The organism is Ralstonia pickettii (genome assembly GCF_030582395.1).
In the GTDB taxonomy this organism is placed as follows: domain Bacteria; phylum Pseudomonadota; class Gammaproteobacteria; order Burkholderiales; family Burkholderiaceae; genus Ralstonia; species Ralstonia pickettii_D.
In genome coordinates this window covers 513,994-744,679 of sequence record NZ_CP104382.1, presented here as the reverse complement: position 1 = coordinate 744,679, position 230,686 = coordinate 513,994, and the positions used below count along the sequence as shown (strand labels likewise).

Annotated in this window: 192 protein-coding genes and 2 riboswitches (2 of these 194 running past the window's edge); of the genes, 102 read left to right on the top strand and 90 right to left on the bottom strand. The window is 63.9% G+C overall.

All coding sequences use genetic code 11. The annotated features are described in order from the left end of the window. Positions 1-2,213, top strand: the 3' portion of a protein-coding gene (gene mgtA, locus N5B55_RS20075) for a magnesium-translocating P-type ATPase (protein ID WP_304541631.1). Its footprint begins 415 nt before the window's first position; only the last 2,213 of its 2,628 coding nucleotides appear in the window; its start codon lies beyond the left edge, outside the window; it ends in the stop codon at positions 2,211-2,213. A gap of 28 nt (positions 2,214-2,241) precedes the next feature. On the opposite strand, the gene N5B55_RS20070 is transcribed toward mgtA, so the two are convergent. The 5 genes from N5B55_RS20070 to N5B55_RS20050 form a co-directional block, all read right to left on the bottom strand. Beyond that, positions 2,242-2,892, bottom strand: coding sequence for a phosphoribosyltransferase (locus tag N5B55_RS20070; protein WP_065855259.1), 651 nt, complete (start codon positions 2,890-2,892; stop codon positions 2,242-2,244). Between the two features lie 4 nt (positions 2,893-2,896). Then, a complete protein-coding gene (locus N5B55_RS20065; RefSeq protein WP_065855257.1) occupies positions 2,897-3,580 on the bottom strand; it encodes a dienelactone hydrolase family protein in 684 nt (227 codons plus the stop codon). A 34-nt stretch (positions 3,581-3,614) separates the two neighbouring features. Further along, a complete protein-coding gene (locus tag N5B55_RS20060) occupies positions 3,615-4,079 on the bottom strand; it encodes a CBS domain-containing protein (RefSeq protein ID WP_065855255.1) in 465 nt (154 codons plus the stop codon). 22 nt (positions 4,080-4,101) lie between these two features. Next, positions 4,102-4,590 carry a hypothetical protein gene (locus N5B55_RS20055; RefSeq protein WP_154205898.1) on the bottom strand — a complete coding sequence of 163 codons (489 nt, stop codon included), beginning with the start codon at positions 4,588-4,590 and terminating at the stop codon, positions 4,102-4,104. 186 nt (positions 4,591-4,776) lie between these two features. Next, on the bottom strand, positions 4,777-6,324 hold the full coding sequence (locus N5B55_RS20050) for a bifunctional aminoglycoside phosphotransferase/ATP-binding protein (protein ID WP_369812454.1): 1,548 nt from the start codon (positions 6,322-6,324) through the stop codon (positions 4,777-4,779). 127 nt (positions 6,325-6,451) lie between these two features. Between N5B55_RS20050 and N5B55_RS20045 the strand changes: the two genes are divergently transcribed. The 4 genes from N5B55_RS20045 to phbB are packed head-to-tail and all read left to right on the top strand — an operon-like array spanning position 6,452 to position 9,465. Continuing rightward, positions 6,452-7,489: a zinc-dependent alcohol dehydrogenase family protein gene (locus tag N5B55_RS20045; protein WP_304541622.1), complete on the top strand. Its 1,038-nt coding sequence runs from the start codon at positions 6,452-6,454 to the stop codon at positions 7,487-7,489. A 46-nt stretch (positions 7,490-7,535) separates the two neighbouring features. Continuing rightward, entirely contained in the window at positions 7,536-8,189 is a 654-nt protein-coding gene (locus N5B55_RS20040) for a nitroreductase family protein (protein ID WP_304541616.1), read from the top strand. Between the two features lie 8 nt (positions 8,190-8,197). Then, the gene (locus N5B55_RS20035; protein WP_304541609.1) at positions 8,198-8,710 is read left to right on the top strand and encodes a hypothetical protein; all 513 of its coding nucleotides are present in this window, start codon (positions 8,198-8,200) and stop codon (positions 8,708-8,710) included. Positions 8,711-8,718: 8 nt separating this feature from the next. Beyond that, positions 8,719-9,465 (top strand): acetoacetyl-CoA reductase, encoded by a 747-nt coding sequence (gene phbB, locus N5B55_RS20030; protein WP_304541739.1) that lies wholly within the window; start codon positions 8,719-8,721, stop codon positions 9,463-9,465. A 190-nt stretch (positions 9,466-9,655) separates the two neighbouring features. Here the strand turns inward: phbB and ftsH are convergent, their stop codons facing one another. The 3 genes from ftsH to N5B55_RS20015 form a co-directional block, all read right to left on the bottom strand. Next, positions 9,656-11,593, bottom strand: coding sequence for an ATP-dependent zinc metalloprotease FtsH (gene ftsH / locus N5B55_RS20025; RefSeq protein WP_304541737.1), 1,938 nt, complete (start codon positions 11,591-11,593; stop codon positions 9,656-9,658). Between the two features lie 153 nt (positions 11,594-11,746). Then, on the bottom strand, positions 11,747-11,968 hold the full coding sequence (locus tag N5B55_RS20020; RefSeq protein WP_304541607.1) for a hypothetical protein: 222 nt from the start codon (positions 11,966-11,968) through the stop codon (positions 11,747-11,749). A 14-nt stretch (positions 11,969-11,982) separates the two neighbouring features. Further along, the gene (locus N5B55_RS20015; RefSeq protein WP_065855238.1) at positions 11,983-12,489 is read right to left on the bottom strand and encodes a lecithin retinol acyltransferase family protein; all 507 of its coding nucleotides are present in this window, start codon (positions 12,487-12,489) and stop codon (positions 11,983-11,985) included. 338 nt (positions 12,490-12,827) lie between these two features. On the opposite strand from N5B55_RS20015, the gene N5B55_RS20010 reads away from it, so the two are divergent. The 6 genes from N5B55_RS20010 (at position 12,828) to N5B55_RS19985 (ending at position 19,747) form a co-directional block, all read left to right on the top strand. Beyond that, the gene (locus N5B55_RS20010; protein ID WP_065855237.1) at positions 12,828-13,250 is read left to right on the top strand and encodes an Hsp20/alpha crystallin family protein; all 423 of its coding nucleotides are present in this window, start codon (positions 12,828-12,830) and stop codon (positions 13,248-13,250) included. 17 nt (positions 13,251-13,267) lie between these two features. Continuing rightward, positions 13,268-14,632 (top strand): MBL fold metallo-hydrolase RNA specificity domain-containing protein, encoded by a 1,365-nt coding sequence (locus N5B55_RS20005; RefSeq protein ID WP_304541595.1) that lies wholly within the window; start codon positions 13,268-13,270, stop codon positions 14,630-14,632. Next, positions 14,629-15,570 carry a ribose-phosphate pyrophosphokinase gene (locus N5B55_RS20000; RefSeq protein WP_304541593.1) on the top strand — a complete coding sequence of 314 codons (942 nt, stop codon included), beginning with the start codon at positions 14,629-14,631 and terminating at the stop codon, positions 15,568-15,570. Before N5B55_RS20005 ends, N5B55_RS20000 begins: the two co-directional genes overlap by 4 nt. 29 nt (positions 15,571-15,599) lie before the next feature. Further along, positions 15,600-15,878: a DUF1488 domain-containing protein gene (locus N5B55_RS19995; protein WP_304541588.1), complete on the top strand. Its 279-nt coding sequence runs from the start codon at positions 15,600-15,602 to the stop codon at positions 15,876-15,878. A 10-nt stretch (positions 15,879-15,888) separates the two neighbouring features. Next, positions 15,889-17,436: a thymidine phosphorylase family protein gene (locus tag N5B55_RS19990; RefSeq protein ID WP_304541582.1), complete on the top strand. Its 1,548-nt coding sequence runs from the start codon at positions 15,889-15,891 to the stop codon at positions 17,434-17,436. A gap of 739 nt (positions 17,437-18,175) precedes the next feature. Further along, positions 18,176-19,747: a sensor histidine kinase gene (locus N5B55_RS19985; protein ID WP_304541576.1), complete on the top strand. Its 1,572-nt coding sequence runs from the start codon at positions 18,176-18,178 to the stop codon at positions 19,745-19,747. Positions 19,748-19,816: 69 nt separating this feature from the next. Here the strand turns inward: N5B55_RS19985 and N5B55_RS19980 are convergent, their stop codons facing one another. From N5B55_RS19980 to N5B55_RS19960, 5 genes are all read right to left on the bottom strand, one after another. Next, positions 19,817-20,503, bottom strand: a complete 687-nt coding sequence (locus tag N5B55_RS19980) for a hypothetical protein (RefSeq protein WP_304541570.1) — start codon at positions 20,501-20,503, stop codon at positions 19,817-19,819. Further along, entirely contained in the window at positions 20,500-21,081 is a 582-nt protein-coding gene (locus N5B55_RS19975; protein ID WP_304541567.1) for a hypothetical protein, read from the bottom strand. The genes N5B55_RS19980 and N5B55_RS19975 overlap by 4 nt, the downstream gene beginning before the upstream one ends. Before the next feature lie 240 nt (positions 21,082-21,321). Then, on the bottom strand, positions 21,322-21,711 hold the full coding sequence (locus N5B55_RS19970) for a hypothetical protein (protein ID WP_304541565.1): 390 nt from the start codon (positions 21,709-21,711) through the stop codon (positions 21,322-21,324). Positions 21,712-22,778: 1,067 nt separating this feature from the next. Beyond that, positions 22,779-23,225 carry a hypothetical protein gene (locus tag N5B55_RS19965; protein ID WP_304541563.1) on the bottom strand — a complete coding sequence of 149 codons (447 nt, stop codon included), beginning with the start codon at positions 23,223-23,225 and terminating at the stop codon, positions 22,779-22,781. A 559-nt stretch (positions 23,226-23,784) separates the two neighbouring features. Beyond that, entirely contained in the window at positions 23,785-24,678 is an 894-nt protein-coding gene (locus tag N5B55_RS19960) for a LysR family transcriptional regulator (RefSeq protein WP_178962420.1), read from the bottom strand. A gap of 206 nt (positions 24,679-24,884) precedes the next feature. Here N5B55_RS19960 and N5B55_RS19955 point away from each other — a divergent pair, with 206 nt between their 5' ends. From N5B55_RS19955 to N5B55_RS19945, 3 genes are all read left to right on the top strand, one after another. After that, positions 24,885-26,012: an MFS transporter gene (locus tag N5B55_RS19955; RefSeq protein WP_304541556.1), complete on the top strand. Its 1,128-nt coding sequence runs from the start codon at positions 24,885-24,887 to the stop codon at positions 26,010-26,012. Between the two features lie 138 nt (positions 26,013-26,150). Beyond that, positions 26,151-26,561, top strand: coding sequence for a (R)-mandelonitrile lyase (locus N5B55_RS19950; protein WP_304541547.1), 411 nt, complete (start codon positions 26,151-26,153; stop codon positions 26,559-26,561). After that, complete coding sequence (locus N5B55_RS19945; RefSeq protein WP_178962236.1) at positions 26,558-27,301, top strand: SDR family oxidoreductase; 744 nt, start codon at positions 26,558-26,560, stop codon at positions 27,299-27,301. Before N5B55_RS19950 ends, N5B55_RS19945 begins: the two co-directional genes overlap by 4 nt. A 115-nt stretch (positions 27,302-27,416) precedes the next feature. Here the strand turns inward: N5B55_RS19945 and N5B55_RS19940 are convergent, their stop codons facing one another. Together N5B55_RS19940 and N5B55_RS19935 are read right to left on the bottom strand one after the other, a co-directional pair. Further along, the gene (locus tag N5B55_RS19940) at positions 27,417-28,049 is read right to left on the bottom strand and encodes a pyridoxamine 5'-phosphate oxidase family protein (RefSeq protein WP_304541539.1); all 633 of its coding nucleotides are present in this window, start codon (positions 28,047-28,049) and stop codon (positions 27,417-27,419) included. Between the two features lie 71 nt (positions 28,050-28,120). Continuing rightward, positions 28,121-28,672 carry a carboxymuconolactone decarboxylase family protein gene (locus N5B55_RS19935; protein WP_065855181.1) on the bottom strand — a complete coding sequence of 184 codons (552 nt, stop codon included), beginning with the start codon at positions 28,670-28,672 and terminating at the stop codon, positions 28,121-28,123. Positions 28,673-28,851: 179 nt separating this feature from the next. Here N5B55_RS19935 and N5B55_RS19930 point away from each other — a divergent pair, with 179 nt between their 5' ends. Next, positions 28,852-29,754: a LysR family transcriptional regulator gene (locus N5B55_RS19930; protein WP_154205881.1), complete on the top strand. Its 903-nt coding sequence runs from the start codon at positions 28,852-28,854 to the stop codon at positions 29,752-29,754. A gap of 75 nt (positions 29,755-29,829) precedes the next feature. On the opposite strand, the gene N5B55_RS19925 is transcribed toward N5B55_RS19930, so the two are convergent. Together N5B55_RS19925 and N5B55_RS19920 are read right to left on the bottom strand one after the other, a co-directional pair. Beyond that, positions 29,830-30,519: a hypothetical protein gene (locus N5B55_RS19925; protein ID WP_304541534.1), complete on the bottom strand. Its 690-nt coding sequence runs from the start codon at positions 30,517-30,519 to the stop codon at positions 29,830-29,832. Next, entirely contained in the window at positions 30,497-32,674 is a 2,178-nt protein-coding gene (locus tag N5B55_RS19920; protein WP_304541528.1) for an alkaline phosphatase family protein, read from the bottom strand. Before N5B55_RS19920 ends, N5B55_RS19925 begins: the two co-directional genes overlap by 23 nt. A gap of 370 nt (positions 32,675-33,044) precedes the next feature. Between N5B55_RS19920 and N5B55_RS19915 the strand changes: the two genes are divergently transcribed. The 3 genes from N5B55_RS19915 to N5B55_RS19905 all read left to right on the top strand — a co-directional run bounded on the left by N5B55_RS19915 (position 33,045) and on the right by N5B55_RS19905 (position 35,331). Then, positions 33,045-34,010, top strand: coding sequence for a MerR family transcriptional regulator (locus N5B55_RS19915; RefSeq protein ID WP_304541526.1), 966 nt, complete (start codon positions 33,045-33,047; stop codon positions 34,008-34,010). 116 nt (positions 34,011-34,126) lie between these two features. After that, on the top strand, positions 34,127-34,879 hold the full coding sequence (locus N5B55_RS19910; protein WP_304541517.1) for an SDR family NAD(P)-dependent oxidoreductase: 753 nt from the start codon (positions 34,127-34,129) through the stop codon (positions 34,877-34,879). Then, a complete protein-coding gene (locus N5B55_RS19905; protein WP_304541511.1) occupies positions 34,876-35,331 on the top strand; it encodes a DUF3429 domain-containing protein in 456 nt (151 codons plus the stop codon). Before N5B55_RS19910 ends, N5B55_RS19905 begins: the two co-directional genes overlap by 4 nt. 213 nt (positions 35,332-35,544) lie before the next feature. Here the strand turns inward: N5B55_RS19905 and N5B55_RS19900 are convergent, their stop codons facing one another. From N5B55_RS19900 to N5B55_RS19890, 3 genes are all read right to left on the bottom strand, one after another. After that, positions 35,545-36,273: an anti-sigma factor gene (locus N5B55_RS19900; protein WP_154205878.1), complete on the bottom strand. Its 729-nt coding sequence runs from the start codon at positions 36,271-36,273 to the stop codon at positions 35,545-35,547. Continuing rightward, positions 36,270-36,980, bottom strand: coding sequence for a sigma-70 family RNA polymerase sigma factor (locus N5B55_RS19895; RefSeq protein WP_065855167.1), 711 nt, complete (start codon positions 36,978-36,980; stop codon positions 36,270-36,272). The genes N5B55_RS19900 and N5B55_RS19895 overlap by 4 nt, the downstream gene beginning before the upstream one ends. 63 nt (positions 36,981-37,043) lie before the next feature. After that, positions 37,044-37,628 (bottom strand): fasciclin domain-containing protein, encoded by a 585-nt coding sequence (locus tag N5B55_RS19890; RefSeq protein WP_065855166.1) that lies wholly within the window; start codon positions 37,626-37,628, stop codon positions 37,044-37,046. 471 nt (positions 37,629-38,099) lie between these two features. Between N5B55_RS19890 and N5B55_RS19885 the strand changes: the two genes are divergently transcribed. Both N5B55_RS19885 and dbpA read left to right on the top strand, forming a co-directional pair. Then, positions 38,100-38,285 carry a hypothetical protein gene (locus N5B55_RS19885; protein ID WP_304541500.1) on the top strand — a complete coding sequence of 62 codons (186 nt, stop codon included), beginning with the start codon at positions 38,100-38,102 and terminating at the stop codon, positions 38,283-38,285. A gap of 14 nt (positions 38,286-38,299) precedes the next feature. After that, on the top strand, positions 38,300-39,697 hold the full coding sequence (gene dbpA / locus N5B55_RS19880) for an ATP-dependent RNA helicase DbpA (protein ID WP_304541495.1): 1,398 nt from the start codon (positions 38,300-38,302) through the stop codon (positions 39,695-39,697). Between the two features lie 66 nt (positions 39,698-39,763). Here the strand turns inward: dbpA and chrA are convergent, their stop codons facing one another. Beyond that, on the bottom strand, positions 39,764-40,999 hold the full coding sequence (gene chrA, locus N5B55_RS19875) for a chromate efflux transporter (RefSeq protein ID WP_304541489.1): 1,236 nt from the start codon (positions 40,997-40,999) through the stop codon (positions 39,764-39,766). A gap of 124 nt (positions 41,000-41,123) precedes the next feature. On the opposite strand from chrA, the gene N5B55_RS19870 reads away from it, so the two are divergent. The 3 genes from N5B55_RS19870 (at position 41,124) to N5B55_RS19860 (ending at position 44,886) form a co-directional block, all read left to right on the top strand. Next, complete coding sequence (locus N5B55_RS19870) at positions 41,124-42,506, top strand: ethanolamine ammonia-lyase subunit EutB (protein WP_304541486.1); 1,383 nt, start codon at positions 41,124-41,126, stop codon at positions 42,504-42,506. A gap of 19 nt (positions 42,507-42,525) precedes the next feature. Next, positions 42,526-43,317, top strand: coding sequence for an ethanolamine ammonia-lyase subunit EutC (eutC, locus tag N5B55_RS19865; RefSeq protein ID WP_304541482.1), 792 nt, complete (start codon positions 42,526-42,528; stop codon positions 43,315-43,317). A 64-nt stretch (positions 43,318-43,381) separates the two neighbouring features. Then, positions 43,382-43,487: riboswitch (glycine riboswitch) on the top strand. Positions 43,488-43,632: 145 nt separating this feature from the next. Beyond that, positions 43,633-44,886, top strand: a complete 1,254-nt coding sequence (locus N5B55_RS19860) for a D-amino acid dehydrogenase (protein ID WP_304541480.1) — start codon at positions 43,633-43,635, stop codon at positions 44,884-44,886. 67 nt (positions 44,887-44,953) lie between these two features. On the opposite strand, the gene N5B55_RS19855 is transcribed toward N5B55_RS19860, so the two are convergent. Both N5B55_RS19855 and N5B55_RS19850 read right to left on the bottom strand, forming a co-directional pair. Next, entirely contained in the window at positions 44,954-46,018 is a 1,065-nt protein-coding gene (locus tag N5B55_RS19855) for a porin (protein ID WP_304541476.1), read from the bottom strand. 133 nt (positions 46,019-46,151) lie between these two features. Then, on the bottom strand, positions 46,152-48,032 hold the full coding sequence (locus N5B55_RS19850) for a bifunctional sugar phosphate isomerase/epimerase/4-hydroxyphenylpyruvate dioxygenase family protein (RefSeq protein ID WP_304541469.1): 1,881 nt from the start codon (positions 48,030-48,032) through the stop codon (positions 46,152-46,154). Positions 48,033-48,170: 138 nt separating this feature from the next. Between N5B55_RS19850 and N5B55_RS19845 the strand changes: the two genes are divergently transcribed. The 5 genes from N5B55_RS19845 (at position 48,171) to N5B55_RS19825 (ending at position 53,773) form a co-directional block, all read left to right on the top strand. Then, positions 48,171-48,938 (top strand): IclR family transcriptional regulator domain-containing protein, encoded by a 768-nt coding sequence (locus N5B55_RS19845; protein ID WP_154205871.1) that lies wholly within the window; start codon positions 48,171-48,173, stop codon positions 48,936-48,938. A gap of 247 nt (positions 48,939-49,185) precedes the next feature. Next, on the top strand, positions 49,186-50,571 hold the full coding sequence (locus tag N5B55_RS19840) for an MFS transporter (RefSeq protein WP_304541465.1): 1,386 nt from the start codon (positions 49,186-49,188) through the stop codon (positions 50,569-50,571). 18 nt (positions 50,572-50,589) lie between these two features. Beyond that, positions 50,590-51,423 (top strand): shikimate dehydrogenase family protein, encoded by an 834-nt coding sequence (locus tag N5B55_RS19835; protein WP_304541463.1) that lies wholly within the window; start codon positions 50,590-50,592, stop codon positions 51,421-51,423. Positions 51,424-51,427: 4 nt separating this feature from the next. Continuing rightward, entirely contained in the window at positions 51,428-52,618 is a 1,191-nt protein-coding gene (locus N5B55_RS19830; protein WP_304541461.1) for an MFS transporter, read from the top strand. Positions 52,619-52,699: 81 nt separating this feature from the next. Next, positions 52,700-53,773, top strand: a complete 1,074-nt coding sequence (locus N5B55_RS19825; RefSeq protein ID WP_304541459.1) for a 4-hydroxyphenylpyruvate dioxygenase family protein — start codon at positions 52,700-52,702, stop codon at positions 53,771-53,773. 75 nt (positions 53,774-53,848) lie between these two features. On the opposite strand, the gene ggt is transcribed toward N5B55_RS19825, so the two are convergent. Then, entirely contained in the window at positions 53,849-55,579 is a 1,731-nt protein-coding gene (gene ggt / locus N5B55_RS19820) for a gamma-glutamyltransferase (RefSeq protein ID WP_304541456.1), read from the bottom strand. 144 nt (positions 55,580-55,723) lie between these two features. Then, positions 55,724-56,200: an Lrp/AsnC family transcriptional regulator gene (locus tag N5B55_RS19815; RefSeq protein WP_304541454.1), complete on the bottom strand. Its 477-nt coding sequence runs from the start codon at positions 56,198-56,200 to the stop codon at positions 55,724-55,726. Between the two features lie 106 nt (positions 56,201-56,306). Between N5B55_RS19815 and N5B55_RS19810 the strand changes: the two genes are divergently transcribed. Then, a complete protein-coding gene (locus N5B55_RS19810) occupies positions 56,307-57,485 on the top strand; it encodes a cystathionine beta-lyase (RefSeq protein WP_304541452.1) in 1,179 nt (392 codons plus the stop codon). An 11-nt stretch (positions 57,486-57,496) separates the two neighbouring features. Here the strand turns inward: N5B55_RS19810 and N5B55_RS19805 are convergent, their stop codons facing one another. Continuing rightward, positions 57,497-57,949 (bottom strand): Lrp/AsnC family transcriptional regulator, encoded by a 453-nt coding sequence (locus tag N5B55_RS19805; protein WP_304541450.1) that lies wholly within the window; start codon positions 57,947-57,949, stop codon positions 57,497-57,499. A 134-nt stretch (positions 57,950-58,083) separates the two neighbouring features. Here N5B55_RS19805 and N5B55_RS19800 point away from each other — a divergent pair, with 134 nt between their 5' ends. The 8 genes from N5B55_RS19800 (at position 58,084) to N5B55_RS19765 (ending at position 63,133) form a co-directional block, all read left to right on the top strand. After that, the gene (locus N5B55_RS19800) at positions 58,084-58,986 is read left to right on the top strand and encodes a DMT family transporter (protein ID WP_304541448.1); all 903 of its coding nucleotides are present in this window, start codon (positions 58,084-58,086) and stop codon (positions 58,984-58,986) included. Between the two features lie 157 nt (positions 58,987-59,143). Next, entirely contained in the window at positions 59,144-59,410 is a 267-nt protein-coding gene (locus N5B55_RS19795) for an H-NS family nucleoid-associated regulatory protein (RefSeq protein WP_304541446.1), read from the top strand. Positions 59,411-59,532: 122 nt separating this feature from the next. Beyond that, positions 59,533-60,063, top strand: coding sequence for a DNA-binding protein (locus N5B55_RS19790; RefSeq protein WP_304541444.1), 531 nt, complete (start codon positions 59,533-59,535; stop codon positions 60,061-60,063). Positions 60,064-60,284: 221 nt separating this feature from the next. Next, the gene (locus N5B55_RS19785) at positions 60,285-60,551 is read left to right on the top strand and encodes a BufA1 family periplasmic bufferin-type metallophore (protein WP_027679010.1); all 267 of its coding nucleotides are present in this window, start codon (positions 60,285-60,287) and stop codon (positions 60,549-60,551) included. A 22-nt stretch (positions 60,552-60,573) separates the two neighbouring features. Further along, on the top strand, positions 60,574-61,443 hold the full coding sequence (bufB, locus tag N5B55_RS19780) for an MNIO family bufferin maturase (protein WP_103519062.1): 870 nt from the start codon (positions 60,574-60,576) through the stop codon (positions 61,441-61,443). Continuing rightward, the gene (locus tag N5B55_RS19775) at positions 61,430-62,188 is read left to right on the top strand and encodes an HvfC/BufC N-terminal domain-containing protein (protein ID WP_304541439.1); all 759 of its coding nucleotides are present in this window, start codon (positions 61,430-61,432) and stop codon (positions 62,186-62,188) included. Before bufB ends, N5B55_RS19775 begins: the two co-directional genes overlap by 14 nt. Then, a complete protein-coding gene (locus tag N5B55_RS19770) occupies positions 62,185-62,655 on the top strand; it encodes a DoxX family protein (protein WP_103519064.1) in 471 nt (156 codons plus the stop codon). Before N5B55_RS19775 ends, N5B55_RS19770 begins: the two co-directional genes overlap by 4 nt. Before the next feature lie 61 nt (positions 62,656-62,716). Continuing rightward, positions 62,717-63,133 (top strand): BON domain-containing protein, encoded by a 417-nt coding sequence (locus N5B55_RS19765; protein ID WP_009240681.1) that lies wholly within the window; start codon positions 62,717-62,719, stop codon positions 63,131-63,133. Between the two features lie 12 nt (positions 63,134-63,145). On the opposite strand, the gene N5B55_RS19760 is transcribed toward N5B55_RS19765, so the two are convergent. Then, positions 63,146-63,574, bottom strand: coding sequence for a hypothetical protein (locus tag N5B55_RS19760; protein WP_304541436.1), 429 nt, complete (start codon positions 63,572-63,574; stop codon positions 63,146-63,148). A 99-nt stretch (positions 63,575-63,673) separates the two neighbouring features. Here N5B55_RS19760 and N5B55_RS19755 point away from each other — a divergent pair, with 99 nt between their 5' ends. The 5 genes from N5B55_RS19755 (at position 63,674) to N5B55_RS19735 (ending at position 70,423) form a co-directional block, all read left to right on the top strand. Continuing rightward, positions 63,674-64,075 carry a MerR family transcriptional regulator gene (locus N5B55_RS19755; protein WP_103519066.1) on the top strand — a complete coding sequence of 134 codons (402 nt, stop codon included), beginning with the start codon at positions 63,674-63,676 and terminating at the stop codon, positions 64,073-64,075. A 157-nt stretch (positions 64,076-64,232) separates the two neighbouring features. After that, positions 64,233-65,603: a TolC family protein gene (locus tag N5B55_RS19750; RefSeq protein ID WP_369812453.1), complete on the top strand. Its 1,371-nt coding sequence runs from the start codon at positions 64,233-64,235 to the stop codon at positions 65,601-65,603. A gap of 4 nt (positions 65,604-65,607) precedes the next feature. Beyond that, the gene (locus N5B55_RS19745) at positions 65,608-66,756 is read left to right on the top strand and encodes an efflux RND transporter periplasmic adaptor subunit (protein WP_304541433.1); all 1,149 of its coding nucleotides are present in this window, start codon (positions 65,608-65,610) and stop codon (positions 66,754-66,756) included. A gap of 2 nt (positions 66,757-66,758) precedes the next feature. Then, positions 66,759-69,854 carry an efflux RND transporter permease subunit gene (locus tag N5B55_RS19740; RefSeq protein ID WP_065853894.1) on the top strand — a complete coding sequence of 1,032 codons (3,096 nt, stop codon included), beginning with the start codon at positions 66,759-66,761 and terminating at the stop codon, positions 69,852-69,854. 155 nt (positions 69,855-70,009) lie between these two features. Then, positions 70,010-70,423 (top strand): Hpt domain-containing protein, encoded by a 414-nt coding sequence (locus tag N5B55_RS19735; RefSeq protein WP_304541429.1) that lies wholly within the window; start codon positions 70,010-70,012, stop codon positions 70,421-70,423. Here N5B55_RS19735 and N5B55_RS19730 read toward each other — a convergent pair. Beyond that, positions 70,406-71,788, bottom strand: coding sequence for an APC family permease (locus tag N5B55_RS19730; protein WP_304541427.1), 1,383 nt, complete (start codon positions 71,786-71,788; stop codon positions 70,406-70,408). The two genes, N5B55_RS19735 and N5B55_RS19730, sit on opposite strands and share 18 nt — an antisense overlap. A gap of 342 nt (positions 71,789-72,130) precedes the next feature. On the opposite strand from N5B55_RS19730, the gene N5B55_RS19725 reads away from it, so the two are divergent. From N5B55_RS19725 to N5B55_RS19705, 5 genes are all read left to right on the top strand, one after another. Then, positions 72,131-73,786, top strand: coding sequence for an OFA family MFS transporter (locus N5B55_RS19725; protein WP_304541425.1), 1,656 nt, complete (start codon positions 72,131-72,133; stop codon positions 73,784-73,786). Between the two features lie 28 nt (positions 73,787-73,814). Beyond that, positions 73,815-76,163, top strand: a complete 2,349-nt coding sequence (locus tag N5B55_RS19720; RefSeq protein ID WP_304541423.1) for an FdhF/YdeP family oxidoreductase — start codon at positions 73,815-73,817, stop codon at positions 76,161-76,163. Next, the gene (locus N5B55_RS19715) at positions 76,163-76,408 is read left to right on the top strand and encodes a MarR family transcriptional regulator (protein WP_154205854.1); all 246 of its coding nucleotides are present in this window, start codon (positions 76,163-76,165) and stop codon (positions 76,406-76,408) included. Before N5B55_RS19720 ends, N5B55_RS19715 begins: the two co-directional genes overlap by 1 nt. Further along, positions 76,405-77,220 carry a formate dehydrogenase accessory sulfurtransferase FdhD gene (gene fdhD, locus N5B55_RS19710; protein ID WP_065853884.1) on the top strand — a complete coding sequence of 272 codons (816 nt, stop codon included), beginning with the start codon at positions 76,405-76,407 and terminating at the stop codon, positions 77,218-77,220. Before N5B55_RS19715 ends, fdhD begins: the two co-directional genes overlap by 4 nt. A gap of 85 nt (positions 77,221-77,305) precedes the next feature. Next, positions 77,306-82,228, top strand: a complete 4,923-nt coding sequence (locus tag N5B55_RS19705) for a tetratricopeptide repeat protein (protein WP_304541421.1) — start codon at positions 77,306-77,308, stop codon at positions 82,226-82,228. A 22-nt stretch (positions 82,229-82,250) separates the two neighbouring features. Here the strand turns inward: N5B55_RS19705 and N5B55_RS19700 are convergent, their stop codons facing one another. Next, on the bottom strand, positions 82,251-84,146 hold the full coding sequence (locus N5B55_RS19700; RefSeq protein ID WP_154205853.1) for a potassium transporter Kup: 1,896 nt from the start codon (positions 84,144-84,146) through the stop codon (positions 82,251-82,253). Between the two features lie 350 nt (positions 84,147-84,496). Here N5B55_RS19700 and N5B55_RS19695 point away from each other — a divergent pair, with 350 nt between their 5' ends. Both N5B55_RS19695 and N5B55_RS19690 read left to right on the top strand, forming a co-directional pair. Beyond that, positions 84,497-84,700, top strand: a complete 204-nt coding sequence (locus tag N5B55_RS19695; RefSeq protein WP_027679026.1) for a cold-shock protein — start codon at positions 84,497-84,499, stop codon at positions 84,698-84,700. 178 nt (positions 84,701-84,878) lie between these two features. Beyond that, positions 84,879-85,085 carry a cold-shock protein gene (locus N5B55_RS19690; RefSeq protein ID WP_304541415.1) on the top strand — a complete coding sequence of 69 codons (207 nt, stop codon included), beginning with the start codon at positions 84,879-84,881 and terminating at the stop codon, positions 85,083-85,085. Positions 85,086-85,161: 76 nt separating this feature from the next. On the opposite strand, the gene N5B55_RS19685 is transcribed toward N5B55_RS19690, so the two are convergent. Both N5B55_RS19685 and N5B55_RS19680 read right to left on the bottom strand, forming a co-directional pair. After that, a complete protein-coding gene (locus N5B55_RS19685; protein ID WP_103519072.1) occupies positions 85,162-86,685 on the bottom strand; it encodes a CoA-acylating methylmalonate-semialdehyde dehydrogenase in 1,524 nt (507 codons plus the stop codon). A gap of 1 nt (position 86,686) precedes the next feature. Next, positions 86,687-88,024, bottom strand: coding sequence for an aspartate aminotransferase family protein (locus N5B55_RS19680; RefSeq protein WP_304541402.1), 1,338 nt, complete (start codon positions 88,022-88,024; stop codon positions 86,687-86,689). A gap of 155 nt (positions 88,025-88,179) precedes the next feature. On the opposite strand from N5B55_RS19680, the gene N5B55_RS19675 reads away from it, so the two are divergent. The 4 genes from N5B55_RS19675 to N5B55_RS19660 all read left to right on the top strand — a co-directional run bounded on the left by N5B55_RS19675 (position 88,180) and on the right by N5B55_RS19660 (position 92,654). Beyond that, a complete protein-coding gene (locus tag N5B55_RS19675) occupies positions 88,180-89,583 on the top strand; it encodes an aminotransferase-like domain-containing protein (protein WP_304541400.1) in 1,404 nt (467 codons plus the stop codon). Between the two features lie 192 nt (positions 89,584-89,775). After that, positions 89,776-90,519 (top strand): acetoacetate decarboxylase, encoded by a 744-nt coding sequence (locus tag N5B55_RS19670; protein WP_065853870.1) that lies wholly within the window; start codon positions 89,776-89,778, stop codon positions 90,517-90,519. Between the two features lie 54 nt (positions 90,520-90,573). After that, positions 90,574-91,359: a 3-hydroxybutyrate dehydrogenase gene (locus tag N5B55_RS19665; RefSeq protein WP_009240666.1), complete on the top strand. Its 786-nt coding sequence runs from the start codon at positions 90,574-90,576 to the stop codon at positions 91,357-91,359. Between the two features lie 32 nt (positions 91,360-91,391). Continuing rightward, positions 91,392-92,654, top strand: coding sequence for a DUF3734 domain-containing protein (locus N5B55_RS19660; protein WP_065853866.1), 1,263 nt, complete (start codon positions 91,392-91,394; stop codon positions 92,652-92,654). Between the two features lie 6 nt (positions 92,655-92,660). Here N5B55_RS19660 and N5B55_RS19655 read toward each other — a convergent pair whose 3' ends face one another. Both N5B55_RS19655 and N5B55_RS19650 read right to left on the bottom strand, forming a co-directional pair. Continuing rightward, positions 92,661-94,772, bottom strand: coding sequence for a cation:proton antiporter (locus N5B55_RS19655; protein ID WP_304541395.1), 2,112 nt, complete (start codon positions 94,770-94,772; stop codon positions 92,661-92,663). After that, complete coding sequence (locus N5B55_RS19650; protein WP_304541392.1) at positions 94,769-95,845, bottom strand: oxidoreductase; 1,077 nt, start codon at positions 95,843-95,845, stop codon at positions 94,769-94,771. The genes N5B55_RS19655 and N5B55_RS19650 overlap by 4 nt, the downstream gene beginning before the upstream one ends. 265 nt (positions 95,846-96,110) lie before the next feature. Here N5B55_RS19650 and N5B55_RS19645 point away from each other — a divergent pair, with 265 nt between their 5' ends. The 3 genes from N5B55_RS19645 to speG are packed head-to-tail and all read left to right on the top strand — an operon-like array spanning position 96,111 to position 99,994. Then, positions 96,111-98,231, top strand: coding sequence for a TonB-dependent receptor (locus N5B55_RS19645; protein ID WP_304541390.1), 2,121 nt, complete (start codon positions 96,111-96,113; stop codon positions 98,229-98,231). Positions 98,232-98,253: 22 nt separating this feature from the next. Continuing rightward, entirely contained in the window at positions 98,254-99,396 is a 1,143-nt protein-coding gene (locus N5B55_RS19640) for a PepSY-associated TM helix domain-containing protein (protein ID WP_304541389.1), read from the top strand. 55 nt (positions 99,397-99,451) lie between these two features. Next, positions 99,452-99,994 (top strand): spermidine N1-acetyltransferase, encoded by a 543-nt coding sequence (gene speG / locus N5B55_RS19635; RefSeq protein ID WP_304541388.1) that lies wholly within the window; start codon positions 99,452-99,454, stop codon positions 99,992-99,994. A gap of 17 nt (positions 99,995-100,011) precedes the next feature. On the opposite strand, the gene N5B55_RS19630 is transcribed toward speG, so the two are convergent. Further along, positions 100,012-100,728, bottom strand: a complete 717-nt coding sequence (locus tag N5B55_RS19630; protein WP_304541386.1) for an ArsR/SmtB family transcription factor — start codon at positions 100,726-100,728, stop codon at positions 100,012-100,014. Between the two features lie 88 nt (positions 100,729-100,816). On the opposite strand from N5B55_RS19630, the gene N5B55_RS19625 reads away from it, so the two are divergent. From N5B55_RS19625 to N5B55_RS19615, 3 genes are all read left to right on the top strand, one after another. Then, positions 100,817-101,968 carry a cytochrome P450 gene (locus N5B55_RS19625; protein WP_304541384.1) on the top strand — a complete coding sequence of 384 codons (1,152 nt, stop codon included), beginning with the start codon at positions 100,817-100,819 and terminating at the stop codon, positions 101,966-101,968. Positions 101,969-102,016: 48 nt separating this feature from the next. Beyond that, positions 102,017-102,361 carry an antibiotic biosynthesis monooxygenase family protein gene (locus N5B55_RS19620; protein WP_065853850.1) on the top strand — a complete coding sequence of 115 codons (345 nt, stop codon included), beginning with the start codon at positions 102,017-102,019 and terminating at the stop codon, positions 102,359-102,361. 152 nt (positions 102,362-102,513) lie between these two features. Then, positions 102,514-103,668 (top strand): Gfo/Idh/MocA family protein, encoded by a 1,155-nt coding sequence (locus N5B55_RS19615; RefSeq protein WP_304541381.1) that lies wholly within the window; start codon positions 102,514-102,516, stop codon positions 103,666-103,668. A gap of 55 nt (positions 103,669-103,723) precedes the next feature. Here N5B55_RS19615 and N5B55_RS19610 read toward each other — a convergent pair whose 3' ends face one another. The 17 genes from N5B55_RS19610 to N5B55_RS19530 all read right to left on the bottom strand — a co-directional run bounded on the left by N5B55_RS19610 (position 103,724) and on the right by N5B55_RS19530 (position 122,781). Next, positions 103,724-104,014 (bottom strand): hypothetical protein, encoded by a 291-nt coding sequence (locus tag N5B55_RS19610; RefSeq protein WP_009240655.1) that lies wholly within the window; start codon positions 104,012-104,014, stop codon positions 103,724-103,726. A 169-nt stretch (positions 104,015-104,183) separates the two neighbouring features. Next, the gene (locus tag N5B55_RS19605) at positions 104,184-107,423 is read right to left on the bottom strand and encodes a bifunctional cytochrome P450/NADPH--P450 reductase (RefSeq protein WP_304541377.1); all 3,240 of its coding nucleotides are present in this window, start codon (positions 107,421-107,423) and stop codon (positions 104,184-104,186) included. Between the two features lie 149 nt (positions 107,424-107,572). After that, complete coding sequence (locus tag N5B55_RS19600; protein WP_154205843.1) at positions 107,573-108,364, bottom strand: DUF2968 domain-containing protein; 792 nt, start codon at positions 108,362-108,364, stop codon at positions 107,573-107,575. A 106-nt stretch (positions 108,365-108,470) separates the two neighbouring features. Further along, a complete protein-coding gene (locus N5B55_RS19595; protein WP_065856004.1) occupies positions 108,471-109,886 on the bottom strand; it encodes a sigma 54-interacting transcriptional regulator in 1,416 nt (471 codons plus the stop codon). A gap of 15 nt (positions 109,887-109,901) precedes the next feature. After that, entirely contained in the window at positions 109,902-111,551 is a 1,650-nt protein-coding gene (locus tag N5B55_RS19590) for a TadG family pilus assembly protein (protein WP_304541372.1), read from the bottom strand. A 98-nt stretch (positions 111,552-111,649) separates the two neighbouring features. Continuing rightward, a complete protein-coding gene (locus N5B55_RS19585; RefSeq protein WP_304541370.1) occupies positions 111,650-111,868 on the bottom strand; it encodes a DUF3613 domain-containing protein in 219 nt (72 codons plus the stop codon). A gap of 110 nt (positions 111,869-111,978) precedes the next feature. Continuing rightward, a complete protein-coding gene (locus N5B55_RS19580; protein WP_369812452.1) occupies positions 111,979-112,893 on the bottom strand; it encodes a tetratricopeptide repeat protein in 915 nt (304 codons plus the stop codon). Between the two features lie 2 nt (positions 112,894-112,895). Next, positions 112,896-113,888 carry a type II secretion system F family protein gene (locus N5B55_RS19575; RefSeq protein ID WP_304541366.1) on the bottom strand — a complete coding sequence of 331 codons (993 nt, stop codon included), beginning with the start codon at positions 113,886-113,888 and terminating at the stop codon, positions 112,896-112,898. An 8-nt stretch (positions 113,889-113,896) separates the two neighbouring features. Further along, positions 113,897-114,823: a type II secretion system F family protein gene (locus N5B55_RS19570; RefSeq protein WP_304541364.1), complete on the bottom strand. Its 927-nt coding sequence runs from the start codon at positions 114,821-114,823 to the stop codon at positions 113,897-113,899. Further along, positions 114,816-116,180: a CpaF family protein gene (locus N5B55_RS19565; protein ID WP_304541362.1), complete on the bottom strand. Its 1,365-nt coding sequence runs from the start codon at positions 116,178-116,180 to the stop codon at positions 114,816-114,818. Before N5B55_RS19565 ends, N5B55_RS19570 begins: the two co-directional genes overlap by 8 nt. Then, positions 116,177-117,508, bottom strand: coding sequence for an AAA family ATPase (locus tag N5B55_RS19560; protein ID WP_304541360.1), 1,332 nt, complete (start codon positions 117,506-117,508; stop codon positions 116,177-116,179). Before N5B55_RS19560 ends, N5B55_RS19565 begins: the two co-directional genes overlap by 4 nt. 17 nt (positions 117,509-117,525) lie before the next feature. Next, positions 117,526-118,842, bottom strand: a complete 1,317-nt coding sequence (locus tag N5B55_RS19555) for a type II and III secretion system protein family protein (RefSeq protein WP_304541357.1) — start codon at positions 118,840-118,842, stop codon at positions 117,526-117,528. Further along, entirely contained in the window at positions 118,835-119,758 is a 924-nt protein-coding gene (gene cpaB / locus N5B55_RS19550; RefSeq protein ID WP_304541355.1) for a Flp pilus assembly protein CpaB, read from the bottom strand. Before cpaB ends, N5B55_RS19555 begins: the two co-directional genes overlap by 8 nt. Positions 119,759-119,803: 45 nt before the next feature. Then, positions 119,804-120,292 carry a TadE/TadG family type IV pilus assembly protein gene (locus N5B55_RS19545; RefSeq protein WP_369812451.1) on the bottom strand — a complete coding sequence of 163 codons (489 nt, stop codon included), beginning with the start codon at positions 120,290-120,292 and terminating at the stop codon, positions 119,804-119,806. Positions 120,293-120,352: 60 nt separating this feature from the next. Further along, the gene (locus tag N5B55_RS19540; protein WP_369812455.1) at positions 120,353-120,817 is read right to left on the bottom strand and encodes an A24 family peptidase; all 465 of its coding nucleotides are present in this window, start codon (positions 120,815-120,817) and stop codon (positions 120,353-120,355) included. Positions 120,818-120,907: 90 nt separating this feature from the next. Beyond that, positions 120,908-121,096 (bottom strand): Flp family type IVb pilin, encoded by a 189-nt coding sequence (locus tag N5B55_RS19535; RefSeq protein ID WP_304541351.1) that lies wholly within the window; start codon positions 121,094-121,096, stop codon positions 120,908-120,910. Between the two features lie 563 nt (positions 121,097-121,659). After that, positions 121,660-122,781 (bottom strand): collagen-like triple helix repeat-containing protein, encoded by a 1,122-nt coding sequence (locus tag N5B55_RS19530; protein ID WP_304541349.1) that lies wholly within the window; start codon positions 122,779-122,781, stop codon positions 121,660-121,662. 488 nt (positions 122,782-123,269) lie between these two features. Between N5B55_RS19530 and N5B55_RS19525 the strand changes: the two genes are divergently transcribed. The 5 genes from N5B55_RS19525 (at position 123,270) to N5B55_RS19505 (ending at position 131,271) form a co-directional block, all read left to right on the top strand. Continuing rightward, positions 123,270-124,814 (top strand): collagen-like triple helix repeat-containing protein, encoded by a 1,545-nt coding sequence (locus tag N5B55_RS19525; protein WP_304541348.1) that lies wholly within the window; start codon positions 123,270-123,272, stop codon positions 124,812-124,814. A gap of 269 nt (positions 124,815-125,083) precedes the next feature. Further along, positions 125,084-126,769, top strand: a complete 1,686-nt coding sequence (locus tag N5B55_RS19520; protein WP_304541347.1) for a ShlB/FhaC/HecB family hemolysin secretion/activation protein — start codon at positions 125,084-125,086, stop codon at positions 126,767-126,769. A 279-nt stretch (positions 126,770-127,048) separates the two neighbouring features. After that, positions 127,049-128,155 carry a helix-turn-helix transcriptional regulator gene (locus N5B55_RS19515; protein WP_304541345.1) on the top strand — a complete coding sequence of 369 codons (1,107 nt, stop codon included), beginning with the start codon at positions 127,049-127,051 and terminating at the stop codon, positions 128,153-128,155. Positions 128,156-128,459: 304 nt separating this feature from the next. Continuing rightward, positions 128,460-130,547 carry a putative bifunctional diguanylate cyclase/phosphodiesterase gene (locus tag N5B55_RS19510; RefSeq protein WP_304541343.1) on the top strand — a complete coding sequence of 696 codons (2,088 nt, stop codon included), beginning with the start codon at positions 128,460-128,462 and terminating at the stop codon, positions 130,545-130,547. Between the two features lie 415 nt (positions 130,548-130,962). Beyond that, a complete protein-coding gene (locus tag N5B55_RS19505) occupies positions 130,963-131,271 on the top strand; it encodes an H-NS histone family protein (RefSeq protein WP_004627393.1) in 309 nt (102 codons plus the stop codon). Between the two features lie 119 nt (positions 131,272-131,390). On the opposite strand, the gene N5B55_RS19500 is transcribed toward N5B55_RS19505, so the two are convergent. From N5B55_RS19500 to N5B55_RS19485, 4 genes are all read right to left on the bottom strand, one after another. Further along, on the bottom strand, positions 131,391-132,932 hold the full coding sequence (locus tag N5B55_RS19500; RefSeq protein ID WP_304541339.1) for a methyl-accepting chemotaxis protein: 1,542 nt from the start codon (positions 132,930-132,932) through the stop codon (positions 131,391-131,393). A gap of 172 nt (positions 132,933-133,104) precedes the next feature. Further along, positions 133,105-134,523 carry a PAS domain-containing protein gene (locus N5B55_RS19495; protein WP_304541337.1) on the bottom strand — a complete coding sequence of 473 codons (1,419 nt, stop codon included), beginning with the start codon at positions 134,521-134,523 and terminating at the stop codon, positions 133,105-133,107. Between the two features lie 38 nt (positions 134,524-134,561). Further along, positions 134,562-135,587, bottom strand: a complete 1,026-nt coding sequence (gene galE / locus N5B55_RS19490) for a UDP-glucose 4-epimerase GalE (protein ID WP_009240632.1) — start codon at positions 135,585-135,587, stop codon at positions 134,562-134,564. 167 nt (positions 135,588-135,754) lie between these two features. Next, the gene (locus N5B55_RS19485; protein ID WP_304541334.1) at positions 135,755-136,735 is read right to left on the bottom strand and encodes a tyrosine-type recombinase/integrase; all 981 of its coding nucleotides are present in this window, start codon (positions 136,733-136,735) and stop codon (positions 135,755-135,757) included. Positions 136,736-136,822: 87 nt separating this feature from the next. Between N5B55_RS19485 and N5B55_RS19480 the strand changes: the two genes are divergently transcribed. The 4 genes from N5B55_RS19480 (at position 136,823) to otsA (ending at position 141,581) form a co-directional block, all read left to right on the top strand. Beyond that, positions 136,823-137,029, top strand: coding sequence for a hypothetical protein (locus N5B55_RS19480; protein ID WP_009240630.1), 207 nt, complete (start codon positions 136,823-136,825; stop codon positions 137,027-137,029). A 108-nt stretch (positions 137,030-137,137) separates the two neighbouring features. Further along, positions 137,138-139,189 (top strand): NADPH-dependent 2,4-dienoyl-CoA reductase, encoded by a 2,052-nt coding sequence (locus tag N5B55_RS19475; RefSeq protein ID WP_304541331.1) that lies wholly within the window; start codon positions 137,138-137,140, stop codon positions 139,187-139,189. A 161-nt stretch (positions 139,190-139,350) separates the two neighbouring features. After that, positions 139,351-140,154, top strand: a complete 804-nt coding sequence (gene otsB / locus N5B55_RS19470; RefSeq protein ID WP_304541328.1) for a trehalose-phosphatase — start codon at positions 139,351-139,353, stop codon at positions 140,152-140,154. After that, entirely contained in the window at positions 140,151-141,581 is a 1,431-nt protein-coding gene (gene otsA / locus N5B55_RS19465; protein ID WP_154205827.1) for an alpha,alpha-trehalose-phosphate synthase (UDP-forming), read from the top strand. The genes otsB and otsA overlap by 4 nt, the downstream gene beginning before the upstream one ends. Here otsA and N5B55_RS19460 read toward each other — a convergent pair whose 3' ends face one another. From N5B55_RS19460 to N5B55_RS19450, 3 genes are all read right to left on the bottom strand, one after another. Then, complete coding sequence (locus N5B55_RS19460; protein WP_304541324.1) at positions 141,582-142,358, bottom strand: Mut7-C RNAse domain-containing protein; 777 nt, start codon at positions 142,356-142,358, stop codon at positions 141,582-141,584. Between the two features lie 149 nt (positions 142,359-142,507). Continuing rightward, positions 142,508-142,909: a hypothetical protein gene (locus tag N5B55_RS19455; protein ID WP_065854632.1), complete on the bottom strand. Its 402-nt coding sequence runs from the start codon at positions 142,907-142,909 to the stop codon at positions 142,508-142,510. 97 nt (positions 142,910-143,006) lie between these two features. Further along, positions 143,007-143,951 (bottom strand): LysR family transcriptional regulator, encoded by a 945-nt coding sequence (locus tag N5B55_RS19450; protein WP_065854630.1) that lies wholly within the window; start codon positions 143,949-143,951, stop codon positions 143,007-143,009. A 339-nt stretch (positions 143,952-144,290) separates the two neighbouring features. Here N5B55_RS19450 and N5B55_RS19445 point away from each other — a divergent pair, with 339 nt between their 5' ends. The 4 genes from N5B55_RS19445 (at position 144,291) to N5B55_RS19430 (ending at position 151,629) form a co-directional block, all read left to right on the top strand. After that, positions 144,291-145,382 (top strand): alpha/beta hydrolase, encoded by a 1,092-nt coding sequence (locus N5B55_RS19445; RefSeq protein WP_304541320.1) that lies wholly within the window; start codon positions 144,291-144,293, stop codon positions 145,380-145,382. 115 nt (positions 145,383-145,497) lie between these two features. Next, positions 145,498-146,808 carry an efflux RND transporter periplasmic adaptor subunit gene (locus N5B55_RS19440; protein ID WP_065854626.1) on the top strand — a complete coding sequence of 437 codons (1,311 nt, stop codon included), beginning with the start codon at positions 145,498-145,500 and terminating at the stop codon, positions 146,806-146,808. A gap of 47 nt (positions 146,809-146,855) precedes the next feature. Continuing rightward, entirely contained in the window at positions 146,856-150,062 is a 3,207-nt protein-coding gene (locus N5B55_RS19435; RefSeq protein WP_116575194.1) for an efflux RND transporter permease subunit, read from the top strand. A gap of 61 nt (positions 150,063-150,123) precedes the next feature. After that, a complete protein-coding gene (locus N5B55_RS19430; RefSeq protein WP_304541317.1) occupies positions 150,124-151,629 on the top strand; it encodes an efflux transporter outer membrane subunit in 1,506 nt (501 codons plus the stop codon). Positions 151,630-151,701: 72 nt separating this feature from the next. Here N5B55_RS19430 and N5B55_RS19425 read toward each other — a convergent pair whose 3' ends face one another. From N5B55_RS19425 to wecB, 7 genes are all read right to left on the bottom strand, one after another. Beyond that, on the bottom strand, positions 151,702-152,544 hold the full coding sequence (locus N5B55_RS19425; protein WP_304541314.1) for a hypothetical protein: 843 nt from the start codon (positions 152,542-152,544) through the stop codon (positions 151,702-151,704). Further along, positions 152,541-153,602, bottom strand: coding sequence for a YaiO family outer membrane beta-barrel protein (locus tag N5B55_RS19420; RefSeq protein ID WP_304541312.1), 1,062 nt, complete (start codon positions 153,600-153,602; stop codon positions 152,541-152,543). The genes N5B55_RS19425 and N5B55_RS19420 overlap by 4 nt, the downstream gene beginning before the upstream one ends. Before the next feature lie 95 nt (positions 153,603-153,697). After that, on the bottom strand, positions 153,698-155,548 hold the full coding sequence (locus N5B55_RS19415) for a polysaccharide deacetylase family protein (protein ID WP_304541310.1): 1,851 nt from the start codon (positions 155,546-155,548) through the stop codon (positions 153,698-153,700). Further along, positions 155,545-156,531, bottom strand: coding sequence for a hypothetical protein (locus tag N5B55_RS19410; RefSeq protein WP_304541308.1), 987 nt, complete (start codon positions 156,529-156,531; stop codon positions 155,545-155,547). The genes N5B55_RS19415 and N5B55_RS19410 overlap by 4 nt, the downstream gene beginning before the upstream one ends. A gap of 10 nt (positions 156,532-156,541) precedes the next feature. Then, on the bottom strand, positions 156,542-157,585 hold the full coding sequence (locus N5B55_RS19405; protein WP_304541306.1) for a hypothetical protein: 1,044 nt from the start codon (positions 157,583-157,585) through the stop codon (positions 156,542-156,544). Beyond that, positions 157,582-158,907 carry a glycosyltransferase family 2 protein gene (locus N5B55_RS19400; RefSeq protein WP_175402331.1) on the bottom strand — a complete coding sequence of 442 codons (1,326 nt, stop codon included), beginning with the start codon at positions 158,905-158,907 and terminating at the stop codon, positions 157,582-157,584. The genes N5B55_RS19405 and N5B55_RS19400 overlap by 4 nt, the downstream gene beginning before the upstream one ends. A 27-nt stretch (positions 158,908-158,934) precedes the next feature. Continuing rightward, positions 158,935-160,092, bottom strand: coding sequence for a non-hydrolyzing UDP-N-acetylglucosamine 2-epimerase (wecB, locus tag N5B55_RS19395; protein ID WP_304541303.1), 1,158 nt, complete (start codon positions 160,090-160,092; stop codon positions 158,935-158,937). Between the two features lie 714 nt (positions 160,093-160,806). Here wecB and modB point away from each other — a divergent pair. Continuing rightward, the gene (gene modB, locus N5B55_RS19390; protein WP_119440461.1) at positions 160,807-161,493 is read left to right on the top strand and encodes a molybdate ABC transporter permease subunit; all 687 of its coding nucleotides are present in this window, start codon (positions 160,807-160,809) and stop codon (positions 161,491-161,493) included. Continuing rightward, on the top strand, positions 161,490-162,233 hold the full coding sequence (locus N5B55_RS19385) for a sulfate/molybdate ABC transporter ATP-binding protein (RefSeq protein WP_304541299.1): 744 nt from the start codon (positions 161,490-161,492) through the stop codon (positions 162,231-162,233). Before modB ends, N5B55_RS19385 begins: the two co-directional genes overlap by 4 nt. Positions 162,234-162,235: 2 nt before the next feature. Here the strand turns inward: N5B55_RS19385 and N5B55_RS19380 are convergent, their stop codons facing one another. From N5B55_RS19380 to N5B55_RS19365, 4 genes are all read right to left on the bottom strand, one after another. Beyond that, positions 162,236-162,733, bottom strand: coding sequence for a flavodoxin family protein (locus N5B55_RS19380; protein WP_065854578.1), 498 nt, complete (start codon positions 162,731-162,733; stop codon positions 162,236-162,238). 7 nt (positions 162,734-162,740) lie between these two features. Next, positions 162,741-163,553: a TOBE domain-containing protein gene (locus tag N5B55_RS19375; RefSeq protein ID WP_304541296.1), complete on the bottom strand. Its 813-nt coding sequence runs from the start codon at positions 163,551-163,553 to the stop codon at positions 162,741-162,743. A 57-nt stretch (positions 163,554-163,610) separates the two neighbouring features. Beyond that, on the bottom strand, positions 163,611-164,114 hold the full coding sequence (locus tag N5B55_RS19370) for a DUF6622 family protein (protein ID WP_103519105.1): 504 nt from the start codon (positions 164,112-164,114) through the stop codon (positions 163,611-163,613). Positions 164,115-164,236: 122 nt separating this feature from the next. Further along, positions 164,237-166,987, bottom strand: a complete 2,751-nt coding sequence (locus tag N5B55_RS19365; protein ID WP_304541294.1) for a sensor domain-containing protein — start codon at positions 166,985-166,987, stop codon at positions 164,237-164,239. 712 nt (positions 166,988-167,699) lie between these two features. Between N5B55_RS19365 and N5B55_RS19360 the strand changes: the two genes are divergently transcribed. The 4 genes from N5B55_RS19360 (at position 167,700) to N5B55_RS19345 (ending at position 170,091) form a co-directional block, all read left to right on the top strand. Next, entirely contained in the window at positions 167,700-168,092 is a 393-nt protein-coding gene (locus N5B55_RS19360) for a glycoprotein (protein ID WP_304541291.1), read from the top strand. Continuing rightward, entirely contained in the window at positions 168,089-168,529 is a 441-nt protein-coding gene (locus N5B55_RS19355) for a hypothetical protein (protein ID WP_304541289.1), read from the top strand. Before N5B55_RS19360 ends, N5B55_RS19355 begins: the two co-directional genes overlap by 4 nt. A gap of 41 nt (positions 168,530-168,570) precedes the next feature. Next, on the top strand, positions 168,571-169,488 hold the full coding sequence (locus N5B55_RS19350) for an AraC family transcriptional regulator (RefSeq protein WP_304541285.1): 918 nt from the start codon (positions 168,571-168,573) through the stop codon (positions 169,486-169,488). A 162-nt stretch (positions 169,489-169,650) separates the two neighbouring features. Then, positions 169,651-170,091 (top strand): universal stress protein, encoded by a 441-nt coding sequence (locus N5B55_RS19345; protein WP_065854564.1) that lies wholly within the window; start codon positions 169,651-169,653, stop codon positions 170,089-170,091. 12 nt (positions 170,092-170,103) lie between these two features. Here the strand turns inward: N5B55_RS19345 and N5B55_RS19340 are convergent, their stop codons facing one another. The 3 genes from N5B55_RS19340 to N5B55_RS19330 all read right to left on the bottom strand — a co-directional run bounded on the left by N5B55_RS19340 (position 170,104) and on the right by N5B55_RS19330 (position 172,975). Then, complete coding sequence (locus N5B55_RS19340) at positions 170,104-170,685, bottom strand: Spy/CpxP family protein refolding chaperone (RefSeq protein WP_304541281.1); 582 nt, start codon at positions 170,683-170,685, stop codon at positions 170,104-170,106. A gap of 105 nt (positions 170,686-170,790) precedes the next feature. Further along, positions 170,791-171,450, bottom strand: coding sequence for a response regulator (locus N5B55_RS19335; protein ID WP_065854560.1), 660 nt, complete (start codon positions 171,448-171,450; stop codon positions 170,791-170,793). Beyond that, positions 171,434-172,975, bottom strand: a complete 1,542-nt coding sequence (locus N5B55_RS19330; RefSeq protein WP_304541277.1) for an ATP-binding protein — start codon at positions 172,973-172,975, stop codon at positions 171,434-171,436. Before N5B55_RS19330 ends, N5B55_RS19335 begins: the two co-directional genes overlap by 17 nt. A gap of 259 nt (positions 172,976-173,234) precedes the next feature. On the opposite strand from N5B55_RS19330, the gene N5B55_RS19325 reads away from it, so the two are divergent. Together N5B55_RS19325 and N5B55_RS19320 are read left to right on the top strand one after the other, a co-directional pair. After that, complete coding sequence (locus N5B55_RS19325; protein ID WP_304541719.1) at positions 173,235-174,014, top strand: AraC family transcriptional regulator; 780 nt, start codon at positions 173,235-173,237, stop codon at positions 174,012-174,014. 96 nt (positions 174,015-174,110) lie between these two features. Next, positions 174,111-175,019: a DMT family transporter gene (locus N5B55_RS19320; protein WP_304541275.1), complete on the top strand. Its 909-nt coding sequence runs from the start codon at positions 174,111-174,113 to the stop codon at positions 175,017-175,019. Here the strand turns inward: N5B55_RS19320 and N5B55_RS19315 are convergent. Both N5B55_RS19315 and N5B55_RS19310 read right to left on the bottom strand, forming a co-directional pair. After that, positions 175,016-176,596, bottom strand: coding sequence for a TerC family protein (locus N5B55_RS19315; protein ID WP_304541273.1), 1,581 nt, complete (start codon positions 176,594-176,596; stop codon positions 175,016-175,018). The genes N5B55_RS19320 and N5B55_RS19315 overlap by 4 nt on opposite strands. 123 nt (positions 176,597-176,719) lie before the next feature. Continuing rightward, a complete protein-coding gene (locus N5B55_RS19310) occupies positions 176,720-178,111 on the bottom strand; it encodes a cytochrome-c peroxidase (RefSeq protein WP_304541272.1) in 1,392 nt (463 codons plus the stop codon). 274 nt (positions 178,112-178,385) lie between these two features. On the opposite strand from N5B55_RS19310, the gene acpA reads away from it, so the two are divergent. Further along, positions 178,386-180,548 carry an acid phosphatase gene (gene acpA, locus N5B55_RS19305; protein WP_178962034.1) on the top strand — a complete coding sequence of 721 codons (2,163 nt, stop codon included), beginning with the start codon at positions 178,386-178,388 and terminating at the stop codon, positions 180,546-180,548. A gap of 65 nt (positions 180,549-180,613) precedes the next feature. Here acpA and N5B55_RS19300 read toward each other — a convergent pair whose 3' ends face one another. After that, positions 180,614-180,862: a dodecin gene (locus tag N5B55_RS19300; protein WP_004627468.1), complete on the bottom strand. Its 249-nt coding sequence runs from the start codon at positions 180,860-180,862 to the stop codon at positions 180,614-180,616. Between the two features lie 353 nt (positions 180,863-181,215). Here N5B55_RS19300 and N5B55_RS19295 point away from each other — a divergent pair, with 353 nt between their 5' ends. Continuing rightward, positions 181,216-181,497, top strand: a complete 282-nt coding sequence (locus N5B55_RS19295) for a hypothetical protein (RefSeq protein ID WP_304541265.1) — start codon at positions 181,216-181,218, stop codon at positions 181,495-181,497. A gap of 16 nt (positions 181,498-181,513) precedes the next feature. On the opposite strand, the gene N5B55_RS19290 is transcribed toward N5B55_RS19295, so the two are convergent. Beyond that, a complete protein-coding gene (locus N5B55_RS19290; protein WP_304541263.1) occupies positions 181,514-181,882 on the bottom strand; it encodes a DUF3175 domain-containing protein in 369 nt (122 codons plus the stop codon). Positions 181,883-182,034: 152 nt separating this feature from the next. Here N5B55_RS19290 and N5B55_RS19285 point away from each other — a divergent pair, with 152 nt between their 5' ends. The 3 genes from N5B55_RS19285 to N5B55_RS19275 all read left to right on the top strand — a co-directional run bounded on the left by N5B55_RS19285 (position 182,035) and on the right by N5B55_RS19275 (position 188,220). Beyond that, the gene (locus N5B55_RS19285; protein ID WP_304541261.1) at positions 182,035-183,333 is read left to right on the top strand and encodes an MFS transporter; all 1,299 of its coding nucleotides are present in this window, start codon (positions 182,035-182,037) and stop codon (positions 183,331-183,333) included. A 151-nt stretch (positions 183,334-183,484) separates the two neighbouring features. Next, positions 183,485-185,521 carry an ATP-binding protein gene (locus N5B55_RS19280; protein ID WP_369812450.1) on the top strand — a complete coding sequence of 679 codons (2,037 nt, stop codon included), beginning with the start codon at positions 183,485-183,487 and terminating at the stop codon, positions 185,519-185,521. Positions 185,522-185,790: 269 nt separating this feature from the next. Then, positions 185,791-188,220 carry a penicillin acylase family protein gene (locus tag N5B55_RS19275; RefSeq protein WP_304541260.1) on the top strand — a complete coding sequence of 810 codons (2,430 nt, stop codon included), beginning with the start codon at positions 185,791-185,793 and terminating at the stop codon, positions 188,218-188,220. A 333-nt stretch (positions 188,221-188,553) separates the two neighbouring features. Here N5B55_RS19275 and N5B55_RS19270 read toward each other — a convergent pair whose 3' ends face one another. Then, on the bottom strand, positions 188,554-189,480 hold the full coding sequence (locus N5B55_RS19270; RefSeq protein WP_065854538.1) for a sugar kinase: 927 nt from the start codon (positions 189,478-189,480) through the stop codon (positions 188,554-188,556). 12 nt (positions 189,481-189,492) lie between these two features. Further along, the gene (locus tag N5B55_RS19265; RefSeq protein WP_304541257.1) at positions 189,493-190,782 is read right to left on the bottom strand and encodes an amino acid deaminase; all 1,290 of its coding nucleotides are present in this window, start codon (positions 190,780-190,782) and stop codon (positions 189,493-189,495) included. A 162-nt stretch (positions 190,783-190,944) separates the two neighbouring features. On the opposite strand from N5B55_RS19265, the gene N5B55_RS19260 reads away from it, so the two are divergent. The 5 genes from N5B55_RS19260 to N5B55_RS19240 all read left to right on the top strand — a co-directional run bounded on the left by N5B55_RS19260 (position 190,945) and on the right by N5B55_RS19240 (position 195,834). After that, on the top strand, positions 190,945-191,814 hold the full coding sequence (locus N5B55_RS19260; protein ID WP_065854534.1) for a MurR/RpiR family transcriptional regulator: 870 nt from the start codon (positions 190,945-190,947) through the stop codon (positions 191,812-191,814). Between the two features lies 1 nt (position 191,815). Further along, positions 191,816-193,312 (top strand): N-acyl-D-amino-acid deacylase family protein, encoded by a 1,497-nt coding sequence (locus N5B55_RS19255; protein ID WP_304541255.1) that lies wholly within the window; start codon positions 191,816-191,818, stop codon positions 193,310-193,312. Between the two features lie 41 nt (positions 193,313-193,353). Next, positions 193,354-193,740 (top strand): RidA family protein, encoded by a 387-nt coding sequence (locus tag N5B55_RS19250; protein ID WP_065854532.1) that lies wholly within the window; start codon positions 193,354-193,356, stop codon positions 193,738-193,740. An 80-nt stretch (positions 193,741-193,820) separates the two neighbouring features. Then, positions 193,821-195,173 carry a GntT/GntP/DsdX family permease gene (locus N5B55_RS19245; RefSeq protein ID WP_304541252.1) on the top strand — a complete coding sequence of 451 codons (1,353 nt, stop codon included), beginning with the start codon at positions 193,821-193,823 and terminating at the stop codon, positions 195,171-195,173. A 34-nt stretch (positions 195,174-195,207) separates the two neighbouring features. Further along, the gene (locus N5B55_RS19240; RefSeq protein ID WP_304541250.1) at positions 195,208-195,834 is read left to right on the top strand and encodes a bifunctional 4-hydroxy-2-oxoglutarate aldolase/2-dehydro-3-deoxy-phosphogluconate aldolase; all 627 of its coding nucleotides are present in this window, start codon (positions 195,208-195,210) and stop codon (positions 195,832-195,834) included. Between the two features lie 35 nt (positions 195,835-195,869). Here N5B55_RS19240 and ribB read toward each other — a convergent pair whose 3' ends face one another. Next, complete coding sequence (gene ribB, locus N5B55_RS19235; protein ID WP_065854528.1) at positions 195,870-196,595, bottom strand: 3,4-dihydroxy-2-butanone-4-phosphate synthase; 726 nt, start codon at positions 196,593-196,595, stop codon at positions 195,870-195,872. A 126-nt stretch (positions 196,596-196,721) separates the two neighbouring features. Beyond that, a riboswitch (FMN riboswitch) is annotated at positions 196,722-196,877 on the bottom strand. A 198-nt stretch (positions 196,878-197,075) separates the two neighbouring features. Between ribB and N5B55_RS19230 the strand changes: the two genes are divergently transcribed. Next, entirely contained in the window at positions 197,076-198,770 is a 1,695-nt protein-coding gene (locus N5B55_RS19230; protein ID WP_178962020.1) for an ArnT family glycosyltransferase, read from the top strand. A gap of 85 nt (positions 198,771-198,855) precedes the next feature. Here the strand turns inward: N5B55_RS19230 and N5B55_RS19225 are convergent, their stop codons facing one another. From N5B55_RS19225 to N5B55_RS19215, 3 genes are all read right to left on the bottom strand, one after another. Then, positions 198,856-199,293: a putative hemolysin gene (locus N5B55_RS19225; RefSeq protein WP_304541247.1), complete on the bottom strand. Its 438-nt coding sequence runs from the start codon at positions 199,291-199,293 to the stop codon at positions 198,856-198,858. 106 nt (positions 199,294-199,399) lie between these two features. Continuing rightward, the gene (locus tag N5B55_RS19220; RefSeq protein ID WP_304541245.1) at positions 199,400-200,695 is read right to left on the bottom strand and encodes an ATP-binding protein; all 1,296 of its coding nucleotides are present in this window, start codon (positions 200,693-200,695) and stop codon (positions 199,400-199,402) included. Next, positions 200,682-201,410: a response regulator gene (locus N5B55_RS19215; protein WP_065854521.1), complete on the bottom strand. Its 729-nt coding sequence runs from the start codon at positions 201,408-201,410 to the stop codon at positions 200,682-200,684. The genes N5B55_RS19220 and N5B55_RS19215 overlap by 14 nt, the downstream gene beginning before the upstream one ends. 254 nt (positions 201,411-201,664) lie before the next feature. Here N5B55_RS19215 and N5B55_RS19210 point away from each other — a divergent pair, with 254 nt between their 5' ends. From N5B55_RS19210 to N5B55_RS19190, 5 genes are all read left to right on the top strand, one after another. After that, positions 201,665-203,053, top strand: coding sequence for an MdtA/MuxA family multidrug efflux RND transporter periplasmic adaptor subunit (locus N5B55_RS19210; protein WP_304541243.1), 1,389 nt, complete (start codon positions 201,665-201,667; stop codon positions 203,051-203,053). A gap of 57 nt (positions 203,054-203,110) precedes the next feature. Then, a complete protein-coding gene (locus tag N5B55_RS19205) occupies positions 203,111-206,245 on the top strand; it encodes an MdtB/MuxB family multidrug efflux RND transporter permease subunit (RefSeq protein ID WP_116575212.1) in 3,135 nt (1,044 codons plus the stop codon). Next, the gene (locus tag N5B55_RS19200) at positions 206,242-209,343 is read left to right on the top strand and encodes a multidrug efflux RND transporter permease subunit (protein ID WP_065854514.1); all 3,102 of its coding nucleotides are present in this window, start codon (positions 206,242-206,244) and stop codon (positions 209,341-209,343) included. The genes N5B55_RS19205 and N5B55_RS19200 overlap by 4 nt, the downstream gene beginning before the upstream one ends. Before the next feature lie 2 nt (positions 209,344-209,345). Beyond that, positions 209,346-210,851 carry an efflux transporter outer membrane subunit gene (locus N5B55_RS19195; RefSeq protein ID WP_304541240.1) on the top strand — a complete coding sequence of 502 codons (1,506 nt, stop codon included), beginning with the start codon at positions 209,346-209,348 and terminating at the stop codon, positions 210,849-210,851. A 307-nt stretch (positions 210,852-211,158) separates the two neighbouring features. Then, a complete protein-coding gene (locus N5B55_RS19190; protein WP_065854510.1) occupies positions 211,159-211,722 on the top strand; it encodes an acyloxyacyl hydrolase in 564 nt (187 codons plus the stop codon). Positions 211,723-211,800: 78 nt separating this feature from the next. Here N5B55_RS19190 and N5B55_RS19185 read toward each other — a convergent pair whose 3' ends face one another. After that, positions 211,801-213,141 carry a diguanylate cyclase domain-containing protein gene (locus tag N5B55_RS19185; protein WP_369812449.1) on the bottom strand — a complete coding sequence of 447 codons (1,341 nt, stop codon included), beginning with the start codon at positions 213,139-213,141 and terminating at the stop codon, positions 211,801-211,803. Between the two features lie 652 nt (positions 213,142-213,793). Between N5B55_RS19185 and N5B55_RS19180 the strand changes: the two genes are divergently transcribed. After that, on the top strand, positions 213,794-214,276 hold the full coding sequence (locus tag N5B55_RS19180) for a hypothetical protein (RefSeq protein WP_304541235.1): 483 nt from the start codon (positions 213,794-213,796) through the stop codon (positions 214,274-214,276). A gap of 12 nt (positions 214,277-214,288) precedes the next feature. On the opposite strand, the gene N5B55_RS19175 is transcribed toward N5B55_RS19180, so the two are convergent. Then, positions 214,289-214,801 carry a GtrA family protein gene (locus N5B55_RS19175; protein WP_304541233.1) on the bottom strand — a complete coding sequence of 171 codons (513 nt, stop codon included), beginning with the start codon at positions 214,799-214,801 and terminating at the stop codon, positions 214,289-214,291. A gap of 116 nt (positions 214,802-214,917) precedes the next feature. On the opposite strand from N5B55_RS19175, the gene N5B55_RS19170 reads away from it, so the two are divergent. Further along, a complete protein-coding gene (locus tag N5B55_RS19170; RefSeq protein ID WP_065854504.1) occupies positions 214,918-215,823 on the top strand; it encodes a flagellar brake protein in 906 nt (301 codons plus the stop codon). Positions 215,824-216,047: 224 nt separating this feature from the next. Beyond that, positions 216,048-217,490 carry a bifunctional diguanylate cyclase/phosphodiesterase gene (locus N5B55_RS19165; protein WP_304541230.1) on the top strand — a complete coding sequence of 481 codons (1,443 nt, stop codon included), beginning with the start codon at positions 216,048-216,050 and terminating at the stop codon, positions 217,488-217,490. A gap of 58 nt (positions 217,491-217,548) precedes the next feature. On the opposite strand, the gene N5B55_RS19160 is transcribed toward N5B55_RS19165, so the two are convergent. Then, positions 217,549-219,117 carry a methyl-accepting chemotaxis protein gene (locus N5B55_RS19160; protein ID WP_065854500.1) on the bottom strand — a complete coding sequence of 523 codons (1,569 nt, stop codon included), beginning with the start codon at positions 219,115-219,117 and terminating at the stop codon, positions 217,549-217,551. A gap of 290 nt (positions 219,118-219,407) precedes the next feature. Between N5B55_RS19160 and N5B55_RS19155 the strand changes: the two genes are divergently transcribed. Next, on the top strand, positions 219,408-219,548 hold the full coding sequence (locus N5B55_RS19155; protein WP_009240575.1) for an entericidin A/B family lipoprotein: 141 nt from the start codon (positions 219,408-219,410) through the stop codon (positions 219,546-219,548). Between the two features lie 78 nt (positions 219,549-219,626). Here N5B55_RS19155 and N5B55_RS19150 read toward each other — a convergent pair whose 3' ends face one another. Continuing rightward, on the bottom strand, positions 219,627-221,354 hold the full coding sequence (locus N5B55_RS19150) for a phospholipase D family protein (RefSeq protein ID WP_304541225.1): 1,728 nt from the start codon (positions 221,352-221,354) through the stop codon (positions 219,627-219,629). Positions 221,355-221,537: 183 nt separating this feature from the next. Here N5B55_RS19150 and cls point away from each other — a divergent pair, with 183 nt between their 5' ends. Both cls and N5B55_RS19140 read left to right on the top strand, forming a co-directional pair. Then, the gene (gene cls / locus N5B55_RS19145; RefSeq protein WP_065854496.1) at positions 221,538-222,971 is read left to right on the top strand and encodes a cardiolipin synthase; all 1,434 of its coding nucleotides are present in this window, start codon (positions 221,538-221,540) and stop codon (positions 222,969-222,971) included. A 92-nt stretch (positions 222,972-223,063) separates the two neighbouring features. Continuing rightward, a complete protein-coding gene (locus tag N5B55_RS19140) occupies positions 223,064-224,326 on the top strand; it encodes an MFS transporter (RefSeq protein ID WP_304541222.1) in 1,263 nt (420 codons plus the stop codon). 56 nt (positions 224,327-224,382) lie between these two features. On the opposite strand, the gene N5B55_RS19135 is transcribed toward N5B55_RS19140, so the two are convergent. From N5B55_RS19135 to N5B55_RS19120, 4 genes are all read right to left on the bottom strand, one after another. Continuing rightward, positions 224,383-225,750, bottom strand: coding sequence for an MATE family efflux transporter (locus N5B55_RS19135; protein WP_304541221.1), 1,368 nt, complete (start codon positions 225,748-225,750; stop codon positions 224,383-224,385). Continuing rightward, positions 225,747-226,361, bottom strand: a complete 615-nt coding sequence (locus N5B55_RS19130; protein WP_304541219.1) for a DUF2239 family protein — start codon at positions 226,359-226,361, stop codon at positions 225,747-225,749. The genes N5B55_RS19135 and N5B55_RS19130 overlap by 4 nt, the downstream gene beginning before the upstream one ends. A 109-nt stretch (positions 226,362-226,470) precedes the next feature. After that, entirely contained in the window at positions 226,471-229,212 is a 2,742-nt protein-coding gene (locus N5B55_RS19125) for a nitrate reductase (RefSeq protein WP_304541217.1), read from the bottom strand. 290 nt (positions 229,213-229,502) lie between these two features. Next, positions 229,503-230,686: the 3' portion of an NAD(P)/FAD-dependent oxidoreductase gene (locus tag N5B55_RS19120; RefSeq protein WP_304541216.1), read on the bottom strand. Its footprint extends 43 nt past the window's final position; only the last 1,184 of its 1,227 coding nucleotides appear in the window; the start codon falls outside the window, past its right edge; it ends in the stop codon at positions 229,503-229,505.

The window sequence follows — 230,686 nt, the reverse complement described above, 5'->3', positions numbered from 1 at the left end:
CAGTCAGACGCATCGCCCCAGACGGCACCGAGACAAGCGAGGAAGTCCCCATCGAGCAACTGGTGCCGGGCGATATCGTCCAGCTGTCCGCCGGCGACATGGTGCCGGCGGACTTAAGACTGCTCGGCGCCAAGGATGTGTTCGTCAACCAGTCGGCCCTGACCGGCGAGGCCATGCCGCAGGAGAAGCATGCGGAGGCCTCCAACATCCACGCTGCGGCAGATTTCGATCGGTCGAACATGTGCTTCATGGGCAGCGCCGTGGTGAGCGGCTACGCGACGGGCGTGGTCCTGACCACCGGACGCCGGACGGCGTTCGGCCATGTGGCCAACCTGATTGCCGCACAACGGGTGCAGACCAGCTTTGATCGCGGCATCACGCGGTTCACCTGGCTGATGCTCACGCTGATCCTGGTAATGGCGCCCACCGTTTTCGTCATCAACGGCCTGACCAAGGGCAACTGGTTCGAGGCGCTGTTGTTTGCGGTGGCCGTGGCCGTTGGCCTGACGCCCGAGATGCTGCCGATGATCGTGACGGTCAACCTGGCCAAGGGCGCGATTGCCATGTCGCGCAAGAAGGTCATCGTCAAGCGGCTCAACGCGATCCAGAATTTCGGTGCGATGGATGTGCTGTGCACCGACAAGACCGGCACGCTGACGCAAGACCGCATCATCCTCAAGCACCACCTGGATTTGCGTGGGGAAGAGTCTGACCAGGTGTTGGAGTATGCGTTTCTGAACAGTTTCTATCAGTCGGGCCTGAAGAATCTGCTGGACGTGGCCGTGCTCAAGCACGTGGAGCTGGAGCAGCGGCTGGACGTGCATGCCCGTTTCCAGAAGATCGATGAGCTGCCGTTTGACTTCGAGCGGCGCCGCATGTCGGTGGTGCTGGCGCGGGACGACGGAACGCACGTGCTGATCTGCAAGGGCGCTGTGGAAGAAGTGCTGGCAGTCAGTACACGTTACGTCAGCGGTGACAACACGGGCTTGCTCGGCGCAACCCAACTGCAAGATACGCGGCAACTGGCTGAAGGCCTGAACGCCGACGGCTTTCGGGCCGTCGCTGTCGCCTACAAGGAGATGCCGTGCGAGCAAAGCCAGTACGCCGTAGCGGACGAGTCCGGGTTGACGTTGCTGGGGTTTATTGCCTTTCTCGACCCACCGCGTGATACGGCTGCACCTGCCATTGCCGCATTGAAGGCCAGCGGCGTGGCGGTCAAGATCCTGACCGGGGACAACGCCATCGTTGCGCGCAAGATCTGTCGCGAAGTCGGCCTCGCTACCGAGCCGGTGGCGCTTGGCACTGAATTGGCCACGATGACGCCCGACGAGATGGCCGACATGGCCGAGCGTGCGTCAATCTTTGCCAAGGTGTCCCCGGCGCAGAAGGCGGCGATTATCGAGGCGCTGCACCGCAGGGGCCACGTTGTCGGCTTCATGGGAGACGGCATCAACGATGGGCCGGCGCTCAAGGCCGCGGATGTCGGCATCTCCGTGGACAGCGCGGTCGATATTGCCAAGGAATCGGCCGACATCATCCTGCTGGAGAAAAGCCTGGCCGTGCTGGGCGAGGGCGTGACGGAAGGGCGCAAGGTGTTTGGCAACATCGTCAAGTACATCAAGATGGGCGCCAGCTCGAACTTCGGCAACATGTTCAGCGTGCTGGGCGCCAGCCTGTTCTTGCCTTTTCTGCCGATGGCACCTGTGCAGGTGCTGCTCAACAATCTGCTCTACGACTTCTCGCAAACCGCCATTCCGACCGACAACGTGGACGACGATTACCTCGTCAAGCCACGACGGTGGGAAATTGGCAGCATCCTGAAGTTCATGCTGTACATGGGGCCCGTCAGTTCGTTGTTTGACTTCGCGACGTATGCGCTGCTGCTGGGCGTGTTCCACACGTGGGCCAATCCTGCGCTCTTCCAGTCGGGGTGGTTTGTTGAATCACTGCTTACGCAGACACTCATCATCCATATCATCCGCACGGCCAAGGTGCCGTTTGTGCAAAGCCGGGCGAGCAACGCGCTGGTGCTGACGAGCATCGCCATTGCCTGCGTGGGCGTTGCCATGCCATTGACACCGGCCGGAGCACTGTTCGGCTTTGTACCGCTGCCGGCAGCCTACTGGCCCTGCCTGGTCGCGATCGTGTTGGCCTATGGGCTGTCCGCCTACGTGATGAAGGCGTGGTACGTGCGCAGGTACGGTCTGGATTGAGCACGAGCGTGGCGCAGCTGCAGCAGTGTCAGCCAGCCTGGCGTTCGCTGTGGGGCGCAGCGTCCAACGCGGCACGAACCTCGGCATCCTCCACCTGAGGAAAGTCGGCGTAGTACATGCCGACGGCATGGAACCCCTGGGGCGCATAGAGGCAGACGACTTCATCGGCCAGCGGGCGAATTTCGTCCAGGCTGTCCGGTGCCGCCACAGGCACCGCGCAGACGAGACGCTGTGGATGGCGCTGCCGAATGGCGTGGAGTGCCGCCTTCATGGAAGCCCCAGTCGCCAGCCCATCGTCAACGACGATCACGACGCGTCCTTCTACGTCATAGGGGCCGCGGTTTGGGGTGTAAAGCGCACGGCGCCGGCGGATGACGTTCATCTGCTCGGCGCTTTCCTGTTCAAGGTATGTTGCGTCTGCGCCGATGCGCCCCGCGTAGGGTGCGAAGTACGTCCAGCCGCCTTCTTCCACAGAGCCGACCGCCAGCTCGGGGTTGAACGGCGCACCCAGCTTGCGCACCAGCACCACATCGAGCTGACCGCCGAGTGCGTTAGCGATGAGCGCGCCCATGGGAACCGCGCCACGCGGGATGGCCAACACCAAGGGGTGCCTGCCCCGATACGTTTCCAGCGCCTGCGCCAGCATGCGCGCTGCTTCGAATCGATCTTTGAATCGCACGGCGCTACCTCGCATGTCGGTGGAGTTGGGCGGTGGCACCCAGATGGCGGGCAAACCACGCGCGCGCCAGCTCGGCAACATGTTCCAGCGCACCGGCCTCTTCAAAAAGGTGCGTTGCGCGAGGCACCGTCTCCAGTGCCTTCTCGCAATGCATCAGGCTCAGCGCTTTCCGGTTGAGTTCGAGCACGTTTAGATCGGCAGCGCCGACGATGAGCAGGGTCGGGCAAGCGAGGTTGATCAGCGCAGATTGGCCGGCAAGATCCGGGCGACCGCCGCGGCTGACGACTGCTTCGATGGGGTGGGCTTCGTTCGGTTCGGCGGCCGCCAGGATCGCAGCCGCGGCTCCTGTGCTCGCACCGAAGTAGCCGAGCCGCAACCCGCGTTCACGCGCGGTGCTGCCTGCCGCGTGTGTGGCGGCATGCAGCCGCTGCGCCAAAAGCCCGATGTCGAACCGGCACGATGCGTGTGACGCTTCTTCGGCGCTCAATAGATCAAATAGCAGCGTGCCGAGGCCTGCCGCGTGCAGCTGATCGGCAACATACCGGTTGCGCGGGCTGAGGCGCGAACTTCCGCTGCCATGCGCAAAGATCACCAGACCGGTGGCGTTGCCGGGGCAGGTTAGCGTGCCTTCCAGCACGGCTTCGTCGACCACGATGTCCATGCTGAGAGTGAGCGGCTCGGCATTCATGGGAGAAGTCTTCCGAAGTGGCGTGGCAGCCGGCTCACACGCTCAGCGGGGGCTGCACGCTGCCCGTCGTCTCGCGCTCCCGTTCGTTGTGGACGAGGCGGGCGATCAGGCTCCATTCGGTTGCCATTGCACCCAGCACATCGTCGAGAGACAGCACGCCCACAAGCGCGCCGTCCGATGTCACACCGACGCGCCGGACGCCAGACGCGAGCATGTCCTGCAGCGCGTCGCTCAAGCTTGCATCGAGCGGGACGCTCAAGATGCCTCGGCTCATCACATCGGCCACACAGGTCTGGGAAGGATTCACACCAACGGCGACTGCGTCAAGCACCATGTCGCGATCCGTGACGACGCCAATAGCGCGGGGCCCCGACGCGGTGTTTTCCGTTACCACCAGCGCACCGACATGCTTCTTGCGCATCTGCTGCGCAGCTTCCTGCAGCGTGCACGAGAGCGGAATATGGACTGCATGGTGCGAATAGACGTCCTGAACTCGCATGATTGGCTCCTTTGCGCATGGATCAGGCGGCCTGTTCAGCCTTTGTTCTTGCGTGCCGTGCCGGTACGTTCTGCTTCGCCTCGGAGTCTGGCAAGGCCATGAGGTTGAAACTGTCGAAAAACGCCTTGAGTGAATCCGAGGACGCCGCAAACAACTGAGAGGAAGAAGTCAGCCCTTCCGGTTGCTGCATCTGGTGGGTCCACTCAGTCAATCGACGCAAATAGGCGGCCTGCAGCTTGTTCGTGAACTCGGCCCACGTCTTGAGCGCGGTCGCACTGTGGCTTGATTCCATCTTCATGAACAGGCTTTGCGCAGTGGCCAGCGATGTCCAATCATGCGTGCCACTCAGTTCATGTTCGAGTTCACGCACATCTTCCAGCGCAGCCTCGGCCAGCTTGAGGCGGAAATGGGCCAGGTCGATTTGCGCCTCGAGCATGAAGCTGGCTGTGCGGCTCATGTCTCGCGTGACGGCGCACGCCAGGTTGCATGCCATATCAGCAGGTTGTTGCATGGTGATCTCCGGTGGGGTCTTGGCGGGTATGAGGGGCGGGGCCGCCGAATGGGGTATCCATAAGCAGCGTAGGCACTCTGCCGTTGTGCGCGTTGATATGGCGCAAACTGGTGGCCGCGCATGAAACTTCAGTGCTCCCGTGGCCCGCTTTCCGACAATTTCTTGCCTAGGCCGGCCACGGCGAAATCATTGCTTTCTGCTTCTGATGTAACGCACCACATCCAGCAATTCGCTCGGGACGACATGTGCCTGCTCTTCCGAGTTGAGCGGCTGTTGTGTGGCGATCTGGCCCTCCAGCACGTGCAAGTCAGCCTCGGATGCGTCGATCCCGCGCCGCATGCGCCGGCGGATACGCATACGCAACGTGTCGACGTCGGCAACGCAGTCCGCGATGGCGACCGCCACGCCCAGTCGCCGGCCCAGTGCGAAGAAACGGTCGCGCTGCCGCTCGGACAGGAAAGTGGCATCGGCGATCATCGGAAAACCTGCTGTCGCACCCAGCTTGCAGATGGCGGCCATACGCCGATAGGTTCGTTCGATTGCACGCGGCAAGTAGCGGTCAACCGGGGCATGACTGACGCGCTGGCGCTCGACATCGGAGCGCACGCGGATCATTCCTTCTGCTTCTGCAAGCTGGCATGCACGGGTGGATTTTCCGCTACCGGACAGGCCATGCATCAGAAGAAGGCAAGCGTCGTTTCGGCGGAGCAATTCCTGGGACAGCTCCAGCATGCGGTGGGCCTCGCCGCGCAGCTTGGCAGCGAGCTCGGGGGCTTCGCCCAACTGATGGGCGCGTTCCAGATGCACCCGGGCGCGTACAAGTGCGCGCATCGATGCGTAGAACGGCAGTACCGCCAGCCCCGCATAGTCACCATAGCGTTCAAGATAGCGGTTGAGCAGCCGATATGCCAGCCCATGGAGCCCCGCGGCGTGCAGATCCATGAACAGGAAGGCGGTGTCGTACATGGTGTCGATCCACCGAAGCGACGGCGAGAATTCGAGACAGTCGAACGGCGTCGGCAGACCATTCATCAGCACGATGTTGCCCAGGTGCAGATCACCGTGGCACTCGCGGATATGGCGGCTGCGCCGGCGTGACGCGAATGTCGCTTCAAGGCGATCGGCGTGCTGACAAAGCAGCAATGTCGTGGCCGCCGCAAGATGTGGCTCAGGACTGAGGGCAGTGGTGCCCGCTGCGCATTCGGCAAGCGTGCGCCGAATGCTCGCGTAGGTTCCATCGTCCGAGCTGGGGGTGCGGACGGGTGTGGCTGCGTGGAACGCCGCGATCCGGTCGGCCAGCGCGTCGATCTCATCCGCACCAAGTCGCCCCTCATGCGCCATTGCGCTCAGTACATCTCGTTGAGCAAACCGGCGCATGCGGACCGCGTACTCGCAAGGCGAACCTTGCCCGTTGACGCGGACGGCGCCCGTGGCCGTGTCTTGCGAAATGGGCACCACGCCAAGGTATAGCGCAGGCGCAAGGCGGCGGTTGAGGCGGCACTCCTCTTCGCAGTCGATCCGCCGCGCCTGGAGCGTTGAAAAATCGACGAAGTCCAGCTTGATCGGCTTGCGCACCTTGTACGCATATTCTCCGGCAAGGAAGACCCACGACAGATGGGTTTCGATCATCTGAAGATCTGCAGCGGGGTGCGGATACGCTGCCGCCTCAAGCATGCCAGTGACCAAGGCTTCCGTTGGGGGCGTGCGTGGAAGAGTGGGCGCGTGTTCGGCCATACGCGGGTTCTGCCTCCTGACATTGGTCGCTACTATCGCGCGGCTGTCGCCATGCGCACTGACGTAGATCAACGTCTACACAGGGCGGTTGCCTAGCATGTAGTCATCGTCTTCATTGGTGACTTCCATGAAAGCTCTCGTCTACCAAGGGCCCGGCAAGATCACGCTGGCCGACAAACCGAAACCTGAATTGCAGGCACCTGGCGACGCTGTGGTGCGCGTGACGCTGACAACGATCTGCGGCACCGATCTGCACATCATCAAGGGGGACGTGCCCACATGCGAGCCGGGGCGCACCCTTGGTCATGAAGGCGTAGGCGTAGTGGAGTCCGTCGGCGCGGCCGTGACGTCGCTCAAGCCGGGTGACCACGTGCTGATTTCCTGCATTTCGTCTTGCGGCAAGTGTGCGAATTGCCGGCGCGGCATGTACTCGCACTGCGAGACGGGTGGCTGGATCCTGGGCCATCGCATCGACGGCGTGCAAGCCGAATACGTCCGCATTCCGCATGCGGAGACCAGCCTCTACAAGCTGCCGCCGGGCGTCGATGAAGAGGCGCTCGTCATGCTGTCAGACATCTTCCCGACCGGATTCGAATGCGGTGTGCTCAATGGCCGCGTGCAGCCGGGCAACAGCGTGGCGATTGTCGGCGCGGGCCCCATCGGGCTGGCCTCGTTGCTGACGGCGCAGTTCTACTCGCCGGCGCAGATCATCATGATCGACACGAACGCGGCGCGGCTGGAAGTGGCGAACCGGCTGGGCGCGACGGCCTGCATCGACGTCTCCAGTGAAGACGCCGTAGCCGCCGTGAAGCGGTTGACGGATGGCGTGGGTGTCGATTGCGCGATCGAGGCGGTGGGCGTGCCTGCAACGTTCGAACTCTGCCAGCAACTGGTGGCGCCCGGTGGTGTCATTGCGAACATCGGTGTGCATGGCGTGAAGGCAGACCTGCATCTGGAAACCTTGTGGAGCCAGAACATCGCCATCACAACCCGGCTGGTGGACACTGTGAGTACGCCGATGCTCCTCAAAACGGTGCGGGCAGGGAAGCTGCAGCCGGGGCAGCTCATTACGCATCGGTTCAGGCTCGATGACATCCTCACCGCTTACGACACGTTCCGCAACGCCGCGAAGACGCAGGCGCTCAAGGTGATCATCTCCGCCTAGGCGGCGATGTACGGCCGATGGATTTCAGTCTTGTGAGGTGAACGCCATGAGCGAGGCCATGCTCCTGTCTTATGACCCTGTGCAACATCTATTGCCGCCGCCCACGTCCCACCCTGCACCGGCCACCATTGCCCTGGCGCCGCCGCTGTTGACTGGCGGTAGCACGTTGGCTGCGGCGCTGGCCAAGCGGAAAAGCGTCCGGGAATTCGCGCCTACGCCGCTATCGCTGCAGCAACTGAGCGACTTGCTATGGGCTGCAAACGGCATCAACCGCCCTGAAACAGGCGGGCGCACCGCGCCTTCAGCGCATGGCCTGAACGAGATCGACATCTACGTCGCCCTGCCGGAAGGCGTTTACGAATACGAGCCCGTGCCGCACCGTTTGCGTCTCAAGCACGCGGTGGATGCGCGCAACCTTACCGGGTATCAGGACTTTGTTGGCAAGGCGCCGCTGGATCTGGTGTATGTGGTGAACCATGCGCGTGCAGACCAGATGCCCGAAGCCGTGCGCGAAACCTTTGCCGGCGTCGCCGCGGGAGCAATCTCTCAGAACGTGTCGCTGTACTGTGCCTCCGCCGGGCTGGGGTGTGTGGTGCGTGGCTGGCTGAACCAGCGTCTTCTGGCGGAGGCCCTGTCGCTCAATGAAGACGAGATCCCGGTCCTGGCACAGACCGTCGGCCATGCAGCCGCCGTGCGATGAGGTGAGAGATGAGCCTCGTATGTCGTCTGGTCCTCCAATGCAGCCTCCTCGCCGGCTTCGCTCTGGCTGCCAGCACCTACGCTGGCGCAATTGGGCCGGACGCGGCGGCGGCGCCGGAAGTCCGCTTCCAGAACGACATCGCCTATGTATCAGGCGGTGTCGGGAGCGATGAGCGCGACACCATGCAGAAGATGGCACGTCGTTTCAACGTACGTCTGAACGTGGTGTCGGCCAGAAGCGGAGAGGCGCTGTCGGATGTGGAGGTTTCCGTTGCGGATGACCGCGGCAAGCTCCGTTTGCGCGTGCGCACGGAGGGGCCGCTGCTGTATATGCGATTGCCTCGGGGGCGCTACCAGGTCACGGCCGCGTATCGGGGAGCGATGCAGACCCTGACCATTCGCGCGGGCGCGCAGCCGGTTGATGCTGTAGTGCGGTTGCGCACCGAACCCGGCGCAGACGAGTGGCTTTTGTGCAAGCGGGGCTGCCCTCGCGCGGCTACGCGTCCGGTGACAGCGCGATGAGGCCATCCATGACAACACAACGCATTGCACTGATCACCGGGGGCATGGGCGGCCTTGGCGAGGCCATTGCAATCCGTCTGAACGCGCAGGGTCATCGGGTTGTGGTCACCCATTCCTTTGGCAATCCGCATGTGACCGCCTGGGTGGCGCAACAACATGCCCAGGGGCGCCTGTTTCAGACGTTCGCGGTGGATGTGGCTGACTACGACGCTTGCCAGCGATGTGCATCCGAGGTGCTTTCGCTCGTGGGTCCGGTTGACATCCTGGTGAACAACGCCGGCATCACGCGGGATATGACCTTCAAGCGCATGACGCTGGATGCCTGGCGGAACGTTTTGGCCACCGATCTCGACTCGGTGTTCAACATGACGAAGCCGCTATACGAAGGCATGACCGAGCGCGGTTGGGGCCGCATCATCAATATCTCGTCGGTCAACGGATCCCGAGGGGCATTCGGGCAGACGAACTATGCAGCGGCCAAGGCCGGCATACACGGGTTCACCAAGGCGCTGGCCCTCGAGTGCGCCGCAAAGGGCGTGACCGTCAACACGATTTCGCCGGGCTATCTTGCTACGCGAATGACGCGCGATATTCCCAGCGACATCATGCAGGAGCGCATTCTTCCGCAAATCCCGGTAGGCCGACTTGGCCGGCCCGAGGAAGTGGCTGCCCTGGTGGCCTTCCTGTGCGGCGAGGACGCTGCCTACGTCACCGGTGCCAACCTGGCTGTGAACGGCGGCTTGTACATGCAATAGGACATGTGCAAGCCGACACCGCCTCGAGGCTATGACGAGCGGTTGCCGCGCGCTTCCATGAGCGTTCGCTCCACGTGCTGCGCGAGCTAGTGGTTTGCATCCGGGGTCAGTGCTCTTGGCGTGATGTTGGCGAGCGTGGATTCGGATGCCAACGTTCGTGCATTGAGTCGCGTGTATCGGGCTCAAGCAGCTAACGTGGCCCATGCGCGGGCAGCGGCCCCGCAGCGTCAGCGGGAGAGTCTGCATCTGCCTTCGGCGGCGGCATCGGGGTCACATTGCCAGTCAGGATCATGTCGAGGTCGTGACGGTCAACCACTTCCTTGTCCAGCAGCATGCGCGACAGCGCTTCCAGTTTGGAGCGCTGACCCTCCAGCGTGGCGGTGACGCGCGCGCTGGCATCGGACAACACCTTGCGCACTTCCGCATCAATCAACTGCGCTGTGTCCTCGCTATATTCCTTGCGCTCGCGCTGCATCAGGCCGGCACCGGCGAGGAGCGGGTTGGGCGTCTGCTCGTAGGTGGCCAGGCCGAGTTGTTCGCTCATGCCGAACTGGGTGATCATCTGCCGGGCCATGTCAGTGGCGCGTTGCAAGTCGTTCTGTGCACCGGTCGATACGTCGTGGTAGACGATCTGCTCGGCAACGTAACCGCCCAGCAGCACGTCGAGCCGATCCAGCAATTCACTGTGCTTGAGGAGGTAGCGGTCCTCCGTTGGAGTCTGTTGCGTGTAGCCCAGGGCGGCGATACCTCTTGGAATGATGGAAACCTTGGAAACGCGATCGGCCAGCAGGCGGTGCTCGGCCACGATGGCATGACCTGCTTCGTGGTACGCGATCGTCTCCTTTTCCCTGGCGTTCATCACGCGGTTCTTTTTCTCCAGGCCACCCACAATGCGGTCCAGCGCCTCGTCAAAGTCTGCGGTTTCCACAGCGGATTTACCTTTGCGTGCGGCAAGGAGCGCCGCCTCGTTGATCAGGTTGGCCAGGTCGGCCCCGGCAAAACCCGGCGTGCGAGCGGCGATCTTGCCCAAGTCGACATCGGCCCCCAGCGTGACGTTCCTGGCGTGGACCTTGAGGATCTGCTCTCGTCCCTTGAGATCCGGCCGGTCGAGGGCGACATGACGATCAAAGCGGCCGGGACGAAGCAGGGCAGGGTCCAGGATTTCGGGCCGGTTGGTCGCGGCCATGATGATGACGCCCTTGTTGCTGTCAAAGCCGTCCATCTCGACCAGAAGCTGGTTCAGCGTTTGCTCGCGCTCTTCATTGCCGCCGACGAGATTGAACGCACGCGTTTTGCCCAAGGCGTCGAGTTCGTCAATGAAGATGATGCACGGCGCCATGGATTCAGCCTGGCTGAATAGATCCCGCACGCGCGCCGCACCGACACCAACGAACATCTCGACAAACTCCGACCCGCTCATGCTGAAGAAAGGCACGCCTGCTTCGCCGGCAACTGCCTTGGCAAGCAGGGTCTTGCCCGTACCAGGCGCACCCACGAGCAACACGCCCTTGGGGATCCTGCCGCCCAGAAGCTGGTACCGCAGCGGCTCTTTCAGAAAACTGACGATTTCCGACAGCTCTTCCTTGGCTTCGTCGATGCCGGCTACGTCCGCGAAGGTGACACCGGTTTCCTTCTGCATGTAGACCTTTGCCTTGCTCTTGCCGATTTCCATCAGCCCTCCGGCTGCGGCCCCACTCATGCGCCGGATCAAGAAGTTCCAAACCGCGAAGAACAGGAGCGCAGGCACGACCCACGACAGGAGCGTGCTCAACCATTTGTTGTCCGGCCGACCGACAAAGCGCACCTTTGCCGCCTCCAGCTCCTGAACAAGAGCCGGGTCATTCACGCGAAGGGTCTGGAAAGGGTGGTCGCCCTTGCCGGTGCGGTGGATGGCATCGACCTGCTGCTGCGTCAGCAATGCCTCGACGCCGTCCGTCGAGAAGGTGCCGGTGATGTCTTGGTCGCCAATAGCAACGTCCTTGATCTTGCCCGCATGCAGGAGGAGCTTGAAATCGCTATAGGGGAGCGTGTCGACCTGCTCCGACATGAACAGCGCTTGGAACGCCAGCATGCTCAACGCGACGATGACGGCGTACCAAAGCGAAAACCTCTGTTGTTGTGGCTTCAAACTCTCTTTCACTTTTTCACCTTCGCATGGTCGCGCGTGAACCAACGTCCCGATCGAACTTCGATGTTCGTGCTTGGGCCGGAAAGACGCTTGATGCGGATCAATCGGCCCGTAAGACGGTGTGGCCGTCAAGGAATACGACTTGCGTTGCCGCTATGGACGGCGTGCGTTCGATGGCGGAAACAGCCTCCAGCAACCCGCCCGATGGCGGAAGAACAGGATGGCAAGTGGCCCGGCGGATGTCGTCAATTCCGCCTGCACGCAGCCGCAATCAACGCCGGGACAATGCAGGCGCGTGATTCGCAGATGTGGTGTGTCGCTCAGGCCGAACCACTTGGCAATCAGCGCACGCAACGATGTATCGGCTTGGGGCATGGTGCTCTCCAGCTTCATACGGCCTGAGCCTGAGCCTGTGGCTGCGCGGTACGCCATTCGGACGAAAGTACCAGCAGCATCAGCTTCAGTAGCAGGCGCGCAGCCCGCGCGGGGCTCTTCAGGCACGCCTCCACCTGTGCGCTGCGGCATTCTCCAAACAAGCACCACGAACAGAAGTGCTCGCAGTTGTTGGTCAGCAGTCGATAGTCGCGTTCTCCCAGGCGGGAGCCGGCTCGGCGGGCAACTTCCTCACCGTCGTAGCAGGGGCGGGGCTCGCGCTGGATGGTCACCGAAAAGCCGCATGCAAAGCAGCCAATGGAGATGCGCTCGACCGGCCCGCGGCGCTGACGGTGCGAGAAGCCGGCGTAGTGAATCACCTGCCCGTTGCCGACATAGATGCCGTGGTGTTCGTACCCATCGCGGTCCGCGACAAGGTGTGCGCCAACGGGAAGCGCAGTGTCGAAAGCGGCAAGATCCTGCGAGCCACTCCATTGGTCGCTGCAGTCAATGTTCTGGCTCATGGCGCGCTCCGTTGTACTGGCTGGGCGTTGTCGGGCTCTGGGGGCGATCCGACAAGACGCCGCGTTGCTTGCTGGCGTGTCACCAGTATCGGCAGCAGGCGCGCCGGCGTCATGCAGGCTGAACTGAGAATGCTGTCGGGGCCGCGGGTTTCCGTGTCAGGAAAGCCTGACACGGCGGCCGGCACCTCAGAAGCGATGTGCCGGGTACGAATCGCACGACGCCTGCGCGGCGGCCACTGTGCGCCCCCGTTGATCTACCGCAAGGCGCTTCGGTGCCACCGTGCCACGATGAATCTGCTGGCCCCAAGATCCACGGGGCCGATCATCAGGAGGCAGTCATGAGTCAACTCAAGCGTTATGACCCGTTCGCCATTGAGCCGGTTGGCGACATCTTCCAAGGGCTGCTGCGCTCGTTCCGCGGCGGCATGGACGGCGCGCTGCCGTTCAAGGTGGACGTGACGGAGTCCGACAAGGCCTACAACGTTGTCGCAGAAATCCCGGGCGCGAAGAAGGAAGACATCGACGTGACGGTCGATCGGGGCACGGTCATGATCTCGGCCAAGGTCGAACGCAATTCAGAGGTGAAAGAAGGCGAACGCATCATCCGCAGTGAGCGCTACAGCGGATCCATGCAGCGCATGTTTACGCTCGATGCCGCAGTCGATGAAAGCAAGGTCGACGCCTCGTACGAGAACGGGCTGCTGCGCGTAACGCTGCCCAAGAAGGAAGCGTCACCGCAGCAGCGCGTCACGATTCGCTGAGCGCCGGGGGCGATGGGATGCGGCTGCAATTTCTCGGCGCGACCGACACGGTGACCGGCTCCAAGTACGTGCTTGAGACCGGCGCGCGCCGCGTCATGGTCGACTGCGGGCTGTTTCAGGGCTACAAGTCATTGCGCTTGCGGAACTGGGACAAGCTTGCAGTCAACGCGCACCACATCGATGCGGTCGTACTGACGCATGCCCATATCGACCACAGCGGCTACCTGCCGCTACTCGCGCGTAACGGGTTTCACGGCCCGGTCTATTGCACGAAAGGGACGGCGGAACTGTGCAACATCCTCCTGCCTGACAGCGCCCGGCTCGCGCAGGAGGATGCGCAGTACGCCAACGCCCAGGGGTTTTCGCGCCATCATCCCGCCTTGCCTCTCTACGATGAAAAGGACGCCGACAGGGCGCTACGCCGGCTGCATCCTGTCGGCTATGGCGAGCGCTTTGCCGTTGCGGAGGGCGTGGATGCAGAGTTCCACCGTGCAGGGCACATCATCGGTGCGGCGACAGCCACATTGCTGGCCGAGGGCCGTCGCGTTGTCTTTTCCGGCGATCTGGGGCGGCAGGTGGATCCCGTCATGCGGCCACCCGAGCCCATCGCGCAGGCCGATACGCTGCTGGTCGAATCCACCTATGGCGATCGCGTGCACCCTGCGGGCGACCCGCTCGATGCGCTCCAGGAGGTTGTGCAGCGGACGATCGGGCAGGGCGGCACGCTCCTGATTCCCGCATTTGCGGTGGGGCGCACGCAATCGCTCTTGTATTGCCTCTACGTGTTGATTCGCGAACATCGGATCCCCCATGTGCCGATCTATCTCGACAGCCCGATGGCCGAACTGGCGACCGAGGTGTTTGCGCGCCATGTTGACGACCTGCATATCGGGGCTGCCGACTGCCAGGCCGCTTGTGCGTTGGCCGTTCCGGTGCAGAGCCCGGAACAGTCGATGCACCTCGGGAACGATCGCGCGCCCAAGATCATTCTTGCTGCAAGCGGCATGGCAACCGGCGGGCGGGTGCTGCATCACCTGAAAAGCTTTGGTGGCGGAAAGCGCAATGCCATCCTGATGTCGGGGTTCCAGGCCGCCGGCACGCGGGGTGCCGCCCTGCTGGCTGGTCAACGCGCACTACGCGTGCATGGACGTGAAGTGCCCATCCGCGCGTCGGTTGAGCAGATTCAAAATCTGTCCGCCCATGCCGATGCCAATGAACTGATGACCTGGCTGCGCGGCTTCACCCGGCCGCCGCGGCAGACCTTCATCGTGCACGGCGAGCCGGCGGCCAGCGACGCCCTGCGGCAGCGCATCGAGCATGAACTGCAGTGGCCAGTCCGCATGCCGGAGTACCGCCAGTCCTACGATCTGGAGGCCGCATGACTGCTCCAGCCGTTGGTCTGGGACCGCAGCGCGTGCTGATTGCCATGCCGGGTTGTGAGGGCGCCACCATGCGACTTGCCACCCCGCTGAGCGCAGAACTGGGGCATGCCGCCGTGACGCATTTTCCGGATGGTGAATCCTACGTGCGGCTTTACACGCCTGTGCACGGCGCCGACGTTGCCCTTGTCTGCACGCTCGATCACCCCGACGAGAAGCTGTTGCCACTGCTCTGGCTGGCGATTGCCGCGCGCAAGCGCGGGGCGCGACGTGTTGGCCTGATTGCGCCGTATCTGGCGTATATGCGACAGGACGTCGTCTTCAACGCGGGCGAGATTCGCGCCGCCGAACACTTTGCCGCCTTGCTGAACCCCGCGTTCGACTGGCTTGTCACGGTAGACCCGCATCTGCATCGCATTGCGCACCTGTCGGATGTCTATCGCATGCCGACGATCGCTGTGGAAGCCGCGCCTGCGATTGCCGCATGGATCCTGACCCATGTCCAGGCGCCGTTCCTGATCGGTCCCGACGTTGAAAGCAGGCAGTGGGTCGAGCATATCGCCGGCATCTGCGAAGCCCCTTGGGCCACACTGGTCAAGACGCGACACAGCGCGTGGCATGTGGAAGTGGCGGAATTGCCGAACATTCCACCGGGGTGTGCGCCCGTCGTGGTGGACGACATCATCTCGACCGGGCGCACGATGCTCACCGCAGCGGGCGCGTTGCAGCGCAATGGGCAACCGCAGCCAGTTTGCATCGGGGTGCACGCCGTATTTGCCTCGGATGCGTACAGCCAGCTTTGTGCGGCCAGCGCCGAGGTGGTCACGTGCGACACCATCCCGCATCCCTCAAACCGGATCGCGCTGACAGAGCCGCTGGTCGACGCCGTTTCGCACATGTTCGATTCATCCCTGCCTTCGAGCCGGCAGATGCTTGTTTGATCAGGGCGCATTCGTATCTGGAGGCCATCATGAAACAGATCAGGTTCCTGCCTGACGACCCAACGTACTGCGCAGCGGGGCCGCGTCTGCAATGCCGCGCGTCAGTCGATGGCAGCTCCGCAAGCTATGCAATCACGGCGGAGGCCCTGGAGGACCATTTCGGTGCGCGTTCCTGCCGGTCGGACGATCTGCTCAGTGCATTCAAAGTGCACCGCGGTGATATCGAGGACGTTGCACGCACGCTGTTCGAGCAAACGGGCTCCAAGGAAATCACGCTACACAGCGGTCACTTCCGTTTTGCTGGCTGACGTGCCCGTCATGAGCACCGTCTCCGGGCCTTCTGTTGACGCACCCATTGCGTCGCAGCGGTGCCTCACGTTCAAGGCGCTTGGCATCGACACCTGGCAAGAACATGTCATCTACATGCATCCAGACAGCGCGATCTGCCGGTCGGAAGGCTTTGCCGCGCAGGCCCGTGTGGAAGTCCAGATCGGGCAGCGGTCGCTGATTGCCACGCTGAACCTGGTGGGATCCGGGCTGCTGGAAAAGTATGAGGTGAGCCTGTCAGCCAGCGCGGTGGTTTCGTTGATGGCGCGACCCGGGGATGAAGTCTGCGTCAGGCATGCGCCGTCGCTTGAATCGCTGCGAGCCTTGCGGGCCAAGATCTACGGCGGGCATCTGGACGCAAAGCAACTTCAAGAGATCATTGCTGACATCTCGCACGAGCGCTATGCCGATGTCCATATCGCAGCATTCCTGAGCGCTTGCGCAGCCGGCCGCATGACCATCAAGGAGACCATCGACCTCACCCAAGCGATGGTCGACTCCGGCGAGCGGCTGCAGTGGGACCGCGCAGTCGTGGCAGACAAGCACTGCGTAGGGGGTCTGCCGGGCAATCGCACCAGCCCCATCGTTGTTGCCATCTGCGCGGCGGCGGGGCTGCTGCTACCCAAAACGTCATCACGCGCCATCACCTCGCCAGCGGGCACCGCAGACATGATGGAAACGCTCACCCGCGTCAACTTGAGTGCCGCGGAACTGCGAAGCGTGGTGGGGCAGGTCGGGGCATCGCTCGCCTGGGGCGGGGCCTTGAGCCTCAGCCCCGCAGACGACGTTTTGATTCGCGTTGAAAGAGCACTCGATGTCGACAGCGATGCACAGCTTGTGGCCTCTATTCTCTCCAAGAAGATCGCAGCCGGGTCGACCCACGTGCTGATCGACGTGCCTGTCGGTCCGACGGCCAAAGTGCGCAACATCGAAGACCTGGAGCGCCTGGATATGCTGCTCAAGCGCGTGGCCCAGGCGTTTGGGATGCAGGTGCTGATGGTGCGCACAGACGGCGCACAGCCCGTTGGCCGCGGTATCGGCCCCGCATTGGAAGCAAGAGATGTTCTGGCTGTGCTGCAGCGGTCCCCGACGGCGCCGTTCGATTTGCGGGAACGGTCTGTATTGCTCGCCGGTGCATTACTCGAATTTTGCGGGGCCGCTGTTGCCGGAACAGGCCTCGATATGGCGACCGGCTTGCTGGATAGCGGTGCTGCATGGCGGAAGTTCGAAGCGATTTGCGAGGCGCAGGGCGGCTTGCGCATACCCGGAGAAGCCGTCTTCCGTCGCGATGTCGTTGCCGAGCAAAACGGCATCGTCGTCCACATCGACAACCGCCACCTTGCCCGCATCGCAAAGCTTGCGGGTGCACCAATGCGCCAAGTCGCGGGGGTGGAAATGCACGTGCGGGTGCGGGATCAGGTGAGCGTTGGGCAGCCGCTGTTCACGATCCACGCGCAAGCCTCGGGAGAGCTCGAGTATTCGTGGGCATATGCGTTGACGCATGCTGCGGTGGGGCTTTCGCCACTGGGCGCGGGCTGAAGAAGGCCAGGTTTCTGCCCGTTCACCCAAGCCACCATGTCATTTTTACCGTCGCCTGTGCGCCGCGTTTGTACACAAACATGTATCTAAACAAATACATTTGATCTCGGCACTGGTCCAATAGCGTGGGAGTGCGCTTTCGCCAAGGCTTGAAGGGGATCCCTCTTTCTCCGGGCTGCCTTTATTTTTGGGCGTGGACGGTGCCTGGGCAGGAAAATTGCGCCTCTGCACGCATGACATGCAAATTCACGCCGAACATGCCCTTTGCCCGGGACCAGCGATCGGGCCCGCCGAACGCCGCCAATATCAGGTCATCCGACCGTTTTCTCGAATGCGCACAGGAATGCGAACGCTTGGCGTTGTCTGAGCGCGTGTCACCTCGCATCGCCGCTGTGGCGCGCGAGTGCAGCCATTTTTGCTACATGGCAGCCGCCCTGCAGGGCGCTGAAGCCGAACACTCCTCGTATTTCATCTATCGCAGTTGCATGGACCATTGCGCTGGGCTGGCGAATGCCTGTGCGAGTATGGGCGGGGCGGCGCAGTGTGCCCGGCTCTGCTGCGAGTGCGAGGCGCTTTGCCATGAGCGCTGTGGGCGTGTCGGTCTGTAAAGCATGTGCCGAATGCCTTCGCCAGAGAAGGCCCCTTCTGACGTTGCTCCGGCAATAAAGGGTGCGGCTGCGTTTACAACGCCCTACAATGCCTTGGCTGGCAACCTGCCGGCTTCCACTTGGCGGCTCCAATGCAACTGGCCTACGGCGTATTAGAGGTCCTTCCTGAACCGTATATCGTCGTAGACGAGCGGCTCTCTATCGTTTTCGCGAATACGGCTGCGCGTGACACGCTCTTGCTGCCGCTTCACGAGGGGCTCGCGCTCGATCTGCAGGTGGAGACGCTTGTCGATGCCGTTTCGGACGTCATTCAGCGCGAGTCGCCGCAAACGATTGAATTCGTTTGCGGCAGCGGGATCCGCTTGCGCGCGGAAATCCTTCCTGAAGACCAGAGAGCCACGCCACGCCGGGCGATTCTTCGTTTCCATCCCGTTACCGGGCCCGCCGAGCGACCCAGTGGCAGGGCGCACGACGGCTTTCAAGACGAGGCGATGCTGCGCATGGCGGTTGAAGCCGCTGAGATCGGCACGTTTTATTGTCCGATGCCGCTGCACAAGATCGTCTGGAATGCCAAGTGCAAAGAGCATTTCTGGCTCCCGGCCGATGCCGAGGTCGATATCGGCGTGTTTTATGCCCGACTGCACCCTGACGACGTTGCACATACGCGCGAGGCGGTGGAGGCGGCGGTGTATCGCGCCATGCCTTACGACATTGAATACCGGACGCTGTCACCATCGGGCGATGTACGGTGGCTGCGCGCGATGGGCCGCACAAGGTATTCCCAATCGGGCGAGCCGATTCAGTTTGACGGAATAACGATCGACATCACCAAGCAGAAATTGGTGGAAAAGGAGCGGGACCGGCTCCTGGAGCACGAGCGGCTTTGCCGGCAGGAGGCGCAAACTGCCAGCTCGCTCAAGGACGCATTGATCGCAACGGTTTCGCATGAGCTCCGCACGCCGCTGAATGCAATCAAAGCGTGGACCGAGGTGCTGGCTGCGAAAGCGACCGACCCCAAGGCCGTTATGGGATGCGTCGAGGTGTTGCATCGAAACATCGATGCGCAGGCCCGGCTCGTCGATGACCTGCTGGATGTCAATCGAGCAGCGACCAACAAACTGGTCATTGAACGAGAGCCGCTGCGGATCGAGAACATTGTCTCGGCAGAGGTCCAAAGCTGGACGCCGATTGCGCAACGCAGGCAGATCGACCTGCGCTATAGGCTGGAGGCTGGCGGCCCCGTAATGGGTGACGCAATGCGTCTGCGGCAGATCATCTCCAATGTGCTCAGCAACGCAATGCGCTACACGCCAGCAGGCGGGCACATCGATGTTGCAGTCACCGTGGACAAGCCGCGCGTGAAAGTCGCAGTGTCCGACAGTGGTAAGGGCATTCCGCCGGAGAAACTTGAAACTATTTTCGAGCCGTTTGCACAGTTGGGCGCGTCGCGTCCCAGTGATCATGGCGGGCTGGGTCTCGGGCTCGCCATCGCGCGCAAGCTCGCCACGCTGCACGGCGGTACGTTGACGGCGACAAGCGCCGGCGAAGGGAAGGGCGCCACATTTACGCTGGCGCTGCCGCTACAGGCGGTCACAGCTTCGACGATCGGTACGGTCGAAGCCGGCCCCGACAACCGTCTGGAAGACGTGCCGGTTGCCGCAGCGCTGCTGGCCGCACCGCTTGCCGCTGTATCGGTGCCGTGATGTTCATGAAAAAAACCTTCGGCCCGCAGGCCGAAGGTGTGGCGCCTGGTCGATGCGCAATGATTTAAATCAAAGGCGAGCCGACATGTACTGTTCCCGGACGGCCAGCCCGGCGTACGGAAGGTTGCTGGCAGTCACGACCGCAAGGTAATCGGCGAATCGATACTGCAAGCGCGCTGTCTGCAGTGGCGACTCGCTCAACGCCTCTGGTGATGCATCCCCCACCGTCGACGTTGGCATACCGAGCACATTGCGCAACGCGTATGCCGCGCCGTTCCAGGCCGCGGTTGTGTCGCTTGCACTCATACCGCGGCGGTAGACGTCCATACCGATCAGGCGGCCGCCTGGACCGAAGCTGAGCCACAACTCGCTCACGGGCGGACCGGCCAGACCGAGCTTATTGGCATCGACACCACGGCAGCGAAGATAGCTGTAGCCGTGCTTGACCTCATCGCACGCAATGCCATTTTCACGCGCCCAGCGGACCGCCTCCTCGGCTGTGGTTCGATCCAGCACGAACCCGCCCGGAACAGGTCGCGCCGGCGCGGAGCGATCCGCGCGCAAGTGCGCCAGCCCGCTTGAACGTAGAGCGCTGACTTGTTCAGCCGTGGTCTGGTCGACGGGGCAGGGGACGCCAAGCATCGCCAGCACGGGGCGGGCCGCCTTCAAATGCATGGCCCCGACAAGCCCGATCGCAACCGCAAGCACTGCAACACTGGTGACGGCGTAGCGTTGCAGTCGGCGTCGCGGGTTCATTGGCAGTTCTGGGCAGTGTTAGGGCCCAGGTACTTAGGCATGGACGACACGATGGACGTCTTGAGACCGGTGAGCACGGGAGCGACACGAGCGATGTAGCCGTCCGGAACGCCATCGGCCTTCAGGACAGCCGCGGCATCGGTGATGAACTGGTCGAACACGCAGCCTGGGATGCCGATGTCCGAGTGTGCCGTCGCCATGTCCTCACACATGACGGTGCCGCCGTCCGCCGAGACTTTTCCTGGATAACTGAACGGGCCACCAAAGAGCGCCTTGAACTGCAGGTTCAGGCATGCCTTCAGGCGCCCGACCGTATCGTGCCCAGGTTGGCCGATGTTGGCGAAGTACGGTGCTTCCTTGGGGTCTGCAAGCAAACCGGACACCGCATCGTCGACCACTTTTGAAATGGCTGCCGGTGCGCTGGCGTCTCCGCCAAGCCCCGCCCACATGTCGGCGTTTTGCGGAAACTGTGCGGTTGCCGCCGTCGACGCCATCGTCGTGGGTGTGTCGTCACCGCCTCCGCATGCACTCAGCGTCGCAGTGGTCAGCGTCAAAACCAATAGCAGTGCTCGCTTCATCGTCAATCTCCTTTGTCCGGATATGGATCGCGCACTGCGTGGCCTGCCTCAAGTGCTACGCAGCGCTGCCTTGATATACGGAACTCATGCGAGATCGGATGCAGGGCGGAACGCCCAAACCGGACAGAACATTGCGGGAGCGCACGACAATTTCCAACGCACTTTCAACTCGCAGCAGTGCGCCAGGTAGGCGTTGCTCAACAAGAATGGGCGATCGACGTAGGGCAGTCTAATGCTGCATCAGCGGTCTTCTGGTACCACATGGCCAACTACCCGACCATTGGCGATCAAGTCGTATGAAGCGCGCCCGGATGGCATGTCTCCATCTGCATCGACGAGGTCGTGCTTGGCCAAGTTGACCGTGTGCAACTGGCCGTTCTCGTCGCAGTAGAAAAAATCCGAGGGCGGTTCGCAATCGAAATCATCCAGATCGAACGTTCGGCTGATTGCAGCTTTCGTTGTCGGCCAAAGCTTCCTCGTTCCGTCCTTGAGCACGCGCACCTCGAAGAACCGAGACCCGTGCAGTTCGTCGATGTGGGCTTGCTGCTCCCGAATGCGTTGACAGGCCGCCTTGTACGCCGCGTCAATACCCCGGGTTTTCAAAATTGTGTCGATGGTGGGAGTCGCCATGGAGCTTCTTGCTATTTGCTTCGACATTTAAAACTGGTTCGCTCGCCAGTATTGGGGCGATTGCACAGCAAGGGCAGTCCGAGAATACGGAGCGCGGGGGTTTGAATGGTCAGGTGGTGACGACGAACGCGCTCGTTCATTTGACGCGTAATTTGTGTTATGTAAAATAACATAAGACGACTCTGCAAAGGCGTCAAACAAGGCTTGGGCGCAAGAGCGACCCATCTTCCATGAAAAGAACGCAAACGTGGTTTGCGTCAGCGACGTACGCGGTTTGACTCCCCGGGTCGCGCGACCTTGATGCGGTAGACACGACTGATGCATGTCCTCACAAGGCTCGGCTCTGCTCCTCGACGGCCATAGAAAACCAGCGTTCCGCGATTGCTCGACCCTCGCGCATGCCGGCGGATATCGCTGCGTCAAAGGAATCAAAGTCAGCGGATATATGGTGGAACCGCTGCATCTTCGGATATGCCGTGCCCCCCTCCTTCGGAGCGCAGACGAACCCGGTGTATGCATACCTGAACTCGGAGCCACGGCCGAGCACGGCTAGAACATGTATAGAGCAGCCCTTGAAATGCTGAATTGACCAACCTTGCATGACGTTCCCCGCACGCTATCCCCTGGTAGGCATTTTGTGCATGGGCGTCTTACAAATCAACAAGGGGGCGCTTAATCCACATCTGTGACAATTTAATGTCAGAAAAAAGTCAGCTGATGGGGAGTAACGTCGGAAAAAGAAAAGCGCAGCAACCAAGCTGCGCTACAAGACGATGCGGGAGACGTGGAGAGATAAAGCGAGATTGCATCGTCACAGGCAAGAGTACAGGCCAAGCCCGTGACGATCCATAGATTGATGTTAATAAAATTGAATTCTGTTGTTATGCAAATCGAAGCGCCTCGTTGTCATACCTTTGAAACCTTTTCAAATGACAAAAGGCGCTGCGTGCTCGCGTTCAGTTCTCCCAGGGCCTGATGTGTTTCAGGCCGAGCCGAGTCGCAGCCATGGCATCTGACCGGCGGAGCGGCTTGTAGAACAGAAAACCAGGCCGCAAGGGCTGAAGGCATTACCCCTTTGGAGGACGGCCGGTTTTGATCGACTCTACGCGTGCCACCGCAGCCAGCAGGCGTTTTGCTGGAAGCGATGCCAGCAAAATGATTCCGGCGCGGAGCAGCTCGCTTTTCTTGACCCTTCGACCGTCGGCAAGGCACCGCTCCTTAAGTTCAGCGAGCTTGCGATAGTCCTGTTCCGGCATCGAAAAGCTGTCCCGCACCACCTTCGCCTTTTTCGATTTCTGCCTGGGTGAAGCCTCCGGAGGGTTCGCCTCCCCATTTGCACGTCTGCCCTTCTTTGGGCCGCTCTCGGCGACTGAAGTTGAACCGGCTTTCGCCGCGTCTGCGCTCGTCGCTTGCGGATCTGCGCCGCTCACAGCTTTGGCACGGCGCGTTTTCACCGTATCGTTTGTAGACGCGGACTGATCCGTGGTTGCTTGCTTAGCCGTTTCAATTTCCATAACTCCCCCCTTTTCCGATGTTTGCGAAAACAGTATATACAGTTTCCGCGCCGCTTAAAGTTTGAGCACGTCGACACGACCGAAGCGCACCAAGGGTTGGCGGAAGGCGGGAGATGTCTTGTCCACAGCTGTTGGGGATAACATTGCGCCCCCCTTGCCTTGACCGATAGGTATGTCGCAAGCCACCGGCAAATTCGAAAGCCATCTAGCCGTTTTCACTAACGCCGTTGCGGAATTGGGGTAACTCCGAACGGACTATGGATACGGCAACGCTAGGGACGACGCTCAATACAGCGCGCAGCCCGCGCTGCAACTGCTCAAAAGATGCATCTACCAAGCAGACCGTTACGCCGGCATGCGTATCATCCTGCAGGCCGACGACGTCAAAGAGCCCGTCATCATCTCGCCGGCAGCCATCAGCAGAGGCGCGCCCGGGCGCTCTCTCACTTTGCGCGGGCGTCGGCACTGATTTCGGATCTGCGGAAGACGGCATAGGGGGTGGGATCGATCGCGCCGATCGAGTCGCTCGTATGGCCGATCGCAGCCAACTCCAATGACGCTAGCCTCGATAGCGCAACGCTTCCACAACCAACGAAAACGCAGGAGAAGGCTGCCGCCGGCTTGGGTAGTAGAGGTGGTACCCGGCAAATTTCGGACACCAGTCTTCCAGCACGCTTACCAGCCGTCCGGCGGTGACATGGGACATCACCTCATCTTCGGGCAGCAACGCCACACCGAGACCGGCAAGCGCAGCGTCCACCTGCGGGGGCGCGGTATTGAAGATGAGGGGCCCGTCCACGCGGACGTTCACCTTGCGGCCGCGCCGCTCGAAGTCCCAGACGTACAGGCCCCCTGAGGTCGGCATGCGCTGATTGATGCAGCGATGCTCCGTCAGATCCCGTGGGACCTTCGGCGCAGGATGAGCCGCAAAATATTTTGGCGATGCAACCACAGCCAGACGCAATGGTGGCCCGATCGGGACGGCAATCATGTCCCGATCTATCGTGCTGCCCATGCGCACCCCCGCATCGAAGCGGTCGGCCACGATGTCGCGAAACCCATAGTTCATGTCGAACTCCACCTTGATATCCGGATAGGTCCGCAGCAATGGGGCTAGTTTGGGCAACAAGGTGCTCTGCAGAATGTGATCGCCGCACGTAATGCGGACCGTGCCTGCCGGCTTATCCCGTAGCGCTGTGAGAGCGTCCAGTTCGGTTTCGATTTCGTCGAAGCGGTGTCCTATCGCAAGCATCAAGCGCTCACCGGCGGCCGTAGTCGACACGCTTCGTGTTGTCCGTGTCAAAAGCCGGATCTGGAGCCGCTCTTCCAAAGCGCGGATGGATTGACTCAATGCAGACTGGGTAACCCCCAAAGTCGCTGCGGCGCGCGTGAAGCTGCCTTCGCGCGCAACAGTCACGAACCCCAACAGTTCGTTCAGGTTCCTCCTCGCCACGATTCCCTCCGATTCATTAGCCAGGCTACTAAATTCATTAAGCATTCATTATCTAGAAGCACGCGAGCGCCGTCACCATAATTTGGGGCATGACTAAGGCACCATCAAACCTCGCTACCCAACTCTGCAGCAAGCGGCTGCCAGCACCATCAGGTCTTGCAGCCGGCAGCGTCGACGGACCAAGCCACTGGAGTGGCGTGTTTTCCATGGCGCTGTGCGTGTTTGCACTGATCGCATCGGAGTTCATGCCGGTCAGTCTTCTTACGCCGATCGCAACAGACCTACGCATCAGCGAGGGCGTGGCGGGTCAGGCGATCGCCGTGTCCGGCGCCTTCGCCGTCTTGACGAGCCTCCTGCTTCCCGCACTGGCGCGCCGGATGGATCGCAAGACCATCCTGCTGTGCATGACCGCTTTCATGGCCGCGTCCGGCCTCCTGATCGCATCGGCGCAGGGGCTTGTGATGTACATGATGGGCCGTGTGCTCGTCGGCGTGTCCGTCGGTGGCTTCTGGTCAATGTCGGCAGCCACGGCTATTCGTCTCGTACCCGCAGCGAAGATCCCGCGGGCGCTGGCGATCTTCAACGGCGGCAATGCCCTTGCCACAGTCATCGCCGCCCCGCTTGGCAGCTTCGTTGGCTCGCTGGTCGGATGGCGCGGTGCGTTCTTTGGTCTCGTGCCGGTCGCCGTGCTGGCCTTCGCGTGGCAGTGGGTGAGTCTGCCATCGATGCGGACGGCCGCTCCGGCTCGCCGATCCCGCAACGCAGTGCGCCTGCTGGCAGATCCGCTGGTGTTTAGGGGAATGGCTGCGGTCGGCCTTTTCTTCATGGGGCAGTTCTCCCTCTTCACCTATGTCCGCCCTTTCTTGGAGACGACGACGAACGCCAACGCCTCGACCCTCTCACTCGTACTGCTCGCGATCGGTGTGGCGGGCCTTTTCGGCACCGCCATCATCGGCTGGTTCCTCTCCCGCAACCTATACCGCACCCTGGCCACCATCCCGCTCGTGATGGCCTCTGTGGCCATAGCGCTGGTTCTATTCCGAGAGCAAAGCGCCGTCACCTTTGGACTGCTGGCCGTATGGGGGCTGCTGGCGACCGCCGCGCCGGTGGGCTGGTGGAGCTGGCTAGCAACGACGATGCCGGAAAGCGCTGAAGCCGGCGGTGGGTTGATGGTGGCCGTGGTCCAGTTGGCTATTGCATTGGGCTCGACGGTGGGAGGAATGCTATTCGATGCCCACGGCTACGCCGCCACTTTCGGCTTCAGCGCACTGCTCTTGGTGTCTGCGGCGGTGATGGCATTGATCACGGCGTATCGCAATCGGCAAGTGGTGTGAATTACCAATCTAAAGGAACATCCATGGATTTCTCGAATTCTCGCCGGCGCGCCCTGCAAGGCGCCCTGGCTCTCGGAACGGCTGCCGCGGCTGCAGCGCCGTCACTGGCGGCTGACCGAAAACGTCCCAACGCAGCCCGTGTGCAATCAACCGGGCGATGGGACAAGGTCCCCATCCATCAAGGGGCCCGCCGAATGGTTCACGGGGAGCGTTCGCATCGATCCCTTGAGCAACCCTCCGGCGCCCGCTCGCCACTCGTGCGCCGCCGTGACGTTCGAGCCGGGAGCGCGAACCCATTGGCATACACACGCGCTTGGGCAGACGCTTATCGTCACAGCGGGATGCGGTTGGACGCAGTGCGAGGGCGAAGAAAGAGTGGAGATCCGTGCCGGCGACGTGATCTGGTGTCCGCCGAATCACAAGCATTGGCATGGCGCTACGTCGACGACAGCGATGACGCATATCGCCGTTCAGGAGGCACTCGACGGGAAGCCAGTGGAGTGGCTGGAACCTGTTTCCGATGAACAGTACTTGGGAGACAAGCCATGATCAAAGACAAAGTCATCATCATCACGGGTGCGTCGTCAGGCATCGGTGCGGCAACTGCACGACTGCTTGCTGCGCGAGGTGCCAAGGTGGTCCTTGGTGCGCGCCGCGAAAATGAACTGCGACAACTCACGGATGCAATCGAGCATGCCGGCGGCCAAGCCACATATGCCGTGATGGACGTGACCCGGCAGTCTGACAACGACGAGATCGTCAACCTGGCCAAGCAGAAATTCGGGCGTGTCGATGTCATGTTCCTGAACGCCGGGCTCATGCCGAACTCGCCTCTCTCCGCGCTAAAGACGGACGACTGGCATCGCATGATCGACGTCAACGTCAAGGGTGTCCTGAACGGCGTCGCCGCAGTGTTGCCCTCGTTCATCGCGCAGAAGTCGGGACACGTCATTGCAACGTCATCCGTAGCCGGCCTCAAAGCCTATCCCGGCTGCGCAGTGTACGGTGGCACCAAGTGGTTCGTGCGGGACTTCATGGAAGTCCTTCGCATGGAATCTGCGATGGAAGGAAACAACATCCGTACGGCGACGATCTACCCGGCCGCGATCAACACCGAGTTGCTGGACACCATCACCCACAAGGAGTCTGCCGACAGCATGCATGCCATCTACCAGCAATACGGCATCAGCGCGGACCGGGTCGCCGAGGTCGTGGCCTTTGCGATCGATCTGCCCGACGACACAACCGTCAATGAGTTCACCGTTGGGCCCGCCAACCAACCATGGTAGGGCGGCGAAAGGCGACGAGTGAGACCATGAAATCAATTCCGTTGCGGCCGCAGAGCTGTATGAACTTGATGCGCGCCTACGCTGTTACGCCTGTGGCTGGCGCCGGTGCCCGCCATCATTCCTGAGCACTGGCGCGCGTCGCCTGCTCTTGCAGCTCACGCACTTGCTCCTCCAGCAAACGGATCCGCTCGTCCTTCTCTTCCAAGACCTTGCGCACATCGTCCGCATCGAATCGCTGCGGGATGTGCTGCGGGCAATTCATGTCCCAGGCTTCGACCGTGAACACGATGACACGCTGCGGCTTTGCCTTGTAGTCCTTCCGTGCGAGCTGTTCGATCAATTGCAGGTCTTCCGACACCGTCGCCGTTCCCCAGAATTTGATTCTTCGGCGGCGCGCATAGTCGATCATGAAGAAATATGCCTTCGGATTGTCCGCGAGGTTGCCCAGCGTAATGAACTGCTGGTTTCCCGCAAAATCTGCAAAGGCGATCGTCTTTGCATCGAGCACATGCAGGAAGCCGCGTGGCCCCCCGCGATGCTGGATGTACGGCTGCCCAGCCGCATTGGCCGTCGCCAGAAAGACACTCGTCTGTTGACGGATGAAAGCGGCACAGTCCGGCGTGATCGTCGTGTGCCAGCCTCGGCCCTTCTCCACGCTCGCGTAAAGCTCACGCGAGCCGTGCCGCGTCTGTATCGCCTTCACGGTGGAGGTGAAAGCAATGTCGCTCGGATATGCCCTCTGATTCATGACAGCCGCTCCATGCAAAGCCGGAAGCGCGGACGGTATAGCAGCGCTTCCTCGCCTCCGGTGAGGTTCGCTCAGGCGACCGCTTCGGCGCTCACCAGAGGGAAGTCGATTTCCGTCTGCGCGACGACGTTGATGTAGTTCGTCCAGACGTTCAGCGCAACGTTCTGGACAATCTCGATGATGTCGGCATCGGTGTAGCCCGCCGCCTTGACGGCTGCCAACTCCACGTCAGCGACACGCCCGCGCTGTTGGGCAACCAGCACAGCAAAGCGTACGGCGGCATCGGCCTTTGGGTCGTTCGACTTGCCGTGCCGATTCGCAGCGATCTCGGCGTCATTGAGTTTCGCGACATTTTTCGCGAGGTAAGCGTGCGCTGACAGGCAGTAATCGCAGCCGTTGACTTCCGCGATTGCCAGGGCAATCCGTTCGCGTGTCTGCGCGGATAGCTTGCCCTTCGCAAGAGCACCAGACAGCGCTAGATAGCCTTCGAGCGCAGCGGGGCTGTTCGCAACCATGCGAAACAGATTGGGCACGACGCCCAGCTGTTGCTCGACGGCTTCGAGTAGCGGGCGGGATGCGGCGGGTGCATCGGCGATCGTGGTGGGGGTCGGAATACGGGGCATCGACGTCTCCTTTCAGGCGGGTTGAACAGCGACACCCGTACTGTAGGTATTTCCGATCAACAGGATAATGGGCTCGAATCGGGAATGATTTTTCCACTCGGTGGTAGAGTTTCCGAGCATTGCCGGGGCACCTGAAACCGCAGAGGCCTCACGTTCCCTACAACCCTCCAGCTAGAGCCATGGACCGACTCGAAGCGATGCAGGTGCTGTTATCGGTTGCCGACGCAGGCAGCTTTTCCGCTGCTGCCAGGCATCTCGGCATGCCGCTGACGACAGTCAGTCGCAAGATCACCGAACTGGAATCGCATTTGGCGACGCGGTTGCTGATCCGCACCACGCGGCGGCTTTCCTTGACCGAAGCAGGCGCGGCCTACGTTGCGGCGTGCCGCAAGATTCTCGGAGAGGTTGATGAAGCTGAACGCGCCGCCACCGGCGAATACGCGACCCCTCGCGGCGAGCTGTCAGTCACCGCGCCAGTGGTGTTCGGCCGGTTGCATGTCACGCCGCTGATTGCAGAATTTCTCGCCACGTACCCGCAGATCGATGTTCGGCTTTCGCTGGTCGATCGCAGCCTCCACTTGCTCGATGAGCACGTCGATGCGGCAGTGCGCATTGGCGCTCTGCCCGATAGCAGCATGGTGGCAACGCGTGTCGGCGAGGTCCGCCGGGTTGTCTGTGCCAGCCCCGCGTACCTTGAAGCGCATGGCGTTCCCGCCACGCCCGCTCAGCTGAACGTGCATACGTGCGTGACGTTCAATGCGCTGGACACTGCGCAAATGTGGACGTTCCCATCTCGCTCCAACAAAGCAACGAACGTCGAGATCCATTCGCGGCTCGTGGTCAACACCGCGGACGCGGCCATCGCCGCTGCAGCCGCGGGCGTCGGGCTCACGCGCGTGCTTTCGTATCAAGTGGTGGATGCGGTCGCGCAGGGTTCGTTACGCATCGTGCTGCAGCACTTCGAGCCTGCGCCGCTGCCTGTGCACGTCATGCACGCCGGTCAAAAGCCTTTGCCAATCAAGCTGCGAGCGTTTCTAGATTTTCTCGTACCACGGTTGAGGCAACGGCTCGTGGCGATCTAATGGTGCGGTCGCCGTTCGCCGTCGCCAAGCTTGCACCGGCCCGGTTAGTCGACGGGTCGCCTGATGAAGCAGCGCTCAATCGCCCTCAATGTCGGCGTTCGCATCATTGCGGACGAATCCGGCATCATGAGTCACGAAGACTTCGTCCCCAATCGGCTGGTGCTCGACCTGCGTAACACGCCAGACGGCAGACGCGTTGGCCTCTGACCAGATCACCATTGGCAAGTGCTCCCGGGCGCTCCAGCAGATCCGATGCGTGGTATTGCCCTGCGAGAGCACATACCAACGGCATGTCGACGCCGGTGCCGGCGCCCCAGCAGGCGCAGTGGTCGGCGCAAGACGATAGGCGCCGACCGGATGCCGCAAGCCGTGGGCCATATCGAACCAGTCACTGAAGTGGCCCAGGCGAATCAAGTTATTGCGATCAATTCGCGTGGTGATCCGCTTGCGGTAGTCCACCACCGTCATCTGGTATTCGAGCGGATCGGCAGTATTCCGAACGACATACGTATCAAGCGCGTCATCCGTCTTGCGCCGCAGGCGCACTTGTCTGTCACGCCAGACCTGCAGCGCGTGCACGCCATCGCTGGCCGTGAACTCGGCCCGATAGAACAGCGCTGCAGGCTCGGTGCCAGACTGGAAGACCGATTCGAACGTCACCGCCGGGCGCCCAGCCGCGGCTGCCGGTGCCGGTGCCAACACCGCACACAGCAGCACCGCGCCTGTCGCCCAACGGCTCGCATTACTGGCGGACAGCCTTGGCATAGTCAAAGTATCGGTAGGTCTTGCCATCAACGCTCAGATCCTTCACGGCAAGGTTGATGGTGTAGCTGCCCTGGGTCAGCGCAGTATCCTTGGTGGCGCCCGTCGGGTCGGTTGGCACCTCAAAGCTCAGGCCGGTGGCAGGCGCAGCGGGGCTCACCGTCGACGCCTTGATGCTCGGCGCGGTCGGGCTTGCCGGATTGACCAGCGCCTCGTTGATGATGCGGCCGTCAGCCTGTGGCATCGACAAGCCCAGCAGATACGCAACCGTCGGCGCCACGTCAACGTTGCCTGTCGGATTGGTCACAACGGTACTCGTGCGGAAAGACGGGCCGCTGGCAATCAGCGTGTTATGCACGTCTGTCGTACCAAAGCTGCCGTGCATGCCGCGTTGGCCACCGGTGCTTTCGAACTCGATGCCGGGCATGCCCTTGATCGAGACCTGATCATCCCAGTTGAAGCTGACCACCACATCAGGTTGACCATTGTTCTGCCGCTGCGCGTTCTCCAGGTTGACCATGGACATGGGCAGCGTGCCCGGGAGCGCGCCGTAGCGGCTATCCACGAAGATCGCGCCATACTCTTCGCGTTGTTGCAGGACCTTCACGAGGTTCTGAACCGTGGTCGCGTCATGGCTTGGCACATAGAAGTAATCCGAGCCGCCATTGGCCGCGACCACGATGCTATTGGCCGGGAGATTGCCAGGAGACGGCACCTTGAAGCTGGCAACAGGCGATGCCAGACTCGCACTGATCGCTTGGTACTTTGTATTGGCCGCACCACACAGAGAGCCGGTCGTATCCACCTTGACCGGCACGGTCGGCGTACCGTTGGCCTGCAGACCGTACATGGCAGAGGTTGTACAACCCGAGCCGTCGTACGCCTTGAAGCCCCGATAGGTGAGCAAGTCGGCCGAGCGAACGTCGCCGGAGAACGAGTAGCCCGTGGCAGATACCGCACCGATGGCAGCTGCATCCGTCCCGCTGGTTGCGCCATTGACGGGCGTGCCGCCAGGCGCAGTACCGGACGGCGTAATGGCGCGCAGGGGGTACAGCGAAAGCGGGCCCGAGACGCTGGAATGGCCGTGGTCCGAGACCACGATCAGGTTGGTACTTGCGTACAGATTGTTCGCCTTGAGCGCGTTGATCAGTTCGCCAAGGCGCTGATCCTGTGAGCGCAGGCCAGCGATCGCGTTTGCCGACCCAGGGCCGTAGCCATGCTCCACGTTATCGGGCGTGCGGAACCAGATCAGCGAGAGCATCGGCTGCTTCTTCGGCAGGATGTAGTTGGTGAACACCGACAACATGTACTTGTTAGCTGCGTCCTCGGGTGCACCCTGGGTGGTATCGCTGCTATCGCGGGCCGCAATGGCGGTCACGCCACTGGCACTGTCATAGGCCGTTGTGTTGAAGGTGATATAGCCGGCGCGCGCGGTCGGATCTCCGTTCGTCGCAGCCAACGTGACGGCGTTGGACCCCGAGTATCCGTACTGCGTATTGAACGGCAGTGCGTAGCCGGCGCTCTGCAGTTCGGTGACCAGGCTACGCGGCTGTACCGTGTTCTCGTCGAGAAAATATCCACCCTGCCCCAGATCCTGGATGAAGGCGGCGCCGGACTTCCCTACGGTGGCAGTCGTCAAGCCTGCAGCCTGGGCCGAAGCAAACAGACTCTTTACCAGAAGCAGCTGCCCCCCGTAATAGTTGTTGAGGGTGGTCAGGACCTGGTAGTCCTCGGTAAAGATCGGATCGACATAGTCAGCCGATGCAGCCGCTGTTTTGCCGCTGTTCGGCGTCCCGAGGTTGCCCGCCGGAATGCTGTTGGTCGCGCCCTGCGGCGGCGTCCAGAACGTGTTGCCGTAGAACCCGCTGGTCTTCGGGAACGCGCCCGTCGCAAAGGACGAACCGTTCATCATCGTGAAGGTCGGGTACGTTGAATGGTTGTCGCTGAAGTTGACACCTGCCTGGCGCAATGCATACAGGTTCGGTGTATCCGTGGCATTGATCGAGTCCGGGCGCAGCCCGTCCCAGACCATGACGATTGTTCGCGTTGGTTGGCTCTGCGCTGCAGAGGTGCCACTGCTCAATACAGAGTCGCCACCGCATGCGGCGACAAGAATGCTGCCAGCCAAGGCGGCTGCCAAGCCGTACATGTGTTTCATGTTGAATCCCCTGGAACCATCAGTCGATACTGGCGCAGGAGACTAAGTTTGATATGTGACGGAACCGTGACGTCGCACAGAAGCTGCTGCGAACGCAGTCGGCGTTGTCGAGTTTGAGTTGGGTTCCGGCTTAAGGGCACGTTCGTCAACGGGCCAGTCTCGGGGGAAACTCCCTCTCGACTCTTGAAACCCAATGCGTAACGGCGGCCGCGCCATCCAAGGCGTCCGCAATCCCTCTCGGCATGCAACGTCCCGAGCAACATACCGATGCATTTCTGACTCATTGGTGAGCATTACCGCTCTCCGCAGCACGGTGCCCTGTTCGCAGCCTGCCCAGCGTATTAACCTGCACGGGCAGTGAGGAGGACTTGTGAAAAGGCTCTATAAGTCATTAGCCCCCAGACATTACCGAAGCGGCGAAGCGGCAAAACTGGCTCGAATGTCGGCATCGACCTTGCGCATTTGGGAACGCAAGTACGCCGTCGTCGCGCCGCCGAAGAGTGCTTCGGGCCAGCGTCTTTACACAGAGGAAGACATTGAGCGCTTGCGTCTGATCAGAGGACTAGTCGATGGCGGGCATGCCATCCGTGCGGTGGCGAGTCTCAATGTGGAGTCTCTAAGGGCTTTGGTGCGATCGTCTGCAAGCGCCCATTCGGCACAGTCCGAGCCGATTTCGCTTTTGATGGTGGGACCAGTGTCGCTTGCTATCTCGGATTCGGCCTCGGACAGCATGCATATTTGCGGGCATCCGGGCTCGTTGGAAGAAGCGTTCCGGGACGCACGAGCAGGGTCGAGAGCGGATGCGCTGCTAGTCGCCGTGCCTTCGCTTCAGGAGGACACCCTTCTTCGCATCGTGGCGCTGGCCGAAGCGGCCCACGCGAAAGCGATCAGCGTGATCTTTACATCGGGCTCGCCCCGCGCAATTGAACGCGCGGGCCTCGGCGGCTTGCGTGTGGTCCAGCAATCCGATGCTGAAGCCAGGCCGGGCGCGCTCATCACAGAACTCGTCGACTGGGCGATGGCCCTCCGCCAGGCGGACATCCTGAATGCCGACCCGCGCTCGCGGGCGGCGCGTCGCTTCGACGACAAGGCGCTCGCTGCTTTCGCCGGGCTCACTTCAACGATCCAGTGCGAGTGCCCCCGGCACTTGGCCGAACTCGTCAGTCAACTCAGTGCATTCCAACGTTACAGCGATGCGTGCCTGTCCCGCTCGCCGCAGGATGCACTGCTGCATCGCCGGCTCGGTAACGTCGCAAATCGGGCTGTACAGCTACTTGAGACGGCGCTCGCGGAGATCGTCCGCCATGAAGAGTTGCTGACGGGTGCCCAGCGCTAACTCACTCTGGCGCGCCACGTGACGGTGACCATGAACCGGTTTGAGCGATCGGTATTGAGCCTGCCCACGACCCTTGCGTTGTCTGTGTTCGGTTGGAAACCTATCGGGAAGCAAAGATGGGATTTGTATGGATTACTGGAGCGAGCGGCGCCGTGGGCTCCGCCCTGGCGCGACGTTTGAGCAGCTCGGGCATTCCTTTGGTACTCACAGCGCGAGATCAGAGTAAGTTGGAGCAACTCGCTGAAGGCCTTCAGGCAGCTCCGACTCTTGTGTGCCCGGCCGACGTCGCAGATCGCAGTAGCGCTCAGCGTGCTATTGAAGCGGGGGTGGCGCAATTCGGAGCCCCGACAGGTCTAGCTCACTGCGTCGGATCGATCATCATCAGGCCGCTCCACCTCACGTCCGATCACGAACTTACGCAGGCACTCGACGCGAATTTCTTTTCGGCGTGGAATGCATTGCGCTTGTTTGTGCAGCAAGCCCTTAGTCACAAGGCTCCCGCAAGTGCGGTGTTAATCGGCTCGGTTGCCGCCACTGCGGGCTTCCCGAATCACGAGGCCATTGCCAGTGCCAAGGCAGCCGTCGCTGCACTTGCGCAGTCAGCTGCGGCAACCTATGCGGAACGGAATATCCGCGTGAACTGCATCCATCCGGGGTTGACGTCGTCAGCAATGTCATCTCGACTGACCAGTGCGCCAGCAGTTGCGGAGCGACTTGCAAAGGCGAATCCACTGGGCAGGCTCGGACAAGGAGACGATACCGCGGCGCTAGCGGAGTTCCTGCTCAGCCCTGCAGCATCCTGGATCACCGGCCAACAAATCGGCGTGGATGGCGGTCACGGGCGATTGGTCATACCACCAAAGTCATGACTACGGATACGGCGAGCCAGCGCGGCTTCGCAGCCTTGCTCGGTATTGGCGGGCTCATACCCTTCATCGTGCTGGCCGGGCTCTCTCTGGGGGATACATCAAGCCGCGTTGAGTACCAACGTTCACTGCTGGTGTATGCGACGTGCATTACGTCGTTTGTAGGGGCAGTGCACTGGGGTCTCGCCCTTCGCACGGCAAGCGCAACGCGCGTGCCTCGCGTGCAACTCGTCTGGAGCGTTGTTCCATCGCTCGCTGCCTGGGTGGTCGCAATCAGCAGCGAGGTGCCCGTTGCTCTTGTCAGGATGGCCGTTGTGTTGGCGGTCTGCTGGTTGACGGACGCTGTGTTTGCGCGTCGCGGCGCAATACCTGCCTGGTACTTTCGGCTACGCAGCGTACTGACCGTCGTAGCAGTGGCGTCGCTGGCGCTTTCGGGTTTTGCAGGCCTGCTCTAAGTGCCGAGGGCGGTGCACTCCGCGCCGCCCGCACGCATATCTACGAGGTTGAAGTCGACGGTTGTGAGCGCACGCCCCTCCACGCACTGGTCACTAGGCGCAAAGGCAACACGAGCGTGACAAGCTACGTGACCACGACGTTGCTCGGCGCTTCAAACAGTGTTGAGCAGCACTGCGGCATTGAAGCTACCTACGCAGAGATAGACAATCGCATCACGTCTCATGCATGGCGCCCTTGCCGACCACAGGACCCGTCGCTTGACCCGTCGGAGAACCGCCTTTGGGCTCTACCGAAACAGCCAGCGCTGAACGGGCATTGAGTTTGGCGGCGTTTTCCTTCGACAACACAATTGAAGTCGAGCGATTGGAGGGGAAGACGCCCAACGAAATCGGTTTGCTGTTTTCTGGAATCAGCCAGAGTTCTGTTGAAGCACTGTCCGAAACCTGAAATGCGACGGCCGGCACGACGATGATCTCGCGCTTTGCTTTGTCGACGGTCGCGGTCCAATGGGGCACGCCATCGTCCCCGGTGATGGCCGTGGCAGCATAAGCCGACTTCAGCCCGGACGGGGCTTCCGAGGTCGGTACAAGGAAGAGATTCACCGCGACGACGGCGACCATTGCAAAGGTTGTCGCGAGCGCCACCAGTCGCCAGAACTGAATGCTGTTCCAGAAACGCTGCATGCGAGACTCCGGAACAGACTGGGGCGTGCCAGTGCGTTCGACGAGCCCCAAGTCGGCTTCGATTCGCCTCCACACACGCGCCGGTGGCTGCCTGGAAGTCACAGTCTCACCAAGGGGTGAAAGACGAGACGCCCAAGCATCGACTGCTGCTTGCAGCCCAGCCTCTTCATGCAGTGCACGCTCCACGGCGCTACGCTCTTCGGTGTCCAGCAAACCGAGAACGTATTCGGCGCATTCCAGATCGCGATCTGGCGTCATGACTGCTGCTCCAGGCACATTTTGAGTTGAAGCAGGCTGCGTCGCACCCACGTTTTCATGGTGCCGACCGGTACGCTCAGACGCGCGGCGAGTTCAGCGTAAGTCACCCCGGTATAGAACGCTTCCACGATCACACCACGCTGGCGCCCCTCCAGCTTGCGAAGGCAACTTTCCAGACGCCGACGCTCCTGACTCATGTCCACCACTTCGGATGGCGTTGCCCGCTCATCAATGATCTGGCCCCAATCCGCCTCTTCGGCAGTGGTCTCGCGCGACTGCCGAAGTCGATCGATCGATTTGTTCCTGGTGAGCGAGATCAACCATGTCATGGCGGTCCCCCGCTGCGGATCGAACTGATCGGCGCGTTGCCAGATGGCGACGAATATATCCTGCAGCACGTCTTCGGCTTCGCCTGAACTGCGCAGGATGGTGTACGCCAACGAATAGAGTTTGGGAGAAGTCAGCGTGTAGAGTTCTGCGAACGCCGATTTGCTTCCTTCGCCCGTCTGCTTGAGCAGCTCAGCAAGCCGCTCGCGGGCGGCTTCCTGGCGCGCTGATAACGTGCCCTCGGCTTCGGGCAAAGATGCTCCGACAACGTGCATATGATTTCGCCTGCCTCGGTTGCCCATGACGGGATGCGGCAAAGGTATATCACCGGCGTGCTTCCCGCAATGAACGTCTTGAGCGTAGCGAAATTGAGATGACATTGCCTTCCTCCCGTCATGATTCGAGCGCGCAAGGGCATACGCCCTTGCGCTTCACAAGATGGGTTACGGCATCAATACCTTGTCCACGACGTGAATCACGCCGTTCGACTGGTACACGTTGCCGATCGTCACGACGGCGACACCGCCCTTGTCGTCAGTGACGGTCAGGCGGTCGCCCTTCTGCATGACCGTGAGCGGATCGCCCTCCACGGTTTTGAGCATCGCCTTGCCGCCGCCATCTGCGACGGCCTTCATCAGGTCTTGCGCCGTAAGCCGGCCGGGCACCACGTGATAGGTCAACACCTTGACCAAGGTGGGTTTGCTTTCCGGCTTGAGCAACTGATCGACCGTGCCGGCCGGCAGCGCCGCAAAGGCCTGGTTGGTCGGTGCAAACACGGTGAATGGCCCTGGCCCAGACAGCGTTTCAACCAAGCCGCCTGCCTTCACGGCCGCAACAAGCGTGGTGTGATCCTTCGAATTGACCGCATTTTGAATAATGTTCTTGGACGGATACATCGGAGCGCCGCCCACCATGGTGGTCGCTTCGCCATCGCCCATTGCAGCCATCGACACGGACGCATAGCCGCCAGAAATGATTGCGAGGGAAAGCAGAACACCAGACAACTTTGCCAGTTGATACCGTTTCATCGTTGACCTCTATCGTGGCGCTTCGCAACGTGGAAGCAACCGATATACGAGACCAACGGGCTGTTGGATGCACATTCGGATCGCGCGACGGCGCAGTAGCATTCCCAGGATTGCGTTGGCTTTGCGTCAGGAATCGACCTCCTGCAGATCAGAGGGTGTGCGGTCGCTGATCCTGGCAAGTTTTGCTCAGGAGGTTGGGATCGCTACTGTCTGAGCTTCGTTTTTACGGAATGTTCGTCGCAGCTCTTGGCGTTGAAGGCTTTCGGTATGGCAGCAGACTGCGCGCCGGGAAGCCAAGGCGGGGAATTTGAGCGGGAACCGCTACTTGTCCCAAGGCGGGGCGTTTCCGTGGTACAACCGGCGCCAGCGTTTCATTCGCTTCCTGCATTCAGACTGAACCCGGCGCACTTGCGGCCCGATTCCACATGCCTCGTCTCCGGGGCGCTACGACACATCCATCTAGAGAAAACCGTGTTCACTTGCATCAACCAGAGCTGCGGCACGCAGTGGCAGCTTTCCGAGGTCGCCATTAAAGACGAGGGCCAAGGGCCGCTGTTCCGCTGTGCGCTATGCGGCGCTCGCAACTATCTCAAACGCGTCGAAACCAAAGACGGCCGGGTCATCTACAAGCAAATCGAAGGCAAGCCGCTCAAGTGATTCAACGCAACGACATGACCATCGAACCGACCGCCGCGCCTTTCAGCACCCTGGCGCTCCCCCCTGCCGTGCTGGCGAACCTCACGCAGCTTGGCTACACCGACATGACGCCGATCCAGGCCGCAAGCCTGCCGATCGCCCTTGCGGGCCACGACCTGATCGCGCAGGCCAAGACCGGCAGCGGCAAAACCGCAGCGTTTGCGCTGGCCCTGCTCGCACGGCTCGACGCGCGCAGCTTCGACGTACAGGCGATGGTGCTCTGCCCCACGCGCGAGCTTGCCGATCAGGTTGCGCAGGAGATCCGCCGCCTGGCCCGCGCCGAAGAGAACGTGAAAGTCCTGACGCTCTGCGGTGGCACACCCATGCGCCCCCAGGCAGCCAGCCTGGAGCACGGCGCCCACGTCATCGTCGGCACGCCAGGACGCATCATGGACCACCTCGAGCGCGGCAACCTCGGGCTCGGCGCGCTGAAAACGCTTGTCCTCGACGAAGCCGACCGCATGCTCGACATGGGCTTCTTCGACGACATCGCGACGGTCGTGCGCCAATGCCCGGCCGACCGGCAAACGCTGCTGTTCTCGGCAACGTACCCGGAAGGCATTGCGAAGCTGAGCCAGCGGATTCTGCGCAACCCGAAAGAAGTAAAACTCCAAGAGCGCCACGACGACAGCAAGATTCGCCAGCGCTTCTACGAGGTGACCGACAGCCAGCGGCTGCATGCGGTCGGGCTGCTGCTCAAGCACTATCGGCCGGTGAGCACGCTCGCGTTCTGCAACACGAAGCAGCAATGCCGGGACCTGCTCGACGTGCTGCGCGCGCAGGGCATTCACGCGCTGGCGTTGCATGGCGAACTCGAACAGCGCGAACGCGACCAGGTGTTGATCCAGTTCGCGAACCGCAGTTGCTCGGTGCTGGTTGCGACAGACGTTGCCGCGCGCGGGCTCGATATCGCGCAGCTCGAAGCGGTGATCAACGTTGACGTGACGCCTGATCCCGAAGTGCATGTGCACCGGATTGGCCGCACAGGCCGAGCCGATGACAACGGCTGGGCGTTGAGCCTCGCCAGCATGGACGAGATGGGCCGCGTCGGCAACATCGAAGAAGCGATGGGCCGTGAGGTCGAATGGCACAAACTCGACGAGCTTGATACCGGCAACGATGCGCCGCTGCTGCCGCCCATGGAAACGCTGCAGATTCTGGGTGGGCGCAAGGAGAAGATCCGCCCCGGCGATGTGCTCGGCGCACTGACCGGGGATGCCGGCTTTCGCGGCGACCAGATCGGCAAGATCAACGTGACGGAATTCTCGACCTACGTCGCGGTCGAACGCGGCATCGCGCGCGAGGCGCTGCGCAAGCTCAATGCCGGCACGATGAAGGGCAAGAAAGTCAGGGTTCGGTTGATGGATGAGTGACGCGGGTGCTCTGCGCGGCTACCGGTTGCCAATTACCGGTTGCCGCTCGCGGGGAAGCGCGGCGTTTCAGCCCAGCATGGCGGCGGCGACCCCTGCCGCCGCACACAACGCCACCACGATCAACGGTGGCGTTTTCCATCGTGTCAGCAGCAAGAACGCAATCACCGCGACGGAAACATCGCTCCATGACCGGACTGCGCTCGTCCAGACGGGCGTGTAAAGGGCGAACGCCAGCAATCCAACCACGGCCGCATTCACACCCGCCAGCACAGCCGCCATGGAACGACGCGCGCGCAACGCCTGCCAATAAGGCAATGCCGCGATGACCAGCAGCAGGCCCGGCAGAAAAATGCCCACCGTGGCCAGTGCAGCCCCGGCCCAGTGGTTCAGCCCCGGCCCGATCGTCCAGCCGAGAAAGGCGGCAAAGGTGAACAACGGCCCCGGCACGGCCTGCGCAGCACCGTAGCCCGCGAGGAAATCGTTCGGGGTGACCCAACCCGTGGCGACCGTCTGATGCTCCAGAAGCGGAAGCACGACGTGCCCGCCCCCGAATACCAACGCGCCTGAACGATAGAACGCGTCGAAGACCTTGGCGGGCATCCACGGATGAAGCTCCGCGACCACCGGAAGGCCGAACAGCAGCGCACAGAACAGCACCAAGCTGCCAATGCTGGCCGCGTGGGGCACCCGGAATGCGGTTTCCTGCCCCTTCCCCGCTCCGCCACTGGCTCGCTGGGACGATCGACATAACGCCAGCCCAAGCCCGGCGCCGAGCACGATGACGACGAGTTGCGCGTAAACAGTCGTCAGCGCGCTGAGCACGGTGATGCTGATCAACGCAATGCCCGCGCGCTGCCAGTCAGGACAAAGCTTGCGCGCCATGTCCCACACGGCCTGCGCCACCACCGCAACGGCAACCAGCTTCAAACCGTGGATCAGGCCAGTTCCAACCGGGCCGCCCAGGCGCGGCGCGAGCATCGCAAAGGCCAGCAGCAACAGGACGGAGGGCAGCGTAAAGCCGCACCACGCCGCCAACCCGCCGCGCCATCCCGCCCGGAGCAGCCCGACAGAAAACCCGACCTGGCTGCTCGCAGGCCCCGGCAGGAACTGGCACAGCGCAACCAGATCGGTGAATGTGGCGTCGTCCAGCCAGCGCCGACGCTCCACGAACTCGCGGCGGAAATAGCCGATATGCGCGACCGGGCCGCCAAAACTCGTGAGACCCAGCCTGAGGAAAACCGCCAGCACTTCCATGGCAGACGCCGCTTGATGTGTGCGGGACGGAGTGGCAGATGCGGTCATTGGCGCAGGATATCGACGCTTGAGAAACGCGTATTAGAACATTGCAGCCATGGCTTGGAAGGCAACTAAAGTGGCAGGATAGATATTGCCGTCACCGTCATTGGACGCTTTCGCGTATCCCATCATGCACTTCGCTCAGGCCATTGGCGCACAGCGCCATGTGTTCAAGGATCTCAAGACGCTGCTGGCCAAAGCCAGCCCGGCACGCTCAGGCGATTATCTGGCAGGCCTGGGCGCAGCCAGCGAAGCCGAACGCATGGCCGCACGGATGGCACTGGCAGACGTGCCGCTGTCGACGTTCCTTAACGAAGCGCTGATCCCTTATGAACAGGACGAGGTCACCCGCCTGATTGTTGACCGGCACGACGCTCAGGCCTTCCAGCCGATCGCCTCGCTCACGGTGGGCGAATTCCGCAACTGGCTGCTCCTGCATGAGACCGACAGCCAGGCACTGGCCGGCACCGCGCCCGGCATCACGCCGGAAATGGCTGCAGCGGTCAGCAAGTTGATGCGCAATCAGGACCTGATCGCCGTGGCACGCAAGTGCCGCGTCGTCACGCGCTTTCGCAACACCATCGGGTTGCCCGGCCGACTGTCAGTCCGGCTGCAGCCAAATCACCCGACGGACGATCCCAAAGGCATTGCAGCGTCGATCATCGACGGCCTGCTCTATGGGTGCGGCGATGCGACCATCGGCATCAACCCCGCTGGCGACAATCTCGGTGCCATTGTCTCGCTGCTGCGATTGGTCGATGAACTGCGCAATCGCTACGCCATCCCCACGCAGTCGTGCGTGCTGACCCATGTGACCAACACACTGCGCGCCATTGACCAGGGCGCGCCGGTTGACCTGGTGTTTCAGTCGGTGGCGGGCAGCGAGCAGGCCAACGCAGGCTTCGGCATCAGCCTCGCCTTGCTGGCGGAAGCGCACGATGCTGCGCAGGGCCTGGCGCGCGGTACGGTCGGCAACAACGTGATGTATTTCGAGACCGGCCAGGGCAGCGCGTTGTCGGCCAATGCGCATCACGGCATCGATCAGCAAACGATGGAAGCCCGTGCTTATGCCGTGGCGCGGGCGTTCTCGCCGTTGCTGGTCAACACGGTTGTCGGCTTTATCGGGCCGGAGTATCTCTACGATGGCAAGCAGATCATCCGCGCCGGGCTGGAAGACCACTTCTGCGGCAAGCTGATGGGCCTGCCAATGGGTTGCGACGTCTGCTACACGAACCACGCAGAGGCCGACCAAGACGACATGGATACGCTGCTTACGCTGTTTGGCGTGGCGGGCATCCATTTCATCATGGGGGTGCCGGGCGCCGACGACATCATGCTGAACTACCAGAGCACGTCGTTTCATGACGCCCTCTATCTGCGCGACACGCTGGGGTTGCGCCCCGCACCGGAGTTCGAGACGTGGCTGCAAAGCATGGGCATCGTCGATACTGCCGGCCGCCTGCAAGACGCCACGGCGCGGCAACCGCTGTTGCAGCTGGCTCACGCGCTGTGAATTCGTTGGGACGCCGCTCATGCCGAAACACTCCCTCGTTCAGCTGAATCCGTGGGCGCACCTGCGCGCCTTTACCGACGCCCGTATCGCGCTGGGCCGTGCCGGCAACAGCCAGACGACCGACGCCGTACTTGCGTTTGGCGTGGCGCATGCCCAGGCGCGCGATGCCGTGCACTTGCCGCTCGATCGCGCCGCAATTGCGGCCGCCCTCGAACAGGCGGGCTTCACGGCGGTGGCCGTGCATAGCGCGGCTGCTGAGCGCGCGGAGTATCTGCGCCGTCCCGACCTTGGCCGTCGGCTCGACGATGCCAGCCGCGCAAGGCTTGGTGCGTTGCGGCCAGCGCAGCCATTCGATGTGGTGTTCGTGATTGCCGATGGCCTCTCCGCTTTGGCGGCGCAAAGCCATGCCGTGCCACTGCTGTGCAGCGTGCGTGAGCGCCTGCCGGCCGGGTGGTCGATCGGCCCAGTCGCCATCGCCGAGCAGTCCCGCGTTGCCCTGGGGGACGAGATCGGTGCGTTGCTTGGCGCCCGGCAGGTGGTGATGTTGATCGGTGAGCGGCCGGGGTTGAGTTCGCCTGACAGCCTGGGCATTTACCTGACCTACGCGCCGCGCGTTGGCCGCTCCGATGCGGAGCGCAACTGCATTTCCAATGTGCGGCCGGCCGGCCTGGCCTATGACCAGGCAGCGACCCGGCTGATGTTCCTGCTCAATGGCGCGCTGGCGCTCGGCCGCAGCGGCGTGGACCTGAAGGACGACACGCCTCCCGTTGCATCCGCTACAGCGCGACTTGCCGAACGTCACGACCCGTGACACACTCGCTCCCGCTGCCCCCACCGGCAGCACGCAGGCGCGGCTGACGCACCAACGACAGCTGCAACACGCCGCAGGAGAGACCGGGCTCACCGCACATACGCGCACCGCCCGGCGCCGATGGAGCAACCACCCCGGAAACTCTCAGGCAAAAGGACTGTGGCGTCGACTGCGAATCTGGAGAGAGGCGTACACGCGTGCGCCCACCGAAGGGGAAGGCGCCAGCGCTGCTCGTGCCCAAGCTCTCAGGTCCCAAGACAGATGGGGTGAGCCGACCGGATCGTCCGGTCATCACATCACTCCATAGGGACCGCCATGACGCACATCGTCATCGTCGGCGCCGGCATATCCGGCGTCACCACTGCCTACACGCTCTCGCAACTCGGCTATCAGGTCACGGTGCTCGACCGCCACCTGTACCCGGCCATGGAAACCTCGTTCGCCAACGGCGGGCAGCTTTCCGCCAGCAACGCAGAAGTCTGGAACAGCACCGGCACGCTGCTCAAAGGCATCAAATGGATGCTGCGCAACGACGCCCCGCTGCTGCTCAATCCCAAGCCCTCGTGGCACAAATACTCGTGGATCGGCGAGTTCGTCGCCAGCATCGCGCACTACCGCCGCAACACCATCGAGACCACCCGCATGGCCATCGAGGCACGCAAGCATCTGTTTGCGATGGCCGAACGGGAGCAGATCGATTTCGACCTGCAGAAGCGCGGCATTCTGCACGTCTATCACGACAAGGCCAGCTTTGCGGCAGCAGGCAAGGCCAACGCCCTGCTCGTCGCCGGCGGGCTTGAGCGGCACGCCGTGAGCCCCGAGGAGATTGCCGCCATTGAGCCGACGCTGCGCGGCAACTACTACGGCGGCTATTTCACCGCATCCGACGCCACCGGTGACATCCACAAGTTCACGCGCGGCCTGGCGCAGGCGTGTGAGAAGCGCGGCGTGCGATTCATGCACGGCGTGGATGTGCGCGATGTGGAAACCTCCGAAAGCGGCGTGCGCCTGCTGTTGCAAACCACGCTCGATGACCGCCTTTCCACCACCGCGGCGAATGTCGTACAGGACCTTGCCGCCGATGCGATGGTCGTGTGCGCGGGCGTGGGCAGCCGGCATATCGCACAACTGGTGGGCGATCGCATCAACGTGTATCCGGTCAAGGGCTATTCGATCACCGTGCACCTGGACGACGATGCCAGCGTGCAAGGCGCGCCGTGGGTCAGCCTGCTGGATGAGAGCGCAAAGATCGTGACGAGCCGCCTGGGCACTGGCCGCTTCCGCGTGGCGGGCACGGCGGAATTCAACGGCTACAACCGCGACATCCGCGCGGACCGCATCGAACCGCTGGTGGCGTGGACGCGCCGCAACTTTGCGATTGGTACGTCGCGTGTGGTGCCCTGGGCCGGCTTGCGCCCGATGATGCCGGACATGATGCCGCGCGTCGGCCGTGGGCGGCACGCGCGCGTGTTCTACAACACGGGCCATGGGCATCTGGGCTGGACGCTGTCTGGCGCAACCGCTGCCATGGTAGGCGACGTGATCGCGCGAGATTGCCCGCTGCATTGATCGCAGCATGAAAAAAGCCCGCCGGAACATTGGCGGGCTTTTTTCATTGCGAGAACGAACCAAGCAGTCAGAACTTGTGTCGCACGCCCAGCATCACGCCCAACCGCGAGTTGTTGCCGTACGTGTTGCCCGAATTGTTGAATGCGGCGGCGCTGTTCAGAGCAACCCAGGCGCCCTGCAGGCGGGTGTAGTCAACTTCGGCGTAGACGTCGGTGCGCTTGCTGAAGGCGTAGTCGAGCATGCCCGCGGTGGTCAGGCGCTTGCCGCTGGCATCGAGGTGTTTCATCCAGTCGTACTGCACGGTGCCGATGAAGCTCAGTGCGCCGGAGATCGGCACCTTTGCGCCAACATAGGCGGCTTGGTTCTTGTAGTCGGCCACGTCGAGACGGCTGTTCGTATAGCCGAGGTACCACGTGGCAATCGACGTATCGAGCTTGCCGCCAAAGCCCCAGACCGTCTGCTTGCTGGCCAGCGCTGCCGGCACCGCGCCGAAGAACGCCGACGACACATCGCGCGTGACCTGATACACCGCGCCCACTTCAGCCGGGCCCATGCTGTAGACGATCGAGCCAGCACCGGCCGAACTTTTGCTGAAGCTGCCGGCCTGCTCGCCAAACGTCCATGCGCCGGCAAGCTGCAGGCCCCCGAACGACTTGATGTATTTGACCGTGTTGTCGTAGCGCAGGCCGGTGTAGTTGCCACCCTGATAGCCGACGATGGAGTTGTTGGCAAACGCCATTGCCTCGTATGAAGACAACACCTCGTGCGCCAGCGTGTATTGCCGGCCGAGGTACAGCTTGCCGTAGTCGCCTTCCAGGCCGACCACCGCGGTACGTCCGAACAGACGCCCGCCCTGCTGGCTGCCACCGGTGTCAGGAAAGAACCCCGATTCGAGGATGAACATGGCCTTGGTGCCGCCACCCAGATCTTCGGTGCCACGCAGGCCCCAGCGGCTGCCCGTCAGCACGCCGTCCATCATCTGCAGATTGCTGTTGCCTGCCGCGTTTTCGTGCGTGCTGTAGCGGATGGTGGTGTCGATCAGCCCATAGAGCGTGACACCGCCCGCGCTTTGGGCCGCTGCCGGCAGGCTCGTGGCTCCGAGTACCAGTGCGGCGATCATTGTCTTGTTCATGGCTCCCTTGTCTCCTTGTATCGATATGGCGGGTGTGGATGTGCGATGGCCGCCCGCGCAGCCGTTGCTACGTTGAAATCGCCCACGACTGCACTGGCCCAGGGCGGGTGATGGGTGGATCGGTGGAGTGGGTTCAGCCGCCGGGGTTGGCGTCTTGGCGGCTCAACTGGGCCTGCACAGCCATGCGCACGCCGGCGTTTGCTGCGCCGTAGCCCAGGTAGCCGTTGCGCTGGACAAGCTCGAAGAAGAAGCGCTCGCGAAACGGTTCGGTGTAGGCGTGCAGGAAATCGCCGAAAGGGTCGCGGTCGTAGAGCAGTCCGTCGTCATGCAGGCGCGTGACCAGTGCATCGTCGAGCCCGAGCCGGGCAGCGACGTCGTCGTAATAGTTCTCGGGCACGTGCTGCAGGTGGGCGGCACTGCGGTCGATGGCTTCAATGGTTTCGAACAGCCGCTCGGTGCGCAAGGCAATGTGATGCACGCCTGAGCCTGCGTAGGCGGCAATGAAACGACCGGTGGCCGTGCGCCCGCTTTCCGATACGTTGAGCGGAATTCGCACGTTGCGATCCGGGCTCACCATGGCGCGGCTCTTCACAAGGCCGTACGGGTCGGCAATCTCCTGCATCGCTTCAGCCTGCATGCCGAAGATGGCGCGGTAGAACAGCACGAAGCTATCAAGCCGATGCGCCGGCAGCGCCTGTGCAACGTGGTCGATCGATGCCCACCCCGCATCGTCCTGCACTTGCGGCAGCAAGACAAAATCGCTCTCGTAGATGCTGCGATCGGCCTGGCGATCGTCGATCAAATAGAGCAACGTGCCGTCAGGCGCGCGCAGCGCTGGAATGCTGCGCTCCCTTGGGCCCACCGGCCCGCGCCATTCCTGAGCGCACAGTTCGCGTGCGCGTGCGATGGCGCGCTCGGCATCGTCCACCCGCAGGCCGATCGCGCAGACAGACGGACCATGCAGCTCGAAATGCTCCGACGCCGCGCTGTCCTGCTCCATGTTCAGGATCACGTTGACGCCGCCTTGCCGATACAGGTCGACAGCCTTGGAGCGATGGTGCCCCGCAAGGGTAAAACCCAGCGCGCGCAGGCGCGTTTCAAGCTCCCGTCCGGCCGGGGCGTCCACGGCAAACTCGAGGAAATCCACGCCGCCAAAACGAGCGGGGGCCGGCAATGGCGCACCGCCCGCCTCGGACTCCAGCCAGCGCAGCGAGCGCATGCCGTCGAGCGCGGTCAAGCGCGCAGGCGCTGCACGAAACTCGTCATTGAAGACTTCGAGCGACAGCGGGCCGGTGTAGCCCGCGGCAAGCAGGTCGCGTGCAAATGCCGTGACGGCCAACTCGCCCTGCCCTGGGAAATTGCGGTGATGGCGGCTCCAGGACAGTACGTCCATCGACAACTTCGGGGCATCCGCAAACTGCACGAAGAAGAGCTTGTCCGCCGGCACCTCGATGAGGCCATCCAGCGAGTCGCCCAGCGCGAGCGTGTGAAAGCTGTCGAGAATCAGCCCCAGCGCCGAATGATCTGCCTGCTTGACGATCTGCCACGCCTGGCGCCACGTCCGGGTGTGCCGCCCCCAGGCCAGCGCCTCGTAGCCGACGCGCAGCCCGCGCCGGCCCGCAGCATCTGCCATCTGGCGCAGGTCGTCTGCAGCACGCGCCGGATTGTCGATGGCGATGTCCTGTGTGTTGCTGCACACCAGCACCATCTCAACGCCCAGCTCGGCCATGACGTCGAACTTGCGCTCCGCGCGGGCGAGGTTGCGGGCAACAAACTCACGCGGCATGGCCTCGAAATCGCGGAACGGCTGGTACAGCATGATCGCCAGCCCAAGGTCTGCTGCCATCTGCCGCACGCGCGCCGGCGAGCCGTCGAAGTTCAGCAAATCGTTCTCGAACATCTCCATGCCGTCAAAGCCGGCAGCGGCTGCCGCTTCCAACTTTTCAGGCAGCGTGCCGGACAGGCACACGGTGGCGATGCATTTGGGATGGCGCGCTGCGCGGAGCGGATTCATGGCGAAGCGTGGGTCGGGCGTCTGTCAATGCCCGCAGCGTAGGTGCCGAGCCCTGACGCTCACAAGCGGCATTCGCGCAACAGCGTGCGATGATCGTACAATCGTGCGCACATATCGCTCGTTTTTAGGGTTATCGCCATGACGAAGGAACCGCTGAACCGGCGCGACTGGATCGCCGGATTGGAAAAAGGGCTCGCGATCCTGGAGGCGTTCGATCACGAGCACCCGCGCCTGACACCCACCCAGGCAGCAGAGCTGACAGGTCTGACCCGCACCGCTGCGCGCCGCTACCTCCTGACGCTCGAGCACCTGGGCTACCTCACCAGCGAAGGGACACTGTTCAGCCTGACCCCGCGGGTGCTGAAGGTGGGCTGGTCCTACTTTGATTCGGCGCGGCTGCCACGCACGGTGCAGCCTTTCCTGCAACAGGTGACCGCCGCCGTTGGGGAGGTGGCGTACCTCAGCGTGCTGGACGACTGGGAACTCGTCTTCATCTCGCGCACCAGCACCAGCCGCGTCATGAGCACGGGGTTCGTGCTGGGCGCCCGCGTGCCGGCGCCGCTTGCGTCGGCCGGGGTGATGATGCTGGCCGCGCAACCCGAGCAGAAGGTCAAGGCATGGCTGGAAACGTGCGTGCTGACGCCCTATACGCCCTACACGATCCTGCAGCGCGACCGTCTGTTCGATGAAATCCGCAAAGCCGGCAGGCAGGACTACGCCGTGGTCGAACAGCAGTTGCAGATTGGCGTACGTGGCGTGGCCGTGCCGTTGCGTGACCGGCACGGCAACGTGATCGCAGCGCTGAGCGTGAACATGCAAGTCGGCGATGAAACCACGGAGCACGCCTTGCAACGTGTGCTGCAGGTGCTGCAGGACACCGCACTATCCATCATGCGGGTGCTCTAGTGCTCCGCGCATTTCCGGCGTGCCAAGCCCGCGCTTTGCCACGCGTACGGACTCGGAGAAACCCTTGAGTCGTACGTTATTCGCACCACACTGTGCGATTATCGAACGCCTCGACCCGACAGTCGCTTGTGCCCCGCCTTGGCGGCGGACTACGCTGCGGTGCGTGTACAGACGGCCCTTCATTGCACTCGTTGCACCCGTTGCACCCAATGCACAACAGGCCGCACAGACAAAACCGGAGACCACCATGACCGCAGCCCCTGCCCATGAACCCCTGGGCAAGCACCAGTCGAAGAAAGCCGCCGCCAGCGGCTGGATCGGCTCGGCGCTCGAGTACTACGACTTCTTTATCTACGCCACCGCAGCGGCGCTGATCTTTCCGCAGATTTTCTTCCCCAAGGGCGACCCCAAGACGGCCATCATCGCTTCGCTCGCAACGTACGGCGTGGGCTATGTCGCCCGGCCGATCGGCGCTTTCGTGCTGGGCCACCTGGGCGATACGCACGGGCGCAAGAACGTGCTCCTGTGGTGCATGTTCCTGATGGGTTTTTCGACCATTGCCGTGGGTCTGCTGCCAACCTACGACCAAGTAGGGCTGTGGGCCCCCACCCTTCTTGTCATCATGCGGCTGATTCAGGGTTTTGCCGTGGCCGGTGAAATTTCCGGCGCCAGCTCGATGATCCTTGAGCACGCGCCGTTTGGCCGGCGCGGATTCTATGCGAGCTTTACGCTGCAAGGCGTGCAAGCCGGCCAGATTCTGGCTGCTGCCGTGTTCCTGCCGCTGGCGCACTACATGCCCGCAGAACAGTTCAACACCTGGGGCTGGCGCATTCCGTTCGTGCTGAGTTTCGTGGTCATCATCGCGGGCTACGTGATCCGCCGCGAAGTGCATGAGACGCCCGCCTTCACGGCAGAAAAAGAACAGCAGGCGCGCCCTCGCTCACCGGTCATCGACGCCTTCAAGTACAGCACGCCCAACATGTTGCGCGTGGTGTGCATGGCGCTGATGAACGTGATTCCTGTGGTGGCCACCATTTTTGGCGCGGCCTATGCGGTGCAGCCGGCTTACGGCATCGGCTTCGCCAAAGATATTTACCTGTGGATTCCGGTGGTGGGCAACATCGTTGCCGTGCTGGTCATTCCGTATGTTGGCGACTTGTCCGACCGCATCGGCCGCAAGCCGCCCATCGTCATCGGTTCGCTGCTCGCCGGCCTGCTGGCGTTTGCCTATCTGTACGCCATCAGCATCAAGAACGTGCCCCTCGCGTTTGCCATGTCGATTCTGATGTGGGGCGTGGTCTACCAAGGCTATAACGCGGTGTTCCCGAGCTTCTATCCCGAGCTGTTCCCCACGCGCACCCGGGTCTCTGCGATGGCGATTTCGCAGAATATCGGCACCGCCATCACCGCCATGCTGCCCGCCGTTTTCACCGCCGTCGCGCCGCCGGGCGCGGCCAACATCTGGTTGACCGTAGGTGCAATTGCATTCGGCGTCACGGTGGTTGCCGCAGCCGCCGCCATGAGCGCACGCGAGACCTACCGCATCCACATGGACGAGCTGGGCCAGCCAGCCGCCCAACCCGTCGACAAGGCCGAATATGCCCGCCAGCGGGCCGGAGCCTTGGCCGCCTGAAACACGCACACCTGAACCATGATTTCTGGAAAAACGACGCTCATCGCCCACATCGGCTACCCGACGGAGACGTTTAAGTCACCGATGATCTACAACCCCTGGTTCGAGCAACAAGACATCGATGCCGTTGTGGTCCCGATGGGGGTCAGGGCGGAGGATTACCCGCAGAGCTTCGAATCGATATGCCGTTTCACCAACCTGCGCGGTGCGCTGATCACCATGCCGCACAAGGTCACCACGGTGGAGCTGGTCGATGAAGTCACGCCCGCCGTGCGGATCGCGGGCGCCTGCAATGCAGTGCTCAAGCGCGATGACGGAACGTTGCTCGGCGACCAGTTCGACGGTGCGGGCTTCGTGCGCGGCGTGCTGCGCAAGGGGCGTCAGCTCGAAGGCGCGCGCGTATTGCTTTCGGGGGCCGGGGGGGTCGGCTGCGCAATTGCGGCGTCGCTGGCGGCTGCGGGGGTGAGCGAGCTGGCTCTGTACGACACGCGCGCAGAATCCGCCGAATCGCTCGGCCGACGTCTACTCGAGCACTACCCCGCGCTCGCGGTGCGCACGGGATCGAATGATCCGGATGGCTTCGATGTGGTCGTCAACGCTACGCCGGTTGGCATGAAGGAAGACGATCCGCTGCCCTTCGACGTGGCACGCATTGCGCCGAGCTGCTTTGTCGGCGAGGTCGTCATGAAATCCGAATACACGCCGCTGTTGCGTGCGGCGCTCGACAAGGGCTGCGACGTCCAGGTCGGCACCGACATGCTGTTCGAGATGATTCCCGCGTATCTGGAGTTCTTCGGCTTCGGCACCGCCACAGCAGAGGAACTGCGGCGCAGTGCAGCCATCGCCTACTGACCCGATGACGCGTCGCCCTCTGAGCTTTGCCCTGTTGCTGCCGCTGTTGCTATCGGCACAGCCGGTTGCGACCGACAGCTACCTCCCCGCCCTGCCAGCGATTGCCCAGACACTGGGATCGGCCAGCACGAGCCTCACGGTCTTCGCGCTGGCCTTTGGCATCGGGCAACTCCCGATGGGCAGCCTTGCCGACCGTTTTGGCCGCCGCCAGGTGCTGCTGATCGGGCTCGCGTGCTATGCCATGGCTGCGCTGGCCGGCGCGCTGGCGGTCAGTGCTTCCATGCTGACCGCGGCGCGCGCCCTCCAGGGTTTCTCGATGGCCGCGATCCTGGTGTGCGCACGTGCTGCCGTACGCGATCTGCACCCGGCCCGCGATGGTCCGCACGTCATGGCGCGCGGCCTCACTGGGCTCGGTTTCGTGGCGTTGATGGCACCGATTCTGGGCGCCTTCGTCGCACAACACGCCGGTTGGCGTTGGGTGCTGGTGGGCATGAGCTTTTATGCAATCGTGCTGTGGGCGATGTGCTGGTACGGCTTTGCCGAAACCCGACACGAGACACCGGCGCAGGTGGGCAGCGTGCGGGCAATTTTTTCGAGCGCGGATTTTCGCGCCTGGGGTTTGCTCGCAGCCGCCACCTATGCCGGCATCTTCTGCTTCCTCCTGCTTTCGCCGATGGTCTACATCGCATACCTCGGCCTATCACCGGAGCTTTATGGCTGGATACCGGCCGGCGGCTCGCTCGTCTATATCCTCAGCACGACAGGATGCCGACGCTTGCTGCGTCGCCAAAGCCTTGTGCGGACAGTACAGCAAGGCGCAACGCTCAGCGTGGCCGGCGCGTGCATCCAGGCGCTGGGCTGCTGGCTGCTTCCGGGACACGCGTGGCCGCTGCTGCTCGGGCACGCAGTCTATTGCATGGGCCATGGCATTCACCAGCCTTGCGGCCAGGCAGGCGCAGTAGGCGAGCTGCCGCATCTCGCGGGGCGTGCCGTGTCTTGGTCGGGCTTCATCATGATGCTGGCGGCCTTCTGCCTGGGGCAGACCGCAGCCGCGTTTGACGACGCCTCGCACAGCCTCGGCGCCTGGCCCATGGTGGCGCCCATGATGCTTGCCGGCGCCGTGCTGGCGACCATCGCATTTCTCTGGCTGCCAAAGCTGCAGCATCAGCCGAATCCACAAAGGGCTGCCGCGTAGCAACTGTGGGGTGCGCATCGCCACCTGCGTGGTACACAATGCGGGGTCCTCATTCTTTGCCTCAGCCACAGGAGTTTGACCATGAGCCGCAACGCCGACCTGCCGTTCAAGACCGCCGGCTTGGAGTTCATTGAGTTCGCCACGCAAACGCCCGCCGTGCTCGGCCAGGTGTTCGCATCGCTGGGTTTCAAGGCCATCGCGCGGCATGTGAGCAAGGACGTCACGCTGTATCGGCAAGGCGACATGAACTTCCTCGTCAACGCGGAAGCCGATTCGTTCGCGCACCGTTGGGCCGAGGAATACGGCGTGGGCATCTGCGCCATCGGCATCCGCGTCGACGATGCCCAGCGCGCCTACGACCGCGCCGTCGAACTGGGGGCATGGCCGGCCGAGGCCGAGCCCATCGGCCCGAGCGAACTGGTGATCCCGGCCATCCAGGGCGTGGGCGATACGCACCTGTACTTTGTCGACCGCTGGCGCGGCAAGCACGGTGCCAAAGGTGGCCTGGGCGACATCTCCATCTACGACATCGACTTCCGGCCGCTGGACACTGCGACCGCGCATGAGGACTGGCACCACGCAGGCGTCGGACTGGCGCGTGTCGACCACCTCACGCAAACCGTCGGCCCCGGGCGCTTGCAGGACTGGATCGACTTCTACCGCAACCAGCTCGGCTTCAGCGAAATTCACGAGCTGCACGCCAACTGGCACGTCGCTGCGGATTCACGTGTGATGGTGTCGTCTTGCGGGATGATCCGGATTCCGCTCTATGAAGAAGGGACGCACCGCGCGCACCTCATGCACGCCTACCTGCCCGACCACCCCGGCGAGGGCGTACAGCACATTGCACTGGCGACCGACGACATCCTGCGCACAGCCACATCGCTCGCCGCCAACGGCCTCACCTTCGTCGAGCCGCCCGCGCACTATTACGACACCATCGACGCGCGCTTGCCGGGTCACGGATTGGATCTGCAAGCCCTGCGCCGATACGGCATCCTGGTCGACGGCGAGATCGTCGACGGCGTGCCCAAACTGTTCCTGCAGACCTTCATCAAGCGCCACCCGGGCGAGATCTTCTTCGAGATCGTGCAGCGCCGCGGACACCACGGCTTTGGCGAGGGCAATCTGCCGGTATTGACTGCTGCGGCCTGACCCGGGAACCTCGCAAAGAAAAAGCCCGCCGAAACTTGGCGGGCTTTGTTCGTACTGCGGGTGCTGCAATGCCGATCAATAACCGGCTGCCAGCCCCGTGTTGCGACGCGGATCATTCGCGCCATAGAACCGGTTGTTGCCAATCGGCTTGCCACCCAGGGACGGCGCCCCGACGATGATCGCCGCCAGATGATTGGCCGGCTGCGGCGCGCCCAAGTTGTGGCCCATCGACGTCAGGATCTTGCGCGTATCGTCCGACAGGGCATACGGCTCGACGTTGGTCACGTCCGGCAGCCATTGCTGGTGGAAGCGCGGCATGTCGACGGCTTCCTGCACGTTCATGCCGTAGTCGATCGCGTTGATCATGGTCAGCATGACGGCCGTGATGATGCGGCTGCCGCCCGGCGTGCCCACCACCATGACGGGCTTGCCATCCTTGGTGACGATGGTCGGGCTCATCGACGACAGCGGACGCTTGCCCGGGGCGATCGAGTTGGCTTCACCCTGCACCAGGCCGTACAGATTCGGCACGCCGACCTTGGCCGTGAAGTCGTCCATCTCGTCGTTCAGGATCACGCCCGTCTTGGCGGCCGTCACCTTCGCGCCAAACCAGTCGTTGAGCGTGTACGTGACCGACACCGCGTTGCCGTACTTGTCGGCAATCGAGTAGTGCGTCGTGTTGCTGCCTTCATGCGGCTCGACGCCCGGCTTGATGTCCTTCGACACGCCCGCCTTCTTCGGGTCGATCACGGCGCGGATCTTGGCCGCGTAGTCCTTGCTCAGCAGACGGTCCAGCGGGTTCTTCACGAAATCCGGATCGCCCAGGTAGCTGTTGCGGTCCACATAGGCGTGGCGCATGGCTTCGATCTGGTAGTGCGTGGCCTGCGCGGAATGCCAGCCCAAATCCTTCAGCGGATAGCCTTCCAGAATGTTCAGCATTTCGCAGATGATCACGCCGCCCGAGCTCGGGGGCGGTGCCGACACCACGTGATAACCGCGGTAGTCGCACTCGACCGGCGCCAGTTCGCGCGTCTTGTAGCTGACGAGGTCTTCTTGCGTGATCAGGCCACCACCGGCCTTGCTCGATGCAGCAATGGCCTGCCCGACCCAGCCCTTGTAGAAGCCGTCGGTGCCCTTGTTGCTGATCTCGCGCAGCGTCTTGGCCAGATCGTGCTGAACCAGCTTCTCGCCCACCTGGAACGGCTGGCCCTTGTTGAGGAAGATCGCGCCCGATGCAGCGTCTTCCTGGAAGTCCTTGGTGGACGTGTGCAGCATGTCGACGTCGCCCTGATCGAGGACGAAGCCCTTGTCGGCCAGCGTGATGGCCGGCGCGATCAATGCAGCCCGTTGCATGGTGCCGTATTTTTCGCGGGCGTATTCCATGCCCGACACGGTGCCGGGCACACCGACAGCCAGGTGTCCCTTGGTGGACGCGCCCTTGATGACGTTGCCGTCCTTGTCCAGGTACATGTTGGCGGTGGCGGCCTTCGGGGCGACTTCACGGAAGTCGAGGAAGGTCTTGCGGCCATCGGCCAGTTGGATGGTCATGAAACCGCCGCCGCCGAGGTTGCCGGCAGCCGGATAGACCACGGCCAGGGCGTAGCCCACGGCCACGGCAGCGTCGACCGCGTTGCCGCCGCGCTTGAGCACTTCCACGCCGACCTTGCTGGCCAGGTGCTGTGCCGAGACGACCATGCCGTTCTCTGCGGCCACGGGGGCGACGGACGCCGCGTGTGCGACGGTCGTGATGCTGATCGATGCGATTGCGGCGGCGATCCACCGCATGCCTGTTCTTGGATTCTGCATAGGAGCTCCTTTGGTACCTTCAAGGACGCCGGTCGTGCCAGCGTACGAGTTATGGCGCGCGAACCTTATCAGGCACAGCGCTGCGGCACTATAGCCTCATCCCCGTATTGACGCATTGTGCAGGCGGTGGAACGGCACGCGTCGCTAGCCCAGCGGCACTTCGAGCCCCACCTTCACGCGGTTGAGCACCACGGCCGTGTGATACCACTTGATATTGTCGTTGTCGTCGAACAGGCGTCGCGCGAGGGCTTCGTATTCGGTCATCGTGGCCACGTTCAGAATCAGGACGAAGTCCGCCTCGCCCGTCACGTAGTAGCACTGCTGCACCTCGGGGCCTGAGAGTGCTTTTTTGAGCGCCGCCACGGCCGCGGTATTGGTGCGCTCGGCGTGCACCTCGACAATCACGGTGATGGGTTTGCCGACCCGCTCAGGGTCCACCACGGCCACGTTGCCGACGATGACGCCGGCCTCCTCCATTCGCTTGATGCGCCGCTGCACGGCGGCGGTCGATAGATTGACTTGCTCGCCGATCACGCGCAGCGGCGTGGTGTAGCACCGCTGCACGGCGTTGAGGATGGCGATGTCGAATGCGTCGAGTTCGAGCGATTTCGGAGGGGCCATAGCCGGTTTGGTGAGAAATTTTTGCGTGTGGCTGGCCAGATTAGCGGAAACTGCTTCCCGCGCGTGACATAGCATTTCGTCATCATCGCTCGCGGAGGCGCATCCCATGCATTGGCAATCCCAGCTCGTCAGCCCGGAAACGCTTGCCCCGGGCGGCTTCCGATCATTGGTGACACCCGTCTACCGCGGTTCAACCGTGCTGTTCGACAACGCGACGCAGGTTGTGGACGACTGGCGCCATGCGCAGCACGGCTATACCTACGGCCTCTACGGCACACCGACCGCCGTAGAACTCGGCGCACGGATTGCGCAAATGGAACGCGCCCGCCACAGCTTTATCGTGCCAGGCGGGCAGGCTGCCATCGCGCTCATCTACCTGGCGTGCTGCGGCGCCGGCAGCCACGCACTGGTGCCGTTCAGCGCGTACGGGCCCAGCCGGAGCATGGCTGCCGGCCTGCTCAAACGCATGGGCATCGAAGTGGAAACGTATGACCCGCTCATCGGCGCGGGCATCGAGGGGCTCATCCGTCCGAACACCACACTTGTTTGGACTGAAAGCCCCGGCTCGGTCACGATGGAGGTGCAGGACGTGCCGGCAATCGTGGCCGCGGCGCATGCGCGCGGCGTGCCGGTAGCGCTCGACAACACGTACACGGCCGGCGTGTACTTCGACGCCTTCGCGCACGGCGTAGACATCAGCATGCAAGCCCTGACCAAATATGTCGGCGGTCACAGCGACCTCCTGCTCGGCTCGGTCTCAGTCAATTCGGAGGCAATGTTCGAGCGGGTGGGCAGCGCGTTTGCCGACCTGGGCATGGGCGCCTCGCCCGACGATTGCAGCCTGGCACTGCGTGGCCTGCAAACGCTGGCGCTGCGCCTTGAGCGTCTGCAAGCCTCCACGCTGGCGGTGGCGCGCTGGCTTCATCTGCAGGATTGCGTTGCCACCGTGCTGCATCCAGCGCTGCCGTCATGCCCCGGCCATGAATTCTGGAAGCGCGACTTTACCGGCGCAACGAGCGTGTTTTCAGTGGTGTTTCAGGAAAGCGTTTCGGCCGAGCAGGTCAGCGCGTTCATCGATGCGCTGCGCATGTTCCGGATCGGCATGAGCTGGGGCGGCACGAGCAGCCTGGTGATGCCCTATCCGCATCTGGCGCGGCCGAATCATCACTATCGAGGTCGCCTGGTGCGGCTCAACGTCGGGCTGGAGGCGCCAGAAGACCTGATCGCCGATCTGCGGCAAGCCATGGCGCGTGCTGCCATCCAGGAGCCCGCTGTCACCGCATAGCGGCCGGCACGTCAGTCAGGGGCGGCAAACGGCGGCGCGCGGCGCTTCACCGTTTGCGCCTTGACGATGGCAGTGTTGGTTTCGGCGTGATAGGCCACGCGGTCGAGAATCTCATCGAGCTGATCGATCGAGCGCACATAGAGGCGGGCAATGAAGCAATCCTCGCCCGTCACCTTGTCGCATTCGCAGATCTCCGGAATCTCTTCGATCAGTTGCTGCACGATATGCAGCTTGCCCGGCATGGGCCGCACGCGCACGATGGCCTGCAACGTATAGCCCAGCGCCGCCGGGTCGATGTCGACGGTGTAGTTGCGGATCACGCCGCGCTCTTCCAGCCGGCGCAGGCGCTCCGACACGCTGGGGGACGACAGCCCGACCTGCTGGGCCAGCTGCTTGAGCGAGATGCGGGAATCTGTCAACAGGACGTCAAGAATGCGTTGGTCCAGGGCGTCGATCGCGTTCATTTTTACTTCCGTGGTCCGTTCGGGCGTTTCGCCTTATTTTATGAGATTCAACGTGGATTTTGCCTTAGAAAAGCAATGGAAGTCAGGCCATCCGCATGCGATCCTCCTTGCATCCAACGCTCAAGGTGGTTCGCATGAACGATAAGATGCGCGGCACGGTGGAAATGACCGCCGCCATGATCATCTCCGGGACAATCGGCTGGTTTGTCGTCCGCTCCGGCCAGCCGGTGGCCGACGTTGTGTTCTGGCGCTGCGTGTTCGGCGCGCTGACGCTGCTGGGGGTATGCGCAGGGCTGGGGCTGCTGCGTGGCGCGATCACGTGGGCGCGCGCCGGCATCGCCGCGCTGGGTGGCGTGGCCATCGTCGTCAATTGGCTGCTGCTGTTTGCAGCGTATCCGCGCGCATCCATCTCGATTGCCACGGCGGTCTACAACACGCAGCCTTTCATGCTGGTGGGGCTTGGCGCGCTGTTTCTGTCGGAAAAACTGACGGCGGCCAAGCTCACATGGCTGGCCCTCGCCTTTATCGGCGTCGTGTCGATCGTGCAAGTGGGCCCAACCGCCAGCGCGGGGACCGATTACCTGACAGGCATTGCGATGGCGTTGGGCGCGGCGTTTGCCTATGCGGTGGCCGCGCTCCTGATCAAGAAGCTGGCCGGTACGCCGCCGCATCTGATCGCGCTTATCCAGGTGTGTGTGGGCGTGCTGATGCTGGCGCCACTGGCCAACCTGTCGCATCCGCCGGCCGAGCCACATGCGTGGGTGATGCTGGTCACGGTGGGCGTGGTACACACGGGGTTGATGTACATCCTGCTCTATGGCGCCATCCAGCGGCTGCCGACGCATCTGACCGGGTCGCTGTCGTTCATCTATCCGATCGTTGCAATCGGGGTGGACATGGTCGCGTTCGGACACCGGTTGCAGCTCGCGCAGTTTTTGGGTGCGGGCGCGATCCTGCTGGCGGCGGCGGGCATGAATCTGGGGTGGTCGCCGTATCGCTGGTTGCGGGCGCAGGCCGAATCTCCCGTTTCCAAATAACGCAATACGCGCAATAGGCCGCCCCACCGGCAACACGAATGGGCGGCCCAACTGCTGTTATTCTTGTGCGTTTTCCGCTGGCGCCCGGCGCGCCCTGCGCCTGCCTCTCTCTCCCTTTGGCACCCAGCGGACAGAAACCCCAAAACATGCGTACAAGATGAAGGAAGGTCACCCGCCGGAGCCGGGTCGCGAAAATGCGATCGCCTGGATCCTGGAACAGATGCAGATGTACGGCCTGTCTATCGAAGACCTGCAGGCGCAGGGTTGCTTTGACGCTCCACCTCCGCCCCCACCAGCGGCGCCTATCGGCCCGGTCTACATGAGCGCTGACGGCCAGCACTGGGACGGCTCCGGCGACATGCCGGAGTGGCTCCAACGCGCTGTCAACGCTGGACAGAGCATCGAGCATTTCCGCGTGGGCTGACGCGCAGGCAGCGCAGGTACGCCGGTTGCGTGGCCGTAGACGCAAGCGCTGCCGGTTCGTTGATCCATGAGTTGATTCACAGCATTCCCGGCCGGCGCTCCAACTCAACGGAGGACGTCACCATGCCGGAACGCAAAACCGTAGAACGTGCGCGCGCCGACAAGCGCCACGGCAAAGCCGCCTCGACCCAGGCGGGCAACTTCGTGAAGGAAGAGATGGATCACATCCGCGAAGGCAAGCACGGTGCGAAAAACACCAAGCAGGCAATTGCGATTGGTCTATCGAAGGCACGCCGCTCTGGCGTTGCCGTCAAGCCGCCGGGGGAAGGCAAGGCATCGGCCTCCACCCGCAAGAAGGCGGAACATGATGTCAAGGCCGGCAGCAAGACGGGCAACAAAACCGGCAGCCACGCCAGTGCGAGCAAGGAATCCACGGCCAAGCGCAGTAAAACCACAACCCGCACGCTGAAGAAGGAAGGCCACGCGGCGGCGTCCCAATCATCGTTGTCCAAGCAGGCACACAGCGCGGCGTCGAAGCGTTCGAGCGGCGAGCGCTCGTCAGCAGCCAAGAAAGGCGCCGCCACCAAGGGCGCGGCAGGCCGTTCGGCTGCCGCGAAGAAGGCAGCCCGCACGCGCGCCTCCCACGCCAAGTAAATTTTTCCTGTCCGATCTGAAGGCGGCCCATCGAGGCCGCCTTTTTTTTGGATCGTCTCGAAAAAAAATCAAAAAAAAAAATTGTTCTCCGTGTCAGGAACGCAGCCATGCGCCGACGAAGGTGCACGGAACGCATCTGCGCAATGCCGCAGTGCACCGTACGGCGAGGGATTTCGCCCTGCAGCCGTTCTACGACACCTGTTCACTCAAGGAGAACGCAAATGAAACAACACGCCATGATCGCCGCCGCTCTGGGTAGCCTGCTCGCGCTGGGCGCACTGTCAACGCCTGTCCAGGCCGCCGATGCTGCGGGCAAGGAAAAGTGCTACGGCGTTGCCAAGGCCGGTCAGAACGATTGCGCCAGCCCCGGCAGTGCCCACGCCTGCGCGGGTCAGTCGAAGATCGACAAAGACCCGATGTCGTGGAAGTACGTGCCGGCCGGCACCTGCGCGCAGATGGGCGGCACGATGCAGCCTGCGTCCAAGTAACGCGCGACGCCGGGTGACTGCCATGCAGACTGCTCTGCCAACCTGCGCCGGCGCAGGCCTGCGCGCCCCGCACTTCCCCGCCCTGCTGCACGGGCAAGCCCGTTTCCCGTGGGCGGAAGTGCACAGCGAGAACTATCTGTATGGCGGCCCGGCACGTGCAGCACTGCTGGCCGCGCGCGAGCACCAGCCGGTAAGCCTGCACGGCGTCGGCATGGGGCTCGGCAATGCCGATGGGCTGGACGTCGAGCACGTCCGCGCCATCGCTGCCCTGGCCGACGCCGTTGCGCCCGCCGCCATTTCCGAGCACCTGTGCTTCAACCGCAGCGGCGCACAAGTCGTCAACGATCTCCTGCCGCTGCCTTATTCCCGCGAATCGCTGGATGTTGTCTGCGCCAACGTCATGCGCGCCCAGGACATCCTCAAGCGGCCGCTGCTGATCGAAAACATTGCCGCGTACATCGACTGCCGCACGCTGGTCGACGCCGACGACGCCGTCTCCGAAGGTGCATTCCTGACCGCCCTCGCCCGGCGTACCGGCTGCGGCATCTTGTTGGACTTGAACAATCTGTACGTGAACAGCGTCAACCATGGCGTGACCGTCGAATCGGTACTGGCCGATATCGACCCGGCGCTGGTCGGCGAGATTCACCTGGCAGGCTTCAGCGTGGAAGACGGCATGCTGATCGACACGCACAGCGCGCCCGTCCATGCGCCCGTCTGGGCGCTGTATGACGCGTGGATTGCCAAGCACGGCGCACGCCCCACGTTGATCGAATGGGATGCTGACCTGCCTCCAGTGCAGGTGTTGCTGGAAGAAGCGGCACGCGCCCAGGCGATGCTGGATCGCCACGCCACCGCCGCCATGCAGGAGCCACGCCATGCGACTGCCTGACTGGGAAGCCCAGCTCGTCGGCGCGCTGACGGCCCCCTTGACCAACGAAGAAACACGCGGCATCGCCATCTACCGCAATGCGCGACTGGCCATCCTGCGCAACGCGCTGGCGGGGGCCTACCCCGTCTGCCGCACGCTGGTCGGCGACGACTGCTTCGATGCGCTCGTGCGCGACACGCTCGCGGTGCAGGCATCCACATCTCCGAACCTGCATCGCTACGGGAATGCGCTGCCAGACGTCATTGCGCAATCGCCGTTGGCACACAGCGTGCCCTATCTGGCCGATGTCGCGCGCCTGGAATGGTGCGTGCATTGGGCGCATTACGCCCCGGACGCCCACGTTGAAGCGGCGGATGCCACGTTGCTCGCGCAGCCGGCAGACACCATCCGCGCGGGGCTGATCGAGGGAGCGCAGTGGGTGGCGTCGCGGTGGCCCGTGGTGTCAATCTGGCGCGCGCACCAGCCCGGGGAAACCATCGCGCTGAATGCAATCGACCTGGGCGTGGGCGAAGCCGCCGCGATTGCCGTGCGCGGGCACCGCGTTGCTGTGCTCGACCTTGATCCGCTGACCGCCGCGTTCCTGGCCGCTTGCGAAGCTGGGACGTCGCTTCAGGCCGCGCTCGAGACCACGCTGGCCGAGCGACCCGATTTTGATCTGACTGCATGCCTGTCCGGCCTCTATCGCTCGGGGCTGCTCGCACTGTCTGCCTGCCCAACAACCTTGTCTACTGGAGACACGCCATGAACACCCTCAGCCCGACTTTTGCGCCGCTTACACGGCTGCGCGCGACGTTCGACCGGCTTGCCGGTCCGCAAAGCACGCTTTGTTCGATCATCCTGTTGATCGCGCGCGCGTATCTCTTCTACGTGTTCTTCCGGTCGGGGCTGACCAAGCTGCACGACTGGGACACAACCGTGCTGCTCTTCACCGAAGAATACAAAGTGCCGCTGTTGCCGCCCGCACTGGCAGCAGCGCTCGGCACGTTCGGCGAACTGGTTTTCCCTTCTCTGATGCTGGCCGGCATCGTACCGAGGCTGGCAGCTGCCGGGCTGTTCTTCGTCAACGTGGTGGCGGCGGTGTCGTACTGGGCCAATCTGTCGGCATCGGCCATTGAATTTCATTTCGTGTGGGGCGTGCTGATTGCGCTCGTGGCAACGGTGGGACCGGGTTGGCTGGCGGCGCAGACCCTTTGGCAGCGCCGCAGGCGTTAAGCCGTTTGCGGGGGCGGCGGGCTTATGATGTCGGCTTGTCGCCCTCTCTTCAGGAGTATCGATGCGCTTCCCTCAGTTGTCCTTCGCAGCCTCGGCCGGTGTGTTGGCTGCAATCGGTGCCACAACACTTCTGACCGCTTGCGCCTGGGGTGATAGCTCCACCGCTTCCGGCGCGCGCATGCTCGACGACTCGCTGCTCTCGTACCAGGTCAAGGCGGCGCTGGACCAGGACACGGCACTCAGCACGCGCCAGATCCGCATCCGATCCAACCCCGACGGCAAGGTCACGCTAACGGGCTGGGTCGATACCCCAGAAATGGCTCGCCGCGCCGGCGAAGACGTCAAACGCTTCGTTGACCCGGCCAAGCTCGACAATCAGCTGCGCGTGCTCTCGCGCATGCAGGTGCTGGGGGGTGGCCCGTACATCCCGGCCGGCTTGCCGCCCGAGGCACCGGCCAGCGCCCCGGCCGCGCGCTGAACTGCCAAGCGCTTACGCCGCCCGCGCGCCTGCTCGCACAAGCAGGCGGCCCACGGGCAGCGATTGCAGCAGCCCAAAGCCAATCTCTGCGATCAGGAAGGGCACCAGCAGCAGCGTCGCGCCCGATGCCAGGGCGTACGCCTGCCACGCCGCAAACAGCCCGCGCGCCACGGCGTCATACCGGCCCAGCGCCACACTTGGCCGTCGGATGCGCAATACCGACCACACGCACACCACCGATCCCATCAGATTGGCCATCAGCAGATGCGTTGGCTCAAACGCCGGCAAGCTGCCGATGCCCAGCGCCTGCGCCAATGCGCTGAGCGCCTGATGCAACAGCGCGAACGTCCACGGCGTCGCAAACGGCGCGGTCATGATCAGGTCATACCAAGCGCTGGTCCGCACGATACGCAGGAAGGTCGATTCGGAAACCGAGACCATGACAAAACTCCAAAAGTGAAGTGAAGGAGTCGCCACGCTAAAGCTTGGTGTACGCTCCAAGGTCAAGCCCGCCGACCGTATCCCTCCTCCCAAACCACCATGCCTGCCGCTCTTCCCGCTCCCATTTCCAATGCGCATGCCGGCGACCTGTCCATCGGCGACTTGGCGGCTGCAACCGGCGTCTCGCGGGATGGCTTGCGCTTTTACGAGGCGCGCGGCCTGATCCGAGCGCGGCGCCGGAGCAACGGCTACCGCGCCTATCCGCCCGAAATCGTAGAACTGGTGCAATACGTGCGCACGGCCCAGCAGCTGGGTTTCACACTGGCGGAAATCAAAGAAGGCATGTCGCACGTGTGGCAGCAACCCGACACCGATGCCGCCGTCACCGCGTTGCTGCGCGACAAACTGGCCATGATCGATGCCCGCATCGCAAGCCTGCAGGCCATGCGAGACGCACTTGCCACGCGCGTCGGCATGGCATGTCCACTTGCACCTGCCTGAGACGGTCATCATGTCTTGTCATATAACTGTCGCAGACTGGCGCTGCTGGGCGGGGTTTTTGCGTTTTCCCCGATCCTGACAGCTTGCTGAGCCGTGAAAGGCGCTTGAAAGTTCGCGTCGGTAAAAACGCTCCCGTCTCAAGGGGGAGTCTGCTGCAGTGAAACATCGGGGTGCATTCCATTTACGGGCGAGGGCCGTGCTGTGCGCGGTGACCTGCCTGCCATTTGCCGCTGCCTGGGCAGCCACGCCGGCATCGGCGCCGGCTGCGGCCAGCATGCCGGTCGCCACCATGCCGCCCATCAAGCCTTCCGTGCCGGGCGTGACGGGCGCCGGCTTCAACCTGGTCGAACTGCTGCAGGAGCTGAAAGGCAACAACCCGCAATTGATCCAGGGACGCCATAACTATTTGTCGGCCAAGTCCATACCGCCGCAGCTTGCGTCGCCCAACAATCCGCAGCTCGGCTATATCTGGAACAGCATCCCCAAGGGATTCCCTCTGGCGGTGAACCGCGCGGGCGGCAGCCAGTACAACCTGACGCAGCAGATCCCGTTTCCGGGTAAAAAAGCGCTGGCGGCCGAGATTGCCGATCGCCAGGCTGAGTCCCTGAACGCGCAGAATGACGCGCTGTACCTGCAGCTCTATGCGCAGCTTTCCACCACGTACTATCAGGCGATTGCGCTGCAAAAGCAGATCGACGTGCAGAAGCTGACCATCACGCGCCTGGAGCAGGTCAAGCAGATCACGCGTGTGCGCTACGCCAACAACGCCGCCGCCTACGCAGATTTCCTCAACGCGCAGGTCATGCAGAGCAGCGCACAGAACGACCTGTTTGCCGCGCAACGCCAGTACGACAGCACGTTGCAGACGCTCAACACGCTCATCGGGAAGGATCCGAGCTTCCCCCTCGTGCTGCGCGCAGACGACGAGGCTGTACGCCTGCCGGATGAACCGCTGCCCGAACTGGAAAACCAGGCGCTGCGCGAGCACCCGTCGATCAAGGCATCGGCCGAACTGATGGACGCGGCGCGCAAGAGCGTGACGCTGGCGCGCAAAGCCTACCTGCCCGACTTCCAGGTCATTGCCACCGTCACGACGGACAACCCGCCGTATGGCGTGCGCCCGAACAGCTACCAGATCGAACTGGACGTGATCATCCCGTTCTGGTTCCTGACCAAGGAGAAGTACGGCGTGAACCAGGCGGTGGAAAGCCAGATTGCCACCGAGGCGAACGATGTGTCGGTGCGCCAGCAGACGTTACTGGCCGTCGATACCGCCTACAACACGCTGCGTCAGACGCTTGCGCAGCTCGATTTCAACAAGCAGCGGCAACTGCCGCAGGCGCTGGCGGCCTATCGCGTCACGATGACCAACTACGCCAGCAACAACGCCGATTTCAACGACCTGCTCACCGCCCAGGGCGCGCTCAAGAACGCCGAACTGTCGGTCGCCCAGGCACAGGCCACGGCCTTGCAGGCCTATCACGCGCTGCTCGCGGCCACCGGCCGCTCGCCGGTTCAAGCTCAATAACATCATGAAGAAGTTCTCTCCTGTCGTTGCTGTGATCGCCTTGGCAGCAGCCCTCGCTGTAGGCGTGGTGGTCGGACGCAAGTGGCCCGCCGCCGAGCCGGCCGAGACTGCAAAACCCGCTGCCGGCCCGGCCTCTGCGCCGGCTGCCGCCTCTCGGCCGAAACCCGACTCCATCGAAATTCCCTCCGGCGGCTTCGACCCCCAACAGGTGAAGGTCGCGCAGGTCAGTCAGCTTTCGGTGCCGGTGGAGCTGTCCACGCCGGGCAAGCTCGCGTACAACGCCGAGCTGACCAAACTGGCCTCGGCGCGCGTGGCCGGCCGGCTTGATCACATCCTGCAGTTTGAAGGGGCGCTGGTGCGCGAGGGTCAGCCCATTGCCGAGCTCTACGCACCCGACTTCATCTCCGCGCAGAAGGAATACCTGCTGGCCCTGAATACTGCTCGCCAGCTCAAGGGCTCCAACATGAAGGATCTGCTGGAAGATGCAGACGCCACCGTACAGTCCGCCGCGGGCCGTCTGCACGTGCTGGGCATGTCCGATGCGGATGTGGCACAGATCGCCAAACGCGGCACACCGGCTGAACACCTGACGCTGCGCGCACCCATCTCGGGCACGATCGTCAAGCGCAACATGGATCCGGGCGCCTTCCTGAATGTGGGCGACTCGTTCATGAGCATCGTCGATACGCGTGTGCTGTGGTTTACCGGCAACGTGTATGAGAACGACATTGCCAGCGTGCGCATCGGCCAGCCGATCTCCCTGCGCACGGCGGCGTATCCGAATCGCGAGTTCACGGGCCGCGTAAGCTTCATCGCCCCGAATATCGACCCCGCCACGCACACGCTGACGGTGCGCTGCGACGTGCCCAACACCGACGGCCTGCTGCGCCCCGAGATGTACGCCACGGCGCGCATCCGGACGGGCAGCGGCCAGGCCACGGTGGTGCCGAAGTCCGCCCTGGTGAAAGACCACGGCGGCTACTACGTGATCGTGCAAAGCGATGCCACGCATTTCAAGCGTGTGGAGGTGCGCGGCAAGGACACCGGCACGGATGGCAATTTTGCCGTCACGGCAGGGTTGGATGCCTCGTCGCGGGTCGTGGTGCGCGGCGCCGCACTGCTCAACGAGATGATCGTGAAGGCAGGAGCTTGAGCATGCAGTTCAACCCGATCGCGGGCATTCTCAAGCGCCGGCTGCTGATCGTCTTTCTGGCGATCGCTCTGCTGGTGGTCGGCGTGCTCTCATTCAAAGAGTTGCCGTTGCAGGCGTATCCGGGCGTGGCGCCGCTCTCGGTGCAGGCCATCACGCAATGGCCGGGCCGCAGCACGACCGAGGTCGAACAGCAGATCACCATCCCCATCGAAAACGCGCTGGCTGGTGTGCCGGATGTGCAATCGTTCCGCTCGGTATCGCTGTTCGGGCTGTCGGTGGTGACGCTCAAGTTCAAGGAAGGCACGGATAGCTTCAAGGCGCGTCAGAATTTTTCGCAGTACCTGGCGAGTGCCAACTTGCCGACGGGCGTGCAGTCGTCTCTGAGCCCGGACTCGGATGCGACTGGCGAAATCATGCGTTTTCGTCTCGTAGGCGACGGCGTCGATCTCACCACGCTCAAGAGCTACCAGGACTACGACATCTCCAAGGGGCTCAAGCACGTACAGGGGGTGGCGGATGTCAGCTCCTTCGGCGGCAAGGTGAAGGAGTACCACATCGTTCCCTCGCCCGCGAAGCTGCTGTCATACGGGATCACGCTGTCACAGCTCATCACGGCCATCGGCAACGCCAACAACAACACCGGCGGCAACCTGCTGCGCGATGGCGAGCAGCAGTTCGTCGTGCGCGGCGTCGGCCTGCTGCAAACGGTCGACGACATCCGCAACGTGGTGGTGACCGCCAACAATGGCGTGCCTGTCCGCGTGCGTGATATAGCCGAAGTGGAAGTCGGGAATGTGCAGCGTCTGGGCCAGGTGCAATACAACGACCAGCCCGACGTGGTGGAAGGCATCGTGCTGCTCAAGCGCGACGCCAACGCCACCGAAGTGCTGGCCAAGGTGCGCGAAAAAGTGGCGGAGCTGAACAACGGCATCCTGCCCAAGAGCGTCCAGATCAAACCGTTCTACGATCGCCAGGTGCTGCTCGACATCACGATGGGCACGGTCGAACACACGCTGGTGGTGGGCATCGCGCTGGTGCTCGCGGTGCTGTTCGTCTTCCTGGGCAACTTCCGGGCGGCGGCTGTGGTGGCGGCGGTGATTCCGCTGGCGCTGTGCGTCTCGTTCATCAGCATGGAGCACTTCCATGTGCCGGCCAACCTGATCTCGCTCGGTGCGATCGACTTTGGGGTGATTGTCGACGCGGCCGTGATCGTGATGGAAAACATCATGCGGCACCTCGAAGAAGGCGCCGAGAAGCTCGAGGACGCGATCGTCAAGGCGACCAACGAAGTGCAGCGCGCGATGATCTTCTCTACGGGCATCATCATCGTGGCGTATTCGCCGCTGTTCTTCATCGGCGGCGTGGAAGGCATCATCTTCAAGCCGATGGCGTTCACGATGGGCTTTGCGTTGATGGCATCGATCGTGCTCAGCCTGACGTTCGTGCCGGCGGCCACGTCGTTCGTCTTCGGCAAGACGCTGCATCCGCATTCGCCGGCGTTCATTGCGGCGATTCTGCGCTGGTACAAGCCTCTGCTGCGCAAGCTCATTGCCCGGCCGATGACCGTCTTTGCCACGGCCATTACGGCGCTCTTGCTGACGCTGTACAGCGCCACCTTCCTCGGCACGGAGTTCCTCCCCACGCTGGAAGAGAACAACCTGTGGCTGCGCATTACGCTGCCCAACACGGTGGACCTGGAATACTCCGCGTCGGTGGCCAACGACTTGCGCACGTACTTCACCAAGCAGCCGGAAATCCAGAAGGTTTCCGTGCAGATCGGACGTCCGGATGACGGCACCGACTCCACCGGCGTGTTCAACCAGGAGTACGGCCTCTACTTCGCCCCGCCCGACCAATGGGCCAAGGGCATGACCAAGGGACAACTGGTCGAACGCCTGTCCAAGCACCTCGAGAAGATTCCCGGTATCGAATACAACTTCTCGCAGTACATCCAGGACAACGTTGACGAGGCGCTGTCCGGCGTCAAGGGCGAGAACTCGGTGAAGCTGTTCGGGAACGATCTCAACGTTCTCGAAGCGAAGGCCAACGAAATCCAGGCGCAGCTTAAGAAGGTGCAGGGTCTGGTGGACGTGGGCATCTTCCGCGAGCTGGGTCAGCCGACACTGAACGTTTCGATCGACCGCCAGGCGGCTGCGCGCTTCAACATCAACGTGAGCGACGTGCAGAACCTCGTGCAATACGCCATCGGCGGAGCGCCGGTCACGCAAATCCTGGAGGGTGAAAAATCGTTCGGGCTGGCGGTGCGGCTGAACCAGCAGGCACGTGCGTCGTACGACGCTATCCGTGAGCTGCTGATCGACACGCCCGATGGGCAGCACATTCCGCTGTCGATGATCGCCAAGGTGGAAATGACCGACGGCCCGTTCTTCATCTACCGCGAGGAAGGCAAGCGCTACATTGCCATCAAGTTCGGCGTGCGCGGCCGTGACCTGGGCGGTGCCGTGGACGAGGCACAGCGTGTGGTGGGCAACAGCGTAAAACTGCCCGAGGGCTATACCGTCAAGTGGGATGGCCAGTTCAACGAGATGAAGGTCGCCCAAGGCAAGCTGATGGTGATCGTGCCGTTGACGATTCTCGTGATCTTCCTGCTGCTGTACAGCACGTTCGGCAACTTCAAGGATGCACTGATGGTGGTGCTGAATGTGCCGTTTGCCGCCATCGGCGGGTTGCTGGCGCTGCATATCGCAAATGAGACGCTGTCGATTTCAGCGGGGATCGGCTTCCTGTCATTGTTCGGCATTGCCATCCAGGACGGGGTGATCCTGATCTCGTACGTCAACCGTCTGTCGCAATCCGAAAACGTGCGGGAAGCCACTGTCGACGGTGCCGCGCTGCGTCTGCGCCCGGTGATCATGACCGCCATGCTGGCCGGCCTGGGCCTGTTGCCGGCGGCGCTCTCGCACAGCATCGGCTCGGAAGCGCAGCGTCCGCTGGCGCTGGTGATCGTCGGCGGCATGGTGACGACGACGATCCTCACACTGCTGGTGCTGCCGGTGGTCTTCACCTGGGCGCACCGAAACCGCCGCCCGCCGTCGCGCGATTCGGACGTCAGCCCGACAGCCGCCATGCTGCCGTAAGCCACGCTCGCTCCAAAAGCGAAACGGGCGCATCGCCTCACCGGCGGTGCGCCCGTTTTGCTTTGAATCGGCATCAGAAATCGGACCAATCTCATGGTTGCCCGTACGCCCGGCGTGCAGAGTGCGTCTCTGACTTCACCGCCTGCAACGCTACCATGCACACCACGCCCCACGTCGCCGCCAGCATCACCGCGCAGTTCCCGCCACAGGTTATCGCCACCCTCATCGAGCTGTTTGGCAATGATGTGCAGCAATGGCGCTTTATCGTCGATCTCTTTTCCGAGACGATGGAACACGATCTGGCCAACCTGGAGAAAGCCCTCCGGGGCGCAGACGACGCGCAGATCGTTGAAGCAGCCCATCGCATCGTCGGCTCTGCGCGCATGCTCGGCCATCAGCCGATTGGCGATGCGGCCCGCAGCATTGAGCGCACCGCGCAGAGCATTGGCCCGCATCTGGAGCGTGCGGCGGAAATGCAATCCGCGCTTGTTCGCCTGCGCAAGTTGGCCGACGAATTCCGCCAGATGGCAAGCAGTTGCCCGTGGCCCACCTCATCGGTTGCGGGCTAAGCGCGCTCCACGCGCTGCAGACCATCGGTTGACCACCAGCGGCACCACGCCCACGGCGATGCCGCCCAGGCCGACCAGATTTGTCGTCAGGTCGAACGTCGGTACGCTGTAGCCCGCGATCAACCACAAGAACAACGCGCTGCCCAATGGCCAGCCGACCAGAAACACCGCATTGAACACCGAGCGAAGCGCTTCGCGCCGGTAGTGCCAAGCGCAGGCGAAGCCCGCCAGCCCGTAGTAGAACGCCACCTGAAACCCGATTGCGTTGACCGAATCCTTGATGATGGCGTTGATGCTCGGGAAAAAAGACGCACCAAATAGCAGGATCAAGCCAACCGCCGCAATCACAACGGTGGCCACCCATGGTGTGCGCCAAGTCGGATGCAGCCTGGCATAGCGCGCATGCAACATGCCGTCGCGGCCCTCGGCATACAGCGTGCGCGTGAATTGCAGGATGGAGGTCTCCAGGGTCCCGACCGTGCTCAGCATGACGGCCACCACGGCCACATAGCTCCACGGGCGGGGCAGCAGTTTGTCGGCCACGGCAAAAATGACGTTCGTGCTGGACTGGTCGATTTCCGCGTCGCTCAGCACGAGCAGGATCACGGCAGCAAAACCCATGAACAGCGCCAGCACAATCACCATGGCCCACAACGCGCCACGGCCGGGCGCGTGATTGGCGTCGCGCGTCTCTTCCGTCAGGTTGACCGTCACGTCCCAGCCCCAGAAGAAGAACAGCGCCGTGAGCGCACCGGTCGCAAACAGCTGCGGTGTGAAGGCCGCGGGCGACAGCAGTGCCCACGACAGCGCATGTGCCGGATGCGCGCCGAATTTCACCACGGCCAGCACGATCAAGCCGACAAGAATGACGGTCTCCGTGACGGTCATGGCAATCTGCGAATAGCTTGTCAGCTTGATGCCCTTGATGATGACCGCGGTCACCACGAGCAGCCATGCTGCCGCCACCAGCGCCACCACGGCTGGCTGCGCAGCCAGCGACGGAGCCACGAGTGTGAGCGTGGCCGTTGCGGCTGGAATCGTGCCGGACACCATGAACACGCCCGACGCCACCAGCAGTGCCCAGCCGGCAAAGAACCCCAACGTGCGATTGAAGATAGCGCCCACCCAGGCATACGCCGCACCTGCATGTGGGTTGACGCGATTCAGGTGCAGATAGGCAAACGTCACCCCAAACATGATCAGTCCGCAATACAGGAGGCTGGCCGGCGTGAGCGCCCCGACCGCGCCGATCAGCGTGACCGTGGTGGCGGCAATGCTGAACGCCGGCGCGGTGCCTGCCACGCCCATGACGACAGATTCGCTCACGCCCAACGCCTGAGCCTCAAGTTGCGTGTCGACTGCCATCCGCCACCTCCAGGTTTTCTTGCCGCCGACGTGGCGGGCGCCGCTATCTCTGCGATCCAGTATTGGCGCTGGCAAACGGAACACCAATTACCGCGATTCCGTACCCGGTTTATTTATGTTTTCAGTCACATAAATTAAGCAATTCGGCTGCAAGTTGCGTAATTCGCAATACAACGGGCGACTACAACTATTGATCTAGAACACGCTGCCCCACTATCTTTCGCGGGCAACGTCGGCGCAGTCCCATCGCAGCCGGCTGGCACGCACCGGCCATGACCGAGGCGGCCGCACCGTTTCACCGTACACGTCACAACACGGGCTCAACTCATCCGGGGGGATTCGATGTCCGAAGCAGTCCTGCATCCATTTTTTTCGCGCGAGCGCACCGTCGCCGCGGTTGGGTTCAATCGCTGGCTGGTTCCGCCTGCCGCGCTCGCCATCCATCTTTGCATTGGCATGGCGTATGGTTTTTCCGTCTTCTGGCTGCCGCTTGGCCGCGCGCTGGGCATCACCAAGCCGCTGACCTGCGGCGCCGACGTCTCGCTGATCGCAGAACTGTTCACCACCACCTGCGACTGGCGCGTCTCCAGTCTGGGCTGGATGTTCACGCTGTTCTTCGTGTTCCTGGGCGCATCCGCCGCCATGTGGGGCGGCTGGCTTGAACGCGTTGGCCCGCGCAAGGCCGGCGTCGTGTCGGCCGTGTGCTGGTGCGGCGGGCTGCTGATTTCCGCACTCGGCATCCAGATGCATCAGCTGTGGCTACTGTGGGTGGGCTCGGGCGTGATCGGCGGCATCGGCCTCGGGCTGGGCTACATCTCGCCGGTGTCGACGCTGATCAAGTGGTTCCCGGACAAGCGCGGCATGGCCACGGGCATGGCCATCATGGGCTTCGGCGGCGGCGCGATGATCGGCGCCCCGCTGGCTGACCGCCTGATGAAGCTGTTTGCAACGCCCGAATCCGTGGGGGTGTCGCAAACGTTTATCGTCCTGGCCGGCATCTACTTCGTGTTCATGATGGCCGGCGCGCTGGGCTACCGAGTGCCGCCCACCGGCTGGAAACCGGCCGGCTGGACGCCCTCGCCCGCCAAGGCGAAAGACACGATGGTCACGCAACGCCACATCCACGCCAATGAAGCCCTGAAAACGCCGCAGTTCTGGCTGATCTGGGCCGTGCTGTGCCTGAACGTATCGGCCGGTATCGGTGTGCTCGGCATGGCTTCGCCGCTGCTGCAGGAAGTCTTTGGCGGCAAGCTGCTGGGCGTGACGACGTCGTTCATGGACCTGACCGCCGCGCAAAAAGGCCAGATCGCGGCCATCGCCGCGGGCTTCACCGGTCTGCTGAGCCTGTTCAACATTGGCGGCCGTTTCTTCTGGGCATCGCTGTCGGATCGCCTGGGCCGCAAGATGACGTACGCGATCTTCTTCGTGCTCGGCTTCGTGCTGTACGCATCGATTCCGTGGACCTCGCACACGGGCAATATCGCGCTGTTCGCACTGGCCTTCTGCGTGATCCTGTCGATGTACGGCGGCGGTTTTGCGACCGTGCCCGCTTATCTGGCCGACATGTTCGGCACGCAGATGGTGGGCGCCATCCACGGCCGCCTGCTCACGGCGTGGTCGACGGCGGGCATCCTGGGCCCCGTGCTGGTGAACTACCTGCGCGAATACCAGATCGCCCATGGCGTGGAACGCGCAGCCGTGTACGACATCACGATGATGATCCTGGCCGGCCTGCTGATCCTCGGCTTCATCTGCAACCTGCTGGTGCGCCCGGTCAACGCGAAGCACTTCATGACCGAAGCGCAACTCGACGAGCTCCGTCACGCTGCGGCAAGCAAGAGCCCGACGCCGTCGGTGGCTGCACCGGAAACGTCGCTGGAATGGAAGGCGCATCCGGGTTCGGCCGTGGCCGTGGTGCTGGCCTGGGCCGCCGTGGGCCTGCCGTTGGGCTGGGGGGTTTGGATTACACTCCAAAAAGCTGCCGTTCTGTTCTCCTGACATCCCATTCAACGCCGCCCCGCCACTCATGAAGCACCAGAAGATCGAGTTCTACCGTCACCCGGCCGGTGGCTGGGGCGCGCTTAAAAGCGTTGCGCATCAATTGCTGTCGCAGGGCATCGCCGCCAAGGGCGCCAAGACGATGCTGTCAGCCAACCAGCCTGACGGCTTCGACTGCCCGGGCTGCGCCTGGCCTGACCGCGACCACGCATCCACCTTCGAGTTCTGCGAAAACGGCGTCAAAGCCGTGGCTGCAGAAGCCACGTCCCGCCGCACCACGCCGGAGTTCTTCGCCCAGCACACCGTGCGCGAACTCGCCGAGTGGTCGGACTACGCGCTCGAAGACCAAGGCCGCCTGACGCACCCGATGGTCTACGACGCGGCCAGCGACAAGTACGTGCCGATCGAATGGGACGCCGCCTTCGCGCTGATCGCGCAGCACCTGCGCGCGCTGCCCGATCCGAACCAGGCGATCTTCTACACCTCCGGCCGCACCAGCAATGAGGCGGCGTTCCTTTACCAGTTGTTCGTGCGCGCCTATGGCACGAACAATTTCCCTGACTGCTCGAACATGTGCCACGAGCCTTCCGGCACGGGCATGCGGAGCAGCATCGGCGTCGGCAAGGGCACCGTCACGCTCGACGATTTCACCAAGGCGGACGCCATCTTCATCTTCGGCCAGAACCCGGGGACGAACCACCCGCGCATGCTTGGCGAGCTGCGCGAAGCGTCCAAGCGCGGCGCCAAGATTGTTTCGTTCAACCCGCTGCGCGAGCGCGGGCTGGAGCGCTTTGCCGATCCGCAAAGCAAGATCGAGATGCTGACGCTCGGCTCCACGCGCATCAGCACCGAATACCACCAGGTGCGCATCGGCGGCGACCTGGCGACGGTCAAGGGCATCATCAAACACGTGATCGAGCGTGACGATGTGGCGCGCAGCCGTGGTGAGCCCGCCATCATCGACCACGCCTTCATCGCCCAGCACACCGGCGGCTACGACGCGTTTGCCGCCGACGTGCGTGCCGAATCGTGGGCGACGATCGAAGCCGAATCGGGCCTGCCGGAACACGAGATCCGCCAGGCCGGTGACACCTATATCAAGGCCGGCAGCGTCATCGCCTGCTGGGGCATGGGCATCACGCAGCACAAGCATTCAGTCGCGACGATCCAGATGATCGTCAACCTGCTGCTGCTGCGCGGCAACATCGGGCGCCCGGGGGCCGGTGCGTGCCCCGTGCGCGGCCACAGCAATGTGCAGGGCGATCGCACGATGGGCATTTATGAGAAGCCCGCCCCTGCGTTTCTGGATCGGCTGGAGCAAGTCTTCGGCATTCAAGTGCCACGCGAACATGGTTACGACACCGTCGGCGCCATCGAAGCGATGCGGCAAGGCGCCGCGCGCGTGTTCTTCGCCATGGGCGGCAACTTTGCGGCCGCCACGCCGGACACCGCCGCCACATGGGCGGGCCTGCGCCAATGCGATCTGACCGTGCACGTGACCACCAAGCTCAACCGCAGCCACATCGTGCATGGCAAGGCTGCGCTGATCCTGCCGTGCCTTGGCCGCACCGAGGTCGACCAACAGGCCGGCGGCACGCAAGGCGTGACGGTGGAAGATTCGATGAGCATGGTGCACATGTCGGCGGGCATCAACCCGCCGGCCTCGCCGCATCTGCTGTCGGAGCCGGCCATCGTGGCGCGCCTGGCCGAAGCGACGCTGCCCGAGAGCACCATCCCGTGGCGCTGGCTGGTCGAAGACTACGACCGCATCCGCGAACGCATTGAAGCCGTGTTCGACGACTTTGCCGGCTTCAACGAGAAGATTCGCGTGCCGGGCGGCTTCCGCCTGCGCAACACCGCATCCGAACGCGTCTGGAACACGCCGTCGGGCAAGGCGGAATTCCATGCGCATGCCGTACCGACCGACACGCCGGTCCACCGCGCCCGCGAGCGCCATGCCGACGCCACCGTCTTTACGCTCGCCACGGTGCGTTCGCACGATCAGTACAACACCACGATCTACGGCATGGACGACCGCTACCGCGGCGTGTTCGGCCAGCGCCGCGTGGTCTTCATCAACAAGGAAGACCTGCACACGATCCACATGAAAGACGGCGAGTGGGTCGATATGGTGACGCTCTCCGAAGACGGCACGACACGCCGCGCCGATGGCTTCCGCCTCGTGGCGTATGACATTCCGCGCGGCTGTCTTGCGGCGTATTACCCGGAGACCAATCCGCTGGTGCCGCTGTCCTCCGTGGCCGACCAGGCCCGCACGCCGACGTCCAAGTCGATTCCGGTGATGCTGGTGCCGAGCCAAGTCCGACGCCCCGCTGACGCCCCCGCGGTCAACACGGCCAACACGGCGGAAGCCTGATGCCAACCGAGCCGGCATGGTCTGCGCTGCAACTGGCGCTGCTGGCCGCATTGCGCGAGGCCGACGCCGGCAAGCCGGTGTCCCTGCCGTGGCTGACCAAGCGCGTGGGCGAGCGCGCCAGCACAGTGCTGCGCGCACTGCATCCACTGGCTGACGCCGGCCTGCTGCGCGTCGTCATGGACGACACGCGCTGGCTGATCGTGCTGCTCGATGCCGGCCGCGCATTGCCTGATTTCACTGCATGACTTTCCTACCCCGCCACCCCGCCGGCTTGCCGGTCGTGTCCACCACCGCGACAAAGCATACGCGCACCGGCGTGCACGAAGACACCGCCACCGCCGTCGCCGATGAAGCACCGGTCGCGCTTGTCTTCAACGGCATCACGCACGCAGTAATGATGGCCTCGCCAGCCGACCTGGAAGACTTTGCGCTGGGCTTTGCGCTGTCGGAAGGCATCGTCGACAGCCGCGCAGATTGGCGTGGCGCCGACGTGGAAACGCACCCGCATGGGCTTGAAGTGCATGCGGAAATCGCTTCGCACTGCTTCGTGCGACTGAAGGAACGCCGCCGCGCGCTGGCCGGCCCAACGGGCTGCGGCCTGTGTGGCATTGAGAGCCTGCAGACCTTTGAAGACGCACCCGCGCCGCTCACGCCGCCCGCATGGTTGGCGACACTTGCCGACGCACAAGTGCTGGACGCCATGCAGGCGATGACGGCGCATCAACCGGCCAACGCACTCACGGGCGGCTTGCATGCCGCAGGCTGGGTGCCTGCCGACGGCAACGCACCGCTGCATGTGCTGGAAGACGTCGGCCGTCACAACGCGCTGGACAAGCTGATCGGCCGGCTGGCCCGGCTCGGCATCCGTCCCGCAGACGGGTTCATCGTCATGACAAGCCGCGCGAGCTTTGAGCTGGCGCGCAAATGCGTGCAGGTGCAGGTGCCGCTGCTGGCCACCATCTCCGCGCCGTCTTCGCTGGCGATCCGCCACGCCAAGGCCGGGCAGCTGGCGCTGCTGGCGTTCTGCCGGGGCGACAGCGTGACGCGGTTTGCCTGACAACGCCCCTCTCTCGCGGGGATATTGAGCGTTGCGAGCCCTGTGCTCTAATCGGAATCATCGCTCGCAAACCTTCAACGCCCGCATGAATCAAGCAGCCCCGCTGGATCTGGTCGACCATATCAGCACGTTTGCAGACACTGGCAATAGCTATGCCGCATATCCTCTGCTCGATGCATTGCGTGCGGATCCACGTCCCGAGGCCCAGTCCTTGGCCGTGCGTGTGGTGCGGCATCTGGGCGACAATCGGTTGTCGGACGCCATGGGGCTGCGCTTATGGCGCAAGCACCCTAACCACCCCGAAGCCATGGTGGTTTATGCGCGCATCCTGGCCGATCGCAAGGGTGCCTATCGCGGCTGGCGATGGATGGAATCCGCATGCATGCCCGACGACGCACCCCCGGCAGTGCTCGCAGAATGGCACGCATCGCGCGCCACCTTGGCCGGCGCGTTGCGTGATTGGGAGACGGCAGCCAGCTTGTTTTCGACGGCGCTGTCGCTGGCATCGGAGGATCCTTGGATCCACGTGCTGCACGCCCATGTATTCGAGCGGCAGGATCGATACGACGAAGCCGTTGCGGCCTGCCTTGAAGCGCTCCGACTCTGCCCAAGCCATCGTGCTGCCATCCAGGGGCTTGCCCATCTGCATACGCTGACCGGTAATGACGCAGAAGCCATACGTCTGTTGCAGACCGCTTCGGCAAACATGCAAAGCGCCGACGTGGAAGCTCAACTGTTCGGCCTGCTGTCGGAACACCGCCAGTTCGACGAGGCTGCCGCCGCACTTACGCGCTGCCGAACATACGCACCATTGGCCGACAAGGGCTGGCGTCGCTGGCTTGACGCCCAGGAGGTCGACAATCTGCTTGCCCGTAAGCAGTTCGATGTGGCGGCCCATCGCTGCGGCGAACTTAACGAACCCTTCTACGCCGACATTAGGGCCCGCCTGGTCGAGCATGCATCGAGGACCGACCTTCAGCGTGTCCAACTCGACGTTGGGTTCGTGCGCCAACACCACCTCACGTGCGCGCCCGCCACGCTGAGTGCGTTGAGCCACTACTGGGGCTACGCCGCTGAGCACCTCGGGATTGCCGAACAAATCTGCTACGACGGCACCCCGGCCTCAAGCGAGCGCGCCTGGGCTGAACGCAACGGCTTTTTTGTGCAGGAGTTCACGGTCGACTGGACGGTTACTCGCGCATTGATCGACGCAGGCGTGCCGTTTACGTTGACCACCGAATTCACCAATGCTGGGCACTTGCAAGCCGTCATCGGGTATGACGCCTTGCGGGGCACATTGCTCATACGCGATCCTTCGCAGCGCATCTACGCAGAGCACTACGCGGTTACGCTGTTTAGCGAACACCGTGCCAGCGGACCACGTGGCATGTTGATGGTCCCGTCGGAAGCGCGTCACCGGCTGAACGGAATCACGCTGCCCGATGCAGCGGACTGGGACAGCTACTACACCATCATTCGCGCGTTGGAAGCCCACAACCGGGGAGCGGCGGACGCGGCAGCACAAGCACAGCAGTCCCGAGCGCCCGGTCATTGGCTCACCCTGCGCGGCTTGCGTGCCCTCGCACATTACGATGGAGACCTCACGCGAGCATTGGCGCTGACAGCGCAATCCATTGAGCATCTTGGCGACCATCCCAGTCTGCTCCTGCATCGGCAGCAGCTTCTGGCTACCGTCGGCACTCGGCACGAAGCTTTGGATGCAGCACAAGCAGCCGTCGCCAAACACCCGTGGAATCCGCCTTTGCTAACGCGGCTGTCCCGCTTGCTGAGCGACGACGCCCGGCACATACCAGATGCGATCGAATACGCTTCACGCGCGCTGCGTGTCAACGTCAACGAGTCCGACGCTTGGCGCGCCATGGCCGACGCGCTGTGGCTATCGGGCGACAAGGCCGATGCGTTGGTGCATTACCGCATCGCGGCTTGCCTCCATCCGCATTCCGAAGACTTGGCTATCACCTACTGCCAAGCATGCTTCGGCCTCGGGAAGATTGATCAGGGCTTGACTTTCCTTCAGGCACGCATTGACCAGTTGGGTGGCCAGTCGTCCGCGCCATCCATCAGTGCCTTCGGACAGTTCGATTTGCTTGGCCGCACCAACGAAGCGTTCGCTCTGCTGGAAGATGCACTGCGGCAGCGTCCGAACGACGAAACACTTCGTCTCTTCTATGCGGAAAAAGCGCTTGCCTACGCCCAACCCGAAAAGGCCCGAGTCCTGTTGGCCGGACGTACCGGGCACGCACGGCACGCAGAACAGCTTCGCGTGGAAGCACTGATTGCGCGCCATGAAGGCCGCATCCACGATGCTTGGGTTGCAATCAGTGCCGCTTGCGAGCGCGAACCGCTGCATATTCCCTTGCGCCGTATGGCGGCTGACATCCGCGCCCAACAGTTGGGGCGAGCCGCCGCCGTTCAATTTCTGAAGGACGCGTGCGCCCAACACCCCACCTACCTTGCCCTGTATGAAGCGCTCCTCGAATGGATGGCAGATGCACCGCCCACCGATTCCGAGGCCATCATCCGGCAAGCACTGGCTCTCAACCCCGACTACGCATTTTTGCTGCGCGAGCTGGCAAACAACTTGGCGAGCCAGCGCAAGTTAGAAGACGCCTGGAGCGTGGCCCGCAAGGCACAGGCCCTGGCCCCACGCCATGCATCGACTTACGCCATGCTGGGTGCGCTCCACTTGGCGGACGGCAATGTCCACGAGGCACAACAGCAGTTTCGGGAGGCACTCCTACTCAACATCGATCACGGCTACGCCGTGCACAGGCTTGTCACCACATGCAACAGCCATGAAGCGCGGCGAGAAGCTCTCGCCTTCATTGCGCGTCAGTTGCAAGAACAATCGACCCAGGGCGACCCGATCTTCGCCTATCAGGTGCTTGCACGCTACACATTGCCCGACGATGAACTGGAAGGTGAACTCAGGGCGCTGCATATGCGCAGGCCCGAGCTGTGGCAAACCTGGGCCGCGCTCGCCATTCAATTGATCGATACCAACCAGTTTGCAGCCGCACAGACATTGCTCGATGGCGCCATCGACAGATTCCCGCTTATGCCGCGCCTGCATTACGAACTGGCTCGGCTTGCAACCAACCAGGGCGACTTCCCACGCGCCCGTACAAGCGTGCAGCGCGCGTTGCAACTCTCACCGTCATGGACATGGGCGCTGCGGCTGGCGGTGCATTTGGCTATGAACGAGCCCGGACAACTAGAAGCGGGGCTCGCGCTTGTGGCCGCACCACGTTCCCGCAGCGAGGAAAACCCAGAAGGTCATGTGCTGCGGGCTAGGCTGCTATGGAAACTGGATCGCCGAGATGAAGCGCTCGCGCAGGTGGAAACCGCACTGCACCGCTGGCCCGCGCACACGGAGGCCTGGGACTTCTTTGTTGACGCCACGCGACAGATGGGGCGCGCGCATTACGTGGCGGAATTCACTGCGGAACTCGCCCGACAACGCCCGGACAATATCGACGTTCTCATACGGCAGGCCGACCACGCCGCCACCTTAGACGACGCACTTGCTGCCCTGGACAAGGCAACGGCGATCAACCCGCTGCACCAGGCCGCCTATATCGCACGCATCAATGCGCTAAGCCGGCATGGTCAGTTTGCTGAAGCATTGGAGGCCGTGCAGGACACACCGTGGGGCCAGCACACACCAACGGCCATTCTTCGATGTGGCCCACGCTTGCACTGGCAGCATGGCGACGCAGATAAGGCGATCTACGCGTTGCAGCAACTACTCAAGAACGAGGTCAATTCGTTCGACATGTGGCGAGAACTGGCTGACTGGACGTTCTCAGCCAAGCGGCACGACGAATGTTTGGCGGCAGCGCGGGAAATGATTCGTATCGACCCCACAGTAGCTGTCGGTTATGGCTATCTAGGTCATGGGCTACGTCAGCGTGGAGAAACTGAGCCCGCGATTGAGGCCTTGCGCACTGCATTTGAGTTGGACCCGTTCTACGTCTACGCCGGCCTTGCCCTGACCGACCTGCTGCTGGCGTCCAATTGGAATGCCGCCAAGCCGGTCCTGGCTACTCTGCGGGCCAATGTTCCCGGCGCAGCGGTAGCCTTGCGGGAAGTTCAGTACGCCGTGCGCGCCGGCGACAAGGAAGGCGTCGCCGCTCCGCTAGCGGAAATCGTGCGCGCCACAGAGCAGAACGACAAGACATTCGACAATGCCGTCGAAGCATTGCCCCGCGGTTCATGGCGCGAGTTGCTATTCCAGGCGACAGAGCAGGCTAGCCTTTGCGGCGAAGTGTCAGAGGCGGCAGCCCGATATTGGCTGGAAAGAGAGTTCGATGTCGCCCACCCGGCATTTTTGGACAAGGTCGAGCCCTACCTGAAGGCCGATCATCACCAGCGTTTCAAGATCGCCGTGATCAACTGCGCAACGGCGGTCCGCATGTTCCAGCATGTCAGCGCCCTAGTCGCTAAGTACAGCCGGGAGATACGCGCAAATGCTGAATGCTGGGGCTTGGTGGGCTACGCATATCTGGAGGCCAACCGGTTTCAGGATGTCGTTGATTGGATGCACGATTGGCAGCGCGCGGACGCACCGTGGTGGGCGCTCGACAACCTTGCCGTTGCACTGCGCACCGATGGCCGGCATGGACTAGCCAATCAGGTATCCGAAGTGTCTCATGGCAAGGAACCCCGTAACCCGGATGCGATAGTGTGGCTGGCGTGCGACGCCGCCCGCTACGGGCAGACGCAGACCTTGCTCGCATGGCTGGAGCGCCTGCGCTCAATGAGAATGCGTCCTTACTACCAGGGACTGCATCAGATTCTAGAGGGATATTACGCGGCAGCCACAACCGGCAAAGCTGCCCCACTCCGCGCAGCCCTGCGCCAATGGGAATTTGCCTCCCGCAAGCAGAGCACTCTCGCTGACCTCATGGCCGACATACGTCGCCGGTGGATTCAGGACGCACCTACAAGTTGGGACCGATTTTCGCGAGTATTGCGCCTTATCTAACGCTTGAAGGTAGCAAGAGCGCTCAAATCTCCACCTTGCTCCCCAACTCAACCAACCGGTTGGCAGGAATCCGGAAGAAGTCCGACGGTTTGGCGCTGTTGTGCTGCATCCAGGCAAACAACGACTCCCGCCACATCGCCATGCCGGGCAGCGGCGACGGCACCACCGTGGCGCGTGTAATGAAGAACGATGTTTCCATATCTTCAAAAACGATGCCCAGGCGCTCGCCCACGCTGCGCACGATCTCGTCCACGGCTGGTGTCTCCTTGAAGCCGAAATCCACCACCGCCGTGTGGATGTCGTCGCCAATGGTCTTGATGACGAGGCGCTTGGCGGGGTCCACATACGGCACGGCCAGCGTGCGGAAGTGGATGAACAGCACGCGCTTGTGCAGGACGTGGTTGTGCTTGAGGTTGTGGAGCAACGCCAAGGGCACGAAATCGATGCTCGGTGTGAGATACACGGCCGTGCCTTCCACACGATACGGCGGATGGCGCAGCAGCCCTTCCATGAACGGTTCGAGCGGAATGCCGCCCTCCACATTGCGCGCCTTCAGCAACTGCGTGCCGGTGTGCCACGTCACCATCAGGAAAAAGATCAAGCCGCCCAGCAGGAGCGGGAACCAGCCACCGGCTGCAATCTTGAGCAGGTTTGCGGCGAAGAACGACAGGTCCACCGCCAGGAACACCGCCCCGATGCAAGCCACCAGCCAGAGGCGCCATTTCCAGGCGTTGTGCATGACGACTGTGACCAGACCCGTCGTCAGCACCATGGTGGTCGTCACCGCAATACCGTAGGCCGCGGCCAGGTTGTCGGACTTGCCGAACGCCAGCACCACGGCCACCACCAGCACGAGGAGCATGTAGTTGACCACTGGCACGTAGATCTGGCCGATTTCCACATCCGACGTGTAGAGAATCTTCATGCGCGGCGCATAGCCCAGGTGCACGGCCTGCGCCGTCATCGAAAACGCGCCAGAGATGACAGCCTGCGACGCAATGACGGTGGCCGCCGTAGCGAGCAGCACCATCGGGCCAACCGCCCAGCTCGGCATCAACAGGAAGAACGGGTTTTGCACGGCGCTCGGCTCGCGCAGCAGCAAGGCGCCCTGGCCAAAGTAATTCAGCAGCAGGCACGGCATGGCGATGTAGAACCACGCGTACCGGATGGGGCGGGCGCCGAAGTGGCCCATGTCGGCATAAAGCGCCTCGGCACCGGTCAGCGCCAGAAACACCGAGCCGAACACGATAAATGCCAGCACCGTATGACGGAATCCGAATTCGATGGCGTACAAGGGGCTCAGCGCCACCAGAATCTGCGGCGACTTCACCACCGAGGCCAGCCCGATCAGGCCCAGCAGCACAAACCAGATCACCATGATCGGCCCGAACAGGCGGCCGACCACATGGGTGCCCTGCCTCTGAATCAGGAACAAGGCGATCAGCACGATCAGCGACAGCGGGAGCACCCATGTCTGCAGCGCGGGCGCCATGATCTCCATGCCTTCAATGGCGGAGAGCACGGAAATGGCCGGTGTGATCACGGCATCGCCATAGAACATGGCGGCGCCCAGCAGGCCGAGCAGCATCAACGTGCGTGTGAACCGGGCGCTGCCGCTGCTTGCGCGCATGGCCAGCGCCGTGAGTGCTAGGATGCCGCCCTCGCCGTTGTTGTCGGCCCGCATGACGAACAATACGTATTTGACGGACACCACCAGCGTCATCGCCCAGAACAGCATCGAGAGGATGCCGAAGACGGTCTGGTCGGAAAAAGGAACCCCATGCTCGGGGTTGAAACATTCCTTTAACGCATACAAGGGGCTGGTGCCGATGTCCCCGAAGACCACGCCGATTGCGCCCACCATAGTGGCCATCAACGCGGGGTTTTTCTTAGTGTGACTGGCTGCGGCTGTCGTCATGGGTAGGCTGCGGCTGGAACGACGGGAGCGCACGCAATTTTCGTGCACCGCTGCGGCACCGGTTTTGCTGCATGAGCCGAGTGCGGCAGAAGCCACTAAAGCTTAGGTGAAAACGCCCGGTCTTGCGCGGGTGTTTGCACCGATGGCAAGAGCGCGCCAACCCTGATGCGCGCCCGAAAACAGCGACCCCGGCTGCTCCAAACGGAAATCTTAAAAAAACAGACTTTGACGAGGCGACGCGCCAAGCATATATTCACCAAACGATCGTTTGGCCGGTTCGGCCGGGTCTGCCTGCTTTGTGTATGTTTGGCCGGCGGCCGATCGATTTCTCAACTTCACGACTCAAAATCATGGCTACTGGTACCGTCAAGTGGTTTAACGACGCAAAGGGTTTCGGCTTCATTACCCCGGACGATGGCGGCGAAGACCTTTTCGCACATTTCTCCGCAATCAATGCCGCAGGCTTCAAAAGCCTGAAGGAAGGTCAGAAGGTGTCGTTCGAAGTCACGCAAGGCCCGAAGGGCAAGCAAGCTTCGAACATCGTGCCCCAGTAACAAGGAGCACGCGGGCGCGGTAGCCCGGTTTTGGCTTGCCGCGCGAGGTTTCCTCGCGCGTGTATTGGCCGGGATATTCCGCCAGGCAGGTTGTTTCAGTACGTGTTTGCCATCAAGCAGTCGGATGGCCGCCGGAAGCGGTGGCCTGGTTTGACGAACCCCCTTTTGGGAGCATGCAATGGCCAGCCGAATTGAAGAGAACGCCGTTCAATATGATCCGCCCGCCGGGGCAGCTGCAGAAATGCATGCTGCCCCGAGTTTTATTCGGGATTCGGAGATCCAGTTTTCGCGCACGCAGACATTCCACGAGGGCCAGCGCGTCAGCTTCGATGTAGAAGTTGGGCCCGATGGCGAACTGATCGCCGTCAACATCAAACCAATATGACACGCCGGTTTCAACTCGGCATGCTCAAAAGAAAAAGGGAGGCAGTGCCTCCCTTTCTCATGTGCGATACGTCGGCTTACTTGGCTGTCGGCATGACAAACTCGGCGCCCTTGGCGATCGAATCCGGCCAGCGTTGCATCACGCTCTTGTAACGCGTGTAAAAACGCACGCCTTCTTCGCCATAGGCGTGGTGGTCGCCAAACAGCGAGCGCTTCCAGCCGCCAAAGCTGTGCCACGCCATCGGCACCGGAATCGGCACGTTGATCCCGACCATGCCCACCTGGATCTGGCGCGCAAACGCGCGCGCCACCCCGCCATCGCTCGTGTAGCACGACACGCCGTTGCCGAACTCATGCGCGTTGATCAGCTTCACCGCCTCGGCCAGATCGTGCACGCGCACCACCGAAAGCACCGGACCGAAGATCTCTTCCTTGTAGATCGTCATCTCGGGCTTGACGTGGTCGAACAGCGTGCCGCCCGTGAAGAAGCCCCCGGCGTGGCCGTCGACCGTGTGGCCGCGTCCGTCGACTACAAGCTCGGCGCCCTCTTCCACGCCCTTGGCGATATAGCCTTCCACCTTGGCCTTGTGGGCAGCGGTGACAAGCGGACCCATTTCGCTGTCCGCCTGCATGCCATTGCCGATCTTGAGCGCGCGGGCACGTTCGGCAAGGCGCGGAACGAGCTTGTCAGCGACGTCCCCCACCGCCACAGCCACAGAGATCGCCATGCAGCGCTCGCCGGCCGAACCGTAGCCGGCGCCGATCAGGGCATCCACCGCCTGGTCGAGGTCCGCATCCGGCATGACGACGAGATGGTTCTTTGCGCCGCCCAAGGCTTGCACGCGCTTGCCGCGCCTGGTGCCCTCAGCGTAGATGTATTCGGCGATGGGCGTGCTGCCAACGAACGAGACGGCCTGCACATCCGGATGCTCGAGCAGGGCATCGACGGCATCCTTGCCGCCCTGGACGACGTTGAACACGCCATCGGGCAAGCCCGCCTGCTTGAGGAGGTCGGCAATCATCAGGCTGGGGGTCGGATCACGTTCGCTCGGCTTGAGGATGAACGTATTGCCGCACGCCAGCGCCACGGGCGCCATCCACATCGGCACCATGAACGGGAAGTTGAACGGCGTGATGCCGGCCACCACGCCCAGCGGCTGGCGCAGGTTCCAGTTGTCGATGCCGCCGCCGATGTTGTCCGTGAATTCGGTCTTGAGCAGGTTCGGAATGCCGCATGCAAATTCCACCACTTCAATGCCGCGCGTGACTTCGCCCTTGGCGTCGGAGAACACCTTGCCGTGCTCGCGTGTAATGGCAGCGGCAAGTGCATCGTGGTTCTGGTCCAACAGCTCCTTGAACTTGAACAAGACGCGCGAGCGCTTGAGCGGCGAAGTCTCGGCCCAGTCCGGGGCAGCCGCATGGGCGGCGGCTACGGCGGCATCCACTTCTGATTTGCCGCCCAGCAGCACCTGCGCGCTCACGGCGCCCGTGGCCGGGTTGAATACATCGGCGCTGCGCGTGCCGCTGCCAGCATGGCGTTGGCCTCCGATGTAATGGCTGACGACGGATTCCGTCACCGCAGGATCAATCGGTCGGTTCATTTCAGGCTACCTCTTGTAGAACGGTACGAACGGTGTCGAAGATGCGCGCGATCTGCGCCTCTTCGATGATGAGCGGCGGCGAGAACGCCAGGATGTCGCCGGTGTAGCGCACCAGCACCCCGCGCTCCAGGCATTTCAGGAAAACTTCATAAGCGCGCGCGCCCACCGCGCCGGGCCGCGATTCTAGTTCGATGCCGGCCACGAGACCCAGGTTGCGGATGTCCTTCACGTGCGGCGCGCCCTTGACCGAATGCGCCGCCGCTTCAAACGCCGGCGACATCGCACGGGCGCGCTCGAACAGCCCTTCGCTGCGATACAGATCCAGTGCGGCCACCGCCGCGGCCGCGGCCAGCGGGTGCGCCGAATACGTATAACCGTGGAACAGCTCGATGGCACCTGGCGCGCCGGCGTCGACCACGGCGTCGTGCACCGATTGGCGCACGGCCACGGCGCCCATCGGCACGGCAGCGTTGTTGATGCCCTTGGCCATCGTCAGCAGATCGGGCGTGACGCCAAAGAATTCCGCCGCCGTTGCCGCGCCGAGGCGGCCAAAACCGGTAATGACTTCATCGAAGATCAGCAGGATGCCGTGCTTGTCGCACAGCGCGCGCAGTCGCTGCAGATAGCCCTTGGGCGGCACCAGCACGCCCGTGGAACCTGCCAGCGGCTCGACGATGACGGCAGCGATGGTCGATGCATCGTGCAGGGTGACGATGCGCTCCAACTCGTCGGCGAGATGCTCGCCCCAGGCCGGCTGACCTTTGGAAAATGCGTTGTGCTCAGGCGCATGCGTGTGCGGCAGGTGGTCAACGCCGGGAATCAGGTTGCCCGAGAACGCCTTGCGGTTCGGCGAGATACCGCCCACCGAGATGCCGCCGAAGCCCACACCGTGATAACCGCGCTCACGGCCGATCAGGCGTGTGCGCTGCCCTTCGCCGCGCGCACGGTGGTAGGCCAGCGCAATCTTGAGCGCCGTGTCCACGGCTTCGGAACCGGAGTTGGCGAAAAAGATGCGGTTCAGCCCTTCCGGCATGATCTCGGCGACCTTTTCTGCCGCGCGGAACGCCAGCGGGTGGCCCATCTGGAAGGTGGGCGCGAAATCCAGCGTCGCCGCCTGGGTGGCGATGGCGTCGACGATTTCCTTGCGGCTGTGCCCGGCGTTCACGCACCAGAGACCAGCCGTGCCGTCCAGCACTTCTCGGCCGTCGGCGTCGCGGTAATACATGCCTTGGGCCGACGTCAGCAGGCGCGGCGCGGCCTTGTACTGACGGTTGGCGGTAAACGGCATCCAGAAGTACGACAGGTCGGTGGTTTCCAGGGGGTGCGGTGCGGGTTTCATCGGTCACTCCGAAAACAGCGGAAAAGGGAAGGGACTGGCGGGCCAGCCGATGGAGCAAACTGTACAGAGTCGAATCCGAGACGGACATGCACAGATGATGGTTCTATAAGAAACTGTATAGGCGCCCATCACTGCTCCCCACGCTGCATCGCAACATGCAACTCGAACTCGATCCTTCTCATCCTCAGCGTACGTTGGTCGACCAGATCGTCCAAGGCATTCGTGCGGCCGTCGACAGCCATACCCTGCTGCCGGGCACGCGGCTGCCCTCGGTGCGCAAGCTCGCCCAGGCCCACGACGTGAGCACCTTTACGGTGGCGGAGGCCTATACACGGCTGGCGGCACTGGGCGCCATCGTGGCGCGGCCGCGCTCCGGGTACCTGGTGGCGGCGCGCACGCCGACCCAACCGGCGCCCGTGGCCCCACGCTGGGAGCCGCCCACGCTCAACGCGGCGTGGCTGCTCTCGGATGTGTTTGCCGATCGCTCCATCGCCGTCAAGCCGGGTTGCGGCTGGCTGCCGAATGACTGGCTCGACGAGCGCGGCGTGCAGGAAGCCATGCGCGGGGTCAGCCGCGTTTCTGCGCTGCGGGTGGCAGGCTATGGACACCCGTGGGGTTATGCCCCGCTGGGCGATTACGTGGCGCAGTCGCTGGCGCTGCGGGGGCTGCCGGTGGAACGCTCGCAAGTGCTGCTGACGAGCGGCGCCACCCAGGCGCTCGACCTGATCGTCCGCACCTTGTTCAAAGCCGGCGACGTCGTCGCCGTGGATGACCCGGGATACTGCAACGTGCTCCAGGTGCTCAAGCTGGCCGGCCTGCGCGTGGTCGGGGTGCCACGCACACCGGATGGGCTCGACACAGCGGCACTGGAGACCATCCTCCGGGCGGACGATGCCGACCGGCCCCGCGCCCTCTTCACCAGCTCCGTGCTGCAGAACCCCACCGGCTCGTCGATGACCGCGCAGAACGCTTATCGCGTGCTGCAACTGGCCGAACAGCACGGCCTCTGGATCGTTGAAGACGATCTGCACCGCGAACTGGCCGATCCCGCCGCGCCAATGCTGGCGGCGCTCGACGGCCTGCGCCGCACGTTGTACGTGAGCGGGTTCTCCAAGACGATCTCGCCCTCATTGCGCGCGGGCTATGTCGTGGCCGACGCCGCCATCACGCGCGAGCTGGCGCGTACGAAGATGGCGGTGGCACTGACCTCGTCGGAGATCACCGAACGCATCGTGCATGCGTTCGTCACCCGCCCCGGTTATGCCGGACACGTGGCGCGGCTGATTGCGCGGCTTGCAGAGGCACACACGCGCGTCGAAGCGCGCATGCGCCAACATGGTGCTGAACCGTTCGATACGCCGGGACGGGGTCTATTCCTGTGGGCCCGGCTGCCCGGCCAGGCAGATGCGTCGGCACTGGCCAATCGGGCCATCGACCACAACATCTGGCTCGCACCGGGGCAATATTTCAGGCCGCATGACGAACCCAGCGGATGGCTGCGCTTCAACGTCGCATATTCGGCCGAACCGGCGCTCTGGGCATTCCTCTCCCGTGCCTGAGGGCTATCCTGCGTGCGTCGCAATGACGTATTGCATGCAATCAATCACGTGGTGGGCACTCAAACGTGAAATCGGCGTGACCGGATGGTTGCAGCGTCACAAATGCGCGACACGATGCGCTGTCGCCTACCGTTCTCTTGCGCCGTACCGATTCCCAACGCCACTTGCAGCCCGACCTGCACAAGGAGTGCCATGGACATCAAGACCGTCCGCGAAACCGCCTTCGCGATGCCGCTTACGAGCCCCGCCTACCCGCCGGGCCCATACCGCTTCATCCACCGCGAATTCTTCATCATCACGTACCGCACCGACCCGGCCAAGCTGCGCGCCATGGTGCCAGAACCGCTCGAGGTGCCCGAACCGCTGGTCGCCTACGAGTTCATCCGCATGGCCGACTCCACCGGCTTTGGCGATTACACCGAAAGCGGCCAGGTCATTCCGGTCACCTACGAAGGCAAGCCCGGCACGTACACGCTGGCGATGTACCTGGACGACCATCCGCCCCTGGCCGGCGGCCGTGAAATGTGGGGCTTCCCAAAGAAACTCGCCTCGCCCAGGCTCTTGACCGACAAGGACACGCTGATCGGCACGCTCGACTACGGCCCCGTGCGCGTGGCAACCGGCACCATGGGTTACAAGCACCGCGAGCTGGATCTGGCCGAGCAGAAACGCCGCCTGGAGCGCCCGAACTTCCTGCTCAAGATCATTCCGCACGTGGACGGCAAGACCGCGCGCATCTGCGAGCTGTCGCGCAACTACATGATCGACATCGACATGAAAGGCGCCTGGACGGGACCGGCATCGTTGGAATTGGCGCACCATGCGCTGGCGCCCGTGGCCGAACTGCCCGTGCTGGAGATTGTCGAAGCCCGACACATCATTGCAGACCTGACCCTTGGCATGGGCGAGGTCGTGTTCGATTACCTGGCGCAGTAGCACCTGCCCAAGGCCATTCTTATCCCCGTCACCGCCAACCCTCGGAGTACACACATGTCTGATTTGAAAGGCAAAGTCGCTGTCGTCACGGGTGCCGCCAGCGGCATCGGCAAGCAGATCGCCCTCACGCTCGCCAATTCGGGTGCGGCCATCGCCATCGTTGACCTGAACGAAGACGGCGCCAAGGCCGTCGCAAAGGAGATCACCGATGCCGGCGGCAAGGCCATCGGCCTGCGCATGGACGTGACCGATGAACAAGCCGTGGACAGCGGCATCGACCGCGTGGCCGAAGAACTCGGCTCGGTCGACATCCTCGTTTCGAACGCCGGCATCCAGATCGTCAACCCGTTCGTGAGCTACTCGTTTGCCGACTGGAAGAAGATGCAGGCCATCCACGTCGACGGCGCATTCCTGACCACGCGCGCCGCACTGCGCCACATGTACAAGGACGACCGTGGCGGCGTGGTCATCTACATGGGCTCGGTGCACTCGCACGAGGGCTCGCCGCTCAAATCGGCCTACGTGGCCGCCAAGCACGCACTGCTCGGCCTGAACAAGGTGCTGGCCAAGGAAGGCGCCGCACATAACGTGCGTTCGCATGTGGTGTGCCCCGGTTTTGTGCGCACGCCGCTGGTCGAAAAGCAGATTCCCGAGCAAGCGAAGGAACTCGGCATCAGCGAAGAAGATGTCGTGAAAAAGGTCATGCTGGGTGATACCGTGGACGGCGTGTTCACCACGGTGGAAGACGTGGCCGAGACGGTGCGCTTCCTGGCCACGTTCCCGAGTGCCGCGCTGACCGGCCAATCGTTCGTGGTGAGCCACGGCTGGTTCATGCAATAAGTCTCTGCACACGCAAGGAGGTTGGAGGAGATATGCCCGCACCCAAACTACGCGTGGCCGCAACCAAGCGGCCCACGCCGGCAGAGTCGTCACGCCCCGCCGATGCGCCGCTCACCACGGCACAGCGCATCGTGCTGCCGGCGTACGAAAACATCGCGCTGGTGTTGCAAGGCGGCGGCGCGCTTGGCTCGTACCAGGCCGGCGTGTTCGAAGGGCTTGACGAAGCCGGCATCGTGCCGAACTGGATCGCGGGCATCTCCATCGGGGCGCTGAATACGGCCATCATTGCCGGCAATGCCCCCGAGCATCGGCAAGCGAAGCTGCGTGAGTTCTGGCAGATCATCACGCAGCCGACGTTTTCGCCGCCGCTGCCTGACATCCTGGAAAACGCCTGGTTTGACGGCAATGCGCATCTGCGTAAATGGCTGACCGCCATGCAGGCCGCCGATACGCTGCTCGAGGGCCAGCGCGGCTTTTTTACGCCACGCTTTCCTGCCCCGCTGCCCGCCAACGAAGTCGACCCGCTCGAAGCCAGCTATTACGACACCACGCCGCTCAAAGCGACGCTGGAACGGCTGTGCGATTTCGATCGCATCAATGACGGCGGCATCCGCGTGTCGGTCGGCGCCGTAAACGTGCGGACGGGCAATCTGGAAGCGTTTGATAACACCGAGCGCCGTCTGCGCGCCGAGCACTTCATGGCATCGGGCGCGCTGCCGCCAGGCTTTCCACCCGTGCTGATCGACGGCGAGTATTACTGGGACGGCGGTGTCGTCTCCAACACGCCACTGTCGTATGTGCTGGGCTCAAAGCCACGCCGCGACACGCTGGTGTTTCAGGTGGACCTGTGGAGCGCGCTGGGCCCGGTTCCCAATACGATGATCGGCGTGGCCAGCCGGCAGAAGGACTTGCAGTACTCCAGCCGGACGCGGCTCATTACTGACTGGATGGAGCGCTCGCAATCGACGCGCCGGCTGATGCGCAAGCTGCTCGACCACCTGCCGCCCAAGGAGTTCGAGCGCACCCAGTGGTACAAGCACGCGCAGGAAATGGCCTGCACCAAGCGCTACAACGTCTTCCACCTCATCTACGCGGCCAAGGAACACGAAGGCCCCGGCAAGGACATCCAGTTCGGGCCGTCGACCATGCGCGACCACTGGGCCTCGGGCCTGGCGGACATTCGCGAATCGCTCTCACACCCGGAGTGGCTGGAGATGCCCGATAACGACACGGGCTTCGTCACGCACGACATCCACCGCCATCCGAGCGTGGAGCGGGAAGACAAGCGGCTCTGAACAGAGCTATTGCGTCAGGGCCGGCGCACGTAATGCTGTCGACAGCGGCGGCCGCGGCAGCGCGGCCGTCCAGGCACGGCGGATCACCGCGCTGATCTGCTTGTAGACCTCTTTCGAGATCACCGTTTCGGCCAGCATTGTGTCGATCTTGCTCTGGCCGATGTACAGCGCGAACAGCACCAGCAGGCGCTTCTCCAACGCGGCGCTGTAGTCGCCGAACTTTTCTCGCAGCTCTGCGAGGCCCTCTTCTGCTGCCTCGATCCGGGCAATCAACACACCATCGAGCACGTCTGCCATGCGTTCGCCCAGCACGGGCTGCAGCGACGCACGGTTATACGCGCGCAAGCGTTCGAGCACCGTCTGACGGCAAATGAGCAATTCAAAGCGATCGGCCAGCGCATTGGCCAGCGGGCCGTCGATATGCATCACGCGGTGCAGCCACACCGCAAACCGGTAGCCGGCGTGCTTGGCCAGGATGCGCCGCGATGCACGCTTGTAACCTAGGCGCCCTTCCGTGCGGGCCGCGTCGATCATGTCGGCGGTGTTACGCATCATCGCGTCGAGGTTGCGGATCGAAATCAAACCGTTGCCGTACTCGGGAATCAACTCGCGCTCGCGCGTGGCCAGCGACACAAGGCCAATGGTCAGGCGCTCGCGTTCGGACAGCGCTTCCTCGAGGTTCAGCTCGACCGCGCCGGCCGCGACCTCTCGCCGATACACCTCCGCGGCACGATCCGTCGCACCTGACGTGAAATGAAAATGCCCGCCAATGCGGCGCATGATCAATTCCACCTCCTCCGTCGACATGTTCAGCGCCTGACCTTGCAGGGCCTGCTCCTGGGGCGACAACTGATCCAGCCCAAGTTGGCGCATTACCCAGCGCAGCGTGGCGCCGTTGAACAGAACGCTCACCAGCACAAAGCCTGTGGCCAGGACGGTGACGAAATGGCGATCCGCCTCGTGCACCGCCTGGTTTTCGGCCACACCCAGCGCCAGCACCAGCGTGACGGCGCCACGCAAGCCGCCCCATGCAATCGCGAGCTTGTAGGCATGGCTGACCGGCGCGGAGAGCTTGAGCCACGCAAGCGCCGGCAACAGGCCGAACAGCACCGCAAGACGCGCCGCAAGCGCTGCCAACACAATCACCGCCAGCCACACCGCGTCTTTCCACATCACGCCATGCAACAACTCCGGCACACGCACCGCAGCCAGCAAGAAGACCACCGCGCCGGCCAGCGCTGCAATCTGTTCCCAGATGAGTTGCAGGTGCGACCAGTTGCGCGGCGTCAGGCGCGTGCGGCCCAACGCGCCAATCACAAGCCCCGCACACACCACGGACACCACGCCCGACACCCCCAGCACATCTTCGGCCACGAGATACAGCGGATACGGAAGCGCCAGCGTCCACGCAGCCTCGGCCTGGGCAATGCCGCGCAGCGCCGGCAGCAGGAATGCGGCGATCCGTCCGGCAATCAATCCGAACACCACGCCGCCACTGAACGCCTTGGCCAGCTCACGCAGGCCCGTGCCGATGGAGGCATCGCCGCCGTGCCCGGTCAGCATGGCAAGCAGCACGCCCATGATGGCAATGGCTGCGGCGTCGTTGAGCAGCGCTTCGCCCTCCACCAGCCGGATCAGCCGTGCCGGCGCGCCCACGTCGCGAAACACCGCGATTACAGCGGACGGATCGGTCGTGGCAATCATCGCGCCGAGCAGCAGGCACGTGACGATGCCGAACGGCGTGACGGCCGCCGCAGCCAGCCCGATCACGCCCGTGGCAACCACCACGGCCACGATGGCCAGCATCAGGATCGGCGCGGCATCCGGCGCCATGCTTCGCACATCCACCGACAGTGCTGCCTGAAACAGGAGCGGCGGCAGGAACAGCCACAGATACGCCTCTGCCGGCCAGCTCGGATCCACCAGTGGGGCGAAGAAGGTGGTCGCAAAGGCTGGTGCGCCGTTCCGCAACATCACATAGGCGCCGCCGATGCCGATGCCCGCCAGCGCCAGCAAGGTCGATTCCGGCAGCGTCAGACGCGAGGCCAGCATCTGCACCAGCGCCACCACGGCGAGCAAACCGCCCGCCACCAGCAACAGGATGACGACGCCGTTCACGAGGCGGTCTCCCGCGCAGCCAGCCAGTCTGCGCGTTCGGCATCGGTCAGGTCCGGCACAACGGCCGTGCCGGTTTCGGCAGCGGCCACGGCGGCTTCGAGCACGGCCATGACGGCCACGGCCTGCACGGGCGGGACAGGATTCGCGCGCTCGCCGAGGATGGCGTCGCGCACAGCGGCGTAGTACGCGCGCTGATCGCCAGCAGGCGTTGCGACGGGGGTTTCGATGGATGTTGCGCCGTCGATGACCAGGCCCGCGTCGTCGTCGGCGCCCCAGCCTTGCGCGCCGGGTTTCATGCCGGCCAGCAGTTGCGCTTCCTGCTGATCCATCCGGCGTTTGACAAACGAACCGCGTGTGCCGTGGACGATCCAACGCGGGGATCCACCCGCCACCAGCATGCTCGCGTGAAGGACGGCTCGACGCTCCCCCACATCCAACACGACATGCGCCCAGTCCGGCGTCTCTGCGCCCGACCGCTGCCGTGCAAACGAAGCGCTCACCGTATTGGGCAAGCCGAGCAGTTGCAGCGCCTGGTCGACCAAGTGCGGCCCGAGATCAAACCAGATGCCCGTGCCCTGCCCCGCCTGCTCCCGCCAGCGCGCACGCACCTGTGGGCGATAGCGGTCGAAATGCGCTTCGACGTGCATGGCCTCGCCAATGACGCCGCCCGCAATGGCAGCTTGCACGGCGAGGAAATCGCTGTCCCAGCGGCGGTTCTGAAACACCGACAGCACGCGCCCCGCGTCGCGCGCCACCCGCGCCAGATGCCGCGCTTCTGCCAGCGTGACGGTGAACGGCTTGTCCACGACGACATGCTTGCCCGCACGCAACGCCGCTTCTGCCAACGGCGCGTGGCGGTTGTTGGGTGCGGCAATGACGACGAGGTCGACGTCCGCATGCGTTGCCGCCGCTTCGGGCGTGCAGACCGTCGTATCCGGCCGTTCCGCATGTACCGCGTCAGGCCGGTTGGAACCGATGACCTGCAAATGCAGCCCGGGCGTGGCATCGATCAAGGCGGCGTGGAAGAGCTTGCCGGCGTAACCGTAGCCCACCAACGCAGCCCTCAATGGCATTTGATGTGATGAATGGGGCATGTTGAAAATTGGCAAAAACAGGCGACTCAGACGATGGCAGGGCAATTTAGTGCCCTATTGGCCGGCGATATACCGAAAAAATTGCCTGATCGGAGACCGGCAAACGTTACCCATCGTCAAAAGCGGGTCTTAACTCTCTTGTAAATAGGAATTGTTCTCATTATTATCTGCGCCTTCACATTCTGAAGGCGCCGCACCTCGGGGGAGGGAGTCGCGTCGTACTTTTCACTTTACGGGAACTGCAATGCCGCCGAAACGTTTGTGCCTGTCTCTGGCCGTCCTTGGAACGCTGCCGTTTGCCCACGTGGCAACTGCATCCGACACCGTTGCCGCAGCCGATGCGGGCACATTGCCGACTTCCACAGTCAAGGGCACGCGCAGCAGCACGAGCTACGACACGCCCATCGCCAACACCGCCACGAAGATTCCCGTGCCGCTGCGCGAGATTCCGCAGTCAGTGAACGTCGTGCCGCGTGCGGTGATTCAGGACCAAGGCGCGCTGTCGATCAACGACACGCTGCGCAACGTGCCGGGCGTGTCGGCCTCGCTGGGCGATGCGCAGCGCGATCAGGTGACCATTCGCGGTTTCTCGTCGATCAACGACCAGTACGTCGACGGCCTGCGCGACGATTCGCTCTACTTCCGTGATCTGTCCAACATCGACCGCGTTGAAGTGCTGAAGGGCCCGGCGGCCGTGCTGTATGGGCGTGGTTCATCGGGCGGCATCATCAATCGCGTGACGAAGAAACCGCTGGCGACGCCGCTGGCCGAAGTCGGTGTGGTGGTGGGCACGGAGCGCCAGAAGCGCGCGGAGTTCGACCTGAACACGTCCATCAACGACGACGCCATCCGCGCGCGCATTACCGGCGCCGTTGAAGATTCGGGTGGTTTCCGCAACGACTACTTCCTGCGCCGTCAGGCGATCTCGCCGTCGTTCCTGTTCAACCTGGCGCCCGATACCAAGCTGACGGTGCAGTTCGATTACCTGCACGACAAGCGCATCGCAGACCAGGGCGTGCCGTCCTACCGCGGCCGCCCCGTCGATGTACCCATCGGCACGCGCTATGGCTCGGCCGATGCGGGTGCCGGCAATGTGGAGTCCACCGTCAAGAGCGTGACAGGCACGCTGGACCACCGCTTCAACGATAAATGGTCGTTCCACAGCGTGGTGCGCAACTACGAATACTCGCTGGGCCGCAACAATTACACGACCGTCAGCCGCGTCACCGATGGGCCGATCCCGACCGTCACGCTATCCGTCAACCAGCGCAACCGGAACGACCGCGGCACGCTATGGCAGAACGAGCTGACGCAGAAGGCCGAGACCTGGGGCATCCAGCACACGCTGCTGTACGGCATCGAGCTGGGCTATCAGGACAAGAGCGACCGCGTGGCCGGCGCGCCGGGCACTACGACTTACAACCTCTTCAACCCGACGCTGCAGGTGTTGCCGACCGTCCCGGGCAACGCAGTGCCGACCAACTACGGCCTCTCGCACAACGAGACGTATGCGGCGTACGTGCAGGACTTGATCAAGTTCTCGCCGCAATGGACGGTGCTGGCCGGCCTGCGCTATGAAATCCTCAAGCAGAGCCGCGACGACCTGACCCCGCGCAATGTCGATCTGTCACGCACCGACAAGCCGGTCAGCCCGCGTTTTGGCGTTGTGTATCACCCGATCGAGCCGCTCTCGCTGTATGCGTCGTACAGCCGTTCGTTCCAGCCGCTGGCCGATAGCTTCACCTTCTTCCCGAACAGCGGCGCGCTGGCTCCGCAATCGACCACGAACTACGAGATCGGCGCCAAGTACGACCTGTCTGCCGGCGCGAGTGTCACGGCCGCGCTGTTCGACATGAAGCAGACCAACCTGACGGCGGCGGATCCGGTCACGCTGCTGGGCGTGCCCATCGGCACCCAGCGCACGCGCGGCCTGGAGTTGTCGTTCACGGGCGAGATCGTGAAAACTTGGTCGCTGATGGCGAGCTATGCCTATCTGAACGGCCGCCTGGAAAACCCGAACGACCGCAGCGGTGGCGTGGCCGTCAACGGCAACCAGCCGTCCCTCACGCCACGGCACAGCGGCTCGGTATGGCTGAAGCACGACCTGCCGAACGGCTTCTACGTGGCCGGCGGCGTGCGTGCGGAAGCTGCGCGTTACGCATCGCAGTACAACCTGACGACGCTGCCCGGCTACATGACCGTCGACCTGGGCGCCGGTTATCGCAGCAAGCACCTTGATGTCACGCTGAACCTGCAGAACCTGTTCAACCGCGCGTACTACGTGTCGGCTCACGGCGCCGCCGAAAACTACAACATGCCCGGTGCCCCGCGCATGGCGCTGCTGGGCGTGCGCTACAAGATGTAAGCATCGAACAGGCGAACGAGCGATGCTGCGACGGGTGCTGTTCCGCTTGCACTGGCTGATCGGGTTGTCGGCCAGTGTGGTGCTGGCCGTCGTTGGCGCCACCGGCGCGCTGATGGCGTACGAAGACGAACTGCTGCGCGCGCTCAACCCCGGCGTGCTCACCATGCCCGCGCGCAGCGGCCCTGCGCCGACGCTGCCGCAAGTGGCGGCGCAGGCGCGCGCTGCCATGCCGGACCGCCCCGTCACCTTCATCACCGCTGCGTCCGACCCCACCCAGCCGTGGCGCGTCTGGTATGAGTGGCCGCCCGGCAAACACGGTGGGAGCAGCCGCGGTGAGCTGCGCTACATCGATGCCGCCACCGGCACCTTGCTGCCCGAAGCGCGCGCACAGCGCTTCTTTGCCACCGTCAAGCTGCTGCACCGGACGTTGCTTGCCGATGAGATCGGCAAGCAGATCGTAGGTGCGAGCACGATAGGGCTCGTCGTGATGGCGCTGTCGGGCTTGTACCTGCGCTGGCCGCGTCGCGTCTCGAACTGGCGAAGCTGGCTTGTCATCCGGTGGAGCCGTGCGGGCCGCATCCGATGGTGGGACGTGCACACCGTCATCGGTACGCTGGTGTTGCCGCTGTATCTGCTGGCCGCGTTCAGCGGGCTGTATTGGGCCTATGACTGGTACCGCGATGGCCTGCAGCGCTTGGCCGGCATGCCCGTTGCCTCCAAGGCAAAACCGGTGGAAGTCCCGCGAAAACCGCTCGAAGATGCGGCAATTGAGCGCACGTGGAACGCTTTCCTCGACAACGCGTCGAACTATGGAACGGCCACCCTCCGTATCGACGATGCCCGCACGGGCCAGGTCGATATCAACTGGCTGCCGGCCGATGCTCCGCACGACCGCGCCTTCAACCGATTGACCCTGGACGCTGCTACCGGCGCCGTCCTGCGCAACGAATCCTTCGCTGCAAAGCCGCCAATGCAACGCCTGCTGGCAGGCATGTTGCCGCTTCACAATGGACGCTATTTCGGCCCGATCGGCGTCGTGCTAGTGTTGATCGGAGCGTTGATGCTGCCGGTATTTGCAGCAACAGGGTGGTGGCTGTATCTGGATCGGCGCCGACGCGTGCAACCTCAGCGTAAGCACGCATCCGGAGCGACACGTCCTTGCTGAACGCGTTGGGACGTCGACGCGATGTCGGGCGCCTCAACACAACAAGGACAACACCATGGTGATCGAAAAATCCCGCCACCTTTGCCTGCGCCCGCTGGAGCGCAATGACTTGCGCTTCGTACACGAACTGAACAACGACGCGAAGATCATGCGTTACTGGTTCGAAGAGCCGTACGAAACGTTTACCGAACTTTCACAGCTCTACGACCGCCACGTGCACGACCAGCGCGAGCGCCGCTTCATCTGCGAGAACGATGCCGGCGAAGCCGTCGGCCTGGTCGAGTTGATGGAGTTGAACTACATCCACCGGCGCGGCGAATTTCAGATCATTATCGCGCCCGGCTGGCAGGGTCACGGCTATGCGTCAACCGCGACGCGACTTGCCATCGACTATGCATTCATGGTGCTGAATCTGCACAAGCTGTATCTCGTGGTCGACGTAGTGAACGAACGCGCGATCCACGTGTACGAAAAATGCGGCTTCCAGCGCGAAGGTGAACTCATCGAGGAGTTCTTCAGCAATGGCGCGTATCACAACGCGCTGCGCATGTGCGTGTTCCAGCGCGACTACGTCAAGTCGATCGGCGGCGCCAACTGACGCACAACAGCGCGGCCCTACGTCGTGCGCAACCATGCATGCAATTCGCGCTGCCCGACCTCGGTCATGTTCAGTGCACGCGAATGCTTCTGCCGCGCCAGCCATCCCAATGCGATGCAGCGCTCCGCCACGGCGGCCCCGAGCGCGCCTGCCAGATGCGGGCGACGCTCGCTCCAATCCATGCAGCCATATGCAAAGCGGCGTCGGCCGTTGCGCAACGCACTCACATCGACGCCGATGGCGGCCAGCGCCTGCTCACCCTCGGGCGTGACGTCGTAGGCGCCGTGGATTGCATCGAGCTGCGTCAGCCAGCCGCGCGACAGCAGTTTCTCCGACACCTCGGTGCCGAGCTGCCCGGCCAGGTGGTCATAGCACAGGCGCGCAGCACGCAGGTTTTCAGGCACGACTGATCGCCGCGGGTCAGCAGGTTTTTCAGGCGCAACCACCAGCAGCGACTCGATCATCTCCGCCACCGCCGGAGAGCGCAGCCCGAAGTATTTGTAGCGTCCGCTCGACAACGAGGTGATGAGCGCATCGGCCTCAAGCCGGCGCAAGTGCGCGCTGGCCGTGGCGGGCTCCACACCGGCCCCGTAGGCGAGTTCCTTGGCAGTCAGGGAGCGGCCTTCCATCAACAGCAGCAGCATGCGGATGCGGGTGGGGTCGCCAATGGTGGCTGCCACGCGGCCGATGTCCGGCTGCGTGGTCGATTCAGTGGCTGAGGAAGATGCGGTCATGGTTCGTTGGGGACCAAACTGTTGGCGCGTGACTGGCGAGCGGCCAGTGCAGACAATGAGAGCCATCTTACTCCCGCGCCCCACGCTGATGATTGCCCTCAACACCGCCCCGCCCGCTGATGTGCTGCAAGCCATCGTGCATGCCGATCCCGCTCCCTATTACGCCGAACTTGCAGCACAACGCCCGTTTTTCTTCGACGCCGCCCTGTGCTGGTGGGTCGCCGCCAGCGCTGAAGCCGTAGACGCGGTGCTGAGCAACGCCGCCTGCCGCGTACGACCTGCCGATGAGCCCGTGCCCAAAGCCGTGGCCGCGACGCCCACGGGCGAATTCTTCGGCCGCCTCGTGCGCCAGATCGACGGCCCAGACCACAGTGCACGCAAAGCCAAGGTGATGACTGCGTTGGGCCGCTTGGATGTGTCTACGCTGGCGGGCCACGCGCAACGGCATGCGCGCACTGCGCTGCCCGAGGCAGCAAGCCTGGATGCCGCGCTGGATACCGATGCCCACTTTCGCGTGCCGCTCGCCACGATGACGCACACGCTGCTGGGCAATGGTGCCGATGCGCCTGCCTGCCAGGCTGACATTGCCGCGTACCTGGCAGCGCTGAGCCCCGGCGCCAGTGCAATCGCCGTCGCGCAGGCTGATGCCGCCGTCGGCCGCTTGCAGCAGCGCTTTGCCGACTCGCCGTTCGCCGGCGCTGACGCTGACGCTGACGATGACAGCGACACCGACATCGCCAATCTCGCCGCCCTGCTTGCGCAAACCTACGACGCCTGCGCGGGGCTGCTCGGCAACTGCATCGTCGCGCTGTCGCGGCACGCCGGGTTGACTGCCCGGCTGCGCGCCCAGCCCGATGCCATCGAGCCCTTCGTGCGCGAAGTCCTGCGCCGCGACGCGCCGGTGCAGAACACACGCCGCTTCGTCGCGCACGATGTTGAGCTGCTCGGCCACCCGCTGCGCGCGGGCGACAAGATCCTGGTGCTGCTGGCGGCTGCCAATCTGGATGGCACAACCAACCCCGACCCGCTACGCTTCGACATCGACCGCACGGCGCCGCGCCTTTGGACCTTCGGCGGCGGCGCGCACCGCTGCCCTGCCGATGCATTGGCAACCACCATCGCGCGCGAAACGGTGCAGCATCTGCTGAGCTTGCAGGAAGTCGACCGATGGCTTGCCGGGCTCGGCGAGGTGGCATACCGCCCTTCGCCCAATGCGCGCATTCCCCGTTTTCAAGCTTGAAGTTGCACCAAACAACACATCACGAAGACACCCCACAGGAGACTTGCCATGATCGCCGTCATCTTTGAAGTCGAGCCCGCACCGGGCCAGCGCGACACCTACCTCAACCTGGCCGCACGGCTGAAGCCGCTGCTTGAGCAGGTGGACGGCTTTATCTCGGTAGAGCGGTTCCAGAGCATCACGAACCCCGACAAGATGCTCTCGCTATCGTTCTTTCGCGATGAAGAGGCCGTCAAGGCGTGGCGCAACCTGGAGCAGCATCGCGGCGCACAGCACGTCGGCCGCGACCGCGCGTTTGCGGACTACCGCCTGCGCATTGCCCACGTGGTGCGCGACTACGGCATGACCGAGCGCGACGAAGCCCCGACTGACAGCCGAGCGGAGCACGCCTGAGCGCAGGGCAAGGCGCCCCTGCAGGCCCGATGTGACGCCTTTTGCCCCCACCGGGCACCACCTTTGCTTAATCAGTCAGCACCCGCACGGCGGAGCACGCTACACCGCGGCCTCGGCATGCTGCCGTGCGCAACGATTGCAAAGGAATTGTCATGAATACTGCTTCTCATGAGGCTGCGGGTGAGCTGCAAGTCGCTCCAGCCCGCGCCGTTCAAAGCCCGGTGCGTTATGCCGTGGTCGGGGCTGGGTGGATTTCCCAGGCTGCATTTCTGCCCGGCGTCGCGCAGAGCGGCAACTCCGTCGTTACGGCGCTGGTCACGGGCGATGAGGCCAAGGCCACCGCACTGGCCGATCGCTACGGCATCCAGCATGTCCACGGCTATGCCGACTACGACCAGTTGCTTGCCTCGGGCGACATCGACGCAATCTACCTCGCGCTGCCCAACGACATGCACCGGCAGTACGCCCTGCCCGCCCTGCAGCGCGGCGTCCACGTTTTGCTTGAAAAGCCCATGGCCACGAGCGAGGCCGATTGCGAAGCGATGATCGAGGCAGCCCGGGCCGGCAACGCGAAACTGATGATCGCCTATCGGCTGCATTTCGAGCCCGCCACGCTGGCCGCGATTGAGCTTGTACGTACGGGCAAACTGGGCCGCATCCGCGCGTTCTCGGCCATGTTCAGCCAATCGGTGGCGCCGTCCAACCACCGCGCCAATCACGGCTATTGGGCCGGACCCGTCTCGGACATGGGCGTGTACCCCATCAACGCGGTGCGTAATCTCTTTGGCGAAGAGCCCATCGAGGTGTCGGCCTGTGGCGTGCGCGACCCCGACCTGCCGTTCAACTTCGACGACACCGTCAGCGTCACGCTGCGCTTTGCCGACCACCGCGTCGCCCAGTTCGTCGTCAGCTACAGCGGCGCGAGCATCGACCAGTACCGCATCCTCGGGACAAAGGGCGATCTGGAAGTCTCGCCGGGCTTCATGTTTGGTGTGGGGCTTAAATACCGGGCCACCATCGACGGCAAGACGCATGAACAGGCGTTTGACGCGACCGACCAGTTTGGCGGCGAACTGCAGTACTTCTCGGACTGCATCCTCAACAACCGGGAGCCGGAGCCCAACGGCGAGGAAGGCTTGGCTGACGTGCGCGTACTGGCCGCCATCGAACGCGCGCTGGAATCCGGGCAGCCGCAAAACCTGGGGCCGTTCCAGCGCCAGGGCCGCATGGAGACTGCGCAGGTGCGCAAGCTGCCGCCCGTGCCGTCGCCAGAACTCGTGGACGCGGCAGAACCCGGCAAAGGATAAGAAAGACCAAGAAAGAAAAACGCCCGCGACGAACGGCGGGCGTGGGATTCAAGATTTACAGATTGATGCGCTGCACGGCGTCGCGCATCCGCTTGCGGATCGAGACATCCGAGTTGGTGTTGCTGCTGGAGCCGTCGGTTTCCATGGCGTTATCGCAACGCCATTCCGTGGCTTCGCCGTTGTCGGTCAGCGCACAGACGCGGTGGGTCCAGCGGTCCCACACGAACACATCGCTGCCGGCCTCACCGGAAAGCAGCGGCTCAAAACGGTACATCCACAAGTACCCGACACCCAGCAGGGTGACCAGAAAGATCGCCATCCAGGACGCTTTGATTCGGCGCCACATTCTCATTTCTCCTCGCGGAGCCGCTGCGCCGGACGCGTTTGACAGTGCGTCGCTGGGCCAAAAGCGCGGTGCTCCGAGGGACAAATCGTAACATGGGGCGCATCCCTGCCCCGTCTCGGGCGGGCAGCCTATGCAGCCGTACCACGACAGCAGCAACCGTATGGGAGCGTCAGTTGAAGACGTCCTGCCGGTAGCGTCCGGATTGCATCTGCGCGGTCAGCCAGTCCGACGCAGTCGGCAGATCGCTGCCGTGGCGCGCCTGGTGCATGCGGATCAATGTGTCGCGCACGGCTGGCGCCATCGCACGGCCATCGCCACACACATACAACGTGGCGCCGGCATCGAACGCTTTCCACACGGCTTCGCGCGCATCCCATAGCGCGTGCTGCACAAAGCGATGCGGATGCTCCGCCACGCAGGAATACGCGGGAAAAACCCGTACCACACCCGCGTCTTCCCATGCTCGCAAGGTGTCGCGGTACAGAAAGTCGTGGTCGGGGTGGCGACAGCCGAAGCAGAGCAACGACGTCGCCACCGCCTCGCCTGCCGCCTGCTGCGCGGCGCGTTCTTCCAGGAATCCACGGAACGGCGCGATGCCTGTGCCGGCGCCGATGAGCACCATCGGCTTACTGGCGTCTGCGTCCGGTGCGAACGGCGGATTGGGCGTGCGCACGGCGGCAGCGATCTCCGCGCCTGCACGCAGCATCATCAGGTAGGTCGATGCCGTCCCACGATACGTACCCACCCCGGACCAAGCCGGCCCCGACACCGTGCCCACGGTCAACGCGGCCACACCCGGTGACACCCGCGCCGACGACGCAATGGAATAGAAACGCGGACGCATCGGCCCGAGCCGCGCGAGAAATGCCTCCAGCGTCAGCTCGATCGCCGGGAAGCGGATCAACAGATCAAGCACGCTCACGTGCGGAGCCTGAATGTCACGGTCGAAGCGCTCGGCCGCTTCATCGCCTTCCAGCCAGACGGCGAGTTGGCCTCGCGTGAACGGGCATCGCGTGGCCGCGTGCAGCGCGGTGATATCGCGCACGGTGGCCGTGTCCTGCAGCTCGACGAAATCGCGCAGCAGTTGGCGCACGGACACCGGCTGGTTGAGCGGCAAGTGCCGAACGTGCACATGGCGCGCGGTCAGGGTGACGAGCGCATCGCCCTCCAACACAAGCCGCGCGATGGCCGCGTCGACACGGTCATCGGCATTCCGTGGGTAGACGGCGAGGTGGTCGCCAGTGGCGTAGGTCACGTCGTCGGGCAACTGCACCGTGAGATGACGCGTCGGGCCGCGCGGCGCCTCGCGCGTGAAATCCCACAGGCCGGTGGCGTCGCTGACGAGTTCTTCATTGGCGAGCACCGTCATCGCGCGAGCGGCGGGCGGCAGCGTGGCGGCACGGAGCGCATCAGGCGCGACGTAGTCAACGTGGACCGATGGGCCATCGGCTTGTGCCTGACGGGCGCCCAGGGCGCTCCACAGGCTGCGCGTCCAGGCCTCGACGGCGGCGTCGAAACCGGCGTTGCCGTCAGCTTCGCCGCGCGGCACGATAGCTTGCGCGCCGGCTGCCGCAAGCATCGCTTCCACGCGCTTTGGAAACGCCTGGAACGCAGGCCATTGCGAGTTGCCGCAACCCAGGACGGCATAGCGCAAGCCGGTTGCCTGCCTGGTGAGTGCAGCGGTGGCATCGAGCCGCGCCTCCAAGGTGCGGGCGCTGTCCGGCGCACGGCCGTTGTAGGTGGCGGCCACCACGATCAGCACGCCCTGCTGCGGCAGCGCGTCGGCAATGGCGTCCAGCGGCGCCACCTTGGCGTCGAAGCCGGCCCGCGAGGCAGTGGCGGCAAGCTGTTCGGCGATGTCCTGGCAAGTGCCCAGGCTGCCGCCATACAGCACGTGCATCGGTTCGCCGCCGCCGGCAAGCGCGCATTCGGCGTCCACTTTCGTCGTGGCTTCGGCGCGCGAAGGCGCGGCAATCGACAGCCGCTCGCGCGCATTGCGCAGCCGCGCGCGCAGGCGGAAACCGTCCGGTTTGAGCGTCAGCGTTTCCTTGATCTGGAAGCCGTAGTCGTATGGGTCGGACAGCGCAAAGCGCTGCAGGATCACGGCAAGCGCCAGCTTGGCTTCGGTCAGCGCAAACTGGCGGCCGATGCAGGCGCGTTCGCCGTTACCAAAGGGCTTGTAGGCGTGCGGGTGGAGCTTGGCTTCATTCTCTGGCAGGAAACGGTCGATATCGAAGACTTCGGGGCGATCCCACACCGCGGGGTCGCGATGCAACGCCAGCAGTACGGTCACCACGCGCTGGTCCTTGCGGATGGCGTAGCGGCCGCCAATGCGCGTGTCTTCATACGGCGCCACGCCAAAGCTCGGGGCGGTTGGCCACAGGCGCAGCGTTTCCTTCAGCACGCGCTCGATCACATCCAGCTGCGCGACGTGCGCATACTGCGGCACGGTATCGCCCGGCAGCACGCGGTCAACCTCGGCATATGCCTGCGCCAGCACGGCCGGATGGCGCAGCAGCATGTACAGCGCAAAGGTCAGCAAGCCGCTCGTGGTTTCATGCCCGGCAATCAGGAAGGTGATGACCTGGAAGCGGATGTTGGTGTCATCCAGCGGCTCGTCCGACACGGGATCGCGCGCGTTGAGCATCAGCCCGAGCAAGTCGCTCGCGCCGCTGGCGCCATCTTTTGCCTGACGGCGCGCGCGGATCACCTCGTCCACCAGTTGATGCATGGCGGCCACGTCGTGCTCGAACCGCCGATGATGCTCGCGCATGAAGCGGTCTTTGAGCGGCAGGCGCGTGAGCTTGCCCATGGCTTCGGACAGCACACCCACCATGGCCGCCAGGAACGGATGCAGCTCCGGCGTATTGAACGAATCGAAACGGTATCCGAAACCCGCCAATGAGATGGTGTCGAGCGTGAGCCGCGTCATGTCGTCGGCCACGGGGATATCGGCGTCGGGCCCCTGGCGCGCCCATCTTTCGGCCAGCGCATTGGCCACTTCGAGCATCACGTCGAAGTAGCCCTTCATCGCACGCTGGCTGAAGGCCGGCAGCAGAATGCGATGCGCCTTGCCCCAATTGGGCTCGTCCTGATGCGCCGTGAACAGCCCGTCGCCCGCGCCCGCCCGCAGGAACGACAGCGGCGGGCCGATCAGCTTGCGAAAGCGCGTTTCGTCGCACAGTTCAGCCACCAAATCGGCGGAATAGACGAACGGCACGCGCCGCCCGGCAAAGTCGAGCTGGTAGAGGCCTTGGGGAAACTGACGGCTGGTTTCCAGAAGCGTCTGGGCCAGGCGGTCTTTCGGGAGTTGCAGCAGGTTGCCCAGCCACGGCAAGCCCTTGGGCTGGGGGATAGGCTCCGCCGCAGCGGGCGAGGCATCGGCAGGTAACTCGGAGGCGGAACGCATGCGCGGTCGACTGCGAAAATGGGTTGTCCGCCAATGTACGCGCCGCCCCGCTACGCATCAAACAAAGTCGCCATGTTTGAATGCGGTCCCCTAAAAGTGAATCGGGCGACCCGCAGGCCGCCCAATCCGGGACGATGCAAAGCGCTGGATCAGCGACGGCGCGGCTGCGAATTGAACGGCGCGTTGACTTGGGCTTCGAGTTCGCGAATCTGACGCTGCAGTTCGTCGACGCGGGCGCGGGCGGCACGGCGTTCGGCATCCAATGCCTCGGCTTCCGTTCGGGCGACCTTCTGCCGTTCCTGCGCCTGGGCCTGCTGCTGACGCTGGATGTCCAGGTCGGTCTTCAGGCCACGGAGCCTTTCCTGCTGCGCGGCAATCTGGCGCTCGGAACGCTCTTTCTGGGCTTCCAGGCGGATGCGCTGCAGCTCCAGATCCGCCATCGTTCGGGTCTGCTTGGCGAAGTCGCTGTACAGGCGTTCGGCAGAGGCTTCATTGGTGGTCTTGATAACGCGCCACAGGTCTTTCTGCTGGAACAGCGTGACGTAGTACGTCAGGTCACTCTGGGCAAACAGCAGGCTGGCGCCGTAGGCCCCGTTATAGGTGGTGCGCAGCTCTGACAGTTCGTGCGCCTGCATGCGCTGTTGCAACTCGAATACGGCGCTGGCCGATGCCGGACCTTCAGTGCGGGCCGCGCCGACGGGCGTGGCGCCGGCGCTAGGGGCGGGTGCCGTGGCGGCCGGTTGACCAACCGTGGCAGTCAACGCCGGCACAGGCGCGGCGGCAGCAATCGGTGCAATGGCGGTGGGCGGCGCAGCCGAACTTTGCGCCACGGCCGATGTGCAGGCGGCCGTACCAGCCATGACTGCGATTGCGGCCGCAATGGCCAATCCCCTCTGAAACGCCCGGTGCGACGCTTTCCCTGATTGTTGTTTTGTTCTCATCTCGACCCTGTGGATTCTGCGCAGGTGTTGCAGCCAAAAACTATACGCGATCCGCCGCCCGAGTGGCGTGCCGGGCGCCCGCCGCGCGGTAGGGTGTTGTATGGCGTCACTCAAGCTCGCGCAGCTCGGCCTCGCCGTCGGCGATCTGGTATTTGCGCATCTTTTCCCACAGCACCTTGCGGCTGATGCCGAGCGTGGCGGCGGTGTCCTGGCGGCGCCAGTTGTTGGCGTCTAGTGCCGCGAGGATACGGCGGCGCTCTTCTTCGCCACCTGCCCCCCCATTTCCACCGCTGCTGCGCTCGCCATAGCCGCCATGGCTGCCATTACCGCCCTCCCGCTCAAAGGCGTCGCGCTGCAGGCCGGCGAACAGCGGCAGGATGCGCGCTTCGTCCCAGCGGCCGAACTGACGCAGCGTGATGCCGATGCGCTCGGCCAGGTTGCGCAACTCGCGCACATTGCCGGCAAAGTAGGCGCGAGCGACCGACGTCCGCACCCATTCGGGCACCGGCGGCATGGCGTCAAAGGTTTTGTCGCCCAACAGGTGCCGCAGGAAGGACAGCAGCAGCGCGATCTTGTCGTCCGCGCCGCGCTGCTCCAGGCTGGGGATGCGCAGCTCGATTACGGCAAGGCGGAAGTACAGGTCTGCGCGGAATTTGCCCGTAGCGACCATCTCGCGCAGGTTCTTGTTGGTGGCAGCCACGAGGCGGAAATCCAGCTTGACGGGCACCGTCGAGCCGAGCCGCGTGCATTCGCTGTCTTCCAGCACGCGTAACAACTTCACCTGCTGATACAGCGGCAGATCGCCCAGCTCATCGAGGAACAACGTGCCGCCGTTGGCCTGTTCGAAGTAGCCGCGGTGCGCGTACATGGCGCCCGTGAACGCGCCCTTGGCATGGCCGAAGAACTGGGATTCGAACAGCCCGTCGGGAATCGCGCCGCAGTTGACCGCCACAAACGGCCCCTTGCCGTAGACGCTGTTCTTGTCGTGCAGCAGGCGCGCGATGCGTTCCTTGCCGGCGCCGGTTTCACCGTAAAGCATGACGTTGCTGTCGCAATCGGCAAAGGTATCGACCTGCTCCAGCAACCCGTGCATGGCCGGCGATGCAGCCACGAGGTCGCTCTGGTCCTGCGCCTGAGCCTGCGCAGACGACATCGACGGCAAGACCTTGCTGATCTGCGCGCGGAGTTCGGTCGCGCCAAAATCCGGCCCAAGCACGTACGTGTATTCGGGTGGAAAGCGGCTCGAATCATGCTGCGTATCCGCCGCCACCCAGATCACCGGCATGCCTTGGGCGGCCTGCCAGTCGAGCACGGTAAAGCCACCGCTTTCGACCACCGATGCGCTGATCACCGCCACGGCCGGCTTCAGCCGAGGCTCGGCCGGCTGGAAATCGATCCCGCCCGCGCGGATCACCTCCGCCCCAAACGGTGCCATGAACCGCGCCACCCGGTCGGCAATATCGTGACGGCCTTCCCAGACAAAAATCTCAAGCGTTTCGTACGCCCAGCGATCGGTTTTCATGTCGTCGCTTCCATGTCAGTAAACCAACTCGACGGCGTCGCAGTCGAGGGAGAGGAGTTTGATGTCGGCGTAGCCGAGTTGGATGCCGAGGACTTCAAGTACGGGTGAGAGGATTGAATCCAGCAAGCTCCCGACTGTAATCAGGATCGGTGCGACCAACGCTTTGCCGACATCGCCGAGCGGCAAGCCCAGCAAAGTCAACTGCAGCTGGTTCACGTTGGTATTGAGGATGGAGCTGAAAAATCCCGGTGTTCCCCCGCGCGGGGGCGAGTTGCCGCCGGTGTCCGTCTGAGGATCCTGGTTAATCTGGCTTGCTGCAATGGTCACATCCGTCCAACCGGCACTGGGTGTCTGAGAGAGATTTGCTTTGATGCTAACCGCGCCCAAACCGATCAGGTTCAACAGAGGCGCTGGCGATTCACTCGAGCAATTGAAGGCGCTTTGCATCACGTCCAAATATGCGTTCTGTGCGATGCACACGGAAGCCGGCTGCGGTTGCACGGAAATCGTAGCGGTGGAACTCGAGCGAGGGATCGCGCAGCTGGCGCTCTTCACATGGGCTTGCGCGCCCGCCACCGTGACCGCCGTCGGCAGGTTGACGCTGACGAGGTAAGGGACACCCACATTGATGTTCAAGCCCAGCGCAACCTGCGCTGTGCGTGCCTGCGTGCGCCATTGTCCGGCGCTTGGTCCTGAGATGAACTGACCTGGCGGCCCAATACCAATTACAGGTGGTTGGATGATCTTCAGCGACAGGCCCACCGCGCCGAGTCCCAGCAGGTTCAGGTTCAAGGCATTGATGGCGATGGCAGACTGCCCGTTCGCAATCTGCGCCGCGGTAGTTAACAGGCTCAACACGTTCAACTGTGTATCGAGCGCTGCCTGTTCGTTGCCCGTCAGCGCCTGCAGTTGAAGCAGGCCAGGGGTCCCTGCGCCACCATCGCCGATACTGATGGGTATGTTCAGATCAGATCCGACCGACAGTGCGTTGGATGCGCCCGGCGCGCCCCAATAAGCTCCGGCCAGCGCACTCTGGGATGCCACGGACAGCGTGGCTGCATAAAGGTCCCCTAGTCTTGGAGACAGAGCTAGGAGTTCCTGCACTGTGCCCACGTTGAGGGCAGTCATCAGATCGCCAAGCCGGATACTTGTCGTTGCCAATCCCTGGTACGCCACTGCGCTCAAGTTCAGACTTGTGTGCAGCAATGCCCCCAACAACTGATTCAGCAACCCGTTGTTCAGCGCAAGCAGCCCAGAGCCAACCGAGAATCCGACCATCGGAGTGTTCTTGGCAATCGCAGATGCCGTGAGGGTTCGCGTACCGAAAGAAAAAAAGTACGGAACGTTTTGTGCCAGCGTGACGCGGGCTGCATTGACATCGCCGGTGCAGTTCGCATCGGTCGCTGCCTGACAAAAATAGCTCGGCGCTTTCACTGTGTTCGTGGCGTCCCAAGTACCCAGGTCCACGGTCGGCGTCATGCCGAGGCCGTTCTGGGTCACGCTCTGCTGCGCAGCGTTTTGAGCGTCGTCCAAGCGCTGTGCGGCCGCCATCGCAGCCATATCGGCCGTCCGCTGGAGCGCTCGCTGAGAAAAGAAGAGATTGCCAATATCCACACTCACCAGCACCGCCATCCCGACTGTGACGATAAAGATGGCGGTGAGCACGCTAACCGCCCCCGCCACCCTGCGCCGAAGGCGAAGCACATGCGAGGAACGATTGGGCCGACGTGTCACGGACATGGGCAGGAGATGAGCAGCAGCAATCAGCGTGACGCGCCTGCGGGGCCCGCGGACGCGCCCCCTCGTTGACCCGTCATTCCTTGAGACAAACCTGGCATCGGACGGCTAAAGGTTTCAAGGTAGCGCTGGTAAGCCAGCGCTGCCTGCTCACCGCGCAATGGGACTAGGTCGCCTGCATAGGTGCCGTCTCTCTGCGCCGCTAGCAACGCGCGCGTGGCGTCATTGATGTTTTGCGAGGGCATAGGCCTCGCCGGCCCGGTGGTTTGGCCGTCCCCACTTGAGAAACCCTGCGCTGCCGCAACACAGCTAAACAGGCAAGCTATCGCACAGGCGATCGAGATTTTTCTTAGCATCATTGTGCTGCTCCGAAAGTGTCGAGCAAACGGCCGCGCTGCAACCCGCGCGTGTCCACAACGGTGGTATTTGCACTCAAGCCGAGCGAGGGTTGCGCAGCGGCTGGCCGCAAGGCGACGGTCGCCACCGGCACGGTATGCCTGGCAAGGCGACGGTCGCGCCACGCATTTCTCACGCGGCCAGCATCCTCGTCGATAGCCTTGCGAGCCGATGTATTCAGCTGCGCGTGGGCTACGATTGCTGAAGCCTCTTCCTTACGGTCGTTGACGGTGAGCCAGATCGCTAGGTTGCCGGCGATCTTCGGGTTTGCAGCATCCAGTTGAGCCGCTTGCATCAGCGGTACGCGTGCCTCGTCAACATCGCCAGCACGCATCAGCGCATAACCCAGGTCACTGGCCGTGGTGGCGTCGGTCGGGTTGCTTCGAGCCGCAATTTCAAGTCGACGCGCGGCTTCAGCGAACTGACCTTGGCGCCCAGCCGTGATGCCCAACCCCCGCCACGCGTTGGCGCAAAGCAGCGCACCTTGTGAACCGTTGCTGGCGGCCGACGTCGCCCCGACTACCTTGCGGTAGTCGGCTTCAGCGGCAACCAACTGGTCAGTCTCACGCAGTGCATCAGCGCGTAGCAGCAACACGTCAGGTGACCCGCCGAAGCGCTGTTGGTAGGCATCTATGTGTGCGAGCGAGGCGTAGTACAAGCCTTGCTCTTGCATCCGGCGAATCAACGACAGGTAGGTAGCAGGATTAGTGATCTCGGCCTTCTCCTCGCTCTGGCGTTGCCGCGCCATCTCGATCTCGGCGTCCGTACGGCGGCTCACCTCGGAAGTTGCCATCGAGCCGCACCCGCCCAAGAGCGCAATTACGGTGAGCATGCTCAGCGCACCAGCATGAGTCGATAGGGAAAACTTCTGCACGGTTAACCTCCTCCAGCAGCAGGACGCAACGCCCGGATCACGTTCATGAATCCCGGCCCAGCCGTAATGATGAGCAGCGCTGGTAGCAGGGTCAGCACCATCACCATGGTCATCTTGACGGTGAGCTTGCCCACGCGCTCCTTCAAACGAGCTCGACGGTTTTCCTGCAAGCGCAAGGCGAATTGGCGTAGGGGCTCTTGCACCGCGCCACCAAAGCGATCCACCTGCGTAAGCAGCGTGATAAGGCCCTTCAGGTCCTCGCTGTCGAACAATTTTGCGATTCGCTGTAGTGTCTGCTCTCGCGACCGTCCAGAAGCGAACTGCTGGTTGGCGCGACCAAATTCACAGGCCAGTACAGGCAGCATGCTGTGAAATTCGTTGGCAATCACCTGTAGGCTCTGATCGATTGACAGTCCGACACCCTGCAGCAACCGCAGCATGTCGACCATCACTGGCAGCTCCTCCTCCATGCGATGACGGCGGCGCTGTTTGCGTCGGCTTAGCAGCCATTTAGGCGCCATGTAGCCGAGTGCAAAGCCGGTAAACGCGTAAGCAAGCACGGGTTTGGACGACGCCGCATACAGGATTCCGGCGGCAGCCAGCAACAACGGCAGCAGGATACGCACGCCGCCATACAAGGTGCGTGCGTGCTCGCCATAAAAGCCGCATTCCTCGAGAAGCCTGCGGTCTTCTTCCGTCACGACACGCTGGCCGAGATGAGTGTCGATCCAGCGTTCGCCGACCTTGGCGATCTGCTGCTGGATCTGTTGCGCCTCCCGCATTCCGTGCGAACGCGACGGGGTCGGTGTCGCTACGGCCCCTGCCGCACGTCCACTAACCGCCGGCGCATTGCCGGTTCGCAGGTTCGACAGCGCCGTATCGAGCTTTCTAACACTGCGATGGCGCATCACTACCGCGCGGAGCAAAATACCGCCGAACACTAGGAGGCCCGCTGCGGCGGCAGTCAGACTGAGGGTGACTAGAACATTTTGCATGGAGCCACCTAGACCGACTTCGCAAGCCTGGCCAGCATCACGACGCCGACGATCTCCAGACCGAAAGCGGCTGTCATGAGGCTGCCGCCCGATGTGTCATGCCACATCGACATTACGTAGGCTGGGTTGAACATGATGATGATGCCCCCCACCACCAATGGGAGAAGCCCAAGGATCCAGGCCGACAAGCGCGTCTCCGCAGACAGGGCGAGCAGTTCCTGTTGAGCCTGCTGGCGATCGCGCATGAAAGCAGCTGTACGCTCCATCACGATGTCGGCACGGCCCCCGTAGCGTAACGAGAGCCGAAGCACTGACGACAGAAGAACAAGTTCATTGATCCGATACTGTTGCCCCACGGCCAGTACAGCTGCGTCCAGATCCTTACCCGCGCGTTGAAGCTGCACGGTGATAGCAAGACAGTTGCGCAACGGCGTTTCAGTATTCGCGCTGGCCGCCTGGAATGCGGCTGGAACGGCGCTACCGATGGTCATGAGCCGCACGACACCATCAAGGAAGCCGGGAAGCTGTTGCAAAAGACGTTCGTTCACGCGCCTCGTGCGGTTCCAGAAAAAAAAGACGGCCAAAACCACGTACAGCAATGCCGCCGTGAGCGCTGACGACACACTTGATACAACGCAAGTTGTAAGAACAACGACCGCCGGTGCCGCGAACAAAAGGAAGTAAAAGCGGCGACTCGGTTCGATATCTGCGCGGCGGAGCACGTCCAGCCATATCCGGCTGAGGCTGTCTGGCACGCTCGCAGGTGCAGGCTCAGCACTCGGTTGGTAGCGCGCATGGACCTGTTCAGTCTGCGCACGAACAAAGCTGCGTGAAGCCTCGACTTCTCTGCGCCGTAGTGCCTGGGCCCAAAGCATGACCGCTCCTCCCGCCACCACAAGCGCTGCGCAGGCGAGCCAGAGCGTCGCGTCAGACATGGAAGCGCCCCCCTCCGCCGAAGCCGCCCACCATGTCGCCCCTCAATCCACCTCCGTCGAGACCACTATTGCGCATGCGCGCCAGCTTCGGCGAATGCGGTTGAAGACCCAGCGACGTCCAGCGATCTATCTCTTCTCCATCCGGGCCGATATATGGCTCGTAGCGGTACAACTCTTGGGTCGAAATGATGTTATCGCCCAGCCCAGTGATCTCCGTGATCGACAAAATGCGGCGCTTACCGTTAGACAACCGGCCAATTTGCACAACGAAGTCAATCGCATTGCTGATCTGTCTGCGGAGACTGACTTCGCTACCCTGGAAGCCGGCAAAGCCTGCGAGCATTTCCAGCCGGTATAAACACTCGCGCGGACTACTGGCATGGATGGTCCCCATCGAGCCATCGTGACCGGTGCTCATCGCCTGCAGCATTTCTAATACCTCGCCGCCACGCACTTCACCGACGATGATGCGATCGGGCCGCATCCGCAAGCTGTTACGAAGCAGTTCCCGGATGGTGACTGCGCCCGTGCCCTCGAATCCCCCCGGCCGACTTTCTAAGCGCACGACGTGCGGGTGATTCAGAGAAAGTTCCGCTGTGTCTTCGATGGTAATGACACGCTCTGTTGTGGGGATGTGATAAGCGAGCGCATTGAGCAGAGAAGTCTTGCCGGAGCTGGTACCTCCGCTGACGAGAATATTGCAGCGCGCCTGCACCGCGGCGTCGAGCAGCGCGCCGATCTCTTCGCTCATCGTGCCCAGGCCCAGCAGATCTTCCGGCTTGAGCGGGTCTTTCCGGAACTTGCGGATCGACACGACCGGCCCTTCGAGGGCGAGCGGCGGAATCACCACGTTGATGCGGCCGCCATCGGGCAGGCGTGCATCGACCATCGGGTTCGACTCATCCAGCCGGCGCCCGATCGGTGCGAGGATGCGGCGCACGATACGCAGCAGGTGGTTGTTATCAGCAAAACGCACCGGAATGCGTTCCAGAATGCCGTGCCGCGACACATAAACGTCCAGATGGCCGTTGACGAGAATGTCTTCCACCGCCGGATCCGCCAGCAGGTCTTCGATCGGGCCGAAACCGGCCAACTCCTTGGTCAGCGCCTCGGCAATCTGCCGGACCTCCGTCTCATTGACGGGGATGCGGCGCATGCGCGTGAAGCCTTCCACTTCCAGATCGACAAAACGCTGGATGGCCGTGCGCGACCAGCGGCCGAACTCCGCGCCAAGCTCTTCGATGCGCGTGAGCAGATGTTCGTGCGCGGCCTCCTTGATGTCCTGGAAGGCCTGCGAAACGGCAAACACGCCGTTGCCGGTGTCCGCCTGGTTGGAGAACTCGATGGGTTGGGTCATGTCGCGTTCCGTTCGGTGGTCCCGATGTCCAGTTCAGTGGCGTCTGCCGACTTGCGTTTGGAACGTCCGCCAAAACGCCCACCCAGTCGGGCACCTACGCCTGACACCCAGCTTGCGACTCCTGACGCACGCTCGCTCTGCTGCGCATAGCCAAGCGTCTGCGCGATCTGGGCAAGCGCGCGCACATAGGCGTCGGTGGGGTGTGTTTCCGCGAGCATCGCGCCCTGGTTTGAGGCGATCACCAGCGCTTCCCGGCGGTTCGGCACCGTCAGCACGTTGGGAATTTCCAACCGCTCGGCAATCTGTGCCGCGTCCAGCGACAGACGCGTGTCGAACTTTGAAATGGTCAGGTGCAGGTGGTCGCGGTCAATTTCGCGCTTCTTGAGTTCCTGCATCAGCTCGGCGGCCGAGACAATGGCACCCACGCTCTGCTCGGTCACCAGCATGACGTCGTCGGCGGCCTTGATGATCTGCGCAATGAAGTCGATGTTGCCGAAACCGCCCAGGTCGACGACCTGCAGGTCGAAGAACGTGCGCAGCCGATTGAGCAGGCCAAGCGCTTCGGAGAACGAAATGTCGCGCATCTCGGCCAGCGAGATCGGCAGCGGCAGGACGGCTAGCCCGTTCGGATGACGCGATAGCGCGGTCTGCACGAACACCTGGTCGAAGCGGCGCAGATTGCGCACCGCCTCGACGAAATGGAAATTGGCCTGCACGTTCAGGTAGAGCGCGCCATCACGCAGCGGCTGCCCCAGGTCGAGCAGCATCACATCACTGGCCGACGTGCGGCGAACGAGCGTGGCCAGATTGGTGGCCAACGTGGTGGCGCCCACGCCTGGGCGGGCGCCCAACACGGCCAGCACGCGGCCACGGCGGGTCGGCTCGGCGGACGCGCGCTCGGCAAGCAGGCGCCGTACCACGCGCACCGCCTCAGCTGGGGCGCCGTCGATATCGATGAAGTCCTTCACCCCAGCGCGCAGCGCCGCAAGCATGGCGCGACCATCCGCCGCCGAACCGATGGCGACCAGGGGCAGCCCCGGATATAGCACGGCGAGTTGACCAACCAGTTGCGTTGCCTCAACGATGGCATCGGTGCCTTCGCCCAGCTTTTGGTCTTGATCCGGTGCGTCGGTCAACGTCGGCGCCGACGCGAAACGCACGAAAACCACCTCTGGGTTCACTGCCGCGATCTGTTCCAAAAAGCCGTCGTGGCTGCTGGTCTGTGCGACCAGCACACCTAGCTCGCGAATCGCCCCGGCCAGCCAGCGGTGCGTGGTTGCCGGCTGCGCATCGCCCTGTCCGCCTCCATGCAGGAGAAAGTAATCCATGCTTCCCCCAAGCCTGGTCAGCGAGAGAACCCGGGCATGGCCGGATCAGCCACCCCAAGAACGAACGGCTGCCAGACTGGCTGCCCAGCACTATCCCTCGCCTTGCCTGGAAGCATTTGGTCAATGGGGGCGGTGCGCGCCATCGGTCGAACCAAATGCGGCGTGACGATGATCACAAGCTCACGCTCTTCCTGGTTGTAGTTCAATTGCTTGAAAAACGCGCCAATTATGGGAAGGTCGCCAAGAATCGGCACTTTTGAGACGTTCGACAGGGTAGTGCGATTGACCAAGCCGCCAATGACGAAGCTCTCCCCATCGCCTAATTCGACAGTGGTGTCGGCACGACGGGTGACGATGGCCGGCACAGTGGCACCGTTTAGCGTGACACCGCGGCTGAAATCGAGGTCGCTTGCCTCGGGTGCCACCTTCAGGGCGATGCGGTTATCCGATAAAACAGTCGGCGATACCGTTAGCCCGATACCAAAGGGTTTGTATTCGATCGTGGTCGTGCCCAGGGCCTGCGGTACGGGAATAGGAATTTCACCGCCAGCGAGAAAGTTGGCGCTCTGGCCTGACAGCGCCACCAAGCTCGGCTCGGCGAGCATGCGTGCAAGACCGTTTGCTTCCATCAAGCTCAAGTTTGCACTGAGCCCCTTGCTTGCCGAGGACAACACCAAATTGAACGCCGTACTGATGGGCGTGGGCGCGGCGGACGAGGCATTCGGAGTGAAGCTCCCAAACGAAAAACCGCCGCGTGTACGGGAAAATGTAAAACCGGCTTCTTTCAGGACCGTCTTGCTGAATTCCACCACACGGACATCCACCTGGACCGTGCCCGGCGCAGCAAGCGTGGTGTTGTCGGTCACATTTCCGCCCTTGGGCGCCTCGCCCCCGGTCGAAGCCGCGGCCGCCCGTCGGGCCCGTGCCAAGGCATAGACGTCCTTGCTTTGCCCGGTAAGGACAGCGGTATTTCCCTCCACCACGAGCTCAGGGCTACCCGGGCTGCGCGCTTCTGAATCGACCTGCACGTTATAAGTGAGCGCTGTACCGCCTTGCGTCCACACCATAATGCTGCCGGCACCCGGTTTTTTCGCAACGATCAGCAGACTCGTGGAGTTGCCACGCCCTTTGAGCAACAAGGCATCGGCCACCTCCGGATTTCCGATGGCAATGCGCTCAAGCGGTTTGCTAAGCCGGACCTCGCGTTGACTGCCAACCAGCAAGTGCAGCGACTGTCCCGTTACAGCGTTCTCGCCATACACCGGTGACACCAGCGCCGCACAACCCAATGCCATTGCCCTCACCCAACCGCGAACCATGGCGGCTTCAGTCATGTTGGTCCTCACGTTTTCCTGCCCGGATGATGTCGACACCACCTCGCAGACCGCCAGTGCCAGTTGCACTGCGCGAACTCATGACGGCGAGTGGCAACGGCGGCATGACAACAGGCCGGTGCACTCCTCCCGTGAGGCTGGGGAGCGATACCCCTGTTAGGGCTGCATCGAGCGAATTGCGATTCGCTTGAGCGATCAAGCGCGCGTCCTGTGGGCGCACGGTGGGCTCCGAATCGTCTGTCGGATTGCGCAAGGCCAACAACAAACGGCCGGATTGATGTGCAATCGCCAGCTGGCTGACGGATTCCACAGGCACAGCCAACACGGCTGTCCTCGCCTGATCTACCTTCCGTGTAGCGGCGTTCGCATCGGGCTGCTTCTGTGTGGCGTCATTGACTGCAAGCGCTCCGAACGCCAGTACCCGCAGGTGCGGCAGAAGCAAGCGCGCCTGACTGACATCAACTTCTTGCCCATCCTTGCGTAGCACCAGAAACACATCAACGTAGTCGCCAGGCATCACGCGATTTCCAACGCCGATCACTTCATCGACATTGATCGCGACCGCCCGCTGTCCTGCTTCAACCTGCTGCGCCAGCCCTGAAGATAGCTGGGTGCCAATGAGCGGTACACCCACGCCGATCGGTGTAATTGGCTCGCGGCCGACGACCTTGCTCACATCGGAAAATGCATCGGCGGGGTTGATCGGCAGCGGTTCAACGCCCACCTGGTCTGCGGTTATAGGCTTGCCTGCTTCCAACGGCTTGACAGTGACCACGACGGGATAGAGTGTCTTTCCATTTTGCTGCACCGTAATCGGAGCAGCTGAGCGGTGCGCGCTCTTCCATGCCACCGCTCCCAAAATGGCTGCGAGCAACAATAACCCGGCAGCGAAAATCTGGAGATATTTGCTTGTCATCTGAAGACTGTCCCGAGGCAGCTGATGCAACAGGGGCGACTATGTCTAGGAGCCGGCAATCAGTTGTACAACCGCAGACCCCGTCAAAGTGTCGGGTACCGGCAGCAACGGAATCGCGGGCAGCATTGGGCTGTTGCCGGACGTGAGCGGCAGGGTCAGAACCACACTCAGACACTGCATGCCGTTCTGGTTTTGGCAATTGACCAAGGGCGTGCCGTTCTGGTTGGTCTGAACCTGACCACTGAGGAAGGCAGGCAGTACCGACGACACCGCGGTGTAGGCCGCAGCTACACGTTGAGTATTGGTGGGCTGATAACGCAGCGCTGCGCGCGCGCCCTCTTCAGCAGCAAGCGTAAGAACCTGCTGCATGGCGAAGATGAGGCCGTAATAGACGATGCCTAGTATCAGCGCTAAGAGCACCGGCACGACCATGGCAAACTCAATGGATGTTGCGCCACGGCTAGCTCGCCTGAAACCAGTCGCCCTGCGCCCGCTGGATTGCGTGCGCTCCCGTTCCCTGTGCAATGTCGGCATGGCCGACTCCTTTTTTCTTGTACGTTGGTCGCTTTTAGCGACTCTCGTCGTCCTGCAGAATCACATTCCCGGCAGCCATGGCATTCGCATAGCTGCCGGTACCCACGGCAAGCTCAGCAGTCCGACTGCCATGTACGCTGCATATGGAATGCCGCGCTTACCGGCTTGATTGGCGTCCCAGCGCACGAGGGCAGGGCACGCTCTCATCAACAACCAGCCCGACGGTTCTGCGGCGTCAACTCGGCGTAACAGCAAAATTGCCAGCGCATGAACGCCCGAAAGAAAGCTCGCAACCAGCCAAACTGCAATGAGTCCGTGCCAACCGGCGAGCATGCCCGCCACGGTAAAAAGCTTGACGTCCCCTGCCCCCATCCAGCCGAGCGCGTAAAACGGGAGCAGGCAAACAAATGCAATTACCGCCCCCAACCCCACGTCCTGCCAGTCGTAAGCCAGGTCTAGTGCCCCCCCAGACTTGATGAGTCCGATGGACAACGCGATGCCAACGACGACTAGCCAATTTGGCACGCGCCGGAAGCGAACATCGAAGGCAATGACGGAAATGGCAAATACGACTACGGCAGCCCAGCGGGCCAGCTCTGCTTGGCTATACACGCCTTAGCACGCTGCGTAGCCGGTGACCTTGTTGAAGCTGAGGCAGACCTGTCTGAAGGCGGCGTTGATGTTGCCGCCGAGCGTGCCGACTGTCGTCACAATTGCTACGGCAATAAGCCCGGCGATCAGCCCATATTCAATGGCAGTGGCACCTTGTTCGTCGCGAAGGAACTTCAGAATGGCGTTTTTCATGACTCTCTCCTGTTTGCACTCGCCCGCGGATGTGTTGATATCGACCAGCTTCCGGCGCTCCAACCTTAGCCAGTTCATATGTGCTTATAACGAATAAACGCATGGGGATTTAGAGCGATGACGCAGACCTCGAAAAACTTCGCAGCCCGCGCTGTTCCACTAACGGAACAAAATTCAAATGCATCGGACGTAATGTCCCGATCACGTCGAATGATCACCGCACACCCCCCATGGGCGCTTATTTTGCCGGCGTGTCACGTATGTCACGTAACACCCCGTAACAGCTTTATAGGCGTGCGGCGCCGCAAACAAAATAACTCAACTGAGGTACTTGCCTCAATTTAGAGTTAAGTCTCTATTTAAATTTATTAAAGATGCGCCAACTCACTGAAAACTAATGGAAATCCCCTAATAAACCCCAGACCGAACTGATTATTGCGAGCGGGTTTCCCATTAATCCTTCAGGTTGGTCGGAACGCTCCCCATTTCTGTCGAGGCAAAAAAAGGATGCGCGAGCGACGGGAACACGCCCGCGCACCTTCAAGAGCACAGACAGGTACTGCTCAGTGCGCCAGGCTGCCAACGCCGCCCAGCAAGTTGGTAATGGGAGCCAGCGGGTTGCCGCCCGATGCTCCACCGGCAGCGCTCGTAACGCCGCCCAAAAGTCCGGTGACAGGCGCCAGCGGGTTGCTGCCGCCGCCTGCGCCGCCCAGCGCGCCCGTAACCGGGGCCAGGGGGTTGGAGCCACCAGCGCCGCCCAGCAAGCCTGTCAACGGCGCCAGCGGGTTCGAGCCGCCGGAGCTGCCGCCCACCCCACCGAGCAGACCGCCCAGAGGGTTGCTGCCCGCGGAACCGCCAGTCGTGGCGACGCCGCCGACTGCCGCGACCGTGGTACCAAGCGAAGTGACTACCGGGCCCAGGTTCGAGACCACCGGCACGCCCGTCCCGGTGATGGTGTTTCCGGCGCCGGCCACGCCACCGCCAACGGTCCCTAGCAGGTTGTTCAGGGCTCCGCCCAGACCTGTCGAATCACCTACCATCTGGGTGGCGCCGCTGATCTGCGTGGTAACGGGCACGATTGCCGTACTGAGTTGCTGCGTCACCTGCTGAACCGCGCCCGAAGACAACGCGCTACCCAGGAGGGTGCCGCCGCCAATCAAAGCCTGGCCGACCTGCTGAACGCCACCGCCCACAGGTTGGGTGATCGGCGCGAGCGGTGCGCCCGAGCCCTGGCCGAGGCCCTGCACCAGCGAGCCGGCGCTCACCGTGGCTTGGCCCAGATCCGTCACGACATTGCCCGTGCTGGCCACCGTGGTGCCGATCGGGTTGGGGTTCTGGCCCATCTTGCCAAGCCCGGTCTGAACGCCCAGACCGAGATCGCTGACAGCCTTGCCGGCGTTGTCGACCGTGCCGCCAAGCCCAGCCTTGGCTTGATCGGACAGGCCCGGAATGTTTGCGTTCTGAAGCGTCGAGCCAAGGCTGCTGACTGCCTGGCCGGTCGCCACAACGGTGTTGCCGCCGCCGTTTGCAACCTTGCCGATGGGCGTCACGCCCGTCGTGTCGTTCGGGCTCGGATTGGGCGAACTGCCCGAGCCGGAGCCTCCCGAAGAACAAGCCGCGAGCATGAGTGCGGCAACAGCGCAGGCCAACGGCGCAACGCGAATGGAGTGTCGAATGTGAGTCATGGTCCGTCCCCTTCTTGGAATGATGTGTCTTGATGTCTGAGCTCGGTACTGCGGACTGCGCGCCACATTCTGCAAATGACATGCCAGGTGCATTAGAACCATGATTCAGTTTTCGGAGAGCGGCTTATTTATTGGGCTTGTGGGCAGTACATCAGGTATTACCCCGATCTCAACACGCCGTGTTACGACGTCCAAATCCGCGTTTCGCACGTTACGGCGTAACGTGACACGGAACACATTCGTTCCCACATAACCTGACAGACAAACCTTTTGCCCGCGCTCTGGCAGGGCGTGTAAATACCGCAATCTGGTTAATTTCCACAGTTTCGCCATTTTTATGGCGGTAATCGTCGCAAATTCAGGAGGCTCATTACGCATTGCGTAATAACCGCGACATGGCACACCGTTTGCAGAGTCTGACCACCTCACATCGAGAGTGAGACTTTTTCCTGCTGACTAAAGCGGACTTTTAAAACGGGAGATCGATCATGAATAAGAACATCAAGTGCCTGGCCGCCACCATGGCAAGCCTTTTGGTTTTGGGTGGTTGCGCCAGCTCCGGCTCCGGCGACCTCGGGGGTTCGCTGGGCGGTTCAAACGGCGGTGGCTCCAATAACAATGGCGGCGGTTCAACGCCGACGCCTTCTCCTGCGCCCTCCCCCTCGCCTTCGCCCTCCCCCTCGCCGTCTCCGTCGCCCTCACCCAGCCCGAGCCCGACTCCGGCACCTGCGCCGCTGACGCCGACTGGCGCTGTCCTCAACAATGCCGGCGGCATTGTCACGAGCGCCGGTTCGACGGTCAGCGGTCTTGGCAAGACGATCGCAACGGCGCCGCTGCCCTCGCAACTGAGCGGTGTCCAAAGCGGCTTGGGCGGTGTCGTCGAAAACGCAGGCGCGACAGTTTCTGCGCTGGGCACTGGCGTGCAGAATGGGCTGGGCAGCATCGGCCGCAATGCCAATCCGGTGGGCACCACGGTCTCCAGCCTCGGTAATGTGGTGACCGGTGCCGGTAACACCGTCACGAGCGCCGGCACGCTGGTCAACAATCTGGGCACCGGCCCGCTGGCACCGCTAGCTCCGGTGACAACGCCGCTGGCCGGTGTGGTCTCGCAAGTCGGCCAAGCGGTGGCCAACGGCGGCGGCACGCTCGGCACGGCCCTGTCGACCGGCCCCGTGGAGCAACTCACGCAACAGCTGAGCACGGCGATCGTGCCGCTGACTTCGCAGGTCACCAGCGGTACGCAAACGCTGGGCGCGGCCACCGGCCTGGGTTCGCCGGCCAACACGCTGCTGGGTACGATCGGCGGCGCCGTAGCCAAGGGCGGCACCACGCTCACTTCGGCCAATGTTCCGGTGGTCAGCGGCCTGGGTGGTGTGGTCACGGCCACAGGCAATACCGTCGCCGCGCTGGGTGGCGTCGTGTATTCGCCGACGGCATCGGGCGGCAACCCGCTGGCGCCGATCACGGGTCTGCTGGGCGGCCTCGGCGGTGCGACGGGTGGCGGCAATCCGCTCGCCCCGATTACTGGCGCACTGGGCGGTCTTGGCGGCACTGGCGGCACCAGCCCGCTTGCTCCGATCACCGGTCTGCTGGGCGGGCTCGGCGGGGCGACTGGCGGCGGTAATCCGCTTGCTCCGATTACCGGCGCACTCGGCGGTCTGGGTGGCACCGGCGGCGCCAGCCCGCTCGCTCCGATCACCGGTCTGCTGGGCGGTCTCGGTGGCGCCACGGGTGGCAGCAGCCCGCTCGCTCCGATTACTGGTGCACTCGGTGGGCTGGGCGGGGCGACGGGTGGTGGCAACCCGCTCGCTCCGATTACCGGCGCGCTGGGCAGCGTGGGCGGTGCAGCAGGTGGTGCTGGCAACCCGCTGGGGCCGGTCAGCACGATCACGGCGCCGGTTGGCAGCGTGGTCACCACGGTGGGTACGGGTCTGACGTCGGCAGGTGCGACAACACCGCTCTCGCCGGTGACTGGCGCAGTGGGCGGTCTGCTGGGCACGGTGGGCGGCGTGCTGGGCGGCGCGCACCACTGATCCACAGTCAACGCTTCGGCGGGCCGGTTATCACGCCAGCCCGCCGCTGTCGCGTTTCAAACGGACCAATGCCGTGCAATGCGGCATCGTCATTCGGTTCGCGGGGGCGCGGCCGCGCACCATCGGTATCTACGTGGGCCGTTGCGCCGCGTGAACGCTCCCTCTATGTGTCTTGTTGTAAAGCACCATGTCTCGCGGTTATCGTTTGATGCAACGCGCGGCTGTACGGCATCGCGACACCACAAACGAATACCACGGAGGAGACAGGCGTGCGGACCACCACCATGCGGTTGGCCCTGGCCACAGGCGTAGCACTGACCGGCCCGGCACTGAGCTGGGCACAGAGCAGCCCAACGCAAGGCAACCCGATCGACACGCTTCCCAAGGTCGATACTTCCCGTCCGCCCCAGCAGAAAATCCAGGTCGAGGTTCAGCGACCGAATCCGGCATTGGAGAATCTGCTCGCCACGCATCTCACGCCGACCAAGTTCCAGATCGAAGGCGTCAAGACACTGCCGTTTCCAGAGGTCGCGGCGTATTTCGCACCGCTGGCCGGACACGACATCACCGTCGCGCAACTCCTGCAGGCAGCGAACGACGTCACCAAGCTGTACGCCGACCGCGGGTTCCCGCTCTCGTTTGCCTTTGTGCCCGCACAAACGTTTGAAGGCGGCGTCGTGCGCGTCACCGTGGTCGAAGGCTATGTGGCACGCATGCGAATTGAAGGGACACCTGGGCCGCTGGAAGGCCGCCTGCGCGAAATCTCGCAGCGTCTGATGGACGAGAAGCCTTTGCGCCGCGAGACGTTCGAGCGCGTGACCGGCGTGCTGGCGCTGCAACCCGGCGTGCAGATCACCGCGACCGTGCAGCCGCCCACCACCACAGACGGCGCCAGCGAACTCGTGTTGAGCGTGAAGCGCCAGCCTTACACCATCGGCACGGGCGTGGAATATCGCTCGCCGGGTGTGCGGGCGGTCATCACCGGCACGCTTAACAGCGTGACGCCGCTGGGCGAGCAGATCACGGTGTCGACCCTGCAGCCGCGCGGGCCGGACCATGAAACGTTTTACTCCGCAACGTGGGCGCAGCCGATTGGCACCGATGGGCTATTGGCCAAGCTCACGTGGTCTCACTACCGCGGCATGCCCGAAAATCTGCCGCTGGAACAACTGGGTTACCAATCGCGCTACCTGACCGACACGCAGCGGCTCGGGTTGTCATTGAGCTATCCGGTACTGCTGTCGAACACGCGCAACCTGACGGTCACGGGCACCTTCTACGGCAACGACGACAAGCAGCGCTACGACCCGCGAGACATCACGCTGCCCCAAGCCGAACTCGATACCAAAGTCCGCGTGGCCGGGGCCGAGGTCCTCTATACCGAAGTCAACCCGGGCGAGACCCGACGTGCGTCGTTCGGCTTGTACCAAGGCATCAACAGCCTGGGCGCCGGCAAGGGCGCCTCGGCCAACGCCAGCAACAACGTCGACCTGAGCTTCCTGCGCACGCGCGTCACCGCCAGCGAAGCCCACGACTTGCCCCTGGGCTTCGGCGTGGTGGTGTCGGGAGCGGCGCAGTACAGCGGTGCGGTGCTGCCGTCTTCGGAACAGATCAGCTTTGGCGGACGATTCTTCGGCCTCGCCTATCCGGCCGGTGAAGTGGCGGGTGACCGCGGGTGGGGCGCATCGGTGGAAATCAACCGCGCGTTCCAGGTATCGATGGACTATCTGAAGACCGTGCAGCCCTACGTGCTGTACGACACCGCAAAGGTCTATTCGAACGGCGGCACGCTCGTGCACGACCAGCTCGGCTCGATTGCCCTGGGCGTGCGCTTCTCCGATCGGAAGTACTACACGCTGGACCTGGCCATCGCCCGCCCGGTGGGCGACAAGCCGATCAACTCAAGCTCTCGCAGCCTCAGGTTCAACGCAGCCTATACGTACCAGTTCAACTGACCCTCCCGGGCATCGTGAACATGTGTATAAATTTTTTATATTTTTTATATTTTCAGCGCTGAAAGTCGCCCATACTCCCCTCTTAGGGGGGAGATACAGCGCCACCATAATTTGGGAGCATCAGAAGCGGGATGTTAAGTTTTTCCAAAGAATTGCCGATTACCACTGAAGTCGCGCAGAACAACAATAATTCACACAGCGACGGCGGCATCACGCCGCGACACGCCGACAGCAATGGATTGCACTCTGAGCTGTCGCAAATACGCACCGGGGGCCATCATGCTGCAACGTCTATCGGATGACGCAGAGTTCCATCGACTCGTCGATACCATTTACGAGGCGGTACTTGAGCCTGCGCAGATGCCGATCGCACTGGCCCTGCTCTCCGTCTACGCCGGCGCCGAAAGCGCTCACTATTTTGTCTGGGACAAGCACACCGATACGCCGCGCCACGGCGTTTCGTCCGGCTGGTGCCAGCACTGCCCGCAACAGGGCCACTGCAATACCTTCTGCCAAGACCCACAACTGACCAGCGCCGGGCTCTCCGACGAGAACCCTTCGGCCGCCGTGACCCTCATCGACACGCCAGAGATGCGCGTCACGATGCGGCTGCGGACCCGCGACGACGATGCCTCGGAAGTCAGCGCCACGGAGCGCGAGTCACGTCTGCAGCGCGTGCTGCCGCACCTGCAGCGGGCTGCGCGCATGCAGCAGCGCAATCTTGAGCTGAACGAACTCGCCGCACTCGGCATGGCCGGGCTGGATACGCTCGACTTTGGCGTGATGGTCATCGAGCGCACCATGCGCGTGAAATACGCCAACGCCTGGGCCCGCACTATGACAGCGGGAGACGACCGGTTGTCGCTTGATGGCGGCATGTTGCATTCAGCAGACCACACACACGACGCAGCACTGCGCAACCTCATCGAACATGCCGCCGGGTCGCTGGGCCTGCAAGGCGCCGCCGGCTCGTGGATGTATCTGGCGCGTGATGGGCGTCCGGTGCCGTTCATTGCCACACCCCTTGCGCCCTCCGATGCAATGCGCTCGACCTGGGCTTCGCCGCTGGCGCTGGTGCTGGTCGGCAACTCCGAGACGCGCTCCGTCATGGACGCAGGTGTTCTGGCGTCGCTCTTCGGGCTGACCAACAAGGAGTGCATCGTCGCTGCACGGCTGGCTGCGGGCGAAACGCTGCAGGAAATTGCCGAGCGCGAATTCCTTTCCCTGCACACGGTCCGCGTGCACATCCGGGATATCCTGCGCAAGACCGGCACACACCGCCAGTCTGAACTTGTGCGCTTGCTGCACCTGTTGCCCAGCGTCGATCTGGAACGTGCCGGCGCCGCCACACCGGCTTCGCGTCGGCGCGGCCGCCTCAACGCCTGAGTTCGCGGCGCATCTTCCGCCCCCTCCCTCCTAACGTCCGACGCCCAACCACTGGCGTCGGACTATTCGCGTATACCCGGGTCACGTTTTGGCGATTTCTGCCGATCCCTCAAGAGAGGCGTGGCGCCGTCATGCTGGCTCGATGCGAGACCGCTGCGGCGAATGATCCCGACGCATTCTGTGAATAGCGCACAACAAACGCGCTTTTTCGCGGCCTGAAACGGCAGGCTTTTGCGCTATCCTCGCCGCAAAACACAGACTAGGCGCTGGTCGTAGATCGGGGGGCCGCGCCGGATGCGCTCGCATGCATAACGATTTCCATATTGCGCTGCTGCTGTTTGCGTGGGTCAGCACGGGGCTGACCACGTTTGCCGCACTGGACGCTGCGACACGTCTGCCGGGGGGCTCGACGATCGCAAAACGCCGCAACTGGCGCACGGCCTGTGCGGCCATTCTTGGCATTGGGTTGTGGTCCGGGCTTTGGCTCGGGCAATTGGGCCTGCATCGGCAGATCGGTACGCCCATATCCGCGCCCATTGCGGCAACGCTCGTGACAGCGCTGGCAGCAGCGCTGGCGGTTTTCTCTATCGCGTTGCCGAACGCGTCGCCGGCCAACGGCCCACAGGCTCCGCAACGGCGCAGCATTGCCATGGGCGCGGTGGCACTCGGCATCGGACTGCTGACGATGGAGCTATATCTCACACGACCGTGGGTCCATGACGATGCCCTCTCCCTGCGCCGCGCCCTGCTCGGTTGGGGCGGCGGCACGCTGGTGATCGGCGCGGGCGTGTGCCTTGCAGTGTGCATGGCGTTCCATATGCCGCCGGCACAGCGCCGCGCCGCCGTCGGATTGCGCGCACGCGCCGCGGCCGTGCTGGCCACGTCTGCAGTGCTGTCGCTGGTATTGTGGCCCTCCGCTACGGCATGGCCGGCGGACGAGTCGATGATGCATACCGTTCCAGTCATCATGCTGAGCGCCGGCGGCGTGCTGATTGCGCTGGGCTTGCATGCGGTGCTGATGATGCTGGAAACCCGCATCGACTCGACGCAGGCGCACCTGGAAGCATCGCTGGCACGCGTCGCAAGCCAGACGCCCCGGCCGCAACTCCATGACACCCTGACCGGCCTGCCGAACCGCCAGCATCTGCGCGAAGCGCTGGAGGCGGCAATCCTGTCGTCCACGCGGCGCGGCCGTCCGTTTGCCCTCTTCTATCTGGATCTCGACAACTTCGGCCAGATCAACGACCAATATGGCCGCAACGCCGGCGACCGGGTGCTGCAGATCATTGCCGAGCGCCTGCGCCAGACCATTCGCGGCGAAGACACCGTGGCACGGCTGGGCGGCGACGAATTCGGGATCCTTGTGGAAGGGCTGGCGCTGCCGGAAGCTGCCGCGACCATCGGCGACAAGCTGCTGTTCCGCCTGCGCGAGTCGGTGGAAGTGGAAGGCCGGCGTCTGCGCGCCACTGCCAGCATTGGCGTCGTCGTGCATCCGCACAACGGCGCGACTGCTGACGCGCTGCTCGAACATGCTGACACAGCCATGTTCGACTGCAAGCAGTCCACCGGCAATGCCTACCGCTTCTTCGAGCCGCGCCTGAACACCACCGCGCACCGCGTGCTGCAGATTCAACGTGCGCTCTCGCACGCGGCGCTCAATGGGCAGCTCTCGGTGTATTACCAGCCGAAGTACGATGCGCACACGCAAGCCATGACGGGCGCCGAAGCCCTATTGCGCTGGAACCACCCCGAACTTGGCCCTGTGTCACCTGCGGAGTTCATCCCGCTGGCCGAGCGCACCGGTACCATCGTCGAACTGGGCGACTGGGTGGTCGAAGAAGTCTGCCGGCAGATCATGCACTGGGATGCCATCGGCATGCCGCCGCAGCGCATCGCAGTCAACCTGTCGCCGCGGCAGTTCCAGCAGCCCGACCTCGTGCAGCGCCTGTCGCAGATCCTGCATCGCTACCAGGTGGCCGCACATCGGTTGATGTTTGAGATTACCGAGACGGCGGCCATGCGCGATGCCGGCCAGAGCATTGCCGCCATCCGGCAGATTCAGTCGCTCGGCTTCGAGGTGGCCATCGACGATTTCGGCACCGGTTATTCCAGCCTTAGTTATCTGCAGCGCTTCCGGGCCCAGCAGATCAAGATCGACCGCGCATTTGTCTCTGCGCTCGACGACAACCCAGCCGAGGCAGCGGCCATCATTCGCGCCATCTGCGCGATGGCGCATTCGCTGGATATGACCGTCGTGGCCGAGGGCGTCGAAACCGAAGCGCAAATGCAGGCTTTGGTAAATCTGCAGTGCGATCAGGTCCAGGGCTATTTGCTGGCGCGTCCGCTGCCAGCCAAGGAATTCCAGGGTTTGCTTGCGGCCGAGTACGCCTGAATCGCGGATATCAAATAAGGCGGCACGAGAAATGCGCCTTTTTCGTGCATTCAACACGACCTTTCAGGAACCTTTCGCCTTCATATTTGGAAATATTTCGGTGAGGCGCTGGTGCGATTGTCTAAGTAATGAAGTAGTCACATAAGAAAAAGATTGTGTTGGACTTGCGTTGGCTACGCAGTGCGTTGATTTCAAGACGGCCCGATGGCTTTGTAATGGTTCATATGTTTACGACTTCGGAACCACGCGTAAACCCAGGCTCCATGCGGGTTTGCGCAAAGCTTGATGGTGCAGAAAATCCACGCCATTGACATCTGGTCTTAACGAAATTCATTTCTCACTTGCAAAGTCGTTATAATGCCCTGGGCTACGGGGAGCGTGCCCATGTTTCAATTGCAAAGTTGAGGAATCCATAATGCCGACTTACAAGGAAATTGTTCAGAAGATCTCTGAACTGCAGCGCCAGGCCGATGAACTTCGGGCAAACGAACAAGCGACGGTGATCGCTGAAATCAAGCACAAGATCGTGGAATACGGCCTGACCGCCGAAGACCTCGGTTTTGGCGCAAAGGGTGCCGTGGCCTCGAAGAAGGCTGGTCGCAAGGTCCCAGTGCGTTACCGCGACAACAACGGCAATACCTGGACGGGCCGTGGCAAGCGCCCCGGTTGGCTGGTCAAGGAACTGTCGTCGGGCCGGAAGATGGAGGATTTTCTGGTCGCCTGAGCAGTGCCTGCAACACAGCATTCCGAGCCTGCACAAAGAGGCGCGCCGGAAACCACAAAAGAGAAAGGCCGGCGAATTTGCCGGCCTTTTGCATTTCTGCCTGACCCAGTTCTGGGCAGTTATACCTGGAAGCGCCCCACTGCCGTACGCAGCAATTCAGCCTGTTCTTCCAGCGAGAGCGCCGCAGCGGCTGCCTGCTCCACGAGCGCAGCGTTCTGCTGCGTCACTTCGTCCATCTGGTTCACGGCCTGATTGACCTGCTCGATGCCCGAGCTTTGCTCTTCAGACGCCGCAGAAATCTCGCCCATGATGTCCGTCACGCGCTTCACGGCAGTCACGACGTCCTGAATCACCACACCGGCCTCTTCCACCAGCGCCGACCCGTTCTGCACACGGCCCACGGAATCGCCGATCAACTCCTTGATCTCCTTGGCCGCACTGGCCGAGCGCTGTGCCAGGCTGCGCACCTCGCCCGCCACCACGGCAAAGCCGCGGCCCTGCTCGCCTGCACGAGCAGCTTCAACGGCGGCGTTCAGCGCCAAGATGTTGGTCTGGAAAGCGATGCCTTCGATCACCCCGATGATGTCGGCGATCTTCTTGCTGCTCTCGTTGATACCGGACATGGTCTCGACCACACGCCCGACCACCTCGCCGCCCTTGACCGCAATGTCCGACGCGTTGACGGCCAACGTGCTCGCCTGACGCGCGTTGTCGGCGTTCTGCTTCACGATGCTGGTCAGCTCTTCCATGCTCGACGCCGTTTCTTCCAACGAAGATGCCTGCTGCTCCGTACGCTGCGACAAATCGGCATTGCCTGCGGCGATCTGCTTGGTGGCGCTGGCAATGGAATCGGCCGAGTTCTTGATGTCGCTAATGGTGCCGGTCAGTTGCTGCTGCATTTCCGACATGGCAAAAAGCATGCTGTCACGATCGCCCGGGCGGGTCTGCACGCGCACCGCCAGATCGCCTTTGGCAATGCGGGCTGCAACATCTGCGGCATAGGCGGGCTCGCCGCCCAGCTGGCGCTGCAGGCTGCGCGTAACGGCCACGACCACCACCGTCATCAGCAAGCCGACGCCGAACAGCAGCCCTAGGGCCTTGAGGAGCGAGGCGCGGAATGCGGTTTCGATGTCGTCCATGTAAGTGCCGGTGACGAGGCACCAATCCCACGGTTGGTAATACAGGACGTAGCTTTTCTTCGGCTGCGGTGCCTCTGCACCGGGTTTGGGCCATAGATAATCGACAAAACCGCCGCCGTTCTTGGCCGCGCGCGAAATTTCCTGGAACAGATGATTCCCTGCCGGATCGGTAAAACCCGACATGTCCTTGCCGTTCATTTCGGCTTTGATCGGGTGCATCACCATCACCGAGTTTGTCTGGTTGATGCTGAAGTAGCCGTCCTTACCGTAGCGGATGACCTTGATGCGTGCGAGGGCCTGGGCCCGCGCTTCATCGGCGGTGAGCTTGCCGTCTTGCGCCATCTGTCCGTAGTCTTTGATGATGCTGAATACGGATTCAGTAATGTTCTGCAAATCGCGCTGGCGCTCCTCCAGACGCAGGGAGCGGCTCTCCCAGGCGCTCCACAACGTGATCAACAGCAGACAAAGCCAACTCAGGACGAGCGGCAGCCACAGCTTCTGGCGAAGCGTGAGTCGATTCATCTTCCTTCCCTCCAAGCGTTTTCTTGTGTCCGCAAGGCATCGGTGCATCGCGGCGCTCCCCTGGCGCGATTTACACGCGCTCTGTTTGAGCTATCGAACGTGTGCAAGGAAAACTTGAGTAGGGCATGTACTCAAGAACGCACCGCCGACCAGTGAAAGGCGGAAAGAGACTTCAACGCAACGCGTTGGGATTGATGCTGGGAAGTGTGGCGCCACCTGCTGACGCAGGCGCAGCGGTCGAGGCGATTTCTGCGGGAACCGTCTCCGCCGCGGGCGCATCGATCGGCGACCACGACTCCCAGAGACCATGGCGACGCAGCGTTTCGGGCGCTTCGCCAGGGGTTGAGGAAGTTGACACGGCAAACTCCGCCACCGCAACTTTTGCGTCCATCTCGATATGCGACCCCGCCATTCGCACGGCATTGCCGCCGGCGTCGCGCACTGCCACACCGTGCGCAGCCATCTGGCGATAGTTGCCGTCCTTGTTCCGCATCCGGAATTCCGCCACATACGCCGGCGTGTTGCCATCAACATGCGCCTGGATGCGATTGAGCACCATGGGCAGATCGTCCGGATGCACCAGTCGGAGATATTCGCTGGTGCTCGGGCCGATTTCCTTGAGCGTGTAGCCGAGCATGGCCGCAAAGCGCGTGGAGAACTGCGCGGCGCGGGTGACCAGGTCGAACTCCCACAGGCCGACGTCTGCACCATCCAGCAGCAGTTGATGGCGCGCAACCAGTTCGGCTTCGCGGCGGCGGTAGCTCTGCTCCAGGTCGTTGAGCGCCTGCACGGTTTCCTTGCGCAGACGAATTTCGCGGGCGGCGATGGCGGCCGCGGTGTCGCCCGTGGCGCGATCCCGATAACCCAGCAGCAAAGCCGCGAGCACCGTCGCAACCGCCCCTACCACCACCAGCACCTGCAACCCTGCCGGCGCATTGGCGGGCATGGCGGAGAACGTCGAAAACGAACCTGCGAGCGATGCCGTGTACACCGCGTCCGCCGTCAACGCGGTGCCGAACACCACGCTCAGAAACAGACTCACGCCCGGGCGACGCACCGCCACGCCCGTCGCGCCTGACCGCGCCGACAGCGCAAACTGCAGCGCCGCAGTGCACGCCACCGCCGACAAGACAATGACGATGGCGAGCAGCCCAGCGTCTTCCCGTGCGGTGGTGCTGAAGCTCGTTACACCGGCCAGCAGCAACACCGCCACCGGACCGCTCATGCTCAGCAGCACACCCAGCGAAAGCGCCCGCACCATGCCCGCACGGCCGCCCAGAACGCACCACAGTGCCGCAACGGCCAGGCTCCAGCAGAACGAAGCCAGCGTCATCACCAGCACGGCGGTGTCTTCGTGCAGCGGCCAACGTGCAAGCAGCGGCAGCAGCGGCACGGCCCACAACCCGATCGCGGAAAACAGCGCTGTCATGACCAGCGGCACGCGGGTGCGCGACGCGGTAGCGCTGCGCAAGTCATCGAGCAAACGCAGCAGCAAGCTGCCCGCACCGCAGGCCACGACAAATGGCAGCAATGCAGGCAACAACGTGTGCGCCAGCGTATTGACCAGGTGAGCAATCAACACCTCATCCACGACGGGGCGTCTCCTGTGGGTTCGAGCAGTTCAATGAATCAGCCACGGGTTTGAAAGCCGTCCGGATTCATGCTCTGCCAACGCCACGAGTCTTCACACATGCGCTCGATGCCGTATTGCGCGCGCCACCCCAGCAGCGACGCCGCCAGTGCCGGATCGGCATAGCACGCTGCAATATCGCCGGGGCGGCGGTCCACGATCTGATACGGGACGGGCTTGCCGCTGGCGCGCTTGTAGGCCTCCACCACTTCCAGAACCGAATACCCACGGCCGGTGCCGAGGTTGACGGTAAAGCCGCGGCCATCGCGACGCAGCGTGTCGAGCGCCGACAGGTGCCCGCGCGCAAGGTCCACCACGTGGATGTAGTCGCGCACGCCGGTGCCGTCAGGCGTTGGCCAGTCACCGCCGTAAATCGAAAGCTTCTCGCGCTTGCCCACCGCCACCTGTGCCACATACGGCATCAAGTTGTTGGGAATGCCGCGCGGGTCTTCGCCGATCAGGCCGCTGTGGTGCGCTCCCACCGGATTGAAATAACGCAGGTAAGCGATTTGCCACGCCGCATTGGAAATCTCCAAGTCGCGCAGCACTTGCTCGCCCATCACCTTGGTCTGGCCGTACGGGTTGGTGGCCGAGAGCGGAAACGATTCGGTGATCGGCACGGTATGCGGATTGCCATACACCGTTGCCGACGAGCTGAACACCAGCTGGCGCACATTCGCATGCGCCATGGCGGCACACAGCGTCACCAGGCCGCCCATGTTGTTGTCGTAGTAGGCCAGCGGCTTCTGGACCGATTCGCCGACCGACTTGAGCGCCGCAAAGTGGATGACCGCAGAGATGCGCGAGCTGGCAAAGAGGTCGTCGAGCAGGCGGCGGTCACGCACGTCGCCTTGCACGAACTTTGGCGTCTTGGCCGTGATCTGCTCGATGCGCGAGAGCACGGTCGAGCTGCTGTTGCAGAGGTTGTCGAGACCGATCACCTGGTAGCCCGCGTCCAGAAGTTCAACCCAGGTGTGCGAGGCGATGTAGCCGGTAGCGCCGGTCAGCAGAATCGTTTCTGTCATGGGGTGCGAGGTATCGAGGAAGGAGAGAACTAGCGTGCCGGGTTGACCTCGGCATCGTCGTTTTGCGCCGCGCCGACCCGCTTCGCAGCGCGTAAAACAGCGCGATCATAGCAAAGCCTGCTCTGCGCTTGCGGGCGGTTTGCAACCTGCGTTGTACAAAAATCGGCCTACGCCTGTCGGACCGGATGAGCGGCGGCCTGCCACTCAGCATAGGCTGCACGCAGCCGCCATGCCGAAGTGGCATCGCGCAGGCCCAGGGCGTACCCCACCTCAGCAGGGTCCGCGCCTGCGTCGAACAGTGCGGCGGTGTAGCCGTTGCGCAGCGTCTGTGGCGACAGCCTTTCGCTGCGGTGCAGCAACGCGGGCAGCGCTGCGAGCCAAGCCTCAACGCGCCGGTAAATAGAGGCCGCGTGCAAGACCCGTCCGCCGGCGTCGGCAACGAACACGCGCTCGCCCGGCACCTCTGCGTGTGCGCGCACCGCGAGCCACGCGGCCAGCGCCGGTCGCGCGGCCTCAAGCACGGGCGCTTGGTACGAAGGCCCGCGCGAGCGCTCGACGGTGATCGTCTCCAGCGACTCATCCACTTGGCGCAGCAGCAACGATTGCACCTGCGCGACCTTCAGCCCCGCGCCATGGCACACGGCGACAAGTGCGCGGTCGCGCGCCAGCTTGAAGGCGCTGGCGTTGGCCGCAGCCTCGCCGGCCTGCGCACCCACCTCCAGTGACGCCTCGATTGCAGCGCGTTCGGCCAGCGAAAGGAACGTGGTCGGATCGTTCTCGCCCTCCGCAAGCTTCTGCTGCACCGCGGAACTTGCAGGGTTGTGCGTGCCCGTGCGTTGTTGTTCGATCTGATGGAAGACGCGCTCGATCAAGCGCGCGTAGCGGTAACGATGCAGCTTGGTCAGGCCCGATTCGTCGAGAAAGGCGGCGATATCGCCCGCACTCCAATCGGCCAACGCGCGCTGGTGCGACTCGGCCCAGCGCAGCCACTTGCGCCACATCGCGCGATACACCGTCGCCGAAGATTCACGATAGCCGCGTGCGGCGAGCCAGTGCTCGAAGGCTTGGGCAGGCTGCTCAGCCCAGTCATGCAGGCTGGGCTGGAACAGATCTGGAACGGGCGTGGCGGGCGGCGTGAATGCAGTCACTGCGGCAGCGGAAATGCAGAAAGACAAGGCGTGGGCGAACCGGGGGTGGGGCAATTCGCGTATCCTGCCGAGCGTAACACGCAGTTCATGTATCCCATTGCGGACCTCATCGTGAAGAAAACCGACCTCGAAAAACTCAAGGGCCTCAAGATCGCCAACAACCTCAAGCGCGACAGCCAGCGCACCGGCAAGCCCGGCCAGGGCACCGGCAAGGCGATTCCCCAGAACAAACTGCTGAAGGCGCTGCTCGGCAAGCCGGTCGAAGACGACACGAATAAGTCGGGAAAATCCTGACGCGCAGCCCACACATCTAGAACCCCGCCCTGTTGTTCCAACGGGCGCTTGGGTGCTACCGTCCGGCGCGTTTCCACCTCATCGCAGAGCCGCTGCCCTGCGCCGGACATGTCCTCCTCCACGCCCTCCTCGCCTTACCCCCACCTGCTCCAACCGCTCGACCTTGGCTTCACCACGCTCAAGAACCGCGTGTTGATGGGCTCGATGCACACTGGGCTGGAAGATGGCAACCACTTCGACCGGCTGGCCGCCTACTTTGCCGAGCGCGCTCGCGGCGATGTCGGCCTGATGGTCACGGGCGGATTCGCACCGAATATTGCGGGTTGGACCAAGCCCTTTGCCGGGCGCCTCGCCACACATGGCGCTGCACGCCGCCACCGCACGGTCACCAACGCCGTGCATGAAGAAGGCGGCAAGATCGCCCTGCAGATCCTGCACACCGGCCGCTATGGCTACCACCCGTTCGCCGTTGCGCCCACGGCGCTGCGCTCACCCATCAGCCCGTTCACGCCGCGCGAGTTATCCGCGCGCGGTATCGAGCGGCAGATTCGCGCCTTCGTGCGTTGCGCCCAGTTGGCCCGCGAAGCCGGCTACGACGGCGTTGAGATCATGGGTTCGGAGGGCTACTTCATCAACCAGTTTCTCGTCACGCACACCAACAAGCGCACGGACGACTGGGGCGGCAGCTATGCCAACCGCATGCGCCTGCCCGTGGAAATCGTCCAGCGCACGCGGGAGGCGGTCGGCAAGGATTTCATCATCATCTATCGCCTGTCGATGATCGACCTGATCCCGGACGGCAGCTCGTGGGAAGAAGTCGTGCAGCTCGCCAAGGCTGTGGAGCGCGCAGGCGCCACCATCATCAACACGGGCATCGGCTGGCACGAGGCACGCATCCCGACGATTGCGACCAGCGTGCCGCGCGCGGCGTTTGCGTGGGTGACGAAAAAGATGAAGGGCGAGGTCGGCATTCCGCTCGTGACGTCCAATCGCATCAATACGCCAGAGGTGGCCGAGAGCGTGCTGGCCGACGGCTGCGCCGACATGGTGTCGATGGCGCGCCCGCTGCTGGCCGATGCCGACTTCGTGCGCAAGGCCGCAACGAACCGCGCGCAGGACATCAATACTTGCATCGCCTGCAACCAGGCGTGTCTGGACCACGCTTTCAAGGCCAAGATTGCGAGCTGCCTCGTCAACCCGCGCGCATGTCATGAGACCGAACTCGTCATTCGCCCCACGCCGGCCAAGCGGCGGTTTGCGGTGGTCGGCGCAGGGCCTGCCGGCCTGTCGGCAGCCATCACACTGGCCGAACGTGGGCACGCCGTCGACCTGTTCGACGCAGCACCGGAACTCGGCGGCCAGTTGAACATGGCAAAGACGATCCCGGGCAAGGAAGAGTTTCACGAGATGCTGCGTTACTTCACCCGTCGCGTCGCCACGACGGGCGTGACGCTGCGCCTCGGTACACGCGTGGATGCGCCGCAGCTTCTTGCGGCCAAGTACGACGAGATCATCGTCGCGACTGGCGTGTCGCCGCGCAACCCGAAGATTCCGGGGCAGGACCATCCGAGCGTGCTGTCGTACATCGATGTGCTGCGCCATCGCAAGCCGGTGGGCAAGCGCGTGGCGATTGTCGGTGCAGGCGGCATCGGCTTTGACGTAGCAGAATTCCTCGCGCTGGATGGCCACTCGCCCACGCTCGATCTGCAGACGTGGCGTGCCGAATGGGGCGTGGGTGATCCGACCGAAGTGCGTGGCGGCGTGGATGGCATCCGCCCCGAACCGCAAACACCCGCGCGCGACATCGTCCTGCTGCAGCGGCGTGCCGGCAAACTCGGCGGCGGTCTCGGCAAGACCACGGGCTGGATTCATCGGACCAGCCTCAAGAACCTGGGCGTGCGCATGGTGGGTGGCGTGAACTACGAGCGCATCGGCGACGAAGGCCTGCTCGTGAGCTACGGCGAAAAACGCGAGGCCGCCGAATGGCTGCCGGTTGACTCCATCGTGCTGTGCGCCGGGCAAGAGCCAATGCGCGAACTCGTTGCGCCGCTGCAGGCGGGCGGCGCAAAGGTGCACGTCATCGGCGGTGCAGACGAGGCGCTCGAACTGGACGCCAAACGCGCGATCGACCAGGGAACGCGTCTGGCGGCATCGCTGTGACGTCTTAGGCACGTGAGATGTGAAGGTTTTGCATCACGTGCCCATTTTTACAATCTCGCCACCCTCTGCCGCCCGCCGCGAATGCCGAAATGACAACGGCTGGCGCGGTCGGCCCGGTTCTTGCGTGAAAAGGCGCATCACGCACATTCACCAGAACCGGTTTGTCCAAGAACGTCTCTCCTCTGTCTTCTGCCAACGCGGCGCCGCTGCCTCCGCTTGACCTGGGGCAAACAGCCTTCCTGCTCGACTTTGACGGCACGCTTGTCGATATCGCGCCGCAACCCGATGCGGTGCATGTCTCTGCGCCGCTGCGCGAAACGCTCGCAGGGCTGCATGCCGCCAGCGGGGGCGCATTGGCCATCATCAGCGGGCGCACGGTGCACGACTTGGAGTCGCGCCTGTCTCTGCCTGGCCTCGTCATCGCCGGTGTGCACGGCGCCGAACGCCGCTATGCAGACGGCAGCTTCGTCCGCCTGAGCACGGACGCCGATGCCCTTGCCAGACTGGAGCGCGAGTTGCGCGCCGAACTCATGCAGTTGTCGACACAGTTCTCGGGCGTGGTGCTGGAGAGCAAGGGCATTGCGTTTGCCCTGCACTACCGGCACGCACCTGAAGCCGAAAACGCCGTGCTGGCGTTGGCCGACCGTCTCGCGCGCCGCTATGCCGACCACGTGCGCCTGCAGGCGGGAAAGATGGTCGTCGAACTCAAACCGCGTGGCGCCAGCAAGGGCGATGTGGTCCACACGCTGATGACCGAGCCGCCGTTCATGGGCCGCACCGTGCTGTTTGCCGGCGACGACCTCACCGATGAAAGCGCCTTCGATGCCGTCAATGCGCTGGACGGCTGGTCGATCAAGGTCGGCGCAGGCCCGAGCCAGGCGCGCTGGCGCGTGCCAGATGCGACGGCATTGCGTGCATGGCTTGCAACGCTCACGGCCCCCCCGGCCAAGCGAGGTGCCGCATGAGCCGACTCATTGTGGTTTCCAACCGCGTCGCGCCCGTTGCCGAAGGCCAGGGGACGGCGGGCGGCCTGGCCGTTGGCGTGTTCGACGCGCTGCGCGAAACCGGCGGGATCTGGTTTGGCTGGAGCGGCGAAACCGCGACCACCGTGTCGCACGAGCCGAACATCGTCACCAAGGGCAACATCACCTATGCCACCGTCGGCCTGAACCGCAAAGACTACGACCAGTATTACCGCGGCTTTGCCAACGCAACGCTGTGGCCGATCTTCCACTACCGCGTGGATCTGTCGCGCTACGAGCGCCAGGAATACCACGGCTACCGGCGCGTCAATGCGCAGTTTGCACATCAGCTCAAGGCGCTGGTGCAGCCCGACGACATCCTCTGGGTACACGACTATCACCTGATCCCCTTTGCCGCGGAGTGCCGCGCGCTGGGGCTCACCAACCGCATCGGGTTCTTCCTGCACATTCCGTTTCCGTCGCCGGAAATCCTGACGACGATTCCGCCGCATGAAGACCTCATGCGCGCGCTGTGTGCGTACGATCTGGTCGGTTTCCAGACCGAGACCGATCGTGTCGCCTTCTACGACTACATCGAGCGCGAAGCGCGCGGCTACATCGAGCAGAAGGAACAAAACGGCCCCGTGCACGCCTATGGCCACACACTGCGCGCCGAGGTCTACCCGATCGGCGTGCATCCGGACGAGATCGCGCAGCAGGCGAAGGCATCGCTGGCACGGCGCAATCCGTTCATGCGGCATGCGAGTGTGCGCGGCGAGCGCATTGCCCCGCAAGGGCAAGGCCAGGGCCAGCCGCCCACCAAGCTCATCATGAGCGTGGACCGGCTCGATTATTCGAAGGGCCTGCCGGAACGCTTCCGCGCGTTCGAGCAGTTGCTGGACGATTTTCCGGACCACCGCAGGCATGTGACGTTCATCCAGATTGCGCCGACCTCGCGCCAGGACGTACAGAGCTATCAGCAGATCCGGCAGCGACTGGAAGCCGAGTCAGGCCGCATCAACGGCAAGCATTCGGAGCTGGACTGGACACCCATCCGATACATCAACAAGCAGTACGAACGGCGCGTTCTGATGGCGCTCTTTCGCAGCTCGCAGATCGGTTATGTCACGCCGTTGCGCGACGGCATGAACCTCGTTGCCAAGGAATACGTGGCCGCGCAGGATCCGGAAGACCCGGGGGTGCTCGTGCTGTCGCGCTTTGCCGGCGCGGCGCGCGAACTGGATGCCGCACTGATCGTCAACCCGTATGACACGCGCGGCATGGCCGAGGCGCTGAACCGTGCGTTGACGATGCCGCTGGAAGAACGCAAGGCGCGCTACGCCCACATGATGGATCGGCTGCGTGCGGCCAATCTCACCATCTGGCGCGAGCGCTTCGTCGCCGATTTGCGCAACGCGTCGCCCCAGTAGTCAGGCGCCTGCGCTGCCAGTGCGCGGCATGCGCTCGGCGGTTTCCGCTGAGTCAGCCGATGCGCCGGCCTCGGGCCACAGCATGTCGGCCAGCACGGCATTCATGCGCGCCCAGTGCGAACCGGGCCAATAGATACGCCGGCAGACATCGCAGGTGCTGAAGAGCCGCTGGCGCTCGCGCACGCGGGGCGGCACGCTGGCCGAAGCCTCTTCCTGGCTCAGCATTCGCAGCGGCACATTGCACTCGAGACAGCGCGAAAACGGCTTCGCCACAGCAGCGAGCCGCAGGCGTGTGACGATTTCGCGCATCTGTGCCTGCGGCTCGCGCGCACGGATGAACGCGCCACGCCGGATGCCGCGCCGCTTGAGAAGCTCACGGTCACGCGACAGCACGATCCAGTCTTCCTCATGGGCGAGCGCTTCGATGGCTGCGTCGGCGTAGTTGTTGTCGTAGGCGGTGTCGAAACCGGCCATGCGCAGCAGGCGCGCTGTGGCGCCCAGGTGCGCATCGCACAGAAAATGCAGCGGCGCCGCCGGCGAAAAAGGCTCCACAGATGAAACGGCAACGTGGCCCCGCGCCGGCAACAGCGCCTCCAACGCCATGGGCCTGCCATCCACCAGCACTTGGCCAATCTCGGTATGCGGCACACCAAGCGCCTCGATGGCGTGCTTGAGCGTGGCGCCCTCTGCCCATGCGCGCGCAACGGGATGCCCGCGCAGCGCCTGCGGAAGAAGCGGCGTGAGGCCGGAATCGAACGTGAGGACGACGGTCTGCATGCCTGCCACGATACTCCCAACCCAACATGGGTGCCTTGGCACGGTCGCGTTGAAGCTGTTTTGGCGGGCGCGCGGACAATAAAAATGCGGCGTGACCGCTGAAGTCACGCCGCAAACAGGGAGGAGGAGAAGTTCAGTCGCTGCGTCGTTTATGCGCGCGATGCAGCGCCACCGTTCGGATAGCTCGCATCGCCATTCCATGACAGGTAGCCATACGTATCAGCCTGGCGATCGGCACCTTGGCTATAGGGATCAAAGCGATCGTTCTTCCACGACAGATAGCCGTAGGTGTCGGCCTGGCGGTCGGCGCCCTGGCTGTACGGGTCAAAACGATCGTTCTTCCACGACAGGTAGCCGTAGGTATCGGCCTGGCGGTCGGCACCCTGCGTGTACGGGTCGAAGCGCCCCGCCTGCGTGGCCGCAGGAGCGTCGAAATTGGGCTGGATGGAAGCCGTTGCGGGTTGCGACAGCAGCGCGGCGGAAGCCGACACGGTGGCCACCATGGCCAGAAGCGCGCGGCGGGAAACAGCGGAGAAGAGACGGGAGTTCATGATCGATTCCTTGTTCGTTTGCGCTCGTTGTTGCGCTTGGAAGGCAGAATAGATCGTTGCTCCCGTCTGATAAATGCGACTTTGCGGAAATAACTGTTCAGGCGGCGCTAACAATCTGCAGCCGGGGGTTTTCCTTCAGCTGCAAGCACGGATGATCGGCAAACAGCGTCGCCACCCAGTCCACAAACACGCGCACCTTGGGCGACAGATGCCGGTTGTGCGGATACACCACCGATACCGGCACGGGTTCGGAAATATAGTCCGGCAGCACTTCCACCAGCGCGCCCGACATCAGGTGCTCGTACACCAGGAAGCGCGAAGTCTGCAGCAGCCCGAGGCCATGCAGCCCGCACGCCACTGCCGATTCGGCATCGTTGACGGACACCATGCTGCGGACCTTGTGGATCTGCTTCTGCCCGTCGATGACGAAATCCCAATCCATGCGGCGGCCGTTGCGCGCCGAGAAGTAATTCACCGCAGTGTGGTCCTGCAGGTCTTCCAACGTCTTGGGCGTGCCGCAGCGGGCAAGGTATTCCGGTGACGCGCAATTGACCATCGACAATTGGCCGATGCGCCGCGCAACGAGGCTGGAGTCCTGCAATTCGCCGCCACGCACCGCGCAATCCACGCCTTCCTGCACGAGGTCGACGGTGCGGTCGCTCATGCCGATCTCCAACTGAAGATCGGGGTACGCCTCGTGAAAATCGCGAATGCGCGGCACAAGCAACCGTTTGCCAATCGACGCAGGCACGTCGATGCGCAAGGTGCCGCGCGCGCCCGACGAGCTTTGCGAGAACGCAGCCTCGGTCTCTTCAAGATCGCCGAGCAGACGCACGCAGCGCTCGTAATACGCAGCGCCATCGGCGGTGACATTCACGCGGCGCGTGGTCCGGTGCAACAGGCGCACGCCGAGATGCGCCTCAAGGCTTTGCACCAGGTTCGTCACCGTGGCGCGGGGTAACTGAAGGCTGTCGGCAGCCTTGGTGAAGCTGCTGGCTTCCACGACGCGCGTGAAAACCTGCATGGCCTGCAAGCGATCCATCTGCGGCTCCTTAGGGACGGACTCCACGGGGCGGGCGCACTGCCCGCACAAAATGGGGCAATGCGCCGGACGTGTGGAATCAAGGGGTCTGCTCATGCTCGGTACACGCACGCACTCTGAGCATCAGGCGCGATCAGGAAAGCTGCGACTACGGGTTTTCGCAGTGCAACAAGATCGGCCTCGAGCAATGACACTTTGTAGCACAACCGTAGATTTTGATTGTTCGGCTGCAACTAATAGTGATGTCTGATTATAGGCATTTATCTACGTTCGTCTAATCACCATCATTCAGCCCATCGATATCCGGGTGATCCGCAAAGGTAAGCCCCGCCTGACATCATGGGTTCTTCTCCACCGCGTCTCGTTGTTTCGGATCGGTCGCTGACCAGCGATGCGGCGTCGCCCGCTGTTCGTCCAGCGCAACCGTATACAACGCCCGCGACCACAAATGTTGCACTGAATAACCATTTGCGCAGCGCAGCATCTACGCTGCCTGAGCAAGCTTCTGCGTGCAAGGAAACGGCGGGCGCGGTGCCGTTGCCGCGCGAGGTCACGTCCGAAGACTATTGGACACAGGGTTACGCCAGCCGGATCCGCCTGCGTGTGTTCCGCCCCGAAATGCACGCCGGCGATGCCGCCGCGCCGCTGCGCCAACCCGGCGTGCTGTACCTGCATGGCGGCGGTTTCGTGCGCGGCTCGATTGACGATGCAGATGCGCCGGCGCGCCACCTGGCGGCCACATTGCCGGCGGTGGTGGTGACGGTCGGCTATTCGCTGGCGCCCGCATCGCCATTTCCAGCCGCCCCGGAAGATGTATACGCCGCGCTGTGCTGCATGGCGGACCATGCTGGCGCATGGGGGATTGATCGTCGCCGCATCGCCGTGGCCGGACATGACGCCGGCGGCAACCTGTCGGCCGCGCTGTCGATGATTGCGCGCGACCGCGGCGGCCCGCACCTGCGTGCACAGGTCCTGATCGCGCCGATGCTCGATCCGACCATGGCACGCGTGCGCCCCGACCACTTGGCCAACGCAGACAACTCGGCTGAAGTCTGTGCCGATTGCTATCGCCAGTACCTGCCCCGCCCGACCGAGCGCGTGCACCCCTATGCCGCGCCGGTGGAATCGCGCCGCCTGCAGGGCCTGCCCCCCGCCCTGCTGCTCACTGCGCCGCAAGACTTGCTGCGCACCGAAGCAGAGCGCTATGCAGCGTGCCTCATTGAAGCGGGCGTCGTCACGCAGGTCGTGCGCGTGAACGAGGCCTGCCATGACTCGATCGCGATGAGCGCGGTCGCGCAAGACGAGATGACGTGCTTCCTGCGCTGGCACCTTGGCATGACGCGCCAGGCGGCCGCCCCGCGCAAACGCCGTCCCCGTGCGGACCGAAAGGACCGCACCTCCATTGACCCGACCGGGGAGACGCCTGGCTGAACCCATACAACAAGAAACGGAGTGCGAGGCCGCCCGCGTATTTCTACGCTGCGGCCCAAGCGCTTTTATCCAGTCTTTTTCTCTTTGCTTACCCAACAAAATCGAGAGAGTCATCATGAGCCTGTCCAAACGCACACTCGCCATTTCGGTTGCCGCCGTGCTCGGCGTTGCAGCCGTTGGCACTTACGGTCTGGTCTCCAGTGCCGGCGCATCGCAGCAGCCGACAGCCGCCCCCGCTGCCACGCCGGTGGATGTGGCGCCGGTCCTGGCCAAGAACGTGGCCGAATGGGATGAGTTTTCCGGCCGCATCGAAGCCGTTCAACGCGTGGAAGTCCGCCCGCTGGTAAGCGGCACCGTCACCGCCGTCCACTTCAAGGACGGCAGCATCGTCAAGAAGGGCGACGCGCTGTTCACCATCGACCCGCGCCCCTACGCGGCCGAAGTGGCCCGCACGCAAGCCGCGCTGACGGCCGCCAAATCGCGCGTGGCCTACACCACCTCGGAGCTGGACCGCGCGCAGAAGCTGGTGGCCGACAACGCCATCGCGCGCCGCGAGTTCGAAGAGAAGGAAAACGCCGCGCGCGAGGCCCAAGCCAACCTGCAAGGCGCCGCCGCCGCGCTGGAAGCCGCCAAGCTGAACCTGGAGTACACGCACATCGTGGCGCCGGTCGCGGGCCGCGTGTCGCGCGCAGAAATCACCGTCGGCAACGTCGTCTCCGCCGGTGGCGCTGCCCCGGTATTGACGACGCTGGTGTCGGTCTCGCCGATGTACGTGGCGTTCGATGCGGATGAACAAAGCTACCTGCGCTACTCCGCCAAGGCCGCCCAGGGCGCGAAGACGCCGGTCTACATCGGGCTGGCCAATGAAGACGGCTACACGCGCGAGGGCGTGATCCAGTCCGTCGACAACCGGCTGGACGTGCGCTCGGGCACGATCCGCGTGCGCGCCACGCTCGACAACGCGGACGGCCGCCTTACGCCAGGCCTCTACGCCCGCGTGCGCATGAGCACCGGGGCGCCGCACGACGCCATACTCATCAGCGACAAGGCCATCGGTACGGACCAGGACAAGAAGTTCGTCCTGGTGGTGGATGCCGCCAACAAGACGAGCTATCGCCCGGTGGTACTGGGCGCCTCGGTTGACGGCCTGCGCGTGGTGAAGTCGGGTCTGAAGGCAGGCGAGCGCATCGTCGTGAATGGCATCCAGCGCGTGCGCCCGGGCGACGCCGTGGCACCCAACACGGTGACCATGGATAGCCTGGTCACCAAGCGCGTGGTGTTGCCGGGCGCACAGCCGGAAGCCCCGGCCGCGCCCGCCGAAGCCAAAGCCGACACATCCGCTGCGCCCGCCGCCAAGGCCGAAACCAAGCCCGCGAACGCCAAGACCGCAGCCAACGCACAACGCCTTCCGGCCGACCGCGCCTGATGGCCCCGATTGCGCTCAATCGCGACTGAACCTCATCGCTCTCAGCCATGAACTTCTCTAAATTTTTCGTGGACCGCCCGATCTTTGCGGGCGTGCTTTCCACGCTGATCCTGCTGATCGGGATCATCTCGATCTGGCGATTGCCGATCTCGGAGTATCCCGAGGTCGTGCCGCCTTCGGTGGTGGTGCGCGCGCAGTTCCCGGGCGCCAACCCGAAGGTGATCGCCGAGACCGTCGCCTCGCCGCTCGAAGAACAGATCAACGGCGTCGAGAACATGCTCTATATGCAGTCGCAGGCCAACAGCGACGGCAACATGACCACGACGGTCACCTTCAAGCTGGGCACCGACCCGGACAAGGCACAGCAGCTCGTGCAGAACCGCGTGTCGCAGGCACTGCCGCGCCTGCCCGACGTGGTGCAGCGCCTGGGCGTGACGACCATCAAGAGCAGCCCCGACCTGACGATGGTGGTGCACTTGCTGTCGCCCAACGACCGCTACGACATGACGTACCTGCGCAACTACGCCGTGCTGAACGTCAAGGACCGCCTTGCGCGGATCAGCGGCGTGGGCCAGGTGCAGCTGTTCGGCTCGGGTGACTACTCGATGCGCGTGTGGCTCGACCCGAACAAGGTCGCCGAACGCGGCCTGACGGCCAACGAAGTGGTCAAGGCCATCCGCGACCAGAACGTGCAGGTGGCAGCCGGTGTGATCGGCGGTTCGCCGTCGGTGCCGGGCACGGACCTGCAACTGTCCGTCAACGCGCAGGGGCGCCTGAAGACCGAACAGGAATTCGGCGACATCATCCTGAAGAGTTCGCCCGATGGCGCCGTCACGTACCTGCGTGACGTGGCCCGCATCGAACTGGCTGCGTCGGAATACGGCCTGCGCTCGCTGCTGGACAACAAGCAGGCGGTGGCCATTCCGATCTTCCAGGCGCCGGGTTCCAACGCGCTGCAGATTTCGGATGACGTGCGCAAGACGATGGCCGAGCTGAAGGAAGACTTTCCCGAAGGCGTGGACTACCGCATCGTCTATGACCCGACGCAGTTCGTCCGCTCGAGCATCGAAGCCGTCACGCACACGCTGCTGGAAGCGGTGGCGCTTGTGGTGCTCGTGGTGATCCTGTTCCTGCAGACGTGGCGTGCGTCGATCATCCCGCTGCTGGCGGTGCCGGTGTCGATCATCGGTACGTTTGGCCTGATGCTGATGTTCGGCTTCTCGATCAACGCGCTGTCGCTGTTCGGGCTGGTGCTGGCGATCGGGATCGTGGTGGACGATGCCATCGTGGTGGTGGAAAACGTCGAGCGGAACATCGCCGAAGGGTTATCGCCACGCGAGGCGACCTACAAGGCCATGCGCGAGGTGAGCGGCCCGATCATCGCCATTGCCCTGACGCTGATTGCCGTGTTCGTGCCGCTGGCCTTCATGACGGGCCTGACCGGTCAGTTCTACAAGCAGTTCGCGCTGACGATCTCGATCTCGACCGTCATCTCGGCTTTCAACTCGCTCACGCTGTCGCCGGCACTGGCCGCCCTGCTGCTCAAGAGCCATGACGCGCCGAAGGATTGGCTGGCGCGCACGATGGACAAGGGCCTGGGCTGGATCTTCCGCCCGTTCAACCGCGTGTTTGGTGCCGCATCGGAATCGTATGGCCGCAGCACGTCGCGCGTGATCGGCCGCAAGGCGGTCATGCTCGGTATCTACCTGGCCTTGATCGGCGCGACCGCGCTGCTGTTCAACAAGGTGCCGGGTGGCTTCGTGCCGATGCAGGACAAGCAGTACCTGGTGAGCTTCGCGCAACTGCCGGACGGTGCCTCGCTGGACCGCACGGAAGACGTGATCCGCCGCATGTCGGACATCGCCCTCAAGCACCCGGGCGTGGAAAGCGCTGTGGCGTTCCCGGGCCTGTCGATCAACGGCTTCACCAACAGCCCGAGCGCCGGCATTGTGTTCGTCACGCTCAAGCCGTTTGATCAGCGCAAGGGTGCCAACCTGTCGGGCGGTGCCATCGCCGGGCAGCTGAACCAGCAGTACGGTGCGATCAAGGATGCCTTCATTGCGGTCTTCCCGCCGCCGCCGGTGCAGGGCCTGGGTACGGTGGGTGGCTTCAAGATGCAGATCGAAGACCGTGGTTCGGTCGGCTACGAACAGCTCTTTGCCGCCACGCAGGCCTTCATGGCGAAGGCACGGCAGACGCCTGAGCTGGGCCCGTCGTTCTCGAGCTACCAGATCAACGTGCCGCAGCTGAACGCCGACCTGGACCGCGTGAAGGCCAAGCAGCTTGGCGTGCCGGTGACGGACGTGTTCGACACCATGCAGGTGTATCTGGGCTCGCTGTACGTGAACGACTTCAACCGCTTCGGCCGCACGTATCAGGTGAAGGTGCAGGCAGACGCGCCGTTCCGCGCCCACGCAGAAGACATCCTGCAGCTGAAGACGCGCAACACCGCGGGCGAGATGGTGCCGCTGTCATCGCTGCTGCGAGTGTCGCAAGGCTTCGGGCCGGACATGGTCGTGCGCTACAACGGCTACACCGCTGCCGACATCAACGGCGGCCCGGCCCCGGGCTTCTCGTCGGGCCAGGCACAAGCGGCAGTGGAACGCATTGCGCATGAAACGCTGCCCAAGGGCGTGCGCTTCGAGTGGACGGATCTGACCTATCAGCAGATCCTGGCCGGCAACTCGGCCGTGTGGATCTTCCCGATCTGCGTGCTGCTGGTGTTCCTGGTGCTGGCCGCGCAGTACGAAAGCCTGACGCTGCCGCTGGCCGTGATCCTGATCGTGCCGATGAGCCTGTTTGCCGCCATGCTGGGCGTGTGGGTCTCGCATGGAGACAACAACATCTTTACGCAGATCGGGCTGGTGGTGCTGGTGGGGCTGGCGTGTAAGAACGCCATCCTGATCGTGGAGTTTGCGCGCGAGCTGGAGCTGCAGGGACGCACCATCGTCGAAGCCGCCATCGAGGCCTGCCGCCTGCGTCTGCGCCCGATCCTGATGACGTCGATCGCTTTCATCATGGGCGTGGTGCCTCTGGTGGTATCGACCGGCGCCGGTGCGGAAATGCGTCATGCCATGGGCGTGGCCGTGTTCGCGGGGATGCTGGGTGTGACGCTGTTCGGCCTGTTCCTCACGCCGGTGTTCTACGTGCTGCTGCGCACGCTGGCGGCACGCCGCGGCCAGCGCTCGGAAGACGCCCCCGATCGTGATCTGGACCTGGATGGCACGCTGCCTGTGCCGTCGACCCAGCACTAAGGTCAATACTCATCAAGACATCGCTATGAACGCGTCGACACAACAACAAACAGGTCCGGCCATGCGGTCGGGCCGCTGGACCCCGCTGGCGCTGGCCGCCGCGCTGTTCCTCGCGGCCTGCTCGCTCGCCCCGACCTACGAGAAGCCGGACGTTGGCACACCCAACGCCTTCAAGGAAGCTGCACAACCCGCGGACGCACCGTTGGCTGCAGGCGAGCAAGGCAAGTGGAAGACCGCCGAGCCTGCCCTGCCCGCCGACGGCGCGTGGTGGAAGATCTTCAACGACCCGACGCTCGACAAGCTCGAAGCGCAGGCCGCTGAAGCCAGCCCCACGCTGGCCGCCGCAGCCGCGCGCGTGAACCAGGCGCGTGCCTTCGTGCAAGCCAACCGTGCATCGCTGTTCCCGGAACTGGATGCGGGCTTCGGCCCGACGCGCCAGCGGGCTTCGGCGGCATCGGCCGGTTTGCCGGTCGGCGCGCCCGTGCAGCCGCAGACGTACTGGCGCGCGCAATCCACCGTGGCGTATGAGGTCGACCTGTTCGGCCGCGTGCGCAACAACATCGATGCGGCCGGCGCCGATGCCGAGCGTGTCGAAGCGCTGTACCGCGCCGCCCGTCTGTCATTGCAGGCCGACGTGGCGCAGACGTACTTCAGCCTGCGCACGCTGGATGCGGAAGAAGCCTTGCTGTCCCGCACGCTGGTCGGCCGCGAAGAGGCGCTCAAGCTCGTGCAGCGCCGCTTCAACACCGGCGACATCGGCGAACTGGACGTCGCCCGCGCTGATGCCGAACTCGCGACGGCACGCTCGGATCGCATCGGCGTGCAGCGCCGTCGTGCCGTGCTGGAACATGCGCTCGCAACGCTGCTGGGCAAAGCACCGGCTGATTTCACGATGAGTACGGACCCGCTGCAATCGGCCGACGTGCGCGTACCGGCGGGCCTCCCGTCTGCCTTGCTGGAGCGCCGTCCCGATGTGGCTGCGGCGGAACGCTCGATGGCTGCGGCCAACGCACGCATTGGCGTGGCGCGCGCGGCGTTCTTCCCGCAACTGCTGCTCACGGGCGGCTTTGGCTACGAATCGCACGACATCGGCGACCTGCTCAAGTGGGGCAGCCGCACGTGGATTCTCGGACCGCTGGTCGGCACCGCGCTGTCACTGCCGATCTTTGACGGAGGCGCCCGCAGCGCCGGCGTGAAGCAGGCGCGCGCCGCGTATGAAGAGAACGTCGCCAACTACCGCGAAAGCGTGCTCGTCGCCTTCCGCGAGGTGGAAGACAACCTGTCAGAACTGCGTCTGCTGGCCGATCAAGCCAAGGCACAGGACGACGCCGTGCGCGCGTCCACGCGCGCCGCGCAACTCTCGCGCACGCGCTACAACGCGGGGTCGGTCAACTACCTGGACGTGATCGATGCCGAGCGCAACATGCTGTCCGCCGAACGCATCGGCGTGCAGCTGGCCGGCAGCCGCATGAACTCCACGGTGGGGCTCATCAAGGCGCTGGGCGGCGGCTGGGGTGATCTGCCGCCGGCCAACGCGTCCCAGCCTGCAACGGTGGCGCAACAGTAACCAGGCATTGCTCCCTCTCTCTCTGGAAAGCGAGATCTGCGCGGCTTCGGCCGCGTTTTTTTTTGCATCCGTTCAGGGCAATTTTCCAGTTCCGCGCGCGTTCCAGCTCATCGCCCACGCATAGAAGCCGACCAGCGTGCCGAACTGCAGGAACACGGCCCATAGCAGAAAGATCTGCGGGTACCACAGCATCGACCCTTTGAGCAGCACCACCGATGCGAGCGTGTACTGAAACGGAATGAACACCGTGAGATACGCCATGCCCATGACGGACAGCACCAGCTTGCGGATCAGGCCGAAGTCCAGCACGTTGTAGATCAGCGCATAAAGCCACGGCGTGATCAGCACCACCACGACCGACGCCTGCGTGAGCGAGCCGATCGATCCGCCGCCGTCATACGGAAAGCTTGCCGGCCACATGAAGAAGTAGAACTGCGCACTCGCCTGCACCACGCCGATGAAGCGCAGCCAGTACGCCAGCGGCAACGCACGGCCGCCGATGAAGCGCGTGCCGAACAGCAGCGCCAGCGTGATGATCATCCCGACCAGCCATTGCACGGCGGTGGGCAATGCGGCTTCGCTGTGCGGATACGGAATCGCGCCAAAGCCCGGCACCAGCGCCTTCACGGCCGCCAGCCGCACCTGCCCGTCCAGGGCGACGCTCCAGAACCCGATGATGCGTTCCCACAGCCGGGCCACGGTCGGCCACAGCGCGCAGTAGGCGGCCGTGAGCGCCAGCGGAATCCCGAGCACGTCGATCCAGCGCGTGAACGGGAACGACAGGCGACGCATCGCGCGATGCATGACGATGCGATCGCCGCGATAGCCGATCACCCGCTTGGGCTCATGCCCGCGCAATCGGCGCTTGGCGGGGAGGTCGTCGCCCGGCCCGTCCTCGATGGGCTTGGCGTTCATCGGAAGCTCCAGCGGAAGCCGATTTCACCGTAGGTGCGGTTGTAGAACGGATTGTGGTAGTACTGCGCGCCGACGATCAGCAGCAAGTCACGCGCGACACGCTCGCGCCACTGGATGGCGTAGCTCATGCTGTTGTAGTCCGCACGCTCGGTGCCGGTGGTCAGCACCTGGTAGGCCTCGCGGGCGTGCTCCACGCGCAGCACGAGCGCGCGCTTTTCGTCGTTACCGATGGTGGCCGCAATGTACTGGCTCGGGCCGAACACCATGCCGGGGTTGGCCCGGTTGAAACGCAAGCCGCCCTCCAGCACGACCGACGGGAAATACGCCAGCGAACTGAGCACCAGCCCCTGGTCGTTGCGCACGCTGTCCTGGCCCTGCGCGTAGTACGCACCAATGCCGGCCACGAAACGGCGGTCCGGGCCGAACTTGCGATAGCCCGCCACATCCACACGCCACTTCGAGAACAACTCGCTGTTGCCCGTACCTGCGCCGACGAGGACGTAGTAATCCTCCGAAAGATCGCGCGTGAGCGATAGCGCGCCGTACTGGCCCGCAAAGCCAAAGCGGCTCTGCCGATCCAGCTCGGCCTGCCAGATGCCGTACGAAGTGACCATCATGCCGCGCAGGGCTACGGCGGTGGCCCCGCCAAAGCCATCGCTCATATGGCCGGTGTCGAGCACGGCCTCGATGGCAGCGCGCTCCGGTACATACGGTTCGGGCAGCGGTTGCGGCACGGTTGGCGCGTTGGCGCCGGGCGTCGGCACGGGCGTCGCGGCCAATGCCGTGGCGTCCGCCGGCGGCGGCGCGCCTTCCTGTGCAGCCGGTTGTTCCGGTTCCGTGGCGGCGGCTGGCGCTGTGGCCGGCTCTGCCGGTTGCAGCGCTTCGGAGGCTTCGGTCGGCTGTGTTCCTTGTGCTGGTTCGGCCGGTTGCACCGCTTCCGCGGACTGGGCCGCGGTGTCCTGGGTGGCGGCCGGCTCGGCAGCCTGTGCCCATGCCGCCGGCGCTGTCATGCCGCAGATGGCAGCCGCCAGCATCCACGCAATTGAAGTTCGATCCACGCTGTATTTCCCCGTCTGTTGTTGATGCGGGCGCCGGCCTTTTTTTTTTGATGCGTGGCGGCGGCCCTCTCTGCTTGTTGTCTTGTGTCTTGTGCTCAGGTGCCGGTCTTCAGCTTGGCCGCAATGGTGAGCTTGCTGCCCGCGCCCGCCACCACGCGCCAGTTATTGCCTTCCCGGACCACGCTGGCCTGACCGGCTTCCACGCGCGGTTCGGCATAACGGTCGGCTGAAAACAGCCACGTCAGGTCGCTCAGCGTTTCCGGGTTTTCCGCGCTCACGCGCACGTCGCCGCGCTCCGACGTTGTCTGCCACACGGTCTTTTCGCGCCGCTCGGCAAAGTCGGCCATCTGCGTGATGGTGTGCCAGCGGAAGCGCTTGCGCGCCTCTTGCGCGTCGGCGGCATCCATCAGCGCGTCAATGGCGTGCAGGTAGCGCACCGCGCCAGGCGGGTGGAAGTAGATCAGGCGGATCTCGCCGGACTCGGTGGCGAACTTCACCAGCGAAGTCAGCCACGCCGCAATCTCCGCTTCCGGAATGTGCGCCATGTCGGCTTCTTCAATGGTCGCGTACTGCCCGTAGGTCTGCACGGGGAACGACCAGATGTGCTCGTCGCGCCGGCCGTTGCGATACGTACGCGTCGGTCCCTGGCCGATATTGCCGGTGAAGTAGTAGCCCTTGACGTTGTGCTCATCCAGCCAGCGGGTGGCCCACTCGGGCTGATTGCCGGTGGGGGCGGAATACTCCGTCTGCGGCTTGCCGGTCAGTGTCTCGATGGCGTCTGCGTTCTTCTGCAGGTAGGTCTCCATCGTGGACTGGTTGTCTTCCGTCACGTTCAGGCCGAACCAGTCGTGGATCCAACCCCCGTGGCTGCCGACCTCGTGCCCTTGCTTCATCAGACCGTGCACGACCTCCGCAAACGCGGGGTTGTGGGCCAGATTCACGCCCAGCCCGTCGCCAAACTGGCGCTGGTCGGGGCCGGCGGTGATGTGGAAGCTGAACGGGCCGCGCTTGAAGACGCCGTCTTCGATGAGCTTGTCCGTTGCCTCAATACAGATGCGAGCATCGCAGTGCCAGTTCAGCACCAGGCCACCCACGCCCTGCGGCGCCGGCGACAGGCGCGGCTGTTCCAGCACGCGGCCCGCAAAGTAGCTCAGGAAGCCATGCATCAGCACGCCATCGGTGCGCAGCTTCAGATACGTCAGCGGCAGGTTGACGAACAACACGTGGCCTTTGCCGACGGTGCGCTCGCCGGCGATGATCGAGCTGTCTTCGGAGCGCAGCAACACCTTGCCGGCGTAGTCGCCGTGCGTGCGCAGGGTCGGGTACTGCAGCATGTCCTGCCCATAGCCCGACAGCACTGCACGCCCATTCGACACAATCCAGCGCCCCGGCGGAATATGCAGATCGACCATCGCATCGGGCTGGCCGTAGACGGTCGCCTGGCTGGCCATCTTTTCGCGCAGCGTCGAATAGAAACCGTATTGCACGCCGGCCAGCGTCGAGAGGCGCGAGGCGCCATCCTCGTAGAAGCCCTTTTCGTTGAGGATGCCGGCGTCGTACACCTGCATCAACGCGCCGCCGTCCTGCACGAACTGGCTGATCTGGTTGACGAGCGCGGTCGTCATCGAACGGTGCACGGTGTCCGGCAGGATCACGCCGGCAAACACGCGCTCACCATTCAACCCATGACGCACGAAATCCGATGCCGACATGGTGCGCAGGCGTACCCCCTCTTCCAGCGCGGCGTCTTCCCACGCCTGTACGTAGATGCGGTTGTCTTGCCCCAGGTTGTCGGGCACCACCAGCACGATGTCATCGGTCTGCGGGCGGCCCGGGCCGGCGCTGAGGTTGCGCGCCAACAGCAGCGCGCAGGCCGCAAAGGCAATCAGGATCAGCAGACTGGTCAGGTGCTTGCGCCAGTCGATGCGTTTGGAAGGAGTGCTCATTGGGAAACGGCCAGTGCATGGGAGAGCCCGACCAGCGCGCCCTCTTCCATCAGGTTCCAGCGGCCGGCTGCGCGCCATTGCGGCGCGGCCTGCAGCCACTTCTGCGCGGTCGGTGTATCGCCCAGCGTGTAGGCCGCCCAGGCGATCAGACCCCAGGGGAATGGGTCCGCCTTGCCCGACAGCCACGTCTGCCCATGGCGGAACATCCACACCGCCCATTTGCGCCGGGCGGCAGCACCGCTCTCCAGGTCATGCACCCACGGATAGACCGGCGCCACCGCCGTCGGGTAGAAGCCGTACGGCGTGGGCGGCAGGCTCACGCGTGCAGGATCGAGCGCGCCGTTCAGTTGGTAACCGTAGGCATGGGCGAGGCCGTCCATCATCTGCTTGTGCGACGGCAGCGCGGCCAGTTCCAGCGTGTAGTGCAACGCGGCCTTGGGGTCGGCGCGCAGGCGCTTGAGTGCGCCGGCCACTTCCACGTTGTCGGCAAAGTAGGCTTCGGGCCGGTCGGCAAACGCCTGGAACGTCGCACGCTTCGGGTCCCACAACGTGGCGAGGAGCACAAGCGACAGGCGGCAGCTCGCCAGCAGTTGCGGCGGGCCATGCAGGATCTCGTTGACAAGCAGGCACCAGAACACGGCTTGCGAGTCATCGGCATCGGCGTGGCCACAGGCGGCCCAGCCGTCTGTGCCAGCGCGGCAGATCCGGGGGAACGTGCCATTGGCCTGTTGATACGGCAGCAGCCAGTTTGCCAGCGACGCGGCCGGAGCCTGCACGTCGACACCGAGGCGGTGCGCGACCAGCAGGGCCTCGATTGCAACGTAGGGCTCGACGTAATCGCCTTGGGCGAAGACAGTCATGGCGCCGTCGCGCGTGGTGAAGTCTTCAAACATCGAGGCACCGTGCGCAGCGGCAGTCGACAAGGCAAGCCCGGCCAGCACCGCGCCACAGCGGCGAATGCAAGCGCTCCAGAATGTGACCATGCGTGCCCCCTTACCCGTCCACACGAGCGAACTCGTGCGCGGTAATCACGCCATGCACGACACAGCCCGGCGAAACGAACAGGCGGTTGCAGACCAGCGTGGTCGGTGCATCGGGGCGGCCGATGCGGCAGTTCGGGCCGAGCACGATGTCTTCAAAGCCGATCAGCGGGCCCAGTACCGCGCTGCCCGCCCCAATCTCCAGATTCTTGCGCGCCGATAGGGTGCCGGCGATGCGCACGCCGTCACCGGTACGCAGGTGCCCATGCGTCTTGATGCTGCCCTGGAGCACCATGCCACCCGCGACGCGACAATCGCCGCGCACCACGTAGTCGCAATCGGCTGCCTCGTTGGCGGCCAGAATGGCATCGCCATCGAGCACACGGCGCTCGGTAGCCGGTTTCGGCAGGCCGACCGGCTGTGCCGCGCTGCGCGCGTCGCCAAACATCACCTCGGTGGCACCCGCACGCTCGAAGCGCGCCGGCGCGGCCATCACGATGCGCTCCTCCGCCGTGACGCGGCCTTCGACACGCACGTTTGGCTGCAGGCGCACATTGCGGCCATGTACCCAGCGCTGCACCACCACGTTCTCGCCCAGTTCGATATCGCCTTCGGCCAGGCACGCACGCAGACGGGTGTCGCGCTCGACTTCGATATCGTGCTCGACATACAAATCGGCGCGCACGCGACTGCGCGGCGCAAGCCATGCATCGCCCCGAAACACGACGATGTGGTTCACCTTGTCGAGCATGCGCGCCAGCCCCGACTGCTCGGCAGACGGGCGGCCGCGCGGGTCGCGCCCCACGCTCAGCTCTGCGCTCACGGGCACCTGATAGGCGGCGCCGGCGGAGCGCATGGCTTCGAGATCCACGCCGTACTGCTCCTGCAGCCGCCGACGGAAGCTGTTGGCAAAGAAGGTGAGGTTGTTCGGCTGGTCACGCCGCATCGGCAGCGGTGCCGAATCGGTCGGACGCAGCCACTCCGACAACGCCGGCAGGAACGGCAGCACCAGCAGGCCCGCAACGGAGCCGCTCAGCAGCAGCATGCTTCCGATCATGCGCCCTCCGTGCCCGTGGGCACCGGCACCTCGCCGGCCATGATGTTGACCACGCCCGCGGCTTCGGTGCGGAAGCGCTCGGTCTTGTCCCACACCAGCTCGCGCTTTTTCACGGCATCGATCACCTGCGTCACGCCGGCGCGCGAGATGGTCACCATGCTGACCAGGAAGCCGAACAGGTTCAGCGGCAGCAGGCGGATGCGGTTCCGATGACCATCGAGGTAGGTGGCCGCTGCGATCTCGAAGAAGGCCGCATTCGTGCCCAGCCCGCCGTAGCACAGCAGCGCCGCGAGCAGCACCCACCCCGAGACGATCGATTGCGCAGCCGCATAGAACAGGATGACCGCCACCACCCAGCCGGCCAGCTGCACCATGGGCATGACGAAGATGAGCAGCAGCAACGCGCCGTCCAGCCGTTCCAGCCGGCTGATGCGATCGTTCGCCAGCAGCTTGCGGATGTTCTGCACCATCACCTGGTTGTGGCCGCGCGACCACCGGCTGATCTGCTTAAGCCGCACGGGCCAGACTTCGGGCACCTCTTCGTAGCATTCGGAGCGGTTCTGGTAGACCGTCTTCCAGCCGTGCTGGAGCAGGCGGAACGTCACGTCAGTGTCTTCCGCCAGCGTGTCGATGTTCCAGCCGCCGATGTCGTCCAGCGCGCGACGGCGGATGCCGCCCACGGTGCCGCCGTATTGCGGCACCAGGCCCAGGTTCATGCGGGCGGTCTGGTCGACCTGGTAGCCGCCGGAGCGCTCCAGGTCGAGCAGGCGCGTGAGCAGGTTCGCCCCGGCATTCACCGGCACCACGCGGCCCATGATGGCGCCCACTTCCGGGTCAAAGAACGGCGCCACAAGCTGTTTGATGAGGCCACGCGCCGGCAGGTAGTCGGCATCGAACACGATCATGATCTCGGCGTCGATCAACTGCGTGGCATCGCGCAACGCCGCGGCTTTGCCCGGCCGGCCTTCTGTGCGGTGAAAAAGCTGGAAACGACCCGGGTTGCGTGCCGCAATCTCGTCGATGATTTCGCGCGTGCGATCCTTCGAGCGATCGTTGACCGGCATGATGGTCAGCTTGTCGCGCGGGTAATCCACCAGCAGCAGCGCGTTGAGGCAGTCGGCAATCACGCGCTCTTCATTGTGTGCCGCCACGCAGACGACCACGCTCGGCCACGCCCCCTGCTCAATGTCGAGATACGGCTGACGCTGACGGCCGAATAGCCGGTTCAGCGTGAACAGATAATGCCGCGCGGTGTAGACGACGAGCAGCGTGATGATGCAGAACGCAATCACCAGCAGGATATCGATCGCAAGCGTGGACATGGTCGTGATTGCCTTTTCGTTTGGCGTTCAAGCGGCTTCGAGTGCGTCGGCGTCGCCGAGGAATTCCTGCACGAAACCACCCGCAAGGGCGGACACGATGCGCTGTGAAGCCAGCCCATCGCCATAGGGGTTGAGATGCTGCGAGAACGCGCGCCATGCCTCGTCGTTGTCGTACAGGTGGCTGACGGCACCCACGATGCTGTCCACCTCCGTGCCGACCAGGCGCACGGTGCCGGCCTGCACGGCCTCGGGGCGCTCCGTCACGTTGCGCATGACGAGCACCGGCTTGCCCAGCGACGGCGCCTCTTCCTGCACGCCGCCCGAGTCTGTCAGGATCACGTGGGCGCGCTGCATCAGGCGCACGAAGCGGGCGTAGTCCAGCGGTTCGATCAGGTGCACGTTCGGCAGCCCTGCCAGCGCTTCCTGCACGGGCCCGCGCACATTCGGGTTCAGGTGGATCGGGTAGACGATCTGGATGTCGTCGCGGCGCGCCAGCGTGGCCAGCGCCTCGCAGATGTTGGCGAAGCCCGAACCGAAGTTCTCGCGGCGGTGGCCCGTCACGAGCAGGACCTTGCGTTCGTCGTTCAGAAACGGGAAATGCGCATCCAGCGCCGCGCGGAAGGCGTCGTCCTTCAGGATGCGCTGCGTGGTCTGCAGCAGCGCATCGATCACGGTGTTGCCCGTCACCAGGATGCGGCCACCCAGGTTTTCCGCCTGCAGGTTGCGGCGCGACGAATCGGTCGGCGCGAACAGCAGATCGGCACACACGTCGATGGTGCGGCGGTTCATCTCTTCCGGCCAAGGCTGGTAGAGATCGCCCGTGCGCAGGCCGGCCTCCACATGGCCGATGGGAATGCGGCGGTGGAACGCCGCCATGGCCGACATCATTGCGGTGGTCGTATCGCCGTGTACCAGGATGCGGTCGGGACGCACCGTCTCCAGCACGTCGTCAAAGGCTGTCAGCAGACGGGCACTGAGTCCGTTCAGCGTCTGGTTCTGCGTCATCAGTTCCAGGTCGATGTGCGGAACGATATCGAACAGGTCGAGTACCTGCTGCAACATCTGCTTGTGCTGCCCCGTCACGCAGACGACGGATTCCATGGCCGACTGTTCGGCCAGCGCCTTGACGAGCGGCGCCATCTTGATCGCTTCGGGCCGCGTGCCGAAGACGGAGAGAATTTTCATAGCCGGGTAGAAAGAAGCACGGCATGCGCATCGCAGACGCGCATACAGCACACAGGACGGACGAAGGGAATCGATTGACGCCTCCTTCGTGCCTCCTTCTTGTTCTTGTGCGACCGTGGGGGCGGGGAAACCGGGCGTCGTGCAGGCCGCAATTTTCTCAATGAACGCGTCATTGCCGCCACCCCTCGTTTTTTTAAACAGAAAGGCTGACTAGGATTACCCCTTCTTTAGGGGTGACCGGAAATAAGGCGTAGACGCGCGGGAAAAGTGACGCATAAGCGCGCGCATTGCCGGAACCGTCCGCACGGCGCGGAGCCGCACGGGCGCTTGCGTTACAGCCGATGGGTCGTCCGAAATTGAATGACGCGGCAATGAATCAGCGTTTCATCTCCGGTTTGTCGTGAAAACCGGGGCATGGGCAATTGCAAATGAAATGAAAACAAAAAGGGCCTAAATCATTCCGCCCATTCGAGGGGCATGTTGATTTGTCGGAAAAAAGAGCGCGCCGCCTTCACGCCGCTGCCGGCAATGGCAAGACAGCGCCTCCATGCCCCTTGCTGCATGCCGGATATCACTGTGTCAGGATTGACCGGGCGTTATATCCAACCCTATATTGCGGATAACTCACCCAATCTGTCGCCGGCACCCAACGCGTCACTGCGCAGTTCGCGGACATCACCCGGCCGGCCGATGGCACCTTCGCAACGTATCCGCATGTCTGCTTCCATCTGGACGCCTCTGCTGCTTTCACTCAAGGTGGCCGGCTGGGCGACGGTTCTTAACCTCGTGCTGGGCGTCGGTGCGGCGTACGCACTCGCGCGCACGCGCAGCCGTCTGCGCGACGTCATCGATTCAATCCTGACGCTGCCCCTGGTGCTCCCGCCAACGGTGCTCGGCTATTACCTGCTGGTGCTGCTGGGCCGGCGCGGCCTGATCGGCGGATGGCTCGACAGCTTGGGCATCCAGCTCGTCTTTACCTGGCAAGGCGCGGTGATTGCCTCCACCGTGGTGGCGTTCCCGCTCGTCATGAAGTCGGCACGCGCCGCCTTTGAAGGCGTCGATCATCAACTCGAGAACGCGGCGCGCGTGCTCGGCCTGCCCGAGACCGCCGTGTTCTTTCGGGTCACGCTGCCGCTGGCCGCGCGCGGCATTGCTGCCGGCGTGCTGCTGGCCTTTGCACGCGCCTTGGGCGAATTTGGAGCCACGCTGATGATTGCCGGCAACCTTCCGGGCCGCACGCAGACGCTATCCGTCGCCATCTACGAAGCCGTACAGGCCGGCGACGACGCCACGGCCAATACGCTGGTGCTGATCACCTCGCTCACCTGCATCGTGGTGCTGGTGGCGGCCAGCCGCCTGCTGCAAGGGCGCGCGCCGAACCTGCAGGAGCAGCTGGCATGAGTGGCCGCATGATCGACCTCGTCGTGCAGAAAACGCTCACCAGCGCGGCGCGGGTGTTCTCGCTCGACATTGCCGTGCGCTCGGACAGCCGGCGCGTGGTGCTGTACGGCCCTTCAGGGGCCGGCAAGAGCCTCACGCTGCGCGCCATTGCCGGCCTGATGACGCCCGAGCGCGGCCGCATCGTGCTCAACGGCCTTACGCTGTTCGACCACGCCGACGGCATCAACCTCAGTGCGCAGGAACGTCGCGTCGGTTACCTCTTCCAGGATTACGCGCTCTTCAACCACCTGACGGTGGCGCAGAACATCGCGTTCGGGCTCAAGCGCGGTTGGTTCAACCCGCCGCGCCGCACGCACGACCCGCGCGTTCAGCAGTGGATCGACACGTTCGAGCTGGGCAACGTCGCCGCCAATTTTCCGACGCAGATTTCCGGCGGCCAGCGCCAGCGTGTGGCTCTGGCCCGCGCGCTCATCGCCGAGCCGTCCATGCTGCTGCTCGACGAGCCCTTTGCCGCGCTGGACCCGGCGTTGCGCACGCGCATGCGTTCCGAGCTGTCTGCCCTGCAAGCGCGCCTGCAGGTGCCGATGCTGATGATTACGCACGACCCGGCCGATGTGGAGATCTTCGGGGACCACGTATTCGAGCTGCGCGACGGCCGTGTCGTGGCCGATGCCGTGCGGGCACCCAATGCGCCGCCGCTCTCGCCGTATCCGCATCTGACGGCGGTGGTGAACCGCTAGCGTCAGAACACGCCCAACGCGAGCCCGGTCGCCATGGCCTGCCCAAGTGAACGGCAGCGCTCCAGCCCGTCTGCGCCAATCTGCTTTGGCGCGAGGATGGCCTCCGGCGTTTGCGCATGCGTGCAGACGATGATCGGTTCAGCCACGGGCTTGAGCCGCCAGCCGGTCGCAATGCGTTCAATCTGACGCACCGCATTCTGACCATCGCTGCCCGCGCAGACCAGGCACGCGTATGGACGGCCGTTGATGCGGTCGAGCGCGGGGTAATAGCAGCGGTCGAAAAAATCCTTGAGCTGCCCGCTGATGGCGGCGAGGTTTTCGGGTGTTGCGAAGAGATAGCCGTCTGCGGCCAGCACGTCGTCGGGACCCGCCTGCGCGGCGTGCAGCAAGCGCACAATCACACCGCCCTCTTCTGCGGCGCCCGCCTGCGCGGCCTCGGCCATCTGGCGCGCGCCGCCCGTCATCGAGTGGTAGACGATCAGCAGGGTTTTTGGCGTCATGAGGGTGTCAGGCCAATCCCAAGATCACGCTCGACGCCTCGAACACGGCGACGGCTTCCACGCCTTCGGCCAGTGCCAGCGTTTCCACCGCCGTGCGCGAGAGCATGGCCACCAGCACGGTTTCCCCCGCCGACGCGGCGCTCGCATCCTGCAGGCGCAGCCGCACTTCGGCCTGCACCGCGCCATCGCGGATCTCCGTGACCACGCACGGCAATTGGTTTTCTGCCGAGACCCGCCACTCGCCGGCGCCGCGCATCAGCATCACGGCAGGCGCCTTGATGAGCGCAACGGCCTGCACGCCCGGTGCCAGCCCAAGCACGCGCGTGCTTTCCTGCGTGATGGTGGCGGCGACAGCCTGACCGGCGGGCAGGCGCAGCGTAACCACATCGTTGACGGCGCCCGGTGCGACCGATTCGACCGTGCCGAACAGCGTATTGCGCGCGCTCGTGCGCAACATGAGGCGGCGCAGCAGGTTGACGTCTTCACTGGCGGCCTGCGCGGCCGCATCCAGGCGCTCGACAAAGCGGCGGTGCTCGGCTTCCAGCACGCGAAAGCTCTCGATCAGCCGTTGCGCACGCGGTGTCAGCACACTGCCGCCACCGCCCTTGCCGCCCGTGGTGCGCACCACCAGGGGCTCGCCGGCCAGGTTGTTCATGGTGTCGATGGCGTCCCAGGCGGCCTTGTAGGAAAGGCCCACGGCTTTGGCGCCTGCCGTGATGGAGCCGGTCTGCCCGATGGCAGCCAACAGTTCGATCCGGCCACGCCCGCCCCAGTTGTCTTCACCGGCGCGTAGCCAGATGGTGCCATCGAGTTCCAGCATGTCGTCCCGTCTTGAATGGAGATTGCAACATGCCGGATGTTAACGCCGATTGCTGGTTCAAGCCGCCGCCAGGCGCGGTGTACGCACGTGCAACAGCACCGAGCGCGAGAGGAGCAGGCCGCCCAGGAAGCCGAACAGCGCGCTGAACAGCGCCATGAAGCTGCCGGAGTGCGAGACTTCCGGGTGCATCGCGAGCATGACGTTGTAGGCATAGCGGGCGGCGAACAGGCCCACGATCACGACCATCGGCACCCAGCTGCCCGGCACACGCACAGTGCGGGCCGTTTCAGAGACGGCGCCGTTGGGCGGCGACATATACGTCACCAGGAACGCCATGACAACCGCGACCAGCCACATCGTGAGGGCAAGCGGGCTGCCATGGCTTGCCATCGACACGCCGTAAAGCGAATACGCGGCCACCACGAGCGGCAGCACGATCAGGCGGCGGCGCGACACGATGCGGGGCTGCATCTGACGCACCCCAATGGCAATGAGCACGGCAAACACGACGAACACCCAGGCGGGCGTATGCGAGACGATGGAGGCGATCGATTCGAGCATGGCGGTCTCCCTGTTGGAATGACGCCAGCTTAGATGCCAGCTCCCGCACGCGGGAGCGGATTGCGACGAACGGCAGAAACACCGGTGTGAACAGTGGGAAAGGCGCGTTTCCGGCCAGGCCGTCAGCCCAGCGCGGCGCGCACGCCGGCATCCACAACCGACAGGTGCGCCCGCAGCAAGCGGTCAAAACCTTCGGCCGTGACCGGCTTGCCGATGTAGTAACCCTGGATTTCCTGGCAGCCCGCCTTGGCGAGGAATTCCACCTGGTCGGCGTCTTCCACGCCTTCGGCCGTGACCGTCATGCCGAGGGCGCGCGCCATGGCGACGATGGCCTCCGTCAGCGCCACGGAATCCGGGTCGCCTGGAATGCCCGTGATGAACGAGCGGTCGATCTTCACGTTGCTGATCGGGAAGCGCTGCAGATACGACAGCGACGAATAGCCGGTACCGAAATCGTCGATGGAGATCCGGATGCCCTGCGCGGTGAGCGCATCGAACATGGGGCGCACTTCATCCGCACCGCCCATCAGCAGGCTTTCGGTAATTTCGACTTCCAGCGCGGTGGGCGGCAGGCCGGTATCGGCCAGCGTCTGCTCGATCATCGGCACCACATCGCCAGCCTGGAACTGCCGCGCCGACAGGTTGACCGCCATGCGGAAGTCGTAGCCGAGCGCCTCGTACCAGATCACGGCCTGCTCGCAGGCACGGCGCAGGACCCATGCGCCAATCGGCACGATCAGCCCCGTCTCTTCCGCCACCGGAATGAACTCCACCGGCGAGATCGCCCCAAGCTTGGCGCTGTTCCAGCGCAGCAGCGCCTCGGCGCCGACGATGCGATGGCTGGCCAGGTCGTACTTGGGCTGATAGACGAGCTGCAGTTCGTTGTTCTCGCGCGCGTCGCGCAGCGCGTTTTCCAGCATGTAGCGGCGTTGCAGACGGGCGTTCAGCTCAGCCGTGTAGAACTGCGCGCGGTTGCGGCCGTTCTGCTTGGCGCGGTACATGGCGGCATCGGCCGAACGCAGCAGGTCGGACCCCGAAATGCCGTCGTGCGGATACAGCGCCACGCCAATCGACACGCCCAGGTAATACCGCCCGTTGACGGTATCGAACGGCTCGCGCATGGCCTGAAGCAAACGTTCAGCCAGCAGCGCAATGCGTTTTCCCTCGACACGCTGGTCGATGAGGATGACGAACTCGTCGCCGCCCAGACGGGCGATCACGTCGCCCGGGCCGATGCAATCGGTCAGGCGCGCGGCTGCGCTTTGCAGCAGCGTGTCGCCGCAGGCATGGCCCGCGGTGTCGTTCACGCTCTTGAAGCGGTCCAGGTCGAGGAAGAAGAGCGCCAGTTCGCGGCTCTCGTCACGCGCGCTTTCAATGGTGCTTTCCAGGTGCGCAATGAAAAAGCTGCGGTTGGTCAGCCCCGTGAGCGCGTCGTGCGCGGCCAGATGGCGCAGGCGCTGCTCGGCGCGCTTGATTTCGGTGATATCGGCGAACGACAGCATCACGCTGCTGGGCGTGGGCTCGGCGTGACGACGGATCGGAATGATGTTCTGCCGCACCCACATCAGTTCGCCCGTCTTGAGCAACAGCCCGTAGACGCGGCCGAAGATGGGCTCGCCGGTGCGCAGCACCAGCCCGGACGGCATCATGGTCGAGCCGACTTCCTTGCCGTGCTCGTCCACGACGCGTTGAATCGGGTCGAGCCGGTTGCGGCCGACAAGCTGGCCCGGACGCACCCGCAGGATGCGCTCGGCGCTGGCATTGGCGGCCTGCACCACACCGTCCGGCGACATGATGACGACGCCTTCGTGCAGGTTCGAAATCGCCAGCCGGTAGCGCTCTTCGCTTTCGGCCAGACCACGTTCGACGTTGTCTTTCTGAATGGCAACGCCCGCCAGGTGCGTGACGTCGTCAAGGAAATGCTGCTCTTCTTCCACGGGCATGCACGGCGTTCGATAGAACAACGCGAGCACGCCAAGCTTGTCCCCGCGCGACGAACGGATGGGCAACGCCCACGCAGAAGCCAAGCCGGCCGACAATGCTGCCGTGCGCTCATGTTGCCAGCGCGGGTCAGTCGCAATGTTGTCGATGAGGACGGTGTCGCCAAGGTAAACGGCGCAACCGCAAGCGCCGGCATCGGGGCCGACAGGGTTGTTTTCCAGTGTGGCGGCAAAGGCCGCCGGCAGCGTGGGGGCGGCAGCCACACGCAACGTCTGCGAGCCGGCATCGAGCAACAGCACGGCCGACATGGCATTCGGATAGACCTGCTCGACGTACAGGCACAGATGGCGCAGTACGGTCGACAGCGTCGCATTGGAGGCAAGTTGCGCAAGCACGGCATTCTCCGAAGCGAGCAGGCGGCGCGCATGCAGCGCCTCGGCGCGGGCCTGAACGGCGTGTCGCTCCAGCGCATGGCGCGACACGGCTTCACGCAACACGAGCATGACGGCGGGCTGGCCCTCGTGCTCGCAGGCGGCGGCTTCGCTGGCAACCAGGACATGCGTGTAGTCGGCGCGCACCAGACGGTGTTCGACCGGCGGGGAATACACACCGCTGCTCACCATGTTCGCCAGGCGCGGCACCACCTGGGCCACGTCATCGGGATGAATCAGGCCGGCGAGTTGCAGGCCTGCCAGCTGCGTTGGATCCTGGGCGCCCAGCAAGCGCGCGGCGGCGGGGTTGGCCTGCACCACGCGTCCGTCCACAGTCAGCAGGACCGCGTCGGACGACAGCCGAGACAGCGCCTCGAAATCGGTATGACGCCCTCCCGCCATTGCCCCGGCCATGACCGCCACCGGACGTTGCGCGGCCTCGGGGCTGGGCGCAACGTCTGCAGGAGAGGCTCCGGCCTGAGCCGGAAAGAACTGGGTCATGGGCAATGCGATGGCTTGAGCGAAAACGGCAACAGCGACGGCAATGGGAAAGCGAGTCGCGAGACTACACGTGTCTCGACCCTAACCACAACGGCGGGCTGGTGGAAAACTGAAGGGTATTGCCTGTGATACCCCTGACGCCCGTGTGGTGGGCATCCTACGTTTGCGCTGCCCAAGAAAAAACCCGCGCTCAGTTGACGAGGCGCGGGTTGAAGTCTCTGGACCGTGTCGATCTGTTCCAGAGAGGAGAACCGACCCATGGGGCAATCGACGCAGTCACGCATCGCATCGCCATGTTGTAAATCATAGTGTCCCCCTCAGAAAAACAAAGGGCAGAAAAGACCGGGTATTCCATCCCATTTCATTTCCGCCGACCCATTTGTTTTGGCACTGCAAGAACCCCAATGCTGCTGATCCCGTCCGCTTCCACCGCCTGCATGCGCGGGCCTTATGTGCAGCCCGTTTCACGATACCGGCGACGCCGGAAAAATCGCCCCGGCATATTGGTTGGTCGCTACATTGACCAGAATGTTCCGAGTTGCGCGATTATGTCGATCGCATGAAGCATTCTGTGCACCTCAAATCACGCGGGGGTGACCCATGAGGCAGATTGCCGCGTCAAGTTTGGCTGCGGCGTGCCGTTATTGGTCGAAAGAACGCGCCTGTCCCGTGACCTTGCAGGCGCAATTTGAATGCCCGTGCCTGGACCGTCATGCCGTCTTTGTCTCCCCCCACTCGACCGCTTTCGCGGCGCACGATACGGCTGCTGATTGCCGTGAGCGTGCTGGCTGCGCTCGTTGCGCTGCCGCGTGCGCACGCTTTCACGACGCCGGCGCCGGCGGCGGCTTCCGGCCGGCCACCGGTTGCCGTTGCGGCACCCACGCCGCTTCCGGCACCCAAGCCGGGCAAAGCCACCACCGTTGCTTCCAACGCCCCGACCTGTCACGCGATCATGCAGCGCCTCTCGGGCAGCCTGGCGGCCACGCCCAGTACGGCCGACAAGCCCGGCACCGTGATGATCGACGTCGACAAAGCCGGCGTGATGATGGCCTGCAGCCATTCCGATTCGATTGCCATCCCCGTACCGGGCGGCAAGCCCAGATGACACCCTTCTTGTTCGCGCGCCGTGTCATGCCCGGCATGCTGGTGGCGCTCGTGGCCCTGGCAGCGCTGTCCATGCCGGTGGCCGGCGCGGAGCGTTGGATCCCGCTGCCCGATCAACCCGACAGCCACGCGTCGCTCGACGTCGGCAGCATCCAGCGCATGCCTAGCGGCCCGGTCAGCGCCTGGGTGCGCCTGAAAGCGTCGAACCGCGCGGGCATGCGTTCGCTGCAGCGCATGTTCGGCGCCTTTCGTGGCGACATGGCCGATTTTCTGTACACCATCGATTGCCGCAGCCGACAGTTTTCGGTCTCGCAGGCCAAGCTGTATCAAGGCGCCCTGACAGTCAGCGAAAGGCAGATCGCCAACGACGCCGGGTGGCAACGCGTCGACGGCATCGGCTTGGCGGGCGAAGTCGCGCGCCAGCTCTGCGGCGGATAACACCGCACGCGTCGCGGCGCCTTCGTTGGTAACATCGACGCGTGCGCCGCCCTTCCTCGTCCCCATCGACTCCACCCGCCGATCCTCGCGTTACCGCAGATGCGAGTGTCTTCGGCACGCTTGCCCGCGGTTCGCGTGCTTCGCTCGAGCGCGTCGCGCACCTGGGCGATGGCGTGACCGCCGCCATCTGGCGCAACGAACACGACGAGGCGCGCTATATCGAGCCCGAGCACCATACGCTTTCGGTCTATCTGCAAGGCGGGTACACCACGCACCGCCAGGATCTGCCGCACCTCTTCGGTGCGCCGGGGCGCGTTTGCATGCTGCCGGCCGAACACCAGTCAAGCTGGGTGATCGAGCAGCCGATGCGTTTCGTTCATCTGTATTTCACGCCGGACGCGCTGGCCGGACACGCCGTCCGTGTGCTCGACGCAGAGCCCCGCCTGTTCACGCTGCACGACCGCACCTTCATTGAAGACGTGCATCTCGCACAAGCCTGCGCCAACATCGCTCAGCTCGATTGGACCGACCTGGACGACCGCATGCGCGCCAACGCGTTGGCCAACGACACGCTGTCGTATCTGGTGCAGACACAGGGCCGCACGCGGGCGCTCGCCGTGCGCGGTGGGTTGGCGCCGCACGTATGCCGGCGCGTTGCCGCGCGCATCGATGCCGAGCTGCATCTGCCCCTGTCGCTCGGACAACTGGCAGCCGAAGCCAATCTGTCGGAATTCCATTTCGCGCGGATGTTCCGGATGTCGTTCGGGGTGGCGCCCCATGAGTGGGTGATGCAGCAACGCATGGCGCGGGCGCAGACGCTGCTGCGCACGACCAGCCTTGCGCTGGCGGCGATAGCAGAGCAATGCGGCTTTGCCAGCCCAAGCCATCTCAGCCGGCGATTTACGCTGCAGCTTGGTGCGTCCCCGTCGCGCTACCGGCAGGCGTGGCAACACGGGTAAGCCGCCATTTGCCACGTCAATATCCGAACGACCGTGCATCGCGATGCTGCGATCGTACGGTCGTCATATCAGCCGAAATGCTGTGCTGCACTAGCGTTTTCCACGATAGAGGCGCATTGGCCGGCGCAGTAACGTGAAGGCGGGTTCCCCATGGAGACCGCCATGTTCACCCATATCCTCCTGCCGACCGACGGCTCTGAACAGTGCCGAAAGGCCATCGACGGCGCGCTCAAGCTGGCGCGCGCGACCGGTTGCCGGCTCACCGCCTACACGTGCATTGAAGAATTCCCCAACATGGCCTATTCGGCCGGCGTGGGCGAGTGTCCGCATGCGCACTACATGGAAACGGTGCAGGGCCATGCCAAGGACTGCATCGAGCGCATTGCCGAGCGGGCGCGCGAAGAAGGCGTGCAGTTCGACAGCGACGTCTCGCAGTTTTCCGAGCCTTACCTCGGCATTCTTGACGCGGCCAAGCGGCACGCGTGCGACGTCATCTTTATGGCATCGCACGGGCACCGCAGCTTGATGGGGCGACTGTTGATCGGCAACGAGACGCGCAAGGTGCTGACCTACGCAGACGTGCCGGTCGTCGTCTACCGCTGATCGCGCTTCTCGTTACATCGCGGCCAATTCCGGCATCGGCGCACCTTCGTTGCGTTCCGGCGGGAGTTCGGCCACACGCTGGGCTTCACGATCGGCGATCTGCTTGCGCTGCTCGGGCGTGAGCACCTGCATGACCTTGGCGCCGGCTTGCGCACGCAGTTGCGCTTCGCGCGCCACGGCGCGGCCCAGCGATTCGGTCAGGCTGCGCGCGCGCGCTTCGTCATACTGGCCCGAAGTCACCATCTGATGCAGATCGCGCCGGGCGTGCTCGATGGCCTTGCGCTGCTCGCGGGCTTCCGGCATCTGCGCATATTCGATGGCGAAGATCTTGTCACGCTGCGCTTCACTCAAGTCCAGGCCGCGCAGGAAAGGCGCGCCACCATGATGGGGGCCCATGCCATGCGGACCGCCTGGGCCCAATGCAGGGCCGGGCCCTCGCCCCATCATGCCGGGGCCATGCGGTGGTATCGACTGCATCGGCTGCATCGGTGAGAGCGGAGCAGCGCCCGGTGCGGCAGTCTGGGCCACCGCGGCACACGAAAGAACAAGCCCGGCAGCAGCAGCGGCCAGGCGGCGGGAAATCGCAGCGGTCATGATGAAGCTCCTGATAAGAACGTCGGCCGGACACGCCAGCCATACGCTTACTGTAGCCATCGACCCTGCAGAGAAAGTGGGCAAACCGTGGAGTTTTCTTGAACCTCAGGCGTCGAGCCGGTAACCGACGCCATAGACGGAATGGATCAGGTCGGTACCGGGGCTCACCTGCTCCATCTTGCGGCGCAGGTTCTTGATGTGGGTATCGACCGTGCGGTCGGTCACGATGCGGTGGTCGTCGTAGATCTGCTCGAGCAGGTGCGAGCGCGACAGAATGCGCCCCGGCGCAGCGGCCAGCGCCGCCAGCAGGCGGAACTCCACCGGCGTGAGGTCGAGGCGCTGCCCGCGCAGCGTGGCGGCATAGGCGGCACCGTCGATCTGCAAGGCGCTTTCCGGCACGCCGCCACCGCGCTGCACACGGCGCAGGATGGTCTTGATGCGCGCCACGAGTTCGCGCGGGCTGAAGGGCTTGCAGACGTAGTCGTCGGCCCCCAGTTCGAGGCCGAGCAGGCGATCGATTTCTTCCACGCGCGCCGTCACCATGACGATGGGCACCTCGCTAAAGGCACGCACCTCTCGGCAGATTTCCAGGCCGTCCTTGCCAGGCAGCATCAGGTCCAGCAGCACGAGTTCGGGCGCCGTCTCGCGAACGCGCTGCGTCGCGTGCGTGCCCTCTGCAAGCCACTCGGTCTCGTAGTGAGCGGCACGCAGATAGTCGGTCATCAATGCAGCCAGCTTGGGTTCGTCTTCAATGATCAGAATCATGGTCGGCTAGCGGATCAAGCACATCAAGAACAGGCAGGCGGATGGCGATCCACAGCCCGCCCAACGGCGAATGTCTGGCTTCAATCGTGCCTGCATGCGCGGCAACGATGGTCTGGCACAGGCTCAAGCCCAGGCCTGCCCCACCCTGCGCCCGGCTGCGTGAGGCGTCCACGCGGAACAGTCGGTCGAAGATGCGCGGCAGCATCGCCTCGGGCACGCCTGGCGCGCTGTCCTGCACATCAATCTGCTGCCAACCGCCTTCCTGATGGACATGCACGCGCAGCGTGCCGCCGGCGTCGGTATAGCGCAGGGTGTTTTCCAGCAGGTTCTGCATGACCTGCCGCAGGCGCTGCGCGTCGCCTTTGACCATCGTGGCATGCGACGGCGCGGCCGGCACGTCCAGTTGCAGCGCGATGCGCTTTTCCATCAGGCGCGGCGTGAAGCCCTGCACGGCGCTGCACACGGTATCGGCCAGGTCGAGCGGCTCCATGTGGAAGGCCAGCGCGCCCACGTCTGCCAGCGAGAGTTCATACAAGTCGTCGATGAGCTTGTTGAGCGTCGACACCTCCGCCTGCAACGACGCGAGCGAGGTGGCCGTCAGCGGGCGCACGCCGTCTTCCAGCGCTTCGAGTTCGCCGCGCAGCACGGCCAGCGGCGTGCGCAGTTCATGCGAAATATCGGCCGTGAGCTGGCGACGCATCTTCTGGTTGGTCTCCAGCGATGCGGCAAGGTGGTTGAAATCCGCCGCCAGCTCGCCGAGTTCATCGCGTGAATGGACGTCGACGCGGGTGGCGTAGTCGCCGTCGGCCATGCGGCGCGCGGCATCTGTCAGGCGACGCATCGGGGCCAACAGACCGCGTGCGAGCAGCACCGCCACCAGCGCCGCCAGCAGGACGGAGAGGCCTGCGATGATCCACGTGGCGCGCAACTGCTGCGCCTGGAAGGCCTGATCCGCACCCTCGGGCACGCGCATGCGCGGCGGCATGGCCAGCCAGCCGACGGTCTGGCCGTTGTGGCGGAGTTCCTTCCAACGCGCATTGGGCCCCAGCGGCGGCCCGTCGCCAATGATGACGCTGCGCTGGGCATCCAGCAGCCAGATCGGCGAATGAGGCGTCGGCGGCTCGCCGGGCCGGTGCGGCGGCATGCGGCCTGCGGTGGGCGGACCGGGCGGCGGCGCGTCTTTGTCCATGCCGGGCGGAATCGGATCGAAGCGATGGCCCGGCGGCAGCTCGAAGCGGTCGGCGCCCATGCCGTTGGCGCGTGCCCGGGCACCTTCACGGCGGAGCAGGCGGAACCACGCGATTCGATCGTCGCGCAGGAAATCCCAGCTGCCGTGCTGCGTGTACGCCGCCTCCACGACTTGCGCGAGCGAGGCCATGCGCTCAGCCTCGCGCGCATTCACGTAGTCGAGAAAGTTGGCGTCGAACCGCCAGCGCACCGCCGCGCCCATGGCGAGCGCAACGACGATGCTCAGCATGAACAACGCAACGAACAGCTTGGAGGTGATACCGAAAGACGGGCGCATGGATCAGTCAGGGGCTGCAGGTCGCCGCCGGCGGGAGCTTCCCGCGCTGCCCGGCAGCAGGCTCGGCCCCATCTTAGCGGGCGCGCTGCCGCAGAAAGCGCCAGCATACCAACCGCATGTGGGCAAAAAATGAGCGAAATGCGAAGAAAGCGTATGCTGCTGCCACGCTGCACACCCGTATTCGCGCACCCCCTGTCACAAGGAACTGCCCTTGCCCAGCCGGCCGGCCAACCTCGCGTTTTCGATGCATCGCTGCGCCATGCGCGGCGTGGAAGCCGTTGCCGCAGATTCCGGCCACACTTTCCCGCGCCATACGCACGGCCAGTTCGGCATCGGGATCATGGATCGCGGGGCGCAGAAATCCTTCAGCGGACGCGGCACCGTGGAAGCCGGTGCGGGCGACGTCATCACGGTCAACCCGTTTGAAGTGCACGATGGCACACCCATCGGCGATACCGGCCGCGCATGGCGCATGCTTTACCTCGACGCCGGCGTGGTCGCCGAGTTGGCAATGGATCTGCACCCCGGCCACCACGGCGACGCTGAATTTGACCGCCCGGTCATCCATGACGCCGATCTTGCACCACGCATGCGACTGCTGTTTGCGCAGATGACGGCGCCCGCCCCACAAAGCGATGCACTGCTGCGTGAGCAGCTGCTGCTGTCCGTCCTTGCAGACGCGCTATACGCCGCCCGCGACCGCACCAGCACCGACCCCGACGCAGCGCCCGACGCCATTCGCCTCGCCCGCACCCGCATCGATGACGACCCGGCGGCCGCCATCTCCCTGCTCGACCTCGCGCATGAGACAGGCCTGAGCCGCTTCCAGGTATTGCGTGGCTTTGCCCGCGTCACGGGTCTCACGCCTCACGCCTATCAGGTGCAGCGTCGCGTGGCCCTGGCACGCCGGCTCATCGCCCAAGGCCAGCCGTTGGCGGAAGTTGCCGCCGCCTGCGGCTTTGCCGATCAGAGCCACATGACGCGGCAGTTCGTCCGCAAGTACGGCGTGTCCCCGGGCATGGTGGCGGCGGCGCGGTAGCTGCATCCCACAGCCCCCCCTCCGCTGCAATTTCGTTCAAGACGCACGCATCGCGTAGGCCCATCCTGCGGCTTCCACCCACGCAGGGGATGCGCTATGTCCAAACGACTCGAAGGTTGTCTCTACCTCGCCCTGGCGATGGTGCTGGTCGGCAGCACCGTGGCGGCCAGCAAGATCATCGCGGCGGGCCTGCCGCCATTTACAGCGACAGCGTTGCGCTTTGCGATGGCGCTGCCGCTGTTCCTGCTCATCATGCGCATGACCCGCACGGGCTGGCCTGCGCTCGCACGCAGGGATTGGGCGCTGCTTTTCGTGCAGGCGGCTGCCGGCAGCGTGGGCTATACGACGCTCCTCATTTCGGGGCTGCAGCATACGTCGGCCGCGGATGCGGGCGTCATCATCGGCACGCTGCCGGTCATGTCGGCGTTGATCGCCATCGTGCTGCTGGGCGAACGGCCCGGCCGCGCGGTGCTGGGGGCGATCGCGCTTGCCACCGCCGGCGTGCTGGCCATCGCCCTGCAGCCACGCGGCGATGCAGCACATCCGCTGCTGGGCAATCTGATGGTGATGGGCGCCGTGGTGTGCGAGGGGCTCTTCATCCTGCTCAACAAGCGACTGCGCACGCCGGTGCCGCCGCTTGCGCTGTCGGCATTGATGAGCGCATTCGGCTTGCTGACGGCGCTGCTGCCCGCGCTGTGGGAGGCGCCGTGGCAGGTGCACGCATCGGCGCAGGCAACGCACGCGCTGATGGCGGTGGCGTATTACGCCATCGTGCCGACGGTCGGCGGTTTTGTGCTTTGGTATGCCGGGGCCGCACGCGTGAGCGGTGCGGAGGCATCGTTGTTCACCGCACTGGCGCCTGTGGCAGCGGTGGTCTTTGCTGCAGCGCTACTCGGCGAGGCGGTCAGCGCGCGCCAGGTCGGTGGCATTGCGTGCGTGCTGGCGGGTGTGCTCAGCCTTGGTTTGGCGCGTGCGCCACGGCCGGTCACATCAACGACGACTTAGGCTTCCGCCTCGGGCGTCGTCACGTCTTCCATGCGCTCGATGCGCACGCGCACGATGCGGCGGCTGCCGGCTTCCAGGATCACGAAGCGCAAGTCGTGGCGCACCAGCGTATCGCCCACTTCTGGCAGGCGGTCCCACTGGTTGAACAGGTAGCCGCCCAGGCTCGTGGCGCCGCCGCCTTCGTCGAGCAGCCACTCGACATGCAGGACATCTTCGAGCTGGCGCAGGTCGGCCTCGCCAGCCACTTCCCAGCAGCCATCGCTGACTTCCACCACGCCGGGGCGTTCGTCTTCATCGGGGAATTCACCGGCAATGGCCTCAAGCACGTCGATGGGCGTCACCACGCCTTGCACCACATCCAGCGGATCGGTCACCACCAGCATGCGCCCGCGCGCACGCTTGAGCTGATCCATCAGGCGGAGGATGCCGATGTTGTCGGACACCTTGAGCGCAGGCTTCACGCTGCGGTCTACGTCGATGGAGCCACGGGTGTCGAGATCGCCCATCAGGTCTTTGGCGCGCGCAACGCCCACCAGGTCATCCAGCCCGCCGCGGCAGACCGGAAACTGGTTGTGCGGCACGGCCAGCAGCAACTTGCGCGTCACGGCCGCATCGGCATCCAGGTCCACCCACGAGATATCGTGGCGCGGCGTCATGATCGAACGCACCGAACGCTCGGCCAGGTCGAGCACGCCGCTGACCATGCTCCGCTCTTCGGGGCGAAAGACGGTCTCGGGTACGGACTGGCCGGCATCGTGCGAGGCAGCCTCGTGCGATTCGGACTCGGCCGGCGCGCCACGGCGGTCGCCCAGCAGGCTCAGCACCGCGTCAGCGGTACGCTCGCGCAGCGGGCGGCGGCGCTCGTAGCGCACGGTATTGCGCTGAGCCATCTGGTTGAAGAATTCGATCAGGATCGAGAAGCCGATGGCTGCATACAGATAGCCCTTCGGAATATGAAAGCCCAGGCCCTCGGCCACGAGCGAGAAACCGATCATGAGCAGGAAGCTCAGGCACAACACCACCACCGTGCGATGCGCGTTGACGAAATTCGTCAACGGCCGTGAGGCAAACAGCATGGCGCCCATCGCAACCACCACGGCGGCCATCATCACCGGCAAGTCGTTAACCATGCCCACGGCGGTGATGACCGAGTCGATGGAGAACACTGCATCGAGAATCACCACCTGCGCGATCACGTTCCAGAACTTGCCATGACCGGTGCCGTGGCTTTCGTCCTGCGGCTGGCCGTCCAGACGTTCGTGCAGTTCGGACGTGGCCTTGAACAACAGGAAGAAGCCGCCCAGCAGCAGGATGATCGATCGGCCCGACAGATCGACCGGCCCCAGGGTGAGCAACGGCTTGGTCAGCCCAATCAGCCACGACATGGCAGCCAGCAACACCATGCGCATGAGCAAAGCCAGGCCGAGACCGATCATCCGCGCGCGATCGCGCAGCGCCGGGGGCAGCTTGTTGACGAGGATGGCAATGAAAACGAGGTTGTCGATGCCGAGAACAATCTCGAGCACCACCAGGGTAAACAGGCCAATCCAGATGGACGGGTCAGCAAGCCAGGTCATAGCGGGAAGTAGGAGACAGCAGAAAGACGATCCGCCGATGATAACCGCAGCGCACGCACGGCCTTGCGCGAATCCGTCGCAAGGTGTTGCAACAAACGGGCCGCGGGGCTTGGATTGCGAGGCTCAGCGCTGTGCGACGCGGCTGCCGCCTTGGCTGCCGGCTCGCGTCGCCCGCACGGGGCGATAGCCGTCGGTGAGCGTCTTCAGGAACGCAACGATGTCGCGCACGTCGGCCTCGGACAGCACAGGCTTGTCGCCCGGCTTGCCGCCAAACGGCGGCTCCATGTTGACGTTGCCGCGGTACTGGGGCGGCAGGTCGTCGAACTTGTCGACCGTGCCGTCTGGCTTGCGCGGATACCACTTCTGCGGCTGTGTGTCGCGCTGGGCGTAGAAGCGCACCGCGTCTTCCAGCGAATGGATGGCGCCGTTATGGAAGAAGGTCTTGCGCAGCGCCACGTTGCGCAGCGACGGCGTGCGGAAGCGGCCGCAATAGTCCGTGCGGTCTTTGAGATCTGTCCGGTCGGGGCCGCACAGGCCCAGGTCGAAGAAGTTCGGATCCGCATTGGCGGCCAGCGCGCGATTGCGTGGCACGCCCAACGCAATGTGGCCGAAATCGGTGAAAGCGGGGAACGCCCCATCCTGCTTGATCGCGCTCACATGGCACGACGCGCAATTGCCCTTGGCCGGATCGGCAAACGCCTGCAGGCCCCGCATCTCTTGCGCCGACAGCTTGACCTGCTTGCGCAAGAACGCGTCGTATTTGCTGTCGTACGGATAGAACTCGGAGGGCGTTTCCTGGAAGACCTCCAGTGCCATCAACGCGGCCCGGAAGGCGGTGTCTTCGTTGTCGAGGATGTCGTTGCCGAATACCTGGCGGAACGTCTGCGCGTGGCGGCCGTTGCGCAGCTTGCCCACGACGGTGGCCTGCGTGCCATTGGCCATCTCGTGGCCCGACAGCAGCGGGATGCGCGCCTGGTCGTGCGTGGACGATACACGGCCGTCCCAGGTGTAGCCGCCCGTCGGGCCCTGATCTTCCGAGTCGTTGCCGTCGTTCTCGTAGAAATGTTCGGTAAACGATGGCACGTTCTGCAGATAGCGCAATGACGGCGCGGCACGCACGCCCGTCTTGTTCATGCCAGTGCCGCCCAATTGCACCGACAGATCGTTTGGAGGGCCGTAGGCATGCGTCGGGCTATGGCAGCTGGCGCAGGCCTGCTTGCCCGAGGCAGACAGGGCTGGATCGAAGAACAGCGCCTTGCCAAGCGCCGCCATTGCAGGCACCGACGGACGCCGCGTAGCCATCATGGTGTAGAAGGCTTTTTCGTAGGCCGGGGCCGCTGCGGGCTTTGCGCGCGCCGCCGTCGATGGCGCCACCGCTGTCGCTGCCGAAGCCGCCACGGTCGCGGCATGGGCCGCAGGATCGCCCCGCCCGCACCCGCTCAACGCGACGACCACGCCGGCAAGCGCCGATACGGCGATCACGCGAAACGTTGCAGCGGGCAGTACACGGGACATTTTCGACAGGCGGGATTTTGGCAGCCTTGCAACTTAGCACGGCCGCCATGACACTTTGATGTCGTCAAACGTCTGTCACGTCAGCCCTTGGAGATGACCCGTGGTGGCAAATGTCTTCAAACGTTCGGTGGTCCCCCTGCTCATCCTGATGATGGTTATCACGCTGAACTGGAGCGAAATGCGCTCCACGCCTGCGTTTTCATCATCAACTTGTCACACACGAAGCACAGACTCCGGCTCGCTTTCGCCCCCCACACAACAATCCAGGGAAATCATGAGCCGAGCGTTCCGTCTTCTGCCGCTGACCGCATTGGTCGCGGCCAGCATGTCTGCCTGTGGTGGCAGTGATTCGAACAGCAGCGCGTCTGCGTCCACCTCGGGCGTGGTGACGGGCAGCTACTTCGAGCACGCCAAGGTCTGCATCGACACCAACAACAACGGCAAGTGCGATTCGGGTGAGGCCAGCACCTATACCGATGCCAATGGCGCGTACACGCTGCCGGGCACAGGCGCGATCACGGTGGAAATCGGTACGGACGCATTCCGCAACGACCCGGACACGGGCGCACACACGGCCATCACGCAGCCGCTGGTGTTCCGCGCGCCAGCCGGTGCGAATGCGGTCGTCAGCGCCATCTCGACTGAGCTGGCGAGCCTGATGGACAGCAACGGCGGCGACATCAACGCTGCCAAGACGGCCCTCGCCGCGCGCCTGGGCGTGACGATCGACAAGCTGCTGGAAGACCACAACAAGGAAACCGACGCCGGCACCAAGGCTGCGCTGCAGGCTGAAATCGAGCAGGCAATCGCGCTGATCGCCGATGCCGTCGCCAATGGCGGCGACTTCGGCAAGACCATCCGCGACGGCGTGGCCAAGCGCATGGCACTGACCAACAACGTCAAGACGATCGTGGTGATCTACGCAGAAAACCGCGGTTTCGACAACCTGTACGGCCTGTTCCCGGGCGCCAACGGCATCCCCGGCGTGAACCAGACTTCGACAGGCACCGCCGTTGCGCAGAAGGACTTTGACGGCTCAGTGCTGCCGACGCTCCCGCCGACCTGGGGTGGTGTGACCGCAGCCGGCCAGAGCGTGCAGATCACGCAAGCGTCCACGGCCAACATGCCGAACCAGATGTTCCAGATCGACAGCGCCTCGGGCTTCGGCAGCACGGGCACGGTGGTCGGCCAGAACGTCATCACGCGTGACCTCTGGCACCGCTTCTATCAGAACCAGATGCAGATCAACGGCGGCAAGAACGACAAGTTCGCCGCCTTTGCCGATGCCGGCGGCCTGACCATGGGCTACTACGACGGCAGCAAGATGGCCATGTGGAACATCGCCAAGCAATACACGCTGGCGGACAACTTCTTCATGGGCGCCTTCGGCGGTTCGTTCCTGAACCACCAATACCTGGTCTGCGCATGCGCTCCGATCTACCCGAACGCCGCCACCTCGCCGGCCAAGGGCAGTATCGCCAATGTCAAGACGAATGCAGACGGCAGCCCGACGCTCATCCCGGCGGCAAGCTCGGTGATGGCCGGTGCGCCGACCTCATACGCAGGCGCTGGCGACGATGGCAACCCCACGAAGGACGGCAGCCTGACGCCGGTCGACAGCAACGGCAACTCGTACGCCGTCAACACGATGCAGCCGCCGTACCAGCCGTCGGGCAACGCCGTGGCAAGCGGCAACGCAGCCTATGCTGACCCGACCAAGGCGTCGACGATGCCGACGCAGTCGACCACCAACATCGGTGACCTGCTGACCGCCCGTGGCGTGGACTGGGCCTGGTACGCCGGCGCCTGGAACGCGGCCATCGCCGACGCTCCGAACGCCACGCGCAGCGTGATCTACAGCGGCTCGATCCAGTTCCAGCCGCACCACCAGCCGTTCAACTACTTCAGCCGCTTCGACCCTGCCACCGCCACCGGCGCAGCCGAGCGTGCGGCCCACCTGCGCGACTACGACGCTGCCTTCCTGCAGGACGCAGCCGCAGGCAAGCTGCCCGCCGTCACGTTCTACAAGCCGCAAGGCAACCTGAACCAGCACCCGGGCTACGCCAACGTGGCCGACGGCGACGCGCACATCGCGAACGTGATCGCCCAGCTGCAGAAGAGCCCGCAGTGGAAGAACATGGTGATCGTCGTGACGTATGACGAAAACGGCGGTTTCTACGACCACGCAACGGTGCCGAAGGCCGACCGCTGGGGCCCGGGCACGCGTATCCCGGCGATCATCGTCTCGCCGTTTGCCAAGAAGGGTTTTGTTGACCACACCCAGTACGACACGGCTTCGGTGCTGCGCTTGATCACGCACCGCTTCGACCTGCCGACGCTGCCGGGTATCAAGCAACGTGACGCCGCGCTCGTCTCCAACGGCAACAAGCCGATGGGTGACCTGACCAACGCGCTGGATTTCACGCAGGCGCAGTAACGCTGCAACGCAGTCCTCGTGAAAAAGGCGGCCGGAGCAATCCGGGCCGCCTTTTTCTTCACCCGCTATTTGCCCTTCTTCTTGCCGGCAGGCTTTTCGCTTTCCAGCGTCTCCAGCCGCATCCCGACCTTGAGCGTCACCTGCCAATGCGCGATCTTGCCGTCGACGAGATGGCCACGCGTTTCCAGGACTTCGAACCAATCCAGATGGTTGAGCGTTTCGCTTGCCCGCGCGATGGCATTGCGTACCGCCGCATCGCTGGACTCGGGAGAAGAGCCGACCAGCTCGATCAACTTGTAGGTATGGGAACCCATATTGCCTCCTTATTGGCATGGTTGGAACGTCGGCAGGGGTGCCTGCATGGCGCGGTGTGCATGTGCTTGGTCGATGCGCGCGGCATGGCACTTACCAGAATGGCACCTGTCCCCCCGCCTTGATAGCCCGGATTTGCACGGGGCCGAAAATTCCTGGCAGTTAATTGCGTTTAACAAGCTGACAAATCTCGTCAACTGACCGACGCGCGACGTCAAACCTCCGTGCATGCCACGCGCCTGATCCCTGGCGATGTGCCACTTTTCGGGCGGTCGTACGCTGCGGCCGCGGCAAACCTGGCTGGTACGGAACCTGCGTTGCCGTGCATACCCGTGTCCCCCGAAGAGGAGGCGCCATGCGCCACCCCGAACAACAAGCATCCGCCTCGTACTCACAGCTGCCGGCCGTGCCGCCCGCGCCGCCGGCCTCGCACGATTCCGCCCGACTGCTCGCCGAGACCATCCCGTTCAATATTGAACGCGGCGGCCGAAGCATCGAGGCGACCTACTCGACCCGCAACGGCATCGTCACCGTCAAATACCGGGGCAAGACGCTCTCCACCTATTCGCCGCAGGGCGACGAGGCCAACTACAAGGCGGTCGCCCGCCAGCTGCTCAGTGTCATGCTGAGCATCTAAGCAATACCGCTCTGCCTCAATGCCGGGCTTTGGCTGTGCTGGGCGCGGGCCGGCCGAACTCGGCACGCAGCGCATCCTTGGCACGTTCGAGAATCCGGCGCCGCCCGGCGCTGAGATTGTGCCCAGCCCGATTGATATAAAACGTCAGCATTGACATGGCCGACTGGAATGCCGTCCCCTTGCGCCGCCGGCTGTGCTCGGCCGATGCCTTGAGCGAAGCCGCAATCCGCGCGGGACTGCGCGACTTGAAGATCTCCGGTTGGACGTCCAGTGCGTCGCTGGTCTCCATCACATGGTGCGACCACCGGCGGGACTTGGGCTTGGCCTCCGATTTGGCCTCCAATTTGGCCTGCGACGGTTTCGACCGGGTGCGATGCGTGGCCATGATGAAATCTCCTGTAACGATGTACCGGCAGTTCCGCAAGCCGCGTACCTGTGCGGGCCGCTGCAGAGAGCGGACTTCCGTTACGATGACGGTGGCTTCACGCCTTCTTTCCGCCCCCTTCATTGACCGCCGGGTTCCGGCGCATATCCAACGTGTCTGGCGACGCCGGTTTTTCCCCCGCTTCCTCTTCCGCATCTGCGCAAACGCTGTCGCACGCACCGTTCTCCTATCCCGCGTTCAGGCTCTTCTGGTGTGCCAGACTGTCCACCACGTTCGCGTATCAGATGTCCGGGGTGGCCGTCGGCTGGCAAATCTACGACCTGACGCGCAGCGCCTATGTGCTGGGGCTGGTCGGACTGGCGCAGTTTCTGCCGTCGGTGGTGCTGGTGCTGGCCTCCGGCCATATTGCGGACCACTACGACCGGCGGTACGTCGTGCGCGCCTGTCAGGCCATCGAGGCGCTGGTCGCGCTTGCGCTGGCCGTCATGGCCGCGAATGGGCATGCCGGCGTGCAGGCCATCTTCCTGTGTGTGGTGGTGATTGGCGCAATGCGCGCGTTCGAAACGCCGACGCTGCAAGCGCTGTTGCCGACGCTGGTGCCCCTGCAAGCATTGCCGCGGGCGGTGGCGCTGTCCAGTTCGGCCGGGCAGACCGGCGTCATTCTGGGGCCGGCGCTGGGTGGTCTTCTGTACTTGGCCGGCGCGCCCGTGGTGTATGCCACGGCAGCCGGGCTGTTTCTGCTCGCGCACGTGCTGCTGGCGCTGGTGCGGATGGAACGCGCAGCGCCCGTCAGCACGCCGGTGAGCCTCGAATCGCTGTTTGCCGGCATCGCGTTCATCAAGGGGCGGCCGGTGGTGCTGGGCGCCATCTCGCTCGATCTCTTTGCCGTGCTGCTCGGCGGCGCGACGGCGCTGTTGCCGATCTATGCGCGCGATATTCTCGGCACCGGCGCATGGGGGCTGGGGCTGCTGCGCTCGGCACCGGCGGTAGGGGCACTGGGCATGGCGCTGTTTCTGGCGCACCGTCCGCTGGATCGGCATGTTGGGCGGGTCATGTTTGCTGCCGTGGCGGTATTCGGGTTCGCGACGCTGGTGTTCGGGGTGTCGCGCTGGCTGCCGCTGTCGATGCTGGCGCTGGTGCTGTTGGGCGCTTCGGACATGATCAGTGTGGTGATCCGCACTTCGCTGGTGCAGCTCGATACGCCCGATGCCATGCGTGGGCGCGTGAGCGCCGTCAATTCCGTGTTCGTGGGCGCCTCCAACCAGTTGGGCGAGTTCGAATCGGGCATGCTGGCCGGATTGCTTGGGCCGGTGGCCTCGGTGGTGATTGGCGGCCTGGGCACCCTATTGGTGGTGGCCGCCTGGATGCGGCTGTTCCCCGCGCTGACGCAGCGCGACCGCATGCGCGATCCGCACCCGGAACCTGCCGGACACCCCTCGTCAGGGGGATAAACCCGTCAAGCCGCGCCGCTACTGGCCTGAGCAAGAATCCGGCGCTGTCTTGCAAGCATGTCAGCGAAACCCCGATGGCACCGCTGGCGAGCAATTCGTATCCTGAGTCACCTTTGGCCGCTTTGCTCTCTGCCCGGTGCTGCACCCGACTGTGACGTCCATTCCGCGCCCCTCGTCCCACCCGTCGGATACGCGTGCTGCCGATCCCGCCCGGCTGGCAGACCCAGGGCCGTTCAGCGCCAACGGGTTCAACGCTGCGCCGGCCATCCGCCCTTCGGCATGGCTGGTCGCGATTGGTGCGGCCGCAGTCGGAACGATCGGGTGCGTACTGCTCGAATCGGCGGTGGGTATCCATCTGCCGTTTTATCTCGCGTTTCCGGTGGTGACGATTGCCGCGTGGTATGGCGGCTTCTGGCCGGGCATGCTCGCCATCGTCTCTTATGCGGGGCTGTTCATGGCGCTGTCCGCCCTGCAAAGCTGGCCTGCCGCCGTGCCGCTTACGTCGGTCCAGTTGACGGTGTTTGGAATCGGCGCGCTGCTCATCTGCGCTCTGTGCGAGCAGTTGCGCCGCGCCCGCGCCGGGGCTGAACGTCGCGCGCGGGCCGAAACCTTGCAACGCCTGTCGCAGCAACGCCTGCTGGCCGCGCTGCAGGCCTCGCCCATTTCGCTCTACGACGTCGACAACACGATGCACTTCACGTGGGTGCACAACCCCGTGTTCGGCCTGCAGCCCGAGCAGTTGCTGGGACGGACGGTGCGCGAAGTGTTCGGCCGCCGCGCCGCGTCGCGCCTGACCGAAGCCGGCCAGCGCGTCATCGCAACCGGCACGCCTACGCGCGTGGAATTTGCGTTCCGGCGGCGCCATACGCAGCGCGTGGTCTACGACGTGGTCGTCATGCCGCTGCGCGATGACACCGGCGAGATCATCGGCCTGACAAACGCCGTGATCGACATCAGTGAGCGCCGCCAGGCCGAGGCTCGCCGCACGCAGCTGCTGGAAGCCGAATCCCGCGCCCGCGAAGAGGCCGAGCGCGCCAGCCGCCTGAAAGACGACTTCCTGGCGACCGTCAGCCACGAGTTGCGCACGCCGCTCAATGCGGTACTGGGCTGGGCGCAACTGCTGAGCATGCGTGCCTACGATGAAGCGATGTTCAAGCGCGGCATTGAAGCCATCGAGCGGAGCGCCCGCACGCAGGTCCATTTGATCGACGACTTGCTCGACATGTCGGCCATCCTGTCGGGCAAGGTCCCGCTGGAGGTTGGCCCCGTGGACCTGGCCGATGTGCTGGAACGCGCGCGCGAGACGATCGAGCCGATGGCGCGCCAGAAGAACATCACCATCGATACCGAATTCCTGCCCGTGCCGATGCTGCAAGGCGATGCCGGGCGCCTGAAGCAGGTGTTCTGGAACCTGCTGGCCAACGCCGTCAAGTTCACCCCCGAAGGCGGACACATCCGGCTGTCGGTGCACCCGTCGCCCGAGGGCGTGGTCGCGACCGTGCGCGATACCGGCATCGGCATCGAGCCGGCCTTCCTGCCGCATATCTTCGACCGCTTCCAGCAGGCTGACCTGTCCAACACGCGCCGCCACGGCGGTCTCGGCCTGGGGTTGGCGATTGCCAAGCAACTCGTCGAGCTGCATCACGGCCGTATCACTGCCGCAAGCAGCGGCGCAGACCGTGGCACCACCATGGCGGTGTCGTTGCCGCTGCACGCCGCCCAGCCGGGCGAGCAGGCGAACCGCACGCCGGGCCTGGTGGCAGGGACGGGCATGCCGACGTTGGACGGTATCCGCGTGCTGGCGGTGGATGACAACCCTGAATCGCTCGGCGTCATCGCGCTGATGTTGGAGCGTTACGGTGCCGAGGTGGTCACGGTATCCAGCGGAGCAGCCGCGCTCGATGCGCTGGAAGAAGCAGCCGCCAACGCCTATCCCTTCGACGCGCTGGTCAGCGACCTCGCCATGCCCGGCATGGACGGCATGCAGCTTGTGCGGGCCGTGCGTGAACGCGGTTTGACCGACCTGCCCGCCATCGCCGTGACGGCCTTTGCCGATCCGATACGGCTGAAGGCGGCGAAGGAAGCCGGTTACCAATCTGTCATCACCAAGCCGATCTTCCCGGGTGAGCTGGGCCACGTGCTGGCCGCCAATGTGCATCGCAAGACGGGGCCTGAAACGCTGGCATGACGCACGGGCAGCCATGCCTGGACGGAATGGTTGACCGAACAAAAATCATTGGCGCAGGCGATTGCGCGTCCGCATACTCATCAGCCTGTGCCGATCGGTGGGCATCTCTCCCCTAGCAGTAGCCAGCACCCGCTCGCTCGATCGGCCAGCTTGCCCTTCCCAATCAACCGTGCCCGCGGTTGCCTGCTGTATCCATAAGAACGCCGGAAACCTCCTGCCCCGTTTGGGCTGCGGTGGCATTCCAGGCGCAGAGAGGAGACTGCATCGCCATGCCCATCCGTTCCCTTCCCATTCTGCTGTCTGCCGTTGCACTCGGGTTTTCCGCGCAGGCCGTAGCCAAAGACGCGCCCACATCTGCCACCCAGACCATCGCCGTACCCGGCCTGTCAAAGCCCGCCGATATCCTCATCGACCGCTGGGGCGTGCCGCACATCTACGCCAAGAGCGAAGACGACGGCTTCTTCGCGCAAGGCTTCAATGCCGCGCGCGACCGCCTGTTCCAGATCGACCTCTGGCGCCGCCGGGGCCTGGGGCAGCTTTCGGAAGTGTTCGGCCCCGCCTATGTCGAACAGGATCGCGCAACGCGGCTGTTCCTCTATCGCGGTGACATGCAGGTCGAATGGAATCATTACAGCCCTGACGCGCAGCGCATTGCCACGCGCTTCGTCGCCGGCATCAACGCGTATGTCGACTGGCTGGCAAAGCATCCAGACCAGATGCCGTTCGAGTTCCGCAAGCTTAACTACGCACCCGCGCACTGGGCGCCCGAAGACGTGGTGCGCATCCGCAGCCACGGCCTGACGCGCAATCTGCAATCGGAAGTCGCACGGGCCAACGTGGCCTGCAAGGCCAACCTCGCCGACGACACCATCCGTTTCGGCCTGCAGCCCGCCTGGCAAACCCAGTTGCCCGAAGGCCTGGACCCATGCCTGCCGAAGGATCTGCTGAAAGTCTTCACACTGGCCACGCAAGGCGTGAAACTCACGCCGGAATCGCTCAAGGGGGTAGACGTCGACAGCACGCGCGTTGCGGCCGCAGCCAACCTCGAAGAGACGATGGAGGGCAGCAACAACTGGGTGATCGCACCGGGCAAGTCCACCACCGGCCGCGCCGTGATGGCCAACGATCCGCACCGCGCGTATTCGGCACCCAGCCTGCGCTACATCGCCCATATCAGCACACCCACGCTCGACATCATCGGCGCCGGAGAGCCCTCGCTGCCGGCCGTGTCGATCGGGCATAACGGGCATGTCGCGTTCGGCCTGACCATCTTCAACATCGACCAGGAAGATCTTTACGTCTACGAGCTGAACCCCGCCAACAACACCGAATACCGCTACAACGGCGGCTGGGAGCCCTTGAGCGTGCTGCACGAAACCGTGAAGGTGCGCGGCGGTGAACCCCGGCCCGTCGACCTGACCTTCACGCGCCACGGCCCCGTCATCTACATCGATGCCGAAAAGCACCGCGCGTATGCGGTGCGCTCCGCGTGGCTGTCGCCAGGCATGTCGCCGTATTTCGGCTCGGTCGGCTACATGCGTGCACGCAGCTTCGCGCAGTTCAAGCAATCGATGATGAACTGGGGCGCCCCCACCGAAAACCAGGTCTATGCCGACACGAAGGGCAACATCGGCTGGGTGCCGGGCGGCCTCGCCCCGATCCGCCCGAACTGGGACGGCCTGCTGCCGGTGCCCGGCGACGGCCGCTACGAATGGGCCGGTTTCTGGCGCGGCGATCAACTGCCCAGCAGCTACAACCCGAAGTCAGGCTACTTCACCTCGTCCAACGAGATGAACCTGCCGCCGGATTACCCGTACCGCGAGCGCAAACTCGGCTTTGAGTGGACCAATGGTTCGCGCCACGCTCGCATTGATGAAGTGCTGGCCAGGCTCGACAAGGTGTCGATCGAAGATTCGATGCGCCTGCAGAACGACATGGTGTCGATCCCGGCGCGCAGGCTGATGGCCCTGCTGGCGCCGCTGTCGTCCAACGACGCCGACACCCAAGCCGCGCTCAACCTGTTCAAGGGTTGGAACGCAACCATGCTGGCGGATTCTCCGCAGGCCGCGCTGCATGAGGTCTGGTTCACCCACCACCTGGGCCGCGCGTTCAAGAATGCCGTGCTTTCCAAGGCCGGCGCCGAGGCAATGGGCGCGCCCGACACCGACGTCATGCTCGACACGCTGGAACACCCGCAAGGCAGCGAACGCAAATTCGGCGAAGACCCGCAACAAGCCGCCGCCAAACGCGATGCCGTGCTGCGCGACAGCCTGAAGAATGCGTGGACCGACATGGTCAAGCGCCAGGGCCCGAATCCGCAAGCGTGGAACTGGGGCCAGCTGCACCACAACCTGAACGCCCATCCGTTCGCCGCCATCGTCGACGAGGCCACCCGCGCCAAGCTCAACGTCGGCCCCACGCCCGAAGGTGGTAGCCCCTACACGCCTAACCAATCGACGTATCGCACGAGCGATTTCCTGCAGACCAACGGCCCGTCGTTCCGCACGGTGGTTGACGTCGGCAACTGGGACAACTCCCGCGCCGTCAACCTCCCCGGCCAGTCCGGCAACCCCGACAGCCCGCACTACCGCGACCTGGCACCGCTGTGGCTCAAGGGCGAATACTTCCCGCTGCTGTATTCACGCAAGGCGGTAGAAGCCGCGACCGAGTCGCGCGTGCACCTGGTGCCGGGGAAGTAAGCACACGATGAGCAAAAAGAAAACGCCACCGCAAGTCACGCGGTGGCGTTTTTCTTTATCCAACCAGCCCACACCTGGGTACCAACACAGGCACACGACGGTTTGGCCGTACCCTGCCCTAGATGGCGCCTTGGATTTTTGTCGCGGGGAGGAAAAAGGAAGGAGCCCTGTTTGAGCGCAGCGAGTTTGGCTCCTTCCCCTCCCCGTGACACAAATCCAAGGAAGGGGTCGCCATCTCGGGCGCGCCTTTCTTTGCTTACTTTCTTTGGCAAGACAAAGAAAGTGAGTCAGCCCCGGCAGGGGATAAAACACCAGCGCACCAACAACATCCATTCAGGCAGTCTGCGTGGACGCCAACACCGCCCGCACCACCTCCGCCCGGGGAATCGGTGCCACAGCGCTATACCCCGTCGTAGAAATCGCAGCCGCCACATTGGCATACCGCGCCGCCTCTACCGGCGAATCTCCGGCAACAATCCGCGCCACAAACGACCCGCCGAAGCAATCGCCCGCGCCAGTCGCATCAATTGCATTGACCGTATGACGCGGCACCAGCGTACGGGACTCCGGTGTGGCCACGTAGCAGCCTTCCGCGCCCATCTTCAGCGCGACCAGCTTCACGCCCCAGCCGAGCAGCGTATCGACAATGCCGTCGCGGTCATGGCAATCGAGCAGCACAGTCACGTCATCCCAACTCGGCAGGCACAGATCGCACGTGCGCATCGCTTCCTGCATCACGGCACGGGCACGCGCCAGCGGCCACAGGCGCAAGCGCAGGTTGGTGTCGAACGAGACGAGCACACCCGCCGCCCGCGCATGCGCCATCGCTGCCAAACCCGCGTCGCATGCGGTGTCGCTGATCGCCAGGCTGATGCCCGACAGGTGAAACGCCTTGGCCGCCGCAATTGCCTGCAGCGGCAGTTGGGCGGTCTGGAAGCGGCTCGCGGCCGAGCCTGCGCGCAGATAGTCAAAGTGATGGCCACGCGCGTCGTGCGAAACGAAGTACACGCCCGTGGGCGCGTGCGTATCGGTATGCACGTAGGTGTGGTCCACGCCCTCGTCCTGCCACAGCGCGCGCAGCGCCTTGCCGAAGCGGTCGGCGCCCACCGCGCTGATGTAGCCCGTGCGTGCGCCCTGCCGTGCCGCGGCGATGCAGAAGTTCGACGTATCGCCGCCGAAACCGAAATTCCACGACGTGCTGCCGGGATCCGCCTGGTTGAACTCGATCAGCGCTTCGCCATAGGCGAGGATGTCTGCCATGGGCGGCCCCGCTCAGAAATAGGTCTGCACGACGTCAACCACGTTGTACGCATCGTCGACCACCGGAATCTGGCGCCACTTGTCGAACGTGAGGCACGGGTGCGAGATGTCGAAGGCGATCATGTCGCCGACCTTGATGTCGTCGCCGGGGGCGATCTTCAGGTAGGCGTGCTGATCCATCATGCCGGTGACTTCCCAGTGCGCCGGCGTAGCCGACGGCGTAGCCGACGGCGTCTTGTCGCCCGGCCGGAAATGCAGCACAGGCAGCGGCAGGCCGGCGTCGAATGCAGCATCACGCTTGCCCATTGCGATGATGGCGCGCTCAGCTTCCGGCACCGATTGCACATAGGCCCAGAGCTGGAGCGCCGGCAGCAGGCTCGAACGCATCTTGTGCGCGATCGGGTTGTTGGCGTCGATACGGGCCTGCGCCGCGCGGTAGATGCCGACATCGTGCGTCAGGTAGCAGCCCGGGCGCAGCACGACATCCAGCGGCTGGCCGATATTGGCCTTGGCGAACTCTTCGGCCACCACGTCGTACCAGGCCGAACCCGCGCCAGTCAGCACGGCTGGCGTGCGCTGCAGGCGCCCGCCCTTTGCAAGGTCACCCATCACCTTGACCGCGCGCTGCAGGAAGCTGCGGATATCCGTTTCTTCCTTGATCACGCCTTCATAGACTTCGACACCTGCCAGCTTGACGGCACCATCGGCACGCGTGAGCGCATCGAGCACCGATTGCAGTTGCGCATCGTCGCGCACGCCCGTGCGGCCGCCTTGCACTCCCAGTTCGATCAGCACCTGGATCGGGCACCCCGCCTTACCGAAGAAGGCTGCAAGCTGATCGACCTGATCCGCTGCATCCACCAAGCAGAAAAACTCGAACGTCGGATCGGCCAGCAACTCGGCGAGGATCGCCATGTTGCGCTTGCCGACCAGCTGGTTGGCCATCAGCACGCGACGCACGCCGTGGGCATACGCAATGCGCGTCTGGTGCGCCGTTGCCAGCGTGATGCCCCACGCACCGCCAGCCAACTGGCGTTGGAACAGGCGCGGCGCCATCGTCGTCTTGCCATGCGGTGCAAGCTTGGCGCCGTATTCGCTCACGAAGCGCTGCATCCACGCCAGGTTGTGTTCCACGCGGGATTGCGAGAGCACGGCTGCGGGCAGGTTCAAGTCTTCGTTCAACACATTCCAGCGCTGGGCAGCAATCTGCTCTGGCGCGCATGCGGCTTCCAACGCACCCAAGCCCTTGTCGAGCGGGTTGACGGCAGCGTTGGCGTCTCCTTGGTACTTTGTATCACTCATGGGAATCGACTCGTGTTCCTTTGGGGGTAAACATCGGGTTGACACAATGATAGCGGCGAAACTATTCTCCGGGCCAGCCTGTTACAAAGTACCAAAGCACTCTCAAAGCCGCTATCCGGACGACTACCGGGGGCCAGAATGCGAGACCCTAAGCCCGACCCGATGCGTGAACCGATGGACATCGTGACCCGACTCTCCCAGCGTGCCGCTGAACTGCGCCCCGCCGAGCAGAAGGTCGCGCAAACCGTCCTGAGCGACATTGCAGAAGCTGCGGCCGGCAGCATCCAGACGCTCGCGGAGCGTGCCGGCGTGAGCGAGGCAAGCGTCACCCGTTTCGCCAAGGCGATGGGCTGCCGCGACGTGCGCGAGCTCAAGCTCAAACTAGCGCAGGCAGCCGCAGTCGGCCAGCGCTTTCTGGATGGCGGCGCGGACCGCCCCCCATCCAGCGCAGACGGCATCCTGGCCGACATCAGCAACGTGCTGGAGGCCAATCGCGCCCTGGTGCAGCCGGAGGCATTCCGCGCCGCGGCGGTCGCACTGGTGGCGGCGCGCATGATTGCCGTGTTCGGCATGGGCGGCGGCTCGACCACCATGGCCGACGAAATGCGCTACCGGCTCGCCCGCCTGGGACGGCCGGTCACCACCTATCATGATTCGATGCTGCAGCGGATGGTCGCGGCCACGCTCAGTCCGGACGATGTGGTGGTCGTGTTTTCCGTGACCGGCCACGTGCCGGAGGTGATCGACAGCGTGACCATCGCGCGCGAGTACGGCGCCCGGATCGTCGCCATCACGGCCAAGGGCTCGCCCCTGGCGGCGCTGGCCGATGTCTTGCTGCCGATCCAGGCCATGGAAACCGATTTCATCTTCAAGCCGTCGTCATCGCGCTACGCCATGATGATGATGATCGACCTGCTGGCCACCGAGGTCGCGCTGCAGCAGTCCGATCGCAGCAAAGAGCTTTTACGGCGCATCAAGTACGTGCTCGATGCGCATCGCGGCGGCGGCAATCGCCAGCCGCTCGGAGATTGACATGCAGCAGTACGACACCGTCATCCGTCAGGTCCGCATTGTCGACGGCAGCGGCCACGACCCCGAGGCCACGCTGTTCGACGTGGCCATTACCGACGGCCGCATCACCGCCATTGCCACATCCGACTCCACCGCCTGGCTGGGGAACGAGGAAATCGCCGGCGACGGCCGCGCCCTTGCCCCGGGCTTCATCGACGTGCATACGCACGACGACACCAACGTGATCCGCACGCCCGACATGCTGTGCAAGGTGTCGCAGGGCATTACGACTGTGATCGTGGGCAACTGCGGCATCAGCGCGTCGCCCGCAACGCTCAAGGGCGACCCGCCCGATCCGATGAACCTGCTGGGGCCTGCCAGCGCGTTTGCGTACCCGACCTTCGCCTCGTACGTGAACGCCGTCGAACGCGCGCAACCGGCTGTGAACGTTGCCGCGCTGGTCGGGCACACGGCACTGCGCAATAACCATCTGGACCGTCTCGACCGCCCCGCCACCGCTGGCGAGGTTGAAGGCATGCGCGCGCAGTTGCGCGAGGCGCTTGCCCACGGCGCGCTCGGCCTGTCGACAGGTCTGGCCTACGCCAACGCCTTTGCGTCGACCACCGAAGAAGTGATGGGCCTGGCGGAGCCGCTGGCCGAAGCTGGCGCGATCTACACGACGCATCTGCGTACAGAATTTGCGGCGATTCTCGATGCGATGGACGAGGCGTACCGCGTCGGCAAACATGCGCGCGTGCCGGTCGTGATCTCACACCTGAAATGCGCGGGCGCTGCAAACTGGGGCCGCGCGGGCGAGGTGCTGGAATCCATCGAAGGTGCACAGCGCTATCAGCCGGTGGGTTGCGACTGCTACCCATACACCGCAAGCTCGTCCACGTTGGACCTCAAGCAGGTGACGGACGAATTCGACATCTTCATCACGTGGTCGGAGCCGGAAGCGGGCATGGCCGGACAGACGCTCAAGGAAATTGCTGCCGCGTGGGGCACCGACCTGATGGACGCGGCGCGCCGCCTGCAGCCGGCGGGCGCTGTCTACCACAACATGTCGGCGCAAGACCTGGACCGCATCATCACGCACCCCGCTACCGTCATCGGCTCCGACGGCCTGCCGAACGATCCGAAACCGCACCCGCGTCTTTGGGGCGCCTTCCCGCGCGTGCTGGGCTACTACAGCCGGGAACGCAAGCTGCTGTCGCTGGCAGCGGCCGTGCGCAAGATGACGGGCCAGTCCGCCGAGCGCTTCGGCCTGACCGAACGCGGCCTGGTGCGCGAGGGCTACTGGGCCGATCTCGTACTGTTCGACCCCGAAACCGTACGCGATGTCGCCACCTTTACCGACCCGCAGCAACCGGCGACGGGCATTGCGGCGGTGTGGGTGAACGGCCATCTGTCGTATCAGGGCGGCGCCGCGCAGCCCGCCGTGCGAACACCCGGCGCGGGTCGCTTCCTCAAGCGCGGCCCGCGTGCGCCTGCAACGGCGTGCACCGAAACTCACTGAATCCAAGTTTTGCTTGCAAGTTTGAAAGAAGGAACGTAGCGATGACGATTACCCGAATTGGCGTTGAAGGCGGCACCGGCACCGGTGGCCAGCACCTCCCTTTTGCCCGTGCAGCAGGCGCAGACGGCTGGCTGTTCGTGTCGGGCCAGACGCCCATGGTGAATGGCGAGGTGGTCGGCAACGGCATCGTCGAGCAATCGCACCAGACCATCAAGAACCTGCTGGCGATCCTGGCCGAAGCGGGCTACGGGCCGGAGCACGTCGTGCGCTGCGGCGTGTGGCTGGATGATCCGCGCGACTTCCAGTCGTTCAACAAGGTGTTCAAGGAGTACTTCGGCGCCAACCCGCCCGCGCGCGCCTGCGTGGTGTCGAGCATGGTCATCGACTGCAAGGTCGAAGTCGATTGCGTGGCCTACAAGAAGCCGTAATCCGCATTTTCATAAGGGCGCCCTGCACGACGGGGCGCTCAGACAACAAGAGCCGTGAATATCCCTGAGGAGGAAACCCGATGGTCCCGATGCAAGGCAACTCGCTACTGCTGACCGCCGCGCTGGCGGTGGTCGCACTGATCTACCTGATTGCTGTCCAGAAACTGAACCCGTTCGTTACGCTGATCGTCGTCTCGCTTGTGCTGGGCGTGGTGGTTGGCATGCCGATGGGCAATATCGTCAAGGCATTTGAAACCGGGGTGGGCAACACGCTCGGCCACATCGCCCTGGTGGTGGGCCTCGGGACGATGCTCGGCAAGATGATGGCGGAATCAGGCGGGGCCGAGCGCATCGCCAAAACGCTCATCAGTGCCTTTGGCGAGAAAAACGCGCACTGGGCCATGATGGTCGTGGCGTTCATCATCGGCTTGCCGGTGTTTTTCGAAGTCGGCTTCGTGCTGCTGATCCCGATTGCCTTCAACGTGGCCAAGCGCACGGGCACGCCGATCCTGCTGGTGGGCCTGCCGATGGTGGCCGGTCTGTCGGTCGTGCATGGCCTGATCCCGCCGCATCCGGCCGCGCTGCTGGCGGTGACGGCATACCAGGCAGACATCGGCAAGACCATCATGTATGCGCTGATCGTCGGCCTGCCGACCGCCATCCTGGCTGGTCCGCTGTGGGCCATGCTGGTTTCGCGCTACGTCAAGCCGGACGAAAACAACCCGCTGGCCGCGCAGTTTGTTGAAGCCGACCAGAAGCGCGAGCTGCCGGGCTTTGGCGTGACGCTGTTCACGATCCTGCTGCCGGTGGTGCTGATGCTGATCGGCAGCTGGGCCGACCTGATCGTCCCGCCCAAGACGCTGGCAAACGACATCCTGAAGCTGGCCGGCAACTCGGTGATGGCCCTGCTGATTGCCGCCATCGTGAGCTTCTACACGTTCGGCAAGGCACGCGGCTTCAATCGCGACACCATCCTCAAGTTCACCAACGAGTGTCTGGCCCCGATCGCCACGATCACGCTGGTGGTGGGCGCGGGCGGCGGCTTCGGCCAGATCCTGCGTGATTCGGGGGTGTCGAAGGCCATCGTGGCCGTCGCCACCGATGCACATCTGTCGCCGCTGCTGCTGGGCTGGGTGGTGGCCGTGCTGATCCGCATCGCAACGGGTTCGGCCACGGTGGCCATGACGACCGCCCGCGGTATCGTCGCCCCAATCGCCGCAGCGTCAGGCGCCGCCGTCAAGCCGGAGCTGATGGTGCTGGCCACGGGTGCCGGTTCCCTGATCCTGTCGCACGTGAACGACGGCGGCTTCTGGCTGGTGAAGGAGTACTTCAACCTGACCGTGCCGCAAACCTTCAAGACGTGGACGGTGCTGGAGACCATCATCTCGATCGTTGCGCTGCTGCTTACGCTGGCGCTGGCGACCGTTGTTTAAGCTTGTTCCGTTGAAGTTGATCTAGGAGAACGTTGTGGGTATCGATTCCGTCGTCAAGGCCGGCCCGGTCATCCCGGTGCTGCAGTTCCAATCTGTCGATGAAGGCGTCAAGGTGTGCCGCGCGCTGTACGAGGGCGGTATCCGCACGTTCGAGATCACGATGCGCACGCCGGTGGCGCTGGATGTGATTGGTGCGGTAGTGAATGACCTGGGCAGCGACGCCATCGTCGGCGCCGGCACGCTCACGCGGCCGGAGCATTTCCAGCAGGCGAAGGATGCCGGTGCGGTGTTCGCGGTATCGCCTGGCATTACGCCGATGTTGGCCGTGGCACAGGCGAAGACCGAGCTGGATTGGCTGCCCGGCATCGCCACGCCGTCCGAGCTGATCCTGGCGCTGGAGTTCGGCCTGACGACGCTCAAGTTCTTCCCGGCCGAAGCGGCGGGCGGCATCCCGATGCTCAAGTCGATCTACGGGCCGTTCGGCGATGTGCGTTTCTGCCCGACCGGCGGCATCACGCCGCAAAGCGCGCCAGACTACCTCGCGCTGCCCAACGTGGTGTGCGTGGGCGGCTCGTGGATGGTGCCCAAGGACAAGGTCGCTGCCGGCGACTGGGCAGGCATCACGGCGCTCGCCAAGGAAGCGGCCGCGCTCAAGCGGTAATCAGCGTCACCTCTCTCGCGCGGCCGGCTGGTCCGTCAGACGAAGCTGACCGCGCGCTCCATCTGCTCCCGATATTGAACGATATCTTCGATGGTCAGCACCGGCAGGTTGTGCTGATCGGCGAAGCGCACCGCGTCGTCGCGGCGCGCCATGGTGCCGTCGGGCAGCATCAGTTCGCATAGCACGGCGGCCGGCGGCAAGCCCGCCAGACGTGCCAGGTCGACCGAGCCTTCGGTATGCCCGCGCCGCGCCAATACTCCACCCTCCTTCGCCACCAGCGGAAATACGTGCCCCGGGCTGACGACCGATTGCGTATCGGCATCTGCCGCGATGGCTGCGCGGATGGTCGTGATGCGGTCCGCCGCAGATACGCCGGTACTCACGCCCGTGCGTGCCTCGATCGACACCGTGAACGCCGTGCCGTACTGGCTGCGGTTGTCTTCCACCATCGGGCGCAGGCCCAGCGACGCACTCTTCTCCGCCGTCAGGCACAGGCAGACGATGCCGCTGCACTCGCGAATGAGCATGGCCATGCTGGCCTGCGTGAGCTTGTCGGCGGCGACGATGAGGTCGGCCTCGTTTTCGCGATCGGCATCGTCGAGCACGACAACGGGCACGCCAAGCCGCACCGCGTCGAGGGCGGCGGCCATGCGCGCAGGCATGTCGGCCGGATCGAAGCGGGCTTCGATGGCGTCAAACGCCACATTCGCGGCAGGCAATGCGGGTGGGTGAACTGCTGGGGATTGCTGAGTGGACAACATGGAAACGCTCCTCGCAAGATTGGCGACAAGACGTTCCAGGGCAAGCAGACAAACACGCGCGAGCCATGCAGCGGCGCAGCCCGGCACAAAACCAGGCGCGCTCCTGTAGCACGCGCGTGTTGTTCCGCACATCTTCTTCCATCCGGACTCTGACCGTCGGCCCCGGCATCTCACCGGATCTGCTGACCCTCCCATGCAGGCGCATGCAAGGCGCTCGCGGGCTCGCGGACACACGGTCCGCATACCGCCGGTGGGGAATTTCACCCCGCCCTGAAGACGTACTGAACCGGCAGGATCGCCGGCAAGCGCAATGCTACCGCAACAAGTTGCAACGATTCGACCCTACTGACGGGTCGGGCAAAGCGCTCTCCAGGCTTCGCGATGGCTCTGCCCCTCATGCACGGCATGAATATCAACGCTGATCCAGCATCGACTAGAATCCTAGCCTTTCCGACCGTGCCAGCGAAGTTCACCCCCAGCATGGAATCCCGCCTCTCTTCTTCCCGCCGCTCGCCATGGATGGTGTTGCTCGTTGTCGCGCTCATCGGCGTGTTCCTTGCGCTGTGGACGGACGACCTGTTCCAGCGGTCCACCCTGTTCCGACCCGATGAAGGCCGCTATGCGGAGATCCCACGCGAGATGGTGGTCTCTGGCGACTGGGTAACGCCGCGCCTGAACGATCTCAAGTACTTCGAAAAGCCGCCTCTGCAATACTGGACGACCGCTGCCACGTTCGAGGCATTTGGAGTCAACGCCTGGGGCGCGCGCCTGTGGCCGGTTCTGTTCGGGCTGGGTGGCATCCTGATGACGGCATGGACGCTGGCGGTCTATCGGGGTGGGCGCACGGCGGCGACCGGCGCGGCGATTCTGGCGTCGTCGCTGCTGTATCTGCTGTTCGGGCAGGTCATCACGCTCGACATGGGCGTGGGCTTTTTCCTGACTGTGGGTGCGTGCGGTTTTGCGCTGGCGCAGCGGTCGGGCGCATCGCGTGGCGGACGGCTCGCCTGGATGCTCGTGGTGTGGTTGGCGCTCGCAGGCGCGACGCTCACCAAGGGATTGATCGGGCTGGTCGTGCCCGGCTTGATCGGTGTGGCGTATCTGCTGATGACGCGCGACTGGGCGCTGATCCGCCGCATGCATTGGCTGCCGGGCCTGGCGCTGTACCTGATCGCGACGGTGCCGTGGTTCGTGATCGTGCAGCAGCGCAACCCAGAGTTCTTCAACTTTTTCTTCATCCACGAGCATTTTCAGCGCTTCCTCACCAACGAGCACCATCGCAGCGGCAAATGGTGGTACTTCATCGCGGTGGGCGCGGCCGGGTTGCTGCCATGGACACCCCTTCTGTTTGCAGCCATCGGACGGCGGATTGGTCGCGTGGCCGATCTCTTTGTCGGCACGCGGCAGTTTGACTTGATGCGCTGGTCGATTGCCTGGGCGGCGATGATCTTCCTGTTCTTTTCGGTATCCAGTTCGAAGCTGCCCGGCTACATCGTGCCGGCCTTCCCCGCGCTGGCGATTGTGCTGGCCCTGGCGCTGGAGAAAATGCCGACGCGCGCGGTTGCGTGGTCGCTGGGCGTCAATCTGCTGATCGCCATTGGGCTGTGGTTTGCCGTGCCGGTCATCGGCGCCAAGGCCGGCGCGAAGATGCCTGCCGAACAGGTTGCCGTGGCCATGCCTGCGTTGCGTCAGGTGATGGCCATGCTGGCCGTCGGCACGCTCGCTGCACTCGTGGCGCTGCGTTGGCAGAGGCGCACCGTGGCCGTGGTCGTCCTGTCGATCTCGGCCCTGTTCTGCTGGGACCGCGTGCTCAACGCGAGCGAGATCTTCCGCGATGCGTTGTCTGCGCGGGATGTCATCGAAAAGACGCTGAATGCGACGGGGCCAATTCCGCCCGAGACGCCGTTCTACTCCGTCGAGTGGCTGGACCAAACGGCCATCTATTACCTTGGTCGACCGATGACACTGGTGTCGGGCTTTGACGAACTCGAAATGGGCGCCGGGCTTGAACCGAGCAAGGTCGTTGCTACCACGGCCGAATGGATTCGGCGCTGGACCGATGGGCCGCCCGCCTACGCCTTCATGCGCCGCACGACATGGCAGAACCTGCAAGCTGCCGGCGTGCCGATGCGGCTCGTGGCCGAATCCGCCGACAAGGTGGTGGTGGCGCGGCGGTAAAGCATCGCCACACGAATCGCTCCTCCCAACAAGACGGGCCGCAACATCTGCGGCCCTTTTCGTTACCTGCAGCGGCTGCCGTCACTTACCACGTGCAACTGCCGCGCAGGAACGCCCATTCTTCGCATTCGTCTCCGCCGGGGCTTACGCAGGTTCCCACCTCGGCGCCATTGGCACGTGTGGAAAACTCAAGCTGACCGCCCCGCTGGAGGCAATACGTGGATGCCGGGTTCGCCATACCCGGTATTGCGCGGGGGGGTTCGGTGTCGGCGGCAGCCGGTGCCGCGTAGGCCGGCGGCTGGCTTGCCGCCGGCTGCATGGCAGGCGACGGTGGCAGCGGGGTAGCCGGCGCGGGTGCGGGCCTCGGCGGCGGGGGTGCGGGTTGGATGATCGTGCGCGGCGGCTCCCACGGAGGCATCGGCGACGAGCAAGCCGCCAGACCCATCGCCAACAAACACGCGGCAACGGCGGCGGTCACGCGGGCCTGGCCAGCATCCTTGACGAGACAGACAGCGCGTTTCATGCGTTTCCTCCCGGAGTTCTGGTGAGCGCACGCAACAAGCGTGCTTGCCTCGCCTAGGATAGCTTACGCAAACGCACGCCCGTATGTCAGTCGGACGATCGGGCGATCAGGCCGCCGCGGTCGAGACCGGAAACCGCATGGTGATCCGAAAACCTGGCGCCGACGCGTCCGCCGCTGTCGGCCCGACTGCGAGATCGCCGCCCAGGTGACGCACCAACCGATCGACAATGGCCAGGCCGAGCCCGCAGTGCGCATTGCCGCCGCGCGCCGGGTCCAGGCGCACGAACGGCCGCATGACGCGGTCAAAATCGGCGGCGGGGATGCCCATGCCGTGATCTTCCACCGTCAGCGTATAGCTGGCGTCGTCCACGGCGGTGCGCACGTTGACAGGCTCCGCGCCATACGCGAACGCATTGTCGAGCAGATTGACGACAATGCGCTCCAGATGCGTCGGCTTAAGGCGGAAGCCGTCCCCGGCATGCAGATCGAGCGCGACATGCTTGCCGTGCTCGGCAAAGGGCTGCACCAGGCCGCGCAGATGGCGGTCGACCGACACCTCGCGCGCCTCGCCGTCGCCGCTTTGCGCGTAGGCCAGAAACTGCTCGACGATCGCCGACATGGATTCGACGTCGCGCTCGATACCGGCGCCGGCTTTCTGGTCGGCCAGCATTTCGGCACGCAGGCGCAGGCGCGAGAGCGGCGTCTTCAGGTCGTGCGCAATGCCGGCAAGCATGGTATTGCGCTCTTCGTCGGTAGCCGACAGGTCAGCAGCCATATGGTTGAACTGCTCGGTCAACTGGCGAAGCTCGTAGGGGCCGCGCTCCTTGAGCGGGGGCACGTAACGGCGCCTGGCGAGCGCGCCGGCAGCATCGGCCAGTTCGCGCACGGGGCGCTGGATCTGCCACGCCGCAAACAGCGAAAACGCAATGGCGATCGCCAGCACCACCATCACGCCAGGCACGACGGCCGAGATGGTGGGCGGCGCATGCACCCACACCAGCGGCATGGCAATCCACTTGCTCCGCTGCGGAAAGCGCACAAACACGCGGGGCGTAGGGCCCGCTTCCAATCGCAACTGCGTGTCGGAAGGCAAGCGGCGCGCAAGTTGACGCACCAGCTCCGCAGACTTGTCGGATGCCGACGACGCATCGCCTGCGGGCGGGTCGGCGGTTTCGCTCACGAGGTCCGGCAGCTTGACCTTCAAATGACCGTCCATCGCTGCCTGGAAGGCCTGCAGCTGGAACGCCATCTGGTCTACCGACGCCTGGAACTGCCGCTCCCGGCGTTCTGTACGCAGCACGCCCAGCCAAGAGAAATGGCTGAGCACGAGCACCACCACGATCAAACCGGCCAACCGGCCGAACAGCGTGTCGAATCTGGGGCGGACCTTATTGAACTTCATTGAACTCTTCCCGCTCGTCCGGCACGAAGGTGTAGCCGCGGCCGCGCACGGTCTGGATATAGCGGGGGCGCTGGGCGTCCTCGTCGAGCACGCGACGCAGGCGCCAGATCTGCACGTCGATGCCCCGGTCGGACACGCCGCTGCCCGGCCCGTACATCAACTCGACGATGTGCTCGCGCGTGAGCACCTGCATCGCGTGACCGATCAGCAGCTTGAGCAATGCGAACTCGGTATCGCTGATGGCGAGCGCGCTGTCGCCACGAAACAGCGTGCGCATGCGGAAGTTGAGCTTGAACGGCCCGAAGCTGAAGCTGTCGCGGTCTTCCGGTGCGGAGGCCGGCACGGCCAGGCGTCGGCGCAGCACGGCGTTGATGCGCGCAAGCAGCTCGCGTGGCGAAAACGGCTTGCCGAGGTAGTCGTCGGCGCCGATTTCCAGGCCGATGATGCGGTCGATCTCGTCGCTGCGGGCGGTGAGCAGGATGACCGGCACGTCGTCGTTGCGGGCGCGCAGGTCACGCAGGGCCGACAGGCCATCTACCTTGGGCATCATCAAATCGAGGACGACCAGCGCGGGGCGCTCGCGCTCGAGCCGGGCGGCCAGGCCATCGCCGTCATGCAGCACGGAAACGGCAAAGCCCTGCTGGGTCAGGTATTCGCGCAGGAGGTCGCGCAGTTCGACGTCGTCATCGACGACCAGGATCTTGGTGCCGCTCATCTGTCTGGTGGAGTGTCTGGTACACGCAGGAAGGTGTGCTCATGATAGCGAATGTGGCCATCACGAATCCGGCGCGCTTTCACCATATTGTTTCTCCCGGTAACACCGCAACGGGTTTGTAATCTCACGTAATAGAACCTGCTGCGTCACTAATTCTGCGCAAAGACGTTGCCTTTAAGCTGCGGTCTCACTGGCACGGCCGCCCGCTATGATGTGCGCTCGTCCCCATATTGCTAAGAACAGGAACGCCAAATATGTCCGATCCCAAGGACCAGAAGCCCGGTCAGTTTGATGACGCCGGTCGCCGTCAATACGACGGGAACGAGACGCCCCACGAGGTGTCTCCGACGCTGCTGCCGCCCCCGCGCGAGGGCGGCAAGCGCCGTCGCTGGGGCATCTGGTTGGTGATCGTTCTCCTGGTGCTGATCGGCTATGCGGTCTATCACGCGAAATATCGCAATGCCGGTGGCCCGGGCAGCTCAGGCGGCCCCGGCGGGCGCGGCGCGTCCATGGCCAACAAGCCCATGCCGGTGATGGTCGGCACGGCCGTCAAGGGCGACATCAACGTGGTCCTGTCAGCGCTCGGCAACGTGACCCCGGTCAACAACGTGACGGTCAAGACACGCGTGGACGGCCAGCTCGTGCGCCTGGCGTTTACCGAAGGCCAGACCGTCAAGGCCGGCGACCTGCTGGCCGAGGTCGACCCGCGCACCTATCAGGCACAGCTCGCCCAGGCGGAAGGTCAGCTTGCGCGCGATCAGGCGCTGCTGCAGAACGCGAAGCTCGACCTGCAGCGCTATCAGACGCTGCTCTCGCAGGATTCGATCTCCAAGCAGCAGGTGGATACGCAGGCCGCGCTCGTGCGCCAATACGACGGCACGGTCAAGCTGGACCAGGGCAACGTTGACAACGCGCGCGTGCAGCTCTCCTATACGCGCATCACCGCCCCGGTATCTGGCCGGGTTGGCCTGCGCCAGGTCGATCCGGGCAACATCGTGCATGCGTCCGACACCAACGGCATCGTCGTCATCACGCAGATCGACCCGATCACCGTCATCTATTCCATTCCCGAAGACAACCTGCCCAAGGTCATGCCGCGCCTGCAGTCGGGCGACAAGCTTCCGGTGGAAGCGTGGGACCGCAGCCAGACCACGCAACTCGCGCGTGGCGTGCTGATGACGGTGGACAACACCATCGACAACACCACCGGCACGGTCAAGCTGCGCGCGCAGTTCCCGAACCAGAACGCGATGCTGTTTCCCAATCAGTTCGTGAACGTTCGCATGCGGGTCGATACGCTGCGCGACGTGGTGATCGTGCCGGGTGCCGCCATCCAGCGCGGCACGCAGGGCACCTTCGTCTACGTGGTGGGCGACGACAACAAGGTGGCGCTACGCCTGGTCAAGCTGGGCGTGACCGAAGGTGATCGTGTATCGGTGGCGCAAGGCCTGCAGCCGGGCGAGCGCGTGGTGATCGACGGTGCCGACAAGCTGCGCGACGGCTCGCCGGTGGAAGTGATCCAGCCGGGTGCCGCCGCTGCAAGCGCACCCGCCGCCGGCCAAGGCCATCAAGGCGGGCGTCATCGCCGTAGCCCGGGTGGCGCTTCGGCACCCGCCGCGAGTGCCCCGGCTGCCAAACCGTAAGCCCTGAGTGGTGCATTGCGTGCACTCGCCTGACGAAGTTTTCTGTTCCGAGCTGGCATGAATCCCTCCCGAATCTTTATCCTCCGGCCCGTGGCGACCACGCTGTTGATGGTCGCCATCCTGCTCTCGGGCCTGGTGGCTTATCGGATGCTGCCGCTCTCAGCGCTGCCCGAAGTCGATTACCCGACCATCCAGGTCACGACGCTGTATCCGGGCGCCAGCCCCGACGTGATGACGTCGTCCATCACCGCACCACTGGAGCGGCAGTTCGGGCAGATGCCCGGCCTGAAACAGATGACGTCGTCCAGCTCGGGCGGCGCCTCGGTGATCACGCTGCAGTTCGATCTGTCGCTCTCGCTCGACATTGCCGAGCAGGAAGTGCAGGCGGCCATCAACGCAGCGGGCAATCTGCTGCCGACGGACCTGCCAATGCCGCCGATCTACAGCAAGGTGAATCCGGCGGACGCGCCGATCCTCGCGCTGGCGATCACCTCCAATACGATGCCGTTGCCCAAGCTGGAAGACCTGGTCGACACGCGCATCGCGCAAAAGCTGTCGCAGTTGCCGGGCATCGGCCTCGTCAGCATCAGCGGCGGGCAGCGGCCGGCGGTGCGCATCCAGGCGAACACGTCGGCGCTGGCGGCGCTCGGGTTGTCGATCGATGACATCCGTAGCGCCATCGGCACCGCCAACGTGAACGGGGCCAAGGGCAGCTTCGACGGCCCGATGCGCGCTTCCACCATCGACGCCAACGACCAGCTCAAGTCGGCCGCCGAGTACGGCAAGATGATCGTCGCCTACAAGAACGGCGCGCCCATCCGCCTGACCGACGTGGCGCAGATCGTTGACGGCGCCGAAAACAGCAAGCTGGCCGCGTGGTCCAACACGACGCCCGCCATCATCCTCAACGTGCAGCGCCAGCCGGGCGCCAACGTGATCGAAGTGGTCAACCGCGCCAAGGCGCTGCTGCCACAGTTGAAGGAGACGCTGCCCGGCAACGTTGAGGTCTCGCTGCTGACCGACCGCACCACGACGATCCGCGCCTCGGTATCGGACGTGCAGTTCGAGCTGATGCTCGCCGTCGCGCTGGTCGTGATGGTGATCTTCCTGTTCCTGCGCAACGTGCCGGCCACGGTCATTCCGGCGGTGGCGGTACCGTTGTCGCTGGTCGGTACGTTTGGCGTGATGTACCTGGCAGGGTTTTCGATCAACAACCTCACGCTGATGGCGCTGACCATCGCCACGGGTTTCGTGGTGGACGATGCGATCGTCATGATCGAAAACATCGCCCGCTACATTGAAGACGGTGACCCGCCGATGGAAGCCGCGCTCAAGGGGTCCAAGCAGATCGGCTTCACGATCATCTCGCTCACCTTCTCGCTCATCGCGGTGCTGATTCCGCTGCTGTTCATGGGCGATGTGGTTGGGCGGCTGTTCCGAGAGTTCGCCATCACGCTGGCGGTGTCGATCCTGATCTCGGCCGTGGTGTCGCTGACGCTCACGCCGATGATGTGCGCTCGCCTGCTCAAGCACATTCCCGAGGCCGAGCAATCGCGCTTCTATCACGCTGCGGGTGCGTTTTTCGACAACGTCATCGCGCGGTACGGCCGCATGCTGCAATGGGTGCTTGACCGGCAGAAGACGACGCTGCTGGTGGCCATCGGCACGCTGGTGCTGACGGGGCTGCTGTATGTCGTGGTGCCCAAAGGCTTCTTCCCAGTGCAGGACACGGGCGTCATCCAGGGCATTTCGGACGCGTCGCAGTCGATCTCGTTCTCGGCCATGGCGGAGCGGCAGCAGAAGCTGGCCGAGGTGGTGCTCAAGGATCCGGCGGTGGAGAGCCTGTCGTCGTTCATCGGCGTGGATGGCGTGAACACCACGCTCAACAGCGGCCGCATGCTGATCAACCTCAAGCCCAAGGATGAGCGCGACGCCGACGCCACCGAGATCATCCAGCGCCTGCAACCCGAACTGGCCAAGGTGGCCGGTATCTCGCTGTACATGCAGCCGGTGCAGGACCTGACGATTGAAGACCGTGTCAGCCGCACGCAGTACCAGTTCACGGTGGAAGACCCGGACCCGAACAACCTATCGAAGTGGGTGCCGAAGCTGGTTGAACGCCTGCAGCAGACCCACGAGCTGCGTGATGTGGCGAGCGACCTGCAGGACAACGGCTTGCGCGCTTACGTGCAGGTCGACCGCGACAAGGCAGCGGTGTACGGCATCACGATGGCGGCGGTCGACAGCGCGCTGTACAGCGCCTATGGCCAACGCCTGGTGTCGACCATCTTCACCCAATCGAACCAATACCGCGTGGTGCTTGAAACGGACCCGAAGATGCAGTTGGGGCCGCAATCGCTGTATGACCTGCACGTGGCATCGAGCGGCGGCCAGCAGATTCCGTTGGGCGCGTTTGCCACGGTGGTGGAACAGCCGGGCTCGCTCGTCGTGAACCATCAGGGCCAATTCCCGGCGGCAACCATCTCGTTCAACCTGGCACCGCATGCGTCTCTAGGTGCGGCGGTCGACACCATCAATGCGGTCGAAGAGGAAATTGGCCTGCCGGCCAGCATGCAGACCAGCTTCCAGGGGGCAGCGTTGGCGTTCCGCGCGTCGCTGTCGAACCAGTTGTGGCTCATTCTTGCGGCCGTCATCACCATGTACATCGTGCTGGGTGTGCTGTACGAAAGCACGATTCATCCGGTGACGATCCTGTCGACGCTGCCGTCGGCGGGCGTGGGTGCCCTGCTCTCGCTGCTGGTGTCTGGCAAGGACATGGGCATCATTGCGATCATCGGGATCATCCTGCTGATCGGCATCGTCAAGAAGAACGCGATCATGATGATCGACTTCGCGCTGGAGGCCGAGCGCGAGCAGGGCATGACCCCGCGCGACGCCATCTACCAGGCGTGTCTGCTGCGCTTCCGCCCGATTCTGATGACGACCATGGCTGCCCTGCTGGGTGCCCTGCCGCTGATGCTCGGCACCGGCGTGGGCTCCGAGCTGCGCCAGCCGCTGGGCATCACGATGGTGGGCGGCCTGCTGGTCAGCCAGGTGCTGACGCTGTTCACCACGCCGGTCATCTATCTGGCCTTCGACAGCCTGGGCGGGCGCCTGCGTGACTGGCGCGCGCGCCGTGCCGCGCGGCGCCACGGTGCCGCGGGCGCCAACCAATCCGGCGGGCAACGATGAACCTGTCCGCCACCTTTATCGCGCGGCCGGTCGCCACGGCGCTGCTGACCATTGGCGTGGCGTTGGCCGGCATCGCGGCGTTCCGCCTGCTGCCGGTGTCCCCGCTGCCGCAGGTCGATTTTCCGACCATCTCGGTCAACGCATCGCTGCCGGGCGCCAGTCCCGAGACCATGGCGGCCACGGTTGCGACGCCGCTGGAGCGCTCGCTCGGCCGCATCGCCGGCATTACGGAGATGACCTCGTCCAGCTCGCTCGGCTCGTCGCGGATCACGCTGCAGTTCGATCTGTCGCGCGACATCGATGGCGCGGCGCGAGATGTACAGGCGGCCATCAATGCCTCACGCAGCCTGCTGCCCTCAGGCCTGCCGAGCAACCCGACGTATCGCAAGGTCAACCCGGCCGATGCGCCGATCATGATCGTGGGGCTGACGTCCGACACCAAGTCGCGCGGCGAGCTGTACGACGCGGCCTCGACCATCCTTGCGCAGAAGCTGTCGCAGATCAACGGCGTGGGCCAGGTCACCATTGGCGGTGCGTCGCTGCCGGCGGTGCGGGTGGAACTGAACCCGATGGCGCTGAACAAGTACGGCATCTCGATGGAGACCGTGCGCACCGTCATCACCAGCACGAACGCAAACAAGCCCAAGGGCATGATGGAATCCGGCGATCGCGTCTGGACCATTTATGCCAACGACCAGGCCAAGAAGGCCGTCGAATACCAGTCGCTCATCATCGCCTGGCGCAACGGCTCGCCGGTGCGGCTGGCCGACGTGGCAGAAGTGACTGACAGCGTGCAGGACATCCGCAACTACGGCTCGGCCAACGGCAAGCCTTCGGTGTTGCTGATCATCAGCCGGCAGCCGGGCGCCAACATCATCGACACGGTCGACCGCATCAACGACATCCTGCCGTACTTGCGCAACACCATTCCCGCGCAGATCAACCTCGATGTGATGATGGACCGCACGCCCACCATCCGCGCCTCGCTCAAGGATGTGGAGCGCACGCTGGTGCTGTCGATCGCGCTGGTGATCATGGTGGTGTTCCTGTTCCTGCGCAACGTGCGGGCGACGCTCATTCCCAGCGTGGCGGTGCCGGTCTCGCTCATCGGCACGTTCGGGGTGATGTACCTGTGCGGCTACAGCCTCGACAACCTGTCGCTCATGGCGCTGACCGTGGCGACAGGCTTTGTCGTGGACGATGCCATCGTCGTGCTGGAAAACGTCTCGCGCCACATCGAAAACGGCATGCGGCCCATGCAGGCTGCGCTCAAGGGCGCGCGCGAGGTCGGTTTCACCGTGGTGTCGATGAGCATTTCGCTGATTGCCGTGTTCATCCCGCTGCTGATGATGGGCGGCATCGTGGGCCGGCTGTTCCGCGAGTTTGCGGTGACGCTGTCGGTGGCGATCCTGGTGTCGCTGGTGGTTTCGCTGACCACCACGCCGATGATGTGCGCGCGCTTGCTCAAGCCTGCCGCCGAGGAAGAATACGGCTGGTTTCATCGCAAGACCGAAAGCTTCTTCACCTTCCTGCTCGACCTCTACCGCAACTCGCTGGCGTGGGCGCTGCGGCACAGTTGGTTGACGCTGCTGATCCTGCTGGCCACGGTGTGCCTGAACGTGTACCTGTACATCATCGTGCCCAAAGGGTTCTTCCCGCAGCAGGACACCGGCCGGGTGATCGGTTTCATCCAGGCAGACCAGTCGATCTCGTTCCAGGCTATGCGTACCAAGTTGACCGAATTCATCACCATCGTGCGGCAAGACCCCGCGGTGGAGAACGTGGTGGGGTTTACAGGCGGCAGTCAGCGCAATACCGGGCAGATGTTCATTCAGCTCAAGCCGCTGGCCGAGCGCAAGCTGTCTGCCGACCAGATCATCAACCGGCTGCGCGGCAAGCTGGCGGGTGAACCCGGCGCGAGCCTGTTCCTGCAGTCGGTGCAGGACATCCGCGTCGGCGGTCGGGCCAGCAACGCGCAGTACCAATACACACTGCAGGCCGACGACCTGAACGAGCTGCGCGCGTGGGATCCGAAGATCAAGCAGGCGCTCACGCAGGTGAAGTCGCTGACGGACGTCAACACGGATACGCAGGACAAGGGCCTGCAGACATCGCTCGTCATCGACCGCGACAAGGCCAAATCGCTCGGCATCAACCCGAGCGATATCGACAACGCCTTGAACAACGCGTTCGGGCAGCGCCAGGTATCGACCATCTACAACCCGCTCAACCAATACCGCGTTGTGATGGAAGCGGCGCCGCAGTACTGGCAGAACCCCGATGGTCTGCGTGACATTTACATCATCACCTCGACGGGCGCGCAGGTACCGCTGTCGACCTTCTCGCACTACGAGCCCACCAACACGGCGCTGGCGGTCAACCACCAGGGGCAGTTTGCCGCAAGCACGATCTCGTTCAACCTCGCGCCGGGGGCGTCGCTGTCCGGTGCCACGCAGGACATCCAGGACGCAATGAACCGCATCGGCGTGCCATCCTCCGTGCATGGCAGTTTCCAGGGCACCGCCAAGGCGTTCCAGGATTCGCTTTCCAGCCAGCCGGTGCTGATCCTGTTTGCGCTCATCACCATCTACATCGTGCTGGGCGTGCTGTACGAGAGCTACGTCCACCCGATCACGATTCTGTCGACGCTGCCCTCGGCCGGTGTGGGGGCGCTGCTGGCACTGATCATTACCGACACGGATTTCTCGATCATCGCGCTGATCGGCGTGATTCTGCTCATCGGCATCGTCAAGAAGAACGCCATCATGATGATCGACTTCGCGCTGGAGGCTGAGCGCAGCCAGGGCATGAGCCCGGCTGATGCGATCTTCCACGCCTGCGTGCTGCGCTTCCGGCCGATCCTGATGACGACGATGGCGGCGCTGCTGGGCGCCCTGCCCCTGGCGCTCGGCCATGGCGACGGCGCGGAGCTGCGTACGCCGCTGGGCATCTCCATTGTCGGCGGGCTGCTGGTCAGCCAGATCCTCACGCTCTACACCACGCCGGTGGTCTACCTGGCACTCGACCGGCTGCGCCTGCGCCGCGCCGGCCGCAGCAAAGACGCGCCGCTGCCCGCATTGGATTCGCAAGGAAGCTGAACATGACAAGAGGCACCCAAGCCCTCCGTACCTCGTTGCTCGCGCTGGCCGCGTGCACACTCGTCTCGGCCTGCGCGGTCGGGCCTGACTACAAGCGGCCCGACGCCGAAGTGCCGCAGCAATACAAGGAAGCCGGCGACTGGAAAATCGCCGACCCGAGCGACGCCATCGCCCGCGGCAAGTGGTGGGAAATCTTCAATGACCCGCAGCTGAACGCATTGGAAGAACAGGTGGCCGCCGCCAACCAGAACATCCTGGTGGCCGAGGCACAGTACCGCCAGGCCCAGGCGCTGGTGCAATCGGCGCAGGCTTCCTTCTTCCCGACGCTGGGCGCCAGCGCGTCTGCCACGCGCAGCCGGTCCGTACGTACCTCGGTCAACCCGGATGGCAGCCTGTCAACCGGCAACCCGAGCCTGCTGAACTCGCAAAACCTGTCGCTCAACGCAAGCTGGGAGCTGGACCTGTGGGGCCGCATCCGCCGGACGGTCGAGTCGAACCAGGCCAGCGCGCAAGCCAGCGCAGGCGATCTATCGTCCGCCTTGCTGTCGGCCCAGGCGACCCTTGCGCAGAATTATTTTCAATTGCGCGTCACAGATACCCAAAAGGCCGTCCTGCAGCGCACGGTTGCCGATTACGAGCGGTTTCTGAAGCTCACGCAAAACCAGTACGCCGTAGGCGTGGCGCAGCGCTCGGATGTGCTGACCGCGCAGACGCAGCTCAAGCAATCGCAGGCGCTGCTGCTGGATACCGAAGTCGCCCGAGCGCAGCTTGAGCACGCCATTGCCGTGCTGATCGGCAAACCGCCGGCGGAGTTCTCGCTGGCCCCAGCCACTGCTGCGAGCGCCGCCGACCTGCCGGCCCTGCCTGCCATTCCGCTGCAAGTGCCATCGGCCGTGTTGGAGCGCCGACCCGACATTGCCGCCGCCGAGCGCCGCATGGCCGCTGCCAACGCGCAGATCGGCGTAGCCAAGGCCGCGTACTTCCCCACGCTCACTCTTGGGGCATCGGCCGGTTTGGCGGCCAACACGCTCTCGCGCCTGGCGACGCTGCCCAGCCGCGTCTGGTCGATCGGCCCGACCCTGGCGGCCACCCTGTTTGATGGCGGTGCGCGCGCGGCCGCCGTCGACAAGGCCGGCGCCGCTTACGATGCATCGGTCGCGACGTATCGTCAGACCGTGCTCGGCGCGTTCCAGGATGTCGAAGACAACCTCGCTGCGCTGCGCTGGCAGACGCAGGAATTTGCCGTACAGGCCGATGCCGTCAAGGCCGCGCAGGAAGCCGCTCAACTCAACCTGAACCGTTATCGCGCAGGCACGGTGAGTTTCCTGGAAGTCATTACCGCACAAGCCACGGCCTACAGTGCCGAGCGCACGCTGCTCACACTTCAGGGCAAGCAGTATTCGGCAGCGGTGCTGCTGGTGAAGGCGCTGGGGGGTGGGTGGCACGGCGAAGTGCCGTTGGTCGGCAAGGCCGCACTGCAGCCGGCATCCGCTCCTGCCGCCCAATAACCCTTTCGGTGTTGTGTTGCCGGCGGCCGACGACGTTTCGCCGCCGGCAATGTCCCCTTGTGCGTAAGCACGCACGCAGTCGGATACTTCCCCCTATAATCGTCGGAATTTATTTCAGACCGTCCCGATCATCGGGGCCGGCGGGTGCAGCAGCGGGCGCGCAAATTGCGTCGTCCGGTGCCTTGCAAGCCCGCCGCCGGGGCAATCCCGACCGTCTTTTTGCCTGCCACCATGTCCGCCGCGCGCGTGGTTGCCGACGATGTTTTCCCGATTCACGCGCGCCGTTCAATTGATTCTGCCCCCTCTGATGACCCGATCCGCGCTTCCCCGTTCCGCCAAGTTGCTGGCCACCGCCCTGGGCGCCGCCACGCTGTTCGCCGCCCTGCCTGCCCAGGCTGACCCGTCCGTGCGCGTCATCTACGGCAAAGACAACAAGCACGGTATCGAGAAATACGGCGTCGATCTGGATTTCGATTCGGGCTTCCATTGGGGCAACCCGCAAGGCTGGTTCGTGAACCTGGATTGGGAAGTGGCGCTGGGCCAATGGCGCTCGACCAAGGGCACCAACCGCCAGAACCTCACCGAATTTGGCGTGACGCCGCTGTTCCGCCTTGAAAAGCGCGGCGGCTCGTGGGTACCGTTCATCGAGGCTGGCGTCGGCCCGCGCCTGCTGTCGCACGTCAGCACATCCAACGAGCACTACTTCAGCACCGCCTTCCAGTTCTCCGACATGATCGGTGTGGGCGTGGCCTTTGGCAGCAAGCAGCAATTCCAGATGGGCTATCGCTTCGAACACCTGTCGAACGCGTCGATCAAGCGCCCGAACCCTGGCACGGACCTGAACGAGCTGTACCTGCGTTACACGTTCTAAGACCCGGGCGTTCGCTACGCTTGAAGAAAGACGGCCTGCCTTGCGGCGGGCCGTTTTGTTTTGGAGCGCAAAAGTCGGTCAGCGCGCGTCGGCTTCGCCGTCGGGATCTTGATTGCGCGATCGCATGCCCATCAGCCGCTCGTAGTTAAGCGAGGCATGGAACCCCAAGCCATTGCCGCCCGCACGTTTGACTTCATACATCGCGGCGTCGGCATTGCGGATGAGCGTCTGAGCATCGTGCCCGTCTGTCGGGTACAACGCCACGCCAGCGCTCACCCCCATTGACAGCACATGGCCCTCCACACGGAAGGGCGTCTGCAATTGTTCGATCAGGCGCTCCACCGTTTGCGTCACGTCGTCGCGTGTGGCGCAGTGCGTGAGGACAGCGACAAACTCATCGCCGCCCAGGCGCGCCACCGTGTCGGAGGCGCGCAGGCCGCTGCGCAAGCGCATGGCCGTGGCTTTCAGGACAAGGTCGCCCACGGCGTGCCCGTACTCGTCGTTGACGGGTTTGAAGCGATCGAGATCGATGAACACGACCGCCACCTGGCCGCGCGCGCGCCGCGCCGCCTGAATCGCGACGAACAGGCGATCGCGAAGCAAACGTGCATTCGGCAAGTCCGTCAGCGGATCATGCAGCGCGAGGTGATGCGCCTGATCGAGCGCCGCTCGCCGCTTCGTCACGTCGAGCAGCGTGCCGCTCACGCGTGTGGCCACGCCGCGCGCATCGCGCTCGGTCACGCGTCCGCGTGCGGCTACCCAGATCCATTGGCCATGGCGGGCGCGCATGCGCTGCTCGATTTCAAAGCTCTCGGCATCGCCGCGCATATGGCGATAGATGCGTCGCGCGCTCAACGCGGCGTCTTGCGGGTGCACCATGGCGAACCACGCATCCGGATCGTTCGGCAGATCCGTGGGCTCGTAACCGAGCATGTCTGCCGTCCGGCGGTTGAACGACACATGCCGTGCACGCGTGGACCAGTCGAACGTACCCAGCCCCGCCCCGTCCAGTACATAGGCCAACCGCTGCTCGGAGGCGCGCAGCGATTCCAGCGCCAGGCGCCGCGCAGTCACGTCCTGCATCTGCACGACCAGGTGCTGGTTGCCATCGTCGCGCGCGACTGCCACGTCGGTCTGCACCCAGACGGTGCTGCCGTCCCGGCGGACCAGGCGCGTTTCCATGGACAGCGTGTCACGCTGGCCGGCGAGCAGCGACTCGACTCCGTGTCGCGTACGCTCAGTGTGATCGGGGTGGCAAAGGTCGAACAGATCGCGCGTGCGCAGGGCCTGTGCTTCATGGCCGGTCAGCGCGCACAGCGCACGGTTCACGTCGAGGAAGCGACCCTCCGGCGCGCACAGGCCGATTCCTATCGGCGAATGTTCGATCGCAGCCTTATACAAGTGGTGGTCCTCAAGCATGGCGATGCTGTTTCGCGAATGCGGCAGTCCCGGGGGTGTGCTGGTGTGATGGCCGTTGCGCCGCAGGTGCTCCATCACGCAATGCTTTGCGCTGGGCCCCTGTGTTGGCTGCTGGCGTGATCCCCGTAACCGGTCTCGTGGTCTGCGTGGCCCAGTTGGCGGCTGGCAAGACAGACCTTGGTGCGTTGCAACCGCACGAATCGAGGCGGACTATAGAAGCCGCGGGTTAACGGGGCAATCCCTTCCCGCGAGGGGACATGGAGCGCACACGCGCTTTGGGTCCCCTCGTACGCGAAACGACGCGAAGGAAACGCGCCCCGCGTCATTCCCGTCTGCGTTTGTCGATACCGAACGTCGACACCTGTCCAGCGTCGCCGGACACCTCGCCACTCTACACGGGTCGCACGGGCGACGGAGCTAGCCGTTCGGCTAGGTCGGGCCGTCCAGGCGGCTCCGCAACCGTTTGCTCCTGGAACGTGCCGCAACGTCCACACTGCGAATGTATTGAGGTGCAAACAAAGCCCGGGAGGCTCATCCGGAAGGACGAAACGCGCAAGCGGCCGCCTCCGTTACTATTCTTCCATATCGCTTCGGGGGGCGAATTCAGATACGGCGAGCCGCGGCATATGCGCACGCGGTTGTAGGAGGTTGTATGGAATTGAGCTTTGTCGCCCCCAGCACGCAAACGCATCGTTATGCGCTCAAGCTTGCTGGCCTGCCCCACAGTACCGAACCGGGCTCTCAACCTGTCGATCCAGCGTGGGTCGACGATGCGCTCACCGCTGCGGTGCGCGTATTCGATGCGCAGCGCGTGCACTTTGCCGACGCCTATTTCGCCTATCGCGCACGGGAAACGGCGCAGCATCCCACGCGCGCGGCCGGCAGTACCGGCGCTGCACGCGTCCCCGGCGATCTTCACGACGATACGCCGCTCCTCGCGGATACGTTTGCCATTGCGCAGTTGGCGGCACTTGTGTCCCTGGAAGCGTCTGGCGTCGCCGATGTCATCGACGTTCGGTTGGTCGTCGAGCGCCTGCGGGACGACAGCCCCATCCCCCCCGCCGACAGCATCGGCGAAGTCACCTTCGTGGCGGAAACTGCCGCCGATCTGCACAGCGCGGCAAGCCGGCATTAACAACGCGGCCGATCAAGGCCCCTTGCGCGCGGGCCGCTCCAGCACGATATCCGGTTGCGGCTCCGTTGGCGCCCCGACCGTGTCGGCGTCACGGAACGTCCAGTACCGGTGTACGAGGAAGTTGAAAACGGCCGTGATGGCCGAGGCGAACACCTGGGCGATCAGGTAATACAACCCGATCCCCAGGCCGATGGCCATGATGGTCGCGTTGCAGCCCAGCGCGAGAATGGCCACCAAGCCGAACCGCACCATCGACCCGATGTGCCCGCGCGTACTGTTGAACACGGCCTGCCGGCTGATGAAGTAATTGAGGGTGGCGCCGATCGCGCTGCCCGCCACCGACGCGCGCCACGGTGAAACGCCCGCCTGCACGAGCCCGAACAGCACGACATAGTGGGCCAGCGTTGCGCCCCCGCCGATGACGACATAGCGCGCAAACTGCTCCACCGCCGCCCAGAAATGCCGCCGAGACGCCATGCGCGCGCTCACCCCATCCACTTTGGAACCGGTATTGTGCTCGATCATGGCTGGCGGGCCGCAACTCGCGTGCCCGCCTCGCCGCAATAAGTGCGCTTAAAGTTGTGCAACATTTGGCCGTATAGAAACGTGGGGCCCCGCGCGGCTGTGGGCTCCCCATTGCCATGCTCGAACTTCAACCTCTCGACATTCCGCTATCGATTCCCCTGCCGTGGCCGATGCTTGACGCCGACGGGCAGTTGCTCGTCCCCAAGGGCGACGTCATCCATTCGCCGGAGGAAATCGACCTGCTGTGTACGCTGCACCGCCCGCATCGTCAGCCGGACGGCACACCTGCGCCTGCGCCGGCGTTTGCCAATACGCAGTTCCCCAACACGATGTTTCCCGACATGGGCGACGACCCTGACGGCGAACGCACCATCCCGATGGAGCTGCTGGGCCTGCGTCCGGGTGGCATGGTGACTGTGCGCTTGACCGCTGGCGCCGGGCAAACCAAGGGCGCGGCGCGGGTAATAGGCTACAGCCCGCAGCGGCACCTGCTCATCACCATGCCCATCGACGGCGGCCGCACAGTCATGCCGGTCAAGGATGAATTGGTGGACGTTCACGCATTCTCGGGCGAGGGCATAGCCACTTTCGAATGCACGGTCATGGCGGTAAGCCGCATTCCGTTCGAATACGTCGTGCTATCGCCGCCGCGCCGGATCAAGAACCGCACGCTGCGCAAATCGCTGCGCGTGCGCGCCAATGTGGTCGGCAAGATGCTGGTGAGCGGCGACACGCCGCGCATGATCCATATCTCCGACATCAGCACGACAGGCGCCTCGTTCCGCTCGGCACATCGGCTGGAAGTCAGCGGCGCCCCAGCGCGCCTGCGCTTCCGGGTGAAAACGCGCGACTACCACTCCGAACTGGTGGCGGCCGCCCTGGTGCGCAGTGAAAAGCCGGCCGACCTGCCCAACGTTTATCAATACGGCGTGGAATTCGTCGAATTGTTGGCTGCCCAGAAAATGCTGCTGCAGTGCTTCATCTATGAACAGTTGCTTTGGGGCGGCCAGCGCATGGTGTAACGTGCAGACAGCACTGATATTCGTATCGCTTTGATCAGAATTCACTACTGTTAAATATTAAAATTATTTGCCTGATCCGCACGAAAACATGCTGCGAACCGGCCAGCATGGCCGACTTTCAGCTTATGATGCCGCAGGCTTGCCTGTGACAAAGTTATACAATTGACCGCGCATCCAGCGCACGCATTTCCTTTTCAAAGGCATTTGCAGGACGATCCCCATTTATGAGCCGCGCAAGGTCTGCCGCGCCATCGAGTCTGGATCCGATCTCGGGATTACCGGACCGCGAACGATTCGTCCAGTTGCTGGCTGCCATGCCGCGGCCCACACGTCAGGATGCAGTCGGCGCTCTGCTGCTGATCGGCTTCGACCATTTTGCCGAGGCGACCAACACACTCGGGCCATTGGCGGCGCGAGAGGTCATCGTCGAATGTGCATCGCGGCTTGAAGCGCTGAGCGTGCCTGCTGCGAACGGCATCGCGCCCATCGTCGGGCGCATCGGCCCTGAAACCTTTGCTGTCGCGTGCGCAGATTTCGTCTCGGCGCAGGATGTGCACGATCTCGCGCGGCGCATTTCGGCGGCGCTTACACGCCCCTTCATCACGCACGGTTACGAGCTCGTTTGCTCGTGCAGCATCGGCATGACGCTTTTCGAGAGCATGCCCTCCGACGCGGCGCGGCTCATTGAACAGGCCGACCGTGCACTCTACGGTGTGCAGCAGGGTGCCGAACAAAGCCCCGCGCTGTATGCGCCTGCGGCCATGCCCCCACGCACAGGGGGCATCACTGGCGCGACGGACGATACAGGCGATGCGGGCTCCAGCAACGGATACGACGCCATCGCCGAGCATCCGCGTCTGGCTGCGCAACTGCGCCATGCGCTTGCGCGCCGCCAGTTCAGCCTGAACCTGCAACCGCAACTGAGCCTGACCGACGGACGGATCGTCGGCTACGAGTTTTTGCTGCGCTGGATCTCTCCGGAATTGGGCGGCGTGGCACCGGCCGATTTTCTGCCGATCCTGGAACAGACCGGCGACATTCGCCAGGTAGGCCATTGGGTGCTCGACAACGCCGCGCAAATGCTGGCCGGGCTGCTGCGCGAAGAATCGCAGCGGGCGGGACGCAGCAGCCGGCATCAGCCGTGCGTGCATGCCGCCGTCAATCTGTCGGTTGCCCAATTGCTGGATCCGCAATTGAGCGATGTGGTGCGCGAGATTGCCGCGCGCCACGCGGTGCCGACCACGCGTCTCGTCTTCGAGATATCGGAACATACGCTGCACCGGGCCAGCGGCGCCGCGAAAAAGGCGGTGGAAGCGCTGCACGCCTGTGGCGCGCGCGTGGCGGTTGAGGACTTTGGTGCCACTGCGCACAGCCTCGATTGCCTGGCAACGTTTCGCCCCGATCAGGTCAAGCTTGACCAGGCGGTCGTCAACGCCGTGACCAACGCGAGCGATCACACCATGTTGCAACGCCTCGTGACTGCCGCGCATGATGCAGGCGTGCCCGTCACCGCCACGCGCGTGGAAACCGCCGCGCAACTCGACGCATTGCGCGCCTGCCGGTGCGACGTGATCCAGGGCTACCTGCTATCGCAGCCCTTCCCGGCCCGCTGGATCGACGACACACAAGACGTGATTGCCGAGCGCGCGCGCGATCTGATGCCGTAAAGGAAAATGCCCTCCCACCTGTCAGGCAGAAGGGCATTGGTGTTGGCGCCCGCGCTGCTTATGCGTGTTCGACGCGGAAGACCGCCACCGCGCTGCGCAGCGCCTCCGCTTGCTCTTCCAGCGATTCCGCGGCTGCCGCAGCTTGCTCGACCAGCGCGGCGTTCTGCTGCGTTACCTGATCCATCTGCGTCACGGCCTGGTTGACCTGCTCGATGCCGCTGCTCTGCTCTTCCGACGCAGCGCTGATCTCGCCCATGATGTCGGTCACGCGGCGCACGGCCACCACCACCTCCTCGATCACAGTGCCGGCTTCGGCCACCAGGGTCGAGCCGTTTTGCACACGGCCCACCGAATCGCCAATCAGCTCCTTGATTTCCTTGGCCGCGGTGGCGCTGCGCTGCGCGAGGCTGCGCACCTCACCGGCAACGACGGCAAAACCGCGCCCCTGCTCGCCTGCGCGTGCGGCTTCCACTGCGGCATTCAGCGCCAGAATGTTGGTCTGGAACGCGATGCCTTCGATCACGCCGATGATGTCGGCGATCTTGCGGCTGCTTTCGTTGATGCCGGCCATCGTGTCCACCACACGGCCCACCACTTCCCCGCCCTTGACGGCGATGTCGGAGGCGTTGACCGCCAGCGTGCTCGCCTGGCGCGCGTTGTCGGCGTTCTGCTTCACGATGCTGGTCAGCTCCTCCATGCTCGACGCCGTTTCTTCCAGCGATGAAGCCTGTTGCTCCGTGCGCTGCGAGAGGTCGGCATTGCCAGCCGCAATCTGCTTGGTGGCGCTGGCGATCGAATCCGAGCCCGTGCGCACTTGCCCGATGATCTGTTGCAAGCTCGTCTGCATGGACGACACAGCATGCATGAGGCGCGCGGTTTCATCGCGGCGGCCTGCGGCGGTCTGGCCTTCCAGCCGCGTGGCGAGATCGCCCGATGCCATGCGCTCGAACACCTGGATGGCGCGTTCCAACGGACGCACCACCGTGCGGCCGAGCACGCCCCGCGCGACGATCGACAGCACCAGCGCGGCGGCCAGCAAGCCCCCCGAAATCCAGATGCTCATCGCGTAGCGCGCTTGGGAATGGTCGAAGCGTTGCTGGCCGTATTTGAAGCGCGCGCCGACCAGCGGCCCGAGCGCCGTGTCGTAATCGACAAAGAGCTTCGGCACCAGGTTCGTGTTCAACTCGCGGTATGTGGTGAGGTCGCTGCGCTCCAGAGCCGCAATGGCCGGCTCCAGCGCGGTCTTGACGAACTTGGTGCGGGCGGCGTCGGCGGCTTGCAACTGGGCGCGGTCGGCGTCCGGAATCGGCAGCTTCATGAACTGCGACCAGGCATCGTTGGCCGAGTTGACCATGGTGTGCGCATCGGCCAGCAGCTTCTTGAGTTCTTCAGGCGAAGACACCGAATCGAAATTGGTCAGGTGGATGCGCGCCCACAGCAGGTTGATGGTGTCTTTTGCCAGCAGATCCAACCCCTTGGCATCTTCCAGATACACCGCGCGCAAATCGTCATTGGTCGCCCGGCCGGTGGTGATACCGGCAAAGCCCACCACGGCAACCATCACTGCAAATACCGCGACCAGAAACGTCAGCCGCGTGCGAATGCTTGTGTCCATCCACTTCCACATGTGTTTTCCCCTGCATCGTTGGGCCGCGTGGCGCCGAGACTCTTTTCCAGCGCCACTCTTCCGGCACCCTGTTCACTCCCAACAGTGCTAACGGCAGCGGACGGAAGAAATAGAGGGCAGCGGCCCGAATGTCCGGGATGCGCCGCAAGTGATATGCAAGGCGATAAAAAAGATGCGGCCGACGCACGCCACGTGCGCGGGGTCGCACTAAAATGCGGGTTACGCCACCGGCCTGGTGGTACTCACGCGAACATCGTGCGGGATACCGCACGGCTCACAAGGGGATCGAGATGAAGAAGCTGATCGCACTGCTAGCACTGGGCTGCGCCGTTCTGGCGGGCTGCAACACGATGGCAGGCATGGGCAAGGACATCCAGACGGGTGGCCAGAAGCTGGAAAACGCTGCTGACAACACCAAGCAGAAGATGTAATGAGGCAACGGCCGGGCAACCCCTGGCCAGAGCTGCAAAACGCCGCCCTTTGCGGCGTTTTTTCTTTTTGGGCCCCCTCTACAGCAGCTCTTCCGGGGTAAACGGCGCCAGCATCTGGATCCACGTCCGGCGGCCCAGGCCGACCTCGGGCTCGTGATCGACGACGACCTTCTTGCCGTTCTGATGCGTGGTCCAGCGCAGCTGGCCATCTTCCTTGGTGACCCGATAGGCACTTTCGCTTACCGAGTCGTCAAAGAGCTTGGCCACCGCTTCCGACAGCATCGGGCTGCGAATGATCAGACCAGTTTCGGTATTCAACCCGATGGAGCGCGGGTCGACGTTCATTGACCCGACAAACAGCGTGCTGCGGTCCACCACGATCGATTTCACATGCAGGCTCGCCTGCGAGGAACGGAACGTGCCGAACATCTTTGGCCGATCGCCCAGCGTCGGACGGAGTTCGTACAGTTCAACACCGTCGTCGACCAGCTCGCCACGATATTTCGCATAGCCGACATGCACAATGGGCGCGTCGGTCGCCGCCAGGGAGTTGGTCAGCACGCGCAGGCGCACGCCGCGCTCCTCCAAATGCTTGGCCACCTCAACACCACGCTTGCCTGGCACGAAATAGGGCGAGATCAACACCACCTCGCGCCGGGCATCGTCAATCATGTGCAGGAGCGTCTGGGCAAGGCGTTCGCCGCCCGGTTCCACCTTGTCGCCCGACACCTTTGCCGGACGGTCGACGATCACCTGCGCGGGTGCCCACTCCAGGCGCAGCCGGCCCCGGGCGATCTGATCGGCAAGGAACCAGTCACGCGGGGCAGGCTTGAGCGGCAAAGGTTCTTCCGGCGCGGGGCTGACGAGGTCGGTCTGGTTGCGACGTTGCTCAACTTGCGAGACCACCTGGCCCGATGACGGCTCGCTCGAACCCGAACCGGTGACGATCGGCTGGGTCGGCACGTCGATATGCTGCGGCGCACCCTCCGGGCGACGCGGCATTGTCACCGGCGGCGGATAGTTACCCTCTTTTTGCTCGGGCGGATGCGCGGCAGTCGGCTCGGGCGCCAACGCCTGCACCGGATAGGCGAATTCGCTGTTCCAGTAGGCATCGAACGCCGACGACAATTGCCGCACCGCGGGCCCCGCGGCCAGCACGTCGAGATCCACAAAGTTGGTGGTCTGATTTTGCGTGAAATACTCGGCGCCCAGATTGCGCCCGCCTGTCACGGCCAGCGCGTTGTCGGCAATGAAGGCCTTGTTGTGCATGCGCCGGTTGACGCGGCGGAACTCGGCCGCGCCGCTCAGATACCGCGTCAGATTCGACATCCGCCCGCCCGGAAACGGGTTGAACAGGCGTACATCGATGTTCTTGTGCGACGAGAACTTGAGGAACGCGAGATCACGCCCGTCGCTGTGCAGGTCGTCAACCAGCATGCGCACACGCACGCCGCGCTCGGCAGCCGCCAACACATGACGCATCAATTCGCGCACGCTGTTGTCGCTTTCGATGATGAAGTACTGCAAGTCCAGGGTGCGTTCTGCCCGGTCGGCCAGTGTGAGCAGCGTGGCGTAGGCTTCTTCCCCCGACGGAATGAGCCGGAAGCCCGACACATCCGCCGACGGCGCATTCGTCTGCGCAAGCCGCCCAAGCGACGTGGCCGACTCGGCGTTCGGCAGCGCCGTCGTGACGGGGCGATCCACGTGCTCCGGCAGGCTGACGCAGCCGCTCAGCAGCGCGATGGCCAAGCAGGTGAACCAGGCGCGCAGAGACGCGGTCGGGTGGTTCCTTGGGTGCCCTTGCATGTTCGATGTCATGGTGAAGACGGGGGCGACAGGACGTCGACTTCACACCAGCATGGCGCGTGCCTGAGCCCGCCGCGCCACCAGACTACGCGAGAAGACAGCCGCGGCAATATCCGTGTTTGTCCGACGCCACCTGGGGCGTGTCAAAATGGCCCCAGGTGTGTCCTCCTCCCTGGGCTCTTGATGCTGACCAACACCACGGCATTTGCCGCCTTTCTCTTTGTTGTGCACTGCGTGGGCGTGCTCGCGGCCATGCATGCCGTGCTGACCGTGCGGACATCCCAGGGCGCCATCGCCTGGGCCATTTCACTGGTCACGCTGCCGGAATTCACGCTGATCCCGTATCTGATCTTCGGGCGAAGCACCTTTGCGGGCTATGTGGATGCGCGGCGCTTTCACAACGCCCGCCTGCGCGAAATCACCCTCTCCGACGACTGGCGCCGACTGCGCGACCACGAATCGAGCGTGGTCGCGCCGCAGCACACCTGCATGCAGGCCTTGCCGCGCCTGACCGGCACGCCTTGCCTGGCGCGGAATCGCGTGCGGCTGCTCGTCAACGGCGCAGAGACCTTCGATGCCATCTTTGCGGCCATTGCGCAGGCGCGCCGGGTGCTGATCGTGCAGTTCTTCATCGTGCACGATGACACGCTTGGCCGCCGACTCGCCGAACTGCTGCTCGATCGGGCGCGGGCCGGGGTGCGCGTCTACTTTCTTTTCGACAGCATCGGCTGCCACGCGCTGCCTCGCCGCTATGTGCAGCGGCTCATTGAAGGCGGCGTACACGCCAAGCCGTTCTCCACCCATGCCGGGTTCGTCAACCGCTTCCAACTCAATTTCCGCAACCACCGCAAGCTCGTGGTGGTGGACGGCGAGCGCGCTTACGTGGGCGGTCACAACGTCGGCAACGAGTACATGGGCGAAAAGCCGCCGCTTGCTCCGTGGCGCGACACGCATATCGAGATCGTCGGTGCCGCCGTGATGGACCTGCAGCTCACCTTTGCCGAAGACTGGTACTGGGCTGCCCGCGAAGTGCCGCAACTGATCGTGCCCGAGCTGCGCCCCGAAGAAGACATGGTTTGCCAGGTGGTCGCCAGCGGCCCGGCCGACAAGCAGGAAACCTGCTCGCTGTTCTTCATGGAGGCCATTCAGTCGGCGCGCAAGCGGCTGTGGATCACGTCGCCGTACTTCATCCCGGACGAAGCCGTGTTTGCCGCGCTGCGCCTGGCGGTGCTGCGCGGGGTGGACGTGCGCATCCTGATCCCATCGCGGCCGGACCACCACATGGTGTTCCTGGCCTCCACGTTGTATGCGTATCAGGCGATTCGCGCGGGCGTGAAGATTTACCGCTACCTGCCCGGCTTCCTGCATCAGAAGGTCGTGCTGATCGACGACGAGGCCGCTGCCGTGGGCAGCGCCAACCTGGACAACCGTTCGTTCCGCCTGAACTTCGAGCTGATGATCATGACCGCCGACTCGCGCTTCGCCAACGATGTCGCGCAGATGCTCGAAGCCGATTTTTCCGAAGCCGCCCGCGTGGGCCGTGACGAATACGAACGCGCACACCCGCTGCGCCGCGTAATCATGCACGTGGCCAAGCTGTTCGCGCCCATCCTGTAGCCACCGTCACGGTTCGAATTCGCCCGCAAGAAGCGGAGCGCACGCAGACATCGGCATCCCTACCCTGAAGCAACGTTTTTCAGGAGAGTGCGATGCCCGATTTTCATCCTTCAACCGCTAACCGCCTGCCCCCGGGCTTCAACCGGCTGGCCGGCTCCAACCTGGCCGCGCAGTCGGCCGAGCAGATTGCACTGGCGGCCATGCCAATGGTTGCTGTCCTCACACTGCATGCCGACGCCAGCACGGCAAGCTGGCTGCAAGTGGCGCTCACGCTGCCGTTCGTCCTGTTTGCCATTCCTATCGGCATGCTGGCCGACCGATGGCCCAAGCGCGCCCTGATGGCCGGCGCAGAGGCGGTGCGCGCGTTGGCCTTGTTTGCTGTGGCGGGGTTGCTGGTGGCCGGGCGGCTGAACTTGGCCGCGCTCGGTGTGCTGGGCTTTGTTGCCGTGTGCGGCACGGCGGTGTTCAGTGTGGCGGCGCCTGCATTGGTGCCATCGCTCGTGCCGGCAGCAATGCTCGCGCGCGCAAACGGCCGCATCGAATTGGCGCGCACGATCGCATTTGCGTGCGGGCCGGCCATCGGCGGTGCGCTGATCGGCTGGACAGGCTCAATGGCGGCGTTCGCGCTGGCGGCGGCGCTGTCCGCCGTGGCTGCGGCGCTGATGGCTGGCGTAACCGCCCCGGCGCCCGTGGCCCGGCGCGCGGCGCATCCGCTGCAAGACATCGCCGAGGGCGCGCGATTCGTGTTTCAGCATCCGCTGCTGCGGCCGGTATTCATCACGCAATGCGTTTTTACCATGTCCTTCTTCATGGTGCTTGCCATCTTCGTTCCGTATGCGGCGCATCGGTTGAATCTTTCTGCACAGGCGATTGGGTTGACGCTCGGCATGTACGGCGCGGGCATGGTGATCGGCGCACTGCTGGCCGCGCGCATCCTCGCACGCTGGCGCTTCGGCCATGTGGTGGCAACTGGCCCGGTGTGCGGACTGGCGGGCGGCGTGCTGCTTGCGGCCACGCTATGGCAGCCTTGGCCGGTGCTGGCACAGGCGGGCTTCTTTCTGCTGGGTTGCGGACCCATTCTTTGGGTGGTGAGCACGACCACGCTGCGGCAGACGGTGACGCCACCCGCGTTGCTGGCGCGTGTATCCGCAGTGAATGTGATGTCGTATGGCGCTCGGCCGGTCGGCGCGGCAATGGCGGCGTGGCTCGCCGCACACGCCGGTGTGGGCGCGTGCCTCGTGGCGGCGGCCGCGGGCTTTGCCCTGCAGCTGCTGTGCATTGCGCAATCGCCCGCAGTGCGGTTGGTGCGTCAACCGCGTGCGGACGATGCGTCGGCCGGGCTCGAGCCTGCCTGAGCCGCATTGGCATCGCGACCACCACGCCGCCTCTCGATCAGCCGGCAGCGGTGGCGTCAAACCATGCGGCGGATGCCGAACCGCTGCGCGCGGCGGCGCCACACGAGCGCGTAATACAGCCCCTGCATCACGAACATGGCAAGGAACGCGGCCGGGTATGCAGCCCAGATGCCATCGGTGCCGATATGCCGGCTCAGCACCCAGGCCACCGGCACTTCCACCGCCGCGATGGCGAGGATGGAAATGGCCGTGGGCGCCATCACCGTGCCGCTCGAGCGCATCACGCCCGAGAACACGCTCGCCATGCCAAAGATGACCGAACTCCACAGCGAGATATGCAGCAGGCTCTGGGCAAGGCTCATCACTTCTGCGCTGGTGGTGAACCAGCCGATGACCGCGCGCGAAAACAGCAACGCCATCAGCACCAGCACACCGGTAATCGCAACGTTGAGCCACAGCCCGGTGCGCGTGATGGCATCGAGCCGCTCCGTATTGCCCGCACCGATGGCCTGCGCACCCAGGATGGACGCCGTAATCGCAATCGACATGGCGGGAAACTGCACGTAGCTGATGATCTGCGTGCCGGCGCCGTATGCGGCCGTCGCGTCGGAGCCGAAGCCGTTGACGAAGGACAGCAGCGCCAGCTCGGCAATCGAGATGACCACCAGCTGCACGCCCGTCGGCACGCCGATCTTCAGCACGGTTTTGAGCACACCCAGATCGACCCACAGATGCCGCGCCAGCACGGCGTCTGGCGCAAGCGGATGGTTGCGGCGGCGGAGGAAGAACGCGAGCCACACCAGCGCGACCGTGAACGAGATGATGGTCGCCGCGGCGCCGCTTGCCACGCCCAGTTGCGGCAAGCCGAACCAGCCGCGAATGAAGGTTGGCGTCAGCACGAGCCCGATCGCCGTCGACAGCGCGAGGGTGCGCAGCGGCGTGCGCGTATCGCCCACGCCGCGCATCATCGCCGTGGCCAGCAGATAGACGAACAGGCCCGGCATGGCATAGAGCATGACGCTGGCGTAGAGCGTGGCGTCTTGCAGGATATCGGCCGGCGTGCCGAGCCACCCCAGCAGCGCGTTGGCGAAGGGGCCGCCCAGCAGTGCCACCGCCAGCCCGACGATGAAGCCCACCGACAACGTTGTCCCGGCCACGGTCTTGACCGCCTCAGGCTTCTTGGCGCCCCACGCCTGCCCGATCAGCACCGCCGCACCGGACCCAAGCCCGATGATGAAGGCGATGAAGAAGAACAGGATCGGGAAGAACGCCGACACCGCAGCCAGCGCCTTCACGCCCAGCATGTGCCCCACATAGACGTTGTTAAGCGTGCCCGACAACGATTGCAGGATGTTAGCCAGGATCAGCGGGCCGAGAAATGCAATGAATGTTCGCCACAACGGGCGAGCAGCAGGCGCTGTCATGCAGCCTCCTGTTGAGGTTGGAATGCCCGGCTCGCCAGTTCGCGCGCAAAATCGCGCACATCGGCGGGCCAGGATTGGGTGAAGGATTCGAACGCCGTGGCATCTGCGGCAAACAAGGCGCGCGTGGCGTCTTCAAAGCGTGCGGCATTGCCGGCCAAGGCCGACATGAAGCGGTAAGCAGCCTCTTGGGCCTCGCGTCGGCGGTTTGCGCCTTCGGCGGCGCGGCGTGCGTCTTCCACCAGCTTGCGCAGGGTAACCGACGCCCCGCCCGGCTGAGCGGCCAGCCAGTCCCAGTGGCGTGGCAGCAAGGTGACCTCACGCGCAATCACGCCGAGCTTTGGGCGGCCAGGGCCACGCGGGCGGCTTTCGGGTTCAGCGGGTTGCGTGGTAGATGGCGCGGCGCGATCGAGGCGGCCAAGCACGTCTTCCACCGTGCCGCGCAAGTCGAATTCCACCGGCTGCGCGGTGGTGTTGTCGAACACCAGCACCTGCGATTCGGGGTGTGCATCGACGTGGATCTTGACGGCCCGGGCGACGTCGCGGACGGGCCCGGCGGCCAGGCGCTGCGTGCCGGCAAACGCCGTGCACGCGTAGGTTGCTGCGGCATCCATGAGAAACGCTCCTGCTGAAGTTTCAACAGGAACTCATTCTACCCGGGTTTAATTGGGTGTCAATATTACCCGGGCATAAAAGCGCTATCGCGCGCAGCGTGACGTGCAGTCACGCCGCCTGCTGCACGCGCGCCTCCATCAGCAACCGCTTCAGCTCCGGCACGCACGAGCCGCAATTGCCGCCCGCTTTCAGGCAGGCCGTGATTTCACCAGTGGATTGCAGGCCCTTGGTGCGAATCGCATCGCAGATGGTGTTGCGGCCCACGCCAAAGCAGGAGCAGACGGTCGGCCCCACATCGACGCCCGCTTCGATCGGCTGGCCGAGCAGCACGCCCGCGCGATCGACGTCTTCCAGGCGCTCTTGCGCAAACAGGCCTGCCAGCCAGTTGCGCGACGGCAGATCCGGGCGCGGTGAAAGAAACACGCAGGCTTCGATGCGGTCGTCCACCACGTGTACGGCGCGGTAGACACGCGCGGTGGCGTCTTCGTATTCAAGCCAGTCGGCGTGCGGATCGGTCACGCCAAGCAGCGCGCGCGCCCAATCGTGTACCGAGTCCAGTTGCTGCCGGCCGGCCAGCTCATAGCGCACGAATTGCTTGCCCTGAATCCGCGTCCACCACGTTGCATCGTCGGTGTCGAGTGCGCTGCGCGAGAGGACAAAGCCGTGCCACGCCACATCGAACGGCTCAACCATCACCGGCGTGTGCTTGAACTCCGGCTCGCCGGATACCGGGTCGACCACGGGATTGACGACCGCACCGACGCGCGCATCGGAAGCAAACTGGCCGTTCCAGTGGATCGGCACGAACACGCTGCCGCGCGCGATGCCGCCCGTCATGCGCACACGCGCCACCACGCTGCCCCAACGCGACGACACGCGTGCCAGGTTGCCTTCGCGCACGCCAGCCAGCAGCGCATCGTGCGGGTGCAGATCGACAAACGGTTCGGGCACGTGGTCGGCCAGCTTGGGGGCGCGACCGGTGCGCGTCATGGTGTGCCATTGGTCGCGCACGCGGCCGGTGTTCAGGATGAGCGGATAGTCGCCATCGACCGCATGCGCCGGCGCGCGCGCGGGCGTCGGCACGAAACGCGCACGACCATCGGCGTGAGCGAAATGGCCATCGCTGAAGAGGCGCGCTTCGCTGTTGCCCGACGTTGCGATGGGCCATTGCACGGGCGACATGCCGTCGTATGCTCCGGCATCGAGCCCCGCCAGGCCGCCGAGGTGGAAGGCCCGGCGAATGCCGCTTGCATCGTTCGCGTAGGCGGACAGGCGTGCGTGTTCATCAAACACATCGCCGGGGCTTTTGAAATCGAAGCCGTCGTATCCCATGCGGCGAGCGACGTCGGCGATGACGTCCCAGTCGGCGCGCGCCTCGCCGGGTGCCGGCAGAAAGGCGCGCTGGCGCGAGATGCGGCGTTCGGAGTTCGTCACCGTGCCGTCTTTCTCGCCCCAGCCGAGCGCGGGCAGCAGGATATCGGCCAGCACGGTCGTGTCGGTAGCTTCAACGATGTCGGAAGCGACGACGAGTTCGCACTTGGCCAGCGCACGGCGCGCCTGGTCCGCATCAGGCAGGCTGACCACCGGATTGGTGCCGATGATCCACACGGCCTTGACGCGCCCGTCTTCAATGGCATTGAACAGGTCGACCGCCTTGAGGCCCATCTTGTCGGCCATGCGCGGCGACGCCCAGAACGTTTGCACGAGGTCGCGATGCGACGGATCATTCAGCTCCATATGCGCGGCCAGCATGTTGGCCAGACCGCCGACTTCGCGGCCGCCCATCGCATTCGGCTGGCCGGTAATCGAAAACGGCCCCATGCCCGCGCGGCCGATACGGCCCGTGAGCAAGTGGCAGTTGATGATGCTGTTGACCTTGTCCGTGCCCGCCGTCGATTGATTCACGCCCATCGAAAACGCCGTGATGGTGCGTTCGGTATCGGCAAACCAGCTGTAGAAGGTCAGCAGATCGTCGAGCTTGAGCTTGCATGCCTTGGCGACGGCTTCAACATCGTGGCTCTCGGTGCCGGCAGCTTCCAGCGCGGCGTCCGGGCCGTTGGTATGCAGCGTGACGAAATTCCTGTCCACCACACCACGCCGCGAGAGGAACGACAGCAGGCCGTTGAACAGCCGCACATCGGTACCGGGCTTGATGGGCAGATGCAGATCGGCCAGCTCGCACGTGGCTGTGTGGCGCGGGTCGACCACCACCACTTTCATCTCGGGCCGCGCTTCCTTGGCGCGCACGATGCGCTGGAACAGGATCGGGTGGCACCACGCCGTGTTCGAGCCGACAAACACGATGAGATCCGCCATTTCCAGATCGTCATAGCAGACGGGCACGAGGTCTTCGCCAAACGCGCGCTTATGCCCCGCCACGGCCGACGACATGCACAGCCGAGAGTTCGTATCGATGTTGGCCGTGCCGATGAAGCCCTTCATCAGCTTGTTGGCGACGTAGTAGTCCTCGGTCAGGAGCTGGCCGGAGACGTAGAGCGCGACCGCATCGGGGCCGTGTTCGTCGATGATGCGGCGGAAACCCTGGCCGACGGTGTCGAGCGCGGTGTCCCAAGTCACGCGCTGCAGCGGGGCAATGGGGGCGTCGAGGTCATGCGAGCGTTGGCGGATGGCGGGATACAGGAGGCGGCCTTCTAGGCTGACGGTTTCTCCCAGCGCGGAGCCCTTCACGCACAGGCGCCCTGCGTTGGCGGGGTGCGTTGGATCGCCTTGAATGCTGACGCTGCCATCCGCCTGCGGGGTCGCGAGCACGCCGCAGCCGACGCCGCAGTAGGGGCAGGTGGTGCGTACGGCGTTCGTTGCTGGGTGGATGGGGATGGTGGTCATCGTCATTTCCGTATTGCTGTGCGTTTGTCGTGCACCCCTTGTTTCACCCCCTGCCGGGGGCGACTCACTTTCTTTGTCTTGCCAAAGAAAGTAAGCAAAGAAAGGCGCGCCCGAGATGGCGACTTCCCCTTGAATTTATGTAACCGGACGGGGAAGGAGGCAAACTCGCTTCGCTCAAACAAGCCTCCTTCCTTTTTCCGCCCGCTTACATAAATTCAAGGCGCCATCTAGGGCTTCAACGGCCACACCGGCGGCGTGCAAAGGGTGTTGCCGGTTTCGCGTCTTGCCGGTGTTCATTACGCGGCTTCCGCTTCGCAGAGCGCTCGGCCAAACAACAGGCGCTGGCGGATCGACGTGATCGGCACCTCGCGTTGGATCAGGTCGAAGTACCACGGGCCGTCTGCTACATCGCCGTAAAGGACTGCGCCGACGATACGGTCTTCCTTCAGCACCAGGCGCTTGTAGACGCCGCGGCGCGGGTCGCGCAGCACGATGTCTTCGGTGCCGTCGCCGCCGATGAAATCGCCCGCCGAATACAAGTCCACGCCGGTGACCTTCAACTTGGTGGCCGTGGCTTGCTGAACGTAGCGGCGGTGCCCGGCGCCGGCCAAGTGCGCGGCGCACACGCGGGCCTGGTCCCAGATGGGTGCAACGAGGCCGAACGTTGCGCTGCGGTGCTGCACGCATTCGCCCACGGCGTAGATGCGCGGGTCGTAGGTCTGCAGCGTGTCGTCAACGATGATGGCGCGCTCGCAATGCAGGCCGGCGGCCTTGGCCAGCTCAATATTGGGGCGGACGCCGGCAGTCATGACCACGAGGTCGGCGGGAATCTGGGTGCCGTCCTTGAAGCGCACGGCGCTCACGCGGTCGGTACCAAGCAGCTCCGCCGTGTGCGCGCCCAGCAGGAAGCGCAGGCCCTTGGCTTCCAGCGCCTTCTGCAGCAACTGCGCGGCGGGCTTGTCCAGTTGTCGCTCCATCAGCGTGTCGGGCAGGTGCACGACCGTCACATCCATGCCTTGGCGCATCAGACCGTTGGCCGCTTCGAGCCCGAGCAGGCCGCCGCCGATGACGACCGCATGCCGGTGGTTGCGCGCGGCCTCCAGCATCGTCTCCACGTCCTGGATGTCGCGGAAGGCGATCACGCCCGGCAGCAGGTGCCCCGGCACCGGCAGGATGAACGGGCGCGAGCCGGTGGCGATCAACAGGCGGTCGTAGCGCATCTCCACGCCGTCGCGTGAGCGCAGCGTGCGGCGCGGGCGGTCGATGGCGACGACCGGGTCACCGGCGTGCAACGTGATGCGGTTCTGGTCGTACCACTCACGCGTGTTGAGCATGATGTCGTCAACCTGCTTCTCCCCTGCCAGCACCGGCGAGAGCAGGATGCGGTTGTAGTTGCCGTGCGGCTCTTCGCCAAACACGGTGATGTCGTACAGGTCCGGCGCGAGCTTGAGCAATTCTTCGACCGTGCGCATGCCGGCCA

Bases quoted from the DNA above. Each gene is read 5' to 3' on its own strand.
- N5B55_RS20065 (WP_065855257.1), bottom strand. From the start codon at position 3,580: ATGAATGCCGAGCCGCTCACTCTCAGCATGGACATCGTGGTCGACGAA.
- N5B55_RS20060 (WP_065855255.1), bottom strand. From the start codon at position 4,079: ATGCGAGTTCAGGACGTCTATTCGCACCATGCAGTCCATATTCCGCTC.
- N5B55_RS20055 (WP_154205898.1), bottom strand. From the start codon at position 4,590: ATGCAACAACCTGCTGATATGGCATGCAACCTGGCGTGCGCCGTCACG.
- N5B55_RS20050 (WP_369812454.1), bottom strand. From the start codon at position 6,324: ATGGCCGAACACGCGCCCACTCTTCCACGCACGCCCCCAACGGAAGCC.
- N5B55_RS20045 (WP_304541622.1), top strand. From the start codon at position 6,452: ATGAAAGCTCTCGTCTACCAAGGGCCCGGCAAGATCACGCTGGCCGAC.
- N5B55_RS20040 (WP_304541616.1), top strand. From the start codon at position 7,536: ATGAGCGAGGCCATGCTCCTGTCTTATGACCCTGTGCAACATCTATTG.
- N5B55_RS20035 (WP_304541609.1), top strand. From the start codon at position 8,198: ATGAGCCTCGTATGTCGTCTGGTCCTCCAATGCAGCCTCCTCGCCGGC.
- phbB (WP_304541739.1), top strand. From the start codon at position 8,719: ATGACAACACAACGCATTGCACTGATCACCGGGGGCATGGGCGGCCTT.
- N5B55_RS20020 (WP_304541607.1), bottom strand. From the start codon at position 11,968: ATGCCCCAAGCCGATACATCGTTGCGTGCGCTGATTGCCAAGTGGTTC.
- N5B55_RS20015 (WP_065855238.1), bottom strand. From the start codon at position 12,489: ATGAGCCAGAACATTGACTGCAGCGACCAATGGAGTGGCTCGCAGGAT.
- N5B55_RS20010 (WP_065855237.1), top strand. From the start codon at position 12,828: ATGAGTCAACTCAAGCGTTATGACCCGTTCGCCATTGAGCCGGTTGGC.
- N5B55_RS20005 (WP_304541595.1), top strand. From the start codon at position 13,268: ATGCGGCTGCAATTTCTCGGCGCGACCGACACGGTGACCGGCTCCAAG.
- N5B55_RS20000 (WP_304541593.1), top strand. From the start codon at position 14,629: ATGACTGCTCCAGCCGTTGGTCTGGGACCGCAGCGCGTGCTGATTGCC.
- N5B55_RS19995 (WP_304541588.1), top strand. From the start codon at position 15,600: ATGAAACAGATCAGGTTCCTGCCTGACGACCCAACGTACTGCGCAGCG.
- N5B55_RS19990 (WP_304541582.1), top strand. From the start codon at position 15,889: ATGAGCACCGTCTCCGGGCCTTCTGTTGACGCACCCATTGCGTCGCAG.
- N5B55_RS19985 (WP_304541576.1), top strand. From the start codon at position 18,176: ATGCAACTGGCCTACGGCGTATTAGAGGTCCTTCCTGAACCGTATATC.
- N5B55_RS19980 (WP_304541570.1), bottom strand. From the start codon at position 20,503: ATGAACCCGCGACGCCGACTGCAACGCTACGCCGTCACCAGTGTTGCA.
- N5B55_RS19975 (WP_304541567.1), bottom strand. From the start codon at position 21,081: ATGAAGCGAGCACTGCTATTGGTTTTGACGCTGACCACTGCGACGCTG.
- N5B55_RS19970 (WP_304541565.1), bottom strand. From the start codon at position 21,711: ATGGCGACTCCCACCATCGACACAATTTTGAAAACCCGGGGTATTGAC.
- N5B55_RS19965 (WP_304541563.1), bottom strand. From the start codon at position 23,225: ATGGAAATTGAAACGGCTAAGCAAGCAACCACGGATCAGTCCGCGTCT.
- N5B55_RS19955 (WP_304541556.1), top strand. From the start codon at position 24,885: ATGGCGCTGTGCGTGTTTGCACTGATCGCATCGGAGTTCATGCCGGTC.
- N5B55_RS19945 (WP_178962236.1), top strand. From the start codon at position 26,558: ATGATCAAAGACAAAGTCATCATCATCACGGGTGCGTCGTCAGGCATC.
- N5B55_RS19940 (WP_304541539.1), bottom strand. From the start codon at position 28,049: ATGAATCAGAGGGCATATCCGAGCGACATTGCTTTCACCTCCACCGTG.
- N5B55_RS19935 (WP_065855181.1), bottom strand. From the start codon at position 28,672: ATGCCCCGTATTCCGACCCCCACCACGATCGCCGATGCACCCGCCGCA.
- N5B55_RS19930 (WP_154205881.1), top strand. From the start codon at position 28,852: ATGGACCGACTCGAAGCGATGCAGGTGCTGTTATCGGTTGCCGACGCA.
- N5B55_RS19925 (WP_304541534.1), bottom strand. From the start codon at position 30,519: ATGCCAAGGCTGTCCGCCAGTAATGCGAGCCGTTGGGCGACAGGCGCG.
- N5B55_RS19920 (WP_304541528.1), bottom strand. From the start codon at position 32,674: ATGAAACACATGTACGGCTTGGCAGCCGCCTTGGCTGGCAGCATTCTT.
- N5B55_RS19910 (WP_304541517.1), top strand. From the start codon at position 34,127: ATGGGATTTGTATGGATTACTGGAGCGAGCGGCGCCGTGGGCTCCGCC.
- N5B55_RS19905 (WP_304541511.1), top strand. From the start codon at position 34,876: ATGACTACGGATACGGCGAGCCAGCGCGGCTTCGCAGCCTTGCTCGGT.
- N5B55_RS19900 (WP_154205878.1), bottom strand. From the start codon at position 36,273: ATGACGCCAGATCGCGATCTGGAATGCGCCGAATACGTTCTCGGTTTG.
- N5B55_RS19895 (WP_065855167.1), bottom strand. From the start codon at position 36,980: ATGTCATCTCAATTTCGCTACGCTCAAGACGTTCATTGCGGGAAGCAC.
- N5B55_RS19890 (WP_065855166.1), bottom strand. From the start codon at position 37,628: ATGAAACGGTATCAACTGGCAAAGTTGTCTGGTGTTCTGCTTTCCCTC.
- dbpA (WP_304541495.1), top strand. From the start codon at position 38,300: ATGACCATCGAACCGACCGCCGCGCCTTTCAGCACCCTGGCGCTCCCC.
- chrA (WP_304541489.1), bottom strand. From the start codon at position 40,999: ATGACCGCATCTGCCACTCCGTCCCGCACACATCAAGCGGCGTCTGCC.
- N5B55_RS19870 (WP_304541486.1), top strand. From the start codon at position 41,124: ATGCACTTCGCTCAGGCCATTGGCGCACAGCGCCATGTGTTCAAGGAT.
- eutC (WP_304541482.1), top strand. From the start codon at position 42,526: ATGCCGAAACACTCCCTCGTTCAGCTGAATCCGTGGGCGCACCTGCGC.
- N5B55_RS19860 (WP_304541480.1), top strand. From the start codon at position 43,633: ATGACGCACATCGTCATCGTCGGCGCCGGCATATCCGGCGTCACCACT.
- N5B55_RS19855 (WP_304541476.1), bottom strand. From the start codon at position 46,018: ATGAACAAGACAATGATCGCCGCACTGGTACTCGGAGCCACGAGCCTG.
- N5B55_RS19850 (WP_304541469.1), bottom strand. From the start codon at position 48,032: ATGAATCCGCTCCGCGCAGCGCGCCATCCCAAATGCATCGCCACCGTG.
- N5B55_RS19845 (WP_154205871.1), top strand. From the start codon at position 48,171: ATGACGAAGGAACCGCTGAACCGGCGCGACTGGATCGCCGGATTGGAA.
- N5B55_RS19840 (WP_304541465.1), top strand. From the start codon at position 49,186: ATGACCGCAGCCCCTGCCCATGAACCCCTGGGCAAGCACCAGTCGAAG.
- N5B55_RS19835 (WP_304541463.1), top strand. From the start codon at position 50,590: ATGATTTCTGGAAAAACGACGCTCATCGCCCACATCGGCTACCCGACG.
- N5B55_RS19830 (WP_304541461.1), top strand. From the start codon at position 51,428: ATGACGCGTCGCCCTCTGAGCTTTGCCCTGTTGCTGCCGCTGTTGCTA.
- N5B55_RS19825 (WP_304541459.1), top strand. From the start codon at position 52,700: ATGAGCCGCAACGCCGACCTGCCGTTCAAGACCGCCGGCTTGGAGTTC.
- ggt (WP_304541456.1), bottom strand. From the start codon at position 55,579: ATGCAGAATCCAAGAACAGGCATGCGGTGGATCGCCGCCGCAATCGCA.
- N5B55_RS19815 (WP_304541454.1), bottom strand. From the start codon at position 56,200: ATGGCCCCTCCGAAATCGCTCGAACTCGACGCATTCGACATCGCCATC.
- N5B55_RS19810 (WP_304541452.1), top strand. From the start codon at position 56,307: ATGCATTGGCAATCCCAGCTCGTCAGCCCGGAAACGCTTGCCCCGGGC.
- N5B55_RS19805 (WP_304541450.1), bottom strand. From the start codon at position 57,949: ATGAACGCGATCGACGCCCTGGACCAACGCATTCTTGACGTCCTGTTG.
- N5B55_RS19800 (WP_304541448.1), top strand. From the start codon at position 58,084: ATGAACGATAAGATGCGCGGCACGGTGGAAATGACCGCCGCCATGATC.
- N5B55_RS19795 (WP_304541446.1), top strand. From the start codon at position 59,144: ATGAAGGAAGGTCACCCGCCGGAGCCGGGTCGCGAAAATGCGATCGCC.
- N5B55_RS19790 (WP_304541444.1), top strand. From the start codon at position 59,533: ATGCCGGAACGCAAAACCGTAGAACGTGCGCGCGCCGACAAGCGCCAC.
- N5B55_RS19785 (WP_027679010.1), top strand. From the start codon at position 60,285: ATGAAACAACACGCCATGATCGCCGCCGCTCTGGGTAGCCTGCTCGCG.
- bufB (WP_103519062.1), top strand. From the start codon at position 60,574: ATGCAGACTGCTCTGCCAACCTGCGCCGGCGCAGGCCTGCGCGCCCCG.
- N5B55_RS19775 (WP_304541439.1), top strand. From the start codon at position 61,430: ATGCGACTGCCTGACTGGGAAGCCCAGCTCGTCGGCGCGCTGACGGCC.
- N5B55_RS19770 (WP_103519064.1), top strand. From the start codon at position 62,185: ATGAACACCCTCAGCCCGACTTTTGCGCCGCTTACACGGCTGCGCGCG.
- N5B55_RS19765 (WP_009240681.1), top strand. From the start codon at position 62,717: ATGCGCTTCCCTCAGTTGTCCTTCGCAGCCTCGGCCGGTGTGTTGGCT.
- N5B55_RS19760 (WP_304541436.1), bottom strand. From the start codon at position 63,574: ATGGTCTCGGTTTCCGAATCGACCTTCCTGCGTATCGTGCGGACCAGC.
- N5B55_RS19755 (WP_103519066.1), top strand. From the start codon at position 63,674: ATGCCTGCCGCTCTTCCCGCTCCCATTTCCAATGCGCATGCCGGCGAC.
- N5B55_RS19745 (WP_304541433.1), top strand. From the start codon at position 65,608: ATGAAGAAGTTCTCTCCTGTCGTTGCTGTGATCGCCTTGGCAGCAGCC.
- N5B55_RS19740 (WP_065853894.1), top strand. From the start codon at position 66,759: ATGCAGTTCAACCCGATCGCGGGCATTCTCAAGCGCCGGCTGCTGATC.
- N5B55_RS19735 (WP_304541429.1), top strand. From the start codon at position 70,010: ATGCACACCACGCCCCACGTCGCCGCCAGCATCACCGCGCAGTTCCCG.
- N5B55_RS19730 (WP_304541427.1), bottom strand. From the start codon at position 71,788: ATGGCAGTCGACACGCAACTTGAGGCTCAGGCGTTGGGCGTGAGCGAA.
- N5B55_RS19725 (WP_304541425.1), top strand. From the start codon at position 72,131: ATGTCCGAAGCAGTCCTGCATCCATTTTTTTCGCGCGAGCGCACCGTC.
- N5B55_RS19720 (WP_304541423.1), top strand. From the start codon at position 73,815: ATGAAGCACCAGAAGATCGAGTTCTACCGTCACCCGGCCGGTGGCTGG.
- N5B55_RS19715 (WP_154205854.1), top strand. From the start codon at position 76,163: ATGCCAACCGAGCCGGCATGGTCTGCGCTGCAACTGGCGCTGCTGGCC.
- fdhD (WP_065853884.1), top strand. From the start codon at position 76,405: ATGACTTTCCTACCCCGCCACCCCGCCGGCTTGCCGGTCGTGTCCACC.
- N5B55_RS19705 (WP_304541421.1), top strand. From the start codon at position 77,306: ATGAATCAAGCAGCCCCGCTGGATCTGGTCGACCATATCAGCACGTTT.
- N5B55_RS19700 (WP_154205853.1), bottom strand. From the start codon at position 84,146: ATGACGACAGCCGCAGCCAGTCACACTAAGAAAAACCCCGCGTTGATG.
- N5B55_RS19695 (WP_027679026.1), top strand. From the start codon at position 84,497: ATGGCTACTGGTACCGTCAAGTGGTTTAACGACGCAAAGGGTTTCGGC.
- N5B55_RS19690 (WP_304541415.1), top strand. From the start codon at position 84,879: ATGGCCAGCCGAATTGAAGAGAACGCCGTTCAATATGATCCGCCCGCC.
- N5B55_RS19685 (WP_103519072.1), bottom strand. From the start codon at position 86,685: ATGAACCGACCGATTGATCCTGCGGTGACGGAATCCGTCGTCAGCCAT.
- N5B55_RS19680 (WP_304541402.1), bottom strand. From the start codon at position 88,024: ATGAAACCCGCACCGCACCCCCTGGAAACCACCGACCTGTCGTACTTC.
- N5B55_RS19675 (WP_304541400.1), top strand. From the start codon at position 88,180: ATGCAACTCGAACTCGATCCTTCTCATCCTCAGCGTACGTTGGTCGAC.
- N5B55_RS19670 (WP_065853870.1), top strand. From the start codon at position 89,776: ATGGACATCAAGACCGTCCGCGAAACCGCCTTCGCGATGCCGCTTACG.
- N5B55_RS19665 (WP_009240666.1), top strand. From the start codon at position 90,574: ATGTCTGATTTGAAAGGCAAAGTCGCTGTCGTCACGGGTGCCGCCAGC.
- N5B55_RS19660 (WP_065853866.1), top strand. From the start codon at position 91,392: ATGCCCGCACCCAAACTACGCGTGGCCGCAACCAAGCGGCCCACGCCG.
- N5B55_RS19650 (WP_304541392.1), bottom strand. From the start codon at position 95,845: ATGCCATTGAGGGCTGCGTTGGTGGGCTACGGTTACGCCGGCAAGCTC.
- N5B55_RS19645 (WP_304541390.1), top strand. From the start codon at position 96,111: ATGCCGCCGAAACGTTTGTGCCTGTCTCTGGCCGTCCTTGGAACGCTG.
- N5B55_RS19640 (WP_304541389.1), top strand. From the start codon at position 98,254: ATGCTGCGACGGGTGCTGTTCCGCTTGCACTGGCTGATCGGGTTGTCG.
- speG (WP_304541388.1), top strand. From the start codon at position 99,452: ATGGTGATCGAAAAATCCCGCCACCTTTGCCTGCGCCCGCTGGAGCGC.
- N5B55_RS19630 (WP_304541386.1), bottom strand. From the start codon at position 100,728: ATGACCGCATCTTCCTCAGCCACTGAATCGACCACGCAGCCGGACATC.
- N5B55_RS19625 (WP_304541384.1), top strand. From the start codon at position 100,817: ATGATTGCCCTCAACACCGCCCCGCCCGCTGATGTGCTGCAAGCCATC.
- N5B55_RS19620 (WP_065853850.1), top strand. From the start codon at position 102,017: ATGATCGCCGTCATCTTTGAAGTCGAGCCCGCACCGGGCCAGCGCGAC.
- N5B55_RS19615 (WP_304541381.1), top strand. From the start codon at position 102,514: ATGAATACTGCTTCTCATGAGGCTGCGGGTGAGCTGCAAGTCGCTCCA.
- N5B55_RS19610 (WP_009240655.1), bottom strand. From the start codon at position 104,014: ATGTGGCGCCGAATCAAAGCGTCCTGGATGGCGATCTTTCTGGTCACC.
- N5B55_RS19605 (WP_304541377.1), bottom strand. From the start codon at position 107,423: ATGCGTTCCGCCTCCGAGTTACCTGCCGATGCCTCGCCCGCTGCGGCG.
- N5B55_RS19600 (WP_154205843.1), bottom strand. From the start codon at position 108,364: ATGAGAACAAAACAACAATCAGGGAAAGCGTCGCACCGGGCGTTTCAG.
- N5B55_RS19595 (WP_065856004.1), bottom strand. From the start codon at position 109,886: ATGAAAACCGATCGCTGGGCGTACGAAACGCTTGAGATTTTTGTCTGG.
- N5B55_RS19585 (WP_304541370.1), bottom strand. From the start codon at position 111,868: ATGCCCTCGCAAAACATCAATGACGCCACGCGCGCGTTGCTAGCGGCG.
- N5B55_RS19575 (WP_304541366.1), bottom strand. From the start codon at position 113,888: ATGCAAAATGTTCTAGTCACCCTCAGTCTGACTGCCGCCGCAGCGGGC.
- N5B55_RS19570 (WP_304541364.1), bottom strand. From the start codon at position 114,823: ATGTCTGACGCGACGCTCTGGCTCGCCTGCGCAGCGCTTGTGGTGGCG.
- N5B55_RS19565 (WP_304541362.1), bottom strand. From the start codon at position 116,180: ATGACCCAACCCATCGAGTTCTCCAACCAGGCGGACACCGGCAACGGC.
- N5B55_RS19560 (WP_304541360.1), bottom strand. From the start codon at position 117,508: ATGGATTACTTTCTCCTGCATGGAGGCGGACAGGGCGATGCGCAGCCG.
- N5B55_RS19555 (WP_304541357.1), bottom strand. From the start codon at position 118,842: ATGACTGAAGCCGCCATGGTTCGCGGTTGGGTGAGGGCAATGGCATTG.
- cpaB (WP_304541355.1), bottom strand. From the start codon at position 119,758: ATGACAAGCAAATATCTCCAGATTTTCGCTGCCGGGTTATTGTTGCTC.
- N5B55_RS19545 (WP_369812451.1), bottom strand. From the start codon at position 120,292: ATGCCGACATTGCACAGGGAACGGGAGCGCACGCAATCCAGCGGGCGC.
- N5B55_RS19535 (WP_304541351.1), bottom strand. From the start codon at position 121,096: ATGAAAAACGCCATTCTGAAGTTCCTTCGCGACGAACAAGGTGCCACT.
- N5B55_RS19530 (WP_304541349.1), bottom strand. From the start codon at position 122,781: ATGACTCACATTCGACACTCCATTCGCGTTGCGCCGTTGGCCTGCGCT.
- N5B55_RS19525 (WP_304541348.1), top strand. From the start codon at position 123,270: ATGAATAAGAACATCAAGTGCCTGGCCGCCACCATGGCAAGCCTTTTG.
- N5B55_RS19515 (WP_304541345.1), top strand. From the start codon at position 127,049: ATGCTGCAACGTCTATCGGATGACGCAGAGTTCCATCGACTCGTCGAT.
- N5B55_RS19510 (WP_304541343.1), top strand. From the start codon at position 128,460: ATGCATAACGATTTCCATATTGCGCTGCTGCTGTTTGCGTGGGTCAGC.
- N5B55_RS19505 (WP_004627393.1), top strand. From the start codon at position 130,963: ATGCCGACTTACAAGGAAATTGTTCAGAAGATCTCTGAACTGCAGCGC.
- N5B55_RS19500 (WP_304541339.1), bottom strand. From the start codon at position 132,932: ATGAATCGACTCACGCTTCGCCAGAAGCTGTGGCTGCCGCTCGTCCTG.
- galE (WP_009240632.1), bottom strand. From the start codon at position 135,587: ATGACAGAAACGATTCTGCTGACCGGCGCTACCGGCTACATCGCCTCG.
- N5B55_RS19480 (WP_009240630.1), top strand. From the start codon at position 136,823: ATGTATCCCATTGCGGACCTCATCGTGAAGAAAACCGACCTCGAAAAA.
- N5B55_RS19475 (WP_304541331.1), top strand. From the start codon at position 137,138: ATGTCCTCCTCCACGCCCTCCTCGCCTTACCCCCACCTGCTCCAACCG.
- otsA (WP_154205827.1), top strand. From the start codon at position 140,151: ATGAGCCGACTCATTGTGGTTTCCAACCGCGTCGCGCCCGTTGCCGAA.
- N5B55_RS19460 (WP_304541324.1), bottom strand. From the start codon at position 142,358: ATGCAGACCGTCGTCCTCACGTTCGATTCCGGCCTCACGCCGCTTCTT.
- N5B55_RS19455 (WP_065854632.1), bottom strand. From the start codon at position 142,909: ATGAACTCCCGTCTCTTCTCCGCTGTTTCCCGCCGCGCGCTTCTGGCC.
- N5B55_RS19450 (WP_065854630.1), bottom strand. From the start codon at position 143,951: ATGGATCGCTTGCAGGCCATGCAGGTTTTCACGCGCGTCGTGGAAGCC.
- N5B55_RS19445 (WP_304541320.1), top strand. From the start codon at position 144,291: ATGGGTTCTTCTCCACCGCGTCTCGTTGTTTCGGATCGGTCGCTGACC.
- N5B55_RS19440 (WP_065854626.1), top strand. From the start codon at position 145,498: ATGAGCCTGTCCAAACGCACACTCGCCATTTCGGTTGCCGCCGTGCTC.
- N5B55_RS19435 (WP_116575194.1), top strand. From the start codon at position 146,856: ATGAACTTCTCTAAATTTTTCGTGGACCGCCCGATCTTTGCGGGCGTG.
- N5B55_RS19430 (WP_304541317.1), top strand. From the start codon at position 150,124: ATGCGGTCGGGCCGCTGGACCCCGCTGGCGCTGGCCGCCGCGCTGTTC.
- N5B55_RS19425 (WP_304541314.1), bottom strand. From the start codon at position 152,544: ATGAACGCCAAGCCCATCGAGGACGGGCCGGGCGACGACCTCCCCGCC.
- N5B55_RS19415 (WP_304541310.1), bottom strand. From the start codon at position 155,548: ATGAGCACTCCTTCCAAACGCATCGACTGGCGCAAGCACCTGACCAGT.
- N5B55_RS19410 (WP_304541308.1), bottom strand. From the start codon at position 156,531: ATGGTCACATTCTGGAGCGCTTGCATTCGCCGCTGTGGCGCGGTGCTG.
- N5B55_RS19405 (WP_304541306.1), bottom strand. From the start codon at position 157,585: ATGATCGGAAGCATGCTGCTGCTGAGCGGCTCCGTTGCGGGCCTGCTG.
- N5B55_RS19400 (WP_175402331.1), bottom strand. From the start codon at position 158,907: ATGTCCACGCTTGCGATCGATATCCTGCTGGTGATTGCGTTCTGCATC.
- wecB (WP_304541303.1), bottom strand. From the start codon at position 160,092: ATGAAAATTCTCTCCGTCTTCGGCACGCGGCCCGAAGCGATCAAGATG.
- modB (WP_119440461.1), top strand. From the start codon at position 160,807: ATGTCTGCTTCCATCTGGACGCCTCTGCTGCTTTCACTCAAGGTGGCC.
- N5B55_RS19385 (WP_304541299.1), top strand. From the start codon at position 161,490: ATGAGTGGCCGCATGATCGACCTCGTCGTGCAGAAAACGCTCACCAGC.
- N5B55_RS19380 (WP_065854578.1), bottom strand. From the start codon at position 162,733: ATGACGCCAAAAACCCTGCTGATCGTCTACCACTCGATGACGGGCGGC.
- N5B55_RS19375 (WP_304541296.1), bottom strand. From the start codon at position 163,553: ATGCTGGAACTCGATGGCACCATCTGGCTACGCGCCGGTGAAGACAAC.
- N5B55_RS19370 (WP_103519105.1), bottom strand. From the start codon at position 164,114: ATGCTCGAATCGATCGCCTCCATCGTCTCGCATACGCCCGCCTGGGTG.
- N5B55_RS19365 (WP_304541294.1), bottom strand. From the start codon at position 166,987: ATGACCCAGTTCTTTCCGGCTCAGGCCGGAGCCTCTCCTGCAGACGTT.
- N5B55_RS19360 (WP_304541291.1), top strand. From the start codon at position 167,700: ATGCCGTCTTTGTCTCCCCCCACTCGACCGCTTTCGCGGCGCACGATA.
- N5B55_RS19355 (WP_304541289.1), top strand. From the start codon at position 168,089: ATGACACCCTTCTTGTTCGCGCGCCGTGTCATGCCCGGCATGCTGGTG.
- N5B55_RS19345 (WP_065854564.1), top strand. From the start codon at position 169,651: ATGTTCACCCATATCCTCCTGCCGACCGACGGCTCTGAACAGTGCCGA.
- N5B55_RS19340 (WP_304541281.1), bottom strand. From the start codon at position 170,685: ATGACCGCTGCGATTTCCCGCCGCCTGGCCGCTGCTGCTGCCGGGCTT.
- N5B55_RS19335 (WP_065854560.1), bottom strand. From the start codon at position 171,450: ATGATTCTGATCATTGAAGACGAACCCAAGCTGGCTGCATTGATGACC.
- N5B55_RS19330 (WP_304541277.1), bottom strand. From the start codon at position 172,975: ATGCGCCCGTCTTTCGGTATCACCTCCAAGCTGTTCGTTGCGTTGTTC.
- N5B55_RS19325 (WP_304541719.1), top strand. From the start codon at position 173,235: ATGCGCGGCGTGGAAGCCGTTGCCGCAGATTCCGGCCACACTTTCCCG.
- N5B55_RS19320 (WP_304541275.1), top strand. From the start codon at position 174,111: ATGTCCAAACGACTCGAAGGTTGTCTCTACCTCGCCCTGGCGATGGTG.
- N5B55_RS19315 (WP_304541273.1), bottom strand. From the start codon at position 176,596: ATGACCTGGCTTGCTGACCCGTCCATCTGGATTGGCCTGTTTACCCTG.
- N5B55_RS19310 (WP_304541272.1), bottom strand. From the start codon at position 178,111: ATGTCCCGTGTACTGCCCGCTGCAACGTTTCGCGTGATCGCCGTATCG.
- acpA (WP_178962034.1), top strand. From the start codon at position 178,386: ATGAGCCGAGCGTTCCGTCTTCTGCCGCTGACCGCATTGGTCGCGGCC.
- N5B55_RS19300 (WP_004627468.1), bottom strand. From the start codon at position 180,862: ATGGGTTCCCATACCTACAAGTTGATCGAGCTGGTCGGCTCTTCTCCC.
- N5B55_RS19295 (WP_304541265.1), top strand. From the start codon at position 181,216: ATGCGCCACCCCGAACAACAAGCATCCGCCTCGTACTCACAGCTGCCG.
- N5B55_RS19290 (WP_304541263.1), bottom strand. From the start codon at position 181,882: ATGGCCACGCATCGCACCCGGTCGAAACCGTCGCAGGCCAAATTGGAG.
- N5B55_RS19275 (WP_304541260.1), top strand. From the start codon at position 185,791: ATGCCCATCCGTTCCCTTCCCATTCTGCTGTCTGCCGTTGCACTCGGG.
- N5B55_RS19270 (WP_065854538.1), bottom strand. From the start codon at position 189,480: ATGGCAGACATCCTCGCCTATGGCGAAGCGCTGATCGAGTTCAACCAG.
- N5B55_RS19265 (WP_304541257.1), bottom strand. From the start codon at position 190,782: ATGAGTGATACAAAGTACCAAGGAGACGCCAACGCTGCCGTCAACCCG.
- N5B55_RS19260 (WP_065854534.1), top strand. From the start codon at position 190,945: ATGCGTGAACCGATGGACATCGTGACCCGACTCTCCCAGCGTGCCGCT.
- N5B55_RS19255 (WP_304541255.1), top strand. From the start codon at position 191,816: ATGCAGCAGTACGACACCGTCATCCGTCAGGTCCGCATTGTCGACGGC.
- N5B55_RS19250 (WP_065854532.1), top strand. From the start codon at position 193,354: ATGACGATTACCCGAATTGGCGTTGAAGGCGGCACCGGCACCGGTGGC.
- N5B55_RS19245 (WP_304541252.1), top strand. From the start codon at position 193,821: ATGGTCCCGATGCAAGGCAACTCGCTACTGCTGACCGCCGCGCTGGCG.
- ribB (WP_065854528.1), bottom strand. From the start codon at position 196,595: ATGTTGTCCACTCAGCAATCCCCAGCAGTTCACCCACCCGCATTGCCT.
- N5B55_RS19230 (WP_178962020.1), top strand. From the start codon at position 197,076: ATGGAATCCCGCCTCTCTTCTTCCCGCCGCTCGCCATGGATGGTGTTG.
- N5B55_RS19225 (WP_304541247.1), bottom strand. From the start codon at position 199,293: ATGAAACGCGCTGTCTGTCTCGTCAAGGATGCTGGCCAGGCCCGCGTG.
- N5B55_RS19220 (WP_304541245.1), bottom strand. From the start codon at position 200,695: ATGAAGTTCAATAAGGTCCGCCCCAGATTCGACACGCTGTTCGGCCGG.
- N5B55_RS19215 (WP_065854521.1), bottom strand. From the start codon at position 201,410: ATGAGCGGCACCAAGATCCTGGTCGTCGATGACGACGTCGAACTGCGC.
- N5B55_RS19210 (WP_304541243.1), top strand. From the start codon at position 201,665: ATGTCCGATCCCAAGGACCAGAAGCCCGGTCAGTTTGATGACGCCGGT.
- N5B55_RS19205 (WP_116575212.1), top strand. From the start codon at position 203,111: ATGAATCCCTCCCGAATCTTTATCCTCCGGCCCGTGGCGACCACGCTG.
- N5B55_RS19200 (WP_065854514.1), top strand. From the start codon at position 206,242: ATGAACCTGTCCGCCACCTTTATCGCGCGGCCGGTCGCCACGGCGCTG.
- N5B55_RS19195 (WP_304541240.1), top strand. From the start codon at position 209,346: ATGACAAGAGGCACCCAAGCCCTCCGTACCTCGTTGCTCGCGCTGGCC.
- N5B55_RS19190 (WP_065854510.1), top strand. From the start codon at position 211,159: ATGACCCGATCCGCGCTTCCCCGTTCCGCCAAGTTGCTGGCCACCGCC.
- N5B55_RS19185 (WP_369812449.1), bottom strand. From the start codon at position 213,141: ATGCTTGAGGACCACCACTTGTATAAGGCTGCGATCGAACATTCGCCG.
- N5B55_RS19180 (WP_304541235.1), top strand. From the start codon at position 213,794: ATGGAATTGAGCTTTGTCGCCCCCAGCACGCAAACGCATCGTTATGCG.
- N5B55_RS19175 (WP_304541233.1), bottom strand. From the start codon at position 214,801: ATGATCGAGCACAATACCGGTTCCAAAGTGGATGGGGTGAGCGCGCGC.
- N5B55_RS19170 (WP_065854504.1), top strand. From the start codon at position 214,918: ATGCTCGAACTTCAACCTCTCGACATTCCGCTATCGATTCCCCTGCCG.
- N5B55_RS19165 (WP_304541230.1), top strand. From the start codon at position 216,048: ATGAGCCGCGCAAGGTCTGCCGCGCCATCGAGTCTGGATCCGATCTCG.
- N5B55_RS19160 (WP_065854500.1), bottom strand. From the start codon at position 219,117: ATGTGGAAGTGGATGGACACAAGCATTCGCACGCGGCTGACGTTTCTG.
- N5B55_RS19155 (WP_009240575.1), top strand. From the start codon at position 219,408: ATGAAGAAGCTGATCGCACTGCTAGCACTGGGCTGCGCCGTTCTGGCG.
- N5B55_RS19150 (WP_304541225.1), bottom strand. From the start codon at position 221,354: ATGCAAGGGCACCCAAGGAACCACCCGACCGCGTCTCTGCGCGCCTGG.
- cls (WP_065854496.1), top strand. From the start codon at position 221,538: ATGCTGACCAACACCACGGCATTTGCCGCCTTTCTCTTTGTTGTGCAC.
- N5B55_RS19140 (WP_304541222.1), top strand. From the start codon at position 223,064: ATGCCCGATTTTCATCCTTCAACCGCTAACCGCCTGCCCCCGGGCTTC.
- N5B55_RS19135 (WP_304541221.1), bottom strand. From the start codon at position 225,750: ATGACAGCGCCTGCTGCTCGCCCGTTGTGGCGAACATTCATTGCATTT.
- N5B55_RS19130 (WP_304541219.1), bottom strand. From the start codon at position 226,361: ATGGATGCCGCAGCAACCTACGCGTGCACGGCGTTTGCCGGCACGCAG.
- N5B55_RS19125 (WP_304541217.1), bottom strand. From the start codon at position 229,212: ATGACGATGACCACCATCCCCATCCACCCAGCAACGAACGCCGTACGC.